The sequence below is a fragment of the Planococcus sp. SSTMD024 genome, assembly GCF_041320495.1.
Classification (GTDB): Bacteria; Bacillota; Bacilli; order Bacillales_A; family Planococcaceae; genus Planococcus.
In genome coordinates, this window is the sequence record NZ_JBGGNS010000019.1 from 170036 (window position 1) to 363193 (window position 193158).

Sequence of the window (193158 nt, forward strand, 5' to 3'; positions counted from 1 at the left end):
GGCTTTCCTCATCGGTAGCTGCACATCGTCAGCATTCTCCAGAGATGCGTCCTGTACGAGTCTTTTTGCCTGAGAGATTCATGACTGATCATTTGCTCCTTCGGCGACGCTATTGCGTTCTCTCCCCGTACAATCATCCGCCCAAATCAATGATGAATTGGTCCATCCCGTTATACAGAATAGTATAACTTCGACTACATCCTAACATTGAATCGACGAAAGCGCAATCTTTTTTACCTTAAAGCGCTAATAACGAACATTTTTATTGATAATATTAAAATCATTCGTTTTTCAAGCGTTTGACTTGAAATGCAGCATATTGTGTAATCTGCCTCAGCGTGCGGTGCTCGGTCCGGATGGTAATATGTGCCGTCCGCTTATAATCACGGTATCGCGATTTGTGGAGCGCTTCGATTTCCTCGCGCGTCGAGCGCCTGACAATCGGGCGGTTCGGATCTTTATGGATGCGCCGCCAGATTTCTTTAAAAGGGGCATCGAGGAATAACACGAGTCCCGTCTGGCGCATGATGCGCTGGTTCACTTTGCGCATCGTGACGCCACCACCCGTTGAGATGATGCAATGATCCTGTTGCAAATTTTGCAAAAATTCCGTTTCGAGATTCCTGAAATAATCTTCGCCAAAGCGCTCGAAAATCTCAGGTATCGTCATGCCCGTCTGACGGACGATTTCTTTGTCCATGTCATAATAAGGCATTTTCAATAAAAAACTTAGCCTCCTGCCGACCGCACTTTTGCCGCAGCCCATAAAACCGATCAAATATATTCTGTTCATTGTACCCACCCGTACTACCCTACTCAGGGATTTTATTTTGCCCAATTTCCATCAGTAGTTGTATAGTAGCATTTCTATGAACATTTTCCAAACTATCATAAGTCTGATATTCAATCGCGTAAAGCAGCACCATATGGGATAACAGCATCAATGCGGATAGAAAGAATACGAGGGACAAAGGGTAGACTGCGCCGGATTGGCTAGTCAAAAAGCGCAAGCGCATAATCGGCCTCCTCTTTTGCGCCGCTTTGGAATTCCAGCTGGATGGTTAAACGTTTGCCTTCTATCTGAAAAAAACTGTTTTTCACATCAGTCAGCATGATTTCATGGCCCTGATGGTCTTTTCGCTTGCGCACAACGCTGCCGTACAATTCGACATCGTAGACAATGGCTTGACGAACAATGCGCAGGCCTTTTCCATCGCGCGTAATGTATACTTGTTCACTCCCATCCAGATACTGTTGCAGTTCCAACGTAAACAGCCGGAACTCCGTGGCGCTGGAATCCAGATCCATCAGAAAATGCGAACTGAACAAATAAAACATCACGGCAAGCGGCAGCATAATCGACACTGCCAACAATTCCAACAGGCTGTCGAGAAACGTAAACCCTTTTGATGACCGGATGTTCACTCGATGCATAAGCGTTCCCGCTTCCCTTGAAAATCCACGTACTCAACGCAGTGGCCTTCAGCTTGCCAAGAATACAAGATGCCGTTGACTGAGCGCCGCCCTTCAGCATTGCCTGTCGAGGCAATGCTTTTTGCCGCCTCGTGCAAAGTCTCATAAGCCGCTAGACGTTCTTTTTTCAGTTCGAGCCTTACCTGCATATCGTGGACGAGCGGCAACAGCGAACCGAACACAAGAAATACCATAAACAGGCTGAGCATCGTTTCCGCTACCGAGATGCCCCTGTCATTTCGAAACCACCACGCGCCCTTTTCCAAGATGGACCGTCACCGTCCTTTCCCCGCTGCTGGTCGAAAAGCGCATCGTCCCTGGCTGGCGGATCGACCCATTCGGCGTGAAATACACTTCACGGAGACTGCTGGTTGCATTCAAACTGATCGATTTCGGCATGGCCCTGGCATATCCCGGCCGGCTCAAGCCATACATTACTTCATAGCCCGGCTTGTCGTTCCAAAAAAACAAGACTACAGACGTTTTAAGCAAGTAACTTTGGCTTTGCGCATAATGGATGTCTTGTTCCAGCAATGCGAAAAACCGCTCTTCTTCGCGCTTATTTTCGAGTGCTGCAGCAGAGCCCACAACAAGCGAAGCGCTTATTCCCACCGACATCAACACGAGAAGCATTTCAATCAGCGTAAATCCACCATTGCTTTTTAGGAGGCTTTCGATGAGCTCACCACGCCGTCAACTGAAATATTGATCACTTCCCCATTCGGACAGCTCGTTTCTCCTGTTTTCAAATAACCTTCAGATACCAAATCAGCCATAGCCGGCACCGCTTTTTTATCCATTCGATAGGATTCTACCTGCCCCTGGACCATTTGCACGAATGCTTTGCATCCTTTTTCATCGACCGCCGACGTCTGTTTCGAGACATTCGGGATGGCGATGGCAATCAATACCGTTATGATCAACATGACAATCAGCATTTCGATGAGCGTAAAGCCCCGTTGGTTTTTCAATCGTTTCATCGTATTCCTCCTTATATCGTATGGACGAGATTGTACATCGGCAAGAGAATCGCTAAATAGGCCGCGACAATACACACGGCAATCAACACAAAGAAACTGGGCTGGATAATTTTCAATGAACGCTGGGCTTGCAGTTCAATTCGGTCGAGCAATACTTCGCTATAGAGCATCAATTCTTTCCCGAGCATGCCGGTCGCTTCTCCGTGGCGGATGAATGCCGCCATATCGTTCGCCGCAAAGGCATGGCGGTCAACAGCAACCGACAGGGCGATGCCGGTTTTGACTTCATCGTGCAACGATTCAGCGATTCGGCTGATAATGGGGTGATGCCGCTGCTTGCGCAACAGCATCAACGCCTCCTGCAAGGAAATGCCGCTATGCAAAAGCGTGCCGAGTTCCCTGGAGGCGAGCTGCGACCAATAAAGCCGCATGACCGGGCCGATGACCGGGAGCTTGATCAATAGCTTCATTTGGCGCCCGGCAGGCTGCCGCTTGAGGTATTCTCGGAAGCCAAGTACGAGTAATGCGGCAAACGTGAAGACAGCAATCGCTACGTCAGGAATGCGCAGCAAATAAACCGGGACCCCCGCCCCTTCTTCGCCGTGCTGCAGAGAAGAGATCAGGGCAGTCAGATTGGGCACGTAATTGGTCCTGAAAAACAAGAACAACGCGGCGGTAAGAATCAATAGCGAGACAGGGTAGACGAGGATATTGCGGAGCTTTTTCTGCACTTCTTCGGTCCGCTTGAAGCCCGCAGCGATGCCATGAATCGCTTCACTGAGCTTGCCATGGAACTCGGCAATCTCGACCGGGAACAACACGCGCTCGCGGAACCCGAGAAATTTCAGCACTTCGGCAGCATTGCCGCCGCCCTTCAAGATGCGGTCCATTCCTGAGAGTGCTTCATCTGTACGATCTGTATGCATGGGCAAAAGGAGCGTCATGGCGACGGGAAACAAATAGCCTTCTGACATCAGCACCGACAGCCTGGTCAGAAATTGGGCGCGTTCACGAAACGGCAAGCGCCTAGAACTCGAAACCGGAATGAAGCGCACCGATCCTCACCCCTTCCCGGATCTGCCCGCCGAACGATAAATGCTCCGGCAGCTCATACTCCTGCTGCTGTTTCGCTGAACGAATGGCATCCGCCAAACTGGTATCACACAAGATTTCATATAATGCGCGGTGTTTCGTCTCGAGCTGGTCCAAATCCTCGTACATCGGCACAATTTTCTGGGCTGCGATGCCGATGAGCGTCTGCAGCATGTCTTCATACGGGATTCCTAGGTCATGGAGCCTGTGGAGGCAGCCGACCGAATGCCTGGCATGGATCGTCGAAAACACCAAATGCCCTGTCAAGGCGGCCCTGACGGCTATTTCAGCAGTTTCTGCATCACGGATTTCGCCGATCATGATGATGTCGGGGTCATGCCTTAAAATGGCTTTTAAGCCGGTCGCATAATTCATCCCCGACTTTTCGTTCACTTGAATTTGAAGAAAGGCGGGATTTTGGCGCTCAACTGGATCTTCAAGCGTAATGACATTGCGGTTGAGCCGTTCGGAACAATGGCGCAAGAGTGAATACAAAGTGGTCGATTTGCCGCAGCCGGTCGGGCCCGTCAACAGCATCAGCCCTTGCCGTTCGCCGGCAAGCTTCTCGAGCAGCCTGGCCGAATCGCGGAATGCCGCCAATTCATCGAGAAATAATGCAGTGCTGTCAGGGATGACACGGATAACGATGCTTTCTTTCGTCATGACTGAAGGCAAGGTTGAAATGCGGAAATGATGGGTCTGCCCATTCATCTGGAGATGAAATGAGCCGGTTTGGGGTTTTCGTTTTTCGCTCATGTCCAAAAGGGAGAGGTATTTGAAATAAGCAATCATGCGATCGCCTAAATCGAAGGGGATTTTCGCCACCGGCTTGAATCGGTTGTACGTCCGGTAGGTGATGCTGTAATCGCGGGGTTCGGGCCTGATGTGGATATCGGTGGTTTTTTCTTCTACGGCAGAATGCAATAGATCGAAGCATCGACGTTCAATGATATCTTGCATACTCACCTCCTGTCCGGGTCTGTGAGCGGAGGCTGCCTCTCCGCTCCCCATTAGTATAAGCACAAGGATTGCCTTTGAATATCGAAAATACCAAAATAATTATTTGAACGCTTAAAAGCCTTAAAAACCTGGATTTCAAGGCTTGCGCCGATCGCTTGAGAACGCTTTATGGATAAGCCTACACGGCTTTGTCACAAACTAGCCCGAAGTCCTTGTTTACACATAGACTCGTCTTCCTATATAATGAATAGGAGATTATTGTATTGTGGCAAAGGAGGGATTACCCATGGATAATATGTTTAAATTAATGGGATGGTGGACTGGAATCTTTGCAATCTTATTTTACGTCGGCGATATGGTAGAAGTATCATTGTTGATGGTTGCCAATACCGGCTTCTTCGTTCTTCTTGGATACTTAAATATTTCTGAACGCATGTACATGTATATTTTCGGAGCCTATCTGACAGTCTTTTTCGTTGGCTTTACTTACTACTCTACGTTCATCCACATCCCAGGAGCAGGTCATTAATAGTAATTGAATGTGAACACAAAAAAACGGCCATCTCGGCCGTTTTTTTAATGCCCTTTACATGCGCAGGAAAGGATTATGCTGTTGCTCTTGCTTCGGCGTCGTTTCCGGGCCATGCCCTGGGAACAGGAAGGTTTCTTCCGGCAGCGTCAACAGCGATTCACGGATCGAGTTTAGCAGCACCTGTTCTGAGCCTTCCGCCAAATCGGTGCGCCCGATGCTTCCGGAAAACAACGTGTCCCCCACAATTGCGAAACGGTCCTCCGGAAAATAAAAGCTTACACTGCCAGGCGAATGCCCGGGGGTATGGAATAACTCCATTTTGAACGGGCCGATTTGGAGCGATTGTTCATCGGTGATCAATTCATCCGCATCCGCTACACGGTAATCCGGCAAAGCCGCATATTTACCGGAGCCGTTCAAGTTCGGCCGTCCCAGGAAATCGCGTTCTTTGTAATGAAGATAGACTGGGATTTTGTATATATCCCTCAATTCGTCGACCGCACCGATATGGTCGAAATGGGCGTGCGTCAAAAGGATTGCAAGCGGCATTAATTGCTTGCGTTTCACGACCTCTTGAATTCTCCCCGCTTCCTCTCCGGGATCGAAAATGACGCATTGCTTCTCGTGCCCTGATATGATGTAGCAATTCGTTTGCACTGGGCCTAGTTCCAGCCGATCGATTTTCAACATGTCTTTCACCTCATTAGCAGTATATCATGAACACATTCTTTTGCTTGTTCAATAGAATGACATTTTTACGGCTCGACAAACTTGCAGAATTTCTTTACAATATAAAGAGTAGAAGACGGCACTGGCTGTTAAAGTTGAAGGGAGTGTCATAAGATGAGTTGGATTTTGATGGTTATTTTCGGCCTCACAGCAGTTCTTGCTGCAATCGGTACAGTTCAAACCCTAAAAAACAAAGAAGTTTTAGGATTCTTATTTAATTTTGGGACCTTTGTTATTTTCGGCGGTTTCACCGTTGCAACTCTCATTACACACGGTTACCCACCTGGCCTTCATTAAGAAAAGAAACCGGCGCATCCATTGCGCCGGTTTTTTATTGGCCACAGAAAAGGGCTGCCCCAACCATCGTGGTTGGGGCAGCCCTTTTTCGTATTACGGTTGTTCTTGTTCGCCAAATGTATTCAATTGGCCGTTTTCCTCTTCGTAGAACCTCAGCAAATCGCCGTTGATGATCGATTCGGAATACTGTAGTTCCTCAAGGGCACGTTCAGCATATGGATCGCATGCGCTTTGGTCTTCCACTGGTTCGCCCGTTTCGATATCGTAGCAGACATTTGCGGCATAGACATATTCGTCGGTCACAAAGCGCCCGTCACGGAAGATGACGAATTCCTCGTGTTCTTCAGAGAATAAGTCGCCCCCGAATTGAACGTCTTTTTCGGTTTCCATGCCCATCAAATGCAGAATCGTTGAACGCATATCCACTTGGCCGCCGACTTCTTCATCGACATAGCCCTTTTCATATCCAGGGATATGGACGAAAAACGGCACTTTCTGCAATTGCGCCGATTCAAACGGCGTAATTTCCTTGCCTAGATACTGCGCCATCGCTTCATTGTGGTTATCGGAGATCCCGTAATGGTCGCCGTACATCACGATGATGGAGTTTTCGTACAATCCTTGTTCCTTCAAATCCTCGAACAAGGATTTGACCGCTTCGTCCAAATAACGCACCGTCTGGAAATAGCGGTTCAATGTGCCGGAATTGGAATCGAATTCCTCGATCAGCTTGTCTTCTTCATCCAAAGTAAACGGATGGTGGTTGGTAAGCGACAACAGGCGCGTATAGAACGGCTGCTGCATTTCGGACATATGGCCGACGGATTGCTCGAAGAACGGAATGTCCTTCATGCCCCAGTTGACAGCTTGCCCTTCGCCCACTGTATAGCTCTGGATATCGTAGAACTTGTCGATCTCTAGGGATTCGTACATCATGTCGCGGTTCCAGAAGCTTTTCGTGTTGGCGTGCTGGACATTGGTCGAATAGCCTTCATTGCCCATCTTCTCCGCCATGGAATTGAAAGTATTGCCGCTGTGCGTAAAGAACACGGCGCCCCCGCTCAAGGGGTACATGCCGGTCTCGAGCAGGAATTCAGAGTCGGATGTCTTGCCGAGCCCGGTCTGGTGATAGAAGTTCGGGAAATAGATCGTATCTTCGTCTTGTGTCAATTCGTTCATGAAAGGCGTGATGGTCTCGCCATTCATTTCATTATTCAAGACGAAAGTCTGCAACGATTCAAGCGTCACGACGATCAAATTACGCCCTTCCGCTGCGCCGAACATTTCCTCAGACGGTTCCGCCTGGTTCGAACGGACGTAGTTGGTCACTTCCGTCAATTCGGAACCGTCCGCAAGCGCACGCTGGGCTTGGGATTTCGATTGGATGTAGACATCATACAGATGGTAATTGTACATGCCCAGGTTCTTGACGAGCATTTCGCGGTCAAAGCTTCTCGTCAATAGTTGCGGGCGTTCCGCTTCCGCAAGCCCGAGATTGAAGAACAGCACAGCTGCCGACAGGACAAAATACGCTTTGCGGTGTGTCGCTGCTGATTTGACTGTGGTCTCCTTCTCCTTCACGAAACGCATCGCCAAGAGAATGACGATAATGTCCGCGAAGTAGAGAATGTCGGTCCAGTAGATGCTCGCGGCAGCACTGTTGCCGAGGTCGCCGAAATTATTGGTCTGGAACAATACGGGCAGCGTGATGAAATCCGTAAAGAAGCGATAGAACGCCACGTTGCCGTATAGGATAATCGACGTCACGACGGCGATAACCAGGATATAGCGGTTTCTTGCTTTTTTGCTCTTGAAGAAGAGCGCGCCTCCATAGGCGAACAATAATAAGCTTAAGGGGTTCAAGAACAGGATGAATTCCTGCAATGCATTGTCGATTGTAATAGAAAAGGCCGCTTTGTAGACAACATATGTCGTCAGCCAAGTCGCAATGACCGCTATGGCCAGGACCGAATGCTTAGGCCATTCTTTGTTTTTCATTGCCGCACATCCTCCTCGTCTTACCGGAGCGCTTGTCCGGTTCGTGCGAAATTCAGTTTCAAATAAAATGGAAATTCAATACCTTATAGTATAAAACAAATCACCCTCGAGCGAAAGCAATTACCCTTAATAGACGCATCAAAACGCTTCCGGTTTCATGATTTTCCTTTTTTCTCATATTCTGTGCGCTTCTGCCGCAAGATCATCAAGGCGGATGCGTATTCACGCGGCGTGATGAAATCATGGTTGTACAGATCCCGGATGTCGGATTCCATCAAATCGAGATCCGACACGAAATCGGCTGTGTAAATGATCGTTCCGTACCTTTTCAGCAACTGCATGACATCGTAAAGGTCTTTCATGTTCTCACCGCCTTTGAATCGATCGTTCGTTTTTCAGTGATGATGCCATCGACCGGAATGTCGTGGCTTTCGACAGGCAATTCACCTGCCAATTGGAGTTCGAACGCAAGCGAGCGGGTGTTGCCGCCAAACCCGCTCAAATACCGGTCATAATAGCCTCCGCCGAAGCCAATGCGGTAACCGCTCTCCGTAAAGACCACACCTGGCACGATCAATAAATCGAGGCTTTCAGGGCCGACAGCTTCCGTTTGGGCTTCGATCGGTTCCTGGAGGTCCATATACACCATTTCCAATTGCTCGAGCCTGTCGAACAAGCGGAAGTCCATCGTCCGCTCTTTAGCAAAACATTTCGGGGCGGCGACTTTCTTCCCCAGTCGCCAACACGTTTCAATAAGCGGGATCGTATCGACTTCCGGCCAGCGCGAGATGGTCACTCCGATGGTAGTGGATTCTTGAAAATCTGGGTCTTCTATGAGTTTCTCCAAAATCGCCGATGACATTCGGGCATGTTGTGATTTTGTAAGTTCATTCATTTGGCTGATCACCGATTTCCTCAATACGGCTTTTTCCATTGTGCAAACGCCCTTTCTGCGGAACTGTAAATCCTGTCTATGTATATCTTCTATAGTAAACTGCACTTGACAAAAGAAAAAGCCAAAACCCCGGGAGGTTTTGGCAGTCAATTACTTACTTCGTTTCACGGTGTGTTGTCATTTTCTTTTCACGTGAGCAATATTTTTTCAATTCAAGACGCTCAGGGTTGTTGCGCTTATTTTTAACAGTGCTGTAGTTTCTTTCGCCACAGTCTGTGCAAGCTAGTGTAATGTTTACACGCATCGATATCCCTCCCAATTCTTTCAAAAAATCCATTTCATTAATAAGCGTGATCTATACGACTTAATTATTATAGCATACCTTCAGTGATTGTCTACTGAAAAATGCCGCTTCCCACTGATTTCCTTAAATAAAAAACCACAGCAGGCGCTGTGGTTTTTTCTCATTTATTCAGATCGTAATGCCGGCCGCGGACGAGGTAGAATAATTGCTCCGCGATATTGGTCGCATAATCCGCAGAGCGCTCCATGTAGCGGCAAACAAACGCCAATTGCGTCACTTGGCTAAGCTTCTCGGGCTCTTGGGCGCTGTGCTGGAACAACAGCCGGATCGCTTCGCCATATAAATCATCGACTTCGTCATCGAGGTCGGCGATTTCCTTGGCTTTTTCCACATCTTCTTCTATCAATGCATCAATGCCCTGGCGCAGCATGGAGGTTGCGAGTTCGTGCATGCGCTGGATCTTGTTGATCGGCTCAAGCAGGTCCTGCTGCCCGATGCGGATCGTTTCTTTTGCAATGTTGACGGCGTAATCCCCGACCCGCTCCATGTCCGATGCGACTTTGATCGTGACGATCAAGCGACGAAGGTCCGTCGCGACCGGCGATTGCTTGGCAATCAAGAGGATCACCTGGTCGTTCAGTTCTTCTTCGAGCCGGTTGATATTGGCGTCATTGTCGATCACCTGGAGCGCCTTGTCGATGTCATGGGCGATGAGCGCCTTCATCGATTTATCGAGTGCATCGATGGCCATCGTGCTAAGTGTAATCAATTGTTCCTGTGCTGAATGCAATTCATATTCAAACTTTTCGCGTACTGCCATTTACTGTTCCTCCCATTCTTCCATTTGTAACGGCCAGCAGAAACCATTCCTGCTGATTGAAGTTGTGCATCAGCCGAATCGACCTGAAATGTAATCCTCTGTCCGTTTATCTGCCGGGTTTGAGAAGATGGTGTCCGTGCGGTCATACTCGATGACTTCGCCGTTCAAGAAGAAGGCAGTTTTATCGGAAATCCGCGCAGCTTGCTGCATGTTGTGCGTGACAATGATGATGCTGTATTGCTCTTTCAATTCCTGCACCAATTCTTCGATCTTCAAGGTCGAAATGGGGTCAAGAGCAGAAGTTGGCTCGTCCATCAAGATAACGTCCGGTTCGATCGCCAATGTCCGCGCGATGCAGATCCGCTGTTGTTGGCCGCCCGAGATGCCATATGCGTTTTCGTTCAGGCGGTCTTTCACTTCGTCCCAGATCGCTGCACCGCGAAGGCTTTTCTCGACAATCTCGTCCAGGATCTTTTTATTTTTAATTCCATGGATGCGCGGCCCGTAAGCGATATTGTCGTAAATCGATTTCGGGAACGGATTCGGCTTTTGGAACACCATGCCGACCCGTGTGCGCAATTCTTCAACTCCGTAGCTGGAATCGAAGATATTGCGGCCGCGGTAGTGGATTTCTCCGGAGGTTTTTACCGAAGGCACCAATTCCACCATGCGGTTCAAGGTTTTCAAATAAGTCGATTTCCCGCACCCTGACGGCCCGATGATCGCCGTGACTTCATTTTCCCCGATTTCCAAATCAATGTTTTTCAAGGCGTGGTTATTGCCGTACCATAGATTCAATTGGCGCGTGCTATAGACACTTTCCTTTTCAGCTTGTTCTACTGAAGTAGCAGGCTGTGCTGTATCGATTTTCGTTTTGATCGTTGCTGTGTTCATAATGAACTCCCCTTCCGCATGACAATTTAATAGGATTTATCGAATTTGTTCCGAATGAAGACTGCTATTGAATTCATGAATAGCAACACGACCATCAAGACGATGATCCCGGCAGCTGCAACCGTTTGGAATTCAGCTTGCGGGCGGCTCGACCAATCGTAAATCTGCATCGGCAACGCCGTGAACGTATCCATGACGCCTTCCGGCAAAAACTGGATGATGACCGGGATGCCGACGACAATTAACGGTGCCGTTTCGCCGATGGCCCGCGACAAGGCAAGAATGCTGCCTGTCAGGATGCCGGGAATCGCGGCCGGCAAGATGATGCGCACGATGGTCTGCCATTTGGTTGCCCCCATCCCGTACGATGCATCACGCAATTCGCCAGGTACCGAACGGATCGCTTCCTGTGCCGCTACGATAATGACGGGCAGGATAAGCAAGCTCATCGTAAAGCCCGCCGCAAGGATGCTGTTGCCAAGCGCCAATGCGCGGACAAAGATTGTCAATCCCAGAAGTCCGAAGACAACTGACGGAACCCCCGCCAAATTGGAAATATTCATTTGGATGAATGTCGTGATGCGCCCTTTTTTGGCGTATTCTTCTAAATAAATCGCGGATCCCACACCCAGCAAAATGGATGTCGGGGCAACGACCGCCATCAACCAGATCGACCCGACAAGCGCCGCTTTGATACCCGCCTGGTCCGGGAACCGTGAAGCAAAATTGGTCAGGAAGTCGAGCGACAGATGTCCCGCTCCTTGACTGACAATGCGGTACAGCAAGATGACCAGCGCCAGCAGCGCAAGCGCCGTCGCAAACATGAAGAGCCCCTGGAAGATCCGGTTGACGACCATCCGGCCGTTCATGCGCCGGACGACTTTTTCCTGTTCAATGTATCTCATCTTAATATTCCTCCCGGAAACGTTTTGACATATAGCCTGCCAGGATGTTCATCGCCATCGTGAAGAGGAATAATGTGAACCCGACCGCATAAATGGAATAATAGATTGTCGTCCCATAGCCTGCATCGCCTTTGGAAACTTGCACGATATAGGCGGTCATTGTCTGGATGGAACCCGTGAAATCGCCATCGAATTTTGGCGTTGACCCGGCCGCAAGCGAAACGATCATCGTCTCGCCGATCGCGCGGGACAAGCCGAGCACAACCGAGGCAATAATGCCGGACAACGCGGCTGGAACGGTGATTTTCCAAGCGACTTCAAATTTTGTCGAACCCATGGCAAGCGCCCCGTCGCGAATGCTTTTCGGGACAGACGACATGGCATCTTCCGATAGCGAAGCGATCATCGGGATGATCATGATGCCGACGACGATCCCTGGTGAAATCGCATTGAAGATCTTGATTTCCGGGAAAAAGCTTTGCAATACAGGCGTCACGAAGGTCAGGGCGAAAAAGCCGTAGACGATGGTCGGGACGCCCGCCAACACTTCAAGAACCGGTTTGACAACGCGCCGTACGTTGTCGGAAGCGTATTCGCTCAAGTAAATGGCAGCCGAAATGCCGATCGGCACAGCTACGATAATGGCGATGCCGGTAATTTTCAGCGTGCCGACAATCAATGGCCAAATGCCGAACTGGGCTCCGCTATTGGCGAATGGCAGCCACGTTGTGCCGAGTATGAAATCAGACAGAGGCACTCTTGTGAAAAACGTGACAGTTTCAATGATTAATGTCAAAACGATGCCGATGGTTGTTAAAACCGAAACAGAAGCAATGAGGAATAACAAGATCGGGATGAGTTTCTCAATGATTTTTTTGCTTTTCTTATCTTTCGACTTTGCGATCAGTTCTTGAACCGATGTCCGCATAATAGAATCCCCTTTCAACCGCAAAAGGCGAGCAGCAGCTGCTCACCCTAAGACTGAACTTGCAACTTGATTTATTTCAATGCTTCCAGATCTGCCAAGCCTTGCTCGTAATCCTCTACTGCCAATGGAACGTATCCGACAGCTTCAGCCATTTGCCCGGCATTCTCTAAAGTGAACTTCATGAAATCGTAAGCCGCTTCATCTTCAGCGATTTTCGCGTTGTTGGCGTAAGTGAAGAGCGGGCGTGACAATGGCGAATACTCGCCGGATTCGATTGTTTCCGGGTTTGGCTCGACGCCATCAATGGTTACGACTTTCAACGTATCTTGGTTTGCGATGTAGTAAGCATATCCGAAGAATCCGATGGCGTTAGGATCTCCTTGGATTCCTTGAACGAGTGTGTTGTCGTCTTCAGACAATGTCGCCGATTCGACGATGTCTTCGTCTTCTAGGATGACTTCATTGAAATAATCGTATGTTCCGGAAGCTGTGCCTGGTGCATAAAATACAACTTCTTCCTCAGGCCATTCCGGGTTGATGTCTGACCACATCTTTGTGCTGCCATCTTCTACCCATAGTTTTTTCAGGTCTTCAACTGTCAAATCCTCCGCCCAGTCGTTATCCTGGTTGACGACTACTGAAAGGCCGTCGTAAGCAAGCAGGAATTCCGAGTATTCAATGCCTGCCTCTTCTAGAGCAGCAACTTCTTCTTCTTTAATCGGTCTAGAGGCATTCGAGAAAGCTGTTTCACCTTGGACGAATTTTTCGAATCCGCCGCCCGTTCCGGAAACACCGACCGTTACTTGGACTTCAGGTTGAACTGCAGCGTATTCCTCAACGATGCCTTCAAGGATTGGGGCGACTGTGGATGACCCGTCACCAGTGACCGAACCTTCTACCACTGCTTCATCAGAAGCGGAATCAGCTGTTTCGCTGCCTGTTGCTGTTTCTTCCGTGCTGCCGCATGCCCCAAGCACTAGTGCCGATCCAAGAATTGTTGATGCCATAGCGAACTTCCAGTTTCTCATTGTAATGTTTCCCCCTAATATGGTTTGTTGTTTACAAGACCAACTATACGGTTCTATTGTTGAGGACATATAAAGCCATTGTTAAGAAATTGTAAATGACGAAAGCCTTATTGAAATACACAAAAAACCGCCCGGCCAATGTCCAGTTCAGGACTTTGGTCGGGCGGTTTAGTTCATATGGATGGAGAGCTTGTTCATTCAACGCGCGTGCCGCTGATCGGCGGCTTGATTTCATTGGGCTCGTCTCCCGAGCGCTGTGATTTCAATTCGAAATACTTGTCTGCTGCAGCTCGGGCGATCTCATTATTGGTTCTCGGCACTTCACGGGGATTGGTCGTCACGTACGGTATGACGACGGCGTACGCAATCTCCGGATTTTCGTAAGGAGCGAAGCCGACGTGGGCGATGTTGACGTTCACGGTGCCGTGCAATTCATGGCCGCGTTCATAGAAATACGCTTCCGCGGTTCCGGTCTTGCCAGCCGCAGTATAGGGCGTATCGCTGAACTGGGCGCGTGCTGATCCGGAACTGCCGATATACACATTGCGCATGCCTTCTTTGACACGGTCGATTTCTTCTTGCGTATTATTGATGCGGTTCATGATTTTCGGTTCGATGACCGTCTCGATTGGCCCAAGCGTCTCGCCATCTGGAGAAGCTTTGCGGATTTCCTTGACGACATGCGGCTGCATGCGGTAGCCATCATTGGCGATGGTGGAAATATATTGCGCCAATTGCATCGTCGTATACGTATCGAATTGGCCGATGGCAAGGTCCAATAATTTTGGACCGGGATATGTCCCGCCAAGATAACCGGTGCCTTCATTCGGCAAATCGATGCCCGTTTCGACACCAAGCCCATACTGCGCGAATGAATTGCGCATCAAGGCAAAACTTTCCGGGGCAACACTCAAGCCCCGATTGTATTGATATTGCTTATTGGCGATATCCAAAGCAATTTTGAACATATACACGTTGGACGACCGTTCAATGGCCATCAAGTCGTTCATCGGGATGCGGTTGAACGGGGTCGTATTGAAAATCGAATTTTTCTGCGGCGTACCCGCGAACTTCAGCGGTTCATCAATTTGCACTTCGCCGATCTCCACCGCATCTTGTTCATATCCCGTGAGCAACGTGGCGCCTTTGATGGTAGAACCCATTTCATGGGCGGCCGTGAAGGTACCAAACGCATAATCATTGACGATGCGTTTGCCGTTTTCATCTTCGCCGACGCGTTTGCCAACCATCGACAATACATCGCCGGTGCGCGGATTCATCATGACCAAGTATGCGTCTTTGACGAGCTGTGAGTTTGGCCCCGCTTTCAATGCAAGCAATTTATCTTCCACGATTTTTTCCAGTTCGTATTGAAGTTCGCTGTCGATAGACAAAATTAAATCTTTCCCGGGCTCGCCTTCATCGACTGGCACTGTTTCGATGACGCGCCCGCGCCCGTCCGTAACGTTTTTGACGATCGATTTCTGGCCTTGCAGCGCATCTTCATATTGCTGCTCCAAAAAGCTCGTGCCGACGCGGTCATTGCGGGAATAATCACGGCTTAGATAATAATCGAGGCGGTTGGCCGGAATTCCTTGGTCAGGCGTCGTCGTGCTGCCGAGAATGGTCAAATCGGTCATTTTTACACGCTTCCAGTCGGTGACGGTATTAACGCCTTCCAGTTTCGGGTCGGTCAAGCGCTCTGAGACGACGGCGAATTCTTCAGGCGTCACGCCTTCGCCTTTGATGATCTGCGGCGACAAGGCATAGCCTGACGTCATTTCACGGTAAATCGCCAGCACTTCCAATTGTTGATCGGTCAGGCTGTCGAGTTCTTCGTCCGTGATTTTCTCGCGAATCAAGGCATCCAGCTTCTGCTGTTTTTCCTTTTGCGGCAAATCTTCCGCTTCGATTGCAGCGCGTTCTTCAGCTGATACTTTTTCGGTGGCGCTTTCCGCATTCAATTGTATGTAAAAGTCCTGCTTATCGCGCAAGGTCACTTTTTTCGTGTCTTTTTCGATCAATTTGGCGAGTTCTTTTGCCACTTCCAGCATTTCGCTGCTCTTGGTCGTCTGCATCTTCGTATAGGTAATGCTGTTGACAGGCTCGTTATCGACTTGAAGGCGCCCTGCTGAATCAAAAATCCGGCCGCGCGGGACGCTTGTGTTCACTGCCACTTCCTCGGTTCTGGCAATCGCACGGGCGTAATCTTCCCCTTTGACGATCTGCAAATACCCTAGGCGCAGGATGAGCATGGAAAACAGCAGAAATATAGCAAAAAACAGGATGTTCATCCGGAAGGTCGTATTGGACTGGAGTTTGGACTTCGCCAGCGAAACACGCCGTTTTTGAGGGGTTTTCATGAGCGCGTAGCTCCTTTCAAAAAAATATCCATGTGCTAGTATAGCACCGGACATAAAAAAACACACACTTTTTCAGACGAAAAAGTGTGTGTCGAGGTTTCAATATTTAACAATTATTTAGCAGCTTCGTAGCGCTTGGACACTTCGTCCCAGTTGACGACGTTCCAGAATGCTGCCAAATAGTCCGGGCGGCGGTTCTGGTATTTCAAGTAGTATGCATGTTCCCAAACGTCCACTCCAAGAATTGGCGTTTTGCCTTCAGATAGTGGAGAATCCTGGTTTGGCGTTGACGTGACTTCCAATTCGCCGTTTGCAACGACTAGCCAAGCCCAGCCGGACCCGAAGCGTGTTTTGCCTGCAGCTTCGAATTTTTCTTTGAACTCGTCAAAGCTTCCGAACTTGCTGTTGATCGCGTCAGCTACAGCGCCAGTCGGCTGCCCTCCGCCGTTCGGTGAAAGAAGCTGCCAGAATAGCGAGTGGTTCGCGTGGCCGCCGCCGTTGTTGCGGACAGCTGTGCGGATATCTTCCGGCACTGCGTTCAAATCAGAAATCAATTCGTCGATTGATTTTGAAGAAAGATCGTCATGACCTTCCAAGGCCGCATTTACGTTCGTTACGTACGTGTTGTGGTGTTTCGTGTGGTGAATGTTCATTGTTTCTTTGTCGATGTGCGGTTCTAGCGCATCGTACGCGTAAGGTAGTTCCGGTAGTTCGTATGCCATGATTAAATTCCTCCTTGAGTCTATTGTTCTACTTTATTAGCGTATCAAAATTTTCAGACCGACACAAATATAAAGCATATGGACCTGCTTTTTTCAGACCTTAGTCGGAGACGGCCGTCAAATCACCCAGAAGAACAAACCGACCATCACAGCCTGGATGATGCCTTTCGTAAGTGCAGAAGTGATAAAACCGACCACCGAGCCGATTCCCGAACGGATCGAATTTTTGATCGATGATTTATTGACGAGCATCTCCGCGATGATGGCGCCGAGGAATGGGCCGATGAGGATGCCGGCAAACGGGATGACGAACGGGCCGAAGATCAATCCGACCGTGCTGCCCACCAAACCCGCTTTTGAACCGCCGAATTTCTTCACGCCGACCGCATTGGCCAAAAAGTCTGCACCGAACAACAACAGGACGAATAAAATCTCGATGAGCCAGAACCACCACGGCAAATCAGCAAAGCTGAAAAACAGGCCATAAATGATGAATCCGCCGAAAATGAACAGCGACGCCGGGATGACCGGGTACACAAGTCCGATGAAACCGATGGCAAAAAATACAAGAACAAAAACCCAGCCGACAATTTCGAGCATCACGAGCCCTCCTTTTACGATATAAAAACTCCCTTTCATCGTGCCTTACATTTCAGGAAATGTAAAGGATGAAAGGGAGTATGGATCAAGTGCGGTTGCCGAGTATGGCTTCCGCGATATTGACGGAGTGGTCGCCGATCCGCTCCAAGTTGCTGACGATGTCCACAAAGACGATTCCCGCCTGGGCGGAACATGCGCCTTCGTTCAGGCGAAGGATGTGTTTCTTGCGGAATTTGCGTTCCATTTTGTCGATCAGGTCTTCCTGTTCTGCCACTTCACGCGCAAGCTCATGGCTTGTCGTATCAAGTGCATCGAGTGATTTCGACACCGTGGCAATGGTCAATGTGAACATTTCGTCCAAGTCTTCCATCGCTTCCGCAGTCAATTTTACTTTATTGGCTTCCTGGTAATCGATCAATTCGATGATGTTCTCGAAATGGTCGCCGATTCGTTCGATATCGCGGACCGTTTCCATCAGCATCGTGTGGCGCGTAGAATCCGCTGAGGAAATCGACTCGGCGGAAATAAGCACCAGGTAATCGGTGATCTTGCCGTCCAGGTTATTGATGGCATCTTCCAATTGGTAACCCATCTCGGCATTCTTTTTGCTTTTCGTTTTCAGATATTCATACGTTTCTTCCAGCCCTTGCACGGAATATTTACCCATGCGCAGGATTTCCTCTTTCGCCTGCCCAAGCGCGATCGATGGCGATTGCTCGATGAAGTTCAAGTCGAGATGCTTCGGTTTGAACTCGACAAGCACCTCGTCTCCCGGAATCACTTTTGTCACGAGATACGCCCAAGCGCCGATCAACGGGAATTGGATCAATGTGTTCGCAACGTTGAACGAACCGTGGGCAAATGCGATCTGCATTCTTGGTTCAAGGCCCAAAACGCCGGTGAGCCATTCCACATACGCCGTGAACGGCACGAGAAGGATCAAGAAGATGATGGAGCCGATGACATTGAACAAGACGTGAACAGCTGCCGCACGGCGCGCTGCAATGGATGTGCCGAGTGCAGCGAGCACCGCCGTCACGGTTGTCCCGATGTTGTCACCGAATAGAACCGGCAATGCGGCATCAAGCGTCACCAAGTTCTCTGCATAGAGCCCTTGCAGAACGGCGATCGTCCCGCTTGAACTTTGGACGATGAAAGTGAAGATCGTCCCGACTGCAACGCCGAGGATCGGGAATTCACTCAAGTTAACGGTCATGTCGATGAAGGCCGGCAATTCGCGCAACGGCTTCATCGCCCCGCTCATCGTTTCCATCCCGAAGAACAATCCACCGAACCCAAAAATGACTTGCCCGATATTTTGGATTTGGTTTTTCTTGAAGAAGAAAATCAAGAACGCACCTACTGCCATGATCGGCAATGCGTAAGCCCCGACGTCCAAGCCGATGATAAATGCCGTCACGGTCGTCCCGATATTTGCACCCATGATGACGCCGATTGCTTGTCTCAGCGTCATGAAACCGGCACTGACAAGGCCGACGACGATTACGGTCGTCCCTGAACTCGATTGGATCAGAATGGTTACTACAATACCGACCAAGACACCCATAAAGGGATTGGTCGTGAAACGGTCCAAGATGTCCCGCAGTTTATCGCCTGCAGCTTTCTGCAAAGCGTCACCCATATACTTGATTGAGAATAGGAAAATACCGAGGCCTCCAATGAAGGTAAACAGTACTTCCTGCCAATTCAATTCCACGATTCACATTCAACTCCTAAATATAACGTAATGACACCTCACCTATTATGAAGACTTCGCTAAGTAAATGTAAATACCTTTATTGAAAATTTACAAACCCGTAACATAAGCCCCCGGTATTCCCTATTTAACGTGATAATATTACAATACATAGGGAAAGGAAGATCGAAGTGAACCTCTACCAATTATTCAAAGCAAGTTTTATGGAGCCAAAAAAAAGGGCGGCGGCCCGCATCTTGCCGATCGGCCGGCTCATGAAGTTCGTCTTTTTGTTCATCGCCTTGCTGTCGCTGCTCTCGTTCGCTGAATTTCGGCTTGGCATCGGCTCAAGTTCATCGGAGTTGGAAGGCTTACTGCAATTCATAGAAGAAATCGAATGGCTGCTGTACCCATTTGCATTCATTTTTCTATTCGTCTCGACAACGCTCTACCATTTCATCAAAATCAGCGTATTCGCGGCATTCGGCTATGGTTTTCTCGCGTTGCTTAAGCGCCGCGGAGAATACCGGCATATGTGGCGCACAGCGGCGCTCGCCGTCACCGTGCCGACCATCGCCGCCTATATCGCAAGCTTTTGGGGAACCAGCCTGTGGATTTCGTTATTGACGAGTTTATGGACGCTATTCCTTCTATATAGTGCGGCGCGTTTCTATCCGAAAGCCCCGCCCGCAAAAAAACGCGGTAACATTGCACCACTGTAAAGAATCTGTGCGCGACAGCCGTCTTTCTTGTCTTTTCAAACACGACACTGCTAAAATGGCTATAGGCAAGAGAAATAGACCTGCGCGTAGATTCCGTGCAAAGGTAAGCTGAGTAACCGTCCGGATAACCGGAAACTCACAAAAAGGAGAGATTTTTAACATGAGCGAAATGACTCACCGTTCAAAAACACGCCCCGTCAAAGTCGGCGACATCACGATTGGCGGCAGCAATGAACTATTCATACAAAGCATGGCAACCACGAAAACACACGACGTAGAAGCAACGGTTGCGGAAATTCTCCGCCTCGAAGAAGCCGGATGCCAAGTCGTCCGCGTCGCTTGTCCCGATGAGCGTGCAGCTTATGCCATCGGTGAAATCAAGAAACAGATCAATATCCCGCTGGTTGTCGATATCCATTTCGATTACAAACTAGCCTTGATCGCAATCGAGCAAGGCGCTGATAAAATCCGCATCAACCCGGGCAATATCGGCCGCCGCGAAAAAGTCGAAGCGGTCGTCAATGCAGCGAAAGCGAAAGGCATCCCGATCCGCATCGGTGTCAACGCCGGATCGCTCGAGCGCAAAATTCTCGAGAAATACGGCTACCCGACAGCGGACGGCATGGTGGAATCAGCCTTGCACCATATCAAGATCTTAGAAGACCTTGATTTCCACGACATCATCGTCTCGTTAAAAGCATCCGACGTAAGCCTCGCTGTGGAAGCATACGAAAAAGCATCGAAAGCATTCGATTACCCGCTCCATCTCGGCATCACGGAATCCGGCACATTGTTCTCCGGTACTGTGAAAAGTTCTGCCGGTCTTGGCGCATTGCTCGCTAAAGGCATCGGCAACACGCTCCGCGTTTCCTTGAGTGCGGACCCTGTCGAAGAAGTCAAAGTAGCCCGTGAGCTATTGAAAGTGTTTGGCTTGTCATCGAATGCAGCGACACTCATCTCTTGCCCGACTTGCGGACGCATCGAGATCGACTTGATTTCCATCGCGAATGAAGTGGAAGAATACATCTCCCACATCAAAGCACCGCTTAAAGTTGCCGTTCTCGGCTGTGCCGTCAACGGACCGGGCGAAGCACGCGAAGCCGATATCGGCATCGCCGGCGCACGTGGCGAAGGCCTTCTGTTCATGCACGGGAAAACAGTCCGTAAAGTACCTGAAGAAACCATGGTCGAGGAATTGAAGATCGAAATCGATAAATTGGCAGAAGAATATTTCGCGAAACAAGCGGAAGAGAAAAAGCAAAAGGAACTTGAACAACAACAAGCATAAGGTTGTGATCATATGTATCGATTTGGTATTGATATCGATGGCACCGTGACTTGCCCGACCTCGCTGATTCCCCACATCAACGAAGCATTCGGCAGCGAGCTGACCATTGAAGACATCCGGGAATACGACCTGACGGCGGCATTGCCGCAGCTCGATAAAAAAGAGTTCTACTCTTGGTTCAAAAAACACGAACCGAAAATCTATGCATCCTCGCCCATCTCGAAAGATGCAAAACAGATCCTCAATAATTGGAAAGACTATTATGAGCTGTTTTACATTTCCGCACGCGGGGATAATGTCAAAAGTGTCACGTTTGATTGGTTCGAACAACACGCAATTGCCTACGACCATATTGAATTGATCGGCACGCATAAAAAGATCAGCACCGCAAAAGCGCATAATGTCGATTTGTTCTTTGAGGACAAACACGATAATGCGGTCGAGATATCCGAGGAACTGGACATTCCGGTCGTTTTGTTCGACACCCCTTACAACCGTGAGCCGGTGCCGAACAAGGTCGTCCGCGTCTACGATTGGCTCGAAGCCGATCAATGGGTGAAAAAAGAGTTCGGCATCCAACAGGAATTGCTCAAGCAGTGAACGAAGAGCGCAAGCGAGTCTTGCGCTCTTTTTTTATTTGTCCGTTGTAATTGTGAGTAGATAAAAAAGGCCTGGCAGCATTAGCTGTCAGGCCCTTTTCATTACTAGCGTTTATTTGCATTCCGGGCATTTCCCGTAGATTTCGAATTTATGGTTGTCGATTTCATAGGCCGGCAATGCCGCGCCCAACAAGTCCATTGGGCATAGCGGAATTTCCTTGATCTTGCCGCAGTCCATGCAAATGAAATGATGGTGGTGATGGTCACTTTCGCAATGCATGCGGAAATGCTTTTCGCCCGACAATTCGGTCGCCTCTAAAATGTCGAGCGACACAAACGTCGCCAAGTTGCGGTAAACGGTATCGTAGCTCATGCTCGGATAGTCTTTTTGCATGACATCCAGAATATCACGGGCAGTCAGATAGCGTTCGTCCCCTTCGAAGATTTCCAAAATCTGATTGCGTTTTGTCGTTTCCTTAAAACCGTTTTCTTTCAGGATGCCCCACGCTTTCGTTAAATTCATGCGGCTGCCCCCCTTTTCTTAGATAACGAGATTTTTCGATAAGCCAGAATGACCAGCAAAATGGCAATGGATGTGACGACGATCGTGCCGCCTGGCGCCAAATCGAAGTAAAAGGCAGCGACCAGGCCAGTCAACACCGATATTTCACCAAATAGGATCGATAGCCAAATGGTTTGTTTAAAGCTCTTCGCGACGCGCATGGCTGTCGCTACCGGAATGGTCATCAGTGATGACACAAGAAGAATGCCGACGATGCGCATCGAACCGGCAATGACCAGGGCGGTGACGATCATGAACAGAAAATGGATCCATTTCGCAGGAAGACCGGATGCCCGTGCGTATTCGTCATCGAAAGACAAGACGAATAATTCCTTGAAGAAGATGCGGATAAACGCCAGCACGATCACGGCGATCCCTGCGACGATAAACAAATCCTGGCGGCTGACGGCTGACACGGTGCCGAACAGATACCCGAACAAATCGCTCGAAAATCCTTCCGCGAGGGAAATGAAAATGGCGCCGAAGCCGATGCCGGCAGAAAGGATGATCGGGATGGCCAGCTCTTCGTAATGCTTATAGACGCTGCGCAGCCGCTCGATGAGCATCGAACCCATCACCGACGACGCGATTCCGAGGTACAACGGGTTCAATAGCGCAAGCGCCGCGACGCTTTGGCTTAAGTAAAGGCTTCCGGCAATACCGGCAAGCGTCACATGGCTTAAGGCATCTGCGATCAGCGACAGCCTTCTTACAACGATGAAGACGCCGAGCAGCGGCGCGATGACGCCGATGATCAAGCCGGATGCGAATGCGTTTTGCAAAAATTCATAGGACAGGATAGCGTCAAGCATGCGTATGGCTTCCTTCCGTATGATGAATTTTCCGGACGGAATGGCCATACCACGCTTCACGCTTCTCATCGCTCATCATATGCAATTGGTCTTTGAAGCCGTGGAAATGGATGGTCTGGTTCAAGCACGCGACGTGCGAGATGCGGTCGGTCACCGTATCGACGTCATGCGTCACGAGCACCAGCGTGATATTGCGTTCCCGGTTGAGCGCGGCGAGCATGTCGTAAAACGCCTGGACATTTTGGACATCGATGCCGACAGTCGGCTCGTCGAGTATCAGCACTTTCGGCTTGGCGACAAGTGCGCGCGCGATAAAGACGCGTTGCTGTTGGCCGCCGGAAAGTTCACTGATGCTGCGATTTTTGAACGCTTTCATGCCGACTGCATCGAGCGCTTCTTCAACTTGTTCGGATGTGTTTTTCGGCATTTTATGGAACAGGCCGGCTTTTTTCGCCAAGCCCCCTGCCACCACTTCCTGCACGGTGGCCGGAAAGGCAGAGTTGAACGAATTCGACTTCTGCGACACATAGCCGATCCATTCGCGGTGTTTGAACTGCCTCGAATCAATGCCGAACAATTCCACGCGGCCTTCGGATGGGCGGATAAGGCCGAGCATGATTTTCAATAAAGTCGATTTCCCCGACCCGTTCGGTCCGAGTATCGCCAGGAAGTCGCCTTCCTCCACTGTCATCGAAATATGGTCCAGTGCTTTTGTTTGTTCATATTCATAGCTGACTTCTTTAATGTTGATCAATGGCGCTGCCATAGGGACGCCCCTTTTCCAATAAGAATGATTACGATTTACTATAGAAAGTATAGAGCAGTTGCGTGCTCCTGTAAACCGTTTGGGCTTTGAAATAAAGCTTTTGCAAGTCGACACAGCAAATTGCAAATCGTAAAGGCACGCAATGCATTACCTTATCTGGTCTTTTTCCGGCGAGCCTGCCCTTGCTTTCGAAATTAAAAAGGCTGTTCGAAATGCCATGTTTCATGACTTTCGGAACAGCCTCTTCTAGTAATTATTGCGTTTCAATCGGCAATTTCATCTTCTCGATGTCGTCAGGCGCAAATACGCCGTTTTTGAACATCTCGATTTCATATGCATATGGCGCTTTTTTCTTTTTCGCATCCAGTCCGACATACGGCGTCTCGAGTATTTTCGGCACATGCATCAATTGTTTATGGTGGACAATCGAATTGAGGGCCTCAAAACCGATTTCGCCGAAGCCGATATTTTCGTGGCGGTCTTTCCCTGCCCCGCGCACGTTTTTGCTGTCGTTGATGTGCAGCACTTGCAGGCGGTCGATGCCGATGATGCGGTCGAATTCCGCCAGCACCCCGTCGAAATCTTCTTTGATATCATATCCCGCGTCATGGACGTGGCATGTATCGAAGCATACCGATAAGCGTTCGTTATGCGTCACGCCGTTGATGATCGCTGCCAGCTCCTCAAAATTGCGCCCAATTTCACTGCCTTTTCCAGCCATCGTCTCAAGCGCGATATTGACCGGAAAATCCTGCGTCAGCACTTCGTTCAGGCCTTCGATGATTTTCTGGGTCCCGGCTTCCACTCCCGCGCCGACATGCGCACCGGGGTGCAACACGATTTGTTCTGCCCCGAGTGCTACCGTGCGTTCGATCTCCGACTGCAGGAACTCGACGCCGAGCTCGAAAGTTGCCGGCTTGGTCGTGTTGGCGATATTGATGATATAAGGCGCGTGGACGATAATATTCGACAGGCCGTGTTCCGCCATATGCGCCCGGCCTGCTTCGATGTTCAGTTCTTCGATCGGTTTGCGGCGCGTGTTTTGCGGCGCACCCGTATAGATCATGAAAGTCGTAGAGCCGTAGGAAGCGGCTTCTTCGCTCGCGCCGAGAAGCATCTTCTTGCCGCTCATCGAGACATGCGATCCTAATAGCATTCAAAAAACCCCTTACTTTTTGCGGTTTTTGCGTCGTTCCGCTTTTTTGATTTCGTCCATTTTCCATTTCATTTTCTTCTTGTACATCGGTTTGACGCTTTTCGGTTTGTGGACCATCGATTTCGCCTTAGTATCGGCCTCGTTCTCCGTGCGCACGCGCTTTTTACGGCCGTGGCGCTCTTTCATATCGACAAATTCGCCTTTGACGATATCTTTTTGCTGGAACGGAATTCCCATCTTCTCGACACGGACGATGGCATCCTCGTCTTCCGGGCTGAATAAAGTGATGGCGACGCCTTTCAATCCCGCACGCGCTGTCCGCCCGACGCGGTGGATGAAGAACTCCAGGTCTTCCGGCAATTCATAGTTGATGACATGGCTGACGCCTTGGATATCGATTCCGCGCGCGGCAAGATCTGTCGCTACGATGTATTGATACTCCAGATCACGAACTTGCTTCATCATTTTGACGCGCTCGCGCGGCGCCAAATCTCCGTGGATCTTCCCGACGCGGATGCCGTTTTTCGACAATTCTTCCGCGATGTAATCGGCATTCGTGCGCGTATTGACAAAAATGATCGCAAGATACGGATTGATGATTTTCATCACTTCCTGCAGGCGTTCAACTTTCTTTTTGCTGCGCACCGGCACTAGGTAAAAGTCCAAACCTTCAGCTGCTGGGCGCTTGTCACCGATTTTGATGTGCGCCGGGTTGGCCATGTATTTCTTCAAGAAAGGTTTCAACTTTTCCGGGATGGTTGCGGAGAATACATACATTTCCAAGTCATCGCGCATTTTCCCTGCGACTTGGTCGATTTCTTCGATAAAGCCCATGTCGAATGCCAGATCCGCCTCATCGACGACCAAAATTTTGGCAGTATGGACGAGCAGCGCATTTTCGTTGACCAGGTCTTTCAAACGCCCTGGAGTTCCGATAACGATATGCGGCTGCGTTTTCAATTTATTGATCGAACGCTGTTTATCCGTTCCGCCGATGAACGATTTCACTTCGATCCCGGAATCGCCGATCAGTTTCTGGATTTCGTTGAAGATCTGCGTTCCGAGTTCACGTGTCGGTGCCGCGATCACTGCCTGCACTTCCTGTTTCGAAACATCTATGCGTTCCACGATGGGAATGATAAAACTATGGGTCTTGCCTGTACCTGTATGGGACTGGCCAATGGCACTGTTTCCACTCATGATTTGTGGAATCATTTCCTTTTGGATAGCTGTCGGTTCTGTGAAACCGAGTTTTTCGACCGCTTCAAGCAAAAATGGCTTGAGACGGTATTCGTTGAATTTTGTCATGGGATATAGTTCCCTCCTTAAGCTCTAGCTATTATAGCATAAAATGGCGCTCCTTAGCGATGCATCTTTTGTAAAGAAGGGACGTCTCCGTTATAATGAAGACATGATGTTGAAAGGAGTGCGGTTTGATAATGAAAGTAAAAAAGATCTCACCTAGAGGCTATTGTTATGGGGTAGTGGATGCCATGGTCATCGCGAAAAATGCAGCCATGGATGAAACTTTGCCGCGCCCGATTTATATACTGGGCATGATTGTCCACAATAAACATGTGACGGATGCATTCGAACAAGATGGCATCATCACGCTTGATGGCACCAACCGCCTGGAAATTCTGGAGAAGGTTGAAACTGGCACCGTCATTTTCACAGCGCACGGGGTATCTCCTCAAGTGCGCGAACTGGCCAGAAGAAAAGGGCTCGTATCAATCGATGCCACATGCCCGGATGTTACCGTGACGCATGATTTGATCCGTGAGAAAACAGCAGAAGGCTACCACATCATCTACATCGGAAAGAGCGGACACCCGGAACCGGAAGGCGCAATCGGCGTTGCCCCGGACCTTGTCCATTTGGTTGAAAAGCTCGAGGACGTAAATGCGCTGGAGCTGAACGAAGACAAGATCATTATCACCAACCAAACGACGATGAGCCAATGGGACGTTGTCCATTTGATGGAACGCTTGAAAGAGCGTTTCCCGCAAGCGGAAGTGCATAAGGAGATTTGCCTGGCTACTCAAGTTCGCCAGGAAGCGGTCGCGGAACAAGCCGGGGATACCGATCTGCTATTGGTCATCGGCGACCCGATGAGCAATAACTCCAACCGCCTGGCACAAGTGTCACAGGATATCGCCGGCACGCCCGCTTACCGCATCTCTGATTTGTCTGAATTGAAATTGGAATGGCTAGAAGGCATCGAAACGGTCGCTTTGACAGCCGGCGCATCCACGCCGACACCGATCGTTAAAGAAGTGATGAAGTTCTTGGACCAGTACGATCCGGAAGATCCGGAAACGCACACACTCGAGCGTTCCGTACCACTCAATAAAATCTTGCCGAAGATCAAGCATCCAAAACCATCGGACCGCATCGAACCGTATCCGGTGAACGAATAAGTCATAAAAAAGAGTGTTGAAGAAGTCTATTGATCCATTAAGAGATAGAACGGAATCGTTTTTTAAAGTTCAAAAATCAATGATCTATCCAAGTATTTGGAGAAGCGTTCGCTCGACTCCAGTGGAGCAGCGTAAGCGACGAGACGACCGAGACCCCGCAAGCAGCGAAGCGGCTGAGGAGGCTTGGGCGCGAGCCCACGGAGTCGTGCGATAAGGCTTCGGAAAATACGACTTCTTATCTTTCTTGACATACTGATAAAAAAGAGGCCCTGAACGGGGCCTCTTTTTTTATGTTTTCACTTTAAACGAAACGGTTCTGTATTCACTTCAGACGGCAGGAATTCGCATTGCCAGTTGGCGCCTTTTTCCGTCATGTGATCGACGACACCCTGGATCATCACTTTCTCGACATGATGCCCGGGATCGATCACCGGCAAGCCGATTGCCTGTGCATCCTGTGCGACATGAAAATACAAGTCCCCCGTCACATAGACATCCGCTCCCGCGCGTTTTGCCTGCTGGATGTATTTGTTGCCGTCGCCGCCAAGCACCGCCACTTTTTTGACGGTTTCATCGCCAGTGCCGACGACACGGGCAAACGGCACACCCAAACTCTTTTTCACATGCTCCGCAAACGCATCCAGGCTCATCTCTTCTTTCAAGCGCCCGATGCGGCCGAGCCCCATTGGCAATTCCTTATTTTCCAGTGTGAACACGTCATATGCCGGCTCCTCATAAGGGTGTGCTGCAATCATCGCGCGGATGACGCGGTCTTTTTCGGCTTTCCTGACAACGACTTCGATTTTCGATTCCGCTGTCTCTTCCATTTTGCCTGCTTCCCCGATATACGGATCGGCTGAAGCATTCGGACGGAAGCGCCCTGTTCCAGACAAGGTGTAGCTGCAGTAATCATAATCACCGATCGCTCCGGCACCCGCGTCGCCAAACGCTTTTCGCACTTGGTCTTCATGGCTTTCAGGCACGAATACCGCAATTTTCACGAGCTCCGCTTCATAGGTTTTCACCAAGACATCCGTCTCGCTTAATCCGAGCGCATCCGCCAATAGGTCATTGACGCCGCCCCATGCAACATCGAGGTTGGTGTGGGCTGCATATACCGCTATATCGTTTTTGATCAATTTTTCCATCAATTGGCCTTGAGGAAAATCCGTCTGGAGATTTTTCAAGGGCCGGAAAATCGGTGGGTGATGGGCAATGATCAGTCCGGCGCCTTTTTCGATTGCTTCGTCTGCGACCGCATCATCGACATCCAATGTCACCAGCACGCGTTCAATTTTTTTATTCAATGTGCCAACATGCAGCCCGATCGGATCTCCTTCCATCGCCAAGTATTTCGGCGACCATTTCTCGAACTCTTCTATAATCTGCTGGCCGTTAGGAATCTTCATTTCCGAACACCTCTTCCATCAATGCGAGTTTTTCGAGCAGCTGCCCTTTTTTCGTACGAATGTCTTCGGTTTGTTGGGTATTTTCCAAGCGTTCTGCGATCGCTTTCCATTGCGCGGCCTCACGCTGCCATTTTTCCTTAAAAATATCGGTTTGCTGTTTTAATAGTTCCGGGCCGAATAATAATTGCTTCTCATCCAGCTGCACTTCTTCAACGCCCGGCTCCAACACGAGGATCTCATAGATTTTGTCTTTCTCCTTCAAGATATCTTCTGCGACAATGTGCCAGCCGTTTTGGACTCCCCACTGCCGAATCGCTTTGGCATGGACGTTCGGCTGGAGGATCATGCGCTCCACACCCGATAGCCTCTCTTTTCCTTCTTCCAGGATCGACGCGATCAGCGAACCGCCCATCCCGGCGATAGTCACCGCGGTGATTCCGTCTGATGGTTCGATCGCTTCAAGGCCCGGGGCCAGCCGAACGGTGATTTTGCCTTCGAGCCCTTCTTCTTGCACTTGCTTTCTTGCCGATTCATAAGGGCCTTTGACGATTTCACCGGCTACTGCGCGGCTGGCGGTGCCATTATGGAGAAGATAGCATGGCAAATAGGCGTGATCTGAGCCGATGTCTGCCACGACTGCCCCTGCCTGCACATATTCCGCCACTTTCATTAATCGAACTGATAATTGCTGCGCGTTCATAAAGTTCCTCCTAATTGACAAAAAACCCTTAGCTCCGGAAGAACTAAGGGTTTTTGATGCTATTCGAGTGAAAGTACCCACTCAGCCATTGCTGATACGTTTTCTTCAGGGACCGTACCCGGTGGCATTGTGCCTTTACCGTTGATAAGAATCTCTTCGATTTCTTCTTGTGAAAGTTCTGTGGCTACCAATGATGGGCCAACTCCGCCTTCATAGCTTGAACCGTGGCAAGAAACACAGCTTGACTGTGCATGGGATTCAGGGTCGAAGTCGCCGCTAGCCGCTTCTTCTCCGCCTTCGCCTTCAGCCGCTTCTCCGCCGCCTTCTTCTTCAGCTGCATGTTCTTCAGCGATTTCAGCTTCGTTGCCGACTCCTTCCAATGACAGGAAGAAAATTAGGCCAATACCGAAAGCCATGATTAAGATATAAGGTACAATTGCATTCTTTTGCATCCGTTACCCCTCCTTCTACTGTGTTCTGCTTGATGATAGTATAAGTATCATTCATTATTGTACTGTATTATCCAGTAAACGAAAAGCCATAACGGATAATAATTGCCGTATTGTGACAAAATCGGTAAATTCGAAGGATTCAGTTGACGGCAATGGACAGGCAGTTAAAGCAGCACAGTTTTGCAAATTAAATCAACAGCCGACCAGACGCGAAATGACCATGCGCTGGACTTCGGAAGTCCCTTCGCCGATCTCGAGGAGCTTGGCATCGCGCATATAGCGTTCGACTTCGTATTCCTTCATATAGCCGTAGCCGCCGTGGATCTGGATGGCTTCATCCGCCACTTCCATCGCCATCTCCGACGCATACAACTTGGCCATGGACGCTTCTTTCGTGAATGGGCGCCCTTGGTCTTTCAGCCATGCCGCCTTGTAGACCATATTGCGCGCGAGTTCAATCTTCATCGCCATATCCGCTAGCTTGAATTGCGTCACTTGGAATTCCGACAACGGTTTGCCGAACTGCTTGCGTTCTTTCGCATAAGCGAGCGCTTTATTGAACGCGCCTTGCGCAATCCCGACAGCCATCGCCGCAATGCCGATGCGCCCGCCATCAAGCGTCACGAGGAATTGCTTGAAGCCTTCGCCGCGTTTGCCAAGCAGGTTTTCTTTTGGCACCCGGACGTTCTCGAGCACCAATTCGGTAGTGTTCGAAGCGTTCAAGCCCATTTTCTCGTAATTGTCGATGATGGTGAAGCCCTCGGCATCCGTCGGCACGATGATGGCGCTGATTTCTTTTTTGCCGTCATTCATGCCGGTGATGGCGGTAATCGCTAAATGCTTCGCATGGCTTGCGTTCGTGATATATACTTTTGATCCATTGATCACCCAGTCGTCCCCGTCTTCCACTGCGCGCGTCTCCGTTCCCCCGGCATCCGAACCGGCATTCGGCTCAGTCAGTCCGAACGCGCCGAACGATTCCCCGGAACAGATCGGCGTTAAATACTTCTGTTTCTGCTCTTCTGTCCCGAAAAGGCTGAGCGGAGCGCCGCCGAGCGAAATATGGGCAGAATACGTAATGCCTGTCGATGCGCAAACGCGGCTCAATTCTTCTGTCACAATCGCAAAACTTGTCGTATCCGCTCCCGCTCCGCCATAAGCTTCATCAAACGGCAAGCCCATCATCCCCATGTCGGACAGCTGCTTGAAGGCCTCTTTCGGAAATTCTTTCGTGCGGTCGCGGTCGACGGCACCCGGTGCCACCACTTTATCGGCGAACTCCCTCATCGTTTTCTTGATCATTTGCTGTTCTTGTGTCAAATCGAAATTCATGTCTTACATCCCCTTTGCTATGAATACGCTTACAATATTCATTATATAGCTAAAATTCCGACACAAGCAAGGCATAACGGAAAGTTATTCCAATATGTCTTGGGGTGGCCGGAAAGAACGCTTTTCTCAAATGGCTGCCCGACGCCGCGACTTCGTTAAACATAAAAAAATCCTTCTCGGCTTTTAGCCCAGAAGGATTTTTTCAATTTACTCCAAGAAATCTTTCAAGCGTTTGCTGCGCGATGGATGGCGCAGTTTGCGGAGTGCTTTCGCTTCGATTTGGCGGATGCGCTCGCGCGTCACGCCGAAGACTTTGCCGACTTCTTCGAGTGTCCGCGTGCGGCCATCATCAAGGCCGAAACGCAGGCGCAAAACATTTTCTTCTCTGTCAGTCAATGTGTCGAGCACATCTTCCAACTGCTCTTTCAGCAATTCGTAAGCAGCGTGGTCAGACGGCGACTGTGCATCGGAATCTTCGATAAAATCTCCCAAATGCGAATCGTCTTCTTCACCGATCGGCGTTTCAAGCGACACTGGTTCTTGGGCGATCTTGAGGATCTCACGCACTTTCTCAGGCAAGAGATCCATCTCTTCACCGATTTCTTCTGGAGAAGGCTCGCGCCCAAGGTCTTGCAAGAGCTGGCGCTGTACGCGGATCAGCTTGTTGATCGTTTCGACCATATGCACCGGGATGCGGATAGTGCGTGCCTGGTCGGCGATGGCGCGCGTAATGGCTTGGCGGATCCACCACGTGGCATAGGTGCTGAATTTAAAGCCTTTCGAGTAGTCGAATTTCTCGACTGCTTTGATAAGCCCCATATTCCCTTCCTGGATCAAGTCCAAGAACAGCATGCCACGGCCCACATAGCGTTTCGCGATTGAGACGACGAGTCGCAAGTTGGCTTCCGCGAGGCGTTTTTTCGCTTCCTCATCGCCTTGTTCGATAAGTTTCGCAAGGCGCACTTCTTCTTCGGCCTTCAATAGGTCGACACGACCGATTTCTTTCAAGTACATGCGGACCGGATCGTTGATCTTGACGCCTGGCGGTACGCTCAAGTCGTTCAAGTCGAACTTCTCTTCCGTCGGTTTCATGAGGCGGTCCAAATGCTCTTCATCGTCGCTCTTACGTTCGAGTTCGATGCCGTGCCCTTCCAATTGATCAATGAATTCTTCTACTTGGTCCGATTCCATCTCAAAAATAGCCAATTTATCGGCAATCTGTTCGTAGTTCAATTCTCCGGTTTTTTTCCCTTGTTCGATCAATTGCTTTTTCGCGTCTTCTACACTTGCTTCCGGGCCTTCAGCAGGCAACGGGATGCTGTTTGTTACGACTTCTGTTTGGCGTTCAGATTTCTCAGCCATACAACTTCCTCCTTTAGAAAAAACCGGAATAATCTACAATGATTTCCGTAAAGCAATCACTTCTTGTGCTAGAAGCAAAGCGCGCTTCAAATCATGCTGTTTTTCCGCTTCTTTTGATTGCTGGATTTTTAAATTGATTTGCTGTTCGATGCGGTGCTTGTTCAAATGCTTCAGGCAATCTTCGATCTCTTCTTCCGGGTGTTCGGGATCTCTTTCGGCCAAGGCCGTCTCCATCACTAACTTCCGGAGTTCCTGATCCGTCAGGGTTTCCAGGAACTTATGGAAATCCGCTTTTTCCCATTCCTCGTAAAAACCAAGCAGCTGGACATAAAGCGCCTGGTATTCTTCACTGATGAACGGAATGGTCTCCACTTCACGGGCAAGCTTGTCCATCACGGCCGGGTCTGCGAGCGCATGTGCGAACAGCAAGCGTTCTGCGCGGTGCAGCGACGTGATTTTCTTCTGTTCCCGTTTAGGGGCTGCCTGGACCGATTCAGCGGCTTTTGGCCGGCTGCGTTCAATGCTCCGTGTTTCCAAACGCCTGTACTGCTGCAATATGGCTTCTTCTGAAAGCTTTGTTTCGGCCGACAGCTGCTTAATATACAAATCTCTTTCAACAGGCGAGGATTTACCGGCCAGCAGCTGGAGCACCTCTTGGATATATTGAAGGAGATCGTTTTCGTATTGAAAATTCTTATGGCGGCGCGCATGCATCATCGCGAATGCGATAAAGGTTTGCGGCTTTTCGATAACGTTGTCCCGAAAAGCATCGGCGCCGTTTTGGCGGACATAATCATCGGGGTCCATGCCATTCGGCAATACTGCAATCCCGACTTTGAAATTCGCTTCTTCGAGCGGCACCGCCGCCCGCTTTGCCGCTTCCCATCCGGCATCATCACCATCAAAGCACACAACCACTTCCTGCGCGAAACGCTTCATTTGGCGGATATGCTGCGATGTCAGCGATGTTCCCATGGTTGCGAGCGCGTTGTCGATGCCGGCCTTTCCGGCAGCAATGACATCCATGAATCCTTCAAACAGGACAATTTTCCGGTTTTTCCGGATGGCGCCGCGTGCCAGATGGACATTATAGAGAACTTGGCTTTTTTGGAAAATCGGTGATTCAGGGCTGTTCATGTATTTCGCTTCCTGCTTCGACTGCTCCAGGACCCTTCCCGAAAACGCAATGGCTTTGCCGTTTTCGTTCATGATCGGAAACATGATCCTGCCACGGAAACGATCAAACCAGCCATCCGATTTCTCACGTTTGATGGCCAGCCCGCTCGCTTCCAATTGTTCATCGTCATACCCTTTTCTGCGAAGGGCGACTTCCATATAGTTCCATTCAGGAAGCGCCCAGCCGATCCGGTATTTTTCGATGATTTCCTGGGTGAATCCCCGATTCTCCAAATAATCAAGAGCTGCTTGCCCTTCTTCGGTGTTCAGCAAAATATGATGGTACATATCGGCAGCAAATTCATGCATCAAAATGAGCGGGTCGTCATTCCTTGCCTGAGTTGCCCCCTTGCCTTCGCCTGGCTGGACATCGACTTCAATTCCTGAACGCTCGCCAAGTTTGGCCAGCGCTTCCTGGAAGCTGATATTTTCGATATCCATCAAAAATGTAATGGCGTTGCCGCCCGCCCCGCAGCCGAAGCAATGGAAAATCTGCTTGTCGGCTGTCACTGAAAAGGACGGTGTGCTTTCCCCGTGGAAGGGACAGAGGCCAAACCAATTGCGGCCTCTCTTCGTCAATTGGACGTATTCGCCCACGACGTCCACAATATCCGCTTTGGAACGGATTTCTTCGATCACTTCTTCAGGAATTCGATTGGACATCATATCACCATCTTTATTTGCTTACTTTACTTTATTCGTTGAAATCCGTTAAAATCCTTCAAATTTCGACAAAAAGATGGGAAAGCTCATCATGTTGTTAGTAAGCTTTAGCCACAATTCTTCATTATAAAACGTTTTTTTGTAAAAATCCATAAAAAGGCGTAGAAAAACGGTCTTTTAATTATACAGGCATAAGAAAAACCGCCCTGACAGGCGGAATCCTCTTATTGTTTTTGCAGTTTGCCGAGAATCAAGTTGGCAGTTTCCTCAACGGCGCGGTTGGTGACGTCCAGTGTCTCACAGCCGATGCGGTCGACCACTTTGCGGAAATGGACGATTTCCTCATGGATGCGGTCCAATTTTGCATAATTGGCATCATCGTTCAAACCGAGCGCAATCAAACGCTCTTTGCGGATATTGTTCAACTTCTCTGGCGAAATGACCAAACCGAAGCATTTTTTCGGATCCACGTCGAACAGCTCATCCGGCGGGTCCACTTCAGGCACTAGCGGCACATTGGCGACTTTCAGCCGTTTATGGGCTAAATACTGCGATAGCGGGGTTTTCGATGTTCTCGATACTCCCACCAAGACGATATCCGCAAGCAAGATGCCGCGCGGATCGCGCCCATCGTCGTATTTGACCGCAAATTCGATCGCTTCGACTTTCTTGAAATAATCATCATCGAGCTTGCGCACCAGCCCGGCTTCGCCGATCGGAGCCGAATGCAGCTCCTCTTCTAACGCATCGAGCAATGGGCCCATCAAGTCGATCGCTTTGATGCCGTGGCGCGCCGTTTCGCGTTCGACAAAATGGCGCAGCTCTTTTGAGACGAGCGTATAGACGATCACCGCTTGCTGCCCTTCCGCCAGTTTGATGATCTCTTGCAAGTGTTCAATGGAATCGATATAAGGAAACCGTTTCAACACGGCGTTCTGTTCTGTATTCAAGTATTGGCTGATGGCCGCTTTCGCGACAAGCTCTCCGGTTTCGCCCACGGAATCGGAGACGATAAATACACGCAATAAACTCATATTTTGCACCTCACAGTTCGTGGTTTTCCGAAAGGGATAAAAACGCCCGCGTTATATTGGTCTTTGTCAGCCTGCCGACGACCTTATACCCTTCCGGTTGTTCTTCGACGACCGGCAATGCGTCGATTTGCTGGTTGATCAACCGGTTTGCAGCCTGTATGAGCGAATCATTGCGCAAACAATAAGTGACATTCGGCATGCGCGTCATGATGATATGTACAGGAATGGCATTCAAGTCCTGATTGCCGAGGCTTGTGCGCAGCAAATCCTTGCGCGACAGGACACCTGCAAGGCAGGATTTTTTATCCACAACAAAAAGCGTCCCGACGTCATCCAGAAACATCTGGCTGATGGCATCGTATACGCTGACATCCTCCCTGACTACGACAGGAATTGACTGGAAATCCTTCACTTTCATATTGTTCATCGTATCGGTAATATCCTGTCCCGGTTTCTTGCCCGAATAAAAATAACCGACACGCGGCCTGGCATCTAAAAAGCCTGCCATCGTCAATATAGCCAGATCCGGCCGCAGCGTTGCACGCGTCAAGTTCAAACGGTCTGCGATCTGCTCGCCTGTAATCGGGCCATTGCCTTTGACGATCTGTAAAATTTCCTCTTGCCGCTTATTGAGTTCGATTGGACTCACCGCCTCAAATTCAAATATGTTATACTCAATACCAATTATTATATACTATTGCATGCCATATTGCGAAGAAAAGATTGCCATGATACAATAATCGGGAATCAAATAATGGCAATGATGGATCGATAAGTACCGCGCATGAAGCGAGCAGGGATGGTGAAAGCCTGCAAAGCGGGAAACGGCAATCCGGAGCTATAGGTAATGCGAGCGGGCTGGATTTTCAGCCAATCGAGGTGGAACCACGGGTAACGTACTCGTCCTCGGACATTTGTCCGTGGCGTGTGCGATTTTTTTATTTTATGGAGGTAATGAAGATGTCAATGGAAAAAGTAGTATCATTAGCCAAACACCGGGGATTCGTCTTCCCGGGCTCTGAAATTTACGGCGGGCTCGCCAATACGTGGGATTACGGCCCACTCGGCGTCGAGTTGAAAAACAATATCAAAAAAGCTTGGTGGAAAAAATTCGTCCAGGAATCCGTCCACAACGTCGGATTGGACGCAGCTATCCTGATGAACCCGAAGACATGGGAAGCATCCGGCCACCTTGGCAACTTCAACGACCCGATGATCGATTGCAAAGCCTGCAAATCGCGCCATCGTGCCGATAAGCTGATCGAAAACGCTTTGGATGAAAAAGGCATCGAGTTGATCGTCGACGGCTTATCGTTCGACCGCATGAAAGAACTGATCGACGAACATGAAATCACATGCCCGACTTGCGGAAAAGCTGATTTCACGGAAATCCGCCAGTTCAATTTGATGTTCAAGACTTTCCAGGGCGTCACTGAATCATCAACAAACGAAGTGTATTTGCGCCCGGAGACGGCACAAGGAATCTTCGTCAACTACAAAAATGTCCAGCGCTCGATGCGTAAGAAAATGCCTTTCGGGATCGCCCAGATCGGCAAAAGCTTCCGCAACGAAATCACGCCGGGGAACTTCACGTTCCGCACGCGCGAATTCGAGCAGATGGAACTTGAATTCTTCTGCAAGCCAGGCGAAGACCTTGAATGGTATGCGTACTGGCGCGACTTCTGCAAAAACTGGCTGCTTGAGCTGAACATGGAAGAGGACAATATGCGTTTGCGCGAGCACGACGCTGATGAATTGTCCCATTACTCGAATGCCACTGTCGACATCGAATACAAATTCCCATTCGGCTGGGGCGAACTGTGGGGCATTGCGGACCGCACCGATTTCGATTTGAAGCGCCATATGGAATATTCCGGCGAAGACTTCAATTACATCGACCCGCAAACGAACGAACGCTACGTGCCGTATTGCATCGAGCCTTCACTTGGCGCAGACCGCGTGACACTCGCTTTCCTTGTGGATGCATTCCAGGAAGAAAGCTTGGACAATGACGATACACGCACCGTGCTTAAGTTCCACCCGGCCCTTGCGCCGTACAAAGCAGCGGTATTGCCTTTGTCGAAAAAACTTTCTGAAGGCGCGACGGAAGTATTTGCCGACCTTGCGAAGCATTTCATGGTCGATTACGACGAGTCCCAGTCCATCGGGAAACGCTACCGCCGCCAGGATGAAATCGGCACGCCGTTCTGCATCACCTACGACTTCGACTCGGTCGAAGACGGGGAAGTGACCGTTCGCCACCGCGATTCCATGGAACAAGTCCGCATGCCGATTAAAGACGTGCAAGCGTATATCGAACAGCATATCCAGTTCTAAGAAAAAAGACATCCCGAGGCTAGTCGCCTTCAGGGATGTCTTTTTTCGGTTCCGGGAAAAATTCCGGCGTCCGCTCGAGCTGCTCGAGAAACGAACGCGACTTCAGCCGGATGCCTGCCTGTTCCTCATAAATCGTCCGGACAATCTGCTTAAGCAAGGTTTTCGATTCTTTCTTCAAGGTCAGTGCCCCGACCCGTTCGATCGGCACGAAATAAAACGTGCGGATCAACTTCACGAGCGCCGGGCTTAAGCGGATGATGTAGCGGTCGAGATGGAAACAGCGGTGGCACAAAAAGCCGAGTTCCTGGAACGAGAATGCGAATTCCCCTTCCGTCGCCCCGCAATTGGCACATTCATGCAATGTCGGGGTGAGCCCCGCCACCCGCAGCATCTTCCATTCGACAAATAAGGTGATCGCTTCCGGGTCATACCCGTCCGCAATCGCATGGAGCGCCTGATACAGCATATCGTAGATGGCTGGCTGCGGTTCGTCCTGTTCGGTCAGCCTGTCGACAAGTTCAGTGACGTAGCTCGCATAAGCGGTGGCCATGATGTCTTCGCGGATATGGCGCAGCGACTCCAATTGGTCGCCTGCCTGCAAAGTGCCCATGCCGCGGCCTTTATACACCGAAAAGACGCCATGGGTGAACGGCTGCGTAATGGCGGCCAGGCGGCTTGCGGGCTTTTTTGCCCCGCGCGCCATGCACGTGATCTTTCCTGCTTCTTTTGTGAACAAGGTGACGATTTTATTCGTTTCCCCATAGGGACGCGTACGGATGACAATGCCTTCGAGTTGGTTCTGCATGAGCCAGGCTCCTTAGTATTCGTCGTCTCTGAAACCGAAATCACGGAGATGCATCGCTTTATTGCGCCAATCTTTCTGGACTTTGACCCAAAGCTCCAAATATACTTTCGTGCCGAGCAAGTTCTCGATATCCTTGCGTGCGCGTGTGCCGATTTCCTTCAGAAGCGCGCCTTTTTTGCCGATGACGATGCCTTTTTGGGAATCACGTTCGACCATGATCGTCGCCTGGACGCGGATCATGTTTTCATTTTCTTCGTCCTTGGCAATTTTATCGATGACGACAGCGATCGAGTGCGGGATTTCCTCGCGCGTCAAATGCAAAGCTTTTTCGCGGATCAATTCCGAAATGATGAAACGCTCCGGATGGTCCGTCACTTGGTCGGACGGATAGTATTGCGGCCCTTCCGGCAAGCGTTCTTCGATTTTCGCGAGCAGGTTCTCGACATTATTGCCCTGCAAGGCGGAAATCGGAATCGCTTCCGCGAAATCGAACTCGTTGCGGTAGGATTCCACGATCTTCGGCAGATTGTCCGGATGCACTTGATCGATCTTATTGAGCACCAGGAAGACCGGCACATCGATACCTTTCAGCATGTCGAGCACATAGCGGTCCTGTTTGCCGATGCGATCAGCCGCGCTGACGACAAAAAGCAAGACATCCACTTCGCGGAAGGTGTTTTTCGCGACTTTCAGCATGAAATCCCCAAGCTTATGCTTCGGCTCGTTGATTCCCGGCGTGTCGATAAAGACCATTTGGCTGTTTTCGTTCGTCACGACGCCCTGTACTTTATTGCGCGTCGTCTGCGGCTTGTCGCTCATGATGGCGATTTTCTGCCCGACCACGCGGTTCAAGAACGTCGATTTCCCGACATTCGGGCGGCCGATGATGGAGATGAACCCTGATTTATATCCGTTATTTCCCTGATGCATAGTCTAGATCCTCCGTTGTGAAGGCGCCCGGAAGCAATTCTGCGATGGTCGTCTCCGACACCGCTCCTTCAAGATTCGTTAAATAAACCGGCATATCCGGTGCGCAGAATTCCACCAGCACTTGGCGGCACGCCCCACACGGCGCAACCGGCCCTTTTGTATCGGCGGCCACTGCCAATGCCTCGAACTGCTTGACGCCTTCCGATACAGCCTTGAATACTGCGGTGCGCTCTGCACAGTTGGTCAGTGAATAGCCCGCATTTTCAATATTGCATCCGGTATAGACTGTGCCGTCTTTGGATAACAGCGCCGCCCCTACCGGAAATTTCGAATACGGCACATAGGCGTTTTCGCGCGCCGAGATTGCTTGTTCCATCAATTGTTGCTTGTCCATTTTCATCACTCACTTTTCTATGATCACAGCAGCATCCAGCTGCCGGACGATGTTTAAAACCATTTAGGCAAAAAGATCAGCAAACCGATTATAGCACTTGTCACTGCAAATACCAAAACGGCTCCTGCCGCCATGTCTTTCGCTTGTTTCGCCAGCGGATGGCGCTCTCTCGTAACAAGGTCGACGGCCCGCTCCAGCGCGGAATTGATCAGTTCAAGCGCCAGCATGCCGCCGATCAGCACAATTACCAACATCCATTCCATGCGGTCGAGTCCGGTCCAAATTCCGGCCATCGTCACAATTACTGCCGAAAACACATGCACTTTCATATTCTGTTCCCGTTTTATCGATGTGCCAATCCCTTGTGCCGCAAAACGGAATGAGGATAGAAACCTACTCAGCTTCATGCGCATCACGCGTAAGGCCAAGGGAAGATAAAATTTCTTCCTGCCTACCGAACATTTCCTTTTCGTCCTGCTCATTCAGATGGTCATAGCCGAGCAGATGCAAGAAGCCGTGCACCGCGAGAAAGCCAAGCTCACGTTCGAAGCTATGCCCGTATTCCTCTGCCTGGAGCTGTGTGCGCTCCACCGAAATGATGATATCCCCGAGCAGGCGCGGACCTGTTTCCCCGATGATCGCCACTTCATCTTCCCCTTGTTCTTCCATTGAAAAAGAGATGACATCTGTCGGCTGGTCCTTCTCCCGGTAGTCCCGGTTGATTGCACGGATCGATTCATCATCGGTGAAAGTGACCGACACTTCCGCCTCTCCAGTTTGTTCATGCTGTGCCGCATGCTCTAACACCTTTTTGACAAAGGCCAGCGCCTTGTCATCCAGTTGTTCCGTTTCATCTATGAAATCGATTGTCAGCATCGCTTTCCCTCCTCCATTAAATTATTTTTCATCCTCGGGATAGGCGATCCTCGAATGGAAGATCCCGTTCAAGGTTTCGCACATAACGCTTTTGACCCGTTTCAGTTCTTTTAACGTTATATCACATTCGTCAAACTGTCCATCTTTCAACTTGTCTTCCGTGATGGAATCGACCATCTTGCGGATTTTCTCCGTACTTGGCGACTCCATCGAACGAACTGCCGCTTCCAGGCTGTCGGCGACCATGATGATAGCGATTTCCCGGCTTTGCGGCTTCGGCCCGGTGTAGCGGTATCCTTGCTCCGGAAGCTCTTCGTTTTGCTGTTTCGCTTTATAATAGAAGAATTTCAACAAAGTCGTGCCGTGGTGCTGTTCTGCAATATCGATCAATTCTTTCGGCATTCTGTGCTTGCGCAATATCGCCGCACCGTCCTTAGCGTGAGCGAGAATGATGTCGCGGCTTTGTTCCGGCGTTAGCTGGTCATGCAGATTGCCATGGGATTGATTTTCGATGAAATACTGGGGATTGATGGTCTTGCCGATGTCGTGGTAATAACAGCCCACACGCGCGAGCAAACCATTCGCCCCGATCGCCTCGCACGCCGCATCCGAAAGGTTTGCTACCATGACGCTGTGATGATAAGTGCCCGGCGTCTCGGTCAAAATCTTCTTGAGCAAAGGGTGGTTCGGATTCGACAGCTCGAGCAGTTTCATCGTTGACAGAATGCCGAATGCCGTTTCAAACAAGGGCAATAAGCCGGTCGCGAGCGTGCCGGATAAAAGACCCGCTGCCAGTGCGGCCGCCACATAGAAAGCAATTTCTTCCGTGGTGTACTGGGTTTGGTTCATCAAAAGGTAAAACGCCACATACAGCAAATGGACACCGCCGACTGCCAAGCTGATCGGCAGGATGCGAATGCTTCTATGCCCATTGCGTATCAAATATATCCCCGTCAAACCGCCAAACAACACATACAAAGCGGAATCCATCTGAAAAACGCCGGCATAGCCGCTTTGCAGCATCATTCCTGCACAGGCGCTGAGCAAAATCGTCACATACACGGCCGTCCGCTCATCGATGAGCAATCGCAGCAAAATTCCAGCCAATGCTGTCGGGTAGATGAAATCGATGACCACTTCAAAATTACCGCTGATGATTTCGAGCAGCTTCATGATCGCCAAGGACAAAGCGACGACGGCAAAAATCATAGTCAGCCGAATGGCTTTTTTGACTCCTTCCACTTTCGCGCTCTGCAATACCAACAGCAATAAGCCGGCCGCAATGAGTACCAATAAACTCAAGGCTAGCACCGGGCGGTAGTTTGATTGCTGCTCGGTCATTCCGGCCAGTTCAAGCTGCCGGTACACTTCACGGTCAATCAACTGGCCTTCCTGGATGAGCACTTGGCCCTGCAAGATTCGTGTCGGCTCGATGCTCGCCCGCGCTTGTTCTGTTTGTTGTTCCGTCAATTCCTCATTGATGAGTTCGTTCGGGATAATATTGGCTCTCGTAATGGCTACTGCGGCTGTAATGGCAGTAGCGGGCACCTGATCGTTTTCGCGGATCTCCTGCTCGGCCGAATTGCGCGCTTGGGTAAGTCCTGCCATGCGCAGGGGGTCCTGCATAACTGCCAGCACTTGGTTGCGCACTTCCCGTTCGATGCGCATTAGCACCTCCTCTTCTAAAGCGAGCAGCGATAAGAGCATATCGTCCGTCAAGCGAAGCCCGTTTTCATTTTGTTCTAGCAAGCGGATCGATTCGCGGAGGCTGCTTAAGGCTGCGTCTGCATCATGCGGGCCCGGTTCTTCTTCTCCGTCTGGCTCAGAAGTTTGTTTCGCTTCCAGGACATAGCCGAACAGCGAATCGACGACCGCCGCCTGGTTATCGGCAATTTCTTCGATATACCGGTAGCTCGGCTGTACCTCCTGAGCTGCACGCTCGCGCTCAAGTTCTGTCCTTACCGGGTCTTCGACGGTTTTCGCCGCCCGTATCGTTTCCTCGGACAATTGGAACAATTCCACTTCGTATGTATCGGTCGCCATCGTATCGTATAAAAATCCAAACATGAGCAGCGCTGTCATGAAACTGATCCCGATCAAGACTACAGGAGCCCCGAATCGCAAATAAATGCGCCTGATCCATCCCGCCATTTGACCACCTCACTATTCTTCTTTCATCATACCAATACCTCATGCTTTTTTCATCGCCCCTTACAAATTAATAACAATTCATTGGCACTTACTGTGCTAATAAGCTTCTTCAGTCTATAGACAAAAAGGAGCGCTTTGCCAAGCCATTTGGGCACATAAAAAAAACCAGCCTTATCCAGGCTGGTTCTCGTAAGCTTCGATGATTCTTGAGACGAGTGGGTGGCGGACGACATCGCCTTTTTCCAAATACTGAAACTCGATGCCTTTGACGCCGTGCAAATTCTTCTCTGCAGCGATCAAGCCGGACTCTGCCCCACGAGGCAAGTCTATCTGCGTTTTATCGCCGGTGACGATCATTTTGGAACTAAAGCCGAGACGTGTCAGAAACATTTTCATCTGGGCTTTCGTCGTATTCTGGGCTTCATCCAAGATAATGAACGCTTCTTCAAGGGTCCGGCCGCGCATGTACGCGAGTGGTGCCACTTCGATCGTTCCGCGCTCAATCAGGCGGTTGGTCTGTTCCTGTCCCATGACATCATGCAAAGCGTCATACAATGGGCGCAGGTACGGATCGACTTTTTCCTTCAAGTCGCCGGGCAAGAACCCGAGGCTTTCTCCTGCTTCGACTGCAGGGCGCGTCAAGACAATCTTTTTTACGTGGCCATTTTTCAAGGCTTGTACCGCCAGTACGACGGCCAGATAGGTTTTTCCGGTACCGGCCGGCCCGATTCCAAACACCATATCACTTTTTTTGATGGCGTGGATATAATGGCGCTGCCCGATTGTCTTAGCGCGGATGGAGCGCCCAGTCGCACTGCGCGCCACTTCTTCATCGTAAAGTTCAGCAAAATATTCAATCGTCCCATTTTTCGCCATTTCAATGGCTGAAACGATATCCCGCAGGTCGATATTGATGCCTTTACGGATGACTTTCAATAATTGTTCGAGCAGCAGTTTTCCAGTTTGGCGGCCATCTTCGGGCCCTTCCAGGCGAATCACTTCGCCACGGGTGATGATGTGTATATCAAAACTTTCTTCGATCAGCGACAGATGGCTGTCGGATGTACCGAGAAGCAGGACCGCTTCATTCGGGTCTTTTACATGCAATTCGAGTAGGTTATTTTCTGTCATTTAGACGCTCCTTGGATCGTGTTTTTACTTCTTCTCAACTCTATCATTTTCCATACGAAAATGTAAATTAATTCAGATGCTTTTGTTTACATAATATTAATATATATAACTTGGAACAAAAGAAAAAGGCCGGCATTAAATATGCCGGCCTTGTTTTTGGCGCTTTGATTTTGGCGGCTGCAAGATCTCCGCCATGATGATGCCTTTGCGCACGTCTTCTTCATGAAGCGGAAACAGCTCCCGCTCTTCTTTCTTTTCAACCGCCCGCTTCACCGGCTCGCTTTGATACACGCTTAACCTTCCGGGGCGGTTTTTTGGCTCGACAGCTTGCTTTGCCTGGGCTGGAGTCCGTCTTTCCACTTCTTCCGCTGCCCGCGTCTTGGCGCGTTCTGCCTGTTCCTTGACTTGACGGGCCTGCTCTGCTCGTTTCGGGTCGCTCTCCATCTGGGATTGAAATTCGCCATATATTTCCTTGGCATAATCTTCAATCCGTTTAAAGCTTCGCTGCCCGCCTCTTTGCGGTTGCTGTGTTGATTGCGATCGTTGTTGCACTGGCCGGGCGGGCGCGCCGGGCCCTTGTTGGCGCTTCGGCTGCTGCGCGGTCTGCTCTTTGCCTTCAGGTTTTTTGTTTTTACTGAACAAAGCGCTTACGGCCGCAATGATCAACATCATAATGAGGGGTTCCATTCCAAAACCTCCCTTGAGTTATGGCGGAATTTTTTAGTTATCGTCCTCTTGTTTTTCTGTTCCGCTCTTCGAAATGGATTCGCGCATGCTTGTATCAGCCTGGACATTCTTGTAGTTGATATAATCCATCACGCCGATATTTCCTGAACGGAGCGCTTCTGACATCGCCATCGGCACTTCAGCTTCGGCTTCGACGACTTTCGCGCGCATCTGGACAACTTTCGCTTTCATTTCCTGTTCGCTAGCGACAGCCATTGCGCGGCGTTCTTCAGCTTTTGCCTGCGCGATTTTCTTATCGGCATCCGCTTGCTCTGTCTGGAGCTCGGCACCGATGTTTTTGCCGATATCCACGTCTGCGATATCGATTGACAGGATTTCAAAAGCAGTACCTGAATCCAGCCCTTTGCCAAGAACGGTTTGGGAGATAAGGTCCGGGTTTTCCAGGACTTTCTTGTGGTTCGTGCTCGAACCGAGTGTTGAAACGATCCCTTCACCAACACGGGCGACGATTGTTTCTTCGCCCGCACCACCGACGAGGCGGTCGATATTGGCACGCACGGTAATACGCGCTTTCGCTTTCACTTCGATCCCGTCCATAGCAACACCGGCGATGAATGGCGTTTCGATGACTTTAGGGTTAACCGACATTTGAACCGCTTCAAGTACGTCACGGCCGGCAAGGTCGATTGCCGCTGCGCGTTCGAACGGCAAATCGATATTGGCACGGTGTGCTGCGATCAATGCGTTGACAACACGGTCGACGTTACCGCCAGCCAGGTAATGGCTTTCCAATTGGTTGATCTGTACGGAAAGACCGGCTTTGGAAGCCTTGATCAACGGGTTGACGATGCGCGATGGGATAACCCGGCGCAATCTCATCCCGATCAATGTGAAGATGCTGATGCGGACGCCGGCAGCTAAAGCCGAGATCCATAATGTGACTGGTACGAATGTGAAAAAGATGGCAAGAACGACGATAATACCAATTATCGCAGCGCCTAAGCCGATTGCTTCAAGTCCCATTTATTCTTCCTCCTCTTGTTTTTCGAGTTCACGCACAACGATGCGAGACCCTTCTACCTTGATAATCTTAACATCTTTGTTGCTGTCGATAAACCGCCCTTCGGATACCGCATCGATGTATTCATCACCGAGCCGGATGGTGCCAGATGGCCTCAGGGCAGTGGTGGAGCGGGCGATCTGGCCGATGAGTTCCGGCCGGTTGACGGCTGAGACATAGCCATGTTCGGTATCGGTTGCATCGGTTAAGATAATCCGCTTGAACATGCTTAATTTCTTCCCGAAAAATTTCACTAAAATCACCATCCCTGCTGAAGCTACAAGTAATGCGATCAAAATCGCGATCGCTGTTGACTGCACGTCTTCACCTGCTAATAGAACACTTCCGATGACAGCCAGTATCCCGAGAATCCCCAGTATGCCGCCCGGAACGAAAAATTCCAGCAAGATCAAACCGAGACCGAAGACCAACAGCAAAATCGATTCATATCCGGCAAGCCCTGCGACCAAATGGCCGTAAAAGAACAGCATCAGTGAAAACAAGCCGAAGAATCCCGGGATCCCGATTCCCGGCGTGAACAACTCAAGGAGTAAGCCGAGGCCTGCCACCGACAGTAAAATCGGCACCACGATCGGACTGGTCAGGAAACGCGCAAGGGTCTCTGACCAGTTTTCTTCCACTTGGATGACCTCAGCGCCGGAAAGCCCTTTTACTTCAAGAAGTTCATCGAGAGACGAGACGGTCCCTTCCGAATAGCCAACATCGAGCGCTTCCTGTGCGCCGAGTGTCAACAATTCACCTTCAGCTGCCCGATATTCCGGAAGGTCGATGCTGGCATCCGCCATCGCCAAGGCAAATTGCGGATTACGGCCCGACGATTCTGCAGCACTTCTCATCGAAGCAAGCCAAGCAGAGTTTGCTTTATCGGCAGCCGCATTGCCCGACTGGTCGATGACTTGCGCCGCTCCCATCCGGCCATTCGGATGCATATAGATTTCATCATTATGCAAGGCTAGAAAAGCGCCGGCCGACAAGGCGTCCTGGTTGATGAAAGCGAGTGTCTCAGGCTCGGCTTCATCCAACAGGCGCGCAATGCCATCTGCTGCATTGACAAAACCGCCCGGTGTATCGATCTCAAAGACAATGGCTTCCGCACCGGCTTCTTCGGCTTCCTCAATGCCCCGCTCCAGGAACGACTGCAACCCCCGCTCCACTTCCGCTTCAATCGGAATGACATACACCTTTCCGTTATCCGCCGAGATGGCCGGAATCGCTAAAGCGAACGCCATAACCAGGAACAAAAAGCCGATCCAGGCTTTTTTTCTACGCACGGCAAGTTCCCCCTCTCCTTCATGAAAACATTAGGATAATTATGTATACGGATGAGTCGAGCTGCGGTTTCAAAAGCCGGCTTCTTTTTTCATTATAAAGCAATTTTCCCCAAGTTACGATGGAATGCGCTTACATCTTCATCATTTAGTGACCGTTTTAAGGCATAAAAAAACCGGAAGCACATTTGTGCTTCCGGTTTTAGCTGTTCGTTGCTATTTTTAAAAGTCATTTAAGATCAAAGTCAATTAAAATTTACGTTTACGCGCAGCTTCTGATTTCAATTTACGTTTCACGCTCGGCTTATCATAATACTCGCGCTTTCTTACCTCTTGCATTGTTCCGGACTTCGAAACAGTGCGTTTGAAGCGGCGAAGAGCATCTTCAATTGATTCGTTTTTACGAACTGTAGTTTTTGACATCTCTTTTTCCCTCCCTCCGAACACACGTTGAAGCAAATAACAACAAGTGTTATATACTAGAAAATTATAACGCATGATTTGGCCTTCGTCAATACTTAATAATCGTTGTCTGAAGTGAGGCCTTGCATGATCTGGACTCCTGAACTTGCGCCGATGCGAGTCGCTCCAGCTTCCACCATTTTCTCCACATCTTCAAGGCTGCGGACGCCGCCAGAAGCTTTGACACCGAGGCCAGGGCCGACTGTTTCGCGCATCAAACGGACTGCTTCAACAGTTGCGCCGCCGGTGGAGAAGCCGGTCGATGTTTTGACGAAATCGGCTCCCGCTTCTTTCGACAGGCGGCTGGCCAATTTGATTTCTTCATCCGTCAACAAGCAGATTTCAAGGATGACTTTTACGATTGCTTTTCCTTTTGCTGCGTTCACGACCGCTTCGACATCCGCTTTTGCGACATCTTCCTGGCCACTCTTCAATGCTCCGATGTTCAAGACCATGTCGATTTCACCAGCGCCTTTTTCGATGGCGTCTTTTGTTTCGAACGCTTTCGTTTCGGAAGTCGAGGCACCGAGCGGGAAGCCGATAACCGTGCAGACTTTTACTTCGCTGTTTTCAAGTTGTTGAGCCGCAAGCGATACCCAAGCCGGGTTGACGCAAACGGAAGCGAAATGATACTCGGCCGCTTCTTTGCAAAGCTGTTCGATCTGAGGTGCTGTAGCTTCCGCTTTTAACAATGTGTGGTCGATTAAAGATGCAATATTCGTCATAAATCAGTTCTCCATTCTTCAAGTAAGTTTTCTGTTAGGCAGGTAAACTGTCCATCACGCGGACAAATTGCCCTTCGTTTAGCGGATATCCTGCCTTGGTGATTTTCACCTTGACGATTTTCCCGATCAAGGATTCATCGCCGGGAATGGCGACTTTCAAGTAATTATCCGTGTAACCGACAAGCATGCCGCCTGATTGGTGGTCTTTTGACTCTTCTTCAGGGATGATTTCCAACAGCTCGCCTTCATATCGGCTCGCATATTCCTTCGCCAACTGATCGTTCAATTCGATCAGGCGGTGGACGCGTTCATTTTTAACCGCTTCATCAATCTGGCCATCCATACGTGCTGCCGGTGTTCCTGTGCGCATCGAGTAGGGGAATACATGAAGTTCCGAGAACCTATGCTCGCGGATGAAATTGAAGGTGTCCATGAATTCGTCTTCCGTCTCTCCCGGAAACCCGACGATGACGTCAGAAGTGATCGCCAGGTCCGGCAAGGCATCACGCAAACGTTCCAGGCGATTGGCGAAAAATGCCATCGTATACTTGCGCCGCATCCGTTTCAAGACCGTGTCGGACCCTGATTGTATCGGGATGTGAAGATGCCGCACGACGATTTCGGACTCTTTCAAGACAGCGATCACTTCGTCTGTCAGCTGGCTGGCTTCGATCGAAGAGATGCGCAGGCGTTTCAAGCCTTTCACGTTTTGTTCCAAATCGCGCAACAGCTGCGCCAGATTATACTCTTTCAGGTCTTCCCCATAGCCCCCGGTATGGATGCCGGTCAAAACAATTTCCTGATAGCCGGCATCGACCAATTGCTGTGCTTGGCGGATGACTTCCTGAGGATCGCGCGAACGCATCAATCCCCGCGCCCAAGGAATGATGCAAAACGTGCAGAAATTGTTGCAGCCTTCCTGGATTTTCAACGAAGCGCGCGTACGGTCTGTGAAGGCGGGCACGTCCAATTCTTCATAGACACGGTTCTTCATGATATTGCCGACAGCGTTGATCGGCTTGCGCTCAGCGCGGTATTGCTCGATGTATTCCAGGAGCTTGGTCCGGTCTTGCGTACCGACGACGATATCGACGCCGGGAATGGCCATGATTTCAGCAGGGGAAGTCTGGGCGTAGCAGCCTGTAACGCAAATGACCGCATCCGGATTGGAGCGGACGGCACGCCGTATCACTTGGCGGCTCTTTTTATCGCCCGTGTTGGTGACGGTGCAGGTGTTGATGACGTAAACATCGGATAGACGCTCAAACTCTGTGCGCTCATAGCCCTGTTCTTTGAATAATTGCCAAATCGCTTCGGTTTCATAATGGTTCACTTTGCAACCTAGAGTATGAAATGCGACTGTTGACATCGGTGGCCACCTCTTTCATTCAAATTCATAGGATATTGCAGACAATGCATAAAGCGGAGCCGTCTCTGTGCGCAGAATACGCGGGCCAAGCGCGGTGAATTGTGCGCCAGCTGCTTTGAGTGCGGCCGCTTCTGTTTCCGAAATGCCGCCTTCCGGCCCGAAAACAAGCAAGATTGAGTCTTTATCATACAATGATTCCAGAATTTCGGCAAACCGCTTTCCGCCGCTCTTTTTCGCCTCTTCTTCATAAGCGACGATGACCGCATCGTAATTTTTCGCAGCATCCGCCAGTTCTTTAAAGCTGTGCAGCGTATGTATGGCAGGGATGCGGCTGCGATGCGATTGCTCAGCCGCTTCCTTGGCGATTTTCTGTAACCGCTCGATTTTCTTTACGCTTTTGGCGCCGTCCCATTTGACGATCGAGCGCTCAGCCGAATAGGGCAATAACGCGCTCATCCCAAGTTCCGTCGCTTTTTGGGTAATCAGTTCGAGCTTGTCGCCTTTTGGGAGGCCACAAGCGATCGTCACTTGTTTCGGCAATTCGCTGCGGTCCTCGAGCTCCCGGATCAGCTTGATGTGGACGCCTGCCGTAATCTCCGTGATTTCGGCCAAATGGACTTTGCCGGAAACGACGGCAATCAATTGCTCACCGACCGTTTGCCTCATCACTTTCGCGATATGCTTCGCATCGTCTCCTGTAATCGTCAACTGGCCATTGCCGTATTCTTTATCTTCCAAGAAGTATCGTTGCATGGTCGCACCCCGTTATAGCGGTTTTTTTGAAATGATCGTTACCCAGTCTTCCATCATCATAATATCTTCGATGACAAATCCGGAAGCTTCGAGCGCTTGTTTTACTTCATTTTTCTTCTGGGCGATAATTCCGGACGTGATGTAGATGCCGCCCGGCTTGACCGCTAGATAAGCGTCGTCCGTAAAGGACATGATGATCTCAGCGAGTATATTCGCCACGACCACATCTGCCGGATCATCGATCGCTTCGAGCAAATTGCCATGGAAAACATGGACACGGTCCTGGACCTTGTTCAATTTAACATTCAGCCCTGCCGCTTTCACGGCGATTTCATCGAGGTCCAGCGCCCTCACCGACCCCGCATCAAGCAAGGCCGCGCCGATTGCAAGCACGCCCGAGCCAGTCCCGACATCGATGACCGTATTGCCCTTATCGACGTGTTTTTCAAGTGCTTGCAAACTCATGACGGTTGTCGGATGAGTCCCGGTCCCGAACGCCATGCCCGGATCGAGTTCGATGATCAGTTCGTCGCTTGAAACCGGATGGTAGGTTTCCCATGTCGGCACGATGGTGAATCTTTTGGAGATCTTTACCGGGTGGTAATACTTCTTCCACGACGTCGCCCAGTCTTCTTCATTCACTTCACTGATCGTAACGACATTGCGGCCGACATTGATGTTGAAATCCGCAAGGTTATTGATGGCCAGTTTGATGCCTTCAACCGCTTCCCCAAGAAAACTATTGACCGGCAAATACGCTTTCAAAATGACGCCTTCTGTCGGGAAATCTTCAGGATCGAGTGAATAGATTTCGCCGAATACATCTTCGCGGTCTTTCGTCAGATCTTCGGAATCTTCGATGACGACTCCGCTTGCCCCTGCTTCATGCAGTATGTTGGAAATTGATTCAATCGCTTCATTCGTCGTATGAATCGACAGCTCGGACCATTTCACTTACGACCAGCTCCTTTTTCGAACAATTATGTAACAGACAGAAAACTCCCTATTGCACGGGAGTTTTCCATTTGTCCAAGGCTATAAATACCTGTTATGAATCACCTTTGATGGTTCTTTTAATCTTGTCGAACAATGAACTGCTTTGTTCTTCCGGGATATCCCCGGAAATTTCAGCAAACTCGCGCAGCAATTGTTTCTGCTTTTCGCTCAACTTGGTCGGCACTTTCACTTTGATGGTGATGTGCTGATCGCCCACGCCGTATCCGTGGACGTTTTGTACGCCTTTCCCGCGCAGGCGGAAGCGTGCGCCGTTTTGCGTTCCGGCTGGTATTTTCAGTTTCACTTTTCCGGAAACCGTCGGCACTTCGATCTCATCACCGAGTGCGGCTTGCGGATAAGTAATTGGCAACTCAAGGTGGATATCATCCCCGTCGCGCTCGAATTGCTTGTGCGGTTTGACACGGAACAGCACATAAAGATCTCCGGCTGGCCCGCCGTTGATTCCTGGTCCGCCTTGTCCTGATACGCGCAATTGCTGCCCGTCGTCGACGCCCGCTGGAACCGTCACTTTGATTTTCTTCATTTTTCTTACTTTGCCTGCCCCGCGGCAAGTAGTACATTTTTCTTCAATGATCTGGCCGGTGCCTTCGCAATGGTGGCAAGCACGGCGGTTGACCATGCGGCCAAACGGCGTGTCTTGCGCGACATTCAATTGGCCCGTTCCTTCACAATATGGGCATGTCTTCTTGCTCGTTCCAGGCTTCGCGCCGGAACCGTCGCATGTTTCGCATGTTTCATCTTTCGGGATTTCAATTTCCGTCTCCCGGCCGAATATCGCATCCAGAAAATCGATGGTCATGGAATATTGAAGATCCTCGCCTTTTCGAGGTGCATTCGGGTCGCGCCGGCGCGTGCCGCCGCCGAAGAAGGTGCTGAAAATATCATCAAATCCGAATCCTTCCGCACCGCCGAATCCGCCGCCAAAGCCTTGGTTCGGATCTTGGTGGCCGAATTGATCGTATTGGGCGCGTTTTTGATCATCACTCAATACTTCGTAGGCTTCCTTGACTTCCTGGAACTTCTCGGAAGCATCCGCTTCCTTGTTGATGTCCGGGTGATATTGTTTGGAAAGCTTTCGGTACGCTTTCTTGATTTCCTCTTTTGAAGCATCCTTAGAAACGCCAAGGACTTCATAATAGTCTCGCTTATTCATAGGTCACTCTCCCTCTTGCAGTCAACTGTAATTGTACACGGTTTAAATTGCGCTTGCAAAGACATTGAAAAAGCCAAAGCAGTTGCTTTGCTTTGACTTTTTCGGCCTTGCATATCTTACTTGTCTTTATCGTCGTTTACTTCTTCAAAGTCAGCATCGACAACGCCGTCGTCATTACCTTGCTGAGCTTCGCCTTCAGCGCCTTGCTGGTTCTGCGCTGCTTGCTCGTAAGCTTTCATGGCAAAGCCTTGAAGAAGCTCTTGCAATTTATCTTTTTTCGTGCGGATATCTTCGATGTCTGTGCCTTCTAGCGCGGTTTTCAACTCATCGCGCGCGGCTTCCGCTTGTTTCTTCTCGTCTTCAGAAACTGCTTCCCCAAGGTCTTCGATCGTCTTATCTGTCGTAAAGACTGCTTGGTCTGCTTCATTGCGAAGTTCTACTTCTTCTTTGCGCTTCGCATCCGCTTCTGCATTTTCTTCCGCTTCTTTCACCATGCGGTCGATTTCATCATCCGTAAGCGTTGTGCTGGATTGGATGGTAATCGTTTGTTCTTTTTGCGTGCCGAGGTCTTTCGCTTTTACGCTGACAATGCCGTTCTTGTCGATATCGAAGCTTACTTCGATTTGTGGCACGCCGCGCGGTGCTGGTGGAATATCCGCCAACTGGAAGCGGCCGAGTGTTTTGTTGTCGGCTGCCATCGGGCGTTCGCCTTGCATGACATGGATGTCGACTGCCGGCTGGTTGTCCGCTGCAGTAGAGAATGTCTGCGATTTAGATGTCGGGATCGTCGTGTTGCGTTCGATCAATTTCGTGAACACGCCGCCCATTGTTTCGATACCAAGGGATAGTGGCGTAACGTCAAGCAATACCACGTCTTGAACGTCGCCAGTCAATACGCCGCCTTGTACAGCTGCGCCCATTGCGACAACTTCGTCTGGGTTAACGCCTTTGTGCGGGTCTTTGCCTGTTTCTTTTTTGACAGCTTCTTGTACAGCCGGGATGCGTGTAGATCCACCGACCAAAATGACGCGGTCAAGTTCTGATGCGGAAACGCCTGCATCTTTCAAGGCTTGGCGAGTCGGCCCCATCGTACGTTCGACTAGAGAAGAAGTCAACTCGTCGAATTTCGCGCGGGATAGGCTCATTTCCATATGAAGCGGCCCTGCTTCACCGGCTGTGATGAACGGCAATGAAATTTGAGTTGTTGTTACGCCTGACAAATCTTTTTTCGCTTTTTCAGCAGCATCTTTCAAGCGCTGTGTCGCCATTTTGTCTTTCGACAAGTCGATGCCGTTTTCTTTTTTGAATTCCTGGACCAAGTAGTCGATGATCAATTTATCAAAATCATCGCCGCCCAGACGGTTGTCGCCGGCAGTCGATTTTACTTCGAACACGCCGTCGCCGAGTTCAAGGATCGATACGTCGAAAGTACCGCCGCCAAGGTCATAGACCAAGACCGTTTCGTCTTTTTCCATTTTATCCAGGCCGTAAGCAAGCGCTGCTGCTGTCGGCTCGTTGATGATGCGTTCCACTTCAAGGCCTGCGATGCGCCCAGCGTCTTTAGTCGCTTGACGTTCTGCATCGTTGAAATATGCCGGTACCGTAATGACGGCTTTCGTTACTTTCTCGCCAAGGTAATCTTCAGCATAGCCTTTGATGTATTGAAGGATCATCGCTGAAACTTCTTGCGGCGTGTATTCTTTGCCTTCAGCCGTCACTTTTTCCTGTGTCCCCATCAATCGTTTGATGGATTGGATGGTGTTCGGGTTCGTGATGGATTGGCGTTTCGCTACTTCACCGACTTGGCGTTCGCCGTTTTTAAACGATACGACGGACGGTGTCGTGCGGTTGCCTTCCGGATTTGGGATGATCTTTGGTTCTCCGCCTTCTAGGACTGCGACCGCTGAGTTTGTTGTACCTAAGTCAATTCCGATAATTTTGCTCATTTAAAATTCCTCCATTAACATTAGATTCTCTGATTTTCAATCATTCGTTCACTTTCACCATTGCCGGGCGGAGCACTCTGCCATTCAGGGTATACCCCTTTTGAAGCTCCTGTAACACCGTACCCGGTTCGCTGTCTGCATCGCTTTCTTGCATTACTGCCTGATGGAAATGAGGGTCGAATGGTTCACCGACCGCTTTGATCTCTTCCAAGCCTTCCGCCGCTACAGCGTCAGCCAGGGATTTTTTGACCATTTCAAGGCCTTTCAAAAGTGAAGCGGATTCTTCGCTTTTCGTTTCAACAGCGAGCGCACGGTCAAAATTATCCATGACCGGCAACAGATCCGTCAACAAGGACTGGGAACGGAATTGTTTTGCCAATTCCTGGTCTTTTTTTACACGGCGCTTGAAGTTGTCATAATCTGCCAAAAGACGCAAGTATTTGTTCTGCTCTTCTTCAAGTTGTGCTTGAAGTGCGGCTGTCTCATCGATAGGCTCTTCAGCTTCGGCTTGTTCAGCCGACTCGACAGTGCCCGGTTCAATTCCTTCAGCAGTTTCTGCCGTTTCTTCAGCGGCACCTTGCGTTTCTTGTTGTACAGTGTCCTGCTCTAGGTCTTGTTGTTTGAATGTTTCTTTTTCATTCGACAAAATATGTGCCTCCTTTGGTTCACTTTCCTTGAAACAGCCGTGTCAGCTCTTTCGATAAATCGCCGCTTACATAATCAAGCAGCGAAACGATCCGGCGGTAGTCCATTCTTTTCGGGCCGACGATTGCGATGGAGCCTACCTGCTCATCCCCGATATCATAAGACACCGTAATGACCGAGCAGTCTTCCATGGCCGCCAATGCATTCTCGGATCCGATGCGGATTTGAAGCCCTTGAGCGCCGATCGGCAAGATTTCAGGAATGTGTTTCCCTTCTTCCATCACATCCATCAGCTCACGGATTTTTTGGATATCATGGAAATCCGGCTGCTTCAAAATGTTCAGCTTGCCTCCATAATACACATTATCCGAGTGCGGAAGCAGCAGGGCCTGCTGGAACGTACGGAATAATTCCCCGTAACGCTCGATATGCTGGCGCAAGAGAGCGAGTGTTTCCTGCTCGAGGCGTTTGTGCAAATCGTGCAGCGAGACGCCAATGAGCCGCTCGTTCATGATATTGACCATCTTTTCGATGTCGGATGGATCCAGATCCGGCGGGATGGAGAATACCCGATTTTCCACATGCCCCGAATCGGTGACGATGATCGCCACCGCCATTCCCGGGGACAAAGGCACGATCGACAATTTCTTGACGATGTGTTTCCGGATATCCGGCCCGAGCAGAATCGACGTGTAATTCGTCAATTCGGACAGGATGCCAGCCGAGCGTTTGATGATTTCCTCGGTTTCGGTCACTTTTTCCTCAAAAACCGAACGAAGCTGGACAATGTCCTGTTTCGGTACAGGATTCGGTGTCAGCAAATGGTCCACGTAATAGCGGTAGCCTTTTTGCGACGGAATCCGGCCCGAGGATGTGTGAGTCTTTTCGAGGTAGCCCTGGCCTTCTAGTTCAGCCAATTCGTTGCGAATGGTTGCCGAACTGGCAGTGATGCCCGGCTTTTTAGCTAGTTGGTTCGATCCTACCGGCTGCGCTGATTGGATATAATCATCGACTGTCACTTTCAAAATGAGCAGCTGCCGTTCTGTTAACATGATCATCACCTCTGTTAGCACTCTATGAGTTCGAGTGCTAAGACTACACTAAAATTACCAAATCTTTTTTTGCTTGTCAACGGATGCGCTTCTTATGAAAGCAAAAATTGCTCAAAGACTTCGTTGCCGACAAATCGGCCTTTATGCGTCAGCTTGACACGGCCTTGTTCGACCGCCAAATTGCCTTTCGCTTTTTCGTTTTGGAGAATCTCCCCGTACACTTTTTCCAGCGGCGCGCCGAATTTTTCTTCGAAATGGGCAATATCGACGCCTGCCGTTTTGCGAAGGCCGAGGAACATTTCTTCTTCCATCTGCGCCTTGACGCTGACTTTTGTCTCGTCAAGCACAGGCCGCTCCCCAGACTCCAGAGGCTCCATGTACTTTTTCAATGGGCCGTGATTGGAATAGCGGACGCCGTTCACGTAGCCATGGGCGCCAGCCCCGATCCCGATGTATTCTTTATTGTCCCAATACAGGAGGTTGTGGCGGGATTCATGGCCCGGCTTTGCGAAATTGGAAATTTCGTATTGATGCAAGCCGTGCTTTTCCATTTCATCCATGAGGCGCTCGTACATATCGCCTTCCAAGTCTTCCGTCACTGTATTGAGCTTGCCTTTGACCATCAAATTATAAAACACCGTTTTCGGCTCGATGATCAACGAATACGCCGAGAAATGCGGCATGCCGAATGCGAATGCGCGCTCCAGCGTTTCATCCCATTGCGCCATCGTCTGTCCGGGCAACCCGTACATCAAGTCAAAGCTGATATTCGTAAACCCGACTTCCCGTGCGGTTTCGACAGCCCGGAGCACATCCTCATTGGCATGCGTGCGCCCGAGCCGCTTCAATAAATCCTGGTCGAAGGTCTGGACGCCCATGCTCAGCCGGTTGACACCGCCTTTATAGAGCACTTCCATTTTTTCACGCGTCAATTCATCCGGGTTCGCTTCGGAGCTCCACTCGACGTCTTCAGCCATTGGGACATACCGATGGATCAATTCGAGCAAACGCTCCAACTGCACAGGCGTTAAGGCAGTCGGTGTCCCGCCGCCGAGAAAAACCGTCTCAAGCGGCTCCTCCAGTGCGCCTTGTTGTTTCCACAGTGCCAATTCCTTGCCGATCGACTCGATATAGCCGTCCACTGGCTGGTCTTTGAAGAACACTTTATTGAAATCGCAATAAAAACAAATCTGGTGGCAGAATGGAATATGGATATACATGCCTTTTACCATTGAAAAATCCTTCTTTCTAATAAGAAAAGGAGGCAGAAAAACCGCCCCCTTTTTTTCGTTTTATTTGGATTGGTCATCCATCTTCAGGACAGCCATAAATGCTTCTTGGGGAACTTCCACGGAGCCGACTTGCTTCATCCGCTTTTTCCCTTCTTTCTGCTTATCAAGAAGTTTTCGCTTACGGGAAATATCGCCGCCGTAGCATTTCGCAAGGACGTTCTTCCGGATAGCGCTAATGGTTTGGCGGGCAACGATCTTCTGGCCGATGGCGGCTTGGATCGGAACTTCAAACTGCTGGCGGGGAATCAAGGTCTTCAGTTTGTCGACAATGACTTTCCCGCGTTCGTAAGCAAAATCCTTATGGACGATAAAGCTCAAGGCATCGACTTTCTCCGCATTCAGGAGAATGTCCATTTTCACCAGCTTGGAATCCTTGTAGCCGATCAATTCATAATCGAACGAGGCGTAGCCTTTGGTGCCCGATTTCAATTGGTCGAAGAAATCATAGACGATCTCAGCAAGCGGCAATTCGTAAATGATGCTGACGCGTGAATTGTCGAGGTAATCCATCGTCATGAAATTGCCGCGCTTCTGCTGGCAGATTTCCATGACGGCGCCGACGAAATCGTTCGGGACCATGACAGTCGCCTTGACATACGGCTCTTCGACGTATTCAATCTTTTGCGGGTCCGGCATCATCGCCGGGTTGTCGATATTGAGCACTTCCCCGTCTGTCATGTGGACGTGATAGATAACGCTTGGCGCAGTGGTGATCAAATCGATATTGAATTCACGTTCGATGCGTTCCTGGATGATCTCCATATGCAACAGGCCGAGGAAGCCGCAGCGGTAGCCGAAGCCGAGCGCTTGTGAGGATTCTGGCTCGAATTGCAATGCCGCATCGTTCAGTTCCAGTTTTTCCAGTGCATCGCGCAAATCATTGTATTTCGATGTATCGATCGGGTACATCCCGCAGTAGACCATCGGGTTCAAGCGGCGGTAACCTGGCAGTGCTTCCTGTGCCGGGTTGTCCGCAAGCGTAATCGTATCCCCGACGCGGGAATCCGCGACGTTTTTGATGGAAGCAGTGAGGAAACCGACATCGCCGACCGTCAATTCATCGCGCAAGGTCACTTTCGGCGTGAAGACACCAGCTTCGACGACATCGAACTCCTTGCCGCTTGCCATCATTTTGATTTTATCGCCCGGTTTCACGGTACCTTCCATGATCCGGATGTAGGCAACGACGCCGCGGTACGGATCATACAAAGAATCGAAGATCATCGCCTTGAGCGGTGCGGACGGGTCTCCTGTCGGTGCCGGTACTTTTTCGACAATTTGTTCGAGGATCTCTTCGATGCCGATTCCCGCTTTAGCGGAAGCCAGCACAGCTTCAGACGCATCGAGGCCGATGACGTCCTCGACTTCCTGGCGCACGCGCTCAGGGTCGGCTGCAGGCAAATCGATTTTGTTGATGACCGGAAGAATCTCGAGATCGTTATCGAGCGCCAAATAGACATTGGCCAAGGTCTGCGCTTCAATGCCTTGCGCTGCATCGACGACGAGCACGGCGCCTTCACATGCAGCGAGGCTGCGTGACACTTCGTATGTGAAGTCGACATGGCCCGGCGTATCGATCAAGTGCATAATGTATGTTTCTCCGTCTTTTGCTGTATAATTGAGCTGGACGGCGTTCAATTTGATGGTGATGCCCCGTTCACGCTCCAAATCCATGGAGTCGAGCAATTGGGATTTCATTTCCCGTGCTGTCAGTGCATTGGTTCTTTCCAAAATGCGGTCGGCCAGCGTCGATTTTCCATGATCGATGTGTGCGATGATGGAAAAGTTGCGGATCTTCTGTTGTCTCGCTAATCTCTGTTCTTGGTCCATTTTCTTCACTCCCATATAAACTACTTTGAATTATAGCAGTCAAGCGGGTAATGGGCAATGAATGACCGCATAAAGCTTCAACTGTCAAGGCAAACTTCTTTGCACGTAACTATTGCATTCGGCCAGCCGATTTGATAAAATAACTTTTGTTGTATAGAGACATTGAAGAGCAAGGGCTTCGGCCTGCCGCTCAAATTGTCTAGGAGGTGAAAGATATGCCAAACATTAAATCTGCAATCAAACGTGTTCGCACGAACGATACGAAAAATGCTCAGAACTCATCTGTTAAATCTGCAATGCGTTCTTCTGTGAAAAAGGCTGAGCAAGCTGTAGCCAACAATGAAGAAAACAAAGGGGATTCCCTTAAAGCAGCAATCAAACAAGTTGAGAAAGCAGCTTCTAAAGGTTTGATCCACAAAAACACTGCTGCCCGTAGAAAATCAAGCCTCATGAAAAAAGCGTAAAACGCATCAAAAAGCCGGCCCTGTATTGGGCCGGCTTTTTTCTGTGCAAAAAAACAAGCGCCGCCCGGTTCAACAGGCAGCGCTTATTTCGCTAGGTGATTACACAATCAAGAAGATTGCTTCGTATGCCCCGCGCGTTTCATGAGGAAGAATTCCAGCACCCGTTCCCTATTGCCGGAAACGGTTTTTAATTGCAGGTCGATGTCCGCCAAATCCCCGAGCACTTGAAGCAACCGGGCTTCCGAAATCTGCCGGCGCTTTTCCACTAATAATTTGACGCGGTAAGGATGCGCCTTGAGCTGTTTGGAGATTTGCTGCGCATGATAGCCTTTTTTCTGCAGGTAATAGACATGCACCATGAAGCGGATCTGCGACGCGAGCAGCGCGGCGAGTGCGACGGGCTCTTCCTTTTGGCGCAACAGGTCGTAATAGACGCTGAGTGCCGTCTTGACGTCCCCGTCCAAATAGGCTTGCAGCATCTTGAAGGCATCCTGCTCGAGGGTCCGCGCAGTCATGTCTTCAATGAGCGCTTGTGAGATCTCTTCTTGCTCCGAGCCAAGGTATAAGGACATCTTCTCGATCTCCGAAGCGAGCATGTTTAAATTGGTGCCCGCCATTTCGATGAGCTTTTGCGCACTTTGGCGCTCCACTGTCTTGCCATGGGATTTCGCCTCATGCGCAATCCAGCTTTCCAGTTCATGCGGCTGCAGTGCTTTCGCTTCGATAAGCACGGCGTTCTTTTTCATCAACTTGACGATTTTTTTGCGTTCATCCAATTTTTCATACGGTGCCACAAAAACCGTCACACTTGTCGCCGGGGGATTCTCGAGCCATGCTTCCAAGGATTTGAGGTCATGGTTGATTTTTTCTTTCCCGCGTTCCGCCGCTTTCAGGAACGAAGCGTTGCGCGCGATGATCAGCTTGCGGTCGCTGAAAAACGGGATCGTGTCCGCTTCTTCCAGCACATGGCCGACCGGCACTTCATCCAAATCAAAATTGGAGACATCCGTTTCCCCCGCCTCCGCCATTTGCGCTTTCAGCAATTCGATTGTCTTGGTGATGAAATAACTCTCTGTGCCGACGATCAGGTAAACCGGATCGATTTTATCCGCGCGTATCGACTTCCAAATTGATGTAATCATACGTTTCACTCCCTCTGCCCTTAACTATACCGGATTTCTCCGCTTCGGTCTGCCTCACGGGGCAAGTCCGCTTTTGACAGTTGTGTGACGTCGGCCGAATTCGGCGGACATTGTTGAGTTCGATATGGATTTTTCGCTTTTGTTCCCTTATAATAAAATCAACTAGGAGGGATTTTCAATGAATGAATTTGAACAGAACGTTCAGTCCAAACGCAACGATGCCATCGATGCAGGGATGGGCTTCGTCGTTTCCTTTGGTTTCTTCGCACTTATTTTCATCATCGCTGGCGTCGTGCAATTCGTAGCCCGCTGATTACAAAAAAAGCCCCGGCCTATGCCGGGGCTTTTTTTATTTTCGGCTGGTGTCGACCGTGACACGCCCGTCTTCAATCGTCATGCGGATCGTTCCGTTCTCGGCTGTCGACACAAGCCGCAGGCCCAATTCACCGAAACGCGCCGTCACTTCCGGGCTCGGATGCCCATAGCGGTTGTCGACACCTGCAGATACGACCGAAACTTGCGGCCGCAGGGCTTCCAGAAAAAGCTGCGAGCTTGACGTCTTGCTGCCGTGATGCCCGACTTTCAGGACTGTCATGCCGGCTAGTTGTTCGCCATAGCGCTCAACAACTCCCGCTTCGCCGTCACTTTCCAGATCTCCCGTAAAGAGGAACCGTTGTCCCTGGTGTTCCATCAACAAGACGAGCGAATCGTCATTGCCTTCATATAATTCATCTTCCGGCGATAAATACGTGAATTGCGTTTCGCCCACTCGCCACCCTGCACCGCTCTTTGGCAATTCCACACGGGCTTCCCGGGCAGTCGGTGCAAGCTCGGCCATCAAAGCATTCGCTTCAGAGCCAGGCGTAATATGCAGGCACTCCACAGCCAGTTCTTCAAAGACTTCATCCGCCCCTTCTGCATGATCTGCATCCGGATGGCTCAAGATAAAAAGGTCGACACTGGAGATCCCGCGCCCTTTCAAATACGGCACCACCGTTTGCCGCCCGACTTCAAACAGCCGGCTTCGTTCCTGGAATGTCTCCCCATCAAAACGCAACACCCCCCCGGCATCGATCAAGTACACTGCCTTGCGGTAAGGCAGCTCAATCAATGCGCTGTCGCCCTGGCCGACGTCGATAAAACTGACATGAAGCCTAGGGTCGATAAACGGCTTCACCGTCAGCAACAATGCCGGCACAAGTAAAATGAGCATTAAACGCAGGCGAAAGCGCTTTTCCGCCTGGATGAAAAACAGCAACACGCTGGCAGCCATGAACAACAGCCAACCAAGAGACGGCCTGCCCGGCGTCCAGACTTGGTGGGGCAAACCCGCCAAAAACGAAGTCAGCCTCTCAATCCAGCTGCGCAGCGGCTCATAGGCCGCAAAAAGAACGGTATCGATGCCGGACGGCAGAAACGTCGCAGCCAATAGAATGAAATTCGCCGGCAAAATCAGCAGTGTGAACAACGGGACATAGAGGGCATTTACCAAAAAGGAGGATAGGGAGATTTCAAAAAAGTGGAACAGCAAAAGAGGATATAGACATAGCTGGGAAACGGCCGTGACAATCAAGCCGCTTTTTATAACAGAAGCCCCTTCCATCAATTTCATCGAAGCAATGATCCCGAAACTCGCCCCGTATGACAATTGAAAACCGATATCCTGCAACAGACCGGGGTCCATCCACAAAAACAGGATAAAGCTCGCAGATAAGGCGTGAACGGCTGAGACACGCAGCCCGAAGAACCGCGCCCCCAATACTAATGCCACCATGGCGCAAGCCCGCATGACCGACGGGGCAGCTCCAGCAAATACCGCATAAAGCGGCAGCACAACCAGCAATAACACCGTCGCACTTTCTTTTCTGACACGCAAGCGCAGCAAAATAAAATAAATCATGCCAGTGACGATGCCGACATGCAAACCCGATATAGCAAACAGATGGGTGATGCCGAGCGTCCGCTGAATCCTGGCCTGTTCAACATCCATACCGCTGCGATCCCCGAGCAAAAGCGCTTTTGCTTCCACTGTTAATGATTCGGGGAAGGATGTCTCGATATGTTCAATCAAATCACTGCGCTGCCGGGCCAAACGCGCACGCAGCCCTGTCCCCGATGCCGCTGACTCGAGCGTTTCGATCTCAAGCATGCCCGATGCATTATGGCGTGTCAGATAGCTCGCCATATCAAACGCGTAATGATGGGCAGGCTTTCTCGGCTCCACATATTTTCCCGCCACTTGTAGCGCCGCTGATGGGCCCAGCGCCCGCAACCGCTGCTGTTCTTCAACTGAACGGATTCGGTAGCTGGCATAAATGACTTGGCCAGAACCGGCAGACGCAAATCCTGACAAGCGGTCGCCGTCGATCGATATTTCACCGAAAATAAGTGCCCCTTGAAAACTTCCGGTTAATAATGGGCCCTCCACCAGACGGGCATCCATGTTAATGAAGGAAATCAATGACAACGCGAAAACAATCACCAGCCAAATGCCAGCTTCTTTCCGGTATATCATCCAACAAAAAAGCAGCACCATGAGCAAAAGCTTATCAGCTGAGCCATGTGCTGCTTGTGCGGCAATTGCCGTCGCAATTGCTGCATAGAGAAATAACGCTTCCGTTAAACGATAAGTTCTCCGAATAATTCCTTCACCCGTTCTTTATAATGGGACAACTCTTCTTCGCTCGCCCCTTTTGCGCCAAGCTTATCAATCAATTCCATATACAGCGCCGTTTTCTCGACGCTGAGGAAATCGATCGTCCGTTCGTCGAACACCACTTGGATCACTTCAACATTTGCCTGTTCCAGCAGTTCGATCGCGTATTCATGATTTTTATAATCCGCCGCGTAATAAAGGCGCGAAATGCCCGCCTGGATAATGGATTTTGTGCATTGGAGGCAAGGGAAATGGCTGACATACATATCGGCGCCGCTGACGCTGACACCATATTTCGCACATTGCAAGAGTGCGTTCATTTCCGCATGGATGGTCCGCACGCAATGGTTATCGACGACATAGCAGCCTTTATCGATGCAATGGTCCCCACCGGAAATCGAGCCGTTATAGCCCCCGGCCATGATGCGCCGGTCCCGGACGATCGTCGCTCCGACAGCCAGCCGTGTGCAAGTGCTTCTTAGCGCTAAAAGATGGCTTTGAGCCATGAAAAATTGATCCCACGTTATTCGCTTCATCTGATTGCCCCCTGCTGTTTCGTTAAATTAAGTGTAGCAGAGGCAGTTGTTTCGTCAAGAGCCGTCCGTCCCTATCTGATACGGACCAGTTCTTTCAATTGTTCAAAGCTCTTTTCGCCGATGCCTGTCACGTCCGTCAATTGCTCGGTGCTTTTGAATGGCCCGTTTTCAGTGCGGTGCGCCACAATTGCCGCGGCTTTGGCCGGGCCGATTCCAGGAAGTTCGGTCAACTCATCTTCGCTTGCCGTATTCAAGTTGATGAGGCCGGGCTCTGCGCTGCCTGCCGGTACTGCGGCTACCTGCTCAACGCTTTCTTCGCCTTGTTTCGGTACATAGACCGACGATTCATCCAGCACGATGACCGCCAGATTGATCGAGCGGCTGTCCGCTTCCGGCAAAAAGCCGCCGGCCGCTTCGATGGCATCATTGATACGCGAACCGGCAGGCAATTCATACAAGCCCTCATTTTTGACCGCGCCTTTCACATCGATCATGACGCTTGTCGGGACCGCCGGATCGGTTTCAGGTGGCGGCGCTTGTGTGATGGTTTCAGAAGTGAGTTCGTCGAGGCGTGTAGCCTCAGGGGGTTCGTGCAGGAGAAAGAAATAGAGAAGCGCCAAAACCGCGGCGATCGGCACAACGATGCGGCCGTATTTGGCAAGTTGTGGAGACATATTCAGTGGGCATCCCTCGTTTCCGCAGAAAGCAAACAGCTGAAGCTGTCTGAATTATATAATAACGGACAGGCAGAAGTCTATCTTTCCGTGAAAAAACCCCGCATATCAAAATATGCGGGGTTGCTGCTTGTCGAGAAAAGTAAAAAGCCGTATTTTCCGAAGCTTATCGCACGACTCCGCGGGCTCGCGCTCAAGCCTCCTCAGCCGCTTCGAAAACCTTGTGCTCTCACATCTGCAGGGCAGATGCGTCGCAAATGAATGCGCTCAGCTAAGCTTCGCTCATTCATTTCTTGCGGGGTCTCGGTCGTCTCGCTTTACCACTGGAAAGATAAGGTCGACCTACGGGAGACATTATCTTTGCGAAAGTAATGCGTAGCATTATTGAGCAGAAGGGGTTACGGGCGAACGCTTCTCCAAATACTTAGAGAGATCATTGATTTTTCATTGTAGAAAAGGCGATTCCTTTTCGATCTACTGCGAACTATAGACTTTTCAATACTTTGAAAACCCGCATATCAGAATATGCGGGTTCGGTGGGGGTGATTATTTTTTCGCGCGGAAAAAGATCCGTTCGCTTTCGTCGTTTGGTGCATCCGCCGTGAAATCAGCAGTCACCGATTCCACCGTGAACCCTGCTTCTGCGAGCCATCCCTTGTACACGTCAACCGGGAAAGTCCGTTGTTCGTGCGTTTCTTCAAACCGCTCGAACATCCAGCCTTCACGCACGAAAAACGTCAAATCGTGGATGACGCTGTGAGGCGTTGAGCCTTTTTCCGTGTGCCACATATAGGCAAGGTCTTCCCCATCGTAAACGAACGGGCTATGCATAAAGATCTCATCGACTTTAAACACCGAATGGACATCGAAGAAAAAATACCCGCCCGGCTTCAACGCCGCATAAACTTGTTCGAACGTCTTCTTGACCTGCTCTTCTTTCGCTAAGTAATTCAACGAATCGATCGCGATCGTCACGGCATCGAAGCCTTCCAAGCCTTCGAGATTGTCCATGGACAATTGAAGCACCGGAATATCCAGCCCCGAGTCCTTGAAACGCTGTTGTGCCACAGTGAGCATGTCAGCGGACAAATCACTCGCCGTCACGTCATAACCGAGTTCACCCATCAATTCAGACAGCACGCCGGTGCCGCACGCAAGATCGAGTACAGATCCGGAGCGCATCGTTTCAGCAATCCATTCCACGTATTGTTCGTATGGAATATCTTCCATCAAGTCGTCGTAAACTGCCGCAAACCGCCCGTAGTTCATACTTCGAGCTGCGGGGCGTCGCGCCATAGACGCTCTAGGTTATAGTACGAGCGCTCATCGCGATGGAATACATGTGCTACGACATCGCCAAGGTCCACCAAGACCCAGCGCGCTGCGTCGAAGCCTTCGACACTTTTCACTTCATAGCCCGCTTCTCCGGCTTTATCCATCAATTCACGGGCAATCGACTGTACTTGGCGGTCCGAGTTCGCGCTGCAGATCAAGAAATAATCCGCCAACAGCGAAATCCCTTCCATGTTCAATACAACGATGTCTTCTGCTTTTTTATCCTCTGCGGCTTGGTACGCCACTTGCAATAATGTATCTTTAGTCATTCTTCACGTTCCCTTTCTGTTGCTCGAAATGCTCCAGGCATTTCAAGGAATCCGGATAAACCGGCTGATTTTTTGATGCGAGAAATTCGATCGATTGCCGGATCGACGCTTCCATCAAGCGGTCGAGGCCATCATTCTTCATGGCTCTCAACCGGTCGACTCCCGGAAACTTGCGGCTCGGCTCGATCATGTCTGCAATGTAGATGATTTTTTCAAGATCGGACATGCCGGAACGCCCTGTCGTATGGTAGCGGATCGCGTCGAGAATCTCTTCATCTTCGACTCCGAATTCATAATTGGCCACATACGCGCCGACCGGGGCATGCCATAGCTCATGGTGATAATCGAGCAATAACGGATCCATTCTTTCTTTTTCGATGATGCCGCGCATCCACTCGCGATCCGCGAATTTCGCCACGTCATGGAGAATCGCCGCAATTCGCGCTTGTTCTTCAGGCACTCCGTAATGCTTAGCAAGCATGACCGCCGTATTCGTTACGCCCAGCACATGGTTGAAGCGCTTTTCAGGAAGGCGTTCTTTCACTTTTTGGAGCATCAGGCTCGGGTCCATACAATCGCTCCTTCCGGATAAAAGTTTCCACTTGTTCGGGAACGAAAAAAGTCAATGGCTTGCCAGCCAAGACGCGCTCCCGCAGCATCGTCGAGGACAAATGCATCTCCGGGGAATCGATCATCATCACCGGATACTCCGTTTCGGCGACATAGCCCGGCCGCCCGATGCCGACAAACTGGACCAATTCCGCCAGTTCGCTGATGCGGTGCCAGCTATGCAGGCTTTCGACCATATCACCGCCGATGATGAAATAAAATTCACATTCCGGTTCCCGTTCGATGAGCTTGACCATTGTCTCATACGTATACGAAACCCCACCGCCCGACACTTCAATGTCTTCTAGGCGAAAATGGGGCTGGCCCTCGATAGCAAGTCGCGTCATCTTGACACGCGTTGCCGTATCGATTCCGCTCGATTCCTTATGAGGCGCGATGGCATTCGGCATAAAGCGTACTTCATCCAAGCCCAGTGCGTAGTAGGCTTCATTCGCCATGATCAAATGGCCAAAATGCGGCGGGTTGAACGTGCCGCCGAGAATGCCGATTTTGCGTTGTTTCACGGAAGCTCAATCCGTTTATTGTTGACGGACGCTTTATACAAAACAACAGTATGGCCGATCAATTGCACCAATTCCGCTTTTGTTCCTTCTGCCAGATGCTTCGCCACTTCGTGCTTGCCGTCTTCGTTGTTTTGCAGAATGCTGATTTTTACGAGTTCGCGTTTTTCGAGGGCCTCCCCGATCTGTACGAGCATCGCTTCATTGACGCCGCCTTTTCCGACTTGGAAAATCGGGTCCAAATGATGCGCTTCACTTCTTAAAAAACGTTTTTGTTTACCTGTTAACATGATTTCCTCCTAATTTTTCCGTAATCAATTGAATCATTTCTTCTGTATCCGGACGGATGCCTGTCCATTTCTCGAACGCGATGGCGCCCTGGTTAACGAACATGCCGACGCCGTTCAGCACCAGGCAGCCTTTCGCTTTCGCTTCTTTCAAAAATGGTGTTTCGAGCGGATTGTAGATGATATCCGCAACGACCGAACCGCTTCCGAGATGCGTCAAAGACAGCGGCAGCGCTTCTTCGGTCAAGCCGACCGAAGTGGTCTGGATGATCGTATCGAATTCACTCAGGTTCGCTTCGGCTTCAGCCAGCACCATTGCTTTACTGCCGGTTTCATCCGCCAGTTCCTGCGCTCTTCTGAATGTACGGTTGGTGATGGTGATATTGTGGAAGCCGGCACGCGAAAGCGCAAAACTGATGCCTCTTGCCGCCCCGCCTGCACCGATCACCAGCAACGCCTGGTCTCTGTCGACTGGATAACTCAATAGCGAACGGACAAAACCGTCGCCATCAGTATTAAAGCCCTTCAAACGCCCGTTTTTTACAGCGACTGTATTGACTGCATTCATGAGACGTGCCATTTCGTCCAACTCGTCCAATAGCGGGATTGCCGCCTGTTTATGCGGCAAAGTGATATTAAAGCCGCTGACCCCAAGCATTTTCATCGAATGAACTGCTTGTTCCAGCTGTTTCGGTTCCACATGGACCGGGATATAGGAAGCATCGATGCCATGTTTTTCAAACCAATGATCATGCATAAAAGGCGATAAGGAATGGGAGATTGGGTCTCCGATGACCGCATACCATTTCTTCATTGTGAAAACCTCCTATATGAGCGATGGGCGGACGATGACTTCTACCCCTTTAGGTGCGTGGGCAGCAACCGTCACATCATCATGCTGGACCGTAATCCAGCCGAGCCCAGAAAAGACAATGTCTGTCTTGCCTTCTTTGATGCGGAATTCATGGCGCACCAATTCCGGAAAATCTTCTTTGTATTCAGCAGATGGCGGGGCAAGCATGCCACCCAGGTGCTGTTCATATAAAGCATCTGCATTATCCAATTTGGTCCGGTGGATATTCAGTGAATTTGCGGCATGCACCGTGAACGATGAACGTTTGCCGCTGATGAAATCGAAACGCGCCAATCCGCCGATGAACAATGTCTGTTCAGGATTCAATTGGAACACACGCGGCTTGATTTCTTTTTTCGGCATGATCGTCTTGAGATCTTCCGTATGCAGATGATGCGCCAGCTGATGGTGATTGATGATGCCCGGCGTATCGAAAAGCGAGCGCTCGTCATCGAGCGGAATGCCGATCATATCAAGCGTCGTTCCCGGGAAATGAGAAGTCGTGATGACATCCCCTTCGCCAGTCGCCTGTTTGATGACACGGTTGATGAATGTCGATTTGCCGACATTCGTGCAACCGACCACATACACATCGCCGCCGTCGCGGTATTGTTCAATCGCATCCATCGCTTCAGCGACGCCCGTCCCTTTATGTGCGGAAACAGTCAGAATGTCGATCGGGTTCAAGCCCAATTTACGCGACTCCTGCTTCATCCAATTGATCAATTTTTTCTCTTTGACCGATTTTGGAAGTAAGTCCGCTTTGTTGGCAATCAACAAAATCGGGTTGTTCCCGACAAAACGGTGCAAGCCCGGCAGCCAGCTGCCGTTAAAGTCAAAAATATCGACGATTTTCACGATCAGCCCTTTGCGTTCCCCAAGGCCGTTCAAAATGCGCAGGAAATCGTCATCCGTCAAGGAAACAGGCTGCAACTCGTTGTAGTTTTTCAACCGGAAGCAACGTTGGCAAATGATTTCTTCTTTATCGAGCGAAGACGGCGGCGCGTAGCCGATATCGTCTTTCCGCTCTGTTTGGATCTGTACACCGCAACCGATGCAATATGGCATTTCTGTCAATTTTCTTCCTCCCACATCAATTGTCCTTTTTCCTTCAACCTCTTCATGATCCGGCGTTCCACCATGCGGTTGAAACGCGTGAAAAAGCCGTCCGATTGCGCGACCGGCAATACAAGGATCGTATGAAGCTTATTGCGGTTGCCGCCGAAAATATCGGTCAGCATCTGGTCGCCAATAACAACGACTTGTTCGCGCTTGACGCTCATGATCTTCAGCGCTTTGCGGAATGCTTTGCCCATCGGCTTTCTCGCCTGGTGAATGAACGGGATGCCGAGCGGGTCAGCGAATGACTTCACGCGCATCTCATTATTATTGGAAACGATGACCACTTGAATTCCCGCATCTTTCATCGATTTCAGCCATTCGATGAGGCGCGGCGTCGCTTCAGGGCGGTCCCATTCGACCAATGTATTGTCCAGGTCGGTAATGATGCCGAGCACCCCTTTTTCTTTTAATGATTCTGGCGTTATGTCAAAAACCTCTTTAACGTATTGCCTTGGAATAAAATATCGATACACACATAACAACTCCTGTTTCTAGGGACTTAAGTTCATTGATTATACCATATATGCAAGGGGTTCTCCCACCTTGACCCGGTCGCCGTCGTGGATTTTCGCATCGAATTGAAGATGTGCGCTTTCAAAGAATAATGCGACCGTCGAACCGAAGCTGAAATAAGCCACTTCCTGGCCTTTTTGCCATTCGTTTCCGAACTCCGTCAATTCGATTGAATTGACGTACATCGCCCCGACTTTCACGACTAATATACGGCCATGCGGCGTTTCGAGCTCCGTGATGAGCCGGCGGTTGCCGCTGATCGGTGATTTGCCGTAGGTCAGCCCAAGCCGATTGACGGGATAGGATTTTTCGCCGAGCATGTATTGCTTCACGACTTCGCCGTCTGCCGGGCTATGGATGCGGTGATAATCTGCAGGTGATAAATAGAGAATTGCATACTGGCCGTTTGCATAGCGCTTCGCCGATTGCTCGCCGCCGAGCAGTTCAGCCAGTGAATAGTCGATGCCTTTGACCTTGAACCGGCTGTCGTGTTCGATAGCGCCGTGGATCTCGAGGCGCCCGTCGACCGGAGATACCAGTTCAGCACCGGCAACCGGCCGCGCATCTGCTTTCAAACTGCGTGTGAAGAAGTCATGTAAGCTCGTATATTGGCCGCTCGGGCGGTCGATATCGCCGAGCTCGATTTTATAAGTCTTGATGAATCCAGGAACGGCCTTTCGGCTGATAGCTGATTGGGCGACACGTTTTAGCACAGCGGAACTGGCCTTGCCATTGCCTAATTCAATCAAGTTTTGATAAATGCGCTTTTTCATGCTAGCACCTCCGTCGTTAAAATAGTCTACCATTTTATGACGATTCACAGTATAATTGTCGAAAGTATATCAAAAAAGGAGCGCTTGCATTGATATTGATCGACAAAATGGATCACACCATCAAACGGCTGAAAAGCCAGGCAGCCAACACATTGACAATCGGCAATATGGTGTTCGGTGGCGCCTCACTGATGGCGACTTTGAACGAATACTACAGTTATAGTGTGCTGTTTATTTTCATTGCTGCATTTTTGGATCGTTTTGACGGCATGGTCGCGAGAAAATACAACCAGGAATCCGAACTCGGCAAACAATTGGATTCCATGGGGGATATCATTTCCTTCGGCGTGGCGCCGGCATTGCTGATCCATCAGCTGGCCTTGCAGGATTTCGGTCTGGCGGGCATGGTGTTCACCGTTATTTATATTTCATGCGGCGCATTCCGCTTGGCGCGCTTTAATATCACCGAATCAAACGGCTATTTTACCGGCTTGCCGATCACTGCAGCCGGAACTGTGCTAACTTTGTCATATTTCGGGTTCGGCCATTGGTCGCCCGCTGTCTATATGTTCATCCTATTGATTTCTTCACTATTGATGATCAGCACATTTTCATTACGGAAAGTATAAAAGCTGAGGGCTTGATGCCCTCAGCTTTTTGCTTGTTTTGGGATGAAGTTTCAATATTAAACGCGCTGGAGCATCTTTTCGATGACACGCAGGACGATTTCAGTTGAATGCTTGGCGGCAACCGGCAGGAATTCATCAAATGAAATTGAGGATTCCTTGCCTGCGATATCCGACAAGGCGCGGATGACGACAAATGCCGTATCGTATTGGAAACAGACTTGCGCGACGGCAGCCGCTTCCATTTCCGCTGCTTTCATCTCTGGAAATTGCTGCTTCACTAAAGCAACACGCTCGGGATCACTCATGAACGAATCACCAGTTGCGATAAGCCCAACTGCATGCTGGTGCTCACCGATCTCATCGACCGCCTTAACTGCGAGTTCGATTAATTCCTTGTTAGCGGTATAGGCAGCCGGCATTTGCGGCACTTGCCCAAGCTCATAGCCGAATACGGTTGCGTCGACATCGTGGTGGCGCACTTCATCGGAAATGACCACTGCGCCGACTTCCAGCTCCTCATCAAAGCCGCCTGCAGAACCGATGTTCAACACGAGGTCCGGATTGAACTCCTGCATGAGGATCGTGGTCGTCATCGCCGCATTGACTTTGCCGATGCCGCTTTTCAACAGAATGAGTTCCTGGCCTTTGTATGTACCTGTCGTGAATTCGCTATTGGCGATTTCACGGACAGATGTGTTCGCTAATTGATTGCGCAACAATTCTACTTCTTCTTCCATTGCGCCGATTACACCGATTCTCATTGTATCCGCTCCTTACATCCATGATTACGCCGGAAAAACGGCGCCCTGTTAATAGGCGCCGTCCAACGTTTTAAGTACATCCATTTTCTCAGGTTTCCAACCTTCACCGTCTACCCATTCAAGATAGACGCGGTACTTCTCGGATTGGTCTTTCGACTGGACTGTTGCGATGGATTTTTGCGGGCCGCCGCCATTTTGAACCATCATGACATACATATCATTCTGGGACAAACCGGTAGCATACGTGACCGCTTCAATTTTTTCGTTCCAATCAACCGAATTTTTCTGGTAAGAAGAGACGTGGTCGCCGCTTTGGCTTGTGCCAATAGGCTCCCAACTTGTGTTGACGATGGTTTCACTGACGATCGGGTCGTTGGACTCTTCACGTGTGATGGTTCCGCCTTTGGTTTCTTCCTCTTCTTCTTCTTTTTCTTTCTCATCTGCTTCTTTCTTGGCTTCTTCTTCAGCCTTGGCTTCCTCTTCCGCTTTCTCTTCAGCCTCGAGGTCATTTTCTTCTGCTGTCACTTGCGTATCATCATCGCCGCTCGTTTGGCTTTCCGTTTCAGGCGTTGTTTCTGTGGATTCAGGATCTGCTGAATCGCCGCCGCCCCCGAATAGCAATGTCGCCCCGATGATAACCACCAAAGTAAATACTAGGGCGATCATGATGTTCAGGATGGAATTCGAACGATTTTTATTGTTCTTATTCTTATTCAAACGAGAGGGATAAGATTTTTCTTCGTTAGCCATGCAATGCCCCCCTTTACACATATTTTATCACAGTTAGCCCATGACAAATTTGACGTTTCAACTAAAGTTTTGTTTCAGCCATCAAAAAAACAGCCACTCCCATAGGAATGGCTGGGTGCATCAATTGATCGAAACGATCTTGACTTCCATTTCCCCGCCTGGCGTCAATACTTTCACACGGTCACCGACAGTGCAGCCAAGCATGCTTTTAGCTATTGGCGAGTCGTTGGAAATACGGCCTTCCAACGGGTCTGCCTCTGCAGAGCCGACGATGGTATAGGCTTCTTCTTCGCCGTCTGGAATTTCCATAAACGTAACTGTTTTCCCGAGGCGGACGACATCGTTGCCAGCTTCCTCTTCATTTATAATTACCGCATTGCGGATCATGGATTCCAATGTAGAAATACGCCCTTCGACAAAGGCCTGGTCTTCCTTGGCGGAATCGTATTCGGAGTTCTCGGACAAGTCCCCGAAGCTTCTTGCTACTTTGATGCGTTCCACCACTTCTTTGCGTTTGACCGTTTTCAAATAATCCAGTTCATCTTCCAACTTCTGCTTTCCGGCAGCTGTCATCGGAAATTGTTTATCGTTTGCCATACTCTTCCCACTCCTTCAACTGCTGACTATGGATGCGCTAACATCCGTCAGTCTCGTATCATTCTATTATAATTTTCCAATCTATTCAAGAATTGTTTTAATTTTTGTAACCATTAAATCAATTGCGACTTCGTTCTGGCCGCCTTCCGGGATGATGACGTCCGCATAGCGCTTCGTCGGCTCGATGAATTGGTTATGCATCGGGCGGACAACCGTCAAATATTGCTCGATGACTGAGTCGATCGTGCGGCCGCGTTCGTTGATGTCGCGCATCAAGCGGCGGATGATGCGGAGATCCGCGTCGGTGTCGACGAATAATTTGATGTCCATCAATTCTCGCAGGCGTTCATCTTCCAAAACCAATATGCCTTCAAGAATGATAACATCTTTCGGGTCAATCACAATACTCTCCTCTGCACGGGTGTGCAAGGCGTAATTATAAATCGGTTTTTCGATCGCACGCCGCTCGAGCAATTCGTTGACATGCTTGATCAGTAAATCCGTATCGAACGCGAGCGGATGGTCGTAGTTGGTTTCTAAACGCTCCTCGAACTCGAGGTGACTTTGGTCTTTATAGTAGTAATCTTGCTCGATAACCACTACGGAATGCTCTTTGAACACTTCATAGATGGAATTGGTGACACTGGTCTTGCCTGATCCTGAACCGCCAGCGATGCCGATGACGACCGGTCTGTTTTTAGACATATACGTTAACTCCTTGTGTATCGATTTTCATTTTTTCCTGCAGACGAGAAGCCCGTCGCCGACCGGCAGAAGCTCACAGTCGAAAGCGGGGTGTACACCCATTTTCTCACGGAACGAACGGATGTTACGGATCATCGTGCGCTTGCGTCTCGGCACTTCCTTGATCGGCTGTTCCGCCATGCCGTGCATCGACATATTATCGCAATAAATGATGCCGCCTGGAGCAAGCAAGCTTTCGTATTTATTGAAGAAACGCTCATATTGCCCTTTGGCTGCGTCGATGAACAGGGCATCATAAGACGGGGTCAATTCGGCAATGTCCAGTTCGAGCGCATCGGCACAGATGGCACGCACGCGGCCTTCCATCCCCGATTCCCGGATGAATCCAAGCGCCTTGCTGTGGCGTTCTTCGTCCCGTTCAATTGTGTCGATGCTTGCATCTGGCAAGGCAGCGGCCATCCGGAGCGCTGAATAGCCAATTGCCGTCCCGAGTTCAAGCAAGCGCAACGGCTTTTGACGCTCCAATAATTCCAGCAGCTCCCCGATGCCCTGCTCTTCCATGATCGGCACATGATGCTCTGCCGCATAGGAGCGCATCGTTTCGAATAATGCTTCTATCGTAGTATCGGCCATTCTCGATGTCCGCCCCTTTCGTACTCTAATCCTTCATTTGAACAGAAAAGAAGAAGGGAAACGGACGCTCCCTTCCTTCTTATACAAATTGAACTAATGATTTTGTAATTAAAATCTTATTAAAACGATATTCCGCAAAACAGCTGGCTTTCCTGGGGGCTCGCGCTGAACTAATTCGGTCTAGACGCCCGAATGGATTTCAGCACTTCGCTATTCCCCAAGGAGTCTGCGCTGTTTTGCTCCATATCTCTCGAATAAAATACACTAAAGAGTGGAAGGCGGCGACTCCTGCGGGAATAGCATGAGTCTTGAGACCCCGCAGGAAGCGCAGTGACCGAGGAGGCTCAAGCCATGCCCGCGGAAAGCGTCCGCCTGGAACGATTTATTCACACTTACTCATTCTCTAGTTCAAATTATATTTTTCAATTTCCGATATGTTCATCGCGGTATTGAAGATGCTGTTCGTAGCTGGTCGAGAAGTAGTTATTGCCTTCTGAGTCAGCCAGGAAGTACAGATATTCCGTTTGGTTCGGGTCAAGCACCGCTTCGATCGAGGATGCGCCGGCAGCGGCGATCGGCCCTGGCGGCAAGCCTTTATTCGTGTAGGTGCTGTAAGGATCTTCAAACTCGTAATCCGAGTTGAACAAGCGGTCCTTATGCTCGCCCATCGCGTAAATGACTGTTGGGTCTGTCTGAAGCGGCATATCTTCATCCATGCGGTTGTAGAACACGCTTGCGATGGTTTGGCGGTCTGATTTCGCAGTCGCTTCTTCTTCTAATAGCGAAGCGAAAGTCAATAGCCAATGAGGCGATTTCTCCTCTTCCTGCAAGACGCTTTGGTACGGTTCGATATTCGCTTTCGTGGCATCAAGCATTTGCTCAATCAACACGGGAAGGGAAGGATTTTCTTCGTAGATCGGGTAAGTCGCAGGGAACAGATAGCCTTCAAGCGCATACCTGACATTCTCCCCTTTGATTTCCTCTGTCAATAAATCAGGGTATTTGACCATCAGTTCGTCGATATAGGCTTCATCTTGCACTTGTTCCATAAACTGCTCTGCCGTGTAATCCGTTTTTTCCGCAATCACACGCTCGGCAATCTCTTCCAAGGTCAAGCCTTCAGGGACGTTGATCGTATACAAAGGTTCGTGGTAAACTTTCCCGGTTTTCAGACTTTCCGTAATTTCATCCAATGTCATTGATTGGGTCAAGCCGTAATTGCCTGCCTGAAATTCGGATTCATTTTGGAACTTAACGTAATACTTGTAGATCCTGGCATCTTTTATGACACCATTCTCTTCAAGCAATGCGGCAATGCTGTCCAGGTTGGAACCGATCGGCACTTCGACATCGATGACTTCGGTTGAATCCGGATCGACAGGTTCGAGCGCGTCAGTGACATAACTATAAGCTTGCCAGCCGGCTATCGCAACGACCACAAGAAGGACAAGTGCCACGATCAGTACAATGCGCCGCACGACTCTCACTTCTTTTTTCTTTTCCTTCATCCTGTCGAACATGACATCTTTCTTTGACTGCTTTTCCACGGGTGTTCCCCCTCAGCTATTCATCTCTCAAAAACAGAAGGCGATTCAAATGAAAGGGACGGAATCAAGGTTCAATTCCGTCCCCCTTATGGTTATTGCTCTTCGTTTTCTTCTTCTTGCTCAAGGAAAGTATTGAGCATTTCTTCGATCATGTCCCATTCCTCTTCCGTTTCTACCGGGCGAAGCTCGCCGCCGGAAACGTTCTCTTCAGAATCCAGGTTTTCAGTGAATGAAGATGCGTGGATTTCGATCTCGCCTTCTTCGTCTTCATCTGCGCCAACCGGGAAATACAGGACGTATGATTTTCCGAAATCTTCCGATTCAAATGTGAACAGCACTTCGAATAATTGCTCGTTGCCGTGCTCGTCCACTACTGTAATATGCTCTTGACCATGTTCCATTCGTGTCACCTCATCATTTTTTTGAATCAAGATAGCCTTGCAAAATCATCACTGCGGCCATCTTGTCGATCACTTTTTTGCGGTTTTTCCGGCTGACATCGGCAGAGATCAGCATTTTCTCTGCAGCCATCGTCGTCAGCCTTTCATCCCAAAGCACTACCGGTATATCATATCCTTCTTTTAGCAATGCTGCAAACTTTTCGGAAGCTTCCGCCCGTGGCCCGATTGAGTTGTTCATGTTCTTCGGGTAGCCCACGACCGCTTCCGTTATTTTGTATTCCTTGATCAATTCGCCAAGGCGCTCAAGCCCGAACTGGCCGTTCGCCTCGTCGATTTTGACGGTTTCGATGCCTTGTGCCGTCCAGCCCAGTGCATCGCTGATCGCCACTCCGATCGTTTTGGAGCCGACATCCAATCCCATTGTTCGCATAATTATTCCCCGTTATTCTTTTTGATGTAGAACTTCACCAGTTCTTCCAAAATTTCATCCCGCTCCAGTTTCCGGATCATGTTCCGGGCGTCCTGGTGGCGAGGGATATAAGCTGGATCACCTGAAAGTAGATACCCGACGATCTGATTGATCGGGTTGTAGCCTTTTTCCTCTAGAGCAGAATGGACTTGCAGCATGACCTGCTTTACGTCCTGCTCCATCGACTCATCGGATGAATCGAATTTCATCGTGCGATCAAATGAGCTCACGACAAGCACCTCACTTTCGGAATGTGTGTTGGCAATTCGTTCCTCTTGCTGAATCCCATTATAACTGAAAGCGCGGATTTGTTAAACCTATTTGACTAAAGTGTAGACCGATTCGAGCGCCGTCTCCAATTGCTCGGGATTTTTAGCCCCGGCCATTGCCATGTCCGGACGCCCGCCGCCTTTGCCTCCGCATTGTTCGGCCACTGCTTTGACGATATTGCCGGCATGGTAATCCTTGCCGGCAATATTTTTCGACACGCCCGCTGCAAGCATCACTTTGTCCCCGTCGCTCGCGCCAAGGACGATAACCGCCTGCTCGAATTTCGCTTTCAGGTCATCCACCATCTGGCGCAGGTGATTATTGTCTTTTGCTTGTACTTTTGCGGACAATACGGTCACATCGCCGACTTTTCTTGCCGATTCCAGCAATTCGCCGGATTGGGCATTGGCGACCTTCTGCAGCAGCGATTCATTTTCACGCTGCAAAGCTTTGATGTCGGCTTGTGTTGCTTCGACTTTTTGCACGAGATCACGCGGATTGGCTTTCAATAAGGAAGCCGCTTCATCTAAAGTCTTCTCGCTTTGCTTCATGTTCACGTATGCACCTTTGCCGGTCAATGCTTCGATGCGGCGGACGCCGGCACCGATGCCGCTTTCCGAGACGATTTTGAAGACGCCGATTTCGGATGTGTTCGCCACGTGGATCCCGCCGCACAATTCGAGCGAGTAATCGCTGATGGCGACGACGCGGACGACATCGCCGTATTTCTCGCCGAACAAGGCCATCGCGCCCATGTCTTTTGCTTCCTGCAAATTATGATAGCCGGATTCGACTTCAATGCCTTCCCAGATCTTTTCATTGACCGCCTGCTCGATCGTTGCAAGCTCTTCTTTTGTCACTTGGCTGAAATGGGAGAAGTCAAAGCGCAGCCGGTCTGGGCCGACGTACGATCCCGCCTGGTTGACATGCGTGCCGAGCACATCTTTCAATGCCTGGTGCAACAGGTGGGTCGCCGTATGGTTCTTCACCGTGTGGCGGCGTTCGGTTGCATCGACTTTCGCCTTGACAGCCGTTTTCGTCAATTCGCCTGAATCGACCCGGACATTGTGCAAGTTCTGGCCGTTCGGCGCTTTTTTCACATCGAGCACCGAAGCCGACACCAAATCATTCGACAGGGTCCCTTTGTCGGCGATCTGACCGCCGCTCTCTGCGTAAAACGGCGTCCGGTCCAGCACAAGCTGCACTTCTTCGCCTTCTTGTGCGCTGTCGACCAATTCCCCGTCTTTGACGATAGCGACAATTTCAGCGTCTGCCACTGTATGCGAATAGCCGATAAATTCACTTTCTTCTTTGATATTGCCGAGCACTTCGGATTGCGTCTGCATGGAATTGACGCTTTGGCGTGCGTTTCTTGCGCGCTCGCGCTGTTCGTTCATCGCACGCTCGAATCCTGCATGGTCAACGGTCATTCCTTCGTCTTCCGCATATTCCTCCGTCAACTCCACCGGGAAGCCGTACGTATCATACAAACGGAATACATCTTCACCTGGGATCTCGCTATGGCCGGCTTGTTTTTGCTTTTGGGCAACTGCAGACAAAATCTCCAATCCGTCATGCAAGGTTTCCAGGAAACGTTCTTCTTCGAGTTTCATGACGCGGACAATGAAATCCTCCTTGCCTTTGACTTCCGGGTAGAAGCTCTGCATAATCTCGCCGACAACCGGCACGAGCTGGTACATGAACGGTTTTTCGATGCCGAGTTTCTTCGAATAGCGGACTGCGCGGCGCAATAGGCGGCGCAGCACATAGCCACGGCCTTCATTTGATGGCAACGCGCCGTCTCCGATCGCAAATGCGACTGTGCGCACATGGTCGGCGATGACTTTGAATGCCATGTCCTGTTCCTGGCTTTCACCGTAGGGCTTGCCGGAAATTTCTGCTGTCTTCTCGATGATCGGCACGAACAAGTCCGTATCGTAGTTGGTTGGCACGTCCTGGACGACCGAAGCCATCCGTTCTAGGCCCATTCCCGTATCGATGTTCTGCTTCGGCAGCGGCGTATACGTATGGTCCGCATTGTGGTTGAACTGGGAAAACACCAAGTTCCAGATTTCCAGATAACGTTCATTCTCGCCGCCAGGATACAATTCCGGGTCTTCCGGGTCATTGCCGTAGCTTTCGCCGCGATCGTAGAAAATCTCTGAGTTCGGTCCGCTCGGGCCTTCCCCAATATCCCAGAAATTCCCTTCAAGGCGGATGATGCGTTCAGCCGGCACGCCGACTTCGTTGAGCCAGATGGCATACGCTTCTTCGTCTTCCGGGTGGATTGTCACCGACAGTTTATCGGCATCGAATCCAATCCATCTATCGTCCGTCAGGAATTCCCACGCCCAGTGGATCGCTTCTTTTTTGAAGTATTCACCGATCGAGAAGTTGCCGAGCATTTCAAAGAATGTATGGTGGCGCGCAGTCTTTCCGACATTTTCGATATCGTTCGTACGGATCGATTTCTGCGCGTTGACGATGCGCGGGTTTTCCGGGATGACACGGCCGTCAAAATATTTCTTCAAGGTCGCGACCCCGCTGTTGATCCACAACAAAGACGGATCCTCAAACGGCACAAGCGGCGCACTTGGTTCCACGTCGTGGTCTTTTTCTTTAAAAAAGTCGAGATAGAGCTTTCTGATTTCTTCAGCCTTCAAATTCTTCATCAAAATTCCTCCTTCAGCATAATAAAAAGCCTTCATCCCCCAATAAAAAGGGACGAAGGCTCGATTCGCGGTACCACCCTGGTTACACAGGGAAAACCCTGTGTCTCTCAAGCGCCTTAACGCGGCGGGACGGCAGTGATTAGCTGCACTCGGGAGTAGCGTTCAAAAGATGCGGCAGAAGGCCCTTTCAGCCAAGGGGAGCCTTTTTCTAAGCAGCCGGAATCTCTTTACTGTCTCCGTCTAAGTGTTGTGTATCTGTTATAGATTGAATTATAGAAAACCAAGCGGGCCTTGTCAAGCGCCCTCATGCTCGGCAAAATCGCGCGGCGTGATCCCTTCCATGCCGATCATCGGATGGATGCGGTGGGCGTTTTGCTGCGTCAGGCTTTTTGGCCCTGCAGCTTCCGCTTCCGGCTCCGCCTTTTCGGTTGATGCTTCTAACGCTTCCGATGCCGCTCCTTCATCCGGAACAGCCGCTATGCCCAGACGGTCCGCCAATGTCGTCAGGCGGCTCGAATCATCGGTGCGTTCGACACCGTAACGGAACACGCCCGGGTCGCCGCACAGGATGAGGAAATCGCGGCTTCTCGTGATGCCCGTGTAGAGCAAATTGCGCCGCAGCATTTTCATATAGCCGCGGACGACCGGCATGATGACCGTCGGGAATTCCGAGCCTTGCGCTTTATGGATCGAACAGCAATAGGCGAGCGTCAGCTGGTTCAAATCGCTGCGCTGGTACGTCACTTCGATGCCATCGAACGACACGACGAGCAGGTCCTGCTTTTCGACCGTCTCTTTCGCTTTCATGATGGCGACCACTTCGCCCATATCGCCGTTGAAGACATTGCTTTCGGGCTGGTTGACCAGCTGCAGCACTTTGTCATTGATGCGGTACGTGATGTCGCTGAACACCAGCTCTTTTCGTGTACCGTCATCGTTCGGGTTGACCATCTGCTGGATCATCTGGTTGAGCGCATCGATCCCGGCTGGCCCTTTGTACATTGGCGCGAGCACTTGGATGTCTTTGATCGTGTGGCCTTTCGACAATGCGCTCTTGACCACTTTTTCGACAACCACCGGGATCTGGTCTGCGCCTGCGCGGATGAACGATCGGTCGGACGTTTTCGCTTCGATATTGTCCGGCAGTTTCCCGGCTTTCATCTGGTGGGCGAGTTCGATGATCGATGAGCCGGAGCTTTGGCGGTAGATTTCCGTCAGCTCGACCGTCGGGATGCGGCCAGACGCCAACATGTCCCGCAGCACTTGGCCGGGACCGACCGGCGGCAATTGATCCTGGTCGCCGACAAAGATCAGCTGCGCGTCGACAGGCACCGCTTTTAACAATTGGTGGGCAAGCCACGTGTCGACCATCGACATTTCGTCAATGATGATCAATTTGCCTTCGATGTCTTTTTCGGTTTCTTCTTCTTTCTCCTGCCCGTTAAAGCCAAGCAAACGGTGAATGGTCATCGCCGGCAAATCGGTCGACTCACTCAAGCGTTTCGCCGCGCGTCCTGTAGGGGCTGCCAAAATGATCGGAAACGGTTCTTTTTTCTTGGCGTAGTCTTTCGGGTCGAGCGACAAGCCGTGCAGCTCTGCGTACACTTCGACCAATCCGCGGACGACAGTCGTCTTGCCGGTTCCGGGGCCGCCGGTAAGGATCATGACGCTGGAGTTCAAGCTTTTCTCGATGGCGTCGATCTGCGTCTCTGCATAGTTCACGCCAAGACGCTCTTCCGCTTCACCGAGCGCTTTGCGGATCTCGGATGACGGGAAGCCGTCGCGCGTCTCTTGTTCAGCGATCAAGGTCTCGAGCTTTGTCGCGATGCCGACTTCCGAATAGTACAGTGACGGCAAATAAAGGCGGGTTTCTTCCCCCGCCACTTTGCCTTCTTCGTTCAATTCAATCGCTGCCTTGGAAATCGACTCGACCGGGATATCTTCGCGTTGGCTCGCTTCGAGCATTTGCTTGACGAGCGGAATCAAATTCTTCGCATCGACGAAGACATGCCCTTCTGACAACGATGCCTGGTTCAACACATGAAGGATCGCCGCTTTGATGCGGTCGGGATGGCTGCCGGTGATGCCGAGTTTTGACCCAAGCTCATCGGCCCGGTGGAACCCGATGCCTTCGATTTCCTCGATGAGCTGGAACGGGTTTTTCGTCAGGATATCAATGGTTTCCTCGCGGTACGCCTGGTAGATCCTCATGCCGATTTGCGGGCCGAATCCCCAGTCGTTCAACTGGATCATCACGCGTTCAAGCCCCAAATTCATCTGCAATGTCGACCGGATCGTATCTTTTTTATCATCCGACAGGCGCGGGACATCATCAAGCGCATCCGGTTCTTCCAGGATTTTCTTGATGGCATCGCTGCCGAGTTTCTTGACGATCGTCTCGGCCGTTTTGCGCCCGATGCCGTTAAACAAATCGCTCGATAAGTAATGCACGACGCCTTGTTCGGTTTCCGGCACTTCTTTCTTGAAGGTTTCGGCCTGAAACTGCACGCCGTATTTCGGGTGATTCTTGACGCTGCCGGTGAACTTGTATTGTTCTTCCAGCGACAGCTTCGGGAAATAACCGGAGACGATGATTTCCTTTTCGGTATACGGGGTGTTGGTTTGCTGGATTTTCACTTTGATGATGGAAAAGAGGTTTTGGGGATTGTGAAAAATCGAGACGACCGGACGCCCCAGCACAAATTCACTTTCTTTTTGGAATAAATCAATCTGTCCGGACATGCGGCCGCCTCCTCTCTTTCATGTGTTCAGTTCAAGCGTTCGTTGATCATATCGTAGGCATAGCGCGCCATTTCGTTTTTATCATCCAATGTGTAGGCACGCTGCAAATGGTACATGGCATCTTCCGTGCGGTCGCTCGATACGGCATACAAAACACCCAGGTTGTAATGGACGTCTGAATTATCCACATCGATTTCAAGCGCATAAACAAATTGCTCTTCCGCCAGGTCGAACAATTCCATCGAAGCCAGTGCAATGCCGTAGCTGAGCCGCGCTTGCAAGTCATTCGGATCCAGCTCGACAGCGCGCTGCAAATAAGGCAAAGCGAGTTTTGGCTGGTCGATGCGTTCGAAGCATTTGCCGATCATGTAATGGGCATCCGACCCTTCGATGCCGTTCTGGACCGCTTTTTCGTATAGTTTCAGCGCTTCCTCGTAGCGTTCTGCATTGAAATACAAATTCGCCAAGCCATAATAGGCGGTCGCGGACGTTTCATCGAGCGTCAAGGCTTTCTGGAAAAAGCGTTCGGCGCGCTCGGTTTCGTTCATCGACGCCAGTACATGCCCGAAGTTGATGTAACCGAGCGCGTCTTCCGGCTGTTCTTCAATGGCGTTCGTGAACGCCTGGATGGCGTCTTCCGCACGGCCTTCTTGCAAGGCTTTGATGCCGATTTCGTTATAATTCATCGCCGATTCCCCCATTATCCTACATAGTCCAGCTGTGCGCCGTTTTTGAATACGCGGTCGATCGTGCCGCCGCCGAGACATTCGTCACCGTCATAAAAAACGACTGCCTGCCCTGGCGTGATCGCGCGGACCGGCTCATCAAATGTGACGACCGCTTCACCGTTTTTCATGTCGACCGTGACGCCGACGTCTTGCTGGCGGTAGCGGAATTTCGCTGTGCACTGGAACGATTGAGCTGGCGCATCGCCCGTTGTGAAGCTCAAGTTGACCGCAGTCAAGCTATCTGAAAACAAGGCATCGTGGTGAATGTTCTGCCCGACATACAAGACATTTTTCTCCAAGTCTTTCCCGATGACGAACCACGGGTCGCCCGCTCCGCCGATGCCGAGGCCTTGGCGCTGGCCGATCGTGTAATACATCAATCCGTCATGGGAGCCTTTTTTGACGCCGTCCAAGGTTTCCATCGCCCCTGGTTGAGCTGGAAGATATTGGCTTAAAAACTCCTTGAAATTGCGCTCGCCGATAAAGCAGATGCCGGTCGAATCTTTTTTCGTTGCTGTCGCAAGACCTGCTTCCAACGCGATTTCGCGGACTTCCTTTTTCTCGATCGCACCGAGCGGGAACATGACTTTCGACAATTGTTCCTGGTTGAGCTGGTTCAAAAAATACGTCTGGTCTTTATTGTTGTCGACGCCGCGCAACATATGCGCGGTGCCGTTGTCGTCCGTTTCAACGCGCGCGTAATGGCCCGTTGCGAGATAATCCGCCCCGAGGCTAAGGGCATGTTCAAGGAATGCCTTGAACTTGATTTCCTTATTGCACATGACGTCCGGGTTCGGCGTGCGTCCCGCTTTGTATTCCTCGAGGAAATACGTGAACACTTTATCCCAGTACTGCTTTTCGAAATTGACTGCATAATACGGGATGCCGATCTGGTTGCAGACGCGGATGACGTCTTCGTAATCTTCCGTCGCTGTACAGACGCCGTTTTCGTCGGTGTCGTCCCAGTTTTTCATGAAGATGCCGATGACGTCATAGCCTTGCTGTTTCAATAAATAAGCGGCAACCGAAGAGTCGACCCCTCCGGACATGCCGACGACTACGCGTGTATCTTGTGGAGCTTTTGTTTCCATTTTTAATCACCTTTTCTATTTTTGCGCCAGGCGCTTCGTGATTTGAGCCGTTTTTTCGGCTGCTTGTGTAATGTCCGTGGCGGTCAAGCCAATGCCGAAACTGAAGCGGATCGAATTGCGCAGTTCTGCTGCGTTTTGCCCGTACATCGCAAGAAGGACGTGCGAGGGGTCGATCGAACCGGCCGTGCATGCCGACCCGCTCGATGCGGAAATGCCCGACAGGTCCAAATTGACCAAAAACGATTCGATGTCGATGCCGTTCAAGGAGACGTTAAAGATATGAGGCAATTGATCGGTGCCGTTCTCTTTAAAATCAATGCCCTTTCCATTGAATTCGGCACGGAAAATATCTTTGAACCCGTTGAACGCCTGCCGTTTATCTTCCATCGTTTCCTGCGCGATTTTCACTGCACTTGCGAACGCTTGGATGGCCGGCACGTTTTCCGTTCCCGCGCGGCGTTTACGTTCCTGTTCGCCGCCGTACATCAAGGGCTTGAGCGGCGTGTTTTTACGCTGATATAAAAATCCGATGCCTTTCGGGCCGTTGACTTTGTGGGCAGAGACCGACAGCAAGTCGACGTTCAACTCATCCACATCGATCGGCAACAAGCCATACGCTTGCACCGCATCGGTGTGGAAAGTGACATTCGTCCCTTTCAGCAGCTCCCCGATTTCGGCAATTGGCTGGATTGTGCCGATTTCATTATTGGCGAGCATGACCGTCACGAGAATCGTATCATCCCGGAGCGCTTGTTTCACGTCTTCTGGCTTGACGCGGCCGGTTTCGTCCACCGGTAAATACGTCACGTCATAGCCCTGTTTCGCCAATTCCTCACAAGCGTGAAGAACCGCATGATGCTCGGCTTGCGTGGTGATGAGGTGGCGGCCTTCTTTGGCGCTGGCTGTCCCGAAGATCGCCAAATTATCCGCCTCTGTCCCGCCGGATGTGAAGATGATTTCGGTATCGTCTGCGTGAATGCTCGTGGCGAGCGTTCGCCGTGCTTCGTCCAAAATGCGCCGCGCATCGCGGCCGGTCTGGTGGATGCTTGATGGGTTGCCGTAATGCTCACTTAAGGCTTCGGCAAACACTTTTGCTGCTTCCGGATGCATCGGCGACGTTGCCGCATGGTCCAAATAGATCTGTTTCATGATTTATTAACTCCTTATATATAGAACATATAATGTTCGGTGTCGCCTTCTTCTGTCTGTGCCAAATCCTCGATCGTCGTCGTATCCAAGACATTTTTCACAGCGTCGCGTATGCGTCCCCACAGTTCGCGTTGAGGCTGCTTTTCGTCTTCGATGCCTTCGACCGGCTGGATCGGCCCCTCAAGTACACGGATGACGTCCCCTGCTGAAATCTCTTTCGGATGGCGCGTCAGCATATAGCCGCCGTAAGCGCCGCGCACGCTTTTCACGAGCCCGGAGTTGCGCAGCGGTGCCACGAGCTGTTCGAGGTACGCTTCCGACAGGTCATTGTCTGCCGCAATCTTACGCAGCGGCACCGGGCCTGCCCCGTATTGCTTTCCTAAAGCGATCATAATCGTTAAGCCGTAACGGCCTTTTGTTGAAATTTTCATCTGAACTACTCCTCTAAAACCTATTCGTCAATTCTTCAAATAAGTATAGCATATCTTACTGGACATAGGCTTTCAATGACTTTCGGCGCCCGATTCGCTATACTGATGGAATGAATAGACGGAAGGAGTTTTCCTCGTGCACAATGAACCACTCGCTTTCCGCATGCGTCCACGGACGATCGACGAAGTCGTCGGCCAAAAAGACGTCATCGGCCCCTCAACTGCATTATATAAAATGATCAAAAGCGGCCACGTGCCGTCCATGCTGTTATATGGCGACCCCGGTATCGGCAAAACCTCAATCGCACACGCCATCGCCGGCACATCCGATTTGCCATTCATCGCGCTCAATGCGACCACTTCCGGCAAGAAAGACGTCGAAGCGGTCGTCGCGGAAGCGCGCATGACCGGTAAAGTGCTGCTGTTTTTGGATGAAATCCACCGCTTCAATAAATTGCAGCAAGACGCGCTGTTGCCGCATGTCGAGTCCGGTTCGATCGTGCTGATCGGCGCGACGACGGAAAACCCGTTCCACGACGTCAATCCGGCGATCCGTTCGCGCTGCGGCGAAATTAAGCAGCTCAAGCGGCTGACTCACGAAGACATCGTCGAGCTATTGAACAGCGCATTGGCGGATGAAAAGCGCGGGCTCGGCCGTGAGAAAATCCGGATTTCCGGCGAACAAGTCGCCCGCATCGCCGAAGGAACAAACGGTGACGCACGGAAAGCTTTGACGATGCTCGAATCCATCGTCATCGCGTCAGACGAAGAAGACGGTGAATACCTCGTCGATGACGGCATCATCGAGCAGATGATCAAGCGCGTCGGCGTGTTCGGCGACAAAAAAGGTTCTCATTTCTTTAACCTGTTGTCCGCGCTTCAAAAATCCGTGCGCGGCAGCGACGTCAATGCGGCAATGTATTACCTCGCCCATTTGCTGGAAAACGGCGACCTCACCGCCGTGACGCGGCGGTTGCTCGTCATGGCCTACGAAGACATCGGCCTCGCCAATCCGGCTGTTGGCGGGCATGTGCTTGCAGCGTGCCAGGCTGCGGACCGGCTCGGCTTGCCGGAAGCGCGCATCCCGCTCGCGCAAGCGGTCGCTGAGATGTGTTTGTCGGAGAAATCCAATTCCGCTTACCGTGCGATCGATGCCGCCACTGCCGCCATCAATAAAGGCCAGGTCGGCGACATCCCGGCACATCTGCGCGATACGCATTACGCGGGCAGCGCAGAGCTCGGCCATGGCGGCTATAAATATCCCCACGACACGCCGATCGGCTCGTTCGGCGGCTGGGCGGACCAGGATTATTTGCCGAAAGAATTAAAAAAAGCGGAGTTCTACAAGCCGGTCGTCGCCGGAGAAGAAAAGAAATTCGCCGGCATTTACGAAAAGCTGAAAGGCTTCCGAAAAAAATGATGCATAAAAAACGGACGGAGAATGATGACATTCTCCGTCCGTTTTTTTATCTATTGATTGACGCGTTGGATATGGATTGATTTGGTCATTTGGTTAACGACCCAGCTCGCGGCGATCAAGCCGACAGTCGATGGGGTGAACGCGTTGGAAGATGGCGGCATTTGCGCCTTGCGGATCGCCGCATCTTTTTTGCCGACGGTTTCGACGACCTCTTCACGTACGACGATCGGGCTCTCGTCAGAGAAAATGACCGGCACGCCTTTACGGATGCCCGCTTGCTTTAGTTTTTTGCGGATCATTTTTGCCAAAGGGTCGGTATGGGTCTTCGAGATGTCCGCGATTTTAAAGCGCGTCGGGTCCGTCTTGTTGGCGGCGCCCATGCTCGAGATGACCGGGATGCGGCGGCTATAGCATTCTTTGATCAGGTGCACTTTGTAGATCAATGTATCCGATGCATCGATGACATAGTCCGGTTTGTGGCTAAAGAATTCTTCATAGGTGTCTTCTGTATAGAACATATGGAGTGTCACCACTTCACAGTCCGCATTGACATCCGCAATGCGCTTTTTCATCACTTCGACTTTGGACTGGCCGACCGTCGAGAGATTCGCCACCAATTGGCGGTTGATATTGGTGATGTCGACATCGTCCTTATCGACGAGGATGATTTTTCCGACGCCGCTTCTAGCGCAAGCCTCGGCTGCAAACGAACCGACACCGCCGACGCCGAGTATGGCGACCGTCGAGCCATTGACCAATTCCATTCCTTCTTTGCCAATGGCGAGTTCATTTCTTGAAAATTGATGTAACATATTCACACTGCCTTTCAGATTCAATATTAAATAGGGATACTAGGGATTATACACATAGAAAATCCCTCCGGCAAATGCCGGAGGGATTTGGATTTCTTATGTAAGAAGAATCCCGATCGTGCCGTCCTTTGTGTTGCGCATCGTTTGAACCCGCTTATAGCAGGTGGGTGACCGCATCACCACTTATAACTTCCCGTTAAGGCATGTTAGCCATGGTGATATGTAGGTCTCCCGACGACAAAATGTTGGGTCAAAATCGAATTGCTAAAAACGAACACATCAGGATTCTCTCTACAAGTATAGTAGCATACCCGAAAAAGATGTACAAGCCTTTTACTCTGAATCTTTTTCACTATTCTGAATAGTTACCGATAGGTTTAATTCTTCCAATTGGGCCGATGATACTGCACTCGGCGCTTCCGTCAGCATATCGCTTGCAGAAGCGGTCTTCGGAAACGCGATCGTGTCGCGCAGGTTGGTGCGCCCTGCCAACAGCATCACCAAACGGTCAAGACCGAATGCAATGCCGCCATGCGGAGGCGTCCCGTACTCAAATGCTTCGAGCAAGAAGCCAAATTGCTCTGTCGCTTCTTCTTTCGAGAAACCGAGCACTTCGAACATTTGCTCCTGGATGTCGCGTTTGTAAATCCGCGCCGATCCCCCGCCGAGTTCATAGCCGTTCAATACCAAGTCGTAAGCTTGTGCGCGGACGTTTTGCGGTTCCGTCGACAGTTTGGCGAGGTCTTCTTCGAACGGCATCGTGAACGGATGGTGCGCCGCGTAGTAGCGTCCGTCTTTGTCATCGTATTCCAGCAGCGGCCAATCGGTGATCCACAGGAATTTGAAGATCGATTGGTCGATCAAGTCCAAGTCTTTGCCGAGCTTCATGCGCAAGGCGCCGAGTGAGTCCGCAACGACCGTTTTGGAGTCGGCGACGAACAATAGCAAGTCACCCGCTTCAGCTTCAGCGGCTGCGATCAAGCTATCAGCCATCTCCCCTTCGAAGAACTTGGCGATCGGCCCTTTGACGCCGCCTTCTTCCACTTTCAGCCACGCCAAGCCTTTTGCGCCGTAACGCGCAGCGAATTCGCCGAGGGCATCGATGTCTTTGCGGGAATAATTGCCGGCTTGTCCTTTGGCATTGATCAATTTGACTTGCCCGCCAGATTCGACTGCTCCTGTGAAGACTTTAAACGCAGTATCTTTCACCAATTCCGATACATCCGTCAATTCCATGCCGAAACGCACATCGGGCTTATCGGAACCGAAACGTTCCATGGCATCCCGGTAGCTCATGCGCTCGAATCCTGCATCGATGTCGATGCCTTTGACATCTTTCATCACTTGGATCATCAAGCGCTCGTTCAATTCGATGATGTCTTCCATCGTCTGGAAGCTCATTTCCATGTCGATTTGCGTGAACTCCGGCTGGCGGTCAGCGCGCAAATCTTCATCGCGGAAACAACGCGCGATTTGGTAATATTTATCCACTCCTGACACCATCAGCATTTGCTTAAACAATTGCGGTGATTGCGGCAAGGCGTAGAATTCGCCCTCGTGAACGCGGCTTGGCACCAAGTAATCGCGCGCGCCTTCCGGTGTGGATTTCGTCAAAATTGGTGTTTCGACATCCAAGAACCCTTCGCTGTCGAGGAAATTGCGGATCGTTTTCGTGACGTCCGAGCGCATTTTCAAGGTTTCGAACATCGCCGGGCGGCGCAAGTCCAAATAACGGTATTTCAAACGTAAGTCTTCACTGACATCCGTTTGGTCTTCAATCGCAAACGGCGGGTTTTTCGCGGCATTGATGATTTCTACATTATCCACTTGCACTTCGATTTTGCCGGTTTTCATCGCTGCGTTCACTTGCCCTTCCGCACGTTCAACGACAAGCCCATCGATATGGACGACAAATTCATTGCGCAATGATTCACCGATTTTTGCCGCTGTTTCCGAAATTTCCGGGTTGAAAACCACTTGGACGATCCCTGAGCGGTCGCGGACGTCGACGAAGATTAATCCGCCGAGGTCGCGGCGTTTGCGGACCCACCCTTTCAATGATACGCGCTGGCCGATTGCCGTTTCGTTCACTTCTCCACAATAATGTGTTCTCGACATAATTATTCCTCCAATGATTTCTTTTTCTGGATGCTGTCAGCCAATTCACCGAATGGCACTTCCTGCTGCTCACGCGTCGCCATTTCTTTGACGGCCGCCTTGCCGCTCTCGAGTTCCGATTCACCGATGACGATGACGAATCGCGCATTTTTACGGTCGGCGGATTTCATCTGCGCTTTCATCTTGCGGTCAGTGAAATCCATATCCGCCGAGATGCCGTTTGCGCGCAAGTCACGGACAATCGACACAGCCTTCTTTTTCGATGCCGCGTCCATTGCGATGACATACACATCGAGCGATTGGTCTTGCCCGATTTCCACTTTTTCCATTTCCAGTGCAAGCAATAAGCGTTCGATGCTCATCGCAAAGCCGATGCCCGGCGATTCCGGGCCGCCAAGGTCTTCAACGAGCCCGTTATAACGGCCGCCGCCGGCAAGCGTCGTGATCGCCCCAAACCCTTCTGCCTCGCTCATGATTTCAAAAGCGGTGTGGTTGTAATAATCAAGGCCCCGTACCAAGTTCGGGTCAACGACATAACTGATGCCGAGTTCGTCCAAATAGTCCTTGACTTGCGCAAAATAGGCGCTGGATTCTTCGTTCAAATAATCCGCAAGAGAAGGAGCCGTCGCCATCAACGGATGCTCGCCGTCCACTTTGCAATCGAGAATGCGCAGCGGGTTTTTCTCCAGGCGGTTTTGGCAATCGCCGCAGAATTCATCGATCGACGGCGCAAAATGCTCAATCAGCGCTTTCTTATGTGCCAAGCGGCTTTCGGTATCGCCGAGTGAATTCAAGACGAGCCGCAGACTTTTCAGCCCGCACGATTTATAGACGTCCATGGCGAGCGCAATCACTTCCGCATCGATTGCGGGATCTTTCGAGCCGATTGCCTCCACGCCGAACTGCACGAACTGGCGCGTGCGTCCCGCTTGTGGCCGCTCATAGCGGAACATCGGGCCGGTATAATACAGCTTCACCGGCTGGTCGGGCTGGCCAAACAGTTTGTGTTCGACATACGAGCGCACGACAGATGCGGTGCCTTCCGGACGCAATGTCAAGGAACGGTCGCCCCGGTCCTGGAAAGTATACATTTCCTTCTGGACGATATCGGTCGTATCGCCAACGCCCCGCTGGAACAATTCCGTGTGTTCGAAAACCGGCGTGCGGATTTCCTTGTACTGATACAGATTGCATAATTCGTTGATCGTCCGTTCGACTTCCTGCCATTTGGCAGATTCTTGCGGCAGCACATCGTATGTGCCGCGCGGTGCTTGGATATTGCCCATTTCCATCTCTCCTTTTCCATACAAAAAAGCCCCCGCCCCTTGCTTGCGCAAGGGACGAGAGCTAAAAATTAGCTTCCGCGGTTCCACCCTAGTTGGCGCAAATTTCTGCGCCCTCTCTGTCCGGATAACGGCCGGAACCGTCTTAGCCTAATAAGCGCGGGGGCGCCGTTCAGGTAAGAACCTCGAGAGTGTTGTTCGTTGCAGATCCCTGCAGGAAAGCTTTCAGCCCAAGGCTTTCCCTCTCTTTTCAGTCGATGCCAGCAATTACTTTCTCCGTCTTCAGCAAAAATTATATAAGTAGAATAAATCAATCTTAATCAGCTTAAGAAATCTTGTCAAGCTTTTGCATACATTGCCTGATTTTTTTGATATTATGATGAAGATGAACTTAATTTAGGAGGCCCGCTATGCAACGACGATTATTACTCACTTTGCTGGTTTTTATTTTGGCCTTATCCGGCACGATCCCATTAGCCGTTTCGGATTCTGCCCATGCAGATAACGGCGATGTTTCCGCGACCGGCTCGACGGTCAACATACGGACCGGTCCGGGGTTGAGCTATGAAGTGATTGGCTCGATGAAACAAGGCGACAAAGCACAACAAGTTTCACGCAGCGGCGATTGGATCGAGATCCGCCACGGCAACACAGAAGGCTGGGTCGCTTCCTGGCTCGTCAGCACAGAACAAGCGCAAGTTGCATCCGCCCAAACCGCCGTATCGTCCGTCGATAGCTTGAACATCCGCGCGCAGGCAAACCTATCTTCCGCGGTGCTGTCGAAAATGAACGCCGGCGAACAAGCACAAGTGATCGCAAGCCACGGCGACTGGACGGAAGTGCAATTCCGCAATGTCCGAGGCTTCGTCTCGACACAGTACATAAGCTTAACTGAGCAAAAAGCGGCGTCTCCAGAAGAACCGGCTTCCGAACAACAGGCAGAGACGGCTCAAGCGCTCGAAAAACTTTCTTCATTCCGCATCGCGGTCGATGCACTCAATGTCCGTGCCGAACCGAGTTTGAACGCGGAGATCCTGTCCTCCGTTAAAGAAGGCCAAGTGTTCAACGTCAAAGGGATGGACGGCAATTGGGTCCAGCTCGAACTCACCGAAGAAAAGACTGGTTGGGTGTATGCCTTCTACGGTGAATTATCCGACCAGCCCGCGCAACAAGCGAGCTCTTCGGATGAACAAGTGACCGTCTTGACGGACGGCACGAACTTGCGCGCACAGGCGAGCACATCTTCAGAAGTGGTCACACGGGCCGATGCCGGCATGCAGCTGTCGGTGGCAGGCAAAGAAGGCCAATGGTATTTAGTGGCGCTTGAAGACGGCCGCCAAGCCTATATCGCCGATTGGGTCGTGCGCACGGGAACGTCCAGTGATCCGGCGGATGCCGAAAAACCGCAACCCGCCAGGAAAGCCGGCACCTTGAACGGCTTGACGATTGTCTTGGATCCGGGTCACGGGGGCAATGATGGCGGCACGGTCGGCGTCCGCAAAACAAACGAAAAAGACCTGACCTTGAAAACAGCGGAAATCCTGTCCCACCACCTGCGCTCTGCAGGAGCCGAAGTCGTCATGACAAGGCAATCCGATGTTTATGTCGACCTCCGCCACCGCGTCTCCGAAAGCCATCAAGTGGCGGCGGACGCCTTCATCAGCATCCATTACGATGCCACTGAAGACAGCTCGGTCTCAGGCTTCACTTCGTATTACCAGCATCCGTACCAGCAAAAATTGGCTGAGCACATCAACGGCGGATTGGCCGGTAAGTTGACTCTCAATGACCGCGGCGCGAGAAAAGGCAATTACCTCGTTCTCCGGGATAATCGCCAGGCCGCAGTGCTCGTCGAACTTGGCTTCCTCAGCAATTTCAACGAAGAACGCATCGTTTCGAGCGACCAATTCCGCGAACAAGCGGCACTTGGCCTCTACAACGGCATCATCAGCTATTTCGACTCTGAATTAAGCGAGTGAAATCAAATGCCCCGCTTCTCAAATGAGAAGCGGGGCATTTTTTGGCTATCAACAACTGCTTGTAATTGGACATTAAAAGCGTCAAGGAACCATTTCCAGGCGTTTTTACATCAAAAAAAGAGGCAAGCAGATCTGCTTGCCTCTTCCAAACATTATTTTTTAGCTCCGTCCGAATCGACCAGGATGGTGACGGGCCCGTCGTTGACGAGCTGGACGTCCATCATGGCGCCGAATACGCCGGTTTCGACCTGAAGGCCGTGGCTTGTCAATTCCTCGTTGAATTTCAGCCACAACGGTTCGGCTTGTTCCGGTCGTGCCGCTTCGACAAAGCTTGGGCGCCGCCCTTTTTTGACGTCTCCGTACAAGGTGAACTGGGAAATCGACAGCACGCTGCCTCCCGCTTCCTCAATCGAGCGGTTCATCTTGCCGTCTTCATCTTCGAACAAGCGAAGCCCGGCAATTTTCTTTGCGGCATATACCGCATCCGCTTCGCTATCGCTATGGGTGATGCCGACCAATAAGACATAGCCGGAATCGATTGCCCCTGTAATTTGCCCATCAACGGTGACGGACGCTTTTTTTGAACGCTGCAATACGACTTTCATGGCTCCTCCTTAATTCGTCACGCGTGTAACCGAATAAACGTCCGGAATTTGCTTGATGCGTTCCACGACACGGTTCAGATGGGAGATGTGCGGTATCATGATCGACAAATTGATCGTCGCGATCTTGTCTTTGTCGGCACGCCCGCTGACGGCGGTGATCGTCGTCTTCGTCTCGCTGACCATGTGCATCACTTCGTTGATCAAGCCGGTGCGGTCGTATGCCTGCACTTCGATATCGATTTGATACGATTTGTTCTCAGGCGAACCGGCATTTTCCCATTCGACCGGGATCAACCGGTCGGATTCATCCGCCTGAATATTCGGGCAATCCGCGCGGTGAACCGAGACGCCGCGGCCTTTCGTGATAAAGCCGAGAATGGCATCGCCCGGCACCGGGTTGCAGCATTTCGACAAACGGATCATCATGTTGTCGATGCCGCGCACGATGACGCCGGATTCCGTCTGTTTTTTCGGCTGGTTAGCTTTCATTTCCACGGTGATTTTTTCAATGGCTTCTTCCTGCTCGCGCTTTTTGCGCTGGCGCTCCGCCAAACGGTTGACGACTTGCTGGGCGGTGATGCCGTTGAATCCGACGGCCGCATACATATCATCTTCGCTGGCGAAATTGTATTTCTCGATGACGCGTTTGACATTCTCCGCTGTCAGCACTTCTTTTTGGGTGAATTCCTGTGCTTTGATCTCTTTTTCCACAAGGTCGCGGCCTTTATGGACGTTGTCCTCGCGCACTTGTTTCTTGAAGAATTGCTTAATCTTGTTTTTGGCTTGTGTTGATTTGGCAATATTGAGCCAGTCGCGGCTCGGGCCCACCGATTGCTTGGACGTCAGGATTTCAACGATGTCCCCTGTATTCAGTTCGAAATCGAGCGGCACCATTTTGCCGTTGACTTTGGCGCCAATCGTTTTATTGCCGATTTCGCTATGGACACGGTAGGCAAAATCGATCGGGCAGGAACCTGCCGGCATTTCGATGACATCGCCTTTCGGGGAGAACACGTAGACCATGTCCGAAAACAAATCGAATTTCAGCGATTCCATGAATTCTTCCGCATTGTCGGATTCGTTCTGGAAATCAAGGATTTCGCGGAACCACGACAAGCGGGAATCGACCGAGCTGAGCGGCTTGTCAGAGGTCTTGCCTTCTTTGTATGCCCAGTGCGCCGCGACTCCGTATTCGGCGATGCGGTGCATTTCCTCGGTGCGGATCTGCACTTCCAAAGGGTCGCCCTGTGGCCCGATGACCGTCGTATGGAGCGATTGGTACAAATTCTGTTTTGGCATGGCGATATAATCCTTGAAGCGCCCGGGCATCGGCTTCCATGTGGAATGGATGATGCCGAGCACCGCGTAACAGTCCTTGATGCTGTCGACCGTGATGCGCACGGCGAGCAAATCATAGATTTCGTTGAATTGCTTGTTTTGCATCGCCATTTTCTTGTAGATGCTGTAAATATGCTTTGGGCGCCCGAAAAGATCGGCTTCAATGCCGACCTCGTCGAGCTGGACGCGGATTTCACCAATGACATTATTCAAATAGTCTTCCCGCTCCGTGCGTTTTTTCTTCATTAAATTGACGATGCGGTAATATTGCTGAGGGTTCAAATAGCGGAGAGCCGTGTCTTCCAGCTCCCATTTGATCGTATTGATCCCTAAGCGGTGTGCAATCGGGGCGAAAATCTCCAGCGTTTCGTTCGCTTTGATGCGCTGCTTTTCGACCGATTGGTATTTTAAGGTTCTCAAATTATGCAGGCGGTCGGCCAGCTTGATAAGGATGACGCGGATATCCTGCGCCATCGCGACAAACATCTTGCGGTGGTTTTCCGCCTGTTGTTCTTCTTTTGACATGTACTTGATCTTGCTGAGTTTCGTGACGCCATCGACCAATAATGCGACTTCCTCATCGAATTCGCGGACGATGTCTTCGCGGCTGACGTCGGTGTCTTCTACGACATCATGCAAAAAACCCGCTGCGACGGTGGCCGGATCCATTTGCAGTTCTGCGAGGATCCCAGCCACTTGCACCGGATGCACAATATACGGTTCGCCGGATTTCCGGAATTGGCCATCATGGGCTTCATAGGCAAGTTGGTACGCCTTTTTTATCGTTTCTACGTGCTCTGCATTCATATAGGACGCAACCATTTCGAATACATCTTCAACTGTTCTCACTTGATCTTTCGCCATAATTGCCCACCTTGCTTTATTTATTTCCAGAAGAGTATTCCTTTATTATAGATAACTTTCCGCTAAAAAGTAAAGCTTTTGCGTGTTTTCATCTATCTTCCGGAAATACCCAAGGGGCTACAGGCGGTCCGCTTTTTGCTTGCGGATGCCATCAACCATGATCCATTTGCTGTCATCGCCGACTGCGACAGTCTTGTTCGACGAGTCGACGCTCATGATGTTCCTGACGCGGACGTTGCGCGCGCTCTGCTTTCCGCCCATGATCGAAATGTCCGAACCTGCCGTCCGGAAGCCGCGCACCACGCCGTTCGACAGTAAAATGTGTTCAGCCCGGTACTGCACAGCGGAAGCAGGGCGTCCTTTGTAATCATAGAGCGGATCGCCTTCGAACAGGAAGCGGTTGACCGCGACGTTGCGGTAGCCGGAAATGACCAGCGAGCGCGGCGATGAATCTTTATAAAGATGCGTTTCAACAGGTGCCAGCGAGACGAGCCGCTGCGCTTTGATATTATAGGCAGATAAAGACTCGGGATCTTCCCGGAGATGATGGCCGATGTGGCGGAAATTGAAGGAGCGATTGTCATTGACCGATAAATGGCCGGAAATGAAGACGCCCGACGCTGCCGAGGAATTGGCATGCGCTTTGATTTCGATGCCGCCGAAGCAACGCGAAGTGGAATTATTGAACAGCCAGATATGCCTCGAACCGTCATCGATTTCAATGCCATTGGAATTTGAATAGCCTTTCTTATGGGCTTTGCCGCTCGGGTCCGAGAAATGGCAGTTCGAGACGAAGACGTAATCGCTATGATGCGTCGTCAAGCCGTCGTCCCCGAAACCGAAGCCGTTCACTTTATCGACCCAGATATACTTGCTGCCGCCCCTCCCGCGCATGCCGTCGCCTGCGTAATTATAAAGCGGCGACGTGATATCGACGCAATGAAGTCCGGGATTGATCGCTTCGACATCCCGCACCCAGCCGTAAGTAACGCCCGCAAATGTGACACAGCTTGAATAATTGCCCCAGGCACTCGTGCGTTCTGTCTGCCCAAGCCGCTCCACATTCCAATCTAGGCTCAAGCTTTCGACCGAGATATTGCGGTTGCCGGTCACATAATTGGAGTTCGTTAATAAACGCGAACGCTTTGGCGCTTTCGGATGCAGCTTGATGACCGAAGCGGTCTTGCCCGCCCCGACGATGCGGCTCCATGACGGAACGCGGATGCCTTTGACAATATAGACCCCAGGCGGAACCGTTACTTCCACCCGCCCGTTGCCGATCGCTTTTTTGAACGCTTCGGTGCAATCGGTGATGCCATCGCCGATTGCGCCGTAATCGCGGATGTTGACGCGCCGATTGATCGTCGAATCGAGCTTTTTGTATTCGCGGTCGAGCTTGCCTTTCCACTCCGGGAACAAGTCCTGCCCGAATACAATCGTGCCATAGCCGTTATCATCCGCCACTTCATACTCATCGGCAAACACAGACCAGAGTTTTTCGGAAAAATGGACGGGCCGCTTGATGCGTACGCGCGGAAGATCTTTCTTGATGTCATTGAACAGCGCTTCAGTCTCCCTGGTGGTCTGTTCTAGAGGGGTCGCATCGTTCAGCAGCTGCCCGATCAATTCATTGTTTTGCTCAGGATCATACCGTCTGTCCAATTCGATCATGGAAATCACCTCTCTTGCTAGTTTCTTTCTCTACCATACCCTACCATCAGAAAAAAAATCACCTTGCCCGAAAAGGCAAGGTGATTTTCTCAATATTGCATCAAAGTCGTGACATCGTAGCCGTCGAGGTTCTTGCGGCCATCCAAATAAGTCAATTCGATCAAAAATGCGCAGCCGACAACAACGCCGCCAAGCTGTTCGACCAAATTGATCGTCGCGTTGATCGTTCCGCCGGTAGCCAAAAGGTCGTCCGTAATCAAGACTCGCTGTCCCGGTTTGATGGCATCTTTGTGCATCGTCAATACGTCCGTGCCGTACTCGAGTCCGTATTGTGCGCGAATCACTTCACGCGGCAATTTGCCTTCTTTGCGGACTGGCGCGAAGCCGATTCCAAGAGCGTAAGCGACAGGGCAGCCGATGATGAAGCCGCGAGCTTCCGGCCCGACGATAAGTTCCGCATCAACCGTCTTCGCATATTCGACGATTTGGTCCGTTGCGTATTTATAGGCTTCGCCACTGTCCATCAAAGATGTAATATCCTTGAACTTGATTCCTGGCTTCGGCCAATCTTCGACGATAGTTATATATTGCTTTAAATCCATAATTCTTCCTCCTTGGCTGACACTTGGGCGTCAAACCAGTCTTTTAGATCCCGATAGGATGCATACAAGAGCTTTTGTTCCAAGGCAATCTGCCGCTCGCGCTTTTTATAAGCCGGCGCTTCCGACAGGTCGCGTTTTCCCGGAGCTTGTGCAATCTCGGTAATTCCATTGTTAAGTGTAACAAAACCGAGTTCAAAAAACACCTGAAGCATGAAAAATAATGTTTCACGGCTCCAGCCTTTATGTTTGGCGAGTTCTTCGCCGTTCTTTTTGAAATCGAACGAACCGCGCTTCTTGACGAAGCCGAACAGCCATTTGAACTGGTCGCGGTCGGGGATGCGCTCGAAATATTGGGATTCCTGCGCATAGAAATGGGCATAGACACGCTTCGGCCTCAGCTGTTTGAGCACCGATGATAGCTGTTCTTCTGAATCCGGCAAATCCAATAGCACGAGATGGTCTTTCGCGGAACCTGATTCAGCGAGAGACTCCGCAGGGACGATCGGGCCGTCGAGCAGCGAATGGAACACCGCTTCTGTCTCTTTTTGGAAAGCGACGAATACTTGGTTTTGTTTCGGGATGAGCTTCGACCAGCGGCTCACTTGGCGGATGCCGCGGATGTCGAATAATTGCCATTCGTCCGTGCGGATATCCTCTACCAATAGCTGCGGTTTTTTGCGCCCGTTCCATTCGTTGATCTGCAAGTCGCCGATGACATCGATTTTCACATCAGGCGTCAGTTCGTCGCCAAGCTCGCCGATGCCGAAACCGACCGCATCCAAAGTAAAACTGTTTTGCGCCAGCTCCATCTTCAGATGCGCTTGGCTCGCGCCGATTTTGCGGATGCCCGCCACTTTGACGCCGTTCAAATAAAACTTCGGCTTGGCAAAGCCCATGCCAAACGGCGCGAGGCGGCGCATGCCTTCAATGGTGTCTGTATTTACTTCATCAAGTGTCACAGGAATATCGATCGACACGACCGGCACCAAATCTTCTTCTGTCAACGAAGTTTTCGCCTGTTCGTTCAAACGCTCACGCAATTCGTCAACGTCTCCCGCGGCAAGCGTCATGCCGGCTGCCATCGGGTGTCCGCCAAAATGCGGCAGGATGTCGCGGTTTTTGGCGAGTTCATTGTATAAATGAAAGCCTTCGATGCTGCGGGCCGAGCCTTTCGCTTTGCCGTTTGCCAAGTCGAGCGACAACACAAGCGACGGTCGGTAGAACTTCTCGGTCAATTTCGAGGCGACGATGCCGACAACGCCAGGGTTCCATCCTTCCTGCGCCACGACGATGACATGCGGCAACTGTTCTCCGTACCGCGCTTCCACTTGCTCGATTGCTTGCTCGGAAATCGCCTTGACGATCGCCTGGCGTTCCTTGTTCAAGACGTCCAAGCCGTCTGCGAGCGATCTGGCTTCCGATGGATCGTCTGTCATGAACATCCGCACGGCGGGGTCCGCTGATTGCAGGCGGCCGATGGCGTTGATGCGCGGGCCGAACATAAAGCCGATCGTCTCTTCCGTAATGTCGCGCTGCTTGACGCCCGCTACATCCGCGAGCGCCGCAATTGCGGGCATCGGCGAATCCTGCAAGGCGCGCAAGCCCTTCTTGACGAGCACGCGGTTTTCCCCGTGCAACGGCACCAAATCGGCAATCGTGCCGATCGCGACCAGCTCCGTCAAATGATCCGGAATATCGCCGTATAGCGCCTGCGCCATTTTGAACGCAACGCCGACGCCGGCCAGTTCCCCGAACGGGTACTCGCCTTCTGGGTGGCGCGGATGGATAACGGCGAGCGCTGCGGGCAGTTCATCGCCGATGTCGTGGTGGTCGCTGATGATGACGTCCATCCCGAGTTCATTGGCCAAACGAACCGGCTCGATTCCTGACACGCCGTTATCGACCGTGACGATCAAGTTGACGCCTTCCGCATGTGCTTCCTTGAACAGCTCCGCATTCGGGCCATAGCCATGGTCGAAGCGGTTCGGGATCTTGAACGATACATCTGCGCCGAGATCCTGCAGCACCGTCATCATGACCGTCGTGCTCGTCACCCCATCGGCATCGTAATCGCCATAAACGAGTATTTTTTCTTCCGCTTCGATCGCCTGTTGGATACGCGCTACTGCAACGTCCATATCCTTCATCAGAAACGGGTTATGTATGCCGGACAATTCCACATCCAAAAATTCCTGCGCTTTTTCCACTGTGTCGATGCCGCGTGTGACGAGGATCTTCGCCAGCACGGAAGACAAGGAAAGCGCCTCTTGCAATTCCTGGACCGTTTGTGCATCCGGTGTTGTCAATTGCCATCTTTTTTTCGATTCTATCATTGGTCTTCACTTCCTCACCCGTACATTATACAACATCGGCGGGCAGACAAAAACCTTTCGGCTAAGCGCCGAAAGGTTCATTTTTTACATTTCGTCGCGGCGTGTGTCCGCGCGGCGGTCTTGTGTATCGTTGACGCCGAACTCCTCGCGTTGCGGCTGCGACCGGAGCGACTCGTCCGTATCATCGTGCGGTCGTTCTTCCCCGGTCACGACCATCGCATCAGGCGTGACGCCTGCTCGCTGGTATTCGGCAATTTCGTTCTGCTGTGTGGCGATGAGCGATTCCTTGACCGCCACTTCTTTTTGGAGTGTCTTCACCTTGCGCTTCAACTGGTAGTTGCGCGTCATGGCGAGTATGCTCGAGAGCAGGAATCCGAGCAAGGCGGAGACGAGAATGACCAGGATCAACGGCCATTCGGCTTCGCCGAACACGTAATTGACCGGTACATTATCGACATTGAATACTGCAAAAATCGCGATGATGATAGCAAAAACCAGACCGAGCAATAAGAGCCATTGCATTTTCATGTGAACCATCCCTTCTGTTTTGGGCTGCGTGCACCTTGCCGCTTTTAGGGCAAAAAAAGGGACAAGGTATCAATACTCTATACCCTGTCCCTTTCTCCTATTAAACTTATACGACCGGTTCGTCGGAGCCCCATTTGGACTCTTGTTCTTTCTTCTCGATATCGATCGGCCCTTTCTTTTTCAGCTCTCTTTTTTTCAAGACAAGCCAGATTTGCGCAGCGATGAAGATCGATGAATACGTTCCTGCGATCAAGCCGATCAACAAGGCGATCGAGAAATTCGTGATCGATGCAGCACCGAAGATCAGGAGCGCAAGCACGACGAGGAATACCGTCATGACGGTATTGATCGAACGCGTCAAGGTTTGGCGGAGTGAAGTGTTGACAATCTTCTCCAATTGTTCCACCGTTTCCACTTTTTTGACGCGGCGCATATTCTCGCGGATCCGGTCAAAGGTGACGATCGTGTCGTTGATCGAATAACCGATAATCGTTAGGACAGCGGCGATGAATGTGATATCCACTTCCAGCCGCAGCAAGCTGAATGCCGCGACGATGAAGAATGCATCGTGCAGGAGTGCCACGATGGACGCCACGCCCATGCGCCATTCAAAGCGGAATGCCACATAGATGATGATGCCGATTGCCGCGATGGCAAGCGCCATCAAAGCATTTTGCGCGAGTTCAATGCCGACGGTCGGCGAAACGGTCGACACGTTCGGCTCGATTCCGTATTCGTCAATAGCCGCAGATTTCAATTCCTCGATTTCCGTTTGGCTGAAGTCATCGACATACCGGACGACGCCGATCGAAGACCCCTCACCCGACATGACGATGTCGTCCGACGGATAACCGGCACTTTCCACGAAGCTTTCGACTTCCTCTTGTGTCAACGAGGATTCGGAAGTGATTTCCACGCGCGTACCGCTGGAGAAATCGATGCCCAAGTTCAATTGGAAGATCGACAGCACAACCATCCCGGATAAGATGAGCGCAAGCGAAGCAGCGAAGAATTTGCGGCGGTTGCCGGCAAAATCAAAGCGATCGTAAGGCGTCGTCAAATCGGTGATGTGCAAATCTTCTTCTTTTGCATGGATTTTCTTTTTCGATAAGCCGAACCAGCCTGGCTTATTGTCCAGGAACCCACTCCATACCCAAAGGCCGAGCATGAGGCGAGAGCCCCAAACGGCGGTCAGGAAGCTCGCGAGAATGGAAATGATCAGCATCGTCGCAAAGCCTTTGACGGAACTGGTGCCGAAGTAGAACAATACAGCGGCAGCAAGCAACGTCGTGATGTTGGCGTCAATGATTGCGGAGAACGATGATCTGGCGCCTGCACGGAACGCATCCCGTACGGACTGGCCTGTCCGCAGCTCTTCTCGTATGCGCTCGTAAGTGATGATATTGGCATCGACTGCCATCCCGACACCGAGCATGATTGCCGCGATGCCCGGCAAAGTCAGCACGCCGCCAATCCATTCAAAGATTACGAGGATGAGGTAGACGTAAGCGGAAAGCGTGACGACTGCGATCGCACCTGGGAAACGGTAGAACAATAGCATGAAGATCAGGACAGCGACGATGCCGATTCCGGCCGCGAAAGTCGTCTGGTCCAATGCCTGTTCACCGAATTGTGCGCCGACAGATGTCGAATACACTTCCGTCAATTTCACCGGAAGCGCGCCGGCGTTCAAAATGCCGGCCAAGTTCTGCGTTTCCTCCACAGTGAAGGAACCGGAGATTTCGACGCTCGGTGAATTGATGCGTTGTTGAACCCGCGGGTCCGAAATGAATTTCGGGTCCGCTTTCAAGCGTTCTTCCTGATAGGAATCGACGCCTTCTTCAAAATCGAGCCAGATGACCAGGACATTATCCGGCGCCGGCTTTTGCGCGATTTCGCCCGTCACTTCGGCGAATTTGCCCGGTTCGTTCAGTTCAAGCGTGACGATCGGCTGGCCTTCCTGATTGAAAGTAGCCGTGGCGCCGCCTTGAGCCAGGTCATTCCCCGACAGCATGACATTATCATCCGCATCGCGGAATGATAGATTCGCTTCTGTCGAAAGCAGCTCACGGGCAGACGATTGGTCTTCAACACCCGCCAATTGGACGCGTATCCGGTTGCCGCTTTCGATTTGGAGGTTCGGTTCACTGACGCCGAGCACATCGATGCGGCTTCTCAGTGCGTCCGTCGTATCCGAGACGACTTCTTCTGTAATTTCCTGTCCTTCTTCGAGCTCTTCCACTTGGTAAAGGACTTCAAATCCGCCCTGCAAATCGAGCCCGAGATTGATATCTTTGGCGATCGGCAGGCTGGTTGTGCCAATCAAGCCAATGAGCATGAATACCAGCAGGAAAAAGGCGATGATGCGAGATCTTGCTTTCATATGTATAGTTCCTCCTCAATATACAACACAGCACTTACATTATCGGTGACGTGCCAAAAGGTGTCAAATCCCGCGCGATTTCTGGCGCGCCGGACGAAGAAGCTGCTGCAGGTCCTCCATGCTGTCTTCCGTGAAAAAGTTTGCGGTTTTAAAGGCTTCCACCTGATGGTAAGCGACAAAATCGGAAGCCGTCAGATCCATAATATCCGACACCATCTCATGCAAACGCATGTCTTCGATTGTCTTCTTTTTCCATACTTTCCTCAGGCAATAATCCCACAAGGCTTCCGGGGTGAATGTTTCATATTGCAAATACGTGAATTCGCTGCATTTGCTTTCCAATGCGGGCAGCACCTGCTCGTATTTTTCCGGATAGCTCATCATGTCGGTTCTCCTTTCTGCAGTTCTGTTTCCATTGTACCTTCAAGATGGAAAATTTAGAACAAATGCATGAAAATTTTCGGAAAATTGTTTAATTTACTTTCTGTTTAATTAAAGGAACTAATAGAGCCGATTTTCCCTTGGACGAAAAAAACGCCTCCCGAAAGGAAGACGGTTTTTTTTTCGGTTGCTTATTCAACGATGCGGGCGATTGCCTGGCGCTCAAACTGCATGCGCGTGCCGTCTGCCACTGTGATGTAGATTGTCGTATCGTCCACTGCGTCGACTTGGCCGTGCAAGCCGCCGATCGTCACGATGCGGTCCCCACGTTTTAATTCGGACTGCATGTTCGCTGTCGCTTTCTGGCGTTTTTGCGCCGGGCGGATGATGAAGAGCCACATGAGCAAGAACATCAATAGTAAAGGTGATAACGCAATTAATGTTTCCATTGTTCAATTTCCCCCTTTCGTGTTCTCTATCGTTTTCGAACTCAGAAATTTTTTGCATTCGGCTTATTGAATCCGTACGCTTCAAAAAATTCTTCGCGGAAATCTCCCAGGCGGTCTTCGCGGATCGCTTGACGCACCTGTTCCATTAAGTTTAACAGAAAATGCAGGTTATGATAACTCGTAAGGCGAATTCCGAAGGTTTCATCTGCACGCAATAAGTGATGCACGTAAGCGCGCGTGTAATTGGTGCATGTATAGCATGTGCACTTCTCATCGATCGGCGTGAAATCGCGCTTGAACTTCGCGTTTTTCAAGTTCAGGCGGCCAGTGCTCGTCATCAATGTGCCGTTGCGCGCAATGCGTGTCGGCAACACGCAGTCGAACATGTCGATGCCGCGGATCGAGCCATCGATCAAGGAATCGGGCGAGCCGACGCCCATCAAATAACGCGGCTTGTCAAACGGCATAAACGGCGTCGTGAATTCCAGCGCACGGTTCATGACATCTTTCGGTTCACCGACCGACAAACCGCCGATCGCATAGCCCGGGAAGTCAAGCGCGACAAGGTCTTCTGCGCTTTGTCTGCGCAAGTCTTCGTATTCGCCGCCTTGAATGATGCCGAACAAGCCTTGGTCCTGTGGGCGTTCGTGTGCTGCGAGGCAACGTTCTGCCCAGCGCGACGTGCGTTCAACACTCGATTTCATGTATTCGTGCGTCGCCGGGTAAGGCGGGCATTCATCAAACGCCATCATGATATCAGAGCCGAGGTCGTTCTGGATTTGCATCGCCTTCTCGGGGCTCAAGAACAATTTGTCGCCGTTCATATGGTTGCGGAAATGAACGCCTTCTTCTTTGATGTTGCGGAACTCGCTCAGCGAGAACACTTGGAAGCCGCCGGAATCGGTGAGGATCGGGCGGTCCCAGTTCATGAATTTGTGCAAGCCGCCCGCTTCCTTGATGACGTCGTTACCAGGGCGCAGCCACAGATGGTAGGTATTGCTTAAGATAATGCCGGCGTTCATCGCTTTCAGTTCTTCCGGGCTCATCGTCTTGACGGTCGCTTGCGTGCCGACCGGCATGAAAGCCGGCGTTTCGAACGAGCCGTGCGGCGTGTGGACGATGCCAAGGCGCGCGCCTGTTTGTTTGCATGTTTTGATGTGTTCATAAGTTACTGCATGGGTCATGATTCGGTCTCCTTTTTCTGCGGTTCAATAAACATCGCGTCGCCGAAGCTGAAAAAGCGGTAGCGCTCTTGGACAGCTTCGTTGTACGCATTCAAGATGGCGTCCCGGTTCGACATGGCGCTGACAAGCATGACAAGCGTCGATTTCGGCAAATGGAAGTTGGTGATGAGTCCGTCCACCGCCTCGAACTGGTAGCCCGGGTAAATGAAGATATCCGTCCAGCCATTGTCTTCCTGCAATTGGCCGCCGAATTTCTTTGCGACTGACTCGAGCGTGCGCGTCGAAGTCGTGCCGACGGAAATGACGCGGCCGCCTTGCTGTTTCGTTTCATTGATCAAATCCGCGGTTTCTTTCGTGATGCGGTAAAATTCTGCGTGCATTTCGTGGTCTTCGATCGATTCCACCGACACCGGGCGGAACGTGCCGAGCCCGACGTGCAAGGTGATGAATGCGATATTGACGCCTTTGTTGCGGATGCCCTCCAATAATTCATCGGTGAAATGAAGCCCGGCAGTCGGCGCTGCGGCACTGCCCCGTTCTTTCGCGAACACCGTCTGGTAACGGTCCTGGTCTTCCAGCTTCTCGCGGATATACGGCGGCAGCGGCATTTCGCCCAACTGGTCGAGAATCTCATAAAAAATGCCGTCGTAGATAAATTTGAAATAACGGCCCCCGTGGTCCAGGACGCCCGTGCATTCCGCGCGCAAAAGCCCGCCGCCGAACGACACGACCGTGCCGATTTTCACTTTCTTGGCCGGCTTGACGAGCGTTTCCCACACATCTTCTTCCGTCTGCTTCAATAAAAGCACTTCGATGTTCGCACCCGTTTCTTCCTTTGTGCCCATAAGGCGCGCCGGCAGCACGCGGGTATCGTTCAACACAAGCGTGTCGCCTGCGTGCAGATGGCCGAGGATGTCGCGGAAATGTTTATGTTCGACCGCCCCTGTTTCTTTGTCCATCACGAGAAGCCTGCTCGATGTCCGGTCCAAAAGGGGCGTTTGCGCAATCAATTCCTCCGGCAAGTCGAAGTCAAAGTCATTTACATTCAATTGCTGTTCATTTGTTAGTTTAGTCATTCAGGCATCTCCATTTTAAAGTGTTCGTATGCAAGAGGCGTCACAGTGCGGCCTCTTGGCGTCCGTTGAATAAAACCGATTTGCAAAAGATACGGTTCGTAGACATCTTCGATCGTCGTCGATTCCTCGCCGATGCTTGCAGCGATCGTATCCAAGCCGACAGGCCCGCCGCGGAAACGGCTGATCATGCCGGTGAGTAGCTTGTGGTCGATATGGTCAAGGCCGAGCGGGTCGACTTGCAGCATCTCGAGCGCTTGCTCCGCCATATCGGTCGTGATCGACCCGTTGCCGCGCACCATCGCGTAATCGCGCACGCGTTTTAGCAACCGGTTCGCAATACGCGGGGTCCCGCGGGAACGGCGTGCGATTTCACTCGCGGCATGCGCATCGATGTCCGCTTCGAACAAAGCGGCGCTGCGTTCGACGATATCCGTCAAAGCTTCCGTGTCGTAATACTCGAGCCTAGACAAGACGCCGAAACGGTCACGCAACGGCGCCGACAATGCCCCTGCACGCGTCGTCGCGCCGATCAAGGTGAACGGCGGCAAATCAAGCCGCACCGAGCGCGCAGTCGGGCCTTTGCCGACCACGATATCGAGGCAGAAATCCTCCATCGCCGGGTACAGCACTTCTTCGATCGATCGGTTCAAGCGGTGGATCTCGTCGATGAACAACACATCTCCCGGCTCGAGCGACGAAACGATCGCCGCCAAATCGCCGGGCCGTTCAATCGCCGGGCCAGACGTCATCTTCACGCCGACTTCCATTTCGTTGGCGATGACGGTCGCAAGCGTCGTCTTCCCAAGACCCGGTGGCCCGTAAAGCAGCACATGGTCAAGCGATTCGTTGCGCATTTTCGCCGCTTCGATGAAAATCTCCAGGTTGTGCTTTACTTTCTGCTGGCCGATGTATTGCGACAAACGCTGTGGACGCAACGATTGTTCAAAGCGCTCATCAAATTCCGAAATTTCGCCGTCAATAATGCGTTCTTCCATGGCGTTCGCCTCCTCGTTAAGTTTGTTTCAATAATAATTGAAGCGCTTTTTTCATAAAGCCTTCGGTGTCGAGTTCCAGCCCTTTCAATTGAGGCTTCACTTTCGTGATCTCGCGTTCCGAATAGCCGAGCGCGCCCAGTGCGAGCATCGCTTCTTCGAGCTCCGATTCGTCGCCGCCGAACAAGTCCGGCTGGCCGGCTTCTGCATAGGATTCCCCAAAGAAATCCGTCAGCTTGCCTTTCAAGTCCAAGATCATCTGGCGGGCGGTTTTCTTGCCGACGCCAGGGAATTTCACCAAATACTTCTCGTCTTCCTGCTCGATCGCCTCGATGACGAATTGCGGCTGGCCCGATGCCAGAATCGCAAGCGCGCCTTTCGGGCCGATGCCCGAGACGCTGATGAGCTTGCGGAACAATTCCCGCTGCTCAAGCGTCGGGAAGCCGAACAGGAACTGCGCGTCTTCCCTTACGTGATGATGCACAAAGATCTGCAGTTCGTCCGATCCGAATGAATACGGGTTCGGGGCAAAGATCTGCCAGCCGACTCCCTGCTGTTCCACTACCAAATATTCAGGTGTCACGCGGGTGACTTGCCCTTTTATGTAATCGTACATTGCACTCGCCCTTTCATTTTCAACCTGTTGATTATACCATATTCCGGCCTTTCCTACGAAGAAAGCTATCCGGTTCATTTGGACATTGTGAAGCTTGGATCAACTGACAACCAGCGGGAATGGAAGAGCTTCCCGCTGATTGTAGTTTCTCTTTATGCTAAAATGAAGTATAGCAATATGGAGCATCGGAGGGTTTTCATGAAAAAGTTATACGGCGAAGAACGCCGGAATGTTTTATTGGATGAGCTGAAGCAGGCGAAACGGCCGATGACCGGCAGCGCGCTCGCAAAACTTGCGCAAGTGTCGCGTCAAGTGGTCGTGGGCGACATGACCTTATTGAAGGCAAAAGGCGAGCCGATCATCGCGACGAGCCAAGGCTATCTGTATTTGGATCCAAGCGGCAACCAACAAGTGAGCCGGCGCATCGCCTGCAATCACCAGCCGCAAGAAACGGAAGCGGAATTGCGGTTATTGGTCGAATGCGGCGTCACGGTCAAAGACGTCTCGATCGAACACCCTGTCTACGGCGAACTGACGGCCGGGATCCACGTCTCGACGCCGCTCGATGTCGATATGTTCATGCAGCGCATACGCGACACCGGTGCGAGTTACTTGCTCGAACTGACAGAAGGCACGCATATCCACACCATCACAGCGGACCTTCCCGAAACCCTCGCAAAAGCAGTCGAAGCGATGAAGCAGCACGGCTACTTGCTCGAAGAAGCGGAATAAGCACAAAAATCCCCCGGACGCCAATTAAGCGTCCGGGGGATTTTTAATGCTCATGATTATGAATTATACGTATAGTACGAACCGAGCGTCTTGACGCCGCAGCCGAGAGCCTTGAGCTCTTCGAACGCTCCGCGCATCATCGCCGCATTCTCATCTTCCAATACGTCGGCGATAAAGAAATAATTGCCGAGCCCTGTCTTCAAAGGACGCGATTCGATTTTCGACAAGTTCAATTGGCGCCAAGCAAAAACCGACAGCACTTGGTGCAAAACACCGGACCGGTCATCTTCTGGCGGCGTGATCATCAAGGTCGTCTTGATCTGCGCTTCATGTCCCGGGTCGGTCAATTTATGGTTGCTTCTCGACAAGACGAAAAAGCGCGTGTGGTTGAAATGGAAATCGTGAATGTCGCGCTGCACGATGTCCAAGCCGTATTTTTCCGCAGCGTAATCATTGGCGATCGCCGCAATATTGCGCTCAGGCAGTTCCGACACCATCTTGGCGGCGGCAGCCGTCGAGCTGTATTGCTGGAGCGGCGTCGTTTTATACGTATAGTACAAAAACTTATGGCATTGGGCCAAGGCGTGCGGATGCGAGTAGATCGCTTCGAACGATTCCGCGCCGCGGTTTTCCGGGTGGACGAGCAAATGCTGCTGGATCGGCGACAGCACTTCCGCCGTCACATACAGCTCCGCTTCGTGGAACAGATAATCCACCGTCAACGGCACCGACCCCTCGAGCGCATTCTCCAGCGGCACGACCGCATAATCGACCGTGCCTTCCGCGACTGCCTCGATGCATTCGGGAATGGTCGTATACGGCATCAGCTGTTCTTCCGGAAATACTTTGGAAGCGGCCAAATGCGTAAACGATGCTTCCGGGCCTAAAAACGAAATTCTCTTTTTCTCTTTAGTCATCGACTCATTCCCCCTACATTTATGACGAACCGCTCGATACCACATCGGCCGACTCAACAAAGTCGAGTTTTTTCAATTGCTGCAAGAACATGTCCAAGTCGACGTCCATCGCCGTCACATCAAGCGACAAGGTGACGTTTGCGCGCCCTTGGATCGGAATGGTCTGGTGGATGGTCAAAATATTGCAGCCCATTTCCGCAACAGCCTGAAGCAGAGTCGCAAGCGTTCCGGAACGGTCTTCCAATTGCAGGAAAACCGTCAAGATCCGCTCTTTGACGATGGAATGAAACGGAAAAACCGCGTCACGGTATTTATAGAATGCCGAACGCGACAATCCGGTCTTTGCGACCGCATCCAAAATGGACATGCGGTCCCGCTGAAGCAATTTCTTCACTTCCAGCGTCTTGACCATCGCTTCTGTCAGTACGTCTTCCCGCACCAGGTAATAGCGTTGTTCCGAAATATCCTTCATTCAAGTACCCTCCGCATCAGTCGGTGAATTCGAACTCAAATTCGAGCAGCCGGACCGTATCGCCGTTTTCTGCCCCGCGCTCGCGAAGTGCATCATCAATGCCCATGCCGCGCATCTGGCGGGCAAACCGGCGAATTGAATCTTCACGAGAGAAGTCGGTCATCTTGAACATCCGCTCGATTGCGTAGCCGGAAAGGACAAAAGCACCATCCGGGTCGCGTGAGATTTCGAATCCGTCGCCTTGCATTTCGTGCTTGTAAAGAACCGTATCCGCTGCATCCGGATCTGCCTCGTCTTCCATCGGGAATTCAGGCGTCACTTCAAGCAAGTCGGCTACCGCAAACATCAGGTTGTTCAACCCTTTTCTCGACAATGCGGAAATCGGGAACACTTTCGCGTCTTCCGGCAATTTCTTGCGGAACTCTTCCAAGTTTTCTTCCGCATCCGGCATGTCCATCTTGTTCGCCACAATGAGTTGCGGGCGTTCAGTCAAGCGCATATTGTATTGCTTCAATTCTTCGTTGATGGTCACGTAATCCTCATAAGGATCGCGGCCTTCCATGCCCGACATGTCGATAATGTGGACAATGACGCGCGTCCGTTCGATATGGCGCAGGAATTGATGGCCAAGGCCGATTCCTTCGTGTGCGCCTTCAATCAATCCTGGCAGATCCGCCATGACGAAGCTGCGCTGGTCTTCTGTTTGGACCATTCCGAGATTCGGGACGATCGTCGTGAAATGATACGCGCCGATTTTCGGTTTGGCTGCTGTGACGACCGACAGAAGCGTCGATTTCCCGACACTTGGGAAGCCGACCAGGCCGACATCCGCCAATACTTTCAATTCCAGGATGACGTTGCGCTCTAAGCCCGGTTCGCCTTTTTCCGAAAGTTCAGGAGCCGGGTTTTGAGGCGTCGCAAAACGCGAGTTTCCGCGTCCTCCGCGCCCTCCTCGTGCGATAACGGCAGATTGTCCTTCCTCGACCAAATCGGCAATCGTTTCGCCAGTTTCTGCGTCTTTGACGACAGTGCCCGGCGGAACTTTGATGATCGTGTCATGCGCTTTGGCGCCGTGCTGGTTTTTGCTCATGCCGTGCGTCCCGCGCTCGGCTTTAAAGATCCGTTTGAAACGGAAATCCATCAGCGTGCGCAAGCCTTCATCGACTTGGAAGACGATATCCGCGCCTTTCCCTCCGTCGCCTCCGGCTGGCCCGCCGTTCGGTACGTATTTTTCGCGGCGGAATGCTACCATGCCATCCCCGCCGTCGCCACCTTTTACATATACTTTTACGTGATCGACAAACATATTATCCCTCCATCTGTGCGTGGATCTCCACTTTCGAACGATCCGATCCGCACGCTTTACCAATTGCTAATTGTGGTGAATCCAAAACCAGGGACGACCAGTCGCCAGGACCTGACAGTTCCAGCGAAAACCGGCCGCCCGTTTCCATTATGTGCAGCTCTACCGGATATGGCCAAGCGTCGGAAAATGCTTCTTTTGCGCTCTCCGCAAATGTTTCGAGCCAGCTCGAGAGCACCGCATCCAACTTGTGCGGCGCCCGCTTGGCTTCGCAGAACATCGTTAGGCGCAACTCCGGAAAACGCCAGCCCGCCGTCAATAGCCACTCTTCCGTTTCAGGCATAGAGAGAGCCGACAGCCGGCTTTGGTGCATAGCCGCTTCGGCATACGTACGAATGAGCGCCTGGGCCCTATCAGTGCGCCCCAAATCCAGATTCAATTTGATCATCTGCAGCTCATTCAAAAAATCATGGCGCGCATGCCGAAGCGATTGTGCCACCGTTAGCCTGTCGTCCATAATGCACTTCCTTTACACACACTTTTAGCCATTATACCAAGTTTCCGGCCGGATTTCCCGGCGCGGGTTTTGGCATATCTCTTGTTTCAAAAGAAAAAGGACTGCGAAAGCAGCCCTTTTCGTTTTTTATTAAGCTTCCTGAGCAACCGGGTAGACGCTCACTTTTTTCTTGTCGCGGCCGTAGCGCTCGAAGCGTACTGTTCCGTCGATTTTCGCGAAAAGTGTGTCATCTCCGCCGCGTCCAACGTTCTCGCCTGGATAGATTTTCGTACCGCGTTGACGGTAAAGAATAGATCCGCCAGTTACGATTTGTCCGTCAGCGCGTTTTGCGCCAAGGCGTTTTGATTCCGAATCACGACCGTTCTTCGTTGAACCAACACCTTTTTTGGATGCAAAAAACTGAAGATTTAATTTCAACATATGTCCCACCTCCTAAGCTGTGAAGGTTATTTTTATAAAGTCTGCATAATCATGTTCAATCGTTTCCAGAGAAATGATCATAGCGCGTACAAGCAGTTGAACCTGCTCATCCGTCTTTTTGTCCATGTTCTCCGGAAAGGCGATTTTCAAAAAACCGCTATCCGCCTGTTCGATGTCCGGTTCAATTCCCGTCAGCTCCATAATGGCGTTCACTGCCCCGAAGGAAACAGCGGAAGCCCCGGCACATACGAGATCCTTGCCGTGTTCGGCAAAATCCGCATGCCCCGACATTTCAAAGCCTTTAATATAGCTGCCGGTTTGATGAATAGTCACCTGGATCATTCTTACAGGTTGATTGCATCAACAGTCAATTTCGTGAATGGCTGACGATGACCTTGTTTTTTGTGGTAGTTCTTTTTCGCTTTGTATTTGAAGACAGTGATTTTCTTGCCGCGGCCCTGTTTTTCAACTTTCGCTGTAACAGTTGCTCCTTCTACGAAAGGAACACCCACTTTAGTATCGTCTCCACCTACAAATAGAACTCTGTCAAATGTTACTGTGTCGCCAGCTTCTGCATTCACTTTCTCAACGTAGATCTCTTGGCCAGCTTCCACTTTGATTTGTTTTCCACCAGTTTCAATAATTGCGTACATATCCTTGCACCTCCTCTTAGACTAAGACTCGCCTATCCAGGTGATCTCGCGATGCTTTAAGACCTGGTTCGAGCGGTTGTAGCACGGGTGCGCTACAAACATAACATTAGAATAATATCATGCGGGAGAGACCCGCGTCAATAGAGAACTGAAAAGAGTCGGTGATGTGTGCTTTTCACTTTTGGGATTATGGTTTAAGGAATGAAATATTGCTTCTTTACTAGTTTTTGATTTTGGGAATGAAGTGTGAGGCGATGTTATTTGTGTTCGAGTTTACGTCATTTTGGGACGTCGCCTCCCGGCTTGGGGTTGGCCTCTTGCCATAAGCCAAGAAGAACGCTTGTCTTACGGCATCGGCTCACCCTGGGCGCTGGTCGGCTTAGAGATTTCATTGGTTCATGTTTGCTTAAACAGATCTGCTTCTATAGCTAGTTGCCGGCTAGTGGGGGAATCGCTTCCCTATCTAGTTATGCGGTTTGTAGAGTGAAGAATGTGGCAATATTGCTTGTGTTCAAATTTGCGTCACGTCGGAGCGTCGCCTCCCGGCTTTGGGTTGGCCTCTTGCCATAAGCCAAGAAGAGCGCTTGTCTTACGGCTTCGGCTCAGCCTGGGCGCTGGTCGGCTTAGAGATTTCATTGGTTCATGTTTGCTTAAACAGATCTGCTTCTATAACTAGTTGCCGGCTAGTGGGGGAATCGCTTCCCTATCTAGTTATGCGGTTTGCAGAATGAAGTGTGTGGAAATATTGCTTGTGTTCAAATTTGTGTCACGTTGGAGCGTCGCCTCCCGGCTTTGGGTTGGCCTCTCTCAATGAGCCAGAAAGAACATCTGTCTCATTGCTTCGGCTCACCCTGGGCGCGGGTCGGCTCTGAGGTTTCATTGGTTTGTGTTTGCTTAAATAGATCTGCTTCTATAACTAGTTGCCGGCTAGTGGGGGAATCGCTTCCCTGTCATGACGTGTGGATTGCGAGATCGAATTTTAGCGGTGTTCTGACTGAGAGAATAAGTGTCATTTTGAAATGTTGCTGCACGGCTTTGGATTTTCACCATTGCTAGACTTCTTGTTATACTTTTCGTCATAGAAAAAAGGCTATACATTTTTATGGTTTAGCACTAGCAAAATTCTACATTTATTAAGAATCTCCGTTTCAATGAATTGTTAACTACATCTCTGACTTCAAACCGACAGTGAGCTTGTATAGATCCCGCTCACAATAAGGGCTGGAGCGCAGGGCGGTGACTCCTGAGGGATCAGTGGGTTTGAGAGACCCCGCAGGAGCGTGTTCTTTGCGACGAGGAGGCTCGATTCCCACCCCTCGGAAAGCATCCGCCCGGAGCGCAAGCCATTCGCTACACTTCTTCTTTATTTAATTCTCCAAACCTAAAAACGCCACCGCAAATGCAGTGGCGTTTCTACTATAGAACATCATTTGCTTGAGAAAATGGATTTGAGTTTGCCGAACATGCCGGGTTTTGGCTTGTCCATGGTCATGAGCGGAACCGACTCGCCGAGCAGGCGGCGGGCGATGTTGCGGTAGCCGAGCGCTGCAGGGTTCGATGGGTCCATGACGACCGGTTCGCCTTTGTTCGAGCTCGAAATGACGCGTTCGTCATCCGGCACGATGCCGAGAAGGTCGATCGACAAATGCGTCGTGATCTCGTTGACATCGAGTGCATCTCCCGCTTCCATCAAATGCGGGCGGATGCGGTTGATGATGAGTTTCGGCGCATCCAGGTTTTCTTCCAGCTCGAGCAAACCGATGATGCGGTCAGCATCGCGGACGGCGGAGATCTCAGGCGTCGTCACGACGATCGCGCGGTCTGCACCGGCGACGGCGTTCTTATAGCCTTGCTCGATGCCGGCCGGGCAATCGATGATGATGAAATCGTAATCCGTTTTCATCCCTTCGATCAATTCTTTCATCTGTTCCGGGTTGACGTCGTTTTTATCGGCCGTCTGGGCTGCCGGAAGCAGGAATAATTTGTCTTCAAAACGCTTGTCTTTGACAAGCGCCTGGTGGATTTTGCAGCGGCCTTCGAGCACATCGATCAAATCGTAGATGATGCGGTTCTCGAGGCCTAAAATGACATCCAGGTTGCGAAGCCCGATGTCGGTATCGATCAAGCACACTTTCTTGCCTTGAAGAGCCAATGCAGTGCCGAGGTTCGCAGTCGTCGTCGTTTTACCGACGCCTCCCTTGCCTGATGTAATTACGATAGCTTCTCCCACACTAGCTTCCTCCTTTAAACGTAGAAATTTGCGGCCGCAGGAATCTCAGTTCCTGCAAACGGTCGATGATGATTTTGCCGCTTGTATGTAAATAGGCGCATTCCATTTCGGGCTGCTCCGATAAGCTGTCGAGTTCATCGGTCATCGTCTCGAGTTCATCGGCAATCTTCAGATGCGTCGCTTCAAGCCACGATGCGGCGATGACCGCATCCTTGTTGCCGCTTGCGCCTGCATGGGCAAAGCCCTTGAGGCGGCCAAGCACATAGACGTTGCCGCCCGCTTCGATGCGGCCGTTCTGGTTGACGTCGCCGATCACGACGAGGTCGCCTTTTGCCTTGACGACTTGCCCCGAGCGGACGATGCCGACGTAAGTTTCCGACTGGCGCTCAGAGATCATCCGGTTGCATTCTTCGACAGTGACGACATCGCATTTCGTGCTGATCACTTTCATCTTCGAATGGTCGTGGATGACTTTCTTGATTTCGTCCAATTGGGCTTTGCTGTAATGGCGGTTCGCCAATTGGATTTGCACTTCCGCGTCCCCTTCGAGCGCAGGGTCGGAAACTTTCTTCTTCAACTCATCGAGGATTTCCGTATAGGAGGCCATATCGTTGAGCTGGATGAGAAGCCCTTTGTTCGTTCCTTTGATATTCACGATATTTTTCAAAAAACCTGTCACCTGCGCTTTCATTAATATAACCCGAACTTAGTGCCACGCCGTTGATCTTGCGTGACCATCATCGACCTGAACACCCAGCCAAGCAATCCCAGGTACAGGGCGTTGGCGATTAAGGTCGGCCACAATCTGGATACCAAAAACGTTCCGGCCGGCGCATCGGTCAAGCCGATCAATTGGAAGAACAAGTACAGCGCCACTTCCATCGCAAGCAAAAGGCCGAGTGCCAGCAGCGTAGCCGACAGCAGATTTTGTGGAATCTTTTTGAATAAGTACGCGGCGATCAGGCAGACGGCCGGATACAGAAAAGAATATAATCCAATAATATCAATGTAAAAGACATCATACAAGAGGCCGAAGAACAAACCGTAAAACAACGCATGGCGCAGTTCATAGAAAAGGGTCAAAAAGATCAGGAATAAAATGAGGAAGCGCGGGACGACATAATAAAGCGATCCACCGATCGACAAGGGCGAAAACAGCCCGAAGATCGGTTCGACGAAAAACAGCACGAGGCAGACGATGGGAACGAGGAAGCGGATCATGATTCCTCTTCCTCTTCTTGTGTCATCCCGTTGTCTTCGCCGTCGACTTCCGGTGCGAGACGGTCTGCAATGACGACGTGATTGAGCATCGAGAAGTCAGCTGCCGGTTTGACATACGCCAGTTTCGTCAAGCCGAATTCATCGATCGTCACTTCCGTGATTTCCCCGATGACGATGCCTTTCGGGAAAATGCCGCCGAGCCCGCTTGAGACGACTTGGTCGCCTTCTTCCAGGTCGACCGAAAAGTCGATGCGCTTGAGCAGCAACTCACGGCGTTCCGTGTCGTAGCCTTCGATCAAGCCAAACACGTCGTCCTCGCCGAGCACCATCGCCGATACGCGGTAGTTCGGGTTTTGCGTCGTCACCAGTTCCACAGTCGAAGTGGTCGGCGTGACGATCGTCACTTTGCCGATCAAGCCGCCTGCGGTCATGACGGCCATATTTTCCTTGACGCCGTGGTTGGTGCCGCGGTTCAGGATGATTTTCTCTTCCCATTGATCCGGGTTGCGTGCGATGACGACTGCCTGGATCGGGTTGAATTCACGTAAATCTTCTTCTTTGTCGACGAGTTCTTTCAGTTCCTCGTTTTCGGAACGGAGATCTGTCACTTCTGCCTGCACGCCCGCAAATTCCTCAAGGCGCGCTTTCAGCAGGCGGTTTTCTTCAAATGTGTTGATCAGCGAGTCGATATTGTCAAACACACCGGTCACAAAATGTGCGGGCCGTGAAAATACCGATTGCCCGGCGCCTACCGCTTCCTTGACGATTTGTTCGGGCAGCGACACTTGGCCGCGGTCCCGGAGCGTCAAGGAAATCAAGGCGACGAGCAGGATGACGCCGATCAACAGCAGGATAAGCCGCTTGTTCGATAAAAATTGTGGCATATGAGGCCATCCTCCTTATTGATTGGCTCGTTTCGAGCAGTAAAACTCAGCGTCTTTCGATCGCATTGCGGTAACGGTCAAAATCTTCAAGCGCGCGCCCTGTCCCAAGCGCGACACAATCGAGCGGGTCGTCTGCGGTGAACACCGGCATGCCGACCGCATCCGAAATCACTTTGTCGAGGTTTTTTAGCAATGCCCCGCCGCCCGTCAAGACGATGCCGCGGTCCATGATATCGGCCGAAAGTTCAGGCGGCGTTTTCTCAAGCGTGGCCCCTAAGCCGTCCACGATGCGCGTCACGGGTTCTTTCAGCGCTTGTTCCATTTCACTTGCTGTGATCCTCAAGGTTTTCGGGAAGCCGGTGACGAGGTCGCGCCCGCGGATTTCCATATCCAGCTGGGCTTCTTCCTCGCTCAAGACAGCGGCAGTGCCGATGCCCATTTTCAGGTTTTCGGCCGTGCGTTCGCCGATCACGACATTATAGCGCTTGCGGACGTAGTGCTTGATCGCCTCGTCCATCTCGTCCCCGCCGACGCGGATCGATTCACTCGATACGATGCCGCCGAGCGAGATGATGGCGACTTCCGCCGTTCCGCCTCCTATATCGACGACCATGCTGCCGACAGGTTCCCATACCGGAAGCCCTGCGCCGATCGCTGCAGCGAAGGGCTCTTCGATCGTATAGGCTTCCGCCGCCCCGACCGCACGGGCCGCATCCAAAACGGCGCGCTGTTCAATGGAAGTAACGCCGTATGGCACGCAGATCATCACTTTGCCGCCGCGCCATTTGCCTGGCGCTTTGCCGGTCGCCTCACTGATGCAATGCTTGATCATCGCGAGCGTCGTGTCGTAGTCGGAGATGACGCCGTCCTGCATCGGCCTTAATGCGACGATATTGGCAGGGGTCCTGCCCATCATTTCGCGCGCGCGCTTTCCGACAGCGACGATTTCATTCGTGCGGGTGTTTTTGATGACAATCGATGGTTCCCGGAGCACGATGCCGCGCCCTTTTAAATAGACGAGCGTGTTCGCCGTCCCGAGGTCGATGCCGATATCTTTTGAAGCAAATCCAAACACATGAATCGGTCCTTTCTTATGTAAACCGGGGGTACCGGCAACAGCTTTGCGCAATACCACCCATTATAGAACATCCGGAAAAAAATATACAGTGCTACATGAACCCCTTTTCTTTCAATGAAGTGAATTGATGGTCGCCGATGATAATATGGTCGAGCAGTTCGATGCCGATGATCGAGCCGGCTTCCATGAGCCGCTTCGTGACATCGATGTCTTCAGGGGACGGGGCGGGGTTTCCGGAAGGGTGATTGTGCGAGCAAACGATTGAGGCGGCTGAGCGTCTGACGGCTTCGCGGAAAATTTCACGGGGATGGACGATGGAGGCGTTGAGGCTGCCGACAAAAATGGTTTGCCGGTGCATCACTTGGTTTTTGATGTTGAGGAATAAACAGACGAAATGCTCCTGCTTGAGCGAAGTCATGTCATCCATTAAAAAGCTGGCGGCGTCTTTCGGGGAGCGGATCGTGAAGCGTTCATCGGTTTGCTTGGAAGCGAGCCTTCGCCCCAGTTCGATGGCCGCGAGCAGCTGGACGGCTTTCGCTTCGCCGATGCCGTTGATCGCGGTCATTTCTTCGATGGCGGCATGCTTCAGTTCGTGGAGATGCTCGAATTGCTTGAGCACGCGGTTGGCAAGATGCAGCACCGATTCCTCGCGGGTGCCGGTGCGCAGCAAAATCGCGATGAGCTCTTGGTTCGACAAGCTCACCGCTCCTTGCTTGATGAGGCGTTCGCGGGGGCGGTCGGCAATGTGGACATCGCGGATCATCATCGCCTGGTCATTTGGCATAATCATGCGCTCCTTCGACTTTCACGTATCCCGCACGCGTCAAGTGCTGGAGGAGTTTCGCAACCGGCAAGCCAACGACGGCGTTGTAATCGCCTTCGATTTTTTCCACAAACAAGCCGGATACTGTTTGAATGCCGTACGCCCCTGCTTTGTCGTAAGGGTCTTCCGTGTCGGTATAGGCATCGATCCAAGAAGCCGGCAAGTCGTAAAATGTCACCTTGACGCTTTCGTGGAAACTGACTTCCTCCTCGCCTCGGCGCACGCATACAGCGGTGATGACTTCGTGTGTCTCGCCCGACAGCTTGTGCAAATACTCGGAGGCTTGCTGTTTGGCTTTTGGCTTCAATAAAACCTCCTCGTTTAACACGACGACTGTATCCGAGCCGATCACGAGGGCTTCCGGATGGCTTGTGGCAATATCCGCTGCTTTTTGGACAGCGCATGCGTTGACGTAATCGACCGCTGACTTGAACCCTTGCGGATCGGGTTCCGGGATATCGCTCGGCACGATGCCAAACGGAATTCCGAGCAAGCCGAGCAATTCTTGGCGTCGCGGCGATTGCGAGGCCAGGATGAGCGGGTGTTTCGATGTGAACTTCATGGGAAAAATCCCTCCTTTTTTCAAGCCATCATACCATTTTCAAAAAGCTGGGGCAAAATGGTGAAATACTGAATTTCATTCGAAAACAGCCCATAAATCTTCATTTTCAAGATAGCGCTTTCACGCTAGCAAGCCGTTATCTACATATTTTTATTGGAGTGACAATGTTATCTCACATGTCCATAACCCCGTCACGAGCGCATTCTCAAGACTTGTCAAACATTATTCAAAATTAGCGCAATTGGCACTTCCTTAAATTGCTTTTCTTATGTTTCTTAAGGTTTTATAATGGGTAGAGTCTTTAATTTTTTGAAAATTACTATTACACAATAATTTAATAGTTTTTTTCACATTTATGTTTGAAGGGAGTTTGTCTATTTTGAAAAAACAAAAACGGGGATTGTTTCAAAAATCCCTCGACCGCATCGAAACGATCGGTAATAAACTGCCGCATCCGGTGACCTTGTTTGCGCTTCTCGCCATCATCGTCCTCGCGGTTTCCGCTTTGCTGGCGAACCTCGGCATCTCGGTCGAGCACCCAGGCCAAGAAGGCGAAATCGTGGAAGTGAAGAACTTATTGAACGCAGAAGGCATTCAATACATCTTCGCGAGCATGGTCGATAACTTCATCGGCTTCGCACCGCTCGGCGTTGTGCTTGTCACGATGCTCGGAATCGGGGTCGCAGAACGCACCGGCCTCATCTCCGCGGTATTGCGCGGATTCGTCCTGTCGATTCCGAAATTCCTCATCACCGGCGGGCTGGTTTTCGCCGGGATCATGTCGAGTGTCGCATCGGATGCGGGATACGTCGTCTTGCCCCCACTCGGCGCGGTGATCTTTATCGCCCTCGGGCGCCATCCGCTTGCCGGCCTTGCCGCAGCGTTTGCCGGTGTCTCTGCCGGGTTCTCTGCCAACTTGCTATTGTCGGCAACGGACGCGATGCTCGGGGAACTGACCATCGCAGCCGCTTCGATCATCGACCCGGGCTACGCTGAAGGCATGAACATCGCGATGAACTATTACTTCATCATCGTTTCCGTGTTCTTGCTCACGATCGTCGGCGCTGTCGTCACGGAAAAAGTCGTCGAACCGCGCCTTGGCGAATACAAAGGCGAGTTCCGCGAAGAAATGACCGGCCTGACAACGCTCGAGAAAAAAGGCTTGCTATGGGCTGGGATCACGACTCTAGTCGGCGTCTTCCTGACAGCACTTCTCATCGTTCCGGAAAGCGGCGTATTGCGCGGCGAAGACGGCGGCATCGTCCAATCTCCGTTCATGAGCTCGCTCGTCCCGATCATCACCATCTTGTTCTTCCTGCCTGGCCTTGCATACGGCATCGCCACGAAGAACATCAAGAGCGACAAAGATGTCGCTGCGCAAATGTCTGACACGATGGCATCGATGGGCGTCTTCATCGTCCTGGCGTTCACCGCTGGACAATTCGTCGCTTACTTTGCCGAGTCGAACATCGGCATGGTGCTCGGTGTCTACGGCGCTGAAGCGCTTGAATCGATGAGCCTCACCGGCATTCCATTGATCCTCGGCTTTATCGTTGTCGTCGGCTTCATCAATTTGTTCATCGGTTCCGCGTCCGCGAAATGGGCGATGCTTGCACCGGTCTTCGTGCCGATCATGATGCAGCTCGGCTACTCGCCGGAACTGACGCAAATGGCGTACCGCATCGCCGATTCATCGACGAACATCATCACCCCGCTCATGACGTATTTCGCGATCATCATTGCGTTCGCACAGAAATACGACAAGAAGATGGGCATCGGTACATTGATCTCGGTCATGTTCCCGTACTCGATTTTCTTCATGATCTTCTGGAGCATCATGCTCATCGTTTGGATGTTGTTCGGCCTTGATCTTGGGCCGGCTTCACCGATCCGCTATAACGGATAATACAGAAAAGCGACAGAACCGATTTCGGTTCTGTCGCTTTTTTATGTTTATAAGTTTAGCGTGATGTTCCGCAAAACACTTCTCGAAATAACTTTGCTCTATTCTCACTCCGTGTAAGCATTGCAAATAAATATAGTTTACATAATAAAGTTATATACTACATGAATAAATTGACATACCAGCCGATGAATTGTTCGCCCCATAAATAGACGAGTACGGCGGATAACGCGATGGACGGGCCGAACGGAATCGGCGTTTTTCGGCCTTGCTTTCTCACTCTCAGCAAAATGATGCCAGCGACCGCACCGATGAACGAGGCGAAAAACAAGGTCAGCAAAGTTCCAGCCGTCCCGAGTACAAGTCCGATGACGAAAAACAATTTGATGTCGCCCCCGCCCATGCCGCCTTTTGACAAGGTCGCAATTAACAACAACACCGAAAAGCCAACTGCCGCGCCTATAAGTGAATCCCACCACGGGTCGAGCGGGATGACGAAACGCAATACGAGCAACACCGCCGCAAATGGCAGAAGCACTTTGTCGGGGATGAGCATATAGGCGATGTCGGACACGGTGATGATGACAAGCATCGACACGAACAGCAAGCCAACAATCAATTCTGGCGTAAAGCCGAATTTCAGGAAGATAACGGTGAACAACACGGCGGTGATCGCTTCCATCAACGGATATACCCAATGGATGCGCGAGCCGCATTTCCGGCATTTGCCGCGCAGGAATAAATACGAGAACACCGGCACCAAGTCGAGTGCCGTCAAGCGGCGGTCGCACGCCGTGCAATGAGACGGCGGATACGCGATCGATTCGTTTTTCGGCACGCGCAAGCCTACGACATTATAGAACGAGCCGAACACCAAACCGAAGACAGAAGCAAAAACGGAATATACAGCAATCATCATGTCCCTCTTTTACTAGTAGAATTTAGTAGCTATCAGTACAACTTAAATTTCAGCTTTTTATGTTTCGCAAAACTACTTCGCTTTCCTGCGGGCGAGCGCCAAGCCTCCTCAGAAGCTACGCTTCCTGCGGGGTCTCGGCTGTCTCGCTTTCCCGCGGGAGTCTCAGCAGTTTTGCTTTATATAGCGGATTTCATTCTGTAATTTAAGATGGGTTGCAATTGAAGTGAAACTATAAATATAGGATTGCCCGGTAAAAGAAGAAAAGGAAATCGCGATGATTTCCTTCACTCCTCCCCTGATGCACTTTCTTCCACCGTGACGTCAACGTCAACTTCCACGTCGTGATCTGTTTCTGCTTCGCCGTCATCGGCGTATTCCGTGCCATCGTTTGCCGGCAGCGGGTCTTTTTTATCCGCCGGCGCCGGTGCATCGATCTTCGGTACGGTGTCTTCCAATGCAATAAGGTCGGGGCGATAATACGCCGCAAACGACAATGTCACTTGCAGCCGTTCGGTTTCTTCGACGACTTCCCGCACTTCGGGATTGGCGCCGAAATTGATCGACTCAATAACCAGTATGCGTTCCATTTCCTCGATTTCGGAAATGAAGTCCGTGATCTCACCGTAATTTTCCGCTGAAAACGCGACGGTCGTTTCCACTTCTTTCAAGTTCTCCAATCCTTCGACCGGAACCGCAAGTGCGACGTCCGCTTCTGCGAGCTGGATTGCTTCGACGCGTGTTCCGGAAACGAGTTCCGCTTCTTCGATTTGCAGCACCATCAGCTCGGACAACGGGTCGATTGATACTTTTTTCTGCAGTTCAAGCGTGCTGAGGGTTTCGCCTTCCGGCAATTCCTTCACTTGCGTCTGCAGCGCCATCAAGACGTCGCGTTCCGAACGAAGCGATTGCTGGGCTTGTTCACGAGCTTCTTTTGCCGGTGCGTACATGAGAAAATAGGAATAAAACCCAAGGGCAAGCAAGAACAAGACAGCGAGTACGATGAGCGCTTTTTCTTTTTGGCTTTTGGTCATGCTGCTCATGCGGCTTCATCTCCTGCTTCTGCATCGTCTGTCTCGACCTCTACATCGACTTCAACATCCGTTTCTTCCGTTTCAGTTGAATCCGCCGGTTGTTCGGCCGTTTCGTCAGTTGGTGCTTCCTCGCCCACCGCTTCGCCTTCTGCTTCTCCGCCTTCTACCGGGATGCGTTCATCCTGGAACAACAGCGTATAGGTCGCCAAATAGCGCGGCTCGCTCGGGTCGACGATGAGGTCCTCTTCTTCTGCTTCGTCGAAAATTTCGGTTGCGACAGTATCGAGCGTGGCGGACGTGAGCAGTTCAGATGATTTCAGCTGCGCCAAATAATAAGCCGCTTCGCGCGAGGAATCGAACTGGACGACAAGCTGCGCCTGGTCCAGTCCGGTATACGAGAAGGTCTGGAAAAAGCCGCGCGCCGGAAGCAAGGACACCAATTCTTCCAATAGCGGAATCGTATCGAATTGATAGCTTTCCGCCCATTCGACAGTCGCCTGCAATTGCTGTTCTTCGTTCATGCCTTGGCGCGCTTCGAGTTCATTGCGGAGCTGTGCCTGTTCGGCCATGACGCCTTGTGCTTGTGCTTGCAATGCCTGTTGTTCATTCGCTTCGGCTCTTGCCATCATGGCGAACACGGCCCAGATGATGAGTGCCACTAATAAAATCGCGACCGCCGCGATTAAAACAGCTGGCCGGTCGCGTTCTTTTTGTGGGAGTAAATTAATATCGACTAACATGCCTACACCTCTTTCAACGCCAGGCCGATCGCCCGGTTAAAGCGCGGCGGCACGATTTTGCCGTCCGCTTCGATGCCGTCTTTGACGAGCGGCTCGACGTCCAATTGGAAGCGGTCGGACAGACGCCCGCAAAATGCGTGCCAATCGCCGAACTCCCCGTTGCAGATGACTTTCGTGATGCCTTGTTCGCCTTCGTTCATATTATAGCGGTAGAAATTGCCGAGCTTTTCGGCTTCTTCTTCGACGGCACCAAGCAGCTGCGCCGGATCTTTCGGGTCGGCGACGAGCACGTCGAGGTCGACCGGCCGCATGAACATCGGGAAATGTTCATGGAAAATCGACACCGTCATTTTCGTGCCTTGCATATCGATGAGCATGATGTGTTCGTCTTCTGGAAAATCGTGTTCGAGATACGCCAAGCGGTACAGCGCGAGCGGCGTGATGTCGGCGACGAGCGGCTTCAGTTTCACGCCGTCGAATGCGTCTTCGTAATCTTTGATGACCGATTCTTTCGACGCGATGATGATCGCTTCCGGTTCATCGGAATCCGGGTGGTACGGCACCACATCGAATACCGGGTCTTCAAACGGCAAATAGAGGGTGGATCCGATTTCGATAAAGAAATGCCCTTTTAATTCGTCGGCTTCGACGTCTTCGGGGTAAGGGACTTTGCGGATGATAACAAATTCGTCAGGGGCGAGGAAGCGGACTGACTTTTTGGAGAGACCCCACTGACCGACCGCCTTACCGAGTTCCACAGCGAGCGCTTCTGGGTCTGCGATTTTGCCGCTATCCATGATTCCTTTCGGAAGAAACAATTCTTCCGCCTGGATCAAGGACACCGGCTCCGCAGACTTCAGCTCAACATAGCGGATTGCATCTTCTTCTATCGTAATCGTCGCTACGCGCGCTTTTTTCTGGAAAAACGGTAAGGCCATTTGATCAGCTCCTAAAATTACCTCAATTTATTGTGCTGGTAAGTATCCTTTGATTTGCTCAGTAGTTAGTTCGCTCAACGCAGCGTTAGTCAAAGCAGGGAATGTATAGGTTCCTTCGTCTCCTATTACAGATGCAGAAATAGTATTACCTGATGATAATTTTGTAATGGTAGCAGAATCAACATCACCCGGATCATCAATGTATTCTCCTAAGTTAGCAAGTGTTACAGTATCATTCTCAGCAGCTCCAGTTTCTGTAAAGTATAAATTAGCAGCTGATAGCACCATTTGAACATCTGCTCGAGCAGCATTATGGCGACTGTTTTCAATCAAGTTACCAATCGCCGGAATGGCAATTGCCGCAATGATCGCGATGATGACAATTACTGCCAATAGCTCGATCAGCGTCATCCCTTTTTGGTCTTTCAATTTCTTCTGTAAGAATTTCTTCATTTCTTTTCCCCCTTATTATTTTGTTAAGTAAGTACCATTTTCAGTACAGCTTAATTATATCAATGGTCACGGATTAAACAATATCTTTTTAATATTTTTTTAGAAATTTTTTCTTGTTAATATCGCTAAATTACCTACAAATTGTCTACATTATTGAACATCTCGAACATCGGCATCATGATTGCCAAGACGATAGTCCCGACGAGAGCCGCGAGCACGACGATCATCAACGGTTCGATCAAGGCTTTCAAACGGTCGGTTTCCGCTTCCACTTCTTTCTCGTAAAATTCCGCTACTTTGGCAAGCATATGATCGAGAGATCCGGTTTGTTCGCCGATTGAGATCATATGCGGGATGAGCGGCGGAAACGCCCAGTGCTTTTTCATCGGCGCCGTTAACGAGCCGCCGCGCTCCAATGAATCGCGCGACGCGAGCAACACTTTCGACATCACCGCATTGCCGACGACTTTTTCGGTCATCGTCATCGCCTGCAAGATCGGCACGGAGCTGGTGAACAAGGAACTGAGCGTCCGCGTGAGCCGGGCGAGCGCAGATTTCTGCAGGAGCTTCCCGAAAATCGGGATTTTCAAGACGACCGTATCGAGCACCATGCGCCCCTGTTCGCTGCGTTTCATCACCCAAATCGTGCCGGCGAATATCAATCCAAACAAGATAAGCAAATACCAATACCGGACGGTGAATTCACTCGCGCCCATGACAAGTTGCGTGACGAGCGGCAATTCCCCTCCGAAGCCTTGGAACATATCGACGAACATCGGCACGATCGTCGACAACAGGAAAATGACGACGCCGATCGCGAGGATTCCGACAACGACCGGGTAGCTCATCGCCGAGATGACTTTTTGCCTCGTCTGGTAGGCTTTGTCGTAATGCGTCGCGAGCCGGTCGAGCGAGTCGTCGATATTCCCCGACAGCTCCCCTGCGCGCACCAAATTGACCGTCAATGGTTCAAAGATCTTCGGGTATTTTGCCAGCGAGTCGGACAAGGAATTCCCTTTTCTGAGCTCTTCTTCTATCTCAGCAAGCGTTTTTCGCAATTGCTTGGATTCAACTTGCTGGGACAGGATTTTCACCGAATCGACGATGGTCACGCCCGCGCGCATCAAAGTCGAGAACTGCCGCAGGAACATGATGAACTGGTCGCGCTTGACCGGGCTGCCGAACGTAATGTCTTTTTGCAAGGCGCCGACCGGCACTTCGCGGATATCGATGACCCTTATCCCTTCTTCGCGCAGCTTTTGCACCGCTTCCTTGCGGTTCGCAGACGTCACGTAGCCGGCGCGGATCTTTTTCCGGTCGCGTCCTTCGTATTTAAAGCGCGCCACTTACTCCTCGCCTCCGATCAAATACGGCGCCGCGATCTGCTTCGTGATGCGGCCTTTATTCAAAAGCTCCTGGACCGATGTCTGCATAAGGTGCATCCCCGCCGCCCGGTTCGTTAAGATGACGTTCGGGATCTGGTGGACTTTCTCGGTGCGGATCAAGTTCGCGATCGCCGTATTGTGAATCATGATCTCGGTCGCGGCGACGCGCCCTTTGCCGTCCGCTGTCGGAAGCAGGCGCTGCGAGATGACCGCTTTCAAAATGCCGCCGAGCTGCGTGCGGATTTGCGCGTGCTGCTCTGGTGGAAACACGTCGATGATTCGTTCGACGGTCGAGGCGGCGCTTGACGTGTGGAGCGTGCCCATGACCAAGTGGCCGGTTTCAGCGGCAGTGATCGCGGTCGTGATCGTCTCAAGGTCGCGCATCTCACCGACCAGGATGACATCCGGGTCTTGACGCAAGGCGGCGCGCAGGCCGTTGGCGAACGATTTCGTGTCGAAGCCGACTTCGCGCTGGTCGATGACCGATGAGCCGTGCTTGTGCATGTACTCGATCGGGTCTTCGAGCGTGATGATGTGCTTCGTCATGTTTTCATTCATATGGCGGATCATCGCAGCCAAAGTCGTCGATTTACCGGAACCGGTCGGGCCGGTGACGAGAATCAAGCCTTGATGCGTATCGGACAATTTCTTCAACGTATCCGGCATTTTCAAATCGTCAATCGACGGGATAACCGTCGGGATCGTCCGGAACGCATGCGAAATGGAGCCGCGCTGGTGGAACGAGTTGACACGGAAACGGGCGACACCCGGAATCGAGTAGGAATAGTCCATCTCGCCTTTTTGCAAAAACGTCTCCCATAAACTTTCCGGCATCAAGGCTTTGGCGATCGCTTCGGTATCATCCGGCAACAGCCGCTCCTCGCCGTAGCGCTTGAGCGATCCGTGCATGCGGAAGACGGGCGGGATGCCGGTCGTCATATGGATATCGGAGACATCGAGTTCACGCGCTGCAGTCAAAACTTTGTCGATAAAATCAATCGCGGTTTCAGTCATATTAATCACTCATGGCAACGCGGAGCACTTCTTCCGTCGTCGTCATGCCCTCCTTTACTTTTAATAGGCCATCGTCAATGAGGAAAATCGTTTTATTGGCGACGGCGATCTTGCGGATTTCAGCAGCCGAGCCACTCCGGTTGATGACGTCTTTCATCGCGTCATCGACAACGAGCACTTCGTGTATCGCCATGCGCCCTTTATAGCCGCTCATATTGCATTGCGGGCAGCCGGCACCCCGTGAAATCGTATCGACCGACAAGCCCCTTCTCGCGAAAATCTCTTTCTCGCGCACGGTTGCCGGCTGTATTTCCTTGCAATCCCTGCATACGCGCCGGATAAGCCGCTGTGCGATGACCGCATTGAGCGAAGCGGTGACGAGAAACGGTTCAATGCCCATATCGAGAAGGCGCGTAATGGAGGCGATCGAGTCATTCGTATGGATCGTGCTCAGCACCAAATGCCCCGTCAGCGAAGCCCGAATGGAAATGTCGGCCGTTTCCTTGTCGCGGATCTCCCCGACCATGACGATATCGGGATCCTGGCGAAGAATCGAACGCAGCCCTGCCGCAAAGCTCAAGCCGACGTTGGCGTTCACTTGGATCTGGTTGATGCCTTCCAATTGATACTCGACCGGGTCTTCAACGGTGATGATGTTCACTTCTTCTGAATTCAGCTTATTGAGCGCCGCATATAAGGTAGACGATTTCCCGGAGCCGGTCGGGCCGGAAATCAACACGATGCCGTTCGGCTTGTCGATTTCGGTCATGAACCGTTCCATATTCGTCTCGTTGAAACCGAGCTTGGAGATGTCGGTCAAGTTCTGGCTCAAGTCCAGGATCCGCATGACGATTTTCTCGCCGAACACGGTCGGCAGCGACGATACGCGGAGGTCGATCGCGCGAAAATCGACGGTCGTCTTGATGCGGCCGTCTTGCGGGATGCGGTTTTCGGTGATGTCGAGATTGGCGAGAATTTTGATGCGGGCGGTGACCATCTGCTGCATCGTCTTCGGCAATACCCGCTCGGTCCGGAGCGTCCCGTCAATCCGGTAACGCACCAATAATTTGCTTTCATGCGGGTCGAGATGGACATCGGACGCTTTCATCGCGACCGCATTCGACAACAGCTGATTGACGAGGCGCACGATCGGCGCATCCAGGTCGGTCAATGCATCTTCTTTGTCTTCTTTGGCATCGGGCATTTCTTCTAACAATTCATCATATGACTCTTCTTCATAATACTTGGCGATCGTTTTCATGATGTCTTCTTTCGACGCGATCGTCGGTTCGATCTGGAAGCCGGTCGCCAGGCGCAAATCATCGATGGCGATGAAATCGGTCGGGTCGGTCATCGCGATAAACAAGCGGTCGCCTTCTGTCTTGAGCGGCACGAGCAGTTTGCGCTTCGCGAATTCCTTCGGCACGACGTTGAAAAGCATCGGGTCGAACGGGTAGCGGAACAGTGAGACATGCGGGATGCCGAGCTGCACTTCGAGCGTTTCGATCAATTGCATTTCGGTTATGAGCCCGCGCGCCAATAACGCATCCCCGAGTTTCTGGTCATTCTGTTTCGAATCGAGCGTTCCTTGCAGATCTTCCTGTGACAATAAACCTTGCTCGACGAGAATGTCGCCGATTCGTCTCCGTTTAATTACCATTCAAATCCCCCTTGCTCTCCCGTTACTTAACGATTCGTTTCCCCGCTTTATCGTACACAGGTTCCTCGTCTTGCGAAGGATCGTTTTTGCTGTCTTCATCATCATCTGCCCCAGCACCAACATCTTGATCTGGATCTTGGCTTGATTCGCCAGTCGAGTCATCAGACCCAGCTTCTGTACCGTCTTCCTCTCCAGCAGCTGCGCCGTCTTCTGAAGTTTCCTCTGCTGGGTCGTGGATGCCGTTATTGTTTGCGTCGATAAACCCTTCATCTCCTGACTGCGGAATCGGTTCACCATCGGCATCGGTCGCTGGCGCTTCCGGTACGTTCAGTGGATACACTTCGACGCGGTGCACCGGCGGATAGAAATCACTCGACACGGGTTCGACGCTGACTTCTTTTCCGCCTTCAACCACGGTTTTGACCACTTCGATGCGCTTGCCGTCACGGCCTGTTTCCTTTACTTTTTTGCCGCTGGAGACGAACGCGCTGTATTGCTTGATGAGGCGCGGTTCGATTTCTTTATCGCTTGCTGTTGAAATGAAATATTCATTGGCGAATGGCTGCCCATGGATCGATGCGGCCAGTTCCCCATTTTCGATATAGACGTTCAAGGTGAATGAACTTGCATTCGGATTGGAGAACGCGAAATCGACGCCCAAGGACCGGTTGATTGCCGCTTCTTCCCCGGCCGGCACATTTTTCGGCACTTGTTCACCGATGCTGCGCTGTTCGATGAGGAAATTCGTCCGCAACACGGCTCCGTAAATAGCGGAAGCGATTTCCGTCAGCTCCGCATCGGTCGCATCGAGCAAAGCCAATTCTTCAAGCTTTAATAAAAAGTCGAACTGCTCATCCGGGGCGATGACTGTGCCGTCGAGCGCTGCAATCGCCTCTTTCGCGCCGGTGCTGTTTATATTATGCGAAAAGCTCGATTGGGCCACTTCCACCGGGCGCATTTCGAGCGAGTCGCTGCTGATGTCGACGCGCGTCACCGACTGACCGCCTTCCAGTGCGGTTTCCAGCTGCTGGTGGATAGTCGCGATATCCGCTTCCGTAAACGGTACATCGGCAAATTGCTTCTTTAAGAACGACCGTGTCGTCGATTCCGATAAATCGAAAACGAAATCATTTTGCGCGCCGCTCTCTGCTCTTTCCAAAGTTTCATCGAGTGAAATTTCAACGTCTTTCAATGGGTATTTCGCCGTCGCATCCAAATACGTGACATGCAGTTCCGAGGATTGCCGGACGGCGGAAGCCTGGCTCAAAAACAAAGTCTTGGCATCCGCGACCGCCATATTCGAGACATCGGTCGTGCCGATATACGTATAATCGCCGTATTCCGCCGACGGGAACACCCATTCATCCACCGCATACGCCCCGGCATTGGCCACGCCAAATACGACAAGGGCGGCTCCAAATACGCCGCCGAACACTTTTCCGAATTGCTTATTGTCCATCTTAATTCCCCTTTCCGACCGGGCCGATGGACTCCATGCCAAATACCTTCTCGGATTTCTCTATGGTGGCTTCCTGTTTTTTTACAGGCTCTTCTTTAATTGCTTTAGGTTGCGCCGGCATTGCGTCGGACTGCTTTTTGCGATTTTGCCGCTCTTGTTTCAAACGTGCTTTTTCCTGTTGCTCGCGTTCTTCTATTTTCATGAAGAGAAGCGCTGTCACGAGCGACAAGCCGAGAATCGTGAGCAGGCTCATGTGCCAGGCGAAACTCCCTTGCATCCATAGTGCGACGGCAGCTGCTAAGAGACTGCCGGTTGCCACGATATAGGTCTTTTTCTTATTCTCTATCTTCTTGGAAAAGACCACTCCCGCCATGACCACCGCTGCGATCATGAGCCAAATCAATAATTTAATCATCGTTTTTCCCCCTACGCCTTGCGCATTTCATCATTAATATTCAACTTCCAAGCCAAAACCGGATCCAATCGGCTCGGGAACCGAGACATCAATTGGGACAATCTTGCTTTCCTTCATGGAAATTCCGCAGTTTTCCAGGAATGTTGAATAATCACTGGCTCTCGTTACATAGATGCTGGTCATTTCTTGATTGATTTTTCCATTTTTATCCCTTAAAACAAATTTCTTGTCTGCAACCTCAGTGTAATAGATCAAATGGCCGCTATCGGAAAACGCAATTTCTTTTTCCAAACGCGACAGATCATCCGCATCAATTCGGTCAAGGTCAATGCAAAAATTGGAATGATTCGATACTTCAATATGGTTTTTCCACTCAATTTGCGCTTTTCTCGTTTTGTCTTGATAGCCTAGGACTAAAAAGTTTGTGTTGTACATGTTTTTTAAGTTAACGTCGACATCTAGCTCTTTTACTACGATTGTCTGTTTTTCTCCATTTTTGCCTAGATTAATAATATTATTTCCAACCGATAACTTGCCGGAAATGAATAAATTAGCATTGACCAAATTATTCATATTATTCGGTGCCCCTGCATCATTTTCACTCACGACAATATTGATTCCTCGGAAGTCAGTGTTGTTACAATTGTTCTCACAAACAAAGTCAGCATAGTCGTCTGTAAAAACGCGGAAATCTTTCGGATCCATATCATCATCAAGTGAAGCTAGAAACTCTTTCAAGGTTTCATTAGCTTTTGCTTTGCATTCATAAGGCGCTTCCGCTGTATTGTTTCTGACCGCGGTTACTAAATCTGCACATGAGATTGCAGGCGGTGTCAGTGAAAATACTTTGTCATAAGTTAAATCTTCATCTTCTGTAATAAGGATCGTGTTGATTTTGCGGGTTTCCGTCGAATTCAGAAAGCTGTCCGGAATCTCCACTTGAAAAATCGCCGTTAATTCTTTTTCGTTGTCGATGGCCCGTCCCTCAACATTCAACTCGATTTTTACCCATTTCACATCTTTATCGATGATATGCAAATCGTCGACATTGTTTTGAGAAGCATTTAATTTCACAGCAGTTGCCGATTTCACATGGTATTGTAATTGCTCACCCGCAAATGGCGTTTCTTCACCTGCCAGTTTCAATTCATCCAGCTCTGCACTTTTCTCAAGAATTTTTTGTACATAAAGTTCTTTCATTTCTTCGTCAATTTTCTCTTCCCATGCTGTTCTTTCCGATTCGGTATCACATAAAGCGCCAAGCGGCTCTTCTACACAGGAAATGAGGACGTTAAGTCGCAATTGGGTTTCCTGCTGCATTTCCTCTTTCAATAGTTTCAATTCGCGCTCGAAATCCGAACTGTAATAGATGGTGCCCATTTCAGCGGCTGCGACCGCTTGGTTCCCGGTATCCACGACTTTTTCCTGTTTTGCGTGATTCAATGAGCCAGCCATGAACGTGGCCGCTAACCCCATAAACAGCACGATGATGAGCAGGACAATGACGAGCGCATAGCCTTTTTCATTTTTCACCTTTTCCATATAGCGCCTCCTATGGCCGGTCAGTGCGGATGCGTGTCAATGTCGTCTGGATGCTCAAGTTTCGGCCGTTTTTCGTTAAATTTAAATGAATGTTTGCGTGCTCTTTCTTCGGTTCGATCAATGTTTCAGCGGTTAAGTCCGGATTGCCGGCTATTACAGTGCCGGTGTAGTCATATTCCTTATCGAGCACTCGCACAAAATCCCCCGCTCCTGTTGCACCTGGAGTTTTTATCATCAATTGGCCGCCTTCAAATTTGAGTGAATAGGTCTCGTTCTGGCGATGAGCGGCCGACAACTTCGTGATGATGATATTGGCATCCTGCTGGATCTCCGTTTTGCTCGTTTCTGCAGTGGTGTGCTTCATGCCAATGGACAATGCCGTCCAAGCTGCAGTCGCAATGATGGATACTAGGAGAAGCGCGGCTAGTACTTCAACGAGGCTTACCCCTTTTTCATTTAGCCTCTCCATCAGTTTTGTTCCTCTACACGGTATTGAAGATAGCCGTATGTCTCACTATTAACTTGGCCGTCCTGATAAATCTTTAAATGTATTTTGTGCAGCTGGGCAAGCGTCGGGTCATCGCATTTTAAAAGGCTCGTCTCGGTTTCGGTCAAGAAAGGCGTACAGGCAAGTTCAAGTTCCACTTCGTACGTATAGCCATCCTGCTTTTCGAACCGTGCGTAACCGTTTTCTTCAGAGACTTTTCTATAGCTCAGACTGTCCATTGTAGTTTCGTATTTATCGGCGAATTTTTCATAAATGACCGGGTCTTCTTCACTACGGTCCCCGAGCCAATCCGCATTGGCGATATTCGCCATCTCCTGCCTGGCCAAGTTCATCGTATCAAGCTTCGCTTCGGTCTTGTTGTTGAACAAGGTCATTTGGGGAAATACGGTCATGATGCCAACGAAGACGATTGCGAGGATGACTAGTGCCGCCAGCACTTCGACCAGCGTTAATCCTTGTTGCGACTTCAGCTTCTTCATTTCCTGCATTCCCCCTATTTTTGTCCGATTTATTGTTAGTAATTTCCTTTTAGTGAAGCCTTTCTATCTAAATCATACTACGCCTTTATTATTGCATGTTTATTCTTATTTGACACGGTATTTTTACAGGATAATCTATACTTTTTAATAAAACTTTGGCTTTCATTCCCATATTACATAAGAGAAAAAGACTACAGAAACGGCAAATGCCGTTCTGTAGTCTTATTTAGTGTAGGCTGCAACTTTGTTCCTGCCTGCTTGCTTGGCGCCCGTGTAAAGTGCGCGGTCAGCGTTGCGAATGATGCCGGTGCCGTCTTCTGCGTCTTCGGGAGCCGATGCGACGCCGATGCTCATGGTGATGTGGAGCTCATCGGTCAGTTTTTCGTTTTGGATGCTTTGCTGGAGCTTGAATGCATGGCCTGCAATTTCCTTGCGCAAGTTTTCCGCGAGGATCAAGGCCAGCTCTTTGCTGTAACGCGGCAGCAAGATGACGAATTCCTCTCCGCCATACCGTGCGACTGTGCCTTCCTCACCGACCGACTCCCTCAATAAATCCGCCAGCTGGATGAGGATCTCGTTGCCGCTCTGATGGCCGTATGTATCGTTGATGGATTTGAAATGGTCGATGTCCATCATGATGAGCGACAATTGATCCAACGTGCCGGCGTCGATTTCTTTCATGCAGCTATCAAGTGTTTCATCCAAGTAGCGGTAATTATAGAGCTTGGTCAAGCCGCAGCGCTCGCTTTTGGCGATGACTTTCTCCATATAGCCCGCTTTTTCAAGCGATACCGCGAAATAAGTGCTGAGGATTTCCATGATCTGCAATTGGTTTTCGGAAAAAGCGAACGGCCTTCTCGACCCGACGAGCAAAACGCCTTCGATTTTATTGTTTCTCGAAATCGGCGTCGCCATGAGGCTTTCGATATCCGGCCTCATCTGCACGGTGGCAAGATCGGCCCATTGCCTTTTTTTCCCGAATAGGATCGGTGCGTTATCCGCAATGACCTGTCCGGCAATTCCTTTTGTATACGGGACAGCGGGCATATCCAATTCGGTAAACTTGCCGTCTTCGAACATCCGCAGGACGAGCAGCTGGCTGTCGCGGAAATCGATGACATAGGTGTAATCCGTTTTGAACATCACAGACACGTGTTCGACGAATTGGTCGATTACTTCATTCTGCGTCAGCCGGTCGGCAAGCTGGTGACCGATATTCCCCGCTTTTTTCAAGTCGATATTGATTTTTTCCGAACTATTATAAAGGCGCAAAACGACGGTCATGACCATGAATGGCAAACCGAGCAGCACCGGAGCATAGATCCCGATCGATGCTTCGAGCATATAGAGCGTGATGGCATAAGGAAAGACCAACAGCGTGATGAGGAAATCCCAGATCGTGTCGAGCGTGATGAACGATTTGGATGTTTTCATCAATACATCATCTACATACAAATACAGATGATTCGCTACGAGGTATACGAGTTGGTAAAGCAAGCCATACATGACGATATGCGAAAACTGTGTCGACCCGATTTCGCCGCCAACCCCAAAAAAGACCAGCCCGGTAAACGCCGACAATACGAAAAACATGAGTGAATTGAACGGAAAGCGTTCGGTGCGCGGTGAAGCGCTTCGCGTGCGGAACAAGAGGATGAGCATCGTCAGCTGGGAAACAAGGATTTCGACAAATAGCCCATATTTTAAGAATACTGCAATGGTCACCCATTGCACGAGGTACATCGGGGTGCCGTTAATATTGAGCGGCAATAAAGACGTCAATACAGCGAACGCAACAAACGCCAATAATTCCCAGTCAAACAGCACCTGAGGCGGATACTGCCGGTAAACGATATACAAACCGGCTGGAACGATCAACGCCCACAGTGCCCATAATAACGGCTTTCTTTTTTTGCTATCTTTCATGACATCTACTCCTCGGAGGATTCAAGCTGTTTGGATCCTTTTCTGAAATGATCCAAAAAAGGCAATGTGGGGCTTTTCAAGGTCGAAAGGAGGTAAAGTGATCCTGTGACTATAGTCACTTCGTTATAACCGTTAACAGGTAATATATCATAAACAGTTTTAATTGTCTTTATTTTACTGTTGCTGGCTGAAAATAATTTTTCAGCCGGCAAGGCGCGGGGGTTATCAAAGTCGATAAACACGAAATGCCCGCTGATGGCCTCCAGCTTGCGCAGCACATTCTCATACGCTTTATCTTTCAGCATTCCCATGACGATGCGCACATTTTTTCCCGGGAATCCCGCTCGAATCGTTTCGACGAGCGCTTCGATGCTCGCTTCATTATGGGCACCGTCGAATACCAAGCCTTCCGCAACAGTCTCGAAACGGTAGGCGATCGAGGCAGTCGCCAAGGCCTCCTGCGCTGTTTTGTCCTCATAGCCCGTACCGAGAAGTTCCTTTGCCGCTTCCTGGGCAATTTGCGCATTCCATTTTTGATGCACTCCTTTTAGCGCAAGTGGTCCGCTATAAGGCGTGTTTGCGACAATCAAATCAGCGTGCTGCTTCTTCGCTTCCTGACAGACGATTTGCATCGCGTCATCAGTGAGCGGCCCCGTGACGACGGGGCGCCATTTCTTGATGATGCCTGCCTTATGAAAGGCGATGTCTTTGACGTCTTCGCCGAGGAAATTCGTATGCTCTTTAGAGATTGATGGGATCAGCGAAATCTCCGGAACGATGACATTCGTCGAATCAAAGCGCCCGCCCATCCCCGCTTCGATGATCGCGAAATCGGGTGATTGATTGCGGAAGTGCACATAAGCGGCAGCCGTCAGCAATTCGAAGTCCGTGAGCGGCGTCTCGATTTCCGACAGCTCCTGCATGACCTCATCCAACGTTTTCGGTGAAATGGGCTCGCCGTTGATTTGGATCTGGTCGTGAAGGTCGATGATGCCAGGCGAATAGAATGTGCCGACCGATTTGCCGTGCGCCTGCAATACCGCAGACAGCATTGCAGCCGTCGAACCTTTGCCATTGGTCCCGGCGATATGCACAAAACTCCCTTTGGCTTCCGGGTTCCCGAGTTCACCAAGTGCCGAACGGATCGCATCCAGCCCGGGTTTGATCGCATTGTCCGTCGCAATATTCCATTTCACTTTATACTCCGCTAAGCCATTAATCATTTTCCAGCCTCTTTTCTCTATTAAACATGATACACTTTTTACGTATGAGTATATCATGAAGGTGGAATGGACATGTTGAGTTGTTGGGTGATCTATAACGGAAGCCTCGTTTCCGATAAATTTCAAGACCAGGCGCAATTGATGGCAGAAGCCGCAGAGCGCCATGGAATCCATGTGGAAATCAAGAAAAATTACGAAATCCAAATGTCGCTTTCCGAACAGCAGCCGTTACCTGATTTCGCGGTGCTGCTCGACAAAGACATCCTGCTCGGCTATTTCCTGAAAAGCCGCGGCGTCCCGGTCTACAACGACCCGGCAATCATCGACCTGTGTGACAATAAGGCGACGCAGTACATCCGCCTGGCAGAACGGAACATCCCGATGCCGAAGACGATCGTCGCGCCGAAAGTGTACCTGAACTTCACCATTCAAGATTCCGGCTATTTTGAAGGCGTCCTGGCCACTCTCGGTTTGCCGATGATCATCAAGGAAGGGCACGGGTCGTTCGGCATGAAAGTGTATTTGATTGAAACGGAAGAGCAGTTTTATGAAAAAGTCGAAAGCCTGTCCGGCGTCGATTACGTGTTCCAGGAATTCATCGCGGAAAGCCGCGGGCGCGATATCCGCGTCAATATCGTCGGCGGACAAATCGTCGCGGCGATGAAGCGCCAGTCCGATACCGATTTCCGGGCGAACATCACGAACGGCGGCCGCGCATTCCCTGTCGAACTGAACGAACAGCAACAACAGCTCGCAATGGACGCGGCGGAAGCTGTCGGCGCAGTATTTGCCGGTGTTGACCTGTTATACGGACCGAATGGCCAACCGCTCGTCTGTGAAGTCAATGCGGCTGCGCACATCCGCAATATCCTGAACGTCACAGGCGTCAATGTCGCCGATGCGATGATCCGCTATATCCAGGAGGATTTGGCATGATCGTTTTATATGAATCAACAGCCGCACAGCACAATCAGGGATTTATCGATGAACTGAAGCGCTTTTATTCGATTGAATTGATCACCTGGGACGACTGGAGCGAGGCGGGGCTGGGACGATTACTCGAGCGCGTCCATGGCCAATCGGTTTTCTTCCGTATAAGGAAGCCGCATGCTGCGCGATTTTTGGAAGATCGGGGTGTACGGCTCATCAACCGCGCGGAAGTGAACCGCATCGCCAATGATAAATGGCGCAGCTATCAATTGTTCCAAGTACTAGGCCTTCCTGCCATTCCGACATATCGCTCGGCTCCGCCGTACCCGTTCATCGCAAAAAGCGCTGATGGCCATGGCGGTTCGGAAGTGTGGCTCATTGAATCTGAACAGGACCTGCCCGACACTGAATCCCGTCTTCTCTATCAACCCGTCGTCCTGCACACGGCGGATGTCCGGGCGTATGCCATCGGCACCGAAATCATCGGGGCCGTCAAGCGCAGCGCAAAAAACTCCTTCAAGGCGAATTACTCGCTCGGCGCTTCCGTTGAACGCTTTGAACTGACGGCCGCACAGCAAAAGGACGTCGAAAAAATCGCCAAAGCCTTGAACAGCGATTACATCGGCATCGATTTTCTCCTATTGGAAGACGGACGGCATCTGTTCAACGAAATCGAAGACCCAGTCGGCGCCCGCTCTTTTTATCAAACACACGATGATAATATCGCAGAACTATTGGCAAGGCATTTTACTAAACTAGAAGAAAATTATCCGTTCCGCGAAAACGACCGGAATTAAAATAAGCGATTCCCCATTTACGGGAAATCGCTTTTTCATCTTACAGGTTCTTCAATTCTTCCATGCGTTTTTCAACGGTTGCGTGCTTCTCGAGGTAATCCGCTTCTTTCTTGCGTTCCTCAGCCACTACCGCTTCCGGCGCTTTCGACACGAAGCGTTCGTTCGACAATTTGCCTTGGACAAGTTTGACTTCTTTCGCCCATTTATCGAGTTCTTTTTGCAGGCGTTTCAGCTCTTCTTCAATGTCGATCAAACCTTCAAGCGGCATGAACAACTCCGCTCCGGATACGACTGCAGACATCGATTTCTCAGGTGCATCGATATGGAGTCCGATCGTCAAAGTTTCCGGGTTGCAGAAACGCTCAATGTACGCTGCGTTTTCTTCGAGAACGGACAAAGTCGTCTCGTCTTTCGCGCTGATCGTCATCGGCACTTTCTTGCTCATCGGCGTCTGGACTTCCGCGCGGATCGTGCGGACCGAACGGATCACGTCCATCAAGAGCTTCATGCTGTCGGCCTTTTTGTTGTCGCTAAGTTCAGCGTTCACTGCCGGCCAGGCGGCGATGGTGATGGATTCGCCTTCCGTCGGCAAGTTCTGCCAGATTTCTTCCGTGATGAACGGCATGAACGGGTGCAATAGGCGCATCGTGTTATCGAGCACGTATGCGAGCACCGAACGCGTCATCGCTTTCGCCTGTTCGTCTTCACCGTACAATGGCAATTTCGCCATCTCGATGTACCAGTCACAGAAATCATCCCAGATGAAGTTATAAAGCAAGCGCCCGACTTCCCCGAACTCATAGCGTTCCGCAAGGTTTGTCACTTGCTCGATGGTTTCGTTGAGGCGTGTCAAGATCCACGTGTCGGCAACGGATTTCTCGCCGGACAAATCGATGTCTTTGTGCTCCATGCCTTCCATGTTCATCATTGCAAAGCGCGAGGCGTTCCAGATTTTATTGGCGAAGTTCCAAACCGACTCGACTTTATCGTTCGAGTAGCGAAGGTCCTGCCCTGGAGATGATGCCGTTGCCAGGAAGTAGCGCAAGGAGTCTGCGCCGTATTCCTCGATAACGTCCATCGGGTCGACGCCGTTGCCGAGCGATTTCGACATCTTGCGCCCTTCCGCATCCCGCACAAGCCCGTGGATCAATACGTCTTTGAACGGTTTTTCGCCGGTGAATTCAAGCGCCTGGAAAATCATGCGCGATACCCAGAAGTTGATGATGTCATAGCCCGTCACGAGTGCATCGGTTGGGTAGTAACGGCTCAACTCCTCGTTTTCTTCCGGCCAGCCGAGTGTCGAGAACGGCCACAAGGCGGATGAGAACCATGTGTCGAGTACGTCTTCATCTTGCGTCCAGTTTTCCGCATCAGCCGGAGCTTCGTGGCCAACGTAGATTTCGCCGGTTTCGTTATGGTACCAAGCCGGGATCTGATGCCCCCACCACAATTGACGCGAGATGCACCAATCGCGGATGTTTTCCATCCAGTGGAGGTAGGTTTTTTCGAAGCGGTCCGGCACGAAATTGACGCCGTCTTCGCTTTTCTGGCTGTCGACCGCTTTCTTTGCGAGTGGCTGCATGTCCACGAACCATTGCGTCGACAAATACGGTTCAACGACCGCGCCGCTGCGCTCGGAATGTCCGACCGAGTGGAGATGTTCTTCGATCTTGAACAGCACGTCCATATCCTGCAAATCTTTGATGATCGCTTTGCGGCATTCAAAGCGGTCCATGCCTTCGTATTTGCCGGCATTTTCGTTCATCGAGCCGTCTTCGTGCATGATGAGTACGCGCTCCAAATTGTGGCGGTTGCCGATCTCGAAGTCGTTCGGGTCGTGTGCAGGGGTGATTTTCACAGCGCCGCTTCCAAACTCACGGTCCACATAATCATCCGCAACGATTTCAATTTCACGGCCGATGATCGGCAAGATGACTTTTTTGCCGATCAAATGCTGATAGCGTTCATCTCTCGGGTGAACCGCGACTGCCGTATCGCCAAGCATCGTCTCCGGGCGGGTCGTCGCGATTTCGATGTGGCCAGAACCATCAGCAAGCGGATAGCGCATATGATAAAATGCGCCTTGTACGTCTTTGTAAATAACTTCGATATCCGAAATCGCCGTTTTTGTTGCCGGGTCCCAGTTGATGATGTATTTGCCGCGGTAGATCAATTTTTTCTCGTATAATTTGACGAATACTTCGCGCACCGCTTTTGACAAGCCTTCATCCAAGGTGAAACGCTCGCGTGAATAATCGAGGCCAAGCCCAAGCTTCGACCATTGCTGGCGGATATGGCCGGCGTATTCTTCTTTCCATTTCCACGACTCTTCCAAAAACGCTTCGCGGCCCATATCGTGGCGTGAACGCCCTTCTTCTTTCAGCTTGCCTTCGACTTTCGCCTGTGTCGCGATGCCGGCATGGTCCATCCCCGGCAGCCACAAGGCGTCATAGCCTTGCATGCGCTTCATGCGCGTCATGATGTCCTGCAAGGTCGTATCCCACGCATGCCCCAGGTGAAGCTTGCCCGTTACGTTCGGCGGCGGGATGACGATCGTATACGGCGTCTTGCCGCTTTCCGGTTTCGCTTCGAAAAATTTATTGTCCACCCACCAGTCGTAACGCCCTTGTTCGATTGCCTGCGGTTCGTATTTCGTTGATAATTGCTTGCTCATCCAAATTCCTCCTCTTGGCCAACATGCGGCACTGGTTACTGTCGAACTTAAAAATGAATACAAAAAAACTCCTGTCGTCTCGTAAAGGACGAAGGAGTTTTTCGCGGTACCACCTTTATACACAGGCAGAATTCGCCTGGCTCTCAAGTTCGATAACGGATTCGCATCCGGTTCCCGCTACTCATTTCACGGCAACTGCTCCGAGGTGACATTCAAATGCGGAACATGGAAGCCTCTCACCACTTGGCTACCTCTCTGAAATGTCCCCGCCACTTTACTATCCTCATCAACGCATCAATATCCTGTTAAGCCTATTGTACTCAATAGCCCGATTTAGCGTCAAGCTTTTTCACATAGTAAGACACGAGCGGCGCCGCGACTAGCAGGATGAAGAACAGCCGGAACAGATGGAAGCTCGTCACCAGCGGCACGTCCGCCCCCGCCTCAAGCGCGGTAATCGTCATCTCCGCCATGCCCCCGGGAGCTGCACTCAAGAAGAAGTCGAGGAATAGATACTCCGGCAGCAACAGCTCCAGCCCGTAAGCAAGGCCTGCTGAAAACGCGATGAGCAGCACGGTATTGAGGAACACCGCTCCCGCGATCCGGCCGTCCAAGGAATCGCCGAGCTTTTCCATCGACAAGCCGAGATGCGTCCCGATCAACACTTGCGCGATGACGATGACAAGACCCGGCAAATCGACCAAATCGCTGCCGGTCAAGGTCTGGACGACCGCCATCGCAAGAACCGGTGCCATTAATTCGCGCGCGGGAAATGAAATGCGCTTCATGATCCAGTACAATACATAGCCGAAAACAAGCGCGATGCCGAATGCATAGGGGGAAAAACGGAAACTTGTTTCTGTGATGTCACCTGGCGCACGCCCAGATAAAAGTCCCGCCGCTAGCGGCACGGTAAAAACGATGAGCAGGATGCGGAAGGTCTGCATGACCGATACGATCGTGACATTGGCGGATTTCACTTCTTCAGAAATCAGCACCATCTGCGACAAGCCGCCCGGCATCGAGCCGAGCAGCGCTGTCGACATCGTCACGCGCGTCATGCGCTGGAACAACCAGCCGAGCGCCAAGGAAAACGCGACGACCGCGATCGTCATGATGAACATATACGGCAGATCCGCCGCCATCAACAAGACCGATTCCTGCGTGAATGCCGCGCCGATCTGGACGCCGAGCAGCAACAGCCCGAGCGTACGGAACACTTTCGGCCAGTGGAACTTCATGTCGGTCACTTGGCGCAAGATGAGAAAAGCCGCCATCGGGCCCAACAGCCATGGCAGAAACAAACCGGTCAAGCTGAACAAAAAGCCAGCGCCAAGCGCGATGGCCAAAGTTACGAGAAAACGTTTCAATGCGTTACCAACTTTCACTAATTAAAATATCCATTAGTTTTATATTACCAGATTACCGGACATAAAATGAACTACTCAAAAATATTGAAGCGCATTAGATTTGGGAATGTAGTATTAAAATTTACCTCAATTACGAAAAACCGCCCTCAAAAGCCATTCGCAATGGCCTTCAAGGACGGTTTGTTTCATTTATCGCGCCAGTTTCGCAAACACATTATGGAATGCTTGCACTGTGCGTTCGATATGTTCTGGGGTATGGGCAGTCGACAAGAACATGCCTTCAAACTGGGACGGCGGCAGGAAAATGCCTTCTTCCGCCATTAAGCGGTAATAATCCGCAAACAACTCGAGGTCGGAACTGGAAGCCGTCTCGAAGTTCGTCACTTCCTCATTTGTGAAGAAGAAGCCGATCATCGAGCCTGCACGGTTGACCGTGTGCGGGATGTTGTATTTTTCCGCCGCTTCACGGAAGCCTTTTTCGAGTTGGTCTGCGCGTTCATTGAATGTCTCGTAGCTCGCTTCATCTAAACGCGACAAGGTTTCATAACCTGCACGCATCGCAAGCGGGTTTCCGGACAAAGTGCCCGCCTGGTAGATCGAGCCGCTCGGTGCAACTTGCTCCATGATTTCACGCTTGCCGCCGAACGCGCCGACAGGCAAACCGCCGCCGATGACTTTGCCGAGGCACGTCATGTCAGGCGTAACGCTGTAATGGCCTTGTGCGCAGTTATAGCCGACGCGGAAGCCGGTCATGACTTCATCAAAGATCAAGACGGTGCCGTTTTCGTGTGTCAGGTTGCGCAGCTCTTGAAGGAATCCTTCAGCAGGCGGGACGACGCCCATATTGCCCGCAACCGGCTCGACGATCACGGCCGCCAAGTCATCGCCGAATTCCCGGAACGCCAGACGGACGCTTTCCAAATCGTTGTAAGGAACGGTGATCGTGTTTTTCGCCACCGATTCCGGCACGCCTGGTGAGTCCGGCAAGCCGAGTGTCGCAACGCCCGACCCTGCTTTGATCAACAAGCTGTCGCCGTGGCCGTGGTAGCAGCCTTCGAATTTCAAGATCTTGTTGCGGCCGGTATAGCCGCGCGCCACGCGCAGTGCGCTCATCGTCGCTTCCGTACCGGACGACACCATACGCACCATTTCGATCGATGGCACGCGCTCCTGGACCAATTTCGCCATGTCATTTTCAAGGATCGTCGGTGCGCCGAATGACGTGCCAAGCGTCGCTTGTTCCTGGATCGCTTGGACCACTTCCGGATGGGCATGGCCCAAAATCAGCGGCCCCCAAGACAAGACGTAGTCGATATACGTATTGCCGTCGATGTCCGTAATGGTCGCGCCGCTTCCCGATTGCATGAAAATCGGGTCCATATTGACCGATTTGAATGCGCGTACCGGGCTGTTGACGCCGCCCGGCATCAATGTTTTCGCTTCTTCGAATGCTTGTTTAGAATGTTCGTATCCCATATTATTTCCCCTCCAGCCAGCGTACCGCGTCTTTTGCGTGGTACGACATCAGAATGTCTGCGCCCGCACGTTTCATGCTGAGCAATGTTTCAAGAACGATTTTCTCTTCATCGACCCAGCCGTTTTGCGCAGCTGCTTTGACCATCGCGTATTCGCCGGAAACATTGTAAGCGACGATCGGGATATCAAAGTTATCGCGGACTTCGCGGATAATATCAAGATACGACAACGCCGGTTTGACGATCATGAAATCAGCGCCTTCATTGACATCAGACGATGCTTCTCGAAGTGCTTCCATACGGTTTGCCGGGTCCATCTGATAGGTTTTGCGGTCGCCGAATTGAGGCGTTGAGTGGGCTGCTTCGCGGAACGGGCCATAATAAGCGGAAGCATATTTCACGCCGTATGACATGATCGGAATATGGCTGAATCCTGCTTCGTCAAGCCCGTAGCGAATCGCTGCGACAAACCCGTCCATCATGTTCGATGGCGCGATGATGTCCGCCCCTGCTTTTGCTTGCGATACCGCGGTGCGTGCCAACAGGTCGAGCGACTCATCGTTCAAGATGACGCCGTCTTCGATGACGCCGCAATGGCCGTGGTCTGTATATTGGCATAGGCATGTATCGGCGATGACGACGAGTTCCGGATGGCGCTGTTTGGCAAAACGGATCGCTTCCTGTGTAATCGCGTGGTCGTGATAAGCTTGCGAACCGACCGGGTCTTTATCTTTTGGAACCCCGAACAAAATGACGGACGGGATGCCGAGCTCGACCACTTCATCCAATTCTTCGCCAAGGCGGTCAATTGAATAATGGTAGACGCCAGGCATCGAAGAAATTTCTTGTTTATAGTTTTCGCCTTCCACGACAAAAATCGGGTAGATGAAATCCTCTTTATGTACGGAGGTTTCACGGACCATTGCACGAAGATTCGCAGAACCGCGCAGGCGGCGGTGGCGATCGAATTTCAAATCTTTCATAAGTTGCAACTTCCTTTCGCTATTGTCTGGATGATTTCAAGATAGGTATAGGTTTCAGGGCGGAAATCGACCTCTCCACCCGCTTCTTTAATGGCTTGTTCGGTAATATGCCCAATCGCGGCAGTCTGGATGTCCTTGAAATTTCCGCCAGCTTCCGTGTAAGCGGAAACTGCTGAAGGGCTCGCGAAAATAATCGTGACATCGGACATTCCGGCGAGCGCTTGTGCATTATCTTTCTTTTTGACGGTATCGTAGACGGTCCATTCATCGATCGCGAGCGGCATCGAGAGGATCGTGTCTTTGGCGAGTGCCCCCCGGACAAACAAACAGCGCTCCTTGCCGGCGATGTCCGGGAATTCCTGGACAAAGACATCGGCACTGAACGTTGATGGGATGAAATCGACCGTATAGCCGTGTTCTTCCAGCATTTCAGCCGTCTTATCGCCGACAGCCGCTATTTTTGCATGGATTTCAGGATGCAGCTTGCAAAAAGCCTGTGCGCTATTGCGGCTCGTGAAAATCAGCCAGCCGTAACGTCCGAAATCAGGCGCATCGGTGTTTCTAAGCACCGTTTCGATCAGCGGAAAATATTCCACTTGCGCACCCAATTGCTGCGCCAGCTCAGCCGCTTCTTTCGGCAGCCGGCTGCCGGTAAAAATGATGACCGGTTTTTTCTTACACATTGCTTTCGGCGATGACACGCTGGATCAAATCATATCCGCCTTGTGCACTAATTTTTTCAGCTACGATGCGGCCTGCTTCAATCGGATCTTTGCCAGCCGCTGATTCTTTATACACTTGGTCCCCTTCTGGAGCCGAGATTAATCCTGTGAACGAAATTTCATCACCTGAAACCGTTGCGTATCCTGCAATCGGCACTTGGCAGCTGCCGTTCATGTCTTTCAGGAATTTGCGCTCCGCCGTCACAGCCAGTTCTGTTTCTTTATCGTTCACTTTCGCCAGTTCCGCCAGAAGCTCTTCGTCGTCTTCGCGGCATTCGATGGCCAGTGCGCCTTGGCCGATCGCCGGCAGGCAGTCTTCTGTATCCATGAATTCAGTGACGATGTCATCGCCCCAGCCCATGCGCTTCAATCCGGCTGCTGCCAGGATGATGGCATCGAAATCTCCGGCATGGAGTTTCGCGAGGCGTGTGTCGATGTTTCCGCGGATCCACTGGACATCAAGGTCTGGGCGCAGTAAAAGAAGCTGCGAGCTCCGGCGTAAGCTGCTTGTGCCGACGACGGCGCCGACCGGCAAATCCATCAATTTCACATGATCATTCGCAATGAATGCATCACGCGGGTCTTCACGGTCCGGGATACAGCCGATGACAAAACCTTCAGGAAGAACAGCCGGCATGTCTTTCATGCTGTGGACGGCAAAATCGATTTCCTTGGCATAAAGCGCCTGCTCGATTTCTTTCACGAAAAGCCCTTTGCCTCCCACTTTCGACAATTGGACATCCAGGATGCGGTCGCCTTTGGTGACGATCTCCTTGATCTCGAATTCAAACGGCGCACCTGCCGCTTTCATTTTCTCGATGAATTGATTGGTTTGCGTCAACGCAAGTTTGCTTCTTCTTGACCCTACAATGATTTTTCTCAACTGAATCCTACCTTTCTATTAATACCAAAAATGAAATTCCGATAAACGGCTGCCGAAAAAGAAATTAAGCAGCAATAACAAAAACGCATACAGATGGGCCCAGGCATAGTTCATGCCATTCAAGTTCCCCCGCCGGTGACGCCATAGAATAAAGCTATAGACAATCAGCAGGATAAACGAACCCACAATTTTTACATCCAGAATGGAAAACTCCTCCAGCGACACAACCGCCCACTGAAAGCCGAGCACGAGCGACACGAACAGCATCGGAATCCCGACCAGGATCGAAATGGTCATGCCCTGTTCGGTCTGCCCGAGTGACGGCAGGCTGCTCCATTGCTTCGTCCATTTCTTCTGCTTCAACAGCCTGTACAGCAGCAAGTGAAGCGCGGAAAAGACGAACGACAGTGAAAATGCCGCATACGACAGAATGGCGAACGTGATGTGGATGAACAACAACTCCGACACCAAAGCTTCCCCGACCGGCGACCGTTCGATCTGGACCGGCGCAAATGTATGGATGACCATAAAGATGAATCCGATGATATTGATCAAAAATACCGCAAAGTCGAAGCGGTAGAAAATCCGCAAGACGAGCGATAGCGTAACCAACAGCCACGCATAGAAATAAATGCCTTCAAACAAAGTCAGTACCGGGAAGCGCTGCGTCTCTACGATATAGAGCACGAGGAACACGGTCTGCAATAACCACACGGCCCCTAGAAGTGACATGGCGATCCGGATGGCTTTTTTCGTAGTATATAAATAATCGACAAAATAAAAGACAAGGCTGACAGCATATAGTATAACCATAGCTTCATGCAGCCTTGCCATTGTTATATCAGCCATCCTATTCCCCTTCGTTTCCATAATTAAAGGCGTTTCGCCTCTACATTTTAACATATAGATTCGAAAACGCCTCATTATAAGATAGCTCTATCCCGCATTCGCGGCCTGCTTGGGTCTATGACGGCGATGGAGATGAAAATCCACGCCGCTTGGAAATGCTTTTATACAGTATAGCCTGGATTTTCTTGTCCTTGCAGCGCTTCCTGCTGCTTTTCAAGGCGTGCACGCTCCGCTTTTTGGCGCGTCGCAAGCGCTTGTTTTTCACGCTGCTCTTCGACTTCTTCTTCAATGCCGAAAATCTGCATGAACAATTCAAGCTGTTCGCGTGATTTCTTCGCTGTGCCCATTTCCTTGGCCTGCAAAATCGGCTCTTTCAATAATTGGTTGATGATCGACTTCGTGTGCTTGTTGAGGATCTTCTTCTCCCGATCCGTCAAATCCGGCATTTTGTTCTCGATGCTTTCCATCGTTTCAGCTTGGATGCCGAGCGCTTTTTCACGCAGTGCGGAAATGACCGGAACGACGCCGAGTGTGCCGAGCCAGTCGTTGAACTGCTCTGCTTCTTGCTCGATCATGCCGGCGATCTGTTTCGCCGCACGCTCGCGTTCCGCAAGATTCGCTTCGACGATGCCTTGCATATCATCAATATCATATAGGAAGACGTTTTGTAGATCGCCGATGCGCGGATCCATATCACGCGGTACCGCGATATCGACCATGAACAAAGGCTTGCCTTTTCTCAACTTCTCGACAAACTGCATCAATTCAAGATCGATGACAAAATCCGTCGAGCCGGTAGAAGAAATAAGGATGTCCGCTTCCAGCAATGCACATTGCAATTGATTCAACGGTTTCGCTGTCCCGCCGAATTTACCAGCGAGCACTTCCGCTTTCTCGAAGGTGCGGTTGATGACCGTGATGCGGTCCGCGCCGCTGCCTTGCAGGTTCTTGATGGCGAGTTCGCCCATCTTCCCTGCTCCGAGAATGACGACATGCTTGTTCTTCAACGAACCGAAGATTTTCTTGCCAAGCTCGACCGCTGCGTAAGAAACCGATACGGCATTCTCGCCGATCGCTGTTTCATTGTGCGCGCGTTTTGCCAGCGTCACCGCTTGCTTGAACAATTGATTGAACACGGTTCCCGTCGTTCCGATTTCTTGGCCTGCGAGGAAACTGGATTTCACTTGGCCGAGAATCTGCGTCTCGCCAAGGACCATCGAATCGATTCCGGCAGTGACGCGGAACAAATGATCAATTGCTTCGTCCTGTTCATGAAGGAATAAATACTGGGAGAACTGTTCCATCGGAATATCGAAATAAGAAGCCAAAAATTGCTTCACATAAAAACGCCCGGTATGCAGCTGATCCACGACGGCATAGATCTCCGTCCGGTTGCATGTCGATACGATGACGTTCTCCAATATGCTTTTTTGTTGTTGCAGGGCTTGCATCGCTTGCGGAAGCTCGCTTTCGATGAACGACAGCTTCTCGCGGATCGATACAGGCGCTGAACGGTAGTTGACCCCGACTACGAGTGTATGCATGGGTTTAAAACACCTTTCGCGTTCAATATTTCATTTCCCTAAGTATACCACTTTTCCATCAGATTATGCCTGCGATTTTGTGAACAAGGCATGAACCTGCTTGAACTTTGCTTTATCGTACAAGGGTTTCCGCTGCGGAAACTCCACTTTATAATCATTCTAAACTTAACCTAATTACAATTCTAGCAAAGCGATTATGGTGTCACAAGTATAACGCTTGTAGTCGGAATTGACTGTGAACTTATGCACAATAGATGGTGATTTTCATGGTGTTGAATCGGGAAAAAGATATGTATATTATCAAAATTAAGTAGGAGATGTATGTGGTGGAGATTGCGCTTCAGGGAGGACGCTTGCCGAGGGGCGGGTGTTGAGCCAATGTGCCAAAGTACGCGGCACATTTGTCTCGCCAGCCCGCGCAGTCCCTCCGGCGTCGCCTCCCTTCCGCTTCATCTCTAGTTTTAGAGGGGAAATATAATTCATCATACACTGAAGCAAGCTTGCAAAACTTTAATCTTCTTCGTAAATTCAAATTGAACTGATTACAGAACTTCTCTACAATTATTAAGTCCAGCCAAGCGACGATACCAGCGGATGAAAACAATGAACAGTGACACGTCTTCGCACGCAATATCCAATGAAATCTAAAAGCCGAACCGCGCACAAACCCGTGCTCCCACATCTGCGAGCAGATGCGTCGCAAATGAATGGGCTCAACTTCCTTTCGCCCATTCATTGGCTAGCCGACGCAATAAGACAAATGTTCTTCTTGGCTTATTGCGGGAGGCATGCCCCAAGCGGGAGGCGGCTAGCTTCACGATGAAGTAATCATCGGCTGATTCATTTCACTATCAAGTCTGGCTAGGTGTCCCCATCAGTGGATGAAACCAACTAACTGTGACACTTCCTCACACGCAACATCCAATGGAATCTAAAAGCCGAACCGCGCACACGGGCGAGCCGAAGCCATGAGACAAGCGTTCTTCTTGGCTCATGGCGGAAGGCCAGCCCCAAGCGGGAGGCGGCTACTTCATGACGCAATAACCGACGGGCCATTCATCTCACTCACTTGTCCAATAATCTCGTTCATCTATTTCAGCTAACCACTATATATAAAACAAAAAACAGGGCCCGGAAAATCATTGATTTTCCGGGCCCTGTTTTATTTCAAGCCAGTCAGGTGAACTACCTGCTTGCTTACATGCGTTTTTCGATCTCTTGCCAGGCGGCTTCCTGGCCGAGCCCTGTTTCGGAAGAGAAGACGATTAATGGATCGCCTTTCTCCATATCCAGCCCTTCACGGACGATTTTCTTGTGCTTGTCCCATTTGCCTTTCGGGATCTTGTCGGCTTTTGTCGCAATGATGATGCACGGGATGTTGTAATGTTTCATGAAATCATACATCATCTGGTCATCTTTGCTCGGTGGATGGCGAAGATCGACGATTTGGATCACCGCACGCAATTGTTCGCGGCTTGTGATGTACGTCTCGATCATCTTGCCCCATGCTTCGCGTTCGCTTTTGGAAACCTTCGCGTACCCGTAGCCCGGGACATCGACGAAGAATAAGTCTTCTTCGATCTTGTAAAAGTTCAAAGTTTGCGTTTTGCCGGGTTTGGACGAAATACGCGCCATGCTTTTACGGCCAATCAGCTTATTGATAAAAGACGATTTCCCTACATTTGAGCGTCCGGCAAGTGCAAACTCGGGAAGCTCGGTTTCCGGATATTGCGCTGGACGAACCGCGCTGATTACCAGTTCTACATTATGGACCTTCATTCTTTTGCTCCTTCCAGCGCAATTTCAAGCGCTTGTTCCGCTTGGCTGACGAGGTGGAATTCCAACTCTTCGCGGATTGTTTCCGGGATATCGTCAAGGTCGCGTTCATTTTCCGCGGGGACAATGATCGTCTTCAAGCCCGCACGGTGGGCGCTCAAGGTTTTTTCCTTCAGTCCGCCAATCGGCAAGACGCGCCCGCGAAGCGTGATTTCCCCTGTCATGCCGACGTCGCGGCGCACTGGCCGCTTCGTGAGTGCTGAAACGAGCGCTGTCGCAATTGTCACACCGGCGGATGGGCCGTCTTTTGGTACGGCTCCTTCCGGCACGTGGATATGGATATCGTGCGCTTCCTGGAAATTCGGATCGATGCCAAGCGATTCCGCCTGTGCACGGACGAACGACAAGGCCGTCTGTGCCGACTCTTTCATGACATCGCCCAGTTTACCGGTCAATTGCAACTTGCCTTTGCCGGCAGATAAAGACACTTCGATCTGCAAGGTGTCGCCGCCGACAGCGGTATAGGCTAGGCCGGTCGCAACGCCCACTTGGTTTTCACTTTCAGCTACGCCGTAGCGGAATTTCTTCTTGCCGAGATAGTTCTCAACTTCTTCGGCACCGACCGTCACATGTTCTTTTTCTTTCGAGACGATCTCTTTGGTCACTTTCCGGCAGACGGACGCGATTTGGCGTTCCAATCCGCGCACGCCGGCTTCCCGCGTGTAATAGCGGATCATGGAGACGAATGCGTCCTCTTGGAAATCCAATTGCTCCGGCGTCAAGCCGTGTTCTTTCAATTGTTTCGGCGCCAAATGGTTTTTGGCGATCAATTTCTTCTCAAGTTCTGTATAGCCTGCGATTGAAATGACTTCCATGCGGTCGCGCAGCGGCCCTGGAATCGATCCAAGGTCATTGGCGGTCGCGATGAACAGCACATTCGATAGATCATAGCTTTCTTCGATGTAATGGTCGCTGAAGGAATTGTTCTGTTCCGGGTCCAATACTTCAAGCATCGCTGACGACGGGTCGCCGCGGAAGTCGTTGGACATTTTATCGATTTCATCAAGCAGGAAGACCGGATTGACAGTGCCTGCTTTTTTCATTCCTTGAATGATGCGTCCCGGCATTGCGCCGACATAGGTGCGGCGGTGGCCGCGGATCTCCGACTCATCGCGCACGCCGCCGAGCGAGATGCGGACGAAATTGCGGTCGAGCGAATCGGCGATCGAACGGGCAAGTGAGGTTTTCCCGACGCCCGGAGGCCCAACCAGGCAAAGAATCGGGCCGCGCAGCGATTTGGTCATCTGCTGGACAGCCAAATATTCAAGCACGCGTTCTTTTACCGTTTCAAGGCCGTCGTGGTCGCGATTCAGCACTTCTTCTGCATACTTGATGTCCAGGCGGTCTTCTGTTGTTTCAGACCAAGGAATCGTCACGAGCCATTCGATGTAATTGCGGATGATGCCGCTTTCCGCCGCAGCAGAAGGCAATTTCTCATAGCGATCCAATTCCTTTAACGCTGTTTTCTCGGTCGATTCCGGCATGCCGGCTTCTTCGATGCGTTTTTTCAGGTCGGCCACTTCTGCGCCCTTGCCGTCCTTGTCGCCAAGTTCGGTTTGGATGGCTTTCATTTGCTCGCGGAGATAAAACTCTTTTTGCGTTTGTTCCATTGCTTTTTTCACGCGGTCGTTGATGCGTTTTTCAATATCCGCCACTTCCTGTTCGTTGTGCAGGCGGCTGATCAATAGTTCAAGGCGTTTCGTGATATCGAAGGTTTCGAGCACTTCCTGCTTCGCGGGCAATTTCAGCGATAGATGAGAAGCGATCATATCCGCCAAACGGCCCGGCTCTTCGATATCCGCTACTGTATTGAAGGTTTCGGTCGTCACTTTTTTCGAGCCTTTGCCGAAGATTTCGAATTGCTCCAGCAAAATGCGCATCAAGGCGTCTTGTTCGGCATCGCGTTCCGGTTCGTCCGGGAATGACGTCACTTCCACTTGCGTGAATTTCTCCCCGTCCTCGTATTGGTTCCACTGGCCGCGTTCAAGGCCTTCCACCAGTACACGGATCGTGCCATTCGGCAATTTCAGCATTTGTTTTACGTAAGCTAAAGTGCCGATTTTATGCAAATCGTCTTTGTCCGGCTGTTCCACCGCCATATCTTTCTGGGTCGCCAAAAAGACGATCTGGTCATCCATCATCGCTTGCTCAAGCGCTGCTACTGAACGCTCCCGGCCGACATCAATATGCAGGACCATCGTCGGGAAAACGAGCAGCCCGCGGAGTGGCAAGAGCGGGACTTGTTTTGTCACTTTTTTCTTCGCCATAATTAAGTGCACCTCCGTCATTTCTCTTTCTCTCTGTCAGTCTGCGCCAAACTATCTGGAAGACTGTTGTTTTTTCGTGGAAAAAGGGCTGACCCCCATACGCGCGGATGTGCACGATTCAGAGTCAGCCCGTATCATCCTATTCTTGTGCATCCGCCTAACATTTAAGCAGATGTTTTTTCGTTATTGCCGTTATCATACTCAGTGCCGTCTTCCAGCATCAATTTCGGCTGTGAATTCTCGGTCACTGTTTCTTTTGTAATGATGCATTCGACGATATCTTCACGCGAAGGCAAATCATACATCACATCAAGCATGATGTTCTCGATGATTGAGCGCAATCCGCGCGCGCCTGTTTTCCGCTCGATCGCGAGGCGGGAAATTTCAATCAGCGCGTCGTGTTCGAATGTCAAAGTGACGCCATCAAGCTCCATCATCTTCTGGTATTGCTTGATGAGGGCGTTTTTCGGCTCTGTCAGAATTTGCACAAGTGCATTTTCATCCAATTGCTCAAGGCTTGCGAGCACTGGCAGACGGCCGATGAATTCAGGGATCAAGCCGAATTTCAACAAGTCCTCTGGAATTAATTGGCTAAGAAGGGACTTTTCATCCATTTCTTCTTTGTTCGGATCTGCACCGAAGCCGATGATTTTATTGCCGAGGCGGCGTTTGATGATTTGGTCGACGCCGTCAAACGCACCGCCTACGATGAACAAGACATTCGTCGTATCGATTTGGATGAATTCCTGATGAGGATGCTTGCGCCCGCCTTGTGGGGGAACGCTTGCTGTTGTGCCTTCCAGGATTTTCAGCAAAGCTTGCTGTACGCCTTCACCGGAAACGTCGCGTGTAATCGACGGGTTCTCGGATTTGCGTGCCACTTTATCGATTTCATCGATGTAGATAATGCCTTTTTCTGCGCGGTCTACATCGTAGTCTGCCGCTTGGATCAATTTGAGCAAGATGTTCTCGACATCTTCCCCGACGTAACCAGCTTCAGTAAGCGATGTTGCATCCGCAATTGCAAACGGTACATTCAGGATGCGTGCGAGTGTTTGCGCAAGCAAAGTTTTCCCGCTTCCGGTTGGCCCGATCAAGACAATATTCGATTTCGACAATTCGACATCGTCGATCTTGCTTTGGGAATTAACGCGTTTGTAGTGGTTGTACACCGCTACTGCCAAGGATTTTTTCGCCTTGTCCTGGCCGATTACATAGCCGCCAAGGATATCCATGATTTCTTTTGGTTTCGGCACTTCCTTGAACTCAGTTTCTTCTTCTGTCCCGAGTTCCTCTTCTACGATTTCCGTGCAAAGCTCGATGCACTCGTCGCAAATATATACACCTGGCCCTGCGACCAGTTTACGAACTTGTTCCTGCGGTTTGCCGCAAAACGAACATTTCAAATGCTCTTTTTCATCATTGAATTTGAACAATGTAGTCACCCCTATTCAAGCCATTATCTTACAAGATTAATCTGATTGTATCAACTAATTAGAACTATTCCAAAGAAACTGCCTTTATATGTAGGAACTTGATTTTGTTTACCATTATGTATAGAAAACAAGGTGCGGTTGCCGCACCTTGTCCTATTTAGAATCTTATGTGTTATTCAGCAGCTTTGGCGTCAGAGATTTTAGCGTTCTCCACTAGGAACTCAACCGTGTTCTGCATACGGATGTCGTTTTCTAGCATTTCAGTGCCGCCTAGTGCTGTTTTGATCTGTTCAGCGTCCATGTTGAATTGGCCAGCCATTTTCTCAAGCTCTTTGTCGATGTCTTCAGAAGTGACTTCCATGTTTTCCGCTTTTGCGATCGCTTCAAGCGTCAATGATACGCGTACGCGTGTTTCAGCGTCAGCTTTCATTTGCTCGCGAAGTGCATCTTCGTCTTGGCCTGAGAACTGGAAGTACAATTCCTTGTTCATGCCTTGCTGGCTTAGGCGTTGTTCGAAGTCTTGCATCATGCGGTCGATTTCAGAGTCGATCATCGCTTGCGGGATTTCGACTGTTGCGTTTTCTGCAGCTTTTTGTACAAGCTCATCGCGCATTTTAGTTTCAGAAGCGTTTTCTTTCTCCGCTTTCAAGTTTTCTTTCATTTTCGTGCGAAGTGCGTCTAAGCCTTCTACTTCTTCGTCAAGTTCTTTAGCGAACTCGTCGTTCAGTTCAGGAAGTTCTTTCGCTTTCACTTCGTTTACCGTCACTTTGAACGTCGCTGCTTTTCCAGCAAGTTCTTCAGCGTGGTATTCTTCTGGGAAGGATACTTCCACGTCTTTTTGTTCGCCGGCTTTAGCGCCGACCAATTGCTCTTCGAAGCCTGGGATGAATGAGTTAGAACCGATTTCCAGGGAGTAGTCGTTGCCTGCTCCGCCTTCAAACGCTTCTCCGTCTACGAATCCTTCGAAGTCGATGACGGCTGTATCGCCGTTTTCAACTTGCCCGTCTTCTTTGACAGTCAATTCAGCCATGCGTTCTTGGCTTTCTTTCAATTGCTCTTCGATTTCCTCATCGGTCACGTTCGTGTCTTCTTTGGAAACTTCAAGGCCTTTGTATTCGCCGAGTTCCACTTCAGGTTTCACTGTCACTTTAGCAGTGAAGACCAATGGCTCGTTCTTTTCCAATTTTTCGATGTCGATTTCAGGGCGGTCAACCGGGTTGATGCCTGCTTCTTCGACTGCGTTTGCGTAAGCATCAGGCAGGATGAAATCAAGTGCATCCTGGTAAAGAGATTCTACACCGAAACGTTTTTCGAACATTTGGCGAGGCATTTTCCCTTTGCGGAATCCTGGTACGTTAATTTCCTTAACGACTTTTTTGAACGCTTTATCAAGCGCGCCGTTTACTTCTTCAGCCGGCACTTCTACTGTAAGAACTCCGACATTACCTTCTTGCTTTTCCCATTTTGCTGACATGTATAAGCCCTCCAAACAATTTTTTACAAAGTCATGTACGAATTTTGTACGATTTTTGACAACCTCCACATTATATCACACATACGAGCAGGTTCAACTATTTCTAACCATTGCGCAATTCTATGTATGCCTCTGCCTGCATGAGCATTTCCAGCAGTTTCGGATCGGCTTTGCCTTCCGCTTCCCCACTGAATAAACTATCGAGATATGCGTGGTAGGCTTCAGCGATTTCCGCTTCCCCAAACTCTTCCCAGAAAAACGGATACAGGAGATAAATATGCCGGTCCACCAATTCCATCGCCATCTGCAGCTTGGCCGGCTCTTTTTCCAAAGCTTCCTCCAAGCGCTTGCGAATCCCGAGCAGACGTCCATCCTTCAATGGATCCGGCAGCCCGTCGATCGCCAGTTCACCGTGGTAATGGAACTTTTCGACACTTACCGTGCCGCTTACCTGCTGTTCACGGAGCATGAGCAGCAAATAGGATTTCGCCACCCAATCCACTTCCGGATGCTTAATCAATTCAATCAGCTGGTTTTTCATGGCAGGATACGCTTCTTTCGGCAATTCGGTCACCCGTTGCTCCTGTCCGGCAGCGCTAAGCGGCAAAAATTGCTCCAAGCTGAATTGGCCCGTTTCCCTTTTGGCAGAAGCAGCGCTTTCGGCAATGCGTTCATTGAGATCGCGCAATTGGTGGAATTGCTCCAAACGCTCTTTCGGCAAGACGTTTTCCTCGATGAGCACTTCGATCATCTTCTCGGCTTCCTCGAATTCCTTCACTTGCATTAAAATGCTTATGTATAGTTCCATCGTCTCCAAATAATGGATCGGCCCGATGCGCAACAATTCCTGGACGACTTCGAGCGCTTCGTCGAATTCCCCCAGCTCATATAAGCTGTAGGCATATCCGCCAAGCGCCGCTGCATGTTCCGGCTCATAGACAAGCACCTGGTACAGCTTGTCGCGCGCATCGGCGTATTGTTCGTTCTTTAAACTGGTCATCCCTTCCGAAAGCAGCCGTGTGACTGTCGTCGGGAAAACGATGACATTGCCCCTGCGCTTCAAATCCCCAAATTTCTTCCGCATCCTACCACCTCTTTGTCCATTCATCATACCATAGGTAAATGTACTGTGAAAACGAAAGCCGGCGCTATATACCGCCAGCTTCCTCCTGTTATTCAAGAGCAGTTCACAGCCAATAGCCATTTTTAAAGATTAGTGTATCATTCAAGGCTCCCGGGTTCATCTATAAATTATAAAAAACTGCCCACGCATCAGGGGGACAGTTTCATGAAATAATAGCGTGCATGGCGACGTATGCCATATAACAAACAACTTCACGCGCAAAGAACGGTGCGACGTTCGCAAATCCTTTGAATTCAGTTGTTGGCGTCGGCGAGGAATGGGCATCGATTCCCGCGTGTTCCGCCATAAGCAGCGCACGCTTCATATGTAAGGGATCACTGACGACCAGGAAGCTCGACAAACCGTTTTCTTCTGCCACCTCACCAGCGAAGAGGAAGTTCTCTTCTGTGATGAGTGATTGGGTCTCGATCAAAATATCTTCTTCAGGAATGTTATTGCGGATTGCGAAATCCCGGCTCACCACCGACTCGGCGAGATCTGCTCCATCAGTCATGCCACCTGTAAAGATGATCTTCCCGACATAGCCCGCTTCATATAGATCGATGGCGTGGCGAATGCGCTGCTCAAGTACCGGGGAAGGCTCCCCATCGATGACTTTCGTCCCGAGCACGATCGCCGCATCAGCTTCGAGCAACTCGGACTCACCGGCGAATGTCCAAATGCTCATAGCAGTGGCCGCAATTAATACGGTTTGTATGAGAGCAATTACGATCAAAATCCGTTTCCACTTGTTTCTGAACACGTTTCACTTCCACCTTTGGATCTGTTTTTTCTCTATCTTTTTCCATTATACTTCCCCCGCAACAAATAGACAGCAAATAAGCAAATGTTCACCATTCATTCACAAAAAAAGAATTCCAGCTCCATAGAAAATGCTGCTGGTGGAGAAAGCACCGAAACCTCGATCCCCTTAGAGAAACAACTCCCCTTTTCCGATAATGACCGAATTCCCGGCAATTCTTACTTCTTCGATGCCGCCGGTACGGCCCGTTACCTGGATATCAATTGTGCTAGGCCGTCCCATTTCGTAGCCCTGTTCACTTCTGAAGATAGAAATTCTATTGTCGTTAAGGGGGACTGCGTAGTGCTCAACCAAATAAGCACCGAGTGGTCCGCTTGCTGCACCGGTTGCAGGATCTTCGGCAATGCCCATTGCCGGCGCAAACATTCTGCCGTGGACAGCGGCATCCTGACTTTCAGTTTCTGTCGTAAATGCAAAGATGTGCTGCGTGTCCGCAGTTTTGCTGAAGTGCTGTTCCCATACATCCTGACGAAAATGAATTCGCTGGATTGTTTGGAGAGACTTCAATGGAATGAACAGAAATGGGACAGCCGATGACACCGACTGGATCGGCAATTCGGTATGAAGCTCGCCTTCTGCTATTGAAAGCAAATCAGCCGCGAATTTCCGACTTTCAAACTTTTCACCGAAGACGGGCAATGGCTGTTTCATTTCAACTTTAGCAATCTGTCCGTTTTCCTTGTGGACCGTTACCGCTATTTCCCCTACTTGTTCTTCCAAAATCCACTCATTTGCCCCTTCTTTCGTTCGAACTGCACCAGAAGACGCTAAAACATAAGCGGCCCCGATTGTAGGATGCCCTGCCATTGGCAGCTCCATTTGAGGCGTGAAAATGCGCAGTTTTCTAACATTCCCTTCTTTAGCCGGAGGGAAAACAAATACTGTTTCGGAAAGGTTCAATTCCCTGGCGATGTTCTGCATTTCTTTTTTAGTCAAACCGCTTCTTCCTTCTACTACCGCCAGTTGATTTCCACCGAAAGGCACGTCCGTAAAGACATCTGCCAAAGTATAGCGCAAAGTTTCCATCACCATTCTCCTTTTCGTCTCATTTTTTGTATCTATGGAGCGCCGATTTAGGATCAGCCCAAATGAACTATAGCCTGTCGTTTGCCGGTCATCTTGCGACGGCATTTGTTTCTCCCCTCAATTCTATCATTTCCCGAATTGAGTGATGACTGCAAAAAGTTGCCGCCTTCCAGATGGATAATCAAGATAATGGTTGCAGCAAATTACGCAAACCATGTTGCTGTCAGAAAGCTTTCTGAAACCGCCTCTTGGTAACCGATTCAATTCATTGAAGACAATATTTAGTTTTCATATAATCTCCCTAGACCGTATATTTCCGGCATCGACCTTGCAAAAACCTCCCTTTTTAATATAGTTAGAAAATTCAGAAAAAATAAAATTTACCCCTTAACAAATCTTCCGCAGGTGTTACAATGAAAGCAAATTCAAACTAGAAGCAGTTTCCAGTTTCTACAGATTAACCGATATAAACGGGAAAAGGAGGGCCGGGCAACAACTCACAAAGCAGCAGGTACACGATTTTGGAATTCGCCATTTGTGCCAGAAAAGCAAAGTCAAGATGGAAAGGATGATTTTTCATGAAGAAACTACTGGCAGCGTTCATGCTTCTTGTCTGCCTATTGTTGATAGGGTTCAGCCCCCACTCGTCCGCAGCTGAAAATTCAACTGGCATTGAGATTCCCGTCGTCAATTATCACGTTATCTCGCATGATCCCGACCCGAACAATCTTTATCAGTACAGCGTAGAAGAATTTGAGAAACAAATGGCTTACTTAAAGGAAAATGGCTATAGTTCGCTGACCATCGATCAATACTTCGAGATTTTGGATGGAACAGCCGCTATGCCAGCTAAACCGATTCTGATCACTTTTGATGACAGTACCAATGACTTTTATCCGAATGCCTTTCCAATCCTGGAAAAGTATGATTTAAAGGCTACCCAGTTCACGATTTCGGATTGGGTAGACGATAGTCAAAGCATGACTGCTGAAGAAATTACAACCGTCATGGAGCAAGGCATCGATATCCAAAACCATACATCTACACACCCGTCTCTCGACCAATTGAGCTACGACGAGCAATACGACGAAATTAACGATGCGACGGCAACACTCGAATCCATTACCGGCGAAACAACGGATGTTTTCGCTTATCCTTACGGAGCCTATAATGACGACACGCTTGCAGTCGTTGAAAATCTTGGGTTTAGAGGAGCATTCACGATAGAGGGGGGCGTGAGTACTGACCAAGACAACCGCTACGAGCTGCCCCGCTTCATGATCCTAAACGGTGACACTTTGGACGATTTTATACGGAAACTTTCGACCGGCCATTGACCACGCCAACTGAAAAGCAGCAGCTGGATTTTTCAGCTGCTGCTTTTTCATGAATCAATAAATGATTTTTCGACAAACGTATCCGGACTTTACGAGGAGCAGATTCCTTTTTTCACACTTCAAATCTTCCAGGCTCAGTGCATTTGCAAACGGTCAACACCAGGCAATAAATCCGGACCTTCCATAAACTGACAAGTGCCCTGGCCAGGACAATCACACATGCTGGAAACCGCAATGCTAAGTCAGCATTCTTTTTAATTTCTTCATATACATTTTTATCACATAAAAAACCTTGTTTTCCCGAATAAGGGAAAACAAGGTTTTGAGACGTCCCAGGAGGGATTCGAACCCCCGACCGACGCCTTAGAAGGGCGTTGCTCTATCCAGCTGAGCTACTGAGACATGACTTTCCTCACGAAAGACAATTTTAATTATAGAAATCATCCGGGGAAAAGTCAATGCTATTTCAAAAAAATATCTCACAAACTATAAATTATCGTTCTTGTCATAACGATATTCCACAAAATAGCTTTAAAACCCCTGCTCTACTCTCGCGAGACTCGAGCATCGCAAACGAATAAGCTCAGCCATACTTCGCTTATTCGCTTTTAGGGTCTCATCTGTCTCGCTATCCCGCAGGCAAGACTTGAACGATGCTTGCGAGTTCAAGTCTTTGCGAAGCAGTGTATTACACTGCCTCGCAGCATGGTTTTCTCCACTATTTTGCTCCAGGCCTTTGGACTTCGGGACTGATTATAGTTTCACTGGCAAAACTATAGCCACTCGGGCATTGCTTCACTGAGCTTGTGAAGTGCTTGCCCGCGGTGGGAGATGGCCGCTTTTTCTTCGGGTTCAAGTTCCGCCATGGCACGCTCCTGGGCAGGAACGTAGAAGATCGGGTCGTAGCCGAAGCCGTTGTCGCCTCTGCGCAAGCGCAAGATTTCGCCTTCACATGATCCGGAGAAGGTTTGAGTTTCTTTATCCGGCGCCGCAACTGCCAGGACGCAGCGGAATCGCGCGGTGCGCTCACCGTCAGGTACGCCGGACAATTTCTCCAGCACTTTATCGATATTGGCGTCGTCGCTCTTTTCGCCTCCCGCATAGCGGGCGGAATAAACACCCGGCTCTCCATCCAATGCATCAATCTCGAGGCCGCTGTCGTCGGCAATCACCGGGATGCCGAGTTCTTTGGCAACACCTTCCGCTTTCAGGATGGCGTTGGCTTCGAATGTCGTGCCGGTTTCTTCGATGTCGAGGTCTTTTGCGACATCTCTCAAGGTCAACACTTCATAGCCTAATGGTGACAGCAAGGTTTCGAAGTCTTTTGCTTTTCCTTTATTCTGTGTCGCAATGACGATTTTTTTCATAGGGCGGACTCCACCTTTTCGCCGATCCGCGACGATAATTCGCCGATCGCTTGTTGTTGGATTTTGATCAATTGCCGGATTCCGGCTTCGCCGAGGTCGAGCATTTCGTTCAAATCCTTGCGGCTGAATGTCGCTTCTTCGCCGGTGCCTTGCATTTCGACGAATTCACCGGATCCTGTCATGACCAGGTTCATATCGACCGCGGCCGTTGAATCCTCTTCATAGTTCAAGTCCAGGATGGCTTGCTTGCTGCTGTTGATGCCGACGCTTGTCGCGGCCAAATAATCCGTCACCGGGAAGACCGGCACATCCAATTTGCCAAGTGCGATGGTCATGGCGATAAAGGCACCGGTGATGGAAGCTGTACGCGTCCCGCCGTCCGCCTGGATGACGTCGCAATCGATCCATAGCGTGCGTTCACCAATCTTCTCGAGATCGACGACAGCGCGCAAGGAGCGGCCGATCAGGCGCTGGATTTCCATCGTGCGCCCGCCGAGCTTGCCGCGTGTCGCTTCGCGTTGGTTGCGGCTTCCTGTCGCGCGTGGCAGCATGGAATATTCCGCCGTTACCCAGCCTTTGCCCTGGCCTCTTAAGAAACTCGGGACACGCGACTCGATCGTCGCTGTGCAGATCACTTTCGTCTGGCCGACCGTAATCAGGACCGATCCTTCCGGATGGATCAAATAATCCGTCTCCACTTCCACCGGCCGCAGTTCATCTGCTTGTCTATTATCAATTCTTGTCATAATTGAATCCTCCTCATGTACTCAAAAAATCTTACCATAATTCTGCCTTGACGACAAAAACCCGGCGGCTGGGCCGTCAGGTTTTTTGGAACTGGATCGAACGGATGCACGGATCGTCGATGGCCAGCCATTTTTGGATGATCGTGCGAAAAATCTCCGTCGAACCGGATGTATAAAACTGATGGACGGGCGGTTTGCGGCGATCCGCAAATTTGTCCTGATAGCTCAAGTGGCGCGATACGTCTTTGGCGGTTTCCTGCGCTGACGATAGAACCGTCACCGTGCCGCCAAGTTCTTGCTCAATAAAGACCTGCAACAGCGGGTAATGGGTACACCCGAGGATGGCGGTATCGAATTCCTTCGATTTGATTGCCGATAAAGTCTCCGCGACCATGCGGCGGGCGAATTCCCCTTCGTACTCATCACTTTCCACAAGCGGCACAAAACGCGGACACGCCAATTGGATGACGTCCGAAGCCGAAACAAGCGACTTGATGGCTTTTTCGTACGCCCCGCTCTTAACGGTTCCGGATGTGCCGAGTACGGCAATCTTCTTCGTCGAAGAGGATTTGATGGCAGCGCGGGCTCCCGGGAAAATGACGCCAATGACTGGGATCGGCAATTTCTTCTGCAAGGAATTGAGCGCTGCCGCCGTCGCCGTATTGCAGGCGATGACCAGCATTTTGATATTCATTTTCATAAGCGCTTCTGCCATTTGCCATGTGTAGCGCCGCACTTCCGCGAGCGGACGCGGGCCATACGGGCACCTTGCATTGTCACCGATATAAATAATTTTTTCATTAGGCAAAAGTTTCATGATTTCCTTGGCGACGGTCAACCCCCCGACGCCCGAATCAATGACTCCGATTGGCGCATTCAATGTCATAGCCCCGCTCCTATTTCATGTTGATGTGCATTTTCTCCAACAAGCTAGAAAATTGCTCGACTTCTTCTTCACTGAAATCTTCCAGTACCGTTTCTAAATAATCCTGGCGCTTCTTGATCACTTCCTCAATGATCCGCTCGCCTTCTTTCAATAGCTTGATGCGCACCACACGGCGGTCCTGTTCCTCGCGGATGCGAACGACCAAATCGTTCTTCTCCATCCGGTCGACCAGGTCGGTCGTCGTGCTGAACGCCAAAAACATTTTATTCGACAAGTCGCCGATGGTCATGTCGCCATGTTCGAACAGCCATTGAAGCGCTACGAACTGGGGCGGCGTGATGGTATACGAATTGAGGATTTCACGGCCTTTTTGTTTGATGATTCCCGATATATAACGCAATTCCTTTTCCATAAATGCCACACGCTCCAAGTCGTGGCGGCGGTTTAAGTTGTCTTCAGTCATGGACTTGGTTCACTCCCTAGCTACTGGTATTTGTTCCATCGCGGCGCTTTCGTTCATTCGAGATACAGACGGCTTCATTTCCCGGAAGAAGCCATATTTCCACTTTGCAGCATCGTCTTCTCCTCGTCGCTCCAGGGATGGCCTTTGCCGCTTGTTTTGGAAATCTGGACGATGGCGCCCCTGCCGGTAAAACAAGTTTCTTGCTTATCGTTCACTGCCCAATAATGAATGTCTGCGGAAGAGTTTCCGATCGACTCGACTTTTACGTAAATCCTCAATTGTTCATCGAAGAATACCTGGCGGACGAAATCGACCTGCATATCCGCCACGACTGGGATCAAGTCGCTGCCTTTTGAAAGCCACCCTTGCATCAAGCCCATTTCCTTCATGAACTCGATCCGTGCATATTCAAAATAAGCGATTGGCACCGTGTTGTTGACGTGGCCAAACATATCCGTCTCGGAAAAGCGCACATGCACCGGCGCGTAAAAAGAAAAGCCTTTCTGCCATTCATTGAAATCGTTTATGTAAGACGCTCTCATTCCAGTTCCCCCTGTATACGTTACTCATTTTGTAAGTATAGCAAAAACTGGCGCAAAGGACATCTGTTTCAGCCAAGCTTAAGGATTTTCAGTTGAAACTAAAAAACTCCGCCATAAAGGCGGAGTGTAACTTAGTCGACCATATGATCGCTTCCGAAGAAGTTGCGGAACATCTGGATGTTCGTGTCGCGGTTCAAAGCTGCGATGGACGTTGTCAAAGGAATGCCTTTCGGGCAAGATTCCACACAGTTTTGGGAGTTACCGCAATCCGCAAGGCCGCCTTCGCCCATGATAGCGTTCAAACGCTCGTCACGGTTCATGGCGCCTGTTGGATGCGCGTTCATCAAGCGGACTTGAGAAAGCGGAGCCGCACCGATAAAGTCGGATTTATCGTTGACGTTCGGGCAAGCCTCGAGGCATACGCCGCACGTCATGCATTTGGACAATTCATAAGCCCATTGGCGTTTGCGCTCTGGCATACGTGGACCTTCGCCAAGATCATGTGTACCGTCGATCGGCACCCACGCTTTGACTTTTTTCAGCGAGTCGAACATGCGGCTGCGGTCTACGATCAAGTCGCGGACGACCGGGAATGTTCTCATCGGCTGAAGGCGGATCGGCTGTTCCAGCTGATCGACAAGAGCTGTACACGACTGGCGTGCTTTGCCGTTGATGACCATTGAACATGCGCCACAAACTTCCTCAAGGCAGTTCATGTCCCAGTTGACTGGAGTCGTTTTCTTCCCGTCCATGTTGACCGGGTTGCGCCGGATTTCCATCAGAGCGGAAATGACGTTCATGTTGGCGCGATATGGCAATTCGAACTTTTCCCAGTACGAGCTTTCGTCCGTAGAGTTCTGGCGTTCGATTTCGAAAATAACCGTTTTTGCTGCTTCACCCATGGTAAATTAGCTCCCTTCTTATTGCTATGCTTTCGCGGAATAGTCGCGTTTGCGTGGCGGGATCAAGCCAGTGTCGACTTCTTCGTAATGGAAGATTGGCGCATCGTAACCGTTGAATTTCGCCATAGTCGTCTTCAGGAACTCCTCGTCATTACGTTCCGGGAATTCCGGCTTGTAATGAGCGCCGCGGCTTTCGTTGCGTTTCAACGCACCGATCGTGATGACACGTGCTAAATGTAGCATATTTTTCAGCTGGCGGGTAAACATCGCACCTTGGTTGCTCCAAAGTTGTGTATCCGTCATGCTGATGTGGTTAAAGCGTTCAAGAAGCTCCTGGATTTTGCGGTCTGTTTCTTCGAGGCGGTCATTATAGCGTACGACCGTCACATTGTCCGTCATCCATTCGCCTAGTTCCTTGTGAAGGACGTACGCATTTTCAGTTCCGTCAAGCGCCAGGATCTCATCCCATTTACGCTGCTCTTCAGCTTCGTGCTTCGCGTAAATATCGTTCGGCAAGTCTTCAGCAAGAACTTCCAAGCCTTTGACATACTCAAGGGCATTCGGCCCTGCGACCATGCCGCCGTAGATGGCTGACAGGAGCGAGTTTGCGCCGAGACGGTTCGCACCGTGCTGGGAATAATCGCATTCGCCGGCTGCCAATACGCCAGGGATGTTCGTCATCTGATGATCGTCAACCCATAGCCCGCCCATTGAATAGTGGACTGCCGGGAAGATCTTCATCGGAACTTTGCGCGGGTCGTCGCCTGTGAATTTCTCATAGATTTCGATGATGCCGCCCAGTTTGATGTCGAGTTCTTTCGAATCTTTATGGGAAAGGTCCAAGTACACCATGTTCTCGCCATTGATGCCGAGTTTTTGGTTAACGCACACGTCGAAGATTTCGCGTGTCGCGATATCACGTGGGACCAGGTTTCCGTAAGCCGGGTATTTCTCTTCCAGGAAGTACCAAGGTTTGCCGTCTTTATACGTCCAGATCCGTCCGCCTTCACCGCGTGCAGATTCTGACATCAAGCGGAGCTTGTCATCGCCAGGAATCGCTGTCGGGTGGATTTGGATGAATTCGCCGTTCGCATAATAAGCGCCTTGCTGGTACACGATCGATGCAGCAGATCCTGTGTTGATGACAGAGTTCGTGGATTTTCCGAAGATAATCCCCGGCCCGCCGGTCGCCATGATAACAGCATCCGAACGGAACGATTTGATCTCCATTGTCGTCAAGTTCTGTGCAGTGATCCCTCTTGATACGCCTTCGTCATCGAGGACGAGGCCAAGGAATTCCCAGCCTTCGTATTTCGTGATAAGACCAGCCACTTCATAGCGGCGGACTTGCTCATCGAGTGCATAAAGCAATTGCTGGCCAGTCGTCGCGCCGGCAAATGCCGTTCTGTGGTGCATCGTACCGCCGAAACGACGGAAGTCAAGAAGCCCTTCCGGTGTACGGTTGAACATGACGCCCATGCGGTCAAGCAGGCGGATGATGCCAGGTGCTGCATCAGCCATCGCTTTAACCGGTTTTTGGTTAGCTAGGAAGTCACCGCCGTAAACGGTGTCATCCAGGTGAATTGCCGGGGAATCCCCTTCACCTTTTGTATTCACCGCTCCGTTAATGCCGCCCTGTGCGCACACAGAGTGAGACCGTTTAACCGGAACGATGGAAAATAGATCGGCAGGTGCTCCTGCTTCGGCAACTTTGATCGCTGCCATTAGGCCAGCTAGGCCCCCACCGACGATAGAGATTTTGCCTTTCGCCATTGTAGTGTTCACTCCTCTTTTAATTCACCAATGTTTGGGACATCCTTAAACGAATGCAAACAATGCTCTGATACCAATGATCGATAATACAATAAAGACTAGAAGTGTGAAGTAAGTTGAGTAGCGCTGTGCTTTCTCTGAAACCGTGATTCCCCACGTCACAAAGAAAGACCACAATCCGTTCGCCAAGTGGAACGTCGCGGACAGGACACCCAATACGTAGAAGGCGAACATGAACGGATTCGACAGGATGTTTTCCATCATGTTGAAATCTGCCTCTGCTGCACCAATCGCAACTTGGAATCTTGTCTCAAACACGTGCCATGCGATAAAGACCACAAGGAAAATCCCGGTGTAGCGCTGTGCAACAAACAAGATGTTGCGCATGTAGCTGTAATGGCCCGGGTTATTTTTCGCTGTGAACGCTATGTATAATCCGTAGAAAGCATGATACATGAGCGGCAAGTAAATGACGAAAATCTCCAGGAAAATAACGAATGGAAGATTTGCCATGAAGTGGGCAGCTTGGTTAAACGCTTCCACGCCTTGCGTAGCGAAATGGTTGACGATCAAATGCTGCGTCAAGAACAATCCGATTGGAATGACCCCGAGTAAAGAGTGCAGCCTGCGCATTAAAAATTCACGATTGTTATCCAAAAATTTTACCCCCCTCAAAAACATTAGTTGGCATCGCAAAGTTTTCCTATATTAGGAAAATATCTTCGCGTTGCTATAAGCATCATGTACAAGAATATGACATATTTATTGTACTCCCCCCCTCTAGGAGCGTCAAGGCAAGGAAACCTTTTTAAGCGTATACAGCCTAGGGTTTGTGAAGCTTTTTACCGATATTAAATAGGAAAGAATTCATGAAAAGCTATATTTTCATTTCAAAATAGGCGAGATACAGGCATCCGTTTCAAGGTTTTATAAGCTAATATAGGACCGTGATGGCAAGATTTCAAATTTGAACAAATTGTGAATTTTTACACAAACTTTCGGCAATTCAAAAAAGCCCAGCTAGGCCGGGCTTTTCGTTTATCTGACAGACGCCAGCGTCAGTCCGTATGCTTCGTGGAGCGCATTTGCCGAGCGCTCCATCTCACTCGCCGGGATGACGACAGAGACTTTGATTTCGGATGTGCTGACCATTTTCACGGGCACGTTCTGCCCGCGGAGAATGTCGAACATCTTGGCTGCAACGCCGGGATTCGACACCATGCCGGACCCGACGATCGACACTTTCGCCAAGCCGGTTTCGATATCGATGGCGTTATAGCCGATTTGCCCTTGCGCTTCCGACAACACGCGCTGCGCTTCCGCCAGGCTGTCTTCCTTAATCGAGAAGGAGACGGACGGCGGCAACTCCTCACTGATGCTTTGGACGATAATATCGACATCGATCAAATGATCCGCCAGGACCGTAAATATATTCGCAAGCGACCCGTTGAATGGCTTGGTGTAGCTGACAGTGATGCGGGCGATGCCTTTTTCGAATGCCACACCCCGCACGATTAGATTCTTTTCCACAGTGATCACCTCTTGAATGATAGTTCCCGGTTCATCCGAGTAGCTGGCCCGCACAGATAGGGGCACTTGATTGTTTTTCGCGAATTCCACGGCTCTCGGGTGAAGCACGCCAGCACCGAGGTTTGCCAGTTCGAGCATTTCGTCGTAGGAAATCTGTTCAAGCTTGCGGGCGCCTGTGACGTAACGGGGGTCGGAAGTATAGACCCCGTCGACATCCGTATAGATCTCGCATTTCTCGGCGCCTAAAGCAGCAGCGAGCGCCACCGCGGTCGTATCGGATCCGCCGCGTCCGAGCGTCGTGATGTTGCCGTTTTTGTCGACGCCTTGGAATCCTGCGACCACGCAGAACAAGCCAAGGTCGAGCGCCTCTTCCAAGCGCTGCGTATGGATTGTTTCGATGCGCGCATTGCGCGGGACGGATTCCGTTTCGATTCCTGCCTGCCAGCCTGTGAAACTCAAGGCATCATGGCCGAGTTTCTTGAACGCCATCGCCAACAGCGAAATGGTCACTTGTTCGCCTGTTGCGAGCAGCATGTCCATTTCACGCTTTGGCGGCTCGGCCGAAATCTCTCCTGCCAGACCGAGCAGCGTGTCCGTCGTTTTGCCCATCGCCGAGACGACGATGACAACGCGCTTGCCCTGTTGCTTTTCCTGGATGGCACGTTTTGCCACCCCTAAGATCTTCTCCGGAGACGCCACGGACGTCCCCCCGAACTTCATTACGATTGTTGTCATTCTCTCCACTCCCACTTAAAGTAAGTGGCCCTCAACAAAAAAGAGGCAACTCGCCGATTGCCCGGCAAGCTACCTCTCTTCTCATGTACGATTTCAAACGTCCATGTGAGATAGCCCTCCAGAGTCAAACTCTGACAGCCCTGCATCTCTTAAATGCAGGACCAGCATACGCGCAAGCAGTGCGCCGTAAACTTCGGCGGGCGTCCCTTTCGGCATCCTTCACAGATTCTGCAAATCTCGGAATGCTTACTATTGACGTCCGCTCCTCTATCATCACTTTTTACAAGTGATTCAATTGTGTTATTACAATACCACGAACTTATTCTTGTTGCAACGGCTGTTCCTTGAAATGCTGCTCGATTTCCAAAGCCAGCTTCTCGGGAATGCCGGCCTGCTGGATCTCGCCAGCGTTCGCTTCTTTGATTTTTCGCACGGAACCGAAATGCTTCAGCAATTGCTGCTTGCGTTTCGGCCCGACACCTTGAAGCCCGTCCAGCGCGGATTGAATCGAATTCTTGCCGCGCAATTGGCGGTGGAACGTGATGACAAAGCGGTGGACTTCGTCTTGGATGCGCTGCAATAAATAAAACGCTTCACTTGTGCGCTTGAGCTCCACCATTTCAACCGGACTGCCGTACAAAAGCTGAGACGTTTGGTGCTTGGCATCTTTCGCCAGCCCCGCAATCGGGATATCGAGGCCGAGTTCGTCTTCGACGATTTCGCGCGCCGATTCGATCTGGCCCTTGCCCCCATCGATGATGATCAAGTCGGGCAGCGGCAAGCCATCCTTCAGCACACGGCTGTAGCGCCTGCGGACCACTTCACGCATTGCCGCATAATCATCCGGCTTCTGCGCGGAACGGGTTTTATATTTCCGGTAATCTTTCTTCGACGGTTTGCCGTCTACGAAGACAACCATCGCCGACACGGCATCTGCCCCTTGGATATGGGAGTTGTCGAACGCTTCGATACGCAGCGGCGTATGGATATTCATCGCTTCGCCGAGTTCGTTGCACGCACCAACCGTCCGTTCTTCCTGGCGCTCGAGCAGCTGGAATTTCTCCTTGATGGCGATTTCCGCATTTTTATGCGCGAGCTGGACCAAATCTTTTTTCTTGCCGCGCTGTGGAACGAGTACTTTCGCACCGAGCCATTCTTTCAAGAACTCCTCATCTTCCGCTTCCGGAAGCAGGATCTCATGCGGTTTGATATGATCCGGCTTTTCGTAGAACTGGCCGAGGAAGGTCAAGAATTCTTCTTCCGGGTCGCGGTACAACGGGAACATTGACACTTCACGCTCGATCAGCTTTCCTTGGCGCACGAAAAACACCTGCACACACATCCAGCCCTTGTCGACAGCGTAAGCAAAGACATCTCGGTTGGTAAAATCGTTCATGGCCATTTTCTGTTTTTCCATGACCGATTCGATATGGCTGATCTGGTCGCGGTATTCTTTCGCCCGTTCAAACTCGAGATTCTCTGCCGCCTCGCTCATCTTTTCCGTCAGCTCCTGCTTCACTTCACGAAAGCCGCCGTTCAGGAACCGGCTGATGCCGTCGATCATTTCGCGATACGTATCCTTTTCCACCGGTTTAACACAAGGCGCGAGGCATTGGCCGAGATGGTAATACAGGCATACGCGGTCAGGCATCGTATGGCATTTGCGCAGCGGGTACAAACGGTCCAGCAGCTTTTTCGTTTCGCTTGCTGCATAGGCATTCGGATAAGGGCCAAAATATTTCCCTTTATCTTTTTTCACTTGCCGCGTAATGACCAGTTTCGGATGGCGTTCGCCCGTAATTTTCAAATACGGATAGGTCTTATTGTCTTTCAGGCGGATATTGTATTTCGGGTCATGTTTTTTGATGAGTGTCAATTCAAGGATCAGCGCTTCCTTGTCCGAGGAGGTGACGATGTATTCAAAGTCTTCGATCTCGTTGACAAGCCTTTGTGTTTTCGTGTCGTGGCTGCCCGTAAAATAAGAACGCACACGGTTTTTCAACACTTTCGCTTTGCCCACATAGATAATCGTCCCTTGGCGATCTTTCATCAAATAGCAGCCCGGTTGATCAGGTAAAACGGCGAGTTTATGTTGCATCATTTGACTTTTCATTTTATCACCCTATTTAAAAAACCGGGTTCCACGAATGGGACCCGGTTTTGGAATTATGCGTGTTTTTCAACCAATTCAGCCAAAGCTTCTTTTGGACGGAAGCCGACAACTTTATCGACTGTTTCGCCGTTTTTCATCAAAAGAAGTGTCGGGATGGACATGATGCCGTATTCGCTAGCTGTCTGTTGGTTTTCATCAACATCCAATTTCACGATTTTCACTTTATCATCCATGTCTGCATCAAGCTCTTCAAGAACTGGAGCGATCATTTTACAAGGCCCGCACCATGCTGCCCAAAAGTCTACCAATACGAGTCCTTCTGAAACTTCTTGTTTGAAATTCTGGTCTGTCCCTTTAACGATTGCCATGTATAATTCCTCCTTAAGTAATAACCAAACTATATTTCGATTATAGCAGACGTGATTTACGCTAGCTATTTTTTTGCCTAGTCCTTCCATACCCGGCTGTTGTTGGCGTTAAACTGCCTAAGCTGGATGTCGTCGGCGTACAATTAGATCTGATTATTATAGTCTAGAGTTTCCGCTGCAGGGGCACGGGATAGGCACGCAGCGGCCGGCCCCTTTCGCTTCATCTCCAGTCATAGACGTGAATAAGTAACTAAAGAGCTATTAATTCTATATTCGCCTACAGAAAAACAGCCCGCTAAATCGCGGGCTGCCGTGATTACATCACTTTCTTGAATTCTTCCGTAAGCAACGGGATGACGTCGAATAGGTCTCCGACGATTCCGTAGTCTGCCACTTTGAAGATGTTCGCTTCCGGGTCTTTGTTGATCGCAACGATGACTTTGGAGTTGGACATTCCTGCCATGTGCTGGATCGCGCCGGAAATTCCCGCTGCGATGTACAGATCAGGCGTAACGACTTTTCCTGTCTGTCCGATCTGCAAAGAATAATCGCAGTAATCTGCGTCACATGCCCCGCGTGATGCTCCGACTGCGCCTCCGAGAAGGTCAGCTAGTTCCTGCAATGGCTCAAAGCCATCTTTGCTCTTGACGCCGCGTCCGCCGGCGATGATGACTTTCGCTTCGGAAAGGTCGACGCCTTCTGCGGATTTGCGGACGACGTTTTTGATGATTGTGCGCAAGTTCGTGATATCGACCGACAAGCTCGATACATCGCCAGAACGCTCTTCACGCTCAAGCGGCGCGATGTTGTTCGGGCGCACGGTAATGAAGACAACGCCGTCTTCTTTCAGTTTCACTTTTTCAAATGCTTTACCGGAATAGATCGGGCGGATGAAGACAGCGTCATCGCCTTCCCCTTCGATATCCGTTACATCGGAAATCAAGCCGGTTTGCAATTTCGATGCGATTTTTGGCGACAAGTCCTTGCCGACCGCAGTATGGCCGAAGACGATTGCTTCTGGCTGTTCCTGGTCAACCACCGCCATGAATGCCTGGCCGTAGCCGTCGGATGTATAGGATTTCAAGTGTGGGTGCTCAACCGTGATGACGCGGTCAGCGCCGTAAGCTACCAATTCGTTACCGAACTCGCTTACCGCTTCCCCGAGCAAGACAGCAACGACTTCTCCGCCGCCTGAAATTTTCTTGGCTGCGGCAATTGCTTCAAATGATACGTTGCGCAAAGCGCCCTCACGCGTTTCGCCCAATACTAATACTTTTTTCGACATAGTCCGTTAACCCCCTAAGTAGATGTGAAAATGAATGATTGGCGTACGTTTATATAACTTTCGCTTCAGAGCGAAGCAAGCTGACCAGTTCAGAAACTTGTTGTGGAATTTCGCCTTCCAGAATGCGGCCGGCTTGTTTTTTCGGCGGCAAGTAAACTTCGATCGTTTCCGTTTTCGCTTCTACATCTTCTTCGTCGATATCCAGATCATCGAGCTCCAGCTCTTCAAGCGGCTTTTTCTTTGCTTTCATGATCCCTGGGAGCGACGGGTAGCGCGGCTCGTTCAAGCCTTGCTGGGCTGTGACCAATAAAGGCAATGAAGTTTCAAGCTCTTCCGCATCCCCTTCGATGTCACGGACGATTTTCACAGTTTCGCCTTCGATTTCAAGGCTTGTGATCGTCGTCACGTAGTTGATGTCAAGCAAGTCCGCTACGCGCGGGCCGACTTGGCCGGATCCGCCGTCGATGGCTACGTTTCCTGCAAGGATCAAATCCGCTTCTTTGTCTTTCAAGTACTCTGCCAGTATGTAAGCTGCCGTAAACTGGTCCATTTCCTCCACATCGTCTTCCGTATTGATCAAGACCGCTTTGTCAGCGCCCATGGCAAGTGCCGTGCGCAATTGCTTTTCAGCTTCCTCATCGCCGATCGTGACTACAGTCACTTCGCCGCCGTGAGCGTCGCGGACCGTGATGGCCTCTTCGATCGCGTACTCGTCATATGGGTTGATGATGAACTCAGCGCCATCTTCTTGAATCTGGCCACCGGAGACAACCAGCTTTTCTTCTGTGTCAAACGTACGTTTTACCAATACATAAATGTTCATGAACGTAAACCTCCCAAGTATTATTTCCCTTTAAATTGTGCTTCGCGTTTTTCCAGGAAAGCGCCAATGCCTTCCTTCGCGTCTTCCGATACGAAAACCGTACCGAACGAATCCGCTTCTGCCTTGACCCCTTCTTCAAAAGCCCCACGCTTCGAATACTGAAGCATGTCGATGGCCGCCTTGACGGATACCGGGCTCTTTTTCGCAATTTTCTTCGCAATTGAAAGCGTTTGCGGAAGAAGGTCTTCTTCGCCGAATGAACGGTTGGCAAGACCGAGCTGCACTGCTTCTTCGCCTGTTATCGGATCGCTCGTCAAGAGCATTTCAGCGGCTTTGGCCACTCCGACATAACGCGGCAAACGCTGTGTTCCTGCAAATCCAGGAATCAAGCCCAATTGCAGTTCCGGCAATCCCAGTTTAGCATTTTCCGTGACAAAACGCATATGGCAGCTCATGGCCAGCTCCAGTCCTCCGCCGAGTGCGGCGCCGTGAATGGCGGCAATGACTGGCTTGTGGAATGTTTCCACGCGTTCGAAAACGGCTTGGCCGCTCGCCGACAGTTTCGAAAACTCTTCCCCTGAAGTCACTTCCGTGAACTCCTTGATGTCGGCACCTGCCGAGAAGAAACGGCCTTCCCCGTGCAAGACGATCACACGGACATCCGAGTCGTTTTTCACTTCATCCAGAAGTGCATCGACTTCCAAGATCAACGCGCGAGACAATGCATTTGCCGGCGGCCGGTTGATTGTCGCAATCGCTACCCCATCTTCTTTTTTCCAGCTGATAAATTCCACCTGCTCATCCCCTCCCTTTACGCTTGCATGCCTTTCAGCAATAAGCGCTGCACTTTCGGTGCGAGTTCGACCAAATCATACTTGTGATCGTTCATCACCCAGGTAGTAATGGTCTCATCCATTGTACCAAAAACCATCTGACGGGCTAAACGAATATCCATATTTTGATCAAATTCTCCTGATTCAATGCCGCTGATCAAGATCCGGTCCATCAATTTCAAATAACCCCGCAGTACATTATTGATTTTCATGCGGATATCGTGGTTGGATTGACGGAGTTCCAGCTGCGTCACGATTGCCAGATGCAGATCGCTTGCGAGCAAGCTGAAATGGCTATTGATCATCATGCCGAGCTGGTCGGCAGCGCTTGCGTCTTTTGCGATGATTTTCTCCAATTCGCTGACGAACACGCCCATCTTCTCCTGGAAGACGGAAATGAGAATGTCTTCTTTATTCTTGAAATACAAATAAATCGTACCGTCCGCTACACCGGCTTGTTTAGCAATTTTCGAAACTTGCGCTTGGTGGTAACCATTCTCTGCGATAACGATGACCGCAGCATCGATGATTTGCTTATATTTCGGTTTATCCTTCTTTACCATTCTGTCACCACCCAAAAAAATATGAAAATATGAATGGCGATTCATTCATATTTTCATATTATCGTTTTGTTTAAATTGTGTCAAGCTTTAGCCTTGGTTAGGAAGGAACTGCTTCGTTGCGTTTGGCAATTTCTTCGTCCACGAGAGATCTGCGCAAGATTTTACCGACCGCTGTTTTTGGAAGTTCTTTACGGAACTCGTAAATTCGCGGCACTTTAAACGCAGCGAGGTGTTCGCGGCAATGTTTATCCAATTGTTCTTCTGTAACAGTATACCCTTCTTTCAGCACAATGTATGCCTTTACCGTTTCGCCGCGGTACGGGTCCGGGATGCCGGCGACGACGCATTCCTGGATCGCTTCGTGTTCATACAGCACTTCTTCGATTTCTCTCGGATAGATATTGAAGCCCCCGGCGATGATCATGTCTTTTTTGCGGTCGACGATAAAGAACTGTCCTTCATCATCCATATAGCCAAGATCCCCGGTCAATAGCCAGCCATCGACAATTGTTGCTGCTGTAGCGTCCGGGCGGTTCCAATAGCCTTTCATCACTTGCGGCCCTTGAATGGCGATTTCACCGATCTGACCGTTTGGTACAGGATCAGTCGTTCCCGGAAGGAAGATTTCACAATCCGTATCCGGATACGGCATGCCGATCGATCCTTTCGTCCGTTCGCCCCATACGAGATTCGAATGGGTGACCGGTGAGGTTTCGGTCAGGCCATAGCCTTCGACCAGCTTGCCTCCGGTGATGCGTTCGAATTTTTCCTGCACTTCCGTCGGCAGCGGCGCGGATCCGCTCAAACAGGCTTCAATGGAAGACAGATCGTATTTCTGGATGTCGGGATGGTTCAGCAAGCCGATGTAAAGCGTCGGCGCGCCAGGGAACAAGGTCGGCTTTTGCTTGTTGATGGTTTTTAAAGCCTGCTCTGGATCGAATTTCGGCAATAGTACCATCTTATTGCCCTGCATGACAGACAAAATCAAGACAGTCGTCAATCCATACACATGGAATAAGGGGATGATGCCCATGATCGTCTCTTCCCCGCGTTTCGATTTATAGAGCCAAGCGTCGCACATCGTCGCATTGGAGATTAAATTGCGGTGCGTCAGCATGACGCCTTTTGGCGATCCGGTCGTTCCGCCGGTATATTGCAAAAGCGCCAAATCTTCTTCGAAATCAAATGGCGGCTTAGTAATTTGCGGCGAAGCTGTTTTCATGATTTCCGTAAAGAGGTGATTGATCCCCCGGTGTTCGACTTTCACCGTCATGCCGTATTGCTTTTTCTGGATGAACGGGTACACGAGGTTTTTCGGGAATGTCAGGTAATCCTTGATGCCCGTGACGATGACGTTCTCAAGATCCGTTTCTTTGATCACTTTGTTGATCCGCGGGAACAAAATATCAAGCGCAATGATTGCCTTGGCACCGGAATCTTTCATCTGGTAGGAAATTTCCCGCTCTGTATAAAGCGGGTTCGTCATGACGACGACTCCACCGGCATATAGGATCCCGTAGAAACTGATCACTGCCTGTGGACAGTTCGGCAGCATGATGGATACCCGGTCGCCTTTTTGGATGCCAAGCTTCTGAAGGTAATTGGCCATCTTCATGGCAGATTCGTACAACTCTTCATAGCTGAGGTCCTTGCCCAGGAAATGGATTGCGGTCTTTTGCGGAAAGTCTTCATAGGCTTTCGTCAAATATTCCTGTACTGGAATGCTCGGATACGTAAGCGTGTGCGGTACTTCCGGCGGATAATGGGCTAACCACGGTTTTTCGGACATACTTTCTACCTCCCCCTCTTTTATCGGAATCGTGAGAATATTCCTACTTTAAGTATAAAGAATTATGATAACGCTTTCAAACATTATTTTCCTTCGAAATGAATCCATAAAAAAAAACGGCGCACAGGCCGTTTTTAAAACACGAATAGGAAGACGATTCCTACAAGCACAAACAAGATACAAAAAACGATTAAGATTTTGATCAGGTTTTCCATTCGCTCCAACTCCTATGAAATACTGGCACCGATCACATACGACAAGCCGACTGAGATGGTCATCGAAATCAAGCCGACCGAACGGTTATCGCGCGCGATTTCTTCATCCACTTTGAACTTCGGCGTCAAGAACTCAAAAAGGATGTAGGCAAAGATCAACAACACGAACCCGAACAGCCCCCAGCCAATCATCTCAAACAGCGTCGTGTGCTGTTCAATCGAAAAGCGGAAAATATTCGTGACGCCGAAAATCTTTCCGCCCGTCGCCATCGCTACAGCCAAATTGCCGCTCTTGATTTCTTCCCAGTTCTTATATTTCGTCACGACTTCAAAGATGACCATCGCTACGATCAAGCATAAAACCACCACACTGAAATAGCCAGCCGTCTCGACAAGCGGGTGGGTCCAAAATCCTTCTTCGAACATTTACAAGCTCCCCTTCCGCCCTTACTTCAATTCAGCGACCGTCACTCCGGACCCGCCTTCACCCGCTTCGCCAAAGCGGTAGCTTTTGACGCGTGGATGTTTCTTCAAATACTGCTGCACGCCTTGCCGAAGCGCACCCGTTCCTTTGCCGTGGATGATGGATACTTGGTGGTAATTCGCCAATAAAGCATCATCCAAATATTTCTCCACGCGCGACAAGGCATCCTCATAGCGCTCACCGCGAAGGTCCAACTCCATTTTCGTGTAGCCTTCCCGGCCTTTCAAGCTGGTCATCGTGCGTGTTTCTTTTTGCTTTTCAGGTTTTGTGTAGCTGAGGTCGGATTCAGGCAGCTTCATTTTCAAGATCCCGACCTGGACGATCCATTCCGTGTCGGAAACTTTTTCGACCAAGGTCCCTTTTTGCCCGTAAGACAGCACTTTCACTTCGTCGTTCGGTTTCAAGGCGACCGGTTGGTTTTTTTTCTTCGCTTTTTTCAAGACGCGGTTTTCCGGCATGGCATTCTCCAGCCGTTTTTTCGCATCAATCAGCTGGTGCTCTTTCACGCCGGTCTGCTGTGCAAGCTGCATTTGGCGCAGTTCCTTAATGACCGCTTCCGCTTCCGCTCGCGCCTGGTCGACGATTTTGCGCGCTTTTTCTTTCGCTTTGTCTTCCAATAGCTCTTTGCGGCTGTCATATTCCGCGAGGCGTTTCGCCAAGTCTTCTTTCAGCGTCTCGGATTCTTCAAGCACAGAACGGGTTTCTTCTGCATCGCGTTCCGCCTCGCGCCGGCTCTTCTCAAGCGAGGCGATCATCGAGTCGACTTCTTTGCGGTCGGTTCCCGTGAAGCTCTTCGCATGGGAAATGATATGCTCCGGCAAGCCGAGGCGCTTGGAGATTTCGAATGCGTTGCTGCGCCCCGGCACGCCGATCAGCAACCGGTAGGTCGGGCTCAACGTCTCTACATCAAATTCGACGCTGGCATTGGCGACGCCTTCCCGGTTGTAGCCGTAAGCTTTCAGTTCCGGATAATGCGTCGTCGCGATAACGCGCGCGCCTCTGCCATGCACTTCATCGAGCAAGGAAATGGCAAGCGCCGCCCCTTCCTGCGGGTCGGTGCCGGCACCAAGTTCATCGAAAATGACAAGTGAGTTCTCATCGAATTTCTCGAGGATGTCGACGATATTGACCATATGGGAAGAGAACGTACTCAAGCTTTGCTCAATCGATTGCTCATCGCCGATATCGGCAAAGATTTGGTCGAATACGGCCAGTTCCGATCCTTCGAGGGCCGGCACGGGAAGCCCTGCCTGTGCCATCAAAGTCGACAAGCCGACCGTTTTCAAGGTGACCGTCTTGCCGCCTGTATTCGGGCCGGTGATGACAATCGCCGTGATGTCGCGGCCGAACTCGATGTCGTTCGGCACCACTTCATCTTGAGGGATAAGTGGATGGCGCGCTTTCTTCAAATTGATATATCCTTCTGTGTTCATTGCGGGCTTCGAACATTTATGGGCCTGCCCGTATTTCGCTTTCGCCAGGATCAAATCGACTTCCGCCAATACGCCGACCAAAGTGAACAGTTCATGAGCGACTTCCTGCACTTTTGCAGAAAGCATCAGCAAGATGCGGTCGATTTCTTCTCGTTCCTTCAGCTTCAGCCGGCGCACTTCATTATTCGCCTGCACGACAGCATCCGGTTCGATGAACAGCGTCTGGCCAGATGAGGATTGATCATGGACGATGCCGCCGTAATGGCTTCTGTATTCCTGCTTGACCGGGATGACGAAGCGGTCATTGCGGATGGTCACAATGGAATCAGACAACATTTTCGATGCATTGCGCCCGCGGATCAGGCTCTCGAGTTTTTCGCGCACACGGCTTTCCTGCGCACGAAGCGACTGTCGGATGCTGCGCAGTTCCGAACTGGCACTGTCAACCACCGTTCCGTTGTCATCGATGCATGCGTTGATGTCGTGTTCAAGCTGCGTCAAAATCGGCATGCTTTCCTTTTTCTCCATGAAATGGGGAATATCGATATCTTCTTCCGCGTCGATGGCTTCAAGGAAATGGCGCAAGATGCGGCTGGCACGGATGGTTGAAGAGACTTCCATCAATTCCACCGGGCTTAAACTGCCGCCGATTTGCGCGCGTTTCGCATGGGGGCGGATATCCGAAATGCCGCCCATCGGCACATTGTTCTTGATGCGCAATAATTGCGCCGCTTCATCCATTTCCTCTAACAAGCGGTTTACTTCCGCGATGTCAGTAGACGGCAGCAATTCTTTCACTAATCCTTTGCCAAGTGATGAGGTGCAGAATGCCGCCACTTCTTCGCGGATTTTATAGAATTCGAGAGTTCGTAATGCGCGCTCTGCGATCATATAAACTCCTCCTTTATCGTTTCAAGAAATCTCTTAGCTTCTCAAGCGGCCATGTATTGACCACGTTGCCTTTTTTCAGCCATGCTTTTTGTGCGTGACGGACGCCTGTCGACATAACGTCCAATCCTTCGATGGCATGGGCATCGGTATTGATGGCGACCGGCACGCCTTTTTCCTGTGCCATGACGAGCCACTCAACGGCGAGGTCGAGGCGATACGGGCTGGCATTCAATTCAACGATCTTGCCGTATTCCTTCGCCCAATCGAGAATCTGTTCAACGTCGGGATTATACCCGTCGCGTTTTCCGACGATGCGGCCGGTTGGATGCGCAATCATATGGACATAAGGGTTTTTCATCGCCGTCAAAATGCGCGCCATGATTTGGTCTTGCGGCTGCTGGAAACTTGAATGGATGCTCGCGATGACAAAGTCCATTTGCGCGAGCACGTCGTCGTCAAAATCCAAACTGCCGTCCGGCAAGATGTCCATTTCCGTTCCGGACAATACTTCGATGCCGTCGTGTCGTTTATTTGCTTCACGCAATTTCCCGTTTTGTTCAATTAAGCGCTCTGGCGTCAATCCGTTCGCGACTTTCAAGTAATGGGAATGGTCGGTGATGACCATGTATTCGTACCCGCGGTCTTGGCAGGCATTGATCATTTCATCAATCGAATGTGCCCCATCCGACCAAGTCGTGTGCATATGCAAATCACCGCGGATATCATTAACTGCGACAAGGTCCGGCAATTCATCGATGCGATCGATTTCACGGCCATCCTCTCGCACAGTCGGCGGGATGAACGGCAAATCGAAATGGGCGAAAAATGCCTCTTCTGACTCGAACGTCAATACGGAACCATCTTCCTGTTCCACGCCGTATTCGCTGATCTTCTCTTTCTTCGCTTTGGCCAATTGGCGCATGCGGACATTGTGGTCTTTCGAGCCGGTGAAGTGATGGAGCGCCGTCGCGAATTCTTTAGGTGCGACCAGGCGGAAGTCGACGTCGATCGGCTCGACCACTTCCACTGCAACAGACACTTTCGTATCCCCTGAAGCAATTGTTTCTTTTACAGGCAAGCCGGCGAGCAGCTGTTCTTTCACTTTTGCCGGTTCATCGGTCGCTACGATAAAATCGAGGTCTTTGCTCGTCTCTTTCGTTCTGCGGAAGCTTCCGGCCACCGAAAATTCCGCGACATCGGAAATTGTCGTCAACAAATTCTCGATAAATGCCACGGTTTCTTCCGTTTTCCAGATGGGGTGACGGCCCGGATCGGTTTCAAAGTTTTCCAGTTCGAGCAGGATTTTCTCCTCGGATTTCGCGCCGAACCCCGGGAGCGCCTGGACGCGCCCGTCGATGCAGGCCTGTTTCAAGGATTCCATCGAATCCACGCCGAGTTCCTTGTAGAGCTTGGCGATTTTCTTGCCGCCAAGCCCTTGCAGCTTCAGCATCGGCACAAGCCCTTTCGGCACTTCTTCCTGAAGCTCTTCAAGAACAGAAGATTTCCCTTCATTCAGCAGCTCTGTAATGACATCGCCCGTCCCTTTGCCGATGCCTTTCAGCTTCGTGACGTCTTCAATCTCATCCAAGCTGCGCTGGTCGAGTTCGAGTGCTTGGGCAGCTTTGCGGAAAGCCGATACTTTAAACGGGTTGTCCCCTTTTAATTCCATATACAACGCGATATTTTCCAAAGTACGGATAATGATTTTCTTATTCATGCGAAACAAACCTCCTTAATCGGTTCATAAAAAAACTTCCCTCGTAAGAGAGAAGTTCCTACTACATATAAATATACCACCATTCCTTCACTTTCTCAGAGAAATAAGGCGTGTGTTCGAGGATGGCGCGGGCGATCCCGGAATTTTCGATCTGGTTTTGAATCCCATCGATCGGCAATAACGCAAATACGTAGAGTCCGATGAACAACAGGATGTGCGCTTCGATGAGCCCGAGGATCGCACCGAAAATGCGGCTCAGGAAGCCGAGCACAGGGATGTATTTGATGAAATCGAACATCGATGCGATCAGTGTCAGCAAAAATTTCACAACAAAGAAAATGAGTGCGAAAGCCAACAGCTGATAAAATGTCTCGTCCAAATTCAGTTGTTCGACAGCGATCGCAAAGCGCGAGCTTTCGTCGACCGTCGGATATGGAACCCATAATACAAAGTTTTCCGATAGCGGTTTGTAATACATATAAGCGACAATAAGAGCGACGACAAAGCCGACCATGTGCAGAAACTGCAGCACCAGCCCTCGTTTGAAGCCGACCAAAATTCCCGCCAGAAGCAATACCAATAAGATTAAATCAAGCATATCCGTCAGCCCTTCAAGTTATTCAGTTCAATTTCCATTTGTTCTAGTTGCTCTTTCAGTTTAAGATATTCATGTGTCGCATTTACCGCGGTCAACACGGCTAGCTTCGCCTGGTCAAGCGATGGATTGGCGGCGTTGATCTCCCGCATCTTGCTGTCAACCATGGAAGCGACAAGCCTCATATGGCCGGATGTCTCAGTACCGAGCATCTTGTATGTATGGCCATATATATCAACGACAGTGCGAATTTTATGCTGCTCTTGCAATGCGCGTTCCCCCTTTGGAATTCTATAGACCATCATAACACGAACACAAGCGGATTGTGAATCATAAGAAAGGGGACTTCCAATGACCAACAGCGTCTTGAAACTGCCAGAAGAAGCCTTGAAACGGCTGATTGCACATTACCAAAACAAGGAAATAAACACCAAGAATCCCCATGCCCGCTTTGCTGCGAAACTGCCGGATGCGATGATTACCGTCTACACATCCGGCAAAGTGATGTTCCAAGGCGCCGGCGCTGAACGCGAAACGGCCAAATGGGGTACTGCCGACAGCATCAAAGAGAAAACGGCAACAGCGAAAGGCGATCCGTTGCCGCCCGATTTCGCCAAGCGTTCCGTGCTCGGCTCGGATGAAACCGGGACGGGCGATTTTTTCGGCCCGATCACCGTCGCTGCCTGTTTCGTTCCCGCCCAGCAGGTCGAACTCGCCAAAGAACTCGGCGTCAAGGATTCCAAGCAATTGACAGATGAGTATATGCGGAAAATTGCCCCCGACTTGAAAGCAGCGTTCACCTACAGTGTGCTGACCTTGAACAACGAGAAATACAATCAAGTGCAAGCGCAGGGCTGGTCGCAGGGCAAGATCAAGGCCTTGCTCCATAACCAGGCACTGAAGCACGTTTTGCGGAAAATGGCGCCGGAAAAACCAGAGGCTATTTTGATCGACCAATTCGCAGAGCGCGGCATCTACTATAAGCACATATCACAAGAACCGGAGATCATCCGCGAGAATGTGCTGTTTTCCACGAAAGCGGAAAACCTTCACGTATCAGTCGCCTGCGCATCGATCATTGCGCGTGTCGCCTTTCTCGAGGAAATGGACCGGCTCAGCACCGCAGCGGGCGTCTCTTTGCCAAAAGGAGCCGGGGCGATCGTTGACGAAGCGGCAGCGAAGATCCTCCTGTCCCGCGGCGAAGCCTTCCTGAAAAGCATCACGAAAGCCCATTTCGCCAATACGAAAAAAGCGCAAAACTTGGCAGCAAAGAAAAAACGCACATAAAAAAACTGTCTTGGGCTCGTCATGAGCCCAAGACAGTTTTTGCTTTTAACGGAGTTCCGCTCCAGATTCCGTGAGCGCTTTGATGATTTTCTCGTGCGCTGCGTTCACTTCTTCATCGGTCAATGTTTTCTCCGGATCGAAATACTTTAATGAAAACGCCAAGGATTTCTTGCCTTCTTCCATCCGCTCGCCTTCATACAGATCGAAAATACGGACGTCTTTCAGAAGCTTGCCGCCCGCTTTGCGGATGACGCCTTCAATCGTCTGCGCTTCCACGATTTTCGACAAGACCAACGCCACGTCGCGTGAAATCGTCGGGTAACGGGGCACTTGTGTATAGACAAGCGCTTCCGTTTCACGTGTCAGCAAGGTCGCCAAGTTCAATTCCACAACGATTGTCTCTTTCAAATCGCGTTTTTTCTGCTCAGACGGATGCAAAGCGCCAATGACGCCGATGCGCTTGCCATCGAGCAGGATGAAGGCGGTTCTGCCTGGATGCAAGCCGTCCATTTCACCGCGCTCGAATGATAATTCAAGGCCCAGTTTTTCAGCCAGCCCTTCCACGATGCCTTTTGCCACGAAAAAGTCGACGGCTTTCTTCTCCCCTTGCCAGCTGTGGTCGATCCACAACCCTGTCATGACGATTGCCAAATGTTTTTGCTCATCAAGCAGTTCATCCTGCCCTTTCAAGAACACGGATCCCGTTTCATACAAAGCTGCCGAATCGATGCGGCGTGCCGTATTGTAGGAAAGCGATTCGAGCAAATGAGGCAATAAACTTTGGCGCAAAATGCTGCGCTCTTCGCTCATCGGCATCAACAGCCGGGTCGTATCCGTCGGCTCCAGCGCAAATTGCGTCGCTGCGGATTCCGAAGTCAAGGAATAAGTCGTAGCTTGAAGTAGTCCAGCACCTTCAAGGAAATGGCGCGCAATGCGGCGTTTTGCCTGGTAAGGGCTCAATCCGCCTGGTGTGGCATCGGTGCGCGGCAAAGTTGCTGGAATCTCGTCGTAACCGTAAAGGCGTGCGATTTCTTCTACGACATCCTCTTCGATCTGGATGTCCTGTCGGCGCGTCGGCACTTCGATGATCAATTGGTTGTTGGCGGCTTCCGTATTGAATTTCAAACGGCTGAGGATATCAAGCATGTCCTCAAGGCGGATCTTCATGCCGAGACGGCTATTGATGAAGTCCGGCGAAACTTTGACGATGCGCTCTTGCTTATCAAGTTGATCGAACACGAGCGAACCGGCCAGCACTTCCCCTTCTGCAAGCTGTGCCAGCAATTGCGCAGCGCGTTCTGCAGCCGGGATGACGCGGTTCGGGTCTACGCCTTTTTCATAGCGCGAGCTCGCATCGCTTCTCAAATTATGGTCTTTCGACGTACGGCGGATCGAATCGGAAGCAAAATAAGCGGACTCAATGACGACCGTTGTCGTCTCATCGCTTACTTCTGAATTCGCCCCGCCCATGACGCCGGCAAGTGCGACAGGGTCTGTGCCGTTGGTGATGACCAATTGATGAGCAGACAATGTGCGCTCTGTGTCATCCAAGGTCGTGATCTTTTCGCCTTCTTTGGCGTGGCGCACAGTGATGTTTCCGGAACCAAGTGAATCATAGTCAAACGCATGGAGCGGCTGGCCGTATTCCATCAAAATATAGTTTGTCACGTCGACGACATTATTATGCGGGCGCACGCCAGCTGCCATCAAGCGCTGCTGCAGCCATAGCGGGGATTCCTTCACTTTGACGTTGCGCACGACTTTCGCGACATAAAGAGGGTTCGCTTCAGGCGCATCCACTTCAAGCGACAACATGCTTTCCGCACGCTCTGCCGCTTCAGCGTATTCGATTTCAGGCAAGCTTACGTCTTCTCCCAAAATCGCGCCGACTTCATACGCGACCCCAAGCATGCTCATGGCATCCGCACGGTTCGGCGTAAGGCCCAGTTCAAGGACGGTATCGTCCAAATCCAAATAAGACAGCACATCTGTGCCCGGTTCCGCTTTTTCCGGCAAGACATAGATGCCTTCTGCATAGCTTTTCGGCACCAGTTTCGTTTCGATGCCGAGCTCCTGCAGCGAGCAGATCATGCCGTTCGACACTTCCCCGCGCAGCTTCGCTTTCTTGATCTTCATGCCGCCCGGAAGTTTCGCGCCCGGACGCGCCACGATGACCGACTGGCCCTGAGCGATATTCGGAGCGCCGCAGATGATCTGGTCGATTTCCCCGCCGCCGACATCCACTTGGCAAATCGACAATTTATCGGCTTCCGGATGCTTCGCGCATTCCGTCACATAACCGACGACCAAATTGGCTAATCCTTCCGAACGGTCAATCACCGCGTCGACTTCAATTCCAGCACGCGTGATTTTCTCCCCGAGTTCTGCAGGAGGCAAATCTTGTGTATTTATATATTCTTTCAACCATTTTGTCGATACTAACATGAAAGTTCCTCCTTAAAGTTCCGTCCGTTGAAATTGCGTCAAGAAACGCACGTCGTTCGTGTAGAAATGGCGGATGTCCTCGATGCCGTATTTCAGCATCGCAATGCGCTCCGGCCCCATGCCGAATGCAAATCCTGTGAGGCGTTTCGAATCATAGCCGGCCATTTCCAAGACGTTTGGATGCACCATGCCGGCACCGAGAATTTCGATCCAGCCGGTCTTTTTGCAGACGTTGCATCCGTCGCCGCCACATTTAAAGCAAGAGATGTCCATTTCAACAGAAGGCTCCGTGAACGGGAAGAAGCTTGGGCGCAGGCGGATTTCACGGTCTTCGCCGAACATCTTCTTGGCGAACACCGACAAAGTCCCTTTCAAATCGCTCATGCGGATGTCCTCTCCGACCACAAGCCCTTCGATTTGCGTGAACTGATGCGAATGCGTCGCGTCATCGTTATCGCGGCGGTACACTTTGCCCGGGCAGATGATCTTGATCGGCTCTCCGCCTTTCGCTTCCATCGTGCGCGCTTGCACCGGTGACGTGTGTGTACGCAGCAAGATGTCTTCAGTTATATAGAAGGAATCCTGCATATCGCGTGCCGGATGGCCTTTCGGCAAATTAAGCGCTTCGAAATTATAATAATCTTTCTCGACTTCCGGGCCTTCAGCGATCTCGTAACCCATCGACAAAAACAAGTCTTCGATTTCTTCGACAACCCGCGTCAACGGATGCGGATTGCCTGTTTTCGCCGGACGCCCCGGCAAGGAGATATCGATTGTTTCGCTTTGCAGTTTTTCGTTGATCGCCTGTTCTTCCAACAGGACCATGCGTGCATCAAGTGATTCTGTCACTTCCGCACGCACTTCGTTTGCAAGCGCGCCCATTTTCGGTCGCTCTTCCGCCGGCAATTTGCCCATGCCTTTCAAGACATCGGTGATCGGCCCTTTTTTCCCTAAATACGCGACACGCACGTCCGTCAATTCCTTGACCGTATGCGCCGCTTGGATTTTCTCCAAAGCTTCATTTTTCAATTCCTGCAATCTTGCTTCCATTTTCTCTCCTCCTTGAACATAAAAAAGCCCCGCCCCCAAAAAGGGACGAGGCATTGATTCGCGGTACCACCCTAGTTATCGCACGCATGCGATCACTTCATTGAATAACGGCTCATCACCGGCCAGACTTTACGGCACTTAGCCGGTCCCCGTCTAGCAGCTCGCGGGGTGAACTTCCGGAGTTCCTGCATATCCGCGCTTTCAGTCGAGGGCGGACTTCCTAGGATGCAGGGGGACTACGTACTTTTCCCGGTCAACGCTTGTTTATTTCTCTTCTATTATAATGAACTTTCGCCTGTTAATCAAATACCAGTTTTCGGAACGAGGCTGTACAACAGAATTCCAGTCGCTACAGCTACGTTCAGTGATTCAGCCGGGCCGTATAGTGGCACCATCAGATTCTGGTCGGTCTGCTCGAGCAGCTGCGGCTCGACGCCGCTTCCTTCATTTCCAACGATAAGCGCGAAACGCTCTTTCGACTCCGCTTCGTACATCGGCACCGATTGGTACAGCGCCGTCCCATAAACCGGGACGTCTCGGCTCTTCAAGCGTTCGACCCAGTCGAACAAATCGCCTTTGACGATCGGCACCTGGAAATGGGCGCCTTGCGCCGAGCGCACCGTTTTCGGATTGTACGCATCCGCCGAACCTTTTCCGAGAACGACAGCGTCGATTCCGGCAGCTGCCGCGGTGCGGATCATCGTCCCGACATTGCCCGGGTCCTGTACAGCGTCGATCAAGAGCAGTGTCTGCCATTGCTCTTGCATAGAGTCGCCATACTCTGGTTGTGCGCAATGAGCGAAAATGCCTTGCGTATGCTCGGTTTCCGCAATCTCTTTCGCAATCTGTGCCGTCACCACGTAAAGCGTGAGGCCCTCGATATCCCAAGCATCCGGAATTTCCGTGCCTTCGCGAACGATCAAGCCTTTGATCCCGTCTTTCTTATTCAACGCCTCTTCCGTCAAATGAAAGCCTTCGATGAGAAATTCCCCGAATTTATCGCGCTCTTTACGGGTCGTGCTCAGTTTCTTCCAGTGTTTGACGAGCGAGTTCTGCAATGATTCAATTCGTTTCATAATACGTTCACCACTTTTTTCAGAATAGCTCCAGTATAGCATAGGGCCGTTTTACGCAGTAAAGAAATCAAAGCCAAGTGCTGTCAAAATCCCGAACGCCAGCGTCCAGACCCCGATGCTGATGACCATCCAGACGGTCGTATTGCGCTTTGTTGCCCCAAGTGTCATGCCAATGAACGCTGCGATATGCGTGCCGATCAAGATTGGCCCTAAAAGTGATAGCCCCGGCAGCCCGTATTTATTCCAGATGCGCACCGCGCGTTCGTTTTTCTTCGATGGCTCTTTGCCTTTCGCTTCCTGGCGCTTGTCGTACCAGATGCGGAATTTGTCGAAGCCGATAATGAGCAGCATCACTGTCAGCATATTGCCGACGAAAGCCGTGATCATAACCCAGACCGGCGACAAGCCCCAAACAATGCCAAGCGGGATGACGAGCGCGATTTCAAACCACGGAATCGCCGCCCCGATGAAAATCAATGCGTATTCATATATCATTCAGCTGCCTCCTTCAGATGCCTGCGCATCTCCATATAGTAAATCAGGTTCTGGCCGAAAGCGACCGCAAGGATCCCCCAGACGATCAAAAGTCTCGGAATTGGGAAAAGCATCACGATCAATGCGAAGAACGGCAACGTCCACGTGATGAATGTATACACTTTTTGCACCGCTTTTCTTGTGATATAAGTCATTCCCTCATCTTGTTCCATGTATTCAGGAGGGCGCATCGAAAATGGGGAAATTTTCTTGCCCGGATTTTTCCGGTTATAAGATTGCAGCGCAAACAAATAAATCGTGATCAAGACCAAATATGCAATCAGTGCCGCGAACAGCAAGAACCCTTCCAACGCTTGTGCTTGGATGCTCAAGCTCGACTCGGTCTTGGTGACATTGACGAAGCTTGAAGTGAATCCGACTGCCATTACGGCCAGTATCAAAATAAACGCCATATTCCAAAGCGGATACGTCATGCGAAAATCCTGTTTCATCTTTACTCCTCCTCCAACCAAAATAAATCGCCTACTTCCACTTGCAAGGCCTTTGCGAGCTTCAAAGCCAATGTAATCGACGGTGAAAATTCGCCTTTCTCGATGAACGCAATCGTCTGCCGTGTCACATCCACTTGCTTGCCCAACTCGCTTTGTGTGTACCCGTAGCGCGCCCGCAGCTCTTTCACCCGGTTTTTTAGCATCCGCTTCATCCTTTCCATAAGAATGTTAGGTTTGTATAACATAATGTACACTAAACTTAACATTTTATCAAGTAACTCCATTGCAGAAGCAATTATTTAATTGAGGAATTTCGACATGCTTGCGGAATATGGATGATTCTTTGCCGAATGCATTAGGTTATTAGGGAAATTCGTTGAGTTGTTTGCGGAATACTATTCATTGTTTGCGGAATACATCGTTTTATTTGCATAACCCCATAAAAGCTTTTCACATTTCGTGAAAAGCTAGTCTTTTTTCTTTATAGAGTATGTCCGGTTGCGCAAAGCGCCAGCAGACTCTAACTCATATGCAGCCAACAGACGGGAAGTAACATAAGGCGATTCGAGCTTGCAAAATTTCCGGAGCTGCCTATTGCTAAGATGTGTATTAATCAGCGAAAAATATTCCTGGATTGTATGTCGAAAAGCGAGCGGATCCACCGCCTGGCAGTTGGCACAAACCCATCCTTTCTTATGTTTCCGCGTCATGTTAAGACTTTTACAGCTTTTGCAGAAGATGCCCATAAGCAGTTCGGTTTCTTCTATTGAATATAAATGACACAACGGTTTCCTCTCATAAGGGGCCCGAGATTGCTCGAGGAGTTTCTGGATTTCCGATAAATCGTAAGGGGTGTGTTTTAAGGGGAATTCCTGAATGATGTGGAATAAATAATCGACCAATTGGTAAGTTTTGCAGATGTGATGGTGCTCTGGCTTAGCTAGAAATTCACAATGTTTAGCTGTAAACACGACAATACCCGAAATGGGCAAATCGATTTTCTGCTGTTTGAAAAACAAGGTCAAGAAACGAATATGCTTGTTCAACTGGGTTGTCGGATCGTCCATTATCGTTTTTACGCCTTCTGTATTGGTCCTTGAAAATTCGCCGGTTTTATCATCAAAATAAAGTTGGCCGCTAATATTTTTCGATTCAATGACAATCGCCCCGCGCTCCGTCAATAACAATCCGTCCATTTGGATTTTCCATTGCCCTCTCGACAAGCAGACATTTTTCAAAAACCGGTACTGCTCCTCTGTCTCGAATTCAATCAGCTTCCGGTACAGCCTCTCTTCGCCTCTTTTTCCGGCAGTCGCTTTGAAAATTTCAGCTTGGATAAATTCCCGGCGCGAATGATTGCCAGGCAATCGATACAACAGCCTCTCCAACGATTCTTTTTCAGGTAATAACGTTATTTCTATTTTGCCCATTGAACACCTCCTAATATGATAGTTGAAGTATAGCACACCTCTTTCACCGGGAATTGGTACCTACGGGCTTTTGCAGTCATTTTGTTTGCGCAACGGTTAAAGTTCTTTGCGAAACCCTATGATTTATTCGCGCTATCCCTCTGATTGTTTGCCAATCAGCTTATTTTATTTGCGGAATAAAAACGTTATTTTGCCGATTCGGCTTCGTCTTTCAACCAACAAAAAACCCCTCCGCAAAAGTAGACTGACATATCGATTTGAGACAACCATAAAACACCTTCATTAGGCTGCTTGCGCCCCGAACTCTCGGGGTGACAAGTAGCCTAATTTTGTTAGAAT

189 protein-coding genes, 1 tRNA gene, 1 other RNA gene, 2 riboswitches and 4 other annotated features are annotated in these 193158 nt (G+C 50.7%); of the genes, 18 read left to right on the forward strand and 173 right to left on the reverse strand.

Going from position 1 to position 193158, the window contains the following annotated elements; all coding sequences use genetic code 11:
• Positions 1-47: 47 nt before the first annotated feature.
• Positions 48-137, reverse strand: a riboswitch (glycine riboswitch).
• A gap of 143 nt (positions 138-280) precedes the next feature.
• From AB9R92_RS04715 to comGA, 7 genes are all read right to left on the reverse strand, one after another.
• Positions 281-793, reverse strand: coding sequence for a shikimate kinase (locus tag AB9R92_RS04715; RefSeq protein ID WP_370668350.1), 513 nt, complete (start codon positions 791-793; stop codon positions 281-283).
• A 200-nt stretch (positions 794-993) separates the two neighbouring features.
• A complete protein-coding gene (locus tag AB9R92_RS04720) occupies positions 994-1434 on the reverse strand; it encodes a competence type IV pilus minor pilin ComGF (RefSeq protein ID WP_370668351.1) in 441 nt (146 codons plus the stop codon).
• Positions 1422-1739, reverse strand: a complete 318-nt coding sequence (locus AB9R92_RS04725) for a hypothetical protein (protein WP_370668352.1) — start codon at positions 1737-1739, stop codon at positions 1422-1424. Before AB9R92_RS04725 ends, AB9R92_RS04720 begins: the two co-directional genes overlap by 13 nt.
• The gene (locus AB9R92_RS04730; RefSeq protein WP_370668353.1) at positions 1708-2085 is read right to left on the reverse strand and encodes a competence protein ComG; all 378 of its coding nucleotides are present in this window, start codon (positions 2083-2085) and stop codon (positions 1708-1710) included. The genes AB9R92_RS04725 and AB9R92_RS04730 overlap by 32 nt, the downstream gene beginning before the upstream one ends.
• A 50-nt stretch (positions 2086-2135) precedes the next feature.
• Positions 2136-2453 (reverse strand): competence type IV pilus major pilin ComGC, encoded by a 318-nt coding sequence (comGC, locus tag AB9R92_RS04735; RefSeq protein WP_370668354.1) that lies wholly within the window; start codon positions 2451-2453, stop codon positions 2136-2138.
• An 11-nt stretch (positions 2454-2464) separates the two neighbouring features.
• Entirely contained in the window at positions 2465-3508 is a 1044-nt protein-coding gene (gene comGB / locus AB9R92_RS04740; protein ID WP_370668355.1) for a competence type IV pilus assembly protein ComGB, read from the reverse strand.
• Positions 3480-4505 (reverse strand): competence type IV pilus ATPase ComGA, encoded by a 1026-nt coding sequence (gene comGA, locus AB9R92_RS04745; RefSeq protein WP_370668356.1) that lies wholly within the window; start codon positions 4503-4505, stop codon positions 3480-3482. Before comGA ends, comGB begins: the two co-directional genes overlap by 29 nt.
• 286 nt (positions 4506-4791) lie before the next feature.
• On the opposite strand from comGA, the gene AB9R92_RS04750 reads away from it, so the two are divergent.
• Positions 4792-5034 carry a DUF2626 domain-containing protein gene (locus AB9R92_RS04750; RefSeq protein WP_370668357.1) on the forward strand — a complete coding sequence of 81 codons (243 nt, stop codon included), beginning with the start codon at positions 4792-4794 and terminating at the stop codon, positions 5032-5034.
• A 57-nt stretch (positions 5035-5091) separates the two neighbouring features.
• Here AB9R92_RS04750 and AB9R92_RS04755 read toward each other — a convergent pair whose 3' ends face one another.
• Complete coding sequence (locus AB9R92_RS04755; protein ID WP_370668358.1) at positions 5092-5727, reverse strand: MBL fold metallo-hydrolase; 636 nt, start codon at positions 5725-5727, stop codon at positions 5092-5094.
• A 153-nt stretch (positions 5728-5880) separates the two neighbouring features.
• Here AB9R92_RS04755 and AB9R92_RS04760 point away from each other — a divergent pair, with 153 nt between their 5' ends.
• Complete coding sequence (locus AB9R92_RS04760) at positions 5881-6063, forward strand: DUF2759 domain-containing protein (protein WP_068869055.1); 183 nt, start codon at positions 5881-5883, stop codon at positions 6061-6063.
• Positions 6064-6156: 93 nt separating this feature from the next.
• On the opposite strand, the gene AB9R92_RS04765 is transcribed toward AB9R92_RS04760, so the two are convergent.
• From AB9R92_RS04765 to AB9R92_RS04825, 13 genes are all read right to left on the reverse strand, one after another.
• Positions 6157-8061, reverse strand: coding sequence for an LTA synthase family protein (locus AB9R92_RS04765; RefSeq protein WP_370668359.1), 1905 nt, complete (start codon positions 8059-8061; stop codon positions 6157-6159).
• A gap of 155 nt (positions 8062-8216) precedes the next feature.
• Positions 8217-8423, reverse strand: a complete 207-nt coding sequence (locus AB9R92_RS04770; protein ID WP_370668360.1) for a YqgQ family protein — start codon at positions 8421-8423, stop codon at positions 8217-8219.
• Complete coding sequence (locus AB9R92_RS04775) at positions 8420-8995, reverse strand: 5-formyltetrahydrofolate cyclo-ligase (protein WP_370668361.1); 576 nt, start codon at positions 8993-8995, stop codon at positions 8420-8422. Before AB9R92_RS04775 ends, AB9R92_RS04770 begins: the two co-directional genes overlap by 4 nt.
• 115 nt (positions 8996-9110) lie before the next feature.
• Complete coding sequence (gene rpmG, locus AB9R92_RS04780) at positions 9111-9260, reverse strand: 50S ribosomal protein L33 (RefSeq protein ID WP_082799233.1); 150 nt, start codon at positions 9258-9260, stop codon at positions 9111-9113.
• Positions 9261-9420: 160 nt separating this feature from the next.
• Positions 9421-10080: a phosphate signaling complex protein PhoU gene (gene phoU, locus AB9R92_RS04785; protein ID WP_370668362.1), complete on the reverse strand. Its 660-nt coding sequence runs from the start codon at positions 10078-10080 to the stop codon at positions 9421-9423.
• A gap of 69 nt (positions 10081-10149) precedes the next feature.
• On the reverse strand, positions 10150-10974 hold the full coding sequence (pstB, locus tag AB9R92_RS04790; protein WP_370668363.1) for a phosphate ABC transporter ATP-binding protein PstB: 825 nt from the start codon (positions 10972-10974) through the stop codon (positions 10150-10152).
• A 26-nt stretch (positions 10975-11000) separates the two neighbouring features.
• Positions 11001-11879 carry a phosphate ABC transporter permease PstA gene (gene pstA, locus AB9R92_RS04795; protein ID WP_370668364.1) on the reverse strand — a complete coding sequence of 293 codons (879 nt, stop codon included), beginning with the start codon at positions 11877-11879 and terminating at the stop codon, positions 11001-11003.
• A 1-nt stretch (position 11880) separates the two neighbouring features.
• On the reverse strand, positions 11881-12807 hold the full coding sequence (pstC, locus tag AB9R92_RS04800; protein WP_058380904.1) for a phosphate ABC transporter permease subunit PstC: 927 nt from the start codon (positions 12805-12807) through the stop codon (positions 11881-11883).
• A 71-nt stretch (positions 12808-12878) separates the two neighbouring features.
• Positions 12879-13835: a PstS family phosphate ABC transporter substrate-binding protein gene (locus AB9R92_RS04805; protein WP_370668365.1), complete on the reverse strand. Its 957-nt coding sequence runs from the start codon at positions 13833-13835 to the stop codon at positions 12879-12881.
• Between the two features lie 194 nt (positions 13836-14029).
• Positions 14030-16198, reverse strand: a complete 2169-nt coding sequence (locus tag AB9R92_RS04810; protein ID WP_370668366.1) for a peptidoglycan D,D-transpeptidase FtsI family protein — start codon at positions 16196-16198, stop codon at positions 14030-14032.
• Between the two features lie 113 nt (positions 16199-16311).
• Positions 16312-16920, reverse strand: coding sequence for a superoxide dismutase (locus AB9R92_RS04815; protein ID WP_370668367.1), 609 nt, complete (start codon positions 16918-16920; stop codon positions 16312-16314).
• A gap of 117 nt (positions 16921-17037) precedes the next feature.
• Entirely contained in the window at positions 17038-17520 is a 483-nt protein-coding gene (locus AB9R92_RS04820; protein ID WP_370668368.1) for a DUF456 domain-containing protein, read from the reverse strand.
• 85 nt (positions 17521-17605) lie between these two features.
• Positions 17606-19237 (reverse strand): Na/Pi cotransporter family protein, encoded by a 1632-nt coding sequence (locus tag AB9R92_RS04825; protein WP_370668369.1) that lies wholly within the window; start codon positions 19235-19237, stop codon positions 17606-17608.
• 170 nt (positions 19238-19407) lie between these two features.
• On the opposite strand from AB9R92_RS04825, the gene AB9R92_RS04830 reads away from it, so the two are divergent.
• From AB9R92_RS04830 to AB9R92_RS04840, 3 genes are all read left to right on the forward strand, one after another.
• Entirely contained in the window at positions 19408-19938 is a 531-nt protein-coding gene (locus AB9R92_RS04830; RefSeq protein WP_370668370.1) for a DUF1189 family protein, read from the forward strand.
• Between the two features lie 169 nt (positions 19939-20107).
• The gene (gene ispG, locus AB9R92_RS04835; protein ID WP_171900920.1) at positions 20108-21226 is read left to right on the forward strand and encodes a flavodoxin-dependent (E)-4-hydroxy-3-methylbut-2-enyl-diphosphate synthase; all 1119 of its coding nucleotides are present in this window, start codon (positions 20108-20110) and stop codon (positions 21224-21226) included.
• Between the two features lie 12 nt (positions 21227-21238).
• On the forward strand, positions 21239-21826 hold the full coding sequence (locus tag AB9R92_RS04840; protein ID WP_370668371.1) for a hypothetical protein: 588 nt from the start codon (positions 21239-21241) through the stop codon (positions 21824-21826).
• Positions 21827-21937: 111 nt separating this feature from the next.
• Here the strand turns inward: AB9R92_RS04840 and AB9R92_RS04845 are convergent, their stop codons facing one another.
• The 5 genes from AB9R92_RS04845 to AB9R92_RS04865 all read right to left on the reverse strand — a co-directional run bounded on the left by AB9R92_RS04845 (position 21938) and on the right by AB9R92_RS04865 (position 26429).
• Positions 21938-22348: a Fur family transcriptional regulator gene (locus tag AB9R92_RS04845; protein ID WP_058380913.1), complete on the reverse strand. Its 411-nt coding sequence runs from the start codon at positions 22346-22348 to the stop codon at positions 21938-21940.
• Positions 22345-23199: a metal ABC transporter permease gene (locus AB9R92_RS04850; RefSeq protein ID WP_370668372.1), complete on the reverse strand. Its 855-nt coding sequence runs from the start codon at positions 23197-23199 to the stop codon at positions 22345-22347. The genes AB9R92_RS04845 and AB9R92_RS04850 overlap by 4 nt, the downstream gene beginning before the upstream one ends.
• A complete protein-coding gene (locus AB9R92_RS04855) occupies positions 23192-23965 on the reverse strand; it encodes a metal ABC transporter ATP-binding protein (RefSeq protein ID WP_370668373.1) in 774 nt (257 codons plus the stop codon). Before AB9R92_RS04855 ends, AB9R92_RS04850 begins: the two co-directional genes overlap by 8 nt.
• Before the next feature lie 253 nt (positions 23966-24218).
• On the reverse strand, positions 24219-25121 hold the full coding sequence (locus AB9R92_RS04860; protein ID WP_370668374.1) for a deoxyribonuclease IV: 903 nt from the start codon (positions 25119-25121) through the stop codon (positions 24219-24221).
• A gap of 12 nt (positions 25122-25133) precedes the next feature.
• Positions 25134-26429, reverse strand: a complete 1296-nt coding sequence (locus AB9R92_RS04865) for a DEAD/DEAH box helicase (protein ID WP_370668375.1) — start codon at positions 26427-26429, stop codon at positions 25134-25136.
• 131 nt (positions 26430-26560) lie between these two features.
• Here AB9R92_RS04865 and AB9R92_RS04870 point away from each other — a divergent pair, with 131 nt between their 5' ends.
• Entirely contained in the window at positions 26561-27541 is a 981-nt protein-coding gene (locus tag AB9R92_RS04870; RefSeq protein WP_058380918.1) for a 4-hydroxy-3-methylbut-2-enyl diphosphate reductase, read from the forward strand.
• Positions 27542-27837: 296 nt separating this feature from the next.
• Here AB9R92_RS04870 and AB9R92_RS04875 read toward each other — a convergent pair whose 3' ends face one another.
• From AB9R92_RS04875 to ccpN, 8 genes are all read right to left on the reverse strand, one after another.
• A complete protein-coding gene (locus AB9R92_RS04875) occupies positions 27838-28950 on the reverse strand; it encodes a Nif3-like dinuclear metal center hexameric protein (RefSeq protein ID WP_370668376.1) in 1113 nt (370 codons plus the stop codon).
• A complete protein-coding gene (locus AB9R92_RS04880; RefSeq protein ID WP_370668377.1) occupies positions 28937-29650 on the reverse strand; it encodes a tRNA (adenine(22)-N(1))-methyltransferase in 714 nt (237 codons plus the stop codon). Before AB9R92_RS04880 ends, AB9R92_RS04875 begins: the two co-directional genes overlap by 14 nt.
• A gap of 59 nt (positions 29651-29709) precedes the next feature.
• On the reverse strand, positions 29710-30102 hold the full coding sequence (cccA, locus tag AB9R92_RS04885) for a cytochrome c550 (protein ID WP_370668378.1): 393 nt from the start codon (positions 30100-30102) through the stop codon (positions 29710-29712).
• Between the two features lie 192 nt (positions 30103-30294).
• Complete coding sequence (locus AB9R92_RS04890; protein ID WP_121300011.1) at positions 30295-31434, reverse strand: acyl-CoA dehydrogenase; 1140 nt, start codon at positions 31432-31434, stop codon at positions 30295-30297.
• Positions 31435-31641: 207 nt separating this feature from the next.
• Positions 31642-32796 (reverse strand): RNA polymerase sigma factor RpoD, encoded by a 1155-nt coding sequence (gene rpoD, locus AB9R92_RS04895; RefSeq protein ID WP_058380923.1) that lies wholly within the window; start codon positions 32794-32796, stop codon positions 31642-31644.
• Between the two features lie 33 nt (positions 32797-32829).
• A complete protein-coding gene (gene dnaG, locus AB9R92_RS04900; protein ID WP_370668379.1) occupies positions 32830-34635 on the reverse strand; it encodes a DNA primase in 1806 nt (601 codons plus the stop codon).
• 224 nt (positions 34636-34859) lie between these two features.
• Positions 34860-35669, reverse strand: a complete 810-nt coding sequence (locus AB9R92_RS04905) for a pyruvate, water dikinase regulatory protein (RefSeq protein ID WP_370668380.1) — start codon at positions 35667-35669, stop codon at positions 34860-34862.
• Positions 35670-35679: 10 nt separating this feature from the next.
• On the reverse strand, positions 35680-36318 hold the full coding sequence (gene ccpN, locus AB9R92_RS04910) for a transcriptional regulator CcpN (RefSeq protein WP_370668381.1): 639 nt from the start codon (positions 36316-36318) through the stop codon (positions 35680-35682).
• A 311-nt stretch (positions 36319-36629) separates the two neighbouring features.
• Between ccpN and AB9R92_RS04915 the strand changes: the two genes are divergently transcribed.
• On the forward strand, positions 36630-38006 hold the full coding sequence (locus tag AB9R92_RS04915) for a glycine--tRNA ligase (RefSeq protein WP_370668382.1): 1377 nt from the start codon (positions 36630-36632) through the stop codon (positions 38004-38006).
• Between the two features lie 19 nt (positions 38007-38025).
• Here AB9R92_RS04915 and recO read toward each other — a convergent pair whose 3' ends face one another.
• From recO to lepA, 21 genes are all read right to left on the reverse strand, one after another.
• The gene (gene recO, locus AB9R92_RS04920) at positions 38026-38811 is read right to left on the reverse strand and encodes a DNA repair protein RecO (protein ID WP_370668383.1); all 786 of its coding nucleotides are present in this window, start codon (positions 38809-38811) and stop codon (positions 38026-38028) included.
• A 12-nt stretch (positions 38812-38823) separates the two neighbouring features.
• On the reverse strand, positions 38824-39741 hold the full coding sequence (gene era, locus AB9R92_RS04925) for a GTPase Era (RefSeq protein WP_370668384.1): 918 nt from the start codon (positions 39739-39741) through the stop codon (positions 38824-38826).
• Entirely contained in the window at positions 39725-40135 is a 411-nt protein-coding gene (locus tag AB9R92_RS04930; protein WP_370668385.1) for a cytidine deaminase, read from the reverse strand. The genes era and AB9R92_RS04930 overlap by 17 nt, the downstream gene beginning before the upstream one ends.
• Before the next feature lie 53 nt (positions 40136-40188).
• Positions 40189-40542: a diacylglycerol kinase family protein gene (locus AB9R92_RS04935; protein WP_370668386.1), complete on the reverse strand. Its 354-nt coding sequence runs from the start codon at positions 40540-40542 to the stop codon at positions 40189-40191.
• On the reverse strand, positions 40529-41011 hold the full coding sequence (gene ybeY / locus AB9R92_RS04940; protein WP_370668387.1) for an rRNA maturation RNase YbeY: 483 nt from the start codon (positions 41009-41011) through the stop codon (positions 40529-40531). The genes AB9R92_RS04935 and ybeY overlap by 14 nt, the downstream gene beginning before the upstream one ends.
• A gap of 21 nt (positions 41012-41032) precedes the next feature.
• Positions 41033-43162 (reverse strand): HD family phosphohydrolase, encoded by a 2130-nt coding sequence (locus AB9R92_RS04945; RefSeq protein WP_370668388.1) that lies wholly within the window; start codon positions 43160-43162, stop codon positions 41033-41035.
• A gap of 171 nt (positions 43163-43333) precedes the next feature.
• Positions 43334-44293, reverse strand: a complete 960-nt coding sequence (locus AB9R92_RS04950; protein ID WP_370668389.1) for a PhoH family protein — start codon at positions 44291-44293, stop codon at positions 43334-43336.
• Between the two features lie 135 nt (positions 44294-44428).
• The gene (locus tag AB9R92_RS04955) at positions 44429-44980 is read right to left on the reverse strand and encodes a hypothetical protein (protein WP_370668390.1); all 552 of its coding nucleotides are present in this window, start codon (positions 44978-44980) and stop codon (positions 44429-44431) included.
• A 33-nt stretch (positions 44981-45013) separates the two neighbouring features.
• Complete coding sequence (gene floA / locus AB9R92_RS04960; RefSeq protein WP_370668391.1) at positions 45014-46003, reverse strand: flotillin-like protein FloA; 990 nt, start codon at positions 46001-46003, stop codon at positions 45014-45016.
• Positions 46004-47290: an NfeD family protein gene (locus AB9R92_RS04965; RefSeq protein ID WP_370668513.1), complete on the reverse strand. Its 1287-nt coding sequence runs from the start codon at positions 47288-47290 to the stop codon at positions 46004-46006. It lies immediately after the preceding gene.
• Positions 47291-47578: 288 nt separating this feature from the next.
• Positions 47579-47752: a 30S ribosomal protein S21 gene (gene rpsU / locus AB9R92_RS04970; protein ID WP_006828698.1), complete on the reverse strand. Its 174-nt coding sequence runs from the start codon at positions 47750-47752 to the stop codon at positions 47579-47581.
• 95 nt (positions 47753-47847) lie between these two features.
• On the reverse strand, positions 47848-48516 hold the full coding sequence (gene deoC / locus AB9R92_RS04975; protein ID WP_370668392.1) for a deoxyribose-phosphate aldolase: 669 nt from the start codon (positions 48514-48516) through the stop codon (positions 47848-47850).
• Positions 48517-48550: 34 nt separating this feature from the next.
• Positions 48551-49885, reverse strand: coding sequence for a tRNA (N(6)-L-threonylcarbamoyladenosine(37)-C(2))-methylthiotransferase MtaB (gene mtaB / locus AB9R92_RS04980; protein ID WP_370668393.1), 1335 nt, complete (start codon positions 49883-49885; stop codon positions 48551-48553).
• A gap of 15 nt (positions 49886-49900) precedes the next feature.
• A complete protein-coding gene (locus tag AB9R92_RS04985; RefSeq protein ID WP_370668394.1) occupies positions 49901-50638 on the reverse strand; it encodes a 16S rRNA (uracil(1498)-N(3))-methyltransferase in 738 nt (245 codons plus the stop codon).
• A 12-nt stretch (positions 50639-50650) separates the two neighbouring features.
• The gene (prmA, locus tag AB9R92_RS04990; protein WP_370668395.1) at positions 50651-51592 is read right to left on the reverse strand and encodes a 50S ribosomal protein L11 methyltransferase; all 942 of its coding nucleotides are present in this window, start codon (positions 51590-51592) and stop codon (positions 50651-50653) included.
• Between the two features lie 94 nt (positions 51593-51686).
• On the reverse strand, positions 51687-52808 hold the full coding sequence (gene dnaJ / locus AB9R92_RS04995; protein WP_370668396.1) for a molecular chaperone DnaJ: 1122 nt from the start codon (positions 52806-52808) through the stop codon (positions 51687-51689).
• A 116-nt stretch (positions 52809-52924) separates the two neighbouring features.
• Positions 52925-54754 (reverse strand): molecular chaperone DnaK, encoded by a 1830-nt coding sequence (dnaK, locus tag AB9R92_RS05000; protein WP_370668397.1) that lies wholly within the window; start codon positions 54752-54754, stop codon positions 52925-52927.
• A gap of 40 nt (positions 54755-54794) precedes the next feature.
• Positions 54795-55400 carry a nucleotide exchange factor GrpE gene (gene grpE, locus AB9R92_RS05005; protein ID WP_370668398.1) on the reverse strand — a complete coding sequence of 202 codons (606 nt, stop codon included), beginning with the start codon at positions 55398-55400 and terminating at the stop codon, positions 54795-54797.
• A 19-nt stretch (positions 55401-55419) separates the two neighbouring features.
• Entirely contained in the window at positions 55420-56451 is a 1032-nt protein-coding gene (gene hrcA / locus AB9R92_RS05010; protein ID WP_370668399.1) for a heat-inducible transcriptional repressor HrcA, read from the reverse strand.
• 92 nt (positions 56452-56543) lie between these two features.
• The gene (gene hemW / locus AB9R92_RS05015) at positions 56544-57683 is read right to left on the reverse strand and encodes a radical SAM family heme chaperone HemW (protein WP_370668400.1); all 1140 of its coding nucleotides are present in this window, start codon (positions 57681-57683) and stop codon (positions 56544-56546) included.
• A gap of 60 nt (positions 57684-57743) precedes the next feature.
• A complete protein-coding gene (lepA, locus tag AB9R92_RS05020) occupies positions 57744-59573 on the reverse strand; it encodes a translation elongation factor 4 (protein ID WP_370668401.1) in 1830 nt (609 codons plus the stop codon).
• 215 nt (positions 59574-59788) lie between these two features.
• Between lepA and rpsT the strand changes: the two genes are divergently transcribed.
• Positions 59789-60037 carry a 30S ribosomal protein S20 gene (gene rpsT, locus AB9R92_RS05025; protein WP_068869008.1) on the forward strand — a complete coding sequence of 83 codons (249 nt, stop codon included), beginning with the start codon at positions 59789-59791 and terminating at the stop codon, positions 60035-60037.
• 107 nt (positions 60038-60144) lie between these two features.
• Here the strand turns inward: rpsT and holA are convergent, their stop codons facing one another.
• The gene (gene holA, locus AB9R92_RS05030) at positions 60145-61179 is read right to left on the reverse strand and encodes a DNA polymerase III subunit delta (protein WP_370668402.1); all 1035 of its coding nucleotides are present in this window, start codon (positions 61177-61179) and stop codon (positions 60145-60147) included.
• Positions 61180-61357: 178 nt separating this feature from the next.
• Here holA and AB9R92_RS05035 point away from each other — a divergent pair, with 178 nt between their 5' ends.
• Entirely contained in the window at positions 61358-61492 is a 135-nt protein-coding gene (locus AB9R92_RS05035; protein WP_082799234.1) for a YqzM family protein, read from the forward strand.
• 36 nt (positions 61493-61528) lie between these two features.
• Here the strand turns inward: AB9R92_RS05035 and AB9R92_RS05040 are convergent, their stop codons facing one another.
• The 12 genes from AB9R92_RS05040 to AB9R92_RS05095 form a co-directional block, all read right to left on the reverse strand.
• Complete coding sequence (locus AB9R92_RS05040; protein ID WP_370668403.1) at positions 61529-63694, reverse strand: DNA internalization-related competence protein ComEC/Rec2; 2166 nt, start codon at positions 63692-63694, stop codon at positions 61529-61531.
• A gap of 104 nt (positions 63695-63798) precedes the next feature.
• Positions 63799-64371 (reverse strand): ComE operon protein 2, encoded by a 573-nt coding sequence (locus AB9R92_RS05045; RefSeq protein ID WP_370668404.1) that lies wholly within the window; start codon positions 64369-64371, stop codon positions 63799-63801.
• A gap of 71 nt (positions 64372-64442) precedes the next feature.
• Positions 64443-65045 (reverse strand): helix-hairpin-helix domain-containing protein, encoded by a 603-nt coding sequence (locus AB9R92_RS05050; protein WP_370668405.1) that lies wholly within the window; start codon positions 65043-65045, stop codon positions 64443-64445.
• A 546-nt stretch (positions 65046-65591) separates the two neighbouring features.
• Entirely contained in the window at positions 65592-66314 is a 723-nt protein-coding gene (locus tag AB9R92_RS05055; RefSeq protein WP_370668406.1) for a class I SAM-dependent DNA methyltransferase, read from the reverse strand.
• The gene (gene rsfS, locus AB9R92_RS05060) at positions 66311-66649 is read right to left on the reverse strand and encodes a ribosome silencing factor (RefSeq protein WP_211653974.1); all 339 of its coding nucleotides are present in this window, start codon (positions 66647-66649) and stop codon (positions 66311-66313) included. Before rsfS ends, AB9R92_RS05055 begins: the two co-directional genes overlap by 4 nt.
• Positions 66642-67220, reverse strand: coding sequence for a bis(5'-nucleosyl)-tetraphosphatase (symmetrical) YqeK (gene yqeK / locus AB9R92_RS05065; protein WP_370668407.1), 579 nt, complete (start codon positions 67218-67220; stop codon positions 66642-66644). Before yqeK ends, rsfS begins: the two co-directional genes overlap by 8 nt.
• Positions 67174-67782, reverse strand: coding sequence for a nicotinate-nucleotide adenylyltransferase (locus tag AB9R92_RS05070; RefSeq protein WP_370668408.1), 609 nt, complete (start codon positions 67780-67782; stop codon positions 67174-67176). Before AB9R92_RS05070 ends, yqeK begins: the two co-directional genes overlap by 47 nt.
• The gene (gene yhbY / locus AB9R92_RS05075) at positions 67779-68069 is read right to left on the reverse strand and encodes a ribosome assembly RNA-binding protein YhbY (RefSeq protein WP_274624989.1); all 291 of its coding nucleotides are present in this window, start codon (positions 68067-68069) and stop codon (positions 67779-67781) included. The genes AB9R92_RS05070 and yhbY overlap by 4 nt, the downstream gene beginning before the upstream one ends.
• Positions 68056-68880 carry a shikimate dehydrogenase gene (aroE, locus tag AB9R92_RS05080; protein WP_370668409.1) on the reverse strand — a complete coding sequence of 275 codons (825 nt, stop codon included), beginning with the start codon at positions 68878-68880 and terminating at the stop codon, positions 68056-68058. The genes yhbY and aroE overlap by 14 nt, the downstream gene beginning before the upstream one ends.
• Before the next feature lie 12 nt (positions 68881-68892).
• Entirely contained in the window at positions 68893-69996 is a 1104-nt protein-coding gene (yqeH, locus tag AB9R92_RS05085) for a ribosome biogenesis GTPase YqeH (protein WP_370668410.1), read from the reverse strand.
• Positions 69993-70523 (reverse strand): YqeG family HAD IIIA-type phosphatase, encoded by a 531-nt coding sequence (locus tag AB9R92_RS05090; RefSeq protein ID WP_370668411.1) that lies wholly within the window; start codon positions 70521-70523, stop codon positions 69993-69995. Before AB9R92_RS05090 ends, yqeH begins: the two co-directional genes overlap by 4 nt.
• A 30-nt stretch (positions 70524-70553) precedes the next feature.
• Positions 70554-71327, reverse strand: a complete 774-nt coding sequence (locus tag AB9R92_RS05095) for a phosphatidylserine decarboxylase (RefSeq protein WP_370668412.1) — start codon at positions 71325-71327, stop codon at positions 70554-70556.
• 107 nt (positions 71328-71434) lie between these two features.
• Between AB9R92_RS05095 and pssA the strand changes: the two genes are divergently transcribed.
• Positions 71435-71956: a CDP-diacylglycerol--serine O-phosphatidyltransferase gene (gene pssA / locus AB9R92_RS05100; protein WP_418054983.1), complete on the forward strand. Its 522-nt coding sequence runs from the start codon at positions 71435-71437 to the stop codon at positions 71954-71956.
• 56 nt (positions 71957-72012) lie between these two features.
• Here the strand turns inward: pssA and mtnN are convergent, their stop codons facing one another.
• The 15 genes from mtnN to cymR form a co-directional block, all read right to left on the reverse strand.
• Positions 72013-72717, reverse strand: coding sequence for a 5'-methylthioadenosine/S-adenosylhomocysteine nucleosidase (mtnN, locus tag AB9R92_RS05105; protein ID WP_370668413.1), 705 nt, complete (start codon positions 72715-72717; stop codon positions 72013-72015).
• A 48-nt stretch (positions 72718-72765) separates the two neighbouring features.
• On the reverse strand, positions 72766-73467 hold the full coding sequence (locus AB9R92_RS05110) for a YrrS family protein (protein WP_370668414.1): 702 nt from the start codon (positions 73465-73467) through the stop codon (positions 72766-72768).
• Between the two features lie 120 nt (positions 73468-73587).
• Complete coding sequence (gene greA, locus AB9R92_RS05115) at positions 73588-74064, reverse strand: transcription elongation factor GreA (protein ID WP_068868992.1); 477 nt, start codon at positions 74062-74064, stop codon at positions 73588-73590.
• An 81-nt stretch (positions 74065-74145) separates the two neighbouring features.
• Positions 74146-74790 (reverse strand): uridine kinase, encoded by a 645-nt coding sequence (gene udk, locus AB9R92_RS05120; protein ID WP_442757086.1) that lies wholly within the window; start codon positions 74788-74790, stop codon positions 74146-74148.
• Positions 74791-74796: 6 nt separating this feature from the next.
• On the reverse strand, positions 74797-75402 hold the full coding sequence (locus AB9R92_RS05125) for an O-methyltransferase (RefSeq protein ID WP_370668415.1): 606 nt from the start codon (positions 75400-75402) through the stop codon (positions 74797-74799).
• Between the two features lie 422 nt (positions 75403-75824).
• On the reverse strand, positions 75825-76949 hold the full coding sequence (mltG, locus tag AB9R92_RS05130) for an endolytic transglycosylase MltG (protein WP_370668416.1): 1125 nt from the start codon (positions 76947-76949) through the stop codon (positions 75825-75827).
• 92 nt (positions 76950-77041) lie between these two features.
• A complete protein-coding gene (locus AB9R92_RS05135; RefSeq protein WP_112232425.1) occupies positions 77042-77350 on the reverse strand; it encodes a DUF1292 domain-containing protein in 309 nt (102 codons plus the stop codon).
• 13 nt (positions 77351-77363) lie between these two features.
• Entirely contained in the window at positions 77364-77780 is a 417-nt protein-coding gene (ruvX, locus tag AB9R92_RS05140) for a Holliday junction resolvase RuvX (RefSeq protein WP_370668417.1), read from the reverse strand.
• Positions 77781-77782: 2 nt separating this feature from the next.
• Positions 77783-78049 carry an IreB family regulatory phosphoprotein gene (locus tag AB9R92_RS05145; RefSeq protein WP_370668418.1) on the reverse strand — a complete coding sequence of 89 codons (267 nt, stop codon included), beginning with the start codon at positions 78047-78049 and terminating at the stop codon, positions 77783-77785.
• Between the two features lie 87 nt (positions 78050-78136).
• Positions 78137-80761: an alanine--tRNA ligase gene (gene alaS, locus AB9R92_RS05150; RefSeq protein WP_370668419.1), complete on the reverse strand. Its 2625-nt coding sequence runs from the start codon at positions 80759-80761 to the stop codon at positions 78137-78139.
• Between the two features lie 294 nt (positions 80762-81055).
• Positions 81056-83503: an SF1B family DNA helicase RecD2 gene (gene recD2 / locus AB9R92_RS05155; RefSeq protein WP_370668420.1), complete on the reverse strand. Its 2448-nt coding sequence runs from the start codon at positions 83501-83503 to the stop codon at positions 81056-81058.
• Between the two features lie 26 nt (positions 83504-83529).
• The gene (locus AB9R92_RS05160; RefSeq protein ID WP_370668421.1) at positions 83530-84189 is read right to left on the reverse strand and encodes a tetratricopeptide repeat protein; all 660 of its coding nucleotides are present in this window, start codon (positions 84187-84189) and stop codon (positions 83530-83532) included.
• A gap of 14 nt (positions 84190-84203) precedes the next feature.
• On the reverse strand, positions 84204-85322 hold the full coding sequence (mnmA, locus tag AB9R92_RS05165) for a tRNA 2-thiouridine(34) synthase MnmA (RefSeq protein WP_370668422.1): 1119 nt from the start codon (positions 85320-85322) through the stop codon (positions 84204-84206).
• Between the two features lie 15 nt (positions 85323-85337).
• Positions 85338-86471 carry a cysteine desulfurase family protein gene (locus AB9R92_RS05170; protein WP_370668423.1) on the reverse strand — a complete coding sequence of 378 codons (1134 nt, stop codon included), beginning with the start codon at positions 86469-86471 and terminating at the stop codon, positions 85338-85340.
• Positions 86472-86485: 14 nt separating this feature from the next.
• A complete protein-coding gene (cymR, locus tag AB9R92_RS05175; RefSeq protein WP_370668424.1) occupies positions 86486-86902 on the reverse strand; it encodes a cysteine metabolism transcriptional regulator CymR in 417 nt (138 codons plus the stop codon).
• Between the two features lie 136 nt (positions 86903-87038).
• On the opposite strand from cymR, the gene AB9R92_RS05180 reads away from it, so the two are divergent.
• Positions 87039-88322, forward strand: coding sequence for a replication-associated recombination protein A (locus tag AB9R92_RS05180; RefSeq protein ID WP_370668425.1), 1284 nt, complete (start codon positions 87039-87041; stop codon positions 88320-88322).
• A 50-nt stretch (positions 88323-88372) separates the two neighbouring features.
• Here AB9R92_RS05180 and AB9R92_RS05185 read toward each other — a convergent pair whose 3' ends face one another.
• The 4 genes from AB9R92_RS05185 to hisS all read right to left on the reverse strand — a co-directional run bounded on the left by AB9R92_RS05185 (position 88373) and on the right by hisS (position 92538).
• Entirely contained in the window at positions 88373-89134 is a 762-nt protein-coding gene (locus tag AB9R92_RS05185; protein WP_370668426.1) for a tRNA threonylcarbamoyladenosine dehydratase, read from the reverse strand.
• 105 nt (positions 89135-89239) lie between these two features.
• Positions 89240-89423, reverse strand: a non-coding RNA gene (ssrS, locus tag AB9R92_RS05190) — 6S RNA.
• A 44-nt stretch (positions 89424-89467) separates the two neighbouring features.
• Positions 89468-91252 (reverse strand): aspartate--tRNA ligase, encoded by a 1785-nt coding sequence (gene aspS, locus AB9R92_RS05195; protein ID WP_370668427.1) that lies wholly within the window; start codon positions 91250-91252, stop codon positions 89468-89470.
• Positions 91253-91254: 2 nt separating this feature from the next.
• Entirely contained in the window at positions 91255-92538 is a 1284-nt protein-coding gene (gene hisS / locus AB9R92_RS05200) for a histidine--tRNA ligase (protein ID WP_370668428.1), read from the reverse strand.
• 47 nt (positions 92539-92585) lie between these two features.
• Positions 92586-92827: a binding site (T-box leader), on the reverse strand.
• A gap of 118 nt (positions 92828-92945) precedes the next feature.
• Here hisS and AB9R92_RS05205 point away from each other — a divergent pair.
• The gene (locus tag AB9R92_RS05205; RefSeq protein WP_370668429.1) at positions 92946-94514 is read left to right on the forward strand and encodes an N-acetylmuramoyl-L-alanine amidase family protein; all 1569 of its coding nucleotides are present in this window, start codon (positions 92946-92948) and stop codon (positions 94512-94514) included.
• A 152-nt stretch (positions 94515-94666) separates the two neighbouring features.
• Here AB9R92_RS05205 and dtd read toward each other — a convergent pair whose 3' ends face one another.
• The 13 genes from dtd to ruvA all read right to left on the reverse strand — a co-directional run bounded on the left by dtd (position 94667) and on the right by ruvA (position 109536).
• Positions 94667-95119 (reverse strand): D-aminoacyl-tRNA deacylase, encoded by a 453-nt coding sequence (gene dtd / locus AB9R92_RS05210; RefSeq protein ID WP_370668430.1) that lies wholly within the window; start codon positions 95117-95119, stop codon positions 94667-94669.
• Positions 95120-95128: 9 nt separating this feature from the next.
• A complete protein-coding gene (locus AB9R92_RS05215) occupies positions 95129-97321 on the reverse strand; it encodes a RelA/SpoT family protein (protein WP_370668431.1) in 2193 nt (730 codons plus the stop codon).
• 117 nt (positions 97322-97438) lie between these two features.
• Positions 97439-98992: a glycosyl hydrolase family 28-related protein gene (locus AB9R92_RS05220; RefSeq protein WP_370668432.1), complete on the reverse strand. Its 1554-nt coding sequence runs from the start codon at positions 98990-98992 to the stop codon at positions 97439-97441.
• 89 nt (positions 98993-99081) lie between these two features.
• The gene (locus AB9R92_RS05225) at positions 99082-99594 is read right to left on the reverse strand and encodes an adenine phosphoribosyltransferase (protein WP_370668433.1); all 513 of its coding nucleotides are present in this window, start codon (positions 99592-99594) and stop codon (positions 99082-99084) included.
• Positions 99585-101927, reverse strand: a complete 2343-nt coding sequence (gene recJ, locus AB9R92_RS05230; RefSeq protein WP_370668434.1) for a single-stranded-DNA-specific exonuclease RecJ — start codon at positions 101925-101927, stop codon at positions 99585-99587. Before recJ ends, AB9R92_RS05225 begins: the two co-directional genes overlap by 10 nt.
• 84 nt (positions 101928-102011) lie before the next feature.
• Positions 102012-102455 carry a LapA family protein gene (locus AB9R92_RS05235; RefSeq protein ID WP_370668435.1) on the reverse strand — a complete coding sequence of 148 codons (444 nt, stop codon included), beginning with the start codon at positions 102453-102455 and terminating at the stop codon, positions 102012-102014.
• Between the two features lie 106 nt (positions 102456-102561).
• Complete coding sequence (gene secDF / locus AB9R92_RS05240; protein WP_370668436.1) at positions 102562-104838, reverse strand: protein translocase subunit SecDF; 2277 nt, start codon at positions 104836-104838, stop codon at positions 102562-102564.
• 63 nt (positions 104839-104901) lie between these two features.
• The gene (locus AB9R92_RS05245; RefSeq protein WP_370668437.1) at positions 104902-105222 is read right to left on the reverse strand and encodes a post-transcriptional regulator; all 321 of its coding nucleotides are present in this window, start codon (positions 105220-105222) and stop codon (positions 104902-104904) included.
• 188 nt (positions 105223-105410) lie between these two features.
• Positions 105411-105668 carry a preprotein translocase subunit YajC gene (yajC, locus tag AB9R92_RS05250; protein WP_068868970.1) on the reverse strand — a complete coding sequence of 86 codons (258 nt, stop codon included), beginning with the start codon at positions 105666-105668 and terminating at the stop codon, positions 105411-105413.
• Between the two features lie 41 nt (positions 105669-105709).
• Complete coding sequence (gene tgt / locus AB9R92_RS05255) at positions 105710-106852, reverse strand: tRNA guanosine(34) transglycosylase Tgt (RefSeq protein WP_370668438.1); 1143 nt, start codon at positions 106850-106852, stop codon at positions 105710-105712.
• A complete protein-coding gene (queA, locus tag AB9R92_RS05260) occupies positions 106849-107901 on the reverse strand; it encodes a tRNA preQ1(34) S-adenosylmethionine ribosyltransferase-isomerase QueA (protein ID WP_370668514.1) in 1053 nt (350 codons plus the stop codon). The genes tgt and queA overlap by 4 nt, the downstream gene beginning before the upstream one ends.
• Positions 107902-107924: 23 nt before the next feature.
• Positions 107925-108923: a Holliday junction branch migration DNA helicase RuvB gene (gene ruvB, locus AB9R92_RS05265; RefSeq protein ID WP_370668439.1), complete on the reverse strand. Its 999-nt coding sequence runs from the start codon at positions 108921-108923 to the stop codon at positions 107925-107927.
• A 16-nt stretch (positions 108924-108939) separates the two neighbouring features.
• Positions 108940-109536, reverse strand: a complete 597-nt coding sequence (ruvA, locus tag AB9R92_RS05270; protein WP_370668440.1) for a Holliday junction branch migration protein RuvA — start codon at positions 109534-109536, stop codon at positions 108940-108942.
• Positions 109537-109734: 198 nt separating this feature from the next.
• On the opposite strand from ruvA, the gene AB9R92_RS05275 reads away from it, so the two are divergent.
• On the forward strand, positions 109735-110268 hold the full coding sequence (locus AB9R92_RS05275; protein ID WP_370668441.1) for a transcription repressor NadR: 534 nt from the start codon (positions 109735-109737) through the stop codon (positions 110266-110268).
• Positions 110269-110324: 56 nt separating this feature from the next.
• Here AB9R92_RS05275 and pheA read toward each other — a convergent pair whose 3' ends face one another.
• The 14 genes from pheA to AB9R92_RS05345 all read right to left on the reverse strand — a co-directional run bounded on the left by pheA (position 110325) and on the right by AB9R92_RS05345 (position 121348).
• Positions 110325-111185 carry a prephenate dehydratase gene (gene pheA, locus AB9R92_RS05280; protein WP_370668442.1) on the reverse strand — a complete coding sequence of 287 codons (861 nt, stop codon included), beginning with the start codon at positions 111183-111185 and terminating at the stop codon, positions 110325-110327.
• 19 nt (positions 111186-111204) lie between these two features.
• Positions 111205-111657, reverse strand: coding sequence for an ACT domain-containing protein (locus AB9R92_RS05285; RefSeq protein ID WP_370668443.1), 453 nt, complete (start codon positions 111655-111657; stop codon positions 111205-111207).
• A 16-nt stretch (positions 111658-111673) separates the two neighbouring features.
• Positions 111674-112963 (reverse strand): GTPase ObgE, encoded by a 1290-nt coding sequence (gene obgE / locus AB9R92_RS05290; RefSeq protein ID WP_370668444.1) that lies wholly within the window; start codon positions 112961-112963, stop codon positions 111674-111676.
• A 1-nt stretch (position 112964) separates the two neighbouring features.
• Positions 112965-113477: a Spo0B domain-containing protein gene (locus AB9R92_RS05295; RefSeq protein WP_370668445.1), complete on the reverse strand. Its 513-nt coding sequence runs from the start codon at positions 113475-113477 to the stop codon at positions 112965-112967.
• Between the two features lie 129 nt (positions 113478-113606).
• Positions 113607-113897 (reverse strand): 50S ribosomal protein L27, encoded by a 291-nt coding sequence (gene rpmA, locus AB9R92_RS05300; RefSeq protein ID WP_068461850.1) that lies wholly within the window; start codon positions 113895-113897, stop codon positions 113607-113609.
• A 12-nt stretch (positions 113898-113909) separates the two neighbouring features.
• Positions 113910-114239, reverse strand: coding sequence for a ribosomal-processing cysteine protease Prp (locus tag AB9R92_RS05305; RefSeq protein WP_211653939.1), 330 nt, complete (start codon positions 114237-114239; stop codon positions 113910-113912).
• A 2-nt stretch (positions 114240-114241) separates the two neighbouring features.
• On the reverse strand, positions 114242-114550 hold the full coding sequence (gene rplU / locus AB9R92_RS05310) for a 50S ribosomal protein L21 (RefSeq protein ID WP_058380995.1): 309 nt from the start codon (positions 114548-114550) through the stop codon (positions 114242-114244).
• 14 nt (positions 114551-114564) lie between these two features.
• Positions 114565-114638 (reverse strand) — a sequence feature (ribosomal protein L21 leader region).
• A 1338-nt stretch (positions 114639-115976) separates the two neighbouring features.
• On the reverse strand, positions 115977-116780 hold the full coding sequence (gene minD, locus AB9R92_RS05315) for a septum site-determining protein MinD (protein WP_370668446.1): 804 nt from the start codon (positions 116778-116780) through the stop codon (positions 115977-115979).
• A gap of 1 nt (position 116781) precedes the next feature.
• The gene (minC, locus tag AB9R92_RS05320) at positions 116782-117471 is read right to left on the reverse strand and encodes a septum site-determining protein MinC (protein ID WP_370668447.1); all 690 of its coding nucleotides are present in this window, start codon (positions 117469-117471) and stop codon (positions 116782-116784) included.
• Positions 117471-118001, reverse strand: coding sequence for a rod shape-determining protein MreD (gene mreD / locus AB9R92_RS05325; protein ID WP_370668448.1), 531 nt, complete (start codon positions 117999-118001; stop codon positions 117471-117473). Before mreD ends, minC begins: the two co-directional genes overlap by 1 nt.
• Positions 117998-118885, reverse strand: coding sequence for a rod shape-determining protein MreC (mreC, locus tag AB9R92_RS05330; protein ID WP_370668449.1), 888 nt, complete (start codon positions 118883-118885; stop codon positions 117998-118000). Before mreC ends, mreD begins: the two co-directional genes overlap by 4 nt.
• Before the next feature lie 46 nt (positions 118886-118931).
• The gene (locus AB9R92_RS05335; RefSeq protein WP_370668450.1) at positions 118932-119960 is read right to left on the reverse strand and encodes a rod shape-determining protein; all 1029 of its coding nucleotides are present in this window, start codon (positions 119958-119960) and stop codon (positions 118932-118934) included.
• Between the two features lie 94 nt (positions 119961-120054).
• Positions 120055-120747: a RadC family protein gene (gene radC / locus AB9R92_RS05340; RefSeq protein ID WP_370668451.1), complete on the reverse strand. Its 693-nt coding sequence runs from the start codon at positions 120745-120747 to the stop codon at positions 120055-120057.
• Positions 120737-121348, reverse strand: coding sequence for a Maf family protein (locus tag AB9R92_RS05345; RefSeq protein WP_370668452.1), 612 nt, complete (start codon positions 121346-121348; stop codon positions 120737-120739). The genes radC and AB9R92_RS05345 overlap by 11 nt, the downstream gene beginning before the upstream one ends.
• 355 nt (positions 121349-121703) lie before the next feature.
• On the opposite strand from AB9R92_RS05345, the gene AB9R92_RS05350 reads away from it, so the two are divergent.
• A complete protein-coding gene (locus AB9R92_RS05350) occupies positions 121704-123254 on the forward strand; it encodes an AbgT family transporter (protein ID WP_370668453.1) in 1551 nt (516 codons plus the stop codon).
• A gap of 157 nt (positions 123255-123411) precedes the next feature.
• Here the strand turns inward: AB9R92_RS05350 and AB9R92_RS05355 are convergent, their stop codons facing one another.
• The 15 genes from AB9R92_RS05355 to AB9R92_RS05425 all read right to left on the reverse strand — a co-directional run bounded on the left by AB9R92_RS05355 (position 123412) and on the right by AB9R92_RS05425 (position 138943).
• Entirely contained in the window at positions 123412-124167 is a 756-nt protein-coding gene (locus AB9R92_RS05355; protein WP_370668454.1) for a prepilin peptidase, read from the reverse strand.
• Positions 124168-124454: 287 nt separating this feature from the next.
• Entirely contained in the window at positions 124455-125210 is a 756-nt protein-coding gene (locus AB9R92_RS05360; protein WP_370668455.1) for a pilus assembly protein PilO, read from the reverse strand.
• A complete protein-coding gene (locus AB9R92_RS05365; protein WP_370668456.1) occupies positions 125207-125941 on the reverse strand; it encodes a fimbrial assembly protein in 735 nt (244 codons plus the stop codon). Before AB9R92_RS05365 ends, AB9R92_RS05360 begins: the two co-directional genes overlap by 4 nt.
• A 2-nt stretch (positions 125942-125943) precedes the next feature.
• Positions 125944-126879 (reverse strand): type IV pilus biogenesis protein PilM, encoded by a 936-nt coding sequence (gene pilM / locus AB9R92_RS05370; RefSeq protein ID WP_370668457.1) that lies wholly within the window; start codon positions 126877-126879, stop codon positions 125944-125946.
• 27 nt (positions 126880-126906) lie between these two features.
• Positions 126907-127332 carry a prepilin-type N-terminal cleavage/methylation domain-containing protein gene (locus AB9R92_RS05375; RefSeq protein ID WP_370668458.1) on the reverse strand — a complete coding sequence of 142 codons (426 nt, stop codon included), beginning with the start codon at positions 127330-127332 and terminating at the stop codon, positions 126907-126909.
• A gap of 134 nt (positions 127333-127466) precedes the next feature.
• Entirely contained in the window at positions 127467-128678 is a 1212-nt protein-coding gene (locus AB9R92_RS05380; RefSeq protein ID WP_370668459.1) for a type II secretion system F family protein, read from the reverse strand.
• Positions 128679-129731: a type IV pilus twitching motility protein PilT gene (locus tag AB9R92_RS05385; protein WP_370668460.1), complete on the reverse strand. Its 1053-nt coding sequence runs from the start codon at positions 129729-129731 to the stop codon at positions 128679-128681. It lies immediately after the preceding gene.
• A 1-nt stretch (position 129732) separates the two neighbouring features.
• On the reverse strand, positions 129733-131391 hold the full coding sequence (locus tag AB9R92_RS05390; RefSeq protein WP_370668461.1) for a GspE/PulE family protein: 1659 nt from the start codon (positions 131389-131391) through the stop codon (positions 129733-129735).
• Positions 131392-131413: 22 nt separating this feature from the next.
• Positions 131414-132850: a VanW family protein gene (locus tag AB9R92_RS05395; RefSeq protein ID WP_370668462.1), complete on the reverse strand. Its 1437-nt coding sequence runs from the start codon at positions 132848-132850 to the stop codon at positions 131414-131416.
• 1 nt (position 132851) lies between these two features.
• Complete coding sequence (locus AB9R92_RS05400; RefSeq protein WP_370668463.1) at positions 132852-133265, reverse strand: hypothetical protein; 414 nt, start codon at positions 133263-133265, stop codon at positions 132852-132854.
• A gap of 33 nt (positions 133266-133298) precedes the next feature.
• Positions 133299-134807, reverse strand: coding sequence for a hypothetical protein (locus AB9R92_RS05405; RefSeq protein WP_370668464.1), 1509 nt, complete (start codon positions 134805-134807; stop codon positions 133299-133301).
• Between the two features lie 10 nt (positions 134808-134817).
• Positions 134818-135276 carry a prepilin-type N-terminal cleavage/methylation domain-containing protein gene (locus tag AB9R92_RS05410; protein ID WP_370668465.1) on the reverse strand — a complete coding sequence of 153 codons (459 nt, stop codon included), beginning with the start codon at positions 135274-135276 and terminating at the stop codon, positions 134818-134820.
• The gene (locus tag AB9R92_RS05415) at positions 135276-135794 is read right to left on the reverse strand and encodes a type IV pilus modification PilV family protein (RefSeq protein ID WP_370668466.1); all 519 of its coding nucleotides are present in this window, start codon (positions 135792-135794) and stop codon (positions 135276-135278) included. The genes AB9R92_RS05410 and AB9R92_RS05415 overlap by 1 nt, the downstream gene beginning before the upstream one ends.
• 222 nt (positions 135795-136016) lie before the next feature.
• Positions 136017-137720, reverse strand: a complete 1704-nt coding sequence (locus AB9R92_RS05420; protein ID WP_370668467.1) for a diguanylate cyclase — start codon at positions 137718-137720, stop codon at positions 136017-136019.
• A gap of 5 nt (positions 137721-137725) precedes the next feature.
• Entirely contained in the window at positions 137726-138943 is a 1218-nt protein-coding gene (locus AB9R92_RS05425; protein ID WP_370668468.1) for a bifunctional folylpolyglutamate synthase/dihydrofolate synthase, read from the reverse strand.
• Between the two features lie 72 nt (positions 138944-139015).
• Here AB9R92_RS05425 and AB9R92_RS05430 point away from each other — a divergent pair, with 72 nt between their 5' ends.
• Both AB9R92_RS05430 and AB9R92_RS05435 read left to right on the forward strand, forming a co-directional pair.
• Positions 139016-139879 carry an ATP-grasp domain-containing protein gene (locus AB9R92_RS05430; protein ID WP_370668469.1) on the forward strand — a complete coding sequence of 288 codons (864 nt, stop codon included), beginning with the start codon at positions 139016-139018 and terminating at the stop codon, positions 139877-139879.
• Positions 139876-140670, forward strand: a complete 795-nt coding sequence (locus tag AB9R92_RS05435) for an ATP-grasp domain-containing protein (protein WP_370668470.1) — start codon at positions 139876-139878, stop codon at positions 140668-140670. The genes AB9R92_RS05430 and AB9R92_RS05435 overlap by 4 nt, the downstream gene beginning before the upstream one ends.
• A gap of 40 nt (positions 140671-140710) precedes the next feature.
• Here the strand turns inward: AB9R92_RS05435 and AB9R92_RS05440 are convergent, their stop codons facing one another.
• The 15 genes from AB9R92_RS05440 to AB9R92_RS05510 form a co-directional block, all read right to left on the reverse strand.
• Positions 140711-143344 (reverse strand): valine--tRNA ligase, encoded by a 2634-nt coding sequence (locus AB9R92_RS05440; protein ID WP_370668471.1) that lies wholly within the window; start codon positions 143342-143344, stop codon positions 140711-140713.
• Between the two features lie 81 nt (positions 143345-143425).
• Positions 143426-143643, reverse strand: a binding site (T-box leader).
• Between the two features lie 21 nt (positions 143644-143664).
• A complete protein-coding gene (locus tag AB9R92_RS05445) occupies positions 143665-144732 on the reverse strand; it encodes an AbrB family transcriptional regulator (RefSeq protein WP_370668472.1) in 1068 nt (355 codons plus the stop codon).
• Positions 144733-144903: 171 nt separating this feature from the next.
• Complete coding sequence (gene hemL / locus AB9R92_RS05450; protein ID WP_370668473.1) at positions 144904-146190, reverse strand: glutamate-1-semialdehyde 2,1-aminomutase; 1287 nt, start codon at positions 146188-146190, stop codon at positions 144904-144906.
• 1 nt (position 146191) lies between these two features.
• A complete protein-coding gene (hemB, locus tag AB9R92_RS05455) occupies positions 146192-147172 on the reverse strand; it encodes a porphobilinogen synthase (protein WP_370668474.1) in 981 nt (326 codons plus the stop codon).
• Complete coding sequence (locus tag AB9R92_RS05460; protein WP_370668475.1) at positions 147169-147855, reverse strand: uroporphyrinogen-III synthase; 687 nt, start codon at positions 147853-147855, stop codon at positions 147169-147171. Before AB9R92_RS05460 ends, hemB begins: the two co-directional genes overlap by 4 nt.
• Positions 147848-148777 carry a hydroxymethylbilane synthase gene (gene hemC / locus AB9R92_RS05465; protein ID WP_370668476.1) on the reverse strand — a complete coding sequence of 310 codons (930 nt, stop codon included), beginning with the start codon at positions 148775-148777 and terminating at the stop codon, positions 147848-147850. The genes AB9R92_RS05460 and hemC overlap by 8 nt, the downstream gene beginning before the upstream one ends.
• 18 nt (positions 148778-148795) lie before the next feature.
• On the reverse strand, positions 148796-149626 hold the full coding sequence (ccsA, locus tag AB9R92_RS05470) for a cytochrome c biogenesis protein CcsA (RefSeq protein ID WP_274623814.1): 831 nt from the start codon (positions 149624-149626) through the stop codon (positions 148796-148798).
• Positions 149627-149787: 161 nt separating this feature from the next.
• Entirely contained in the window at positions 149788-151170 is a 1383-nt protein-coding gene (gene hemA, locus AB9R92_RS05475; RefSeq protein ID WP_370668477.1) for a glutamyl-tRNA reductase, read from the reverse strand.
• A 1197-nt stretch (positions 151171-152367) separates the two neighbouring features.
• Positions 152368-152949: a ribosome biogenesis GTP-binding protein YihA/YsxC gene (gene yihA / locus AB9R92_RS05480; protein WP_370668478.1), complete on the reverse strand. Its 582-nt coding sequence runs from the start codon at positions 152947-152949 to the stop codon at positions 152368-152370.
• Entirely contained in the window at positions 152946-155273 is a 2328-nt protein-coding gene (gene lon / locus AB9R92_RS05485; RefSeq protein ID WP_370668479.1) for an endopeptidase La, read from the reverse strand. Before lon ends, yihA begins: the two co-directional genes overlap by 4 nt.
• A gap of 164 nt (positions 155274-155437) precedes the next feature.
• Positions 155438-156709 carry an ATP-dependent protease ATP-binding subunit ClpX gene (gene clpX / locus AB9R92_RS05490; protein ID WP_101190147.1) on the reverse strand — a complete coding sequence of 424 codons (1272 nt, stop codon included), beginning with the start codon at positions 156707-156709 and terminating at the stop codon, positions 155438-155440.
• 172 nt (positions 156710-156881) lie between these two features.
• Entirely contained in the window at positions 156882-158183 is a 1302-nt protein-coding gene (gene tig / locus AB9R92_RS05495) for a trigger factor (RefSeq protein WP_370668480.1), read from the reverse strand.
• Positions 158184-158286: 103 nt separating this feature from the next.
• Entirely contained in the window at positions 158287-159267 is a 981-nt protein-coding gene (locus AB9R92_RS05500) for a tetratricopeptide repeat protein (RefSeq protein ID WP_370668481.1), read from the reverse strand.
• 202 nt (positions 159268-159469) lie between these two features.
• Positions 159470-160069, reverse strand: a complete 600-nt coding sequence (locus tag AB9R92_RS05505) for a YdcF family protein (RefSeq protein WP_370668482.1) — start codon at positions 160067-160069, stop codon at positions 159470-159472.
• A 168-nt stretch (positions 160070-160237) separates the two neighbouring features.
• Positions 160238-161155 carry a PhzF family phenazine biosynthesis protein gene (locus AB9R92_RS05510; RefSeq protein ID WP_370668483.1) on the reverse strand — a complete coding sequence of 306 codons (918 nt, stop codon included), beginning with the start codon at positions 161153-161155 and terminating at the stop codon, positions 160238-160240.
• A 578-nt stretch (positions 161156-161733) separates the two neighbouring features.
• Between AB9R92_RS05510 and AB9R92_RS05515 the strand changes: the two genes are divergently transcribed.
• The gene (locus AB9R92_RS05515) at positions 161734-162492 is read left to right on the forward strand and encodes a polysaccharide deacetylase family protein (protein ID WP_370668484.1); all 759 of its coding nucleotides are present in this window, start codon (positions 161734-161736) and stop codon (positions 162490-162492) included.
• A gap of 328 nt (positions 162493-162820) precedes the next feature.
• On the opposite strand, the gene AB9R92_RS05520 is transcribed toward AB9R92_RS05515, so the two are convergent.
• The 22 genes from AB9R92_RS05520 to zapA form a co-directional block, all read right to left on the reverse strand.
• Positions 162821-162894: transfer RNA gene (locus AB9R92_RS05520), tRNA-Arg, on the reverse strand.
• 371 nt (positions 162895-163265) lie between these two features.
• Positions 163266-163859 (reverse strand): XTP/dITP diphosphatase, encoded by a 594-nt coding sequence (locus tag AB9R92_RS05525; protein WP_370668485.1) that lies wholly within the window; start codon positions 163857-163859, stop codon positions 163266-163268.
• Positions 163856-164605, reverse strand: a complete 750-nt coding sequence (rph, locus tag AB9R92_RS05530; protein WP_370668486.1) for a ribonuclease PH — start codon at positions 164603-164605, stop codon at positions 163856-163858. Before rph ends, AB9R92_RS05525 begins: the two co-directional genes overlap by 4 nt.
• Positions 164606-164681: 76 nt before the next feature.
• Positions 164682-165485 carry a glutamate racemase gene (racE, locus tag AB9R92_RS05535; RefSeq protein ID WP_370668515.1) on the reverse strand — a complete coding sequence of 268 codons (804 nt, stop codon included), beginning with the start codon at positions 165483-165485 and terminating at the stop codon, positions 164682-164684.
• A 16-nt stretch (positions 165486-165501) separates the two neighbouring features.
• The gene (locus AB9R92_RS05540; RefSeq protein ID WP_370668487.1) at positions 165502-165954 is read right to left on the reverse strand and encodes a MarR family winged helix-turn-helix transcriptional regulator; all 453 of its coding nucleotides are present in this window, start codon (positions 165952-165954) and stop codon (positions 165502-165504) included.
• A 74-nt stretch (positions 165955-166028) separates the two neighbouring features.
• The gene (locus AB9R92_RS05545; RefSeq protein WP_370668488.1) at positions 166029-166496 is read right to left on the reverse strand and encodes an acyl-CoA thioesterase; all 468 of its coding nucleotides are present in this window, start codon (positions 166494-166496) and stop codon (positions 166029-166031) included.
• Between the two features lie 131 nt (positions 166497-166627).
• A complete protein-coding gene (gene sdhB / locus AB9R92_RS05550; RefSeq protein ID WP_370668489.1) occupies positions 166628-167398 on the reverse strand; it encodes a succinate dehydrogenase iron-sulfur subunit in 771 nt (256 codons plus the stop codon).
• Positions 167399-167422: 24 nt separating this feature from the next.
• Positions 167423-169171 (reverse strand): succinate dehydrogenase flavoprotein subunit, encoded by a 1749-nt coding sequence (sdhA, locus tag AB9R92_RS05555; RefSeq protein ID WP_370668490.1) that lies wholly within the window; start codon positions 169169-169171, stop codon positions 167423-167425.
• Between the two features lie 45 nt (positions 169172-169216).
• Positions 169217-169828 (reverse strand): succinate dehydrogenase cytochrome b558 subunit, encoded by a 612-nt coding sequence (locus AB9R92_RS05560; protein ID WP_058381039.1) that lies wholly within the window; start codon positions 169826-169828, stop codon positions 169217-169219.
• A 381-nt stretch (positions 169829-170209) separates the two neighbouring features.
• Positions 170210-171436, reverse strand: a complete 1227-nt coding sequence (locus AB9R92_RS05565; RefSeq protein WP_370668491.1) for an aspartate kinase — start codon at positions 171434-171436, stop codon at positions 170210-170212.
• Positions 171437-171539: 103 nt separating this feature from the next.
• A riboswitch (Lysine riboswitch) is annotated at positions 171540-171714 on the reverse strand.
• A 41-nt stretch (positions 171715-171755) separates the two neighbouring features.
• Positions 171756-173549, reverse strand: a complete 1794-nt coding sequence (uvrC, locus tag AB9R92_RS05570; protein ID WP_370668492.1) for an excinuclease ABC subunit UvrC — start codon at positions 173547-173549, stop codon at positions 171756-171758.
• A 53-nt stretch (positions 173550-173602) separates the two neighbouring features.
• Positions 173603-173917 (reverse strand): thioredoxin, encoded by a 315-nt coding sequence (gene trxA, locus AB9R92_RS05575; RefSeq protein ID WP_058381042.1) that lies wholly within the window; start codon positions 173915-173917, stop codon positions 173603-173605.
• A gap of 316 nt (positions 173918-174233) precedes the next feature.
• Positions 174234-175202, reverse strand: coding sequence for an electron transfer flavoprotein subunit alpha/FixB family protein (locus tag AB9R92_RS05580; protein WP_121300204.1), 969 nt, complete (start codon positions 175200-175202; stop codon positions 174234-174236).
• Between the two features lie 49 nt (positions 175203-175251).
• On the reverse strand, positions 175252-176025 hold the full coding sequence (locus AB9R92_RS05585; RefSeq protein ID WP_370668493.1) for an electron transfer flavoprotein subunit beta/FixA family protein: 774 nt from the start codon (positions 176023-176025) through the stop codon (positions 175252-175254).
• 20 nt (positions 176026-176045) lie between these two features.
• Complete coding sequence (locus AB9R92_RS05590; RefSeq protein ID WP_370668494.1) at positions 176046-176819, reverse strand: enoyl-CoA hydratase; 774 nt, start codon at positions 176817-176819, stop codon at positions 176046-176048.
• Between the two features lie 17 nt (positions 176820-176836).
• On the reverse strand, positions 176837-177421 hold the full coding sequence (locus AB9R92_RS05595; RefSeq protein ID WP_058381046.1) for a fatty acid metabolism transcriptional regulator FadR: 585 nt from the start codon (positions 177419-177421) through the stop codon (positions 176837-176839).
• A gap of 97 nt (positions 177422-177518) precedes the next feature.
• The gene (locus tag AB9R92_RS05600) at positions 177519-179210 is read right to left on the reverse strand and encodes an AMP-binding protein (RefSeq protein WP_370668495.1); all 1692 of its coding nucleotides are present in this window, start codon (positions 179208-179210) and stop codon (positions 177519-177521) included.
• Between the two features lie 227 nt (positions 179211-179437).
• Positions 179438-179851, reverse strand: a complete 414-nt coding sequence (locus tag AB9R92_RS05605; protein ID WP_058381048.1) for a DUF350 domain-containing protein — start codon at positions 179849-179851, stop codon at positions 179438-179440.
• Positions 179852-179872: 21 nt separating this feature from the next.
• Positions 179873-182233, reverse strand: a complete 2361-nt coding sequence (locus AB9R92_RS05610; protein WP_370668496.1) for an endonuclease MutS2 — start codon at positions 182231-182233, stop codon at positions 179873-179875.
• Between the two features lie 13 nt (positions 182234-182246).
• Entirely contained in the window at positions 182247-183950 is a 1704-nt protein-coding gene (gene polX, locus AB9R92_RS05615; RefSeq protein WP_370668497.1) for a DNA polymerase/3'-5' exonuclease PolX, read from the reverse strand.
• A gap of 61 nt (positions 183951-184011) precedes the next feature.
• Positions 184012-184548 carry a CvpA family protein gene (locus AB9R92_RS05620; protein ID WP_370668498.1) on the reverse strand — a complete coding sequence of 179 codons (537 nt, stop codon included), beginning with the start codon at positions 184546-184548 and terminating at the stop codon, positions 184012-184014.
• Between the two features lie 5 nt (positions 184549-184553).
• Positions 184554-184814: a cell division protein ZapA gene (gene zapA, locus AB9R92_RS05625; RefSeq protein WP_058381052.1), complete on the reverse strand. Its 261-nt coding sequence runs from the start codon at positions 184812-184814 to the stop codon at positions 184554-184556.
• Positions 184815-184896: 82 nt separating this feature from the next.
• Between zapA and rnhC the strand changes: the two genes are divergently transcribed.
• Positions 184897-185832 carry a ribonuclease HIII gene (rnhC, locus tag AB9R92_RS05630; protein ID WP_370668499.1) on the forward strand — a complete coding sequence of 312 codons (936 nt, stop codon included), beginning with the start codon at positions 184897-184899 and terminating at the stop codon, positions 185830-185832.
• Between the two features lie 45 nt (positions 185833-185877).
• Here rnhC and pheT read toward each other — a convergent pair whose 3' ends face one another.
• From pheT to AB9R92_RS05665, 7 genes are all read right to left on the reverse strand, one after another.
• Complete coding sequence (gene pheT, locus AB9R92_RS05635) at positions 185878-188277, reverse strand: phenylalanine--tRNA ligase subunit beta (protein ID WP_370668500.1); 2400 nt, start codon at positions 188275-188277, stop codon at positions 185878-185880.
• 12 nt (positions 188278-188289) lie between these two features.
• Positions 188290-189327, reverse strand: a complete 1038-nt coding sequence (gene pheS / locus AB9R92_RS05640) for a phenylalanine--tRNA ligase subunit alpha (protein ID WP_370668501.1) — start codon at positions 189325-189327, stop codon at positions 188290-188292.
• Between the two features lie 38 nt (positions 189328-189365).
• Positions 189366-189593: a binding site (T-box leader), on the reverse strand.
• 36 nt (positions 189594-189629) lie between these two features.
• Positions 189630-190403, reverse strand: a complete 774-nt coding sequence (locus AB9R92_RS05645; RefSeq protein ID WP_370668502.1) for a TrmH family RNA methyltransferase — start codon at positions 190401-190403, stop codon at positions 189630-189632.
• Positions 190404-190454: 51 nt separating this feature from the next.
• Positions 190455-190898 (reverse strand): small multi-drug export protein, encoded by a 444-nt coding sequence (locus tag AB9R92_RS05650; protein WP_370668503.1) that lies wholly within the window; start codon positions 190896-190898, stop codon positions 190455-190457.
• Positions 190895-191389: a hypothetical protein gene (locus tag AB9R92_RS05655; RefSeq protein WP_370668504.1), complete on the reverse strand. Its 495-nt coding sequence runs from the start codon at positions 191387-191389 to the stop codon at positions 190895-190897. Before AB9R92_RS05655 ends, AB9R92_RS05650 begins: the two co-directional genes overlap by 4 nt.
• A gap of 2 nt (positions 191390-191391) precedes the next feature.
• Positions 191392-191592 carry a helix-turn-helix transcriptional regulator gene (locus tag AB9R92_RS05660; RefSeq protein WP_370668505.1) on the reverse strand — a complete coding sequence of 67 codons (201 nt, stop codon included), beginning with the start codon at positions 191590-191592 and terminating at the stop codon, positions 191392-191394.
• Between the two features lie 264 nt (positions 191593-191856).
• Positions 191857-192855, reverse strand: a complete 999-nt coding sequence (locus AB9R92_RS05665; protein ID WP_370668506.1) for a nuclease-related domain-containing protein — start codon at positions 192853-192855, stop codon at positions 191857-191859.
• Between the last annotated feature and the right edge of the window lie 303 nt (positions 192856-193158).

Excerpts from the sequence above, each read along its gene's own strand:
- AB9R92_RS04715 (WP_370668350.1), bottom strand. The coding sequence starts at position 793 with ATGAACAGAATATATTTGATCGGTTTTATGGGCTGCGGCAAAAGTGCG.
- AB9R92_RS04720 (WP_370668351.1), bottom strand. The coding sequence starts at position 1,434 with ATGCATCGAGTGAACATCCGGTCATCAAAAGGGTTTACGTTTCTCGAC.
- comGC (WP_370668354.1), bottom strand. The coding sequence starts at position 2,453 with ATGAAACGATTGAAAAACCAACGGGGCTTTACGCTCATCGAAATGCTG.
- comGA (WP_370668356.1), bottom strand. The coding sequence starts at position 4,505 with ATGCAAGATATCATTGAACGTCGATGCTTCGATCTATTGCATTCTGCC.
- AB9R92_RS04750 (WP_370668357.1), top strand. The coding sequence starts at position 4,792 with ATGGATAATATGTTTAAATTAATGGGATGGTGGACTGGAATCTTTGCA.
- AB9R92_RS04755 (WP_370668358.1), bottom strand. The coding sequence starts at position 5,727 with ATGTTGAAAATCGATCGGCTGGAACTAGGCCCAGTGCAAACGAATTGC.
- AB9R92_RS04760 (WP_068869055.1), top strand. The coding sequence starts at position 5,881 with ATGAGTTGGATTTTGATGGTTATTTTCGGCCTCACAGCAGTTCTTGCT.
- AB9R92_RS04765 (WP_370668359.1), bottom strand. The coding sequence starts at position 8,061 with ATGAAAAACAAAGAATGGCCTAAGCATTCGGTCCTGGCCATAGCGGTC.
- AB9R92_RS04770 (WP_370668360.1), bottom strand. The coding sequence starts at position 8,423 with ATGAAAGACCTTTACGATGTCATGCAGTTGCTGAAAAGGTACGGAACG.
- AB9R92_RS04775 (WP_370668361.1), bottom strand. The coding sequence starts at position 8,995 with ATGGAAAAAGCCGTATTGAGGAAATCGGTGATCAGCCAAATGAATGAA.
- rpmG (WP_082799233.1), bottom strand. The coding sequence starts at position 9,260 with ATGCGTGTAAACATTACACTAGCTTGCACAGACTGTGGCGAAAGAAAC.
- phoU (WP_370668362.1), bottom strand. The coding sequence starts at position 10,080 with ATGGCAGTACGCGAAAAGTTTGAATATGAATTGCATTCAGCACAGGAA.
- pstB (WP_370668363.1), bottom strand. The coding sequence starts at position 10,974 with ATGAACACAGCAACGATCAAAACGAAAATCGATACAGCACAGCCTGCT.
- pstA (WP_370668364.1), bottom strand. The coding sequence starts at position 11,879 with ATGAGATACATTGAACAGGAAAAAGTCGTCCGGCGCATGAACGGCCGG.
- pstC (WP_058380904.1), bottom strand. The coding sequence starts at position 12,807 with ATGCGGACATCGGTTCAAGAACTGATCGCAAAGTCGAAAGATAAGAAA.
- AB9R92_RS04805 (WP_370668365.1), bottom strand. The coding sequence starts at position 13,835 with ATGAGAAACTGGAAGTTCGCTATGGCATCAACAATTCTTGGATCGGCA.
- AB9R92_RS04810 (WP_370668366.1), bottom strand. The coding sequence starts at position 16,198 with ATGAAAACCCCTCAAAAACGGCGTGTTTCGCTGGCGAAGTCCAAACTC.
- AB9R92_RS04815 (WP_370668367.1), bottom strand. The coding sequence starts at position 16,920 with ATGGCATACGAACTACCGGAACTACCTTACGCGTACGATGCGCTAGAA.
- AB9R92_RS04820 (WP_370668368.1), bottom strand. The coding sequence starts at position 17,520 with ATGCTCGAAATTGTCGGCTGGGTTTTTGTTCTTGTATTTTTTGCCATC.
- ispG (WP_171900920.1), top strand. The coding sequence starts at position 20,108 with ATGACTCACCGTTCAAAAACACGCCCCGTCAAAGTCGGCGACATCACG.
- AB9R92_RS04840 (WP_370668371.1), top strand. The coding sequence starts at position 21,239 with ATGTATCGATTTGGTATTGATATCGATGGCACCGTGACTTGCCCGACC.
- AB9R92_RS04845 (WP_058380913.1), bottom strand. The coding sequence starts at position 22,348 with ATGAATTTAACGAAAGCGTGGGGCATCCTGAAAGAAAACGGTTTTAAG.
- AB9R92_RS04850 (WP_370668372.1), bottom strand. The coding sequence starts at position 23,199 with ATGCTTGACGCTATCCTGTCCTATGAATTTTTGCAAAACGCATTCGCA.
- AB9R92_RS04855 (WP_370668373.1), bottom strand. The coding sequence starts at position 23,965 with ATGGCAGCGCCATTGATCAACATTAAAGAAGTCAGCTATGAATATGAA.
- AB9R92_RS04860 (WP_370668374.1), bottom strand. The coding sequence starts at position 25,121 with ATGCTATTAGGATCGCATGTCTCGATGAGCGGCAAGAAGATGCTTCTC.
- AB9R92_RS04865 (WP_370668375.1), bottom strand. The coding sequence starts at position 26,429 with ATGACAAAATTCAACGAATACCGTCTCAAGCCATTTTTGCTTGAAGCG.
- AB9R92_RS04870 (WP_058380918.1), top strand. The coding sequence starts at position 26,561 with ATGAAAGTAAAAAAGATCTCACCTAGAGGCTATTGTTATGGGGTAGTG.
- AB9R92_RS04875 (WP_370668376.1), bottom strand. The coding sequence starts at position 28,950 with ATGAAGATTCCTAACGGCCAGCAGATTATAGAAGAGTTCGAGAAATGG.
- AB9R92_RS04880 (WP_370668377.1), bottom strand. The coding sequence starts at position 29,650 with ATGAACGCGCAGCAATTATCAGTTCGATTAATGAAAGTGGCGGAATAT.
- cccA (WP_370668378.1), bottom strand. The coding sequence starts at position 30,102 with ATGCAAAAGAATGCAATTGTACCTTATATCTTAATCATGGCTTTCGGT.
- AB9R92_RS04890 (WP_121300011.1), bottom strand. The coding sequence starts at position 31,434 with ATGAATTTCGATTTGACACAAGAACAGCAAATGATCAAGAAAACGATG.
- rpoD (WP_058380923.1), bottom strand. The coding sequence starts at position 32,796 with ATGGCTGAGAAATCTGAACGCCAAACAGAAGTCGTAACAAACAGCATC.
- dnaG (WP_370668379.1), bottom strand. The coding sequence starts at position 34,635 with ATGTCCAATCGAATTCCTGAAGAAGTGATCGAAGAAATCCGTTCCAAA.
- AB9R92_RS04905 (WP_370668380.1), bottom strand. The coding sequence starts at position 35,669 with ATGAGTTTATTGCGTGTATTTATCGTCTCCGATTCCGTGGGCGAAACC.
- AB9R92_RS04915 (WP_370668382.1), top strand. The coding sequence starts at position 36,630 with ATGTCAATGGAAAAAGTAGTATCATTAGCCAAACACCGGGGATTCGTC.
- recO (WP_370668383.1), bottom strand. The coding sequence starts at position 38,811 with ATGCAGAACCAACTCGAAGGCATTGTCATCCGTACGCGTCCCTATGGG.
- era (WP_370668384.1), bottom strand. The coding sequence starts at position 39,741 with ATGCATCAGGGAAATAACGGATATAAATCAGGGTTCATCTCCATCATC.
- AB9R92_RS04930 (WP_370668385.1), bottom strand. The coding sequence starts at position 40,135 with ATGGACAAGCAACAATTGATGGAACAAGCAATCTCGGCGCGCGAAAAC.
- AB9R92_RS04935 (WP_370668386.1), bottom strand. The coding sequence starts at position 40,542 with ATGAAGCTGAGTAGGTTTCTATCCTCATTCCGTTTTGCGGCACAAGGG.
- ybeY (WP_370668387.1), bottom strand. The coding sequence starts at position 41,011 with ATGCTGACAATCGATTTCATAGATGAAACGGAACAACTGGATGACAAG.
- AB9R92_RS04945 (WP_370668388.1), bottom strand. The coding sequence starts at position 43,162 with ATGGCGGGATGGATCAGGCGCATTTATTTGCGATTCGGGGCTCCTGTA.
- AB9R92_RS04950 (WP_370668389.1), bottom strand. The coding sequence starts at position 44,293 with ATGACAGAAAATAACCTACTCGAATTGCATGTAAAAGACCCGAATGAA.
- AB9R92_RS04955 (WP_370668390.1), bottom strand. The coding sequence starts at position 44,980 with ATGGAACCCCTCATTATGATGTTGATCATTGCGGCCGTAAGCGCTTTG.
- floA (WP_370668391.1), bottom strand. The coding sequence starts at position 46,003 with ATGGGACTTGAAGCAATCGGCTTAGGCGCTGCGATAATTGGTATTATC.
- AB9R92_RS04965 (WP_370668513.1), bottom strand. The coding sequence starts at position 47,290 with ATGGCGTTCGCTTTAGCGATTCCGGCCATCTCGGCGGATAACGGAAAG.
- rpsU (WP_006828698.1), bottom strand. The coding sequence starts at position 47,752 with ATGTCAAAAACTACAGTTCGTAAAAACGAATCAATTGAAGATGCTCTT.
- deoC (WP_370668392.1), bottom strand. The coding sequence starts at position 48,516 with ATGACGAATATTGCATCTTTAATCGACCACACATTGTTAAAAGCGGAA.
- mtaB (WP_370668393.1), bottom strand. The coding sequence starts at position 49,885 with ATGTCAACAGTCGCATTTCATACTCTAGGTTGCAAAGTGAACCATTAT.
- AB9R92_RS04985 (WP_370668394.1), bottom strand. The coding sequence starts at position 50,638 with ATGCAACGATACTTCTTGGAAGATAAAGAATACGGCAATGGCCAGTTG.
- dnaJ (WP_370668396.1), bottom strand. The coding sequence starts at position 52,808 with ATGAATAAGCGAGACTATTATGAAGTCCTTGGCGTTTCTAAGGATGCT.
- dnaK (WP_370668397.1), bottom strand. The coding sequence starts at position 54,754 with ATGAGCAAAATTATCGGAATTGACTTAGGTACAACAAACTCAGCGGTC.
- hrcA (WP_370668399.1), bottom strand. The coding sequence starts at position 56,451 with ATGTTAACAGAACGGCAGCTGCTCATTTTGAAAGTGACAGTCGATGAT.
- hemW (WP_370668400.1), bottom strand. The coding sequence starts at position 57,683 with ATGGTAAAAGGCATGTATATCCATATTCCATTCTGCCACCAGATTTGT.
- lepA (WP_370668401.1), bottom strand. The coding sequence starts at position 59,573 with ATGGACCAAGAACAGAGATTAGCGAGACAACAGAAGATCCGCAACTTT.
- rpsT (WP_068869008.1), top strand. The coding sequence starts at position 59,789 with ATGCCAAACATTAAATCTGCAATCAAACGTGTTCGCACGAACGATACG.
- holA (WP_370668402.1), bottom strand. The coding sequence starts at position 61,179 with ATGATTACATCAATTTGGAAGTCGATACGCGCGGATAAAATCGATCCG.
- AB9R92_RS05035 (WP_082799234.1), top strand. The coding sequence starts at position 61,358 with ATGAATGAATTTGAACAGAACGTTCAGTCCAAACGCAACGATGCCATC.
- AB9R92_RS05040 (WP_370668403.1), bottom strand. The coding sequence starts at position 63,694 with ATGATATACCGGAAAGAAGCTGGCATTTGGCTGGTGATTGTTTTCGCG.
- AB9R92_RS05045 (WP_370668404.1), bottom strand. The coding sequence starts at position 64,371 with ATGAAGCGAATAACGTGGGATCAATTTTTCATGGCTCAAAGCCATCTT.
- AB9R92_RS05050 (WP_370668405.1), bottom strand. The coding sequence starts at position 65,045 with ATGTCTCCACAACTTGCCAAATACGGCCGCATCGTTGTGCCGATCGCC.
- AB9R92_RS05055 (WP_370668406.1), bottom strand. The coding sequence starts at position 66,314 with ATGAACTACGGGCGGTTTGCGGCAGTTTACGACGACTTGATGGAAGAT.
- rsfS (WP_211653974.1), bottom strand. The coding sequence starts at position 66,649 with ATGACTAAAGATACATTATTGCAAGTGGCGTACCAAGCCGCAGAGGAT.
- yqeK (WP_370668407.1), bottom strand. The coding sequence starts at position 67,220 with ATGGACCCGAGCCTGATGCTCCAAAAAGTGAAAGAACGCCTTCCTGAA.
- yhbY (WP_274624989.1), bottom strand. The coding sequence starts at position 68,069 with ATGTTAACAGGTAAACAAAAACGTTTTTTAAGAAGTGAAGCGCATCAT.
- aroE (WP_370668409.1), bottom strand. The coding sequence starts at position 68,880 with ATGAAGAAATGGTATGCGGTCATCGGAGACCCAATCTCCCATTCCTTA.
- AB9R92_RS05095 (WP_370668412.1), bottom strand. The coding sequence starts at position 71,327 with ATGAAAAAGCGCATTTATCAAAACTTGATTGAATTAGGCAATGGCAAG.
- pssA (WP_418054983.1), top strand. The coding sequence starts at position 71,435 with ATGGATCACACCATCAAACGGCTGAAAAGCCAGGCAGCCAACACATTG.
- mtnN (WP_370668413.1), bottom strand. The coding sequence starts at position 72,717 with ATGAGAATCGGTGTAATCGGCGCAATGGAAGAAGAAGTAGAATTGTTG.
- AB9R92_RS05110 (WP_370668414.1), bottom strand. The coding sequence starts at position 73,467 with ATGGCTAACGAAGAAAAATCTTATCCCTCTCGTTTGAATAAGAATAAG.
- greA (WP_068868992.1), bottom strand. The coding sequence starts at position 74,064 with ATGGCAAACGATAAACAATTTCCGATGACAGCTGCCGGAAAGCAGAAG.
- AB9R92_RS05125 (WP_370668415.1), bottom strand. The coding sequence starts at position 75,402 with ATGGCCGATACTACGATAGAAGCATTATTCGAAACGATGCGCTCCTAT.
- AB9R92_RS05135 (WP_112232425.1), bottom strand. The coding sequence starts at position 77,350 with ATGGAACATGGTCAAGAGCATATTACAGTAGTGGACGAGCACGGCAAC.
- ruvX (WP_370668417.1), bottom strand. The coding sequence starts at position 77,780 with ATGCGAACAATGGGATTGGATGTCGGCTCCAAAACGATCGGAGTGGCG.
- alaS (WP_370668419.1), bottom strand. The coding sequence starts at position 80,761 with ATGAAGAATTTGAAGGCTGAAGAAATCAGAAAGCTCTATCTCGACTTT.
- recD2 (WP_370668420.1), bottom strand. The coding sequence starts at position 83,503 with ATGTCCGGACAGATTGATTTATTCCAAAAAGAAAGTGAATTTGTGCTG.
- AB9R92_RS05160 (WP_370668421.1), bottom strand. The coding sequence starts at position 84,189 with ATGAATTATAACGAAATCGGCATCAAAGCCTTGCAAGAAGGCCGTGCG.
- mnmA (WP_370668422.1), bottom strand. The coding sequence starts at position 85,322 with ATGGAAACAAAAGCTCCACAAGATACACGCGTAGTCGTCGGCATGTCC.
- AB9R92_RS05170 (WP_370668423.1), bottom strand. The coding sequence starts at position 86,471 with ATGAAACAGATCTATTTGGACCATGCGGCAACGTCGCCGATGCATCCG.
- cymR (WP_370668424.1), bottom strand. The coding sequence starts at position 86,902 with ATGAAAATTTCAACAAAAGGCCGTTACGGCTTAACGATTATGATCGCT.
- AB9R92_RS05185 (WP_370668426.1), bottom strand. The coding sequence starts at position 89,134 with ATGTTACATCAATTTTCAAGAAATGAACTCGCCATTGGCAAAGAAGGA.
- aspS (WP_370668427.1), bottom strand. The coding sequence starts at position 91,252 with ATGTCGAGAACACATTATTGTGGAGAAGTGAACGAAACGGCAATCGGC.
- hisS (WP_370668428.1), bottom strand. The coding sequence starts at position 92,538 with ATGGGCAATATCCAAGCACCGCGCGGCACATACGATGTGCTGCCGCAA.
- AB9R92_RS05205 (WP_370668429.1), top strand. The coding sequence starts at position 92,946 with ATGCAACGACGATTATTACTCACTTTGCTGGTTTTTATTTTGGCCTTA.
- dtd (WP_370668430.1), bottom strand. The coding sequence starts at position 95,119 with ATGAAAGTCGTATTGCAGCGTTCAAAAAAAGCGTCCGTCACCGTTGAT.
- AB9R92_RS05215 (WP_370668431.1), bottom strand. The coding sequence starts at position 97,321 with ATGGCGAAAGATCAAGTGAGAACAGTTGAAGATGTATTCGAAATGGTT.
- AB9R92_RS05220 (WP_370668432.1), bottom strand. The coding sequence starts at position 98,992 with ATGATCGAATTGGACAGACGGTATGATCCTGAGCAAAACAATGAATTG.
- AB9R92_RS05225 (WP_370668433.1), bottom strand. The coding sequence starts at position 99,594 with ATGGATTTAAAGCAATATATAACTATCGTCGAAGATTGGCCGAAGCCA.
- recJ (WP_370668434.1), bottom strand. The coding sequence starts at position 101,927 with ATGATAGAATCGAAAAAAAGATGGCAATTGACAACACCGGATGCACAA.
- AB9R92_RS05235 (WP_370668435.1), bottom strand. The coding sequence starts at position 102,455 with ATGAAAATGCAATGGCTCTTATTGCTCGGTCTGGTTTTTGCTATCATC.
- secDF (WP_370668436.1), bottom strand. The coding sequence starts at position 104,838 with ATGAAAGCAAGATCTCGCATCATCGCCTTTTTCCTGCTGGTATTCATG.
- AB9R92_RS05245 (WP_370668437.1), bottom strand. The coding sequence starts at position 105,222 with ATGATGAGCTATCCGGAAAAATACGAGCAGGTGCTGCCCGCATTGGAA.
- yajC (WP_068868970.1), bottom strand. The coding sequence starts at position 105,668 with ATGGAAACATTAATTGCGTTATCACCTTTACTATTGATGTTCTTGCTC.
- tgt (WP_370668438.1), bottom strand. The coding sequence starts at position 106,852 with ATGACCCATGCAGTAACTTATGAACACATCAAAACATGCAAACAAACA.
- ruvB (WP_370668439.1), bottom strand. The coding sequence starts at position 108,923 with ATGGAAGAACGCATTATTGACGGCGAAATTTCGGAATTTGATGAGCGC.
- ruvA (WP_370668440.1), bottom strand. The coding sequence starts at position 109,536 with ATGTACGATTACATAAAAGGGCAAGTCACCCGCGTGACACCTGAATAT.
- AB9R92_RS05275 (WP_370668441.1), top strand. The coding sequence starts at position 109,735 with ATGAAAAAGTTATACGGCGAAGAACGCCGGAATGTTTTATTGGATGAG.
- pheA (WP_370668442.1), bottom strand. The coding sequence starts at position 111,185 with ATGACTAAAGAGAAAAAGAGAATTTCGTTTTTAGGCCCGGAAGCATCG.
- AB9R92_RS05285 (WP_370668443.1), bottom strand. The coding sequence starts at position 111,657 with ATGAAGGATATTTCGGAACAACGCTATTACCTGGTGCGGGAAGACGTA.
- obgE (WP_370668444.1), bottom strand. The coding sequence starts at position 112,963 with ATGTTTGTCGATCACGTAAAAGTATATGTAAAAGGTGGCGACGGCGGG.
- AB9R92_RS05295 (WP_370668445.1), bottom strand. The coding sequence starts at position 113,477 with ATGGACGACAGGCTAACGGTGGCACAATCGCTTCGGCATGCGCGCCAT.
- rpmA (WP_068461850.1), bottom strand. The coding sequence starts at position 113,897 with ATGTTGAAATTAAATCTTCAGTTTTTTGCATCCAAAAAAGGTGTTGGT.
- AB9R92_RS05305 (WP_211653939.1), bottom strand. The coding sequence starts at position 114,239 with ATGATCCAGGTGACTATTCATCAAACCGGCAGCTATATTAAAGGCTTT.
- rplU (WP_058380995.1), bottom strand. The coding sequence starts at position 114,550 with ATGTACGCAATTATTGAAACTGGTGGAAAACAAATCAAAGTGGAAGCT.
- minC (WP_370668447.1), bottom strand. The coding sequence starts at position 117,471 with ATGAAAGCGCAGGTGACAGGTTTTTTGAAAAATATCGTGAATATCAAA.
- mreD (WP_370668448.1), bottom strand. The coding sequence starts at position 118,001 with ATGATCCGCTTCCTCGTTCCCATCGTCTGCCTCGTGCTGTTTTTCGTC.
- mreC (WP_370668449.1), bottom strand. The coding sequence starts at position 118,885 with ATGCCACAATTTTTATCGAACAAGCGGCTTATCCTGCTGTTGATCGGC.
- radC (WP_370668451.1), bottom strand. The coding sequence starts at position 120,747 with ATGCCAAATGACCAGGCGATGATGATCCGCGATGTCCACATTGCCGAC.
- AB9R92_RS05345 (WP_370668452.1), bottom strand. The coding sequence starts at position 121,348 with ATGAAGTTCACATCGAAACACCCGCTCATCCTGGCCTCGCAATCGCCG.
- AB9R92_RS05350 (WP_370668453.1), top strand. The coding sequence starts at position 121,704 with ATGTTTGAAGGGAGTTTGTCTATTTTGAAAAAACAAAAACGGGGATTG.
- AB9R92_RS05355 (WP_370668454.1), bottom strand. The coding sequence starts at position 124,167 with ATGATTGCTGTATATTCCGTTTTTGCTTCTGTCTTCGGTTTGGTGTTC.
- AB9R92_RS05360 (WP_370668455.1), bottom strand. The coding sequence starts at position 125,210 with ATGAGCAGCATGACCAAAAGCCAAAAAGAAAAAGCGCTCATCGTACTC.
- AB9R92_RS05365 (WP_370668456.1), bottom strand. The coding sequence starts at position 125,941 with ATGTTAGTCGATATTAATTTACTCCCACAAAAAGAACGCGACCGGCCA.
- pilM (WP_370668457.1), bottom strand. The coding sequence starts at position 126,879 with ATGGCCTTACCGTTTTTCCAGAAAAAAGCGCGCGTAGCGACGATTACG.
- AB9R92_RS05375 (WP_370668458.1), bottom strand. The coding sequence starts at position 127,332 with ATGAAGAAATTCTTACAGAAGAAATTGAAAGACCAAAAAGGGATGACG.
- AB9R92_RS05385 (WP_370668460.1), bottom strand. The coding sequence starts at position 129,731 with ATGACTGAAACCGCGATTGATTTTATCGACAAAGTTTTGACTGCAGCG.
- AB9R92_RS05390 (WP_370668461.1), bottom strand. The coding sequence starts at position 131,391 with ATGGTAATTAAACGGAGACGAATCGGCGACATTCTCGTCGAGCAAGGT.
- AB9R92_RS05395 (WP_370668462.1), bottom strand. The coding sequence starts at position 132,850 with ATGGACAATAAGCAATTCGGAAAAGTGTTCGGCGGCGTATTTGGAGCC.
- AB9R92_RS05400 (WP_370668463.1), bottom strand. The coding sequence starts at position 133,265 with ATGATTAAATTATTGATTTGGCTCATGATCGCAGCGGTGGTCATGGCG.
- AB9R92_RS05405 (WP_370668464.1), bottom strand. The coding sequence starts at position 134,807 with ATGGAAAAGGTGAAAAATGAAAAAGGCTATGCGCTCGTCATTGTCCTG.
- AB9R92_RS05410 (WP_370668465.1), bottom strand. The coding sequence starts at position 135,276 with ATGGAGAGGCTAAATGAAAAAGGGGTAAGCCTCGTTGAAGTACTAGCC.
- AB9R92_RS05415 (WP_370668466.1), bottom strand. The coding sequence starts at position 135,794 with ATGAAGAAGCTGAAGTCGCAACAAGGATTAACGCTGGTCGAAGTGCTG.
- AB9R92_RS05420 (WP_370668467.1), bottom strand. The coding sequence starts at position 137,720 with ATGAAAGATAGCAAAAAAAGAAAGCCGTTATTATGGGCACTGTGGGCG.
- AB9R92_RS05425 (WP_370668468.1), bottom strand. The coding sequence starts at position 138,943 with ATGATTAATGGCTTAGCGGAGTATAAAGTGAAATGGAATATTGCGACG.
- AB9R92_RS05430 (WP_370668469.1), top strand. The coding sequence starts at position 139,016 with ATGTTGAGTTGTTGGGTGATCTATAACGGAAGCCTCGTTTCCGATAAA.
- AB9R92_RS05435 (WP_370668470.1), top strand. The coding sequence starts at position 139,876 with ATGATCGTTTTATATGAATCAACAGCCGCACAGCACAATCAGGGATTT.
- AB9R92_RS05440 (WP_370668471.1), bottom strand. The coding sequence starts at position 143,344 with ATGAGCAAGCAATTATCAACGAAATACGAACCGCAGGCAATCGAACAA.
- hemL (WP_370668473.1), bottom strand. The coding sequence starts at position 146,190 with ATGGGATACGAACATTCTAAACAAGCATTCGAAGAAGCGAAAACATTG.
- hemB (WP_370668474.1), bottom strand. The coding sequence starts at position 147,172 with ATGAAAGATTTGAAATTCGATCGCCACCGCCGCCTGCGCGGTTCTGCG.
- AB9R92_RS05460 (WP_370668475.1), bottom strand. The coding sequence starts at position 147,855 with ATGTGTAAGAAAAAACCGGTCATCATTTTTACCGGCAGCCGGCTGCCG.
- ccsA (WP_274623814.1), bottom strand. The coding sequence starts at position 149,626 with ATGGCTGATATAACAATGGCAAGGCTGCATGAAGCTATGGTTATACTA.
- hemA (WP_370668477.1), bottom strand. The coding sequence starts at position 151,170 with ATGCATACACTCGTAGTCGGGGTCAACTACCGTTCAGCGCCTGTATCG.
- yihA (WP_370668478.1), bottom strand. The coding sequence starts at position 152,949 with ATGAAGGTCCATAATGTAGAACTGGTAATCAGCGCGGTTCGTCCAGCG.
- lon (WP_370668479.1), bottom strand. The coding sequence starts at position 155,273 with ATGGCGAAGAAAAAAGTGACAAAACAAGTCCCGCTCTTGCCACTCCGC.
- tig (WP_370668480.1), bottom strand. The coding sequence starts at position 158,183 with ATGTCAGCAAAATGGGAAAAGCAAGAAGGTAATGTCGGAGTTCTTACA.
- AB9R92_RS05500 (WP_370668481.1), bottom strand. The coding sequence starts at position 159,267 with ATGCGGAAGAAATTTGGGGATTTGAAGCGCAGGGGCAATGTCATCGTT.
- AB9R92_RS05510 (WP_370668483.1), bottom strand. The coding sequence starts at position 161,155 with ATGGAAACTTTGCGCTATACTTTGGCAGATGTCTTTACGGACGTGCCT.
- AB9R92_RS05515 (WP_370668484.1), top strand. The coding sequence starts at position 161,734 with ATGAAGAAACTACTGGCAGCGTTCATGCTTCTTGTCTGCCTATTGTTG.
- AB9R92_RS05525 (WP_370668485.1), bottom strand. The coding sequence starts at position 163,859 with ATGAAAAAAATCGTCATTGCGACACAGAATAAAGGAAAAGCAAAAGAC.
- rph (WP_370668486.1), bottom strand. The coding sequence starts at position 164,605 with ATGACAAGAATTGATAATAGACAAGCAGATGAACTGCGGCCGGTGGAA.
- AB9R92_RS05540 (WP_370668487.1), bottom strand. The coding sequence starts at position 165,954 with ATGACTGAAGACAACTTAAACCGCCGCCACGACTTGGAGCGTGTGGCA.
- AB9R92_RS05545 (WP_370668488.1), bottom strand. The coding sequence starts at position 166,496 with ATGAGAGCGTCTTACATAAACGATTTCAATGAATGGCAGAAAGGCTTT.
- sdhB (WP_370668489.1), bottom strand. The coding sequence starts at position 167,398 with ATGGGTGAAGCAGCAAAAACGGTTATTTTCGAAATCGAACGCCAGAAC.
- sdhA (WP_370668490.1), bottom strand. The coding sequence starts at position 169,171 with ATGGCGAAAGGCAAAATCTCTATCGTCGGTGGGGGCCTAGCTGGCCTA.
- AB9R92_RS05565 (WP_370668491.1), bottom strand. The coding sequence starts at position 171,436 with ATGACAACAATCGTAATGAAGTTCGGGGGGACGTCCGTGGCGTCTCCG.
- uvrC (WP_370668492.1), bottom strand. The coding sequence starts at position 173,549 with ATGAAAAGTCAAATGATGCAACATAAACTCGCCGTTTTACCTGATCAA.
- trxA (WP_058381042.1), bottom strand. The coding sequence starts at position 173,917 with ATGGCAATCGTTAAAGGGACAGACCAGAATTTCAAACAAGAAGTTTCA.
- AB9R92_RS05580 (WP_121300204.1), bottom strand. The coding sequence starts at position 175,202 with ATGTCGAAAAAAGTATTAGTATTGGGCGAAACGCGTGAGGGCGCTTTG.
- AB9R92_RS05585 (WP_370668493.1), bottom strand. The coding sequence starts at position 176,025 with ATGAACATTTATGTATTGGTAAAACGTACGTTTGACACAGAAGAAAAG.
- AB9R92_RS05595 (WP_058381046.1), bottom strand. The coding sequence starts at position 177,421 with ATGGTAAAGAAGGATAAACCGAAATATAAGCAAATCATCGATGCTGCG.
- AB9R92_RS05600 (WP_370668495.1), bottom strand. The coding sequence starts at position 179,210 with ATGTCCGAAAAACCGTGGTTAGCCCATTATCCGCCGGAAGTACCGCAC.
- AB9R92_RS05605 (WP_058381048.1), bottom strand. The coding sequence starts at position 179,851 with ATGTTCGAAGAAGGATTTTGGACCCACCCGCTTGTCGAGACGGCTGGC.
- AB9R92_RS05610 (WP_370668496.1), bottom strand. The coding sequence starts at position 182,233 with ATGATCGCAGAGCGCGCATTACGAACTCTCGAATTCTATAAAATCCGC.
- polX (WP_370668497.1), bottom strand. The coding sequence starts at position 183,950 with ATGAATAAGAAAATCATTATCCGTACTTTGGAAAATATCGCGTTGTAT.
- AB9R92_RS05620 (WP_370668498.1), bottom strand. The coding sequence starts at position 184,548 with ATGCTTGATTTAATCTTATTGGTATTGCTTCTGGCGGGAATTTTGGTC.
- rnhC (WP_370668499.1), top strand. The coding sequence starts at position 184,897 with ATGACCAACAGCGTCTTGAAACTGCCAGAAGAAGCCTTGAAACGGCTG.
- pheT (WP_370668500.1), bottom strand. The coding sequence starts at position 188,277 with ATGTTAGTATCGACAAAATGGTTGAAAGAATATATAAATACACAAGAT.
- pheS (WP_370668501.1), bottom strand. The coding sequence starts at position 189,327 with ATGGAAGCAAGATTGCAGGAATTGAAAAATGAAGCTTTGGAGAAAATC.
- AB9R92_RS05645 (WP_370668502.1), bottom strand. The coding sequence starts at position 190,403 with ATGAAACGAATTGAATCATTGCAGAACTCGCTCGTCAAACACTGGAAG.
- AB9R92_RS05650 (WP_370668503.1), bottom strand. The coding sequence starts at position 190,898 with ATGATATATGAATACGCATTGATTTTCATCGGGGCGGCGATTCCGTGG.
- AB9R92_RS05655 (WP_370668504.1), bottom strand. The coding sequence starts at position 191,389 with ATGAAACAGGATTTTCGCATGACGTATCCGCTTTGGAATATGGCGTTT.
- AB9R92_RS05660 (WP_370668505.1), bottom strand. The coding sequence starts at position 191,592 with ATGCTAAAAAACCGGGTGAAAGAGCTGCGGGCGCGCTACGGGTACACA.